This window comes from uncultured Pseudokineococcus sp. (genome assembly GCF_947495735.1).
Classification (GTDB): Bacteria; Actinomycetota; Actinomycetes; order Actinomycetales; family Quadrisphaeraceae; genus Pseudokineococcus.
This window is the reverse complement of record NZ_CANMAA010000002.1, coordinates 171,435-399,587: the sequence shown is the minus strand read 5'-3', so window position 1 is coordinate 399,587 and position 228,153 is coordinate 171,435. Positions and strand designations below refer to the sequence as shown.

205 protein-coding genes, 3 tRNA genes, 1 other RNA gene, 4 pseudogenes and 2 riboswitches (2 of these 215 running past the window's edge) are annotated in these 228,153 nt (G+C 76.3%); of the genes and pseudogenes, 121 read left to right on the top strand and 92 right to left on the bottom strand.

Annotation, left to right across the window (positions count from 1 at the left end; translation table 11 throughout):
- The 11 genes and pseudogenes from Q0848_RS04745 to proB all read left to right on the top strand — a co-directional run.
- On the top strand, positions 1-161 hold the 3' portion of the coding sequence (locus tag Q0848_RS04745) for a GNAT family N-acetyltransferase (RefSeq protein ID WP_299035539.1). Its footprint begins 406 nt before the window's first position; 161 of the gene's 567 nt are visible here — the last part of the coding sequence; the start codon falls outside the window, past its left edge; its stop codon occupies positions 159-161.
- Positions 162-198: 37 nt separating this feature from the next.
- Positions 199-402, top strand: a pseudogene (locus Q0848_RS18990) (radical SAM protein); the annotation flags it as partial.
- Positions 403-540: 138 nt separating this feature from the next.
- Entirely contained in the window at positions 541-4,629 is a 4,089-nt protein-coding gene (locus tag Q0848_RS04740; protein ID WP_299035536.1) for an Rne/Rng family ribonuclease, read from the top strand.
- A gap of 187 nt (positions 4,630-4,816) precedes the next feature.
- A riboswitch (TPP riboswitch) is annotated at positions 4,817-4,930 on the top strand.
- Entirely contained in the window at positions 4,921-5,790 is an 870-nt protein-coding gene (thiM, locus tag Q0848_RS04735; protein ID WP_299035534.1) for a hydroxyethylthiazole kinase, read from the top strand. Its footprint overlaps the riboswitch before it by 10 nt.
- On the top strand, positions 5,787-6,494 hold the full coding sequence (thiE, locus tag Q0848_RS04730; RefSeq protein WP_299035531.1) for a thiamine phosphate synthase: 708 nt from the start codon (positions 5,787-5,789) through the stop codon (positions 6,492-6,494). The genes thiM and thiE (Q0848_RS04730) overlap by 4 nt, the downstream gene beginning before the upstream one ends.
- Entirely contained in the window at positions 6,491-7,378 is an 888-nt protein-coding gene (thiD, locus tag Q0848_RS04725; RefSeq protein ID WP_299035528.1) for a bifunctional hydroxymethylpyrimidine kinase/phosphomethylpyrimidine kinase, read from the top strand. The genes thiE (Q0848_RS04730) and thiD overlap by 4 nt, the downstream gene beginning before the upstream one ends.
- Positions 7,375-8,136: a TenA family transcriptional regulator gene (locus Q0848_RS04720; protein ID WP_299035525.1), complete on the top strand. Its 762-nt coding sequence runs from the start codon at positions 7,375-7,377 to the stop codon at positions 8,134-8,136. The genes thiD and Q0848_RS04720 overlap by 4 nt, the downstream gene beginning before the upstream one ends.
- A gap of 204 nt (positions 8,137-8,340) precedes the next feature.
- Entirely contained in the window at positions 8,341-8,661 is a 321-nt protein-coding gene (gene rplU, locus Q0848_RS04715; protein WP_366146396.1) for a 50S ribosomal protein L21, read from the top strand.
- A 98-nt stretch (positions 8,662-8,759) separates the two neighbouring features.
- Positions 8,760-9,035, top strand: a complete 276-nt coding sequence (gene rpmA, locus Q0848_RS04710; protein WP_299035523.1) for a 50S ribosomal protein L27 — start codon at positions 8,760-8,762, stop codon at positions 9,033-9,035.
- A 171-nt stretch (positions 9,036-9,206) separates the two neighbouring features.
- Positions 9,207-10,760: a GTPase ObgE gene (gene obgE, locus Q0848_RS04705; protein ID WP_366146395.1), complete on the top strand. Its 1,554-nt coding sequence runs from the start codon at positions 9,207-9,209 to the stop codon at positions 10,758-10,760.
- Positions 10,761-10,810: 50 nt separating this feature from the next.
- Positions 10,811-11,947 carry a glutamate 5-kinase gene (gene proB / locus Q0848_RS04700; protein ID WP_299035520.1) on the top strand — a complete coding sequence of 379 codons (1,137 nt, stop codon included), beginning with the start codon at positions 10,811-10,813 and terminating at the stop codon, positions 11,945-11,947.
- A gap of 72 nt (positions 11,948-12,019) precedes the next feature.
- Here proB and Q0848_RS04695 read toward each other — a convergent pair whose 3' ends face one another.
- Positions 12,020-12,433, bottom strand: coding sequence for a pilus assembly protein CpaE (locus Q0848_RS04695; protein ID WP_299035516.1), 414 nt, complete (start codon positions 12,431-12,433; stop codon positions 12,020-12,022).
- A gap of 183 nt (positions 12,434-12,616) precedes the next feature.
- On the opposite strand from Q0848_RS04695, the gene Q0848_RS04690 reads away from it, so the two are divergent.
- The 12 genes from Q0848_RS04690 to Q0848_RS04635 all read left to right on the top strand — a co-directional run bounded on the left by Q0848_RS04690 (position 12,617) and on the right by Q0848_RS04635 (position 23,309).
- Entirely contained in the window at positions 12,617-13,144 is a 528-nt protein-coding gene (locus Q0848_RS04690; protein ID WP_299035513.1) for an NfeD family protein, read from the top strand.
- A complete protein-coding gene (locus Q0848_RS04685; RefSeq protein WP_299035510.1) occupies positions 13,141-14,412 on the top strand; it encodes an SPFH domain-containing protein in 1,272 nt (423 codons plus the stop codon). The genes Q0848_RS04690 and Q0848_RS04685 overlap by 4 nt, the downstream gene beginning before the upstream one ends.
- A 127-nt stretch (positions 14,413-14,539) precedes the next feature.
- Positions 14,540-15,868 carry a glutamate-5-semialdehyde dehydrogenase gene (locus Q0848_RS04680; RefSeq protein WP_299035507.1) on the top strand — a complete coding sequence of 443 codons (1,329 nt, stop codon included), beginning with the start codon at positions 14,540-14,542 and terminating at the stop codon, positions 15,866-15,868.
- Positions 15,869-16,001: 133 nt separating this feature from the next.
- A complete protein-coding gene (locus Q0848_RS04675; RefSeq protein WP_299035504.1) occupies positions 16,002-16,238 on the top strand; it encodes a hypothetical protein in 237 nt (78 codons plus the stop codon).
- Positions 16,239-16,318: 80 nt separating this feature from the next.
- The gene (gene nadD / locus Q0848_RS04670; protein WP_299035501.1) at positions 16,319-16,960 is read left to right on the top strand and encodes a nicotinate-nucleotide adenylyltransferase; all 642 of its coding nucleotides are present in this window, start codon (positions 16,319-16,321) and stop codon (positions 16,958-16,960) included.
- Entirely contained in the window at positions 16,957-17,226 is a 270-nt protein-coding gene (locus Q0848_RS04665) for a hypothetical protein (protein WP_299035499.1), read from the top strand. Before nadD ends, Q0848_RS04665 begins: the two co-directional genes overlap by 4 nt.
- Before the next feature lie 86 nt (positions 17,227-17,312).
- Complete coding sequence (gene rsfS, locus Q0848_RS04660; RefSeq protein WP_299035496.1) at positions 17,313-17,693, top strand: ribosome silencing factor; 381 nt, start codon at positions 17,313-17,315, stop codon at positions 17,691-17,693.
- Complete coding sequence (locus tag Q0848_RS04655; RefSeq protein ID WP_299035493.1) at positions 17,690-18,316, top strand: histidine phosphatase family protein; 627 nt, start codon at positions 17,690-17,692, stop codon at positions 18,314-18,316. Before rsfS ends, Q0848_RS04655 begins: the two co-directional genes overlap by 4 nt.
- Before the next feature lie 133 nt (positions 18,317-18,449).
- Positions 18,450-18,522, top strand: a tRNA-Ala gene (locus Q0848_RS04650).
- 158 nt (positions 18,523-18,680) lie between these two features.
- Positions 18,681-20,126, top strand: coding sequence for a glutaminase A (glsA, locus tag Q0848_RS04645; RefSeq protein ID WP_299035490.1), 1,446 nt, complete (start codon positions 18,681-18,683; stop codon positions 20,124-20,126).
- A gap of 74 nt (positions 20,127-20,200) precedes the next feature.
- A complete protein-coding gene (locus Q0848_RS04640) occupies positions 20,201-22,216 on the top strand; it encodes a metallophosphoesterase family protein (protein WP_299035487.1) in 2,016 nt (671 codons plus the stop codon).
- 142 nt (positions 22,217-22,358) lie between these two features.
- Positions 22,359-23,309, top strand: coding sequence for a polysaccharide pyruvyl transferase family protein (locus Q0848_RS04635; protein WP_299035484.1), 951 nt, complete (start codon positions 22,359-22,361; stop codon positions 23,307-23,309).
- Positions 23,310-23,408: 99 nt separating this feature from the next.
- Here the strand turns inward: Q0848_RS04635 and Q0848_RS04630 are convergent, their stop codons facing one another.
- Both Q0848_RS04630 and Q0848_RS04625 read right to left on the bottom strand, forming a co-directional pair.
- A complete protein-coding gene (locus Q0848_RS04630; RefSeq protein ID WP_299035480.1) occupies positions 23,409-24,311 on the bottom strand; it encodes a TIGR01777 family oxidoreductase in 903 nt (300 codons plus the stop codon).
- Positions 24,312-24,469: 158 nt separating this feature from the next.
- Positions 24,470-25,054 carry a DinB family protein gene (locus Q0848_RS04625; RefSeq protein ID WP_299035477.1) on the bottom strand — a complete coding sequence of 195 codons (585 nt, stop codon included), beginning with the start codon at positions 25,052-25,054 and terminating at the stop codon, positions 24,470-24,472.
- Between the two features lie 103 nt (positions 25,055-25,157).
- On the opposite strand from Q0848_RS04625, the pseudogene Q0848_RS18985 reads away from it, so the two are divergent.
- A pseudogene (locus Q0848_RS18985) lies at positions 25,158-26,113 on the top strand (WYL domain-containing protein).
- Positions 26,114-26,173: 60 nt separating this feature from the next.
- Here Q0848_RS18985 and Q0848_RS04620 read toward each other — a convergent pair.
- A complete protein-coding gene (locus tag Q0848_RS04620; RefSeq protein ID WP_299035475.1) occupies positions 26,174-29,095 on the bottom strand; it encodes a leucine--tRNA ligase in 2,922 nt (973 codons plus the stop codon).
- Positions 29,096-29,165: 70 nt separating this feature from the next.
- Complete coding sequence (locus tag Q0848_RS04615) at positions 29,166-30,407, bottom strand: Nramp family divalent metal transporter (protein WP_366146432.1); 1,242 nt, start codon at positions 30,405-30,407, stop codon at positions 29,166-29,168.
- Between the two features lie 380 nt (positions 30,408-30,787).
- Here Q0848_RS04615 and Q0848_RS04610 point away from each other — a divergent pair, with 380 nt between their 5' ends.
- The 4 genes from Q0848_RS04610 (at position 30,788) to Q0848_RS04595 (ending at position 36,391) form a co-directional block, all read left to right on the top strand.
- A complete protein-coding gene (locus tag Q0848_RS04610) occupies positions 30,788-31,936 on the top strand; it encodes a ComEA family DNA-binding protein (RefSeq protein ID WP_299035471.1) in 1,149 nt (382 codons plus the stop codon).
- A 100-nt stretch (positions 31,937-32,036) separates the two neighbouring features.
- Positions 32,037-34,805 carry a ComEC/Rec2 family competence protein gene (locus tag Q0848_RS04605; protein ID WP_299035468.1) on the top strand — a complete coding sequence of 923 codons (2,769 nt, stop codon included), beginning with the start codon at positions 32,037-32,039 and terminating at the stop codon, positions 34,803-34,805.
- A gap of 154 nt (positions 34,806-34,959) precedes the next feature.
- A complete protein-coding gene (holA, locus tag Q0848_RS04600; protein ID WP_299035464.1) occupies positions 34,960-36,030 on the top strand; it encodes a DNA polymerase III subunit delta in 1,071 nt (356 codons plus the stop codon).
- A gap of 88 nt (positions 36,031-36,118) precedes the next feature.
- Complete coding sequence (locus tag Q0848_RS04595) at positions 36,119-36,391, top strand: YciI family protein (RefSeq protein ID WP_299035461.1); 273 nt, start codon at positions 36,119-36,121, stop codon at positions 36,389-36,391.
- Positions 36,392-36,527: 136 nt separating this feature from the next.
- On the opposite strand, the gene rpsT is transcribed toward Q0848_RS04595, so the two are convergent.
- Entirely contained in the window at positions 36,528-36,788 is a 261-nt protein-coding gene (gene rpsT, locus Q0848_RS04590) for a 30S ribosomal protein S20 (protein ID WP_299035797.1), read from the bottom strand.
- A 420-nt stretch (positions 36,789-37,208) separates the two neighbouring features.
- Between rpsT and lepA the strand changes: the two genes are divergently transcribed.
- The 3 genes from lepA (at position 37,209) to Q0848_RS04575 (ending at position 40,654) form a co-directional block, all read left to right on the top strand.
- On the top strand, positions 37,209-39,053 hold the full coding sequence (gene lepA, locus Q0848_RS04585) for a translation elongation factor 4 (protein ID WP_299035795.1): 1,845 nt from the start codon (positions 37,209-37,211) through the stop codon (positions 39,051-39,053).
- Between the two features lie 115 nt (positions 39,054-39,168).
- Positions 39,169-40,158, top strand: coding sequence for a Rieske 2Fe-2S domain-containing protein (locus tag Q0848_RS04580; protein WP_299035458.1), 990 nt, complete (start codon positions 39,169-39,171; stop codon positions 40,156-40,158).
- Entirely contained in the window at positions 40,145-40,654 is a 510-nt protein-coding gene (locus Q0848_RS04575; RefSeq protein WP_299035455.1) for a hemerythrin domain-containing protein, read from the top strand. Before Q0848_RS04580 ends, Q0848_RS04575 begins: the two co-directional genes overlap by 14 nt.
- A gap of 21 nt (positions 40,655-40,675) precedes the next feature.
- Here the strand turns inward: Q0848_RS04575 and Q0848_RS04570 are convergent, their stop codons facing one another.
- Positions 40,676-40,837 (bottom strand): hypothetical protein, encoded by a 162-nt coding sequence (locus Q0848_RS04570; RefSeq protein WP_299035452.1) that lies wholly within the window; start codon positions 40,835-40,837, stop codon positions 40,676-40,678.
- Positions 40,838-40,933: 96 nt separating this feature from the next.
- Between Q0848_RS04570 and Q0848_RS04565 the strand changes: the two genes are divergently transcribed.
- On the top strand, positions 40,934-41,602 hold the full coding sequence (locus Q0848_RS04565; RefSeq protein WP_299035449.1) for an MOSC domain-containing protein: 669 nt from the start codon (positions 40,934-40,936) through the stop codon (positions 41,600-41,602).
- 298 nt (positions 41,603-41,900) lie between these two features.
- Here Q0848_RS04565 and Q0848_RS04560 read toward each other — a convergent pair whose 3' ends face one another.
- Entirely contained in the window at positions 41,901-42,500 is a 600-nt protein-coding gene (locus tag Q0848_RS04560; RefSeq protein WP_299035446.1) for a GNAT family N-acetyltransferase, read from the bottom strand.
- Between the two features lie 246 nt (positions 42,501-42,746).
- Here Q0848_RS04560 and hemW point away from each other — a divergent pair, with 246 nt between their 5' ends.
- Positions 42,747-43,991, top strand: a complete 1,245-nt coding sequence (gene hemW / locus Q0848_RS04555) for a radical SAM family heme chaperone HemW (protein ID WP_299035444.1) — start codon at positions 42,747-42,749, stop codon at positions 43,989-43,991.
- A gap of 12 nt (positions 43,992-44,003) precedes the next feature.
- On the opposite strand, the gene Q0848_RS04550 is transcribed toward hemW, so the two are convergent.
- The 5 genes from Q0848_RS04550 to Q0848_RS04530 form a co-directional block, all read right to left on the bottom strand.
- Entirely contained in the window at positions 44,004-44,729 is a 726-nt protein-coding gene (locus Q0848_RS04550; RefSeq protein ID WP_299035441.1) for a response regulator transcription factor, read from the bottom strand.
- Positions 44,726-46,108, bottom strand: coding sequence for a sensor histidine kinase (locus Q0848_RS04545; RefSeq protein WP_299035438.1), 1,383 nt, complete (start codon positions 46,106-46,108; stop codon positions 44,726-44,728). Before Q0848_RS04545 ends, Q0848_RS04550 begins: the two co-directional genes overlap by 4 nt.
- A gap of 61 nt (positions 46,109-46,169) precedes the next feature.
- Complete coding sequence (locus Q0848_RS04540) at positions 46,170-48,230, bottom strand: serine hydrolase (protein ID WP_299035435.1); 2,061 nt, start codon at positions 48,228-48,230, stop codon at positions 46,170-46,172.
- A gap of 268 nt (positions 48,231-48,498) precedes the next feature.
- Complete coding sequence (locus Q0848_RS04535; RefSeq protein ID WP_299035432.1) at positions 48,499-48,951, bottom strand: DUF4870 domain-containing protein; 453 nt, start codon at positions 48,949-48,951, stop codon at positions 48,499-48,501.
- A gap of 104 nt (positions 48,952-49,055) precedes the next feature.
- Positions 49,056-49,955 carry a DUF3097 domain-containing protein gene (locus Q0848_RS04530; RefSeq protein ID WP_299035429.1) on the bottom strand — a complete coding sequence of 300 codons (900 nt, stop codon included), beginning with the start codon at positions 49,953-49,955 and terminating at the stop codon, positions 49,056-49,058.
- Between the two features lie 211 nt (positions 49,956-50,166).
- Here Q0848_RS04530 and Q0848_RS04525 point away from each other — a divergent pair, with 211 nt between their 5' ends.
- From Q0848_RS04525 to dnaJ, 3 genes are all read left to right on the top strand, one after another.
- Positions 50,167-51,189: a TIGR03557 family F420-dependent LLM class oxidoreductase gene (locus Q0848_RS04525; protein WP_299035426.1), complete on the top strand. Its 1,023-nt coding sequence runs from the start codon at positions 50,167-50,169 to the stop codon at positions 51,187-51,189.
- 185 nt (positions 51,190-51,374) lie between these two features.
- Complete coding sequence (gene hrcA / locus Q0848_RS04520) at positions 51,375-52,406, top strand: heat-inducible transcriptional repressor HrcA (protein ID WP_299035423.1); 1,032 nt, start codon at positions 51,375-51,377, stop codon at positions 52,404-52,406.
- A gap of 114 nt (positions 52,407-52,520) precedes the next feature.
- Positions 52,521-53,642, top strand: coding sequence for a molecular chaperone DnaJ (gene dnaJ, locus Q0848_RS04515; protein WP_299035420.1), 1,122 nt, complete (start codon positions 52,521-52,523; stop codon positions 53,640-53,642).
- A gap of 88 nt (positions 53,643-53,730) precedes the next feature.
- Here the strand turns inward: dnaJ and Q0848_RS04510 are convergent, their stop codons facing one another.
- Positions 53,731-54,621 carry a hypothetical protein gene (locus Q0848_RS04510; protein ID WP_299035417.1) on the bottom strand — a complete coding sequence of 297 codons (891 nt, stop codon included), beginning with the start codon at positions 54,619-54,621 and terminating at the stop codon, positions 53,731-53,733.
- 59 nt (positions 54,622-54,680) lie between these two features.
- Here Q0848_RS04510 and Q0848_RS04505 point away from each other — a divergent pair, with 59 nt between their 5' ends.
- The 5 genes from Q0848_RS04505 (at position 54,681) to Q0848_RS04485 (ending at position 59,565) form a co-directional block, all read left to right on the top strand.
- Entirely contained in the window at positions 54,681-55,115 is a 435-nt protein-coding gene (locus Q0848_RS04505) for an HIT domain-containing protein (RefSeq protein WP_299035414.1), read from the top strand.
- Positions 55,116-55,206: 91 nt separating this feature from the next.
- Positions 55,207-56,343 (top strand): PhoH family protein, encoded by a 1,137-nt coding sequence (locus Q0848_RS04500; protein ID WP_299035411.1) that lies wholly within the window; start codon positions 55,207-55,209, stop codon positions 56,341-56,343.
- A complete protein-coding gene (gene ybeY / locus Q0848_RS04495) occupies positions 56,340-56,795 on the top strand; it encodes an rRNA maturation RNase YbeY (protein ID WP_299035408.1) in 456 nt (151 codons plus the stop codon). Before Q0848_RS04500 ends, ybeY begins: the two co-directional genes overlap by 4 nt.
- Positions 56,792-57,802, top strand: a complete 1,011-nt coding sequence (gene era / locus Q0848_RS04490; RefSeq protein WP_299035406.1) for a GTPase Era — start codon at positions 56,792-56,794, stop codon at positions 57,800-57,802. Before ybeY ends, era begins: the two co-directional genes overlap by 4 nt.
- 143 nt (positions 57,803-57,945) lie before the next feature.
- Positions 57,946-59,565 (top strand): methyl-accepting chemotaxis protein, encoded by a 1,620-nt coding sequence (locus Q0848_RS04485; RefSeq protein WP_299035403.1) that lies wholly within the window; start codon positions 57,946-57,948, stop codon positions 59,563-59,565.
- Between the two features lie 13 nt (positions 59,566-59,578).
- Here the strand turns inward: Q0848_RS04485 and Q0848_RS04480 are convergent, their stop codons facing one another.
- Positions 59,579-60,739, bottom strand: coding sequence for an MFS transporter (locus Q0848_RS04480; RefSeq protein WP_366146431.1), 1,161 nt, complete (start codon positions 60,737-60,739; stop codon positions 59,579-59,581).
- 242 nt (positions 60,740-60,981) lie between these two features.
- On the bottom strand, positions 60,982-62,889 hold the full coding sequence (locus Q0848_RS04475; RefSeq protein WP_299035398.1) for a SpoIIE family protein phosphatase: 1,908 nt from the start codon (positions 62,887-62,889) through the stop codon (positions 60,982-60,984).
- 186 nt (positions 62,890-63,075) lie between these two features.
- Between Q0848_RS04475 and Q0848_RS04470 the strand changes: the two genes are divergently transcribed.
- Complete coding sequence (locus Q0848_RS04470) at positions 63,076-63,327, top strand: helix-turn-helix domain-containing protein (protein WP_299035396.1); 252 nt, start codon at positions 63,076-63,078, stop codon at positions 63,325-63,327.
- A complete protein-coding gene (locus Q0848_RS04465; RefSeq protein ID WP_299035393.1) occupies positions 63,324-65,090 on the top strand; it encodes an ABC transporter ATP-binding protein in 1,767 nt (588 codons plus the stop codon). Before Q0848_RS04470 ends, Q0848_RS04465 begins: the two co-directional genes overlap by 4 nt.
- Before the next feature lie 9 nt (positions 65,091-65,099).
- Here the strand turns inward: Q0848_RS04465 and Q0848_RS04460 are convergent, their stop codons facing one another.
- Positions 65,100-65,486 (bottom strand): VOC family protein, encoded by a 387-nt coding sequence (locus Q0848_RS04460; protein WP_299035391.1) that lies wholly within the window; start codon positions 65,484-65,486, stop codon positions 65,100-65,102.
- A gap of 393 nt (positions 65,487-65,879) precedes the next feature.
- Here Q0848_RS04460 and Q0848_RS04455 point away from each other — a divergent pair, with 393 nt between their 5' ends.
- Positions 65,880-66,755 (top strand): DUF4190 domain-containing protein, encoded by an 876-nt coding sequence (locus Q0848_RS04455; protein ID WP_299035387.1) that lies wholly within the window; start codon positions 65,880-65,882, stop codon positions 66,753-66,755.
- Positions 66,756-67,778: 1,023 nt separating this feature from the next.
- On the top strand, positions 67,779-68,771 hold the full coding sequence (locus tag Q0848_RS04450; RefSeq protein ID WP_299035384.1) for an IS481 family transposase: 993 nt from the start codon (positions 67,779-67,781) through the stop codon (positions 68,769-68,771).
- Here Q0848_RS04450 and Q0848_RS04445 read toward each other — a convergent pair.
- Positions 68,768-68,947 carry a Rid family hydrolase gene (locus Q0848_RS04445; RefSeq protein ID WP_299035381.1) on the bottom strand — a complete coding sequence of 60 codons (180 nt, stop codon included), beginning with the start codon at positions 68,945-68,947 and terminating at the stop codon, positions 68,768-68,770. The genes Q0848_RS04450 and Q0848_RS04445 overlap by 4 nt on opposite strands.
- Positions 68,948-69,271: 324 nt before the next feature.
- Between Q0848_RS04445 and leuA the strand changes: the two genes are divergently transcribed.
- From leuA to Q0848_RS04420, 5 genes and pseudogenes are all read left to right on the top strand, one after another.
- Positions 69,272-70,996, top strand: a complete 1,725-nt coding sequence (gene leuA / locus Q0848_RS04440) for a 2-isopropylmalate synthase (RefSeq protein ID WP_299035378.1) — start codon at positions 69,272-69,274, stop codon at positions 70,994-70,996.
- 212 nt (positions 70,997-71,208) lie between these two features.
- On the top strand, positions 71,209-72,867 hold the full coding sequence (locus Q0848_RS04435) for a GGDEF domain-containing protein (RefSeq protein WP_299035375.1): 1,659 nt from the start codon (positions 71,209-71,211) through the stop codon (positions 72,865-72,867).
- A 40-nt stretch (positions 72,868-72,907) separates the two neighbouring features.
- A pseudogene (gene recO / locus Q0848_RS04430) lies at positions 72,908-73,648 on the top strand (DNA repair protein RecO); the annotation flags it as partial.
- A gap of 206 nt (positions 73,649-73,854) precedes the next feature.
- Entirely contained in the window at positions 73,855-74,667 is an 813-nt protein-coding gene (locus Q0848_RS04425; RefSeq protein ID WP_299035369.1) for an isoprenyl transferase, read from the top strand.
- On the top strand, positions 74,664-75,554 hold the full coding sequence (locus Q0848_RS04420; protein ID WP_299035366.1) for an endo alpha-1,4 polygalactosaminidase: 891 nt from the start codon (positions 74,664-74,666) through the stop codon (positions 75,552-75,554). The genes Q0848_RS04425 and Q0848_RS04420 overlap by 4 nt, the downstream gene beginning before the upstream one ends.
- Before the next feature lie 84 nt (positions 75,555-75,638).
- Here the strand turns inward: Q0848_RS04420 and Q0848_RS04415 are convergent, their stop codons facing one another.
- From Q0848_RS04415 to Q0848_RS04400, 4 genes are read right to left on the bottom strand one after another with little or no spacing between them, the layout of a single operon-like run.
- Positions 75,639-76,058, bottom strand: coding sequence for a Fur family transcriptional regulator (locus Q0848_RS04415; RefSeq protein ID WP_299035363.1), 420 nt, complete (start codon positions 76,056-76,058; stop codon positions 75,639-75,641).
- 2 nt (positions 76,059-76,060) lie between these two features.
- Positions 76,061-76,987: a metal ABC transporter permease gene (locus Q0848_RS04410; protein ID WP_299035360.1), complete on the bottom strand. Its 927-nt coding sequence runs from the start codon at positions 76,985-76,987 to the stop codon at positions 76,061-76,063.
- Positions 76,980-77,846 (bottom strand): metal ABC transporter ATP-binding protein, encoded by an 867-nt coding sequence (locus Q0848_RS04405; RefSeq protein WP_299035357.1) that lies wholly within the window; start codon positions 77,844-77,846, stop codon positions 76,980-76,982. Before Q0848_RS04405 ends, Q0848_RS04410 begins: the two co-directional genes overlap by 8 nt.
- Complete coding sequence (locus Q0848_RS04400) at positions 77,843-78,922, bottom strand: metal ABC transporter substrate-binding protein (RefSeq protein ID WP_299035354.1); 1,080 nt, start codon at positions 78,920-78,922, stop codon at positions 77,843-77,845. The genes Q0848_RS04405 and Q0848_RS04400 overlap by 4 nt, the downstream gene beginning before the upstream one ends.
- 204 nt (positions 78,923-79,126) lie before the next feature.
- On the opposite strand from Q0848_RS04400, the gene Q0848_RS04395 reads away from it, so the two are divergent.
- The 3 genes from Q0848_RS04395 (at position 79,127) to Q0848_RS04385 (ending at position 83,094) form a co-directional block, all read left to right on the top strand.
- Complete coding sequence (locus Q0848_RS04395) at positions 79,127-80,509, top strand: glycine--tRNA ligase (RefSeq protein ID WP_299035351.1); 1,383 nt, start codon at positions 79,127-79,129, stop codon at positions 80,507-80,509.
- A gap of 237 nt (positions 80,510-80,746) precedes the next feature.
- Positions 80,747-81,778 carry an alcohol dehydrogenase catalytic domain-containing protein gene (locus Q0848_RS04390; RefSeq protein WP_299035348.1) on the top strand — a complete coding sequence of 344 codons (1,032 nt, stop codon included), beginning with the start codon at positions 80,747-80,749 and terminating at the stop codon, positions 81,776-81,778.
- A complete protein-coding gene (locus tag Q0848_RS04385) occupies positions 81,775-83,094 on the top strand; it encodes an LLM class flavin-dependent oxidoreductase (RefSeq protein ID WP_299035345.1) in 1,320 nt (439 codons plus the stop codon). The genes Q0848_RS04390 and Q0848_RS04385 overlap by 4 nt, the downstream gene beginning before the upstream one ends.
- 66 nt (positions 83,095-83,160) lie before the next feature.
- Here Q0848_RS04385 and Q0848_RS04380 read toward each other — a convergent pair whose 3' ends face one another.
- Entirely contained in the window at positions 83,161-85,854 is a 2,694-nt protein-coding gene (locus Q0848_RS04380) for a M14 family zinc carboxypeptidase (RefSeq protein ID WP_299035342.1), read from the bottom strand.
- 183 nt (positions 85,855-86,037) lie between these two features.
- The gene (locus Q0848_RS04375) at positions 86,038-87,474 is read right to left on the bottom strand and encodes a cytochrome P450 (protein ID WP_299035339.1); all 1,437 of its coding nucleotides are present in this window, start codon (positions 87,472-87,474) and stop codon (positions 86,038-86,040) included.
- Between the two features lie 198 nt (positions 87,475-87,672).
- Between Q0848_RS04375 and dusB the strand changes: the two genes are divergently transcribed.
- From dusB to Q0848_RS04340, 7 genes are all read left to right on the top strand, one after another.
- Positions 87,673-88,833 (top strand): tRNA dihydrouridine synthase DusB, encoded by a 1,161-nt coding sequence (gene dusB / locus Q0848_RS04370; RefSeq protein ID WP_366146430.1) that lies wholly within the window; start codon positions 87,673-87,675, stop codon positions 88,831-88,833.
- 86 nt (positions 88,834-88,919) lie between these two features.
- The gene (locus Q0848_RS04365; protein WP_366146429.1) at positions 88,920-90,200 is read left to right on the top strand and encodes a deoxyguanosinetriphosphate triphosphohydrolase; all 1,281 of its coding nucleotides are present in this window, start codon (positions 88,920-88,922) and stop codon (positions 90,198-90,200) included.
- Positions 90,201-90,307: 107 nt separating this feature from the next.
- A complete protein-coding gene (locus tag Q0848_RS04360; protein WP_299035331.1) occupies positions 90,308-90,589 on the top strand; it encodes a hypothetical protein in 282 nt (93 codons plus the stop codon).
- A 100-nt stretch (positions 90,590-90,689) separates the two neighbouring features.
- Positions 90,690-92,669 (top strand): DNA primase, encoded by a 1,980-nt coding sequence (gene dnaG, locus Q0848_RS04355; RefSeq protein ID WP_299035328.1) that lies wholly within the window; start codon positions 90,690-90,692, stop codon positions 92,667-92,669.
- Positions 92,670-92,813: 144 nt separating this feature from the next.
- Positions 92,814-92,885: transfer RNA gene (locus Q0848_RS04350), tRNA-Asn, on the top strand.
- 64 nt (positions 92,886-92,949) lie between these two features.
- On the top strand, positions 92,950-94,164 hold the full coding sequence (locus tag Q0848_RS04345) for an acetyl-CoA C-acetyltransferase (RefSeq protein ID WP_299035326.1): 1,215 nt from the start codon (positions 92,950-92,952) through the stop codon (positions 94,162-94,164).
- A 118-nt stretch (positions 94,165-94,282) separates the two neighbouring features.
- Positions 94,283-94,356: transfer RNA gene (locus Q0848_RS04340), tRNA-Ile, on the top strand.
- Here Q0848_RS04340 and Q0848_RS18980 read toward each other — a convergent pair.
- Positions 94,316-94,828 carry an excalibur calcium-binding domain-containing protein gene (locus tag Q0848_RS18980; protein ID WP_366146428.1) on the bottom strand — a complete coding sequence of 171 codons (513 nt, stop codon included), beginning with the start codon at positions 94,826-94,828 and terminating at the stop codon, positions 94,316-94,318. The two genes, Q0848_RS04340 and Q0848_RS18980, sit on opposite strands and share 41 nt — an antisense overlap.
- Before the next feature lie 290 nt (positions 94,829-95,118).
- Here Q0848_RS18980 and Q0848_RS04335 point away from each other — a divergent pair, with 290 nt between their 5' ends.
- On the top strand, positions 95,119-95,550 hold the full coding sequence (locus Q0848_RS04335; RefSeq protein WP_299035323.1) for a hypothetical protein: 432 nt from the start codon (positions 95,119-95,121) through the stop codon (positions 95,548-95,550).
- Positions 95,551-95,592: 42 nt separating this feature from the next.
- Here the strand turns inward: Q0848_RS04335 and Q0848_RS04330 are convergent, their stop codons facing one another.
- Entirely contained in the window at positions 95,593-95,829 is a 237-nt protein-coding gene (locus Q0848_RS04330; RefSeq protein WP_299035319.1) for a hypothetical protein, read from the bottom strand.
- 175 nt (positions 95,830-96,004) lie between these two features.
- Between Q0848_RS04330 and Q0848_RS04325 the strand changes: the two genes are divergently transcribed.
- Positions 96,005-96,418, top strand: coding sequence for a hypothetical protein (locus tag Q0848_RS04325; protein WP_366146427.1), 414 nt, complete (start codon positions 96,005-96,007; stop codon positions 96,416-96,418).
- 326 nt (positions 96,419-96,744) lie between these two features.
- Here the strand turns inward: Q0848_RS04325 and Q0848_RS04320 are convergent, their stop codons facing one another.
- Positions 96,745-97,377 (bottom strand): hypothetical protein, encoded by a 633-nt coding sequence (locus Q0848_RS04320; protein WP_299035314.1) that lies wholly within the window; start codon positions 97,375-97,377, stop codon positions 96,745-96,747.
- A 227-nt stretch (positions 97,378-97,604) separates the two neighbouring features.
- Between Q0848_RS04320 and Q0848_RS04315 the strand changes: the two genes are divergently transcribed.
- Positions 97,605-98,108, top strand: coding sequence for a DUF3145 domain-containing protein (locus tag Q0848_RS04315; protein ID WP_299035311.1), 504 nt, complete (start codon positions 97,605-97,607; stop codon positions 98,106-98,108).
- Between the two features lie 56 nt (positions 98,109-98,164).
- On the opposite strand, the gene Q0848_RS04310 is transcribed toward Q0848_RS04315, so the two are convergent.
- From Q0848_RS04310 to thiO, 4 genes are all read right to left on the bottom strand, one after another.
- Positions 98,165-99,370, bottom strand: a complete 1,206-nt coding sequence (locus Q0848_RS04310; RefSeq protein ID WP_299035308.1) for a ThiF family adenylyltransferase — start codon at positions 99,368-99,370, stop codon at positions 98,165-98,167.
- On the bottom strand, positions 99,367-100,185 hold the full coding sequence (locus Q0848_RS04305; RefSeq protein WP_366146426.1) for a thiazole synthase: 819 nt from the start codon (positions 100,183-100,185) through the stop codon (positions 99,367-99,369). The genes Q0848_RS04310 and Q0848_RS04305 overlap by 4 nt, the downstream gene beginning before the upstream one ends.
- Positions 100,186-100,311: 126 nt before the next feature.
- On the bottom strand, positions 100,312-100,572 hold the full coding sequence (thiS, locus tag Q0848_RS04300; protein ID WP_299035302.1) for a sulfur carrier protein ThiS: 261 nt from the start codon (positions 100,570-100,572) through the stop codon (positions 100,312-100,314).
- Entirely contained in the window at positions 100,569-101,783 is a 1,215-nt protein-coding gene (gene thiO, locus Q0848_RS04295; RefSeq protein WP_299035300.1) for a glycine oxidase ThiO, read from the bottom strand. The genes thiS and thiO overlap by 4 nt, the downstream gene beginning before the upstream one ends.
- Positions 101,784-101,818: 35 nt before the next feature.
- Here thiO and thiE (Q0848_RS04290) point away from each other — a divergent pair, with 35 nt between their 5' ends.
- The gene (gene thiE, locus Q0848_RS04290) at positions 101,819-102,484 is read left to right on the top strand and encodes a thiamine phosphate synthase (RefSeq protein ID WP_299035297.1); all 666 of its coding nucleotides are present in this window, start codon (positions 101,819-101,821) and stop codon (positions 102,482-102,484) included.
- Positions 102,485-102,539: 55 nt separating this feature from the next.
- Positions 102,540-102,647, bottom strand: a riboswitch (TPP riboswitch).
- A 99-nt stretch (positions 102,648-102,746) separates the two neighbouring features.
- Here thiE (Q0848_RS04290) and Q0848_RS04285 read toward each other — a convergent pair.
- The 6 genes from Q0848_RS04285 to Q0848_RS04260 form a co-directional block, all read right to left on the bottom strand.
- A complete protein-coding gene (locus tag Q0848_RS04285; RefSeq protein ID WP_299035294.1) occupies positions 102,747-104,186 on the bottom strand; it encodes a carboxyl transferase domain-containing protein in 1,440 nt (479 codons plus the stop codon).
- Positions 104,183-105,469 carry a beta-ketoacyl synthase gene (locus tag Q0848_RS04280; protein WP_299035291.1) on the bottom strand — a complete coding sequence of 429 codons (1,287 nt, stop codon included), beginning with the start codon at positions 105,467-105,469 and terminating at the stop codon, positions 104,183-104,185. Before Q0848_RS04280 ends, Q0848_RS04285 begins: the two co-directional genes overlap by 4 nt.
- A gap of 167 nt (positions 105,470-105,636) precedes the next feature.
- On the bottom strand, positions 105,637-105,885 hold the full coding sequence (locus tag Q0848_RS04275) for an acyl carrier protein (RefSeq protein WP_123378484.1): 249 nt from the start codon (positions 105,883-105,885) through the stop codon (positions 105,637-105,639).
- Positions 105,886-106,009: 124 nt separating this feature from the next.
- Entirely contained in the window at positions 106,010-107,035 is a 1,026-nt protein-coding gene (locus Q0848_RS04270; RefSeq protein WP_299035288.1) for a beta-ketoacyl-ACP synthase III, read from the bottom strand.
- Positions 107,032-108,219: an acyltransferase domain-containing protein gene (locus tag Q0848_RS04265; RefSeq protein ID WP_299035285.1), complete on the bottom strand. Its 1,188-nt coding sequence runs from the start codon at positions 108,217-108,219 to the stop codon at positions 107,032-107,034. The genes Q0848_RS04270 and Q0848_RS04265 overlap by 4 nt, the downstream gene beginning before the upstream one ends.
- Positions 108,220-108,412: 193 nt before the next feature.
- Positions 108,413-109,753 carry a CdaR family transcriptional regulator gene (locus Q0848_RS04260; protein WP_299035282.1) on the bottom strand — a complete coding sequence of 447 codons (1,341 nt, stop codon included), beginning with the start codon at positions 109,751-109,753 and terminating at the stop codon, positions 108,413-108,415.
- A gap of 131 nt (positions 109,754-109,884) precedes the next feature.
- On the opposite strand from Q0848_RS04260, the gene Q0848_RS04255 reads away from it, so the two are divergent.
- Positions 109,885-110,559: a hypothetical protein gene (locus Q0848_RS04255; protein WP_299035279.1), complete on the top strand. Its 675-nt coding sequence runs from the start codon at positions 109,885-109,887 to the stop codon at positions 110,557-110,559.
- A 477-nt stretch (positions 110,560-111,036) separates the two neighbouring features.
- On the opposite strand, the gene aceE is transcribed toward Q0848_RS04255, so the two are convergent.
- Entirely contained in the window at positions 111,037-113,775 is a 2,739-nt protein-coding gene (gene aceE, locus Q0848_RS04250; protein ID WP_299035276.1) for a pyruvate dehydrogenase (acetyl-transferring), homodimeric type, read from the bottom strand.
- Positions 113,776-114,017: 242 nt separating this feature from the next.
- On the opposite strand from aceE, the gene Q0848_RS04245 reads away from it, so the two are divergent.
- Positions 114,018-114,440, top strand: coding sequence for a YjbQ family protein (locus Q0848_RS04245; protein WP_299035273.1), 423 nt, complete (start codon positions 114,018-114,020; stop codon positions 114,438-114,440).
- Positions 114,441-114,543: 103 nt separating this feature from the next.
- Here Q0848_RS04245 and fdhD read toward each other — a convergent pair whose 3' ends face one another.
- Positions 114,544-115,359, bottom strand: coding sequence for a formate dehydrogenase accessory sulfurtransferase FdhD (gene fdhD, locus Q0848_RS04240; RefSeq protein WP_366146425.1), 816 nt, complete (start codon positions 115,357-115,359; stop codon positions 114,544-114,546).
- 231 nt (positions 115,360-115,590) lie between these two features.
- Between fdhD and Q0848_RS04235 the strand changes: the two genes are divergently transcribed.
- Positions 115,591-116,016 carry a DUF3052 domain-containing protein gene (locus tag Q0848_RS04235; RefSeq protein ID WP_299035267.1) on the top strand — a complete coding sequence of 142 codons (426 nt, stop codon included), beginning with the start codon at positions 115,591-115,593 and terminating at the stop codon, positions 116,014-116,016.
- 86 nt (positions 116,017-116,102) lie between these two features.
- Complete coding sequence (locus tag Q0848_RS04230) at positions 116,103-116,567, top strand: redoxin domain-containing protein (protein ID WP_299035265.1); 465 nt, start codon at positions 116,103-116,105, stop codon at positions 116,565-116,567.
- Between the two features lie 46 nt (positions 116,568-116,613).
- Here the strand turns inward: Q0848_RS04230 and Q0848_RS04225 are convergent, their stop codons facing one another.
- The 3 genes from Q0848_RS04225 to Q0848_RS04215 are packed head-to-tail and all read right to left on the bottom strand — an operon-like array spanning position 116,614 to position 119,473.
- Positions 116,614-117,495, bottom strand: a complete 882-nt coding sequence (locus Q0848_RS04225; protein ID WP_299035262.1) for a hypothetical protein — start codon at positions 117,493-117,495, stop codon at positions 116,614-116,616.
- Positions 117,492-118,166 (bottom strand): response regulator transcription factor, encoded by a 675-nt coding sequence (locus Q0848_RS04220; RefSeq protein ID WP_299035259.1) that lies wholly within the window; start codon positions 118,164-118,166, stop codon positions 117,492-117,494. Before Q0848_RS04220 ends, Q0848_RS04225 begins: the two co-directional genes overlap by 4 nt.
- Positions 118,154-119,473: a sensor histidine kinase gene (locus tag Q0848_RS04215; protein ID WP_299035256.1), complete on the bottom strand. Its 1,320-nt coding sequence runs from the start codon at positions 119,471-119,473 to the stop codon at positions 118,154-118,156. Before Q0848_RS04215 ends, Q0848_RS04220 begins: the two co-directional genes overlap by 13 nt.
- Positions 119,474-119,831: 358 nt before the next feature.
- On the opposite strand from Q0848_RS04215, the gene Q0848_RS04210 reads away from it, so the two are divergent.
- From Q0848_RS04210 to Q0848_RS04180, 8 genes and pseudogenes are all read left to right on the top strand, one after another.
- Positions 119,832-120,626 (top strand): SDR family NAD(P)-dependent oxidoreductase, encoded by a 795-nt coding sequence (locus tag Q0848_RS04210; protein ID WP_299035253.1) that lies wholly within the window; start codon positions 119,832-119,834, stop codon positions 120,624-120,626.
- A 151-nt stretch (positions 120,627-120,777) separates the two neighbouring features.
- On the top strand, positions 120,778-121,956 hold the full coding sequence (locus Q0848_RS04205; RefSeq protein ID WP_299035793.1) for a Nif3-like dinuclear metal center hexameric protein: 1,179 nt from the start codon (positions 120,778-120,780) through the stop codon (positions 121,954-121,956).
- 391 nt (positions 121,957-122,347) lie between these two features.
- Positions 122,348-122,692 (top strand): hypothetical protein, encoded by a 345-nt coding sequence (locus Q0848_RS04200; RefSeq protein WP_299035250.1) that lies wholly within the window; start codon positions 122,348-122,350, stop codon positions 122,690-122,692.
- 619 nt (positions 122,693-123,311) lie between these two features.
- Positions 123,312-124,238 (top strand): zinc ribbon domain-containing protein, encoded by a 927-nt coding sequence (locus Q0848_RS04195; RefSeq protein WP_299035247.1) that lies wholly within the window; start codon positions 123,312-123,314, stop codon positions 124,236-124,238.
- Positions 124,235-124,687: pseudogene (locus Q0848_RS18975) on the top strand (reverse transcriptase-like protein); the annotation flags it as partial. The gene Q0848_RS04195 and the pseudogene Q0848_RS18975, both read left to right, overlap by 4 nt.
- A gap of 189 nt (positions 124,688-124,876) precedes the next feature.
- Positions 124,877-125,092 (top strand): DUF1737 domain-containing protein, encoded by a 216-nt coding sequence (locus Q0848_RS18970; protein ID WP_366146424.1) that lies wholly within the window; start codon positions 124,877-124,879, stop codon positions 125,090-125,092.
- 83 nt (positions 125,093-125,175) lie between these two features.
- Positions 125,176-125,610, top strand: coding sequence for a rhodanese-like domain-containing protein (locus Q0848_RS04185; protein ID WP_366146423.1), 435 nt, complete (start codon positions 125,176-125,178; stop codon positions 125,608-125,610).
- A 62-nt stretch (positions 125,611-125,672) separates the two neighbouring features.
- Positions 125,673-126,872, top strand: coding sequence for an O-succinylhomoserine sulfhydrylase (locus tag Q0848_RS04180; RefSeq protein ID WP_366146422.1), 1,200 nt, complete (start codon positions 125,673-125,675; stop codon positions 126,870-126,872).
- 357 nt (positions 126,873-127,229) lie between these two features.
- Here the strand turns inward: Q0848_RS04180 and Q0848_RS04175 are convergent, their stop codons facing one another.
- From Q0848_RS04175 to Q0848_RS04150, 6 genes are all read right to left on the bottom strand, one after another.
- On the bottom strand, positions 127,230-127,868 hold the full coding sequence (locus Q0848_RS04175; protein WP_299035235.1) for a hypothetical protein: 639 nt from the start codon (positions 127,866-127,868) through the stop codon (positions 127,230-127,232).
- A 601-nt stretch (positions 127,869-128,469) separates the two neighbouring features.
- Positions 128,470-129,030 (bottom strand): dihydrofolate reductase family protein, encoded by a 561-nt coding sequence (locus Q0848_RS04170; protein ID WP_299035232.1) that lies wholly within the window; start codon positions 129,028-129,030, stop codon positions 128,470-128,472.
- A 177-nt stretch (positions 129,031-129,207) separates the two neighbouring features.
- A complete protein-coding gene (locus tag Q0848_RS04165) occupies positions 129,208-129,447 on the bottom strand; it encodes a hypothetical protein (protein WP_299035229.1) in 240 nt (79 codons plus the stop codon).
- A 332-nt stretch (positions 129,448-129,779) separates the two neighbouring features.
- The gene (locus Q0848_RS04160; protein WP_299035226.1) at positions 129,780-132,143 is read right to left on the bottom strand and encodes an FtsX-like permease family protein; all 2,364 of its coding nucleotides are present in this window, start codon (positions 132,141-132,143) and stop codon (positions 129,780-129,782) included.
- On the bottom strand, positions 132,140-132,823 hold the full coding sequence (locus Q0848_RS04155) for an ABC transporter ATP-binding protein (RefSeq protein WP_299035223.1): 684 nt from the start codon (positions 132,821-132,823) through the stop codon (positions 132,140-132,142). The genes Q0848_RS04160 and Q0848_RS04155 overlap by 4 nt, the downstream gene beginning before the upstream one ends.
- Positions 132,824-132,894: 71 nt before the next feature.
- The gene (locus tag Q0848_RS04150; RefSeq protein WP_299035217.1) at positions 132,895-133,416 is read right to left on the bottom strand and encodes a PadR family transcriptional regulator; all 522 of its coding nucleotides are present in this window, start codon (positions 133,414-133,416) and stop codon (positions 132,895-132,897) included.
- Positions 133,417-133,690: 274 nt separating this feature from the next.
- Between Q0848_RS04150 and Q0848_RS04145 the strand changes: the two genes are divergently transcribed.
- From Q0848_RS04145 to Q0848_RS04120, 6 genes are all read left to right on the top strand, one after another.
- The gene (locus Q0848_RS04145; RefSeq protein ID WP_299035214.1) at positions 133,691-134,668 is read left to right on the top strand and encodes a nitrilase-related carbon-nitrogen hydrolase; all 978 of its coding nucleotides are present in this window, start codon (positions 133,691-133,693) and stop codon (positions 134,666-134,668) included.
- 89 nt (positions 134,669-134,757) lie between these two features.
- Positions 134,758-135,084: a type II toxin-antitoxin system Phd/YefM family antitoxin gene (locus Q0848_RS04140; RefSeq protein WP_299035211.1), complete on the top strand. Its 327-nt coding sequence runs from the start codon at positions 134,758-134,760 to the stop codon at positions 135,082-135,084.
- A gap of 3 nt (positions 135,085-135,087) precedes the next feature.
- A complete protein-coding gene (locus Q0848_RS04135) occupies positions 135,088-135,507 on the top strand; it encodes a type II toxin-antitoxin system VapC family toxin (RefSeq protein ID WP_299035208.1) in 420 nt (139 codons plus the stop codon).
- 132 nt (positions 135,508-135,639) lie between these two features.
- The gene (locus tag Q0848_RS04130; protein WP_299035206.1) at positions 135,640-136,344 is read left to right on the top strand and encodes an NADPH-dependent F420 reductase; all 705 of its coding nucleotides are present in this window, start codon (positions 135,640-135,642) and stop codon (positions 136,342-136,344) included.
- Between the two features lie 229 nt (positions 136,345-136,573).
- The gene (locus Q0848_RS04125) at positions 136,574-137,518 is read left to right on the top strand and encodes a DUF808 domain-containing protein (RefSeq protein ID WP_299035204.1); all 945 of its coding nucleotides are present in this window, start codon (positions 136,574-136,576) and stop codon (positions 137,516-137,518) included.
- A 66-nt stretch (positions 137,519-137,584) separates the two neighbouring features.
- Positions 137,585-139,099 carry a gluconokinase gene (locus Q0848_RS04120; protein ID WP_299035201.1) on the top strand — a complete coding sequence of 505 codons (1,515 nt, stop codon included), beginning with the start codon at positions 137,585-137,587 and terminating at the stop codon, positions 139,097-139,099.
- A gap of 77 nt (positions 139,100-139,176) precedes the next feature.
- Here Q0848_RS04120 and yaaA read toward each other — a convergent pair whose 3' ends face one another.
- Positions 139,177-140,001 (bottom strand): YaaA family protein, encoded by an 825-nt coding sequence (yaaA, locus tag Q0848_RS04115; RefSeq protein ID WP_299035198.1) that lies wholly within the window; start codon positions 139,999-140,001, stop codon positions 139,177-139,179.
- A 168-nt stretch (positions 140,002-140,169) separates the two neighbouring features.
- Between yaaA and Q0848_RS04110 the strand changes: the two genes are divergently transcribed.
- From Q0848_RS04110 to Q0848_RS04100, 3 genes are all read left to right on the top strand, one after another.
- Entirely contained in the window at positions 140,170-141,990 is a 1,821-nt protein-coding gene (locus Q0848_RS04110) for an alpha/beta fold hydrolase (protein WP_299035195.1), read from the top strand.
- 76 nt (positions 141,991-142,066) lie between these two features.
- Entirely contained in the window at positions 142,067-142,897 is an 831-nt protein-coding gene (locus Q0848_RS04105) for a DNA polymerase beta superfamily protein (protein ID WP_299035192.1), read from the top strand.
- A gap of 140 nt (positions 142,898-143,037) precedes the next feature.
- Positions 143,038-143,895, top strand: coding sequence for an MBL fold metallo-hydrolase (locus Q0848_RS04100; protein ID WP_299035189.1), 858 nt, complete (start codon positions 143,038-143,040; stop codon positions 143,893-143,895).
- A gap of 68 nt (positions 143,896-143,963) precedes the next feature.
- On the opposite strand, the gene Q0848_RS04095 is transcribed toward Q0848_RS04100, so the two are convergent.
- From Q0848_RS04095 to Q0848_RS04070, 6 genes are all read right to left on the bottom strand, one after another.
- Positions 143,964-145,097 (bottom strand): NAD(P)/FAD-dependent oxidoreductase, encoded by a 1,134-nt coding sequence (locus tag Q0848_RS04095; RefSeq protein ID WP_299035186.1) that lies wholly within the window; start codon positions 145,095-145,097, stop codon positions 143,964-143,966.
- An 84-nt stretch (positions 145,098-145,181) separates the two neighbouring features.
- A complete protein-coding gene (locus Q0848_RS04090) occupies positions 145,182-145,346 on the bottom strand; it encodes a hypothetical protein (protein ID WP_299035183.1) in 165 nt (54 codons plus the stop codon).
- A gap of 193 nt (positions 145,347-145,539) precedes the next feature.
- Positions 145,540-146,385 (bottom strand): potassium channel family protein, encoded by an 846-nt coding sequence (locus Q0848_RS04085; RefSeq protein ID WP_299035180.1) that lies wholly within the window; start codon positions 146,383-146,385, stop codon positions 145,540-145,542.
- Positions 146,386-146,405: 20 nt separating this feature from the next.
- An RNA gene (rnpB, locus tag Q0848_RS04080) (RNase P RNA component class A) lies at positions 146,406-146,802 on the bottom strand.
- Between the two features lie 15 nt (positions 146,803-146,817).
- Positions 146,818-148,638, bottom strand: a complete 1,821-nt coding sequence (locus Q0848_RS04075; protein WP_299035177.1) for a bifunctional diguanylate cyclase/phosphodiesterase — start codon at positions 148,636-148,638, stop codon at positions 146,818-146,820.
- 102 nt (positions 148,639-148,740) lie between these two features.
- A complete protein-coding gene (locus Q0848_RS04070) occupies positions 148,741-150,582 on the bottom strand; it encodes a bifunctional diguanylate cyclase/phosphodiesterase (RefSeq protein WP_299035174.1) in 1,842 nt (613 codons plus the stop codon).
- Positions 150,583-150,680: 98 nt separating this feature from the next.
- On the opposite strand from Q0848_RS04070, the gene Q0848_RS04065 reads away from it, so the two are divergent.
- Entirely contained in the window at positions 150,681-151,202 is a 522-nt protein-coding gene (locus tag Q0848_RS04065; protein WP_299035171.1) for a DUF3592 domain-containing protein, read from the top strand.
- Positions 151,203-151,232: 30 nt separating this feature from the next.
- On the opposite strand, the gene Q0848_RS04060 is transcribed toward Q0848_RS04065, so the two are convergent.
- A complete protein-coding gene (locus Q0848_RS04060) occupies positions 151,233-153,062 on the bottom strand; it encodes a glycoside hydrolase family 15 protein (RefSeq protein ID WP_366146421.1) in 1,830 nt (609 codons plus the stop codon).
- 275 nt (positions 153,063-153,337) lie between these two features.
- Between Q0848_RS04060 and Q0848_RS04055 the strand changes: the two genes are divergently transcribed.
- Entirely contained in the window at positions 153,338-153,655 is a 318-nt protein-coding gene (locus Q0848_RS04055) for a hypothetical protein (RefSeq protein WP_299035167.1), read from the top strand.
- A 36-nt stretch (positions 153,656-153,691) separates the two neighbouring features.
- Here Q0848_RS04055 and Q0848_RS04050 read toward each other — a convergent pair whose 3' ends face one another.
- From Q0848_RS04050 to Q0848_RS04040, 3 genes are all read right to left on the bottom strand, one after another.
- On the bottom strand, positions 153,692-155,113 hold the full coding sequence (locus Q0848_RS04050) for a TonB-dependent receptor (RefSeq protein ID WP_299035165.1): 1,422 nt from the start codon (positions 155,111-155,113) through the stop codon (positions 153,692-153,694).
- 68 nt (positions 155,114-155,181) lie between these two features.
- The gene (locus tag Q0848_RS04045; RefSeq protein WP_299035162.1) at positions 155,182-156,468 is read right to left on the bottom strand and encodes an MFS transporter; all 1,287 of its coding nucleotides are present in this window, start codon (positions 156,466-156,468) and stop codon (positions 155,182-155,184) included.
- Between the two features lie 327 nt (positions 156,469-156,795).
- On the bottom strand, positions 156,796-158,007 hold the full coding sequence (locus Q0848_RS04040) for an amidohydrolase family protein (RefSeq protein WP_299035159.1): 1,212 nt from the start codon (positions 158,005-158,007) through the stop codon (positions 156,796-156,798).
- Positions 158,008-158,258: 251 nt separating this feature from the next.
- Between Q0848_RS04040 and Q0848_RS04035 the strand changes: the two genes are divergently transcribed.
- Genes Q0848_RS04035 through Q0848_RS04010 form a run of 6 tightly spaced genes read left to right on the top strand, consistent with a single transcriptional unit; the run spans position 158,259 to position 165,896 of the window.
- Entirely contained in the window at positions 158,259-159,356 is a 1,098-nt protein-coding gene (locus tag Q0848_RS04035; protein WP_299035156.1) for a sugar ABC transporter substrate-binding protein, read from the top strand.
- The gene (locus Q0848_RS04030; RefSeq protein WP_299035153.1) at positions 159,353-160,900 is read left to right on the top strand and encodes a sugar ABC transporter ATP-binding protein; all 1,548 of its coding nucleotides are present in this window, start codon (positions 159,353-159,355) and stop codon (positions 160,898-160,900) included. Before Q0848_RS04035 ends, Q0848_RS04030 begins: the two co-directional genes overlap by 4 nt.
- A complete protein-coding gene (locus tag Q0848_RS04025) occupies positions 160,897-161,904 on the top strand; it encodes an ABC transporter permease (RefSeq protein WP_299035150.1) in 1,008 nt (335 codons plus the stop codon). The genes Q0848_RS04030 and Q0848_RS04025 overlap by 4 nt, the downstream gene beginning before the upstream one ends.
- Before the next feature lie 41 nt (positions 161,905-161,945).
- On the top strand, positions 161,946-163,295 hold the full coding sequence (locus Q0848_RS04020; RefSeq protein ID WP_299035147.1) for a hypothetical protein: 1,350 nt from the start codon (positions 161,946-161,948) through the stop codon (positions 163,293-163,295).
- On the top strand, positions 163,288-164,376 hold the full coding sequence (locus Q0848_RS04015) for a DUF917 domain-containing protein (protein WP_299035144.1): 1,089 nt from the start codon (positions 163,288-163,290) through the stop codon (positions 164,374-164,376). The genes Q0848_RS04020 and Q0848_RS04015 overlap by 8 nt, the downstream gene beginning before the upstream one ends.
- Positions 164,373-165,896, top strand: coding sequence for a helix-turn-helix domain-containing protein (locus tag Q0848_RS04010; RefSeq protein ID WP_299035141.1), 1,524 nt, complete (start codon positions 164,373-164,375; stop codon positions 165,894-165,896). Before Q0848_RS04015 ends, Q0848_RS04010 begins: the two co-directional genes overlap by 4 nt.
- 51 nt (positions 165,897-165,947) lie before the next feature.
- Here the strand turns inward: Q0848_RS04010 and Q0848_RS04005 are convergent, their stop codons facing one another.
- Entirely contained in the window at positions 165,948-167,612 is a 1,665-nt protein-coding gene (locus tag Q0848_RS04005) for a hydantoinase B/oxoprolinase family protein (RefSeq protein WP_299035138.1), read from the bottom strand.
- Positions 167,609-169,627, bottom strand: coding sequence for a hydantoinase/oxoprolinase family protein (locus tag Q0848_RS04000; RefSeq protein WP_299035135.1), 2,019 nt, complete (start codon positions 169,625-169,627; stop codon positions 167,609-167,611). Before Q0848_RS04000 ends, Q0848_RS04005 begins: the two co-directional genes overlap by 4 nt.
- Positions 169,628-169,797: 170 nt before the next feature.
- On the opposite strand from Q0848_RS04000, the gene Q0848_RS03995 reads away from it, so the two are divergent.
- The 3 genes from Q0848_RS03995 to Q0848_RS03985 are packed head-to-tail and all read left to right on the top strand — an operon-like array spanning position 169,798 to position 172,411.
- Entirely contained in the window at positions 169,798-170,832 is a 1,035-nt protein-coding gene (locus Q0848_RS03995) for a leucyl aminopeptidase family protein (protein ID WP_299035132.1), read from the top strand.
- The gene (locus Q0848_RS03990) at positions 170,829-171,509 is read left to right on the top strand and encodes an SDR family NAD(P)-dependent oxidoreductase (protein WP_299035129.1); all 681 of its coding nucleotides are present in this window, start codon (positions 170,829-170,831) and stop codon (positions 171,507-171,509) included. Before Q0848_RS03995 ends, Q0848_RS03990 begins: the two co-directional genes overlap by 4 nt.
- Positions 171,509-172,411 carry an ornithine cyclodeaminase family protein gene (locus Q0848_RS03985; protein WP_366146394.1) on the top strand — a complete coding sequence of 301 codons (903 nt, stop codon included), beginning with the start codon at positions 171,509-171,511 and terminating at the stop codon, positions 172,409-172,411. Before Q0848_RS03990 ends, Q0848_RS03985 begins: the two co-directional genes overlap by 1 nt.
- A gap of 226 nt (positions 172,412-172,637) precedes the next feature.
- On the opposite strand, the gene glnA is transcribed toward Q0848_RS03985, so the two are convergent.
- Positions 172,638-174,062, bottom strand: coding sequence for a type I glutamate--ammonia ligase (gene glnA / locus Q0848_RS03980; protein WP_299035123.1), 1,425 nt, complete (start codon positions 174,060-174,062; stop codon positions 172,638-172,640).
- Between the two features lie 271 nt (positions 174,063-174,333).
- Here glnA and Q0848_RS03975 point away from each other — a divergent pair, with 271 nt between their 5' ends.
- Together Q0848_RS03975 and Q0848_RS03970 are read left to right on the top strand one after the other, a co-directional pair.
- Entirely contained in the window at positions 174,334-174,738 is a 405-nt protein-coding gene (locus Q0848_RS03975) for an RDD family protein (protein WP_299035121.1), read from the top strand.
- A gap of 143 nt (positions 174,739-174,881) precedes the next feature.
- Entirely contained in the window at positions 174,882-175,529 is a 648-nt protein-coding gene (locus Q0848_RS03970; protein ID WP_299035118.1) for a nucleosidase, read from the top strand.
- Positions 175,530-175,559: 30 nt separating this feature from the next.
- Here Q0848_RS03970 and Q0848_RS03965 read toward each other — a convergent pair whose 3' ends face one another.
- The 3 genes from Q0848_RS03965 to Q0848_RS03955 form a co-directional block, all read right to left on the bottom strand.
- A complete protein-coding gene (locus Q0848_RS03965) occupies positions 175,560-176,282 on the bottom strand; it encodes a DUF4191 domain-containing protein (protein ID WP_366146393.1) in 723 nt (240 codons plus the stop codon).
- 285 nt (positions 176,283-176,567) lie between these two features.
- On the bottom strand, positions 176,568-177,572 hold the full coding sequence (gene lipA / locus Q0848_RS03960; RefSeq protein WP_299035110.1) for a lipoyl synthase: 1,005 nt from the start codon (positions 177,570-177,572) through the stop codon (positions 176,568-176,570).
- A gap of 451 nt (positions 177,573-178,023) precedes the next feature.
- A complete protein-coding gene (locus Q0848_RS03955) occupies positions 178,024-179,478 on the bottom strand; it encodes a serine hydrolase (RefSeq protein WP_299035107.1) in 1,455 nt (484 codons plus the stop codon).
- A 19-nt stretch (positions 179,479-179,497) separates the two neighbouring features.
- Here Q0848_RS03955 and Q0848_RS03950 point away from each other — a divergent pair, with 19 nt between their 5' ends.
- Positions 179,498-180,433, top strand: a complete 936-nt coding sequence (locus tag Q0848_RS03950; RefSeq protein WP_299035105.1) for an LLM class F420-dependent oxidoreductase — start codon at positions 179,498-179,500, stop codon at positions 180,431-180,433.
- Between the two features lie 24 nt (positions 180,434-180,457).
- On the opposite strand, the gene lipB is transcribed toward Q0848_RS03950, so the two are convergent.
- A complete protein-coding gene (gene lipB / locus Q0848_RS03945) occupies positions 180,458-181,147 on the bottom strand; it encodes a lipoyl(octanoyl) transferase LipB (protein WP_299035102.1) in 690 nt (229 codons plus the stop codon).
- Positions 181,148-181,295: 148 nt separating this feature from the next.
- Here lipB and Q0848_RS03940 point away from each other — a divergent pair, with 148 nt between their 5' ends.
- Positions 181,296-181,694 carry an SRPBCC family protein gene (locus tag Q0848_RS03940; protein ID WP_299035099.1) on the top strand — a complete coding sequence of 133 codons (399 nt, stop codon included), beginning with the start codon at positions 181,296-181,298 and terminating at the stop codon, positions 181,692-181,694.
- Positions 181,695-181,916: 222 nt separating this feature from the next.
- Entirely contained in the window at positions 181,917-182,966 is a 1,050-nt protein-coding gene (locus tag Q0848_RS03935; protein WP_299035096.1) for a Gfo/Idh/MocA family protein, read from the top strand.
- Between the two features lie 74 nt (positions 182,967-183,040).
- Here Q0848_RS03935 and Q0848_RS03930 read toward each other — a convergent pair whose 3' ends face one another.
- Entirely contained in the window at positions 183,041-183,781 is a 741-nt protein-coding gene (locus Q0848_RS03930; RefSeq protein ID WP_299035094.1) for a peptidase E, read from the bottom strand.
- 493 nt (positions 183,782-184,274) lie between these two features.
- On the opposite strand from Q0848_RS03930, the gene Q0848_RS03925 reads away from it, so the two are divergent.
- The gene (locus tag Q0848_RS03925) at positions 184,275-186,182 is read left to right on the top strand and encodes a serine/threonine-protein kinase (protein ID WP_299035091.1); all 1,908 of its coding nucleotides are present in this window, start codon (positions 184,275-184,277) and stop codon (positions 186,180-186,182) included.
- Between the two features lie 224 nt (positions 186,183-186,406).
- Here Q0848_RS03925 and Q0848_RS03920 read toward each other — a convergent pair whose 3' ends face one another.
- The 4 genes from Q0848_RS03920 to lpdA all read right to left on the bottom strand — a co-directional run bounded on the left by Q0848_RS03920 (position 186,407) and on the right by lpdA (position 191,918).
- Entirely contained in the window at positions 186,407-187,201 is a 795-nt protein-coding gene (locus Q0848_RS03920) for a hypothetical protein (RefSeq protein ID WP_366146420.1), read from the bottom strand.
- Positions 187,202-187,462: 261 nt separating this feature from the next.
- Positions 187,463-188,353, bottom strand: a complete 891-nt coding sequence (locus tag Q0848_RS03915) for a TIGR01777 family oxidoreductase (protein WP_299035082.1) — start codon at positions 188,351-188,353, stop codon at positions 187,463-187,465.
- 115 nt (positions 188,354-188,468) lie between these two features.
- Positions 188,469-190,448: a 2-oxoglutarate dehydrogenase, E2 component, dihydrolipoamide succinyltransferase gene (gene sucB, locus Q0848_RS03910; protein WP_299035079.1), complete on the bottom strand. Its 1,980-nt coding sequence runs from the start codon at positions 190,446-190,448 to the stop codon at positions 188,469-188,471.
- Positions 190,449-190,514: 66 nt separating this feature from the next.
- Positions 190,515-191,918, bottom strand: a complete 1,404-nt coding sequence (gene lpdA / locus Q0848_RS03905; RefSeq protein ID WP_299035077.1) for a dihydrolipoyl dehydrogenase — start codon at positions 191,916-191,918, stop codon at positions 190,515-190,517.
- A gap of 275 nt (positions 191,919-192,193) precedes the next feature.
- On the opposite strand from lpdA, the gene Q0848_RS03900 reads away from it, so the two are divergent.
- The 3 genes from Q0848_RS03900 (at position 192,194) to Q0848_RS03890 (ending at position 194,037) form a co-directional block, all read left to right on the top strand.
- The gene (locus Q0848_RS03900) at positions 192,194-192,559 is read left to right on the top strand and encodes an oxidoreductase (RefSeq protein WP_366146419.1); all 366 of its coding nucleotides are present in this window, start codon (positions 192,194-192,196) and stop codon (positions 192,557-192,559) included.
- A gap of 108 nt (positions 192,560-192,667) precedes the next feature.
- Positions 192,668-193,681, top strand: coding sequence for a hypothetical protein (locus Q0848_RS03895; protein ID WP_299035072.1), 1,014 nt, complete (start codon positions 192,668-192,670; stop codon positions 193,679-193,681).
- Entirely contained in the window at positions 193,678-194,037 is a 360-nt protein-coding gene (locus tag Q0848_RS03890; RefSeq protein WP_366146392.1) for a GntR family transcriptional regulator, read from the top strand. The genes Q0848_RS03895 and Q0848_RS03890 overlap by 4 nt, the downstream gene beginning before the upstream one ends.
- Positions 194,038-194,199: 162 nt before the next feature.
- Here Q0848_RS03890 and Q0848_RS03885 read toward each other — a convergent pair whose 3' ends face one another.
- A complete protein-coding gene (locus Q0848_RS03885) occupies positions 194,200-195,708 on the bottom strand; it encodes a leucyl aminopeptidase (protein ID WP_299035069.1) in 1,509 nt (502 codons plus the stop codon).
- Between the two features lie 254 nt (positions 195,709-195,962).
- Here Q0848_RS03885 and gcvT point away from each other — a divergent pair, with 254 nt between their 5' ends.
- Positions 195,963-197,096, top strand: coding sequence for a glycine cleavage system aminomethyltransferase GcvT (gcvT, locus tag Q0848_RS03880; RefSeq protein ID WP_366146418.1), 1,134 nt, complete (start codon positions 195,963-195,965; stop codon positions 197,094-197,096).
- A 207-nt stretch (positions 197,097-197,303) separates the two neighbouring features.
- On the opposite strand, the gene Q0848_RS03875 is transcribed toward gcvT, so the two are convergent.
- The 3 genes from Q0848_RS03875 to Q0848_RS03865 form a co-directional block, all read right to left on the bottom strand.
- Complete coding sequence (locus Q0848_RS03875; RefSeq protein WP_366146417.1) at positions 197,304-198,005, bottom strand: VIT family protein; 702 nt, start codon at positions 198,003-198,005, stop codon at positions 197,304-197,306.
- Positions 198,006-198,167: 162 nt separating this feature from the next.
- Complete coding sequence (locus Q0848_RS03870) at positions 198,168-198,920, bottom strand: SCO2322 family protein (protein ID WP_299035061.1); 753 nt, start codon at positions 198,918-198,920, stop codon at positions 198,168-198,170.
- A 205-nt stretch (positions 198,921-199,125) separates the two neighbouring features.
- On the bottom strand, positions 199,126-200,055 hold the full coding sequence (locus tag Q0848_RS03865; protein WP_299035058.1) for a YihY/virulence factor BrkB family protein: 930 nt from the start codon (positions 200,053-200,055) through the stop codon (positions 199,126-199,128).
- Positions 200,056-200,166: 111 nt separating this feature from the next.
- Here Q0848_RS03865 and Q0848_RS03860 point away from each other — a divergent pair, with 111 nt between their 5' ends.
- Positions 200,167-200,886: a methyltransferase gene (locus Q0848_RS03860; protein WP_299035055.1), complete on the top strand. Its 720-nt coding sequence runs from the start codon at positions 200,167-200,169 to the stop codon at positions 200,884-200,886.
- Here the strand turns inward: Q0848_RS03860 and Q0848_RS03855 are convergent.
- The 4 genes from Q0848_RS03855 to Q0848_RS03840 are packed head-to-tail and all read right to left on the bottom strand — an operon-like array spanning position 200,864 to position 203,538.
- Complete coding sequence (locus Q0848_RS03855; RefSeq protein WP_299035052.1) at positions 200,864-201,658, bottom strand: nitroreductase family protein; 795 nt, start codon at positions 201,656-201,658, stop codon at positions 200,864-200,866. The two genes, Q0848_RS03860 and Q0848_RS03855, sit on opposite strands and share 23 nt — an antisense overlap.
- 39 nt (positions 201,659-201,697) lie before the next feature.
- Positions 201,698-202,063, bottom strand: a complete 366-nt coding sequence (locus tag Q0848_RS03850) for a hypothetical protein (protein ID WP_299035049.1) — start codon at positions 202,061-202,063, stop codon at positions 201,698-201,700.
- On the bottom strand, positions 202,060-202,926 hold the full coding sequence (locus Q0848_RS03845; protein WP_299035046.1) for a DUF427 domain-containing protein: 867 nt from the start codon (positions 202,924-202,926) through the stop codon (positions 202,060-202,062). The genes Q0848_RS03850 and Q0848_RS03845 overlap by 4 nt, the downstream gene beginning before the upstream one ends.
- Positions 202,927-202,968: 42 nt before the next feature.
- Positions 202,969-203,538, bottom strand: coding sequence for a DUF3043 domain-containing protein (locus Q0848_RS03840; protein ID WP_299035043.1), 570 nt, complete (start codon positions 203,536-203,538; stop codon positions 202,969-202,971).
- Positions 203,539-203,735: 197 nt separating this feature from the next.
- Here Q0848_RS03840 and Q0848_RS03835 point away from each other — a divergent pair, with 197 nt between their 5' ends.
- From Q0848_RS03835 to Q0848_RS03800, 8 genes are all read left to right on the top strand, one after another.
- The gene (locus tag Q0848_RS03835) at positions 203,736-205,157 is read left to right on the top strand and encodes a M20/M25/M40 family metallo-hydrolase (RefSeq protein ID WP_299035041.1); all 1,422 of its coding nucleotides are present in this window, start codon (positions 203,736-203,738) and stop codon (positions 205,155-205,157) included.
- A 163-nt stretch (positions 205,158-205,320) separates the two neighbouring features.
- Positions 205,321-205,710, top strand: coding sequence for an iron-sulfur cluster assembly accessory protein (locus Q0848_RS03830; RefSeq protein ID WP_299035038.1), 390 nt, complete (start codon positions 205,321-205,323; stop codon positions 205,708-205,710).
- 109 nt (positions 205,711-205,819) lie between these two features.
- Entirely contained in the window at positions 205,820-206,596 is a 777-nt protein-coding gene (gene aat / locus Q0848_RS03825) for a leucyl/phenylalanyl-tRNA--protein transferase (RefSeq protein ID WP_299035035.1), read from the top strand.
- 157 nt (positions 206,597-206,753) lie between these two features.
- Positions 206,754-207,641 (top strand): cytochrome c oxidase subunit II, encoded by an 888-nt coding sequence (gene coxB, locus Q0848_RS03820; RefSeq protein WP_299035032.1) that lies wholly within the window; start codon positions 206,754-206,756, stop codon positions 207,639-207,641.
- A complete protein-coding gene (ctaD, locus tag Q0848_RS03815; protein WP_299035029.1) occupies positions 207,638-209,407 on the top strand; it encodes a cytochrome c oxidase subunit I in 1,770 nt (589 codons plus the stop codon). The genes coxB and ctaD overlap by 4 nt, the downstream gene beginning before the upstream one ends.
- Positions 209,404-209,802: a cytochrome c oxidase subunit 4 gene (locus Q0848_RS03810; RefSeq protein ID WP_299035026.1), complete on the top strand. Its 399-nt coding sequence runs from the start codon at positions 209,404-209,406 to the stop codon at positions 209,800-209,802. Before ctaD ends, Q0848_RS03810 begins: the two co-directional genes overlap by 4 nt.
- Positions 209,803-209,889: 87 nt before the next feature.
- Positions 209,890-210,552, top strand: a complete 663-nt coding sequence (locus Q0848_RS03805; protein ID WP_299035024.1) for an alpha/beta family hydrolase — start codon at positions 209,890-209,892, stop codon at positions 210,550-210,552.
- Positions 210,553-211,476: 924 nt separating this feature from the next.
- On the top strand, positions 211,477-211,620 hold the full coding sequence (locus Q0848_RS03800; RefSeq protein WP_299035021.1) for a hypothetical protein: 144 nt from the start codon (positions 211,477-211,479) through the stop codon (positions 211,618-211,620).
- A 105-nt stretch (positions 211,621-211,725) separates the two neighbouring features.
- On the opposite strand, the gene Q0848_RS18965 is transcribed toward Q0848_RS03800, so the two are convergent.
- Positions 211,726-212,430, bottom strand: a complete 705-nt coding sequence (locus Q0848_RS18965) for a CPBP family intramembrane glutamic endopeptidase (RefSeq protein ID WP_366146391.1) — start codon at positions 212,428-212,430, stop codon at positions 211,726-211,728.
- A gap of 562 nt (positions 212,431-212,992) precedes the next feature.
- Positions 212,993-213,649, bottom strand: a complete 657-nt coding sequence (locus Q0848_RS03795) for a hypothetical protein (RefSeq protein ID WP_299035018.1) — start codon at positions 213,647-213,649, stop codon at positions 212,993-212,995.
- Positions 213,650-213,726: 77 nt separating this feature from the next.
- Here Q0848_RS03795 and Q0848_RS03790 point away from each other — a divergent pair, with 77 nt between their 5' ends.
- On the top strand, positions 213,727-214,371 hold the full coding sequence (locus Q0848_RS03790) for a TetR/AcrR family transcriptional regulator (protein ID WP_299035014.1): 645 nt from the start codon (positions 213,727-213,729) through the stop codon (positions 214,369-214,371).
- A 160-nt stretch (positions 214,372-214,531) separates the two neighbouring features.
- Here the strand turns inward: Q0848_RS03790 and Q0848_RS03785 are convergent, their stop codons facing one another.
- On the bottom strand, positions 214,532-215,032 hold the full coding sequence (locus tag Q0848_RS03785) for a putative immunity protein (RefSeq protein ID WP_366146416.1): 501 nt from the start codon (positions 215,030-215,032) through the stop codon (positions 214,532-214,534).
- A 95-nt stretch (positions 215,033-215,127) separates the two neighbouring features.
- Complete coding sequence (locus tag Q0848_RS03780; protein WP_299035010.1) at positions 215,128-215,556, bottom strand: putative immunity protein; 429 nt, start codon at positions 215,554-215,556, stop codon at positions 215,128-215,130.
- 147 nt (positions 215,557-215,703) lie between these two features.
- On the opposite strand from Q0848_RS03780, the gene Q0848_RS03775 reads away from it, so the two are divergent.
- From Q0848_RS03775 to Q0848_RS03760, 4 genes are all read left to right on the top strand, one after another.
- Positions 215,704-216,000 (top strand): hypothetical protein, encoded by a 297-nt coding sequence (locus Q0848_RS03775; RefSeq protein ID WP_299035008.1) that lies wholly within the window; start codon positions 215,704-215,706, stop codon positions 215,998-216,000.
- A gap of 62 nt (positions 216,001-216,062) precedes the next feature.
- Positions 216,063-216,491, top strand: coding sequence for a cytidine deaminase (locus Q0848_RS03770; protein WP_299035006.1), 429 nt, complete (start codon positions 216,063-216,065; stop codon positions 216,489-216,491).
- A gap of 470 nt (positions 216,492-216,961) precedes the next feature.
- A complete protein-coding gene (locus Q0848_RS03765) occupies positions 216,962-217,528 on the top strand; it encodes a transcriptional regulator (protein ID WP_299035003.1) in 567 nt (188 codons plus the stop codon).
- Positions 217,528-218,802 carry an MFS transporter gene (locus Q0848_RS03760; protein WP_299035000.1) on the top strand — a complete coding sequence of 425 codons (1,275 nt, stop codon included), beginning with the start codon at positions 217,528-217,530 and terminating at the stop codon, positions 218,800-218,802. The genes Q0848_RS03765 and Q0848_RS03760 overlap by 1 nt, the downstream gene beginning before the upstream one ends.
- A 167-nt stretch (positions 218,803-218,969) precedes the next feature.
- Here the strand turns inward: Q0848_RS03760 and Q0848_RS03755 are convergent, their stop codons facing one another.
- From Q0848_RS03755 to Q0848_RS03745, 3 genes are all read right to left on the bottom strand, one after another.
- Positions 218,970-219,413 carry a hypothetical protein gene (locus tag Q0848_RS03755; protein ID WP_299034997.1) on the bottom strand — a complete coding sequence of 148 codons (444 nt, stop codon included), beginning with the start codon at positions 219,411-219,413 and terminating at the stop codon, positions 218,970-218,972.
- A gap of 390 nt (positions 219,414-219,803) precedes the next feature.
- Positions 219,804-219,992, bottom strand: coding sequence for a hypothetical protein (locus Q0848_RS03750; RefSeq protein ID WP_299034994.1), 189 nt, complete (start codon positions 219,990-219,992; stop codon positions 219,804-219,806).
- Positions 219,993-220,178: 186 nt separating this feature from the next.
- Entirely contained in the window at positions 220,179-220,766 is a 588-nt protein-coding gene (locus tag Q0848_RS03745) for a hypothetical protein (protein ID WP_299034992.1), read from the bottom strand.
- A gap of 313 nt (positions 220,767-221,079) precedes the next feature.
- On the opposite strand from Q0848_RS03745, the gene Q0848_RS03740 reads away from it, so the two are divergent.
- A complete protein-coding gene (locus Q0848_RS03740) occupies positions 221,080-221,349 on the top strand; it encodes a hypothetical protein (RefSeq protein WP_299034989.1) in 270 nt (89 codons plus the stop codon).
- Between the two features lie 61 nt (positions 221,350-221,410).
- Here Q0848_RS03740 and Q0848_RS03735 read toward each other — a convergent pair whose 3' ends face one another.
- From Q0848_RS03735 to Q0848_RS03710, 6 genes are all read right to left on the bottom strand, one after another.
- Positions 221,411-222,178 (bottom strand): DUF4262 domain-containing protein, encoded by a 768-nt coding sequence (locus Q0848_RS03735; protein WP_299034986.1) that lies wholly within the window; start codon positions 222,176-222,178, stop codon positions 221,411-221,413.
- Positions 222,179-222,584: 406 nt separating this feature from the next.
- Positions 222,585-223,004, bottom strand: a complete 420-nt coding sequence (locus Q0848_RS03730; RefSeq protein WP_299034984.1) for a hypothetical protein — start codon at positions 223,002-223,004, stop codon at positions 222,585-222,587.
- A gap of 205 nt (positions 223,005-223,209) precedes the next feature.
- Positions 223,210-223,899: a hypothetical protein gene (locus tag Q0848_RS03725; RefSeq protein WP_299034981.1), complete on the bottom strand. Its 690-nt coding sequence runs from the start codon at positions 223,897-223,899 to the stop codon at positions 223,210-223,212.
- 708 nt (positions 223,900-224,607) lie between these two features.
- Entirely contained in the window at positions 224,608-225,102 is a 495-nt protein-coding gene (locus Q0848_RS03720) for a hypothetical protein (RefSeq protein ID WP_299034978.1), read from the bottom strand.
- A gap of 470 nt (positions 225,103-225,572) precedes the next feature.
- Positions 225,573-226,478 carry a MerR family transcriptional regulator gene (locus Q0848_RS03715; protein ID WP_299034975.1) on the bottom strand — a complete coding sequence of 302 codons (906 nt, stop codon included), beginning with the start codon at positions 226,476-226,478 and terminating at the stop codon, positions 225,573-225,575.
- A 746-nt stretch (positions 226,479-227,224) separates the two neighbouring features.
- Positions 227,225-228,153, bottom strand: partial view of a cytochrome bc complex cytochrome b subunit gene (locus tag Q0848_RS03710; protein WP_299034972.1) — the 3' portion only. 775 nt of this gene lie beyond the right edge of the window; only the last 929 of its 1,704 coding nucleotides appear in the window; its start codon lies beyond the right edge, outside the window; it ends in the stop codon at positions 227,225-227,227.

Genomic DNA, 228,153 nt, shown 5'->3' with positions numbered 1-228,153 from the left:
CCCCGGGCGGCACGCGCGCCGCCCCGCTCTACCGCCGCCTCGGCTTCCGCCCGGCCAAGGAGCTGCTCGTGCACCCCCTCGAGCGCCCGGGGGACGACGAGGACGAGCCGGCCGGCCTCGACGACCTCGTGCACCCGCTGGACCTGCACCCGCTCGACTGACGGCGCCGCGTCCTCGTCCTCGGGGGCGAACGGGGAGCCCTGTGCGATACTCCACCTGGTCGTCCGGCACGCCGCACCTGCCGTCCGACCCGACGACGTCCTCACCGCGCTCCGCGGGGTGTCCGACCTCGCGCCGCCGCAAGCGCCTCGTGCGACCGGGCTGGCGCAGGGGCCGCTCCTGGAGGGCCCGGTAGCCGTGGCAGATCCACTGGCCGCCGGTCGAGGTGCCGTCGGCGTCTGAGCCCCACTGCGCGCGCTCGAGAGCGAGCACGCTGCGAGGCCCGGAGGCACCCCACGACTTCCGTCGCCCTCGGGCGACGACGAACCGCCAGCGCGAGCAGGTGCGGCGCGTCGCCTGGCGTGGAACGGGAGCGCCCCCGTGGCACCGACCGACATCCCGGACGACAGCAGCGCGACGAGCGCGGGCAGCGGCGCAGGAGACGGGGAGGCGCAGGTCGCGCCGACGTCGCGGCCGCGACGTCGCCGAGCCGCCACCCGCCCCGCCGGCCCCCCGGTCGCGGCGCCCGCGCAGGCACCGGAGCCGGCTGCGTCCACGGCTCCCGCGGACGACGCCCTGGCCCAGCAGGCCGCCGCCGACCAGGCCGCGGCGGACGAGGCCCTGGCCCAGCAGGCAGCCGCCGACCAGGCCGCCGCCGACCGGGCCGCGGCGGACGAGGCGCTGGCCCAGCGGGCTGCTGCCGACCAGGCTGCGGCGGACGAGGCGGTGGCCCAGCAGGCGGCGGCCGACCAGGCTGCGGCGGACGAGGCGCTGGCCCAGCAGGCGGCGGCCGACCGGGCCGTGGCCGAGCGGGCCGTCGCCGACCAGGCGCTCGCGGCGCAGGAGGGGCCCGAGGGGGGCGCTCCCGAGGCGCCGACCGGAGAGGCCGCCCCGGCGCCCGCCCGCCGGGCGCCGCGCCGCCGCGCCACCCGTGCGACCTCGGCCCCCGCCGCGGCGGCCCCGGAGGCCCCCGCGCCCGAGGCGTCGTCCGAGGCACCCGCACCCGCACCCGCACCCGCAGCCGCAGCCGCACCCGAGGCTCAGGAGCAGGCCCCCGCGGTGGAGCAGGAGGAGGCCCCGGCACCGCGCACTCGTCGGCGCCGAGCCCCGCGCCGTGCCGCCGCCGGTGAGGGCGCGCCCCCCGCGGCCACCGCGACCGAGACCGGGACCGCCGCGGGCGACGAGCGCAGCGCGGCGCAGGCCGCGCTGGCGGCCGAGCTCGCGGCAGCCCCCGGGCAGTCCGCCGCGGCCCCCGGGGAGCCGGCCGCCGAGGCGGCCGAGCGAGCGGAGGCCGTCGTCGCCGAGACCTCGGCCGTCGTCGCCGAGACCCCGTCGGACGCCGCGCCGGTCACCGGTGCGGCGCAGGACGAGGCGGTGGACGCGTCGACGTCCGCCGCCGCGGACGAGCCCGCTCCCGCGGACCGCCCCTCGGCGTCGGTCCCGGCCGCGCTCTTCCAGGCCCCGGCCCCCGTCGCGGCACCGCCGCGCCGCCGTCGCGCCGCGTCCCGCCCGGCGGGCCCGCCGGTGCCCGTCCAGGAGCCCGCGGAGCCCCAACCGACCAGCACGCCCGCGCCCTCCGCCCCCGAGGCCCGGAGCGAGGAGCAGGAGCTCGCACCCGAGGCGTCGCCCGCCTCGAGCACCGGGAGCGGCGAGGACCCGGGCGTCGCCGTCACCGCGGCGCTGGACGAGCTGGGCCAGCAGGAGCGCCGAGGGCGCTCGCGCCGCCGTCGTGGCGGGAGCGCCGCGGCCGAGGACGTCGAGCCGTCGGCTCCCGCGGACGAGGCGGAGGAGACGAGCTCCTCCGCCGGTGCGCCCGACGAGGACGACCAGAGCGACGAGGACGGCGGCCGCCGCCGCCGTCGCCGCGGGGGCCGGGGCCGCAAGCGCCGCGCCGGTGCCGGCGAGGACCAGGCGGGCGACTCCTCCGACGACGAGGGGGAGGAGTCCGACGACGAGGCCGGTCGCGGCGACCGCGGTCAGGACGACGAGACCGCGGCGCAGGACGGCGGCCGCGACGAGCAGCCCGACGGCGAGGACGAGGCGGACGAGGAGGGCTCGGGCGGCTCGAGCCGGCGTCGTCGTCGTCGTCGCCGCAGCGGCTCCGGGGGCGGGGACGCCGAGAGCTCCTCGGGCGCGGAGTCCCGCGAGGACCGCCAGCGGCGGCGCGCCGAGGAGGAGGTGACGGGCCTCAAGGGCTCGACCCGCCTGGAGGCCAAGCGCCAGCGCCGCCGCGACGGCCGCGACGGCGGCCGCCGCCGCCCGGTGCTCACCGAGGCCGAGTTCCTGGCCCGCCGCGAGAGCGTCGAGCGCGTGATGGTCGTGCGCGAGCGCGGCGACCGCACGCAGATCGCGGTCCTGGAGGACGGCGTGCTCGTCGAGCACTACGTCGCCCGGCGCACGCAGACCTCGATGGTCGGCAACGTGTACCTGGGCAAGGTCCAGAACGTCCTGCCGAGCATGGAGGCCGCGTTCGTCGACGTCGGCCGCGGCCGCAACGCCGTCCTGTACGCCGGCGAGGTCAACTGGGACGCCGCCGGGCTGGCGGGCCAGCCCCGCCGCATCGAGCTGGCCCTCAAGGCCGGGGACCCGGTCCTGGTCCAGGTGACCAAGGACCCGGTGGGGCACAAGGGCGCCCGGCTCACCAGCCAGGTCTCGCTGCCCGGGCGCTACCTCGTCTACGTGCCGAACGGCTCGATGACCGGCATCAGCCGCAAGCTGCCCGACACCGAGCGCACGCGGCTCAAGAAGATCCTCAAGGCCGTCGTCCCCGAGAGCGCGGGCGTGATCGTGCGCACCGCCGCCGAGGGCGCCAGCGAGGAGGAGCTGCGTCGCGACGTCGAGCGCCTGCAGGAGCAGTGGGCCACGATCGAGAAGCGCTCGACCGCCGTCAGCGCCCCCAGCGCGCTGTCCACCGAGCCCGACCTGGCGGTCAAGGTCGTCCGCGACGTCTTCAACGAGGACTTCACCCGGCTCGTCGTCGAGGGGGAGGACGCGTACGCGGTCGTCAGCGAGTACGTCGGCGGCGTCGCCCCCGACCTCGCCGAGCGGGTGGTGCGCTCGGACGACCGGGACGTCTTCGCGACGTACCGGGTCGACGAGCAGATCGCCAAGGCGCTCGACCGCAAGGTGTGGCTGCCGAGCGGTGGCTCCCTCGTGATCGACCGCACCGAGGCCATGACGGTCGTCGACGTGAACACCGGCAAGTTCACCGGCGCCGGGGGCAACCTCGAGGAGACGGTGACCCGCAACAACCTCGAGGCCGCCGAGGAGGTCGTGCGCCAGCTCCGCCTGCGCGACATCGGCGGGATCATCGTCGTCGACTTCATCGACATGGTCCTCGAGGTCAACCGCGACCTCGTGCTCCGGCGCCTCGTCGAGTGCCTCGGTCGCGACCGGACGAAGCACCAGGTCGCCGAGGTCACCTCGCTCGGCCTGGTCCAGATGACGCGCAAGCGCGTCGGCCAGGGCCTGATCGACGTCTTCAGCGAGCCGTGCGAGCACTGCGGCGGCCGCGGCGTGCTGCTGCACGACGAGCCGCTCACGGGCAGGGCGAGCAGCGAGGACGGCGGGAGCGGTCGCGGCGGACGCCGCGGCGGCCAGCCGGAGCAGGGGCCCTCCGACGGCGAGGGGGAGGGCAGCGGCCGGTCGCGCCGCTCCCGCAAGGGCCGCGGGGGCTCCGGCGACGCCGACGTCGCGACGACCTCCGAGGACGACGGCGACGAGGCGGGCGGCGAGCCCGCGGACGAGGCGGGACGCCGCGCCGCCTCCGCGCGCGAGGTGGCCGAGGCCATCGCCCGGGTCGCCCGCGCCTCGCGGCACGAGCACGAGGCGGCCGTGGCGGCCGCCGAGGGCGAGGGCGGGGCGGCCGCCGGCGCGGCGGCGGCCGCCGTCGTCGAGGCGGCGGTGGAGGCGGTCCGCGCCGACGCCGCCGAGCAGGCGCCCGAGGAGGAGTCGCCCGTCGAGCCGGTCACCGAGCTCGCGGACCCCGAGGCCGCGGCGGTCCCCGAGGCCCCGTCGGTCCCCGACGCCGAGCTGGACGAGGTGCCGGTCGACGAGGCGCTGGCCGTCGGCGAGACGACGGCCGACGCCGAGCCGGTGGTGGAGACCGAGCCGGTGAAGGCACCGGCGAAGCGGGCTCGTCGGAGCCCGCGGAAGCGCTCCAAGGCCGCGGCGGCACCCGAGGACGCCCCGGCCCCGGCCCCGGCTGCCGACGTCCCGGCCCCCGAGGCCCCGGAGGAGGCCGCGCCGGCGGAGACCCCGCAGGTGGGGGCCCAGGAGCCGGGCCTCGACGAGCAGGCACCGGTGGACGAGGTGCCCGCCCCGTCCGCGGTCGAGGAGGAGGGCCTCCTCGGGGAGGCGCTCGCCCCCCGGGAGGGGGCCGGCGGAGCTGACCCGGCCGAGGACGTCAGCCCGGCGGACGAGCCCTCCGGCGGGTCCGGCGACGGCGCTCCGGAGCCCGAGGGCCGCTGACCGGGCCTGCGCCGCCCCGGAGCCGGTGACCGAGCCGACTTTCACGAGGACCCCGCCGCACCGCGGCGGGGTCCTCGTGCGTCCAGCCCCTCGCTCGTCCAGCCCGCCCGCCCGTCCGTCCCGGCCACGCGTCACGCGGTCCGGTGCGCACGTCCGGTGCGGCCCTGCCCGGGGGCGGGCTACGGTCTCCCTCGACACGGGGTGCTCGCGCACCGCCCTCGCCGAGGGCCCGCGAGCTGAGATCACACCCGTCGAACCTGCTCTCGTCAGCACGAGCGAAGGGATGTCGACATGAGCGCACCCACGGGCGGCCCCGGGGCCGTCACCGACCTCGCCGAGGAGGTCGCGCGGGCCACCGAGGCGCTGCGGGCCTCCCGGCCGCTGGTCTGCTGCCTGACCAACGAGGTCGTCGTGCAGATCTCGGCGAACGCGCTGCTCGCCGCGGGCGCCGCGCCCGCCATGCCCCGCCACCCGGCGGAGGCCGCGCAGCTCGCGGGCCTCGCCGGTGCGGTGCTCGTGAACCTCGGGACGGTCGACGACGTCCAGGAGGAGGCGGTCCGCCGCGCCGTCGCGTCCGCCGGGGCGGCCGGCGTCCCGTGGGTCCTCGACCCCGTGGCCGTCGGCGTCCTCGACCACCGGACGGCCCTGGCGCGCGAGCTCGTCACCCTGGGGCCGGTGGCCGTGCGGGGCAACGCCTCCGAGGTGATGGCCCTGGCCGGTGCGGGCGGGGGCGGCCGGGGCACGGACACCGCGCACGGCGTGGAGGAGGCGGCCGCGGCGGCCGCCGACCTCGCCGACCGCTCCGGGGCCGTCGTCGCCGTCTCCGGCGTCCGGGACCTCGTGGTCGCCCCCGGAGGCCGCCGCCTGCTCGTCGACGGGGGGTCCGAGCTCGGGACGCGCGTCACCGGCTTCGGCTGCGCCCTCGGCGCCCTGGTGGCGGCCTACGCCGCCGCGGCGCCCACCGACGCCCTGCTGGCGGTGGCGGCCGCCCACGCGCACGTCTCGGCGGCGGCGGGCGCCGCGGCCGCCGCCGCGCGCGGCCCGGGCAGCTTCGCCGTCGCCTGGCTCGACGAGCTCGACCGCGTCGGCGGCGCCGACGCGGCCCGGCTGGTCGGTGCCGAGCACGCCCCCGCGGGCGCAGCGACGGGCGCGGGGGCGTGAGCGGCGGGCGCAGGCCCTGGCGCGCGCTGCTGCGCGAGGACCCGGGCGCGGTGCTGCGCACCTACCTCGTGACCGACACCGCGCTGTGCGGGGGGCGCGGCGTCGTCGACGTCGTGCGGCGCGCCGTCGCCGGTGGCGCGGGCGTGGTCCAGGTGCGGGAGAAGGGCGGCGGCGGCGCCGAGCGCGCCGAGCTGGTCCGCGCCGTCGTGGCGGCCGTCGGGGGTCGCGCGCTCGTGCTGGTGGACGACGACGTGGAGCTCGCCGTCGCGTGCGGGGCGGACGGCGCCCACGTGGGCCAGGGCGACCTCGCGCCCCGCCGGGCGCGCCGGCTGCTGGGCGCGCACGCCGTGCTCGGCCTGTCCGCGGGCACGGCGGGGGAGGTGGACGCCGCCGCGGCGCTGCGCGAGGACGACGGCGCGCCCGTCGTCGACTACCTCGGGCTCGGTCCGGTGTGGGCCACGCCCACCAAGCCGGAGGCGACCGCGCCGCTGGGCCTCGCGGTGCTGGCCGACCTCGCGGCGCGCTCGCACGCGGCGGGCCTGCCGTGCGTCGCCATCGGCGGCGTCGACCTCGTGCGCGCGCCGTCGGTGCGCGCCGCCGGCGTGGACGGCGCGTGCGCCGTGTCGGCGCTGTGCGCCGCGCCGGACCCCGAGGCCGCGGCCGCCGCGCTCGACGCCCCCGTCCCGGGCGGGGCGGCGGCATGAGCGTCGTCGCCCTGACCGTGGCCGGCAGCGACCCCAGCGGCGGCGCCGGCGTCCAGGCCGACCTGGCCACCTTCGGCGCCCTGTCGGCCTTCGGCACCGCCGTCCTCACGGCGCTGACGGCGCAGAGCACGGCCGGCGTGGCCGGCGTCCACCCCGTGCCCGCGGCCTTCGTCACCCAGCAGCTCGAGGTGCTCCTCGACGACGTCGAGGTCGACGCCGCCAAGACGGGGATGCTCGGCAGCGCGGACGTCGTCGCCGCCGTCGCCGACGTGCTGGCCCGGCGCCCCCTGCCCGTCCTCGTCGTGGACCCCGTCATGGTGGCCACCAGCGGGGACCGGCTCCTCGCGGAGGACGCCGTGGAGGCCGTCCGCGACCAGCTGCTCCCGCTGGCGGACCTGCTCACGCCGAACCTGCCGGAGGCGGCCGTCCTGCTCGGCGCCGCGCAGGCCCGCGACCCGGAGGAGATGGCCGACCAGGCGCGGGCCCTGCTGGCGCTCGGCGCCCGGGGGGTGCTGCTCAAGGGCGGGCACGCGCCGCCGGGGCCGGACGGCGGGGGCGACGTCGTCGACGTCCTCGCCCTGCCCGAGGAGGGCGGGGGCGCTGCGGTGCACCACCTGGTGGGCGCCCGGCTGCGCTCGCGCGCCACGCACGGCACGGGCTGCGTGCTCTCCGCCGCGTGCGCGGCCCTGCGACCCCGGCGCCAGGGGTGGCTCGAGACCGTCACCGGGGCCCGCGACCACCTGGTCCGGGCCATCGCCGAGGGGGAGCGGCTCGGCGTGGGCCGGGCCGCGCGCTCGGGCGCCGGCCACGGACCGGTCCACCACCACGCGGGGTGGTGGGACGCCGCGACCGGCGACCCGGTGACCGCGGGGGGGCCGGCGTGAGCCCGGGGCCGGGAGGAGCCGGGAGCGCCGCGGCCGACGAGCGGGGCGAGGGCTTCCGGGCGCGCGTGGAGCGGGAGTCGGCACCGGTGCGCGAGGCCGTGGACGCGCTGCCCTTCCTCGCGGCGCTGGCGGACGGCAGCCTGCCTCCGGCGGTGTTCCGGCACTACCTGGAGCAGGACCGGTGCTACCTGCGCGAGTACGCGCGGGCTCTGGCCCTGCTGGCCGCGCGGGCGCCCGACCCCGCGCACGCGGCGGTCTGGGCCGGGTCGGCCGCCGGCGCCGTGGCCGCCGAGCGCGACCTGCACGCCGACCTGCTGGGGCACGCGCTGCTCGCCGCCGCCGGCGCGGGCTCCTCGGCGGGGGAGGCCCCCGTCCCCGGCGAGTCGCCCGCCCCCGCCGCCGAGCCGTCGCCGACGACGCTGGCCTACTCCTCCTGGCTGGTGGCGCAGGCGGCCACCGCCCCCTACGCCGTCGGCGCCGCCGCCGTGCTGCCCTGCTTCACCGTGTACGCCGAGGTGGGGCTGGCCCTCGCCGAGAGGGCGGCGCGCCGGGCCGAGCACCCCTACGCGCGCTGGACGGCCGCCTACGCCGAAGCGGCCTTCCAGCAGGCGTCCGCCCGGGCGGCCGACGTCGTCGTCGAGGCGGTCGCCGCCGACCCGGCGCACGAGGACGCCGCCGTGGCCGCCGCCGTGCGGGCGACGCGCTTCGAGTGGATGTTCTGGGACGCCGCCTCGCGGAAGGAGGGGTGGCCGCTCTGACCCCGCCGGGCACCTGGTTTGACCCCTGCGAGCCGTCGTCCGTACTCTTGCCGAGGCGCACCACCGGTGCGCCCTGCGCTGTGCGCGCCCCGGTCCCTCTCGAGGGTCGCCCCGAAGACCTCGGTCGGGCGGGTCGCCGCGCCAGCCCCGAGCAGTGATGCAGCCGTTCCGCCGGTCCAGACCGGTCGACGTCAGGAGAGTCCCGTGGTGTACGCGATCGTCCGCGCCGGTGGTCGGCAGGAGAAGGTGTCGGTGGGCAGCGAGCTGCTCATCGACCGGATCGGCGGCGGCACCCCCGCGGCGGGCAGCACGCTCGAGCTCGCGCCGCTCCTGCTCGTCGACGGCGCCACCGTGACCAGCGAGGCCTCGGCGCTCGCCTCGATCACCGTCACCGCCGAGGTGCTCGACGAGGTCAAGGCCGACAAGATCACCATCCTGAAGTACAAGAACAAGACCGGGTACCGGGTGCGCCAGGGCCACCGCCAGAAGCACACCCGCGTGCGCATCACCGCGATCGACAGCTGACAGCCGGCTGACCGCGCCGGCAGACCACGCCGGCGCCGCACGAACCGCACCACCCCCGCAGCAGCACCCACGGACCACCGCCGACCGGAGGCACAGCCATGGCACACAAGAAGGGCGCGAGCTCCAGCCGCAACGGCCGCGACTCGAACGCGCAGCGACTGGGCGTCAAGCGCTTCGGCGGCGAGGAGGTCAAGGCCGGCGCGATCATCGTGCGCCAGCGCGGGACCCACTTCCACCCGGGCGAGAACGTCGGCCGCGGCAAGGACGACACCCTCTTCGCCCTCACGCCGGGCGCGGTCCTGTTCGGCAGCCGCCGCGGCCGCCGCACGGTCAACATCGTGGAGAACGTCGCCACCGAGGCCGTCGCCGACTGACACCAGCACCACCTGCCGCCGGCCCCGCGCCGGCGGCGACCCGCGAGAGGGGTGAGCCGGTCGGCTCACCCCTCTCGCGCGTCCGGCCCCCGGCCGGGCGCACCCCTCGGCACCACCCCCCCAGCACCGGGCGCACGCGCCCCGGGTGCGCAGCAGACGCAGGAGGCCGCCGTGCCGATGTTCGTGGACCGGGTCGTCCTGCACGTGGCGGGCGGGAGCGGGGGGCACGGCTGCGCCTCCGTGCACCGTGAGAAGTTCAAGCCGCTCGGCGGGCCCGACGGCGGCAACGGCGGCCGGGGCGGAAGTGTGCGGCTGGTCGTCGACGCGTCGACGACCACGCTGCTCGACTACCACCACGCCCCCCACCGCACCGCGGGCAACGGCCGCCCCGGCGAGGGCGACATGCGCCACGGCGCCGCGGGCCAGGACCTCGTCCTGCGCGTGCCCGCCGGCACCGTCGTCAAGGACGCCGCCGACGGGCGCGTGCTCGCCGACCTCGTGGACGTCGGCACGGCGGTCGACCTGGCGCCGGGCGGCGCCGGCGGCCTCGGCAACGCCGCGCTCGCGACGAACAAGCGCAAGGCCCCCGGCTTCGCGCTCCTGGGCGAGCCCGGCTGGGAGGGCGACGTCGTCCTCGAGCTGAAGTCCCTCGCCGACGTCGCGCTGGTGGGGTACCCGAGCGCCGGCAAGTCCAGCCTCGTGGCCTCGATGTCCGCGGCGCGGCCCAAGATCGCCGACTACCCGTTCACGACGCTGGTGCCCAACCTCGGCGTCGTGGTCGCGGGCGACGAGCGCTTCGTCGTCGCCGACGTGCCCGGCCTCATCGAGGGCGCCAGCGAGGGCAAGGGGCTCGGCCTGCAGTTCCTGCGCCACGTCGAGCGCACCGCCGCGATCGTGCACGTGCTCGACTGCGCGACGCTCGAGCCCGGCCGCGACCCGATCAGCGACCTCGACGTCATCGAGGCCGAGCTCGCCCGCTACGCGGTCGACCTGACCGCGACGGGCGAGCCGGGGCTGCCGCTGGAGCAGCGTCCCGTGCTCGTGGTCCTCAACAAGGTCGACGTGCCCGAGGCGCGCGAGCTGGCCGACTTCGTGCGCCCCGAGCTCGAGGAGCGCGGCCACGAGGTGGTCGAGGTGTCCGCCGCATCCCACGAGGGCCTGCGCGAGCTGTCCTTCGCGATGGCGCGGCTCGTGCGCCGCGCCCGCGAGGCCGCGCCCGTGGCCGAGGCGCGCCGCATCGTGCTGCGCCCCCGCGCCGTCGACGAGACCGAGTTCGCCGTCACGCGCGAGGACGCCGAGGACGCGACCGACGGCGTCCGGTTCCGCGTGCGCGGCGACCGCCCCGAGCGCTGGGTGCGCCAGACCGACTTCGCCAACGACGAGGCGGTGGGCTACCTCGCCGACCGGCTCGCCAAGCTCGGGGTCGAGGAGGAGCTGTTCGCCGCCGGGGCCGTCGCGGGCTCCGAGGTCGTCATCGGCGACGGGCCGCGCGCCGTCGTCTTCGACTGGGACCCGACGCTCGTCGGGGGTGCCGAGCTGCTCGGCGGCCGGCGCGGCGAGGACCCGCGTCTGTCCACCGACGAGCGGCCGACCCGCGGGGAGCGGCGCCGCCTGATGGAGGAGCGCAAGGCCGGACGGGCCGAGACGCAGGCCGAGCTCGAGGCGGAGCGGCTCGCCGACCGCCGCGCGGAGCGGGGTGCTCCCGCCGACCGCGGGAACGGCTGAGCGTGACGGCGTCCTCCGCCGCCGCAGAGCCGCCCCCGGGAGCCTCCGCGGTGCGCTCCCGCGAGGACCTGCCGCGCGCCGGGCGCGTCGTGGTCAAGGTCGGCTCCTCGTCCCTGACGACGGCCGCCGGGGGTCTCGACGAGGACCGCCTCGGCGCCCTGGTCGGGGCCCTGCAGGACGTGCGCGCCCGCGGGGGAGAGGTGGTGCTCGTCTCCTCGGGAGCCATCGCCGCCGGCCTCGCCCCGCTGGGGCTCCTCCGCCGCCCGTCGGACCTCGCGACCCAGCAGGCCGCCGCCAGCGTGGGCCAGGGCCTGCTCGTCGCGGCCTACGCCCGGGCGCTCGAGCCGGCGGGGACGCCGGTGGGGCAGGTGCTGCTCACGGCGGAGGACGTCGTGCGCCGCGGGCACTACCGCAACGCCCAGCGCACCCTCGAGCGCCTGCTGGGGCTCGGCGTGCTGCCCGTCGTCAACGAGAACGACACGGTGGCCACCGACGAGATCCGCTTCGGCGACAACGACCGCCTCGCCGCGCTCGTCGCCCACCTCGTGCGGGCCGACGCGCTCGTGCTGCTCTCCGACGTCGACGCCCTGCACGACGGCCCGCCGTCGCGCCCGGGCAGCCGCCGCGTGCCGCTGGTGTCCGGCCCGGGCGACCTGGACGCCGTCGTCGTCGGCGGCACCGGTGGCGCGGGGGTGGGCACCGGCGGGATGGCGACCAAGATCGCCGCCGCCGACCTCGCGACGTCCTCGGGCATCCCCGCGCTGCTCACCAGCGCCGCGCTCGCCCGCGAGGGGCTCTCCGGGGCCGACGTCGGCACCTGGTTCGCGGCCACGGGGCGGCGGCGCCGCACCCGGATGCTGTGGCTGGCCCACGCCGCCCGCTCGCGCGGCGCGCTCGTCCTCGACGACGGAGCCGTCCGGGCCGTGCGCGACCGCGGCGCGTCCCTGCTGCCCGCCGGCGTGCGCGCGGTGCGCGGGGACTTCGAGGCGGGCGACGCCGTCGACCTCGTGGACTCGGCCGACCACGTGCTGGCCCGCGGGCTGGTGGCCTACGCCGCCGCGGAGGTCCCGCCCCTGCTGGGACGCTCCACCGGGGACAACGCCCGCGAGCTCGGCCCCGGCCGGGACCGCGTGCTCGTGCACCGCGACGACCTCGTGCTCGTCGCGCGGCCGCTGCCGCCGGGCTGACGCCCGCGGCCGCCGCCCGGTCGGCGCAGGGCGCCCGGCTCCGGTCCCGGCCCCGGCTTCGGTTCGGTCGCGTCAGGCGCTGCGCGCGGCGCGGGCGCGCACGGCCAGGACGGCGAGCGCGTACGCCTCCTCGGCGTCCTCGGACCGGGAGGCGCGGTCGCCGTCGGCGTCGCGGGTGCGCACGACGAAGCCGTCGTCGGTCCGCTCCAGGCCCGTGAACGACGTCCCGAGCAGCGCGCGCAGCTGGCCCTCGCGCGGCAGCCAGACGGCCTGCTCCGCGTCGACGGAGTCCAGGGCCCACTCGGTGGTGCCGTTGAAGCCGAGGACCCTGCCGGTGGCGTGCTCCTGGGCCTCCACGACCATCTCGGACAGGACGAACACCTCCTCGTCCATGCCGCGGTCGGTGATGACGAAGCGGTCCCCGGACGAGGGCTCCCAGGCGAGACCGGACGTGCGCAGGGCGCGGGCGGTGGAGACGGAGATCACGGGTCCTCCAGCGGGTCGGCGGGCGGTGCCGGGCTGCCTGCGATCCTGCGCCGGACGTCCCTCCCGCGCCACCACGGGGCCGGGTCCCGCTCGCGTCGGACCCGGCGGCTAGGGTCCGGCAGGAGCGACCAGGGCCGGTGGCGCCGCCGCCGACCGGGCCGACCGAGGGGCGGGGGTGCGCGCGTGGGTGGTCTCGAGGACCTCCAGTGGCTGCTGTGGGTGGGGCTGGCCCTGCTGCTCGGGGCCGTCGAGGTGGCCTCCCTCGACCTCGTCTTCGGCATGGTCGCCGCCGCCGCCCTCGTGGCGGCCCTCTCGGCCGCGCTGGGCCTGTCCCTCCCGCTGCAGGTCATCACCTTCGCGGTGGCCGCCTTCGTCCTGCTGGCGCTGGCTCGCCCCGCGGTGCTCCGCTACGTGCGGCCGCACCTGCCCCTGGTGGCGACGAACGCCGACGCCAACGTCGGCCAGCGCGCCGAGGTGCTCGAGCAGGTGACCGCCCGCGACGGCCGCGTGAAGCTCCGCGGCGAGGTGTGGAGCGCGCGCACCGAGTCCGGCGACGTGCTGCTGGCCGGAGCGGACGTCGAGGTCGTGCGCATCGACGGCGCCACGGCCGTCGTCCGCGCCCTGCCCCCCGCCGACCCGCCCGGCCGCCCCGCGCCCGGCACCAGCCCCTCCGGCCCCGACCCGTCCCCGAGTCCCTGGAGCCCCTCGTGACCCCCACCGTGGGCACCCTCGCCCTCTACGTCGTCCTCCTGCTCCTGGTCGTCTTCGTCATCGCCACCGTCGTCAAGTCCGTGCGGATCGTGTCGCAGGCCAGCGCCGTCATCATCGAGCGCCTGGGCCGGTACTCGCGCACGCTCGACGCGGGGCTGCACTTCCTCGTGCCCTTCATCGACAAGCCCCGGGCGGTCGTCGACCTGCGCGAGCAGGTCGTGTCCTTCCCGCCGCAGCCGGTCATCACCTCTGACAACCTCGTCGTGAGCATCGACTCGGTCATCTACTTCCAGCCCACGGACCCGAAGGCGGCGACGTACGAGATCGCCAACTACATCCAGGGCATCGAGCAGCTGACGGTCACGACGCTGCGCAACGTCGTCGGCTCGCTCGACCTCGAGCAGACCCTGACCAGCCGCGACCAGATCAACGGCCAGCTGCGCGGCGTGCTCGACGAGGCCACGGGCCGCTGGGGCGTGCGCGTGAACCGCGTCGAGCTCAAGGCCATCGACCCCCCGGCGAGCGTGCAGGACTCGATGGAGAAGCAGATGCGGGCCGAGCGCGACCGCCGCGCGACCATCCTCAACGCCGAGGGCGTCAAGCAGAGCCAGATCCTCACCGCGGAGGGCGACAAGCAGTCCTCCGTCCTGCGCGCCGAGGGGCAGGCCCAGGCCGCCATCCTCGAGGCCCAGGGCCGCTCGCGCGCCATCGTCGAGGTCTTCGGGGCCATCCACCGGGGCAACCCGACCCCGAACCTGCTCGCCTACCAGTACCTGCAGACGCTGCCGCAGATCGCGAAGGGCGATGCCAACAAGGTCTGGATCGTGCCGAGCGAGCTGAACGACGCGCTGAAGGGCGTCGGTGACGCGTTCGCCCGCCGCTCCGGCGACGGCGGGTCGCAGGACGACGCCGGGCAGGACGCCGCGGCTCAGCAGGGCGACCAGGGGTCGCCCGAGGGGGACGGCAGCGGCATCGCCGCCCACCTCGACGCGCCCGTGCTGGAGGACCCGGCCGAGGCGCTGCGACGCGCCCGCGAGGAGGCGGAGGGCGCCACGCGGGAGGCCGCCGCCGCCGAGGCGGGCACCCGCCGCGGGCGCCGCGCCCCCAGCAGCGGCGCCGACGTCCCGCCGGTCCCCGGTGACGAGGGGGTGGACCGGTCCGGTGCCGAGGCCACGGGCGCGGCGGCGCCCCCGCCCGCCGTCGGCGGTCCCGAGGACGTCCCCGGGTCCGCGGGCCCGGGCGGACCGGGCAGCCACCCCGCCCCCTGACGGGCGGGGAGGACGAGGGCCCCGGGCCGGACGAGCACGTCCCGTTCGGGACCCGCCGTCTGCGGCGGCCGTCCGCCGTCCGGGCACCGCGCCCGCGGCGGGCCGTGCTCGGCCTACCCTTCGGCGCATGAGCTCGGTCCTGGACGCGACCCCCTCGGCCACCACGAGCACCGGTGCGGCGGGCGACCCCGTCGAGGACGCGGTCCTGGCGGTGTGCCGGGCCGCCCGGGCCGCGAGCCGGTCGCTGGCCACCGCCACGCGGGCCCGCAAGGACGCGGCGCTGCTCGCGGTCGCGGACGCCCTCGTCGCGCAGTCGGCCCGCGTGGTCGAGGCCAACGGCCGCGACCTGGAGCGCGGCGCCGCCGAGGGGCTCGCCGAGAACCTGCTCGACCGGCTGCGCCTGGACGTCGACCGCCTGCGCGACATCGCCGGCGCCGTCCGCGACGTCGCGGGCCTGCCCGACCCGGTCGGCGAGGTCGTCCGCGGGCAGACGCTGCCCAACGGGCTGCGGCTGCGGCAGCTGCGCGTGCCCATGGGCGTCGTGGCGGTCGTCTACGAGGCCCGGCCGAACGTGACCGTCGACGCCGCCGCGCTGGCGCTCAAGAGCGGCAGCGCCGTCGTGCTGCGGGGCGGGTCGGCCGCCCGCGAGACGAACGCGGTCGTCGTCGCGGTCGTGCGCGAGGCCCTGGTCGCCCAGGGCCTGCCGGCCGAGCTCGTGAGCACGGTCGACGAGCACGGCCGCCCGGGCGTGCAGGCCCTCATGCGCGCCCGCGGCCTCGTCGACGTCCTGGTGCCCCGCGGCGGCGCCGGGCTCATCGCCGAGGTCGTCCGCTCCTCGACCGTGCCGGTCATCGAGACGGGCACGGGCAACTGCCACGTCTACGTCGACGCCGCCGCCGACCTCGCCAGCGCGCTCGAGATCGCCCTCAACAGCAAGACCCAGCGCACCAGCGTGTGCAACTCCGCCGAGACCGTGCTCGTGCACGCCGCGGTGGCCGACGCCTTCCTCCCGCCGCTGCTGGGGGCCATGGCGGCCGCCGGCGTCCGGCTGCACGGCGACGACGCCGTCCGGGCCGCGGCGGAGCACCTGCCCGGCGTGCAGGTGGAGCCCGCGACGGACGCGGACTGGGCCGCCGAGTACCTCGCGATGGAGCTGGCCGTCGGCGTGGTGCCCGACCTGGACGCGGCCCTGGCGCACATCGACCGCTGGTCCACCGGGCACACCGAGGCCGTCGTGACGCGCGACCTCGCGACCGCCGAGCGCTTCGCCGCGGAGGTGGACTCGGCGGCCGTCATGGTCAACGCCTCCACGCGCTTCACCGACGGCGCCCAGATGGGCCTGGGCGCGGAGATCGGCATCTCCACCCAGAAGCTCCACGCGCGGGGGCCCATGGGGCTCGCCGAGCTCACCACGACGCGCTGGGTCGTCACCGGCGACGGGCACGTCCGGCCGTGAGGTCCTCGGTGCGCCGCTCCTCCGCGGGGGCCGCCGGCCTCGTGGCCGCCGGGCTCGCGCGCCGCGTCGTGGCACACTGCCCGTGCGTCGGCCCGACCGGGCCGGTGCCGGAGATCCACGAGGAGAGCCACCGATGCTGAGCCGCGCGGTCGTCCAGGCAGCCGACGGAGAGGTCGACGGCGCCCACGAGATGCTCGTCAACGAGCTCCCGTTCGACTCGTTCTACTTCGGGCTCATCGCCTTCTCGGCGCTGATCGCGGTCCTGCTGCTGACGTACGCCTTCCGCAGCGTGGGCACGCGCCACCCCGACCGCGACGGCATGCACGAGGGCCCGCACTCCGGGCCCCACGACGCCGGCTCCGGGCACTGAGGCCACCGCTGGACGCGCGCGCCCCGGGCGAGCCGGTCCGGGTCTCCGGTGCCGCCGGCCCCGGCGAGGCCGGGCTCCCCGTGCCCTCCCCGGGACGGCGCCGCATCGGCGTCATGGGCGGGACGTTCGACCCCGTCCACCACGGCCACCTCGTGGCCGCGAGCGAGGTCGCGAGCGTCTTCGGGCTCGAGGAGGTCGTCTTCGTGCCGACCGGGCGGCCCTGGCAGAAGGACCACCGCGAGGTCACCGGCGCGGAGCACCGCTACCTCATGACCGTCGTCGCGACGGCGTCCAACCCCTCCTTCACCGTGAGCCGCGTCGACGTCGACCGCCCCGGCCCGACCTACACGGTGGACACGCTGCGCGACCTGAGCCGCACGACGGGCGACGCGCAGCTCTTCTTCATCACGGGGGCCGACGCCCTCCAGCAGATCCTCGGCTGGAAGGACGCCGACGAGGTGTGGGAGCTGGCGCACTTCGTCGGGGTCACCCGACCGGGCCACGAGCTCGCGGCGACGGGCCTGCCCGGTGACCGCGTGAGCCTGCTCGAGATCCCCGCGCTGGCCATCTCCTCGACCGACTGCCGCGACCGCGTCGCCCGGGGTGAGCCGGTCTGGTACCTCGTGCCCGACGGCGTCGTGCAGTACATCGGCAAGCACGGCCTCTACGCGCCCGCGGACGCCCCGGCGCGCGGGACGGCCGCCGACGGGACCCTCCCGTGAGCGGCCGCCAGCCGGCGGGGGCCGGCTCCGGGGACGAGCGGGCCGGCGAGGACCTGGCGCGGGCCGCGGACGAGCTGGCGGCCGTGGCGTCCCAGGGCCAGGCCGACGTGGAGAGCCCCACCGGTGTCGACGGCGCGCCGACCGGGTCCGACGTCGAGGGCGAGGACGCCGAGCCCGCCGGGTCCGGTGCGGTCGACCCGGACGACGTCGCCCCGGGGCCGGACGTGGAGGCGGACCAGGGGTCGGCCGGAGGTCCGGGCGCCTGAGCCGGCGGCCCGACCGGCGGCGCGCTCGTGCGTGAGACGCTGGGGACCCGGCTGCGGCGTCCCGCCGCGGCGCGTCTGGAGGACCCGTGACCGCCACCGACCGCTCCCTCGAGCTCGCCCGCGCTGCCGCCGAGGCCGCAGCCGACAAGCTGGCGGGTGAGGTGCTCGCGCTGGACGTCAGCGAGCAGCTCGTCATCACCGACGTCTTCGTCCTCGCCTCGGGGGACTCCGACCGGCAGGTCCGCGCCATCGTCGACGCCGTCGAGGAGCGCATGCGCTCCCTGGGCGCCAAGCCGGTGCGCCGCGAGGGGCTGACCGAGGCCCGCTGGGTCCTGCTGGACTACGCGGAGATCGTCGTGCACGTCCAGCAGGCCGAGGACCGTCGCTTCTACGCCCTCGAGCGGCTCTGGAAGGACTGCCCCGTCGTCGAGCTCCCGGAGTCGGTGCAGGCCGGACGCGAGGCGTGAGCCCCGCGCAGGTCGTCCTGTGGCGGCACGGGCAGACGACCTGGAACGCCGAGGGCCGCTGGCAGGGGCACACCGACATCCCGCTCAGCGAGCTGGGCGGCCAGCAGGTGCGCGAGGCCGCCGCCGTGCTCGCCGAGCGGGAGCCGGTCCGGCTCGTCAGCTCCGACCTCGTGCGCGCGAGCGCGACGGCCGGTGCGCTGGCCCTGGCGGCGGACCTGCCCGTCGCGCTCGACCCGCGGCTGCGCGAGGTCTTCGGCGGCGACTGGCAGGGCCTGCGACGCGCGGAGATCGAGTCCGGGTGGCCCGAGCTCCACGCGGCGTGGCTCGCGGGAGAGGACGTGCCTCCCGGCGGGGGTGAGCGCCGCACGGCGGCGGGCGCCCGGGTCGTCGCGGCGGTCGAGGAGCACGCGGCGTCCCTGGCGGACGACGAGGTGCTCGTCGTCGTCGGGCACGGCGGCGCCCTCGGCGCGGCGCTCCTGCAGCTGCTGGGGCTGCCGCGCGAGGCGGCGCCGCTGCTGACCGGCCTGCGCAACGCCCGCTGGACGTCGCTGCTGCGCGGGACGCCGGGCTCGGTGCCCTGGCGCCTGCTGGAGCACAACGCGGGGGCGTGGGCCGCCGCCTGACCGGCACAGGGCTCGTCCTGGCGGCTCCGCCGCCCTCGTCGGCGGGGGCGATTTGGACGCCGCGGAGGGGCCGGGCTACTGTTCTCCACGTCTTCCGGGGCAGCGCTCGCGCGCTGGCCGCGGAGGTCGGTCCGGGGCTGTGGCGCAGCTGGTAGCGCACCTCCATGGCATGGAGGGGGTCAGGGGTTCGAGTCCCCTCAGCTCCACCGGACGACAGCGGGCCCGCTCCCCTCGGGGGGCGGGCCCGTTCTCGTCGGTGGGCCGGTTCTCGTCGGTGGGCCGGGTCGCCGTCGACGGTGCGGGCCGGTCGCGCCGTCGTCCTCGTCCCCGCGCCGGAGGCGGCGGCCTGTGGTGGGGTCGCGGGATGACGTCTGACGGCCTGGTCACCGCCCACCTGCGCCACGTCCTCGAGGACAGCCTCGCCGACACCAGCGGCGAGCGGGCGACGGACGTGCCCCAGCTCGCCGACGCCGACCCGGACCTGTTCGGCATCGCCCTCGCGACGCTGGACGGGCACGTGCACGCGGTCGGGGACGTCGACGTCCGCGCCACCCTGCAGTCGCTGTCCAAGCCCTTCGCCTACGCCCTCGCGGTCGCCGACCTCGGGGTTGACGAGGTGCGGCGGCACGTGGACGTCGAGCCCTCGGGGGAGCCGTTCGACGCCATCAGCATCTCGCCGACGACCGACCGGCCGCGCAACCCGATGATCAACGCCGGTGCGCTGGCGGCGACGTCCCTGGTGCGGGGCGCCGACCCCGACGAGCGCGCGGAGCGCGTGCGCGCCCTGTGCTCGGGGCTCGCGGGCCGGGAGCTGGACGTCGACGAGGACGCCGCCGCGGCCGAGCTCGAGAGCGGCCAGCGCAACCGCGCCATCGCCCACCTGCTCCTGGCGCACGGCCGGCTCGGCGTGGACGACCCCGAGGACGCCGTCCGGGCCTACGTGCGCCAGTGCGCGCTCCTCGTGGACGTGCGCGACCTGGCCGTCATGGCGGCCACCCTCGCCGGCGGCGGCGTCAACCCGCTGACGGGCCGGCGCGTGCTCGAGACCTGGGTGGTGCGCCACGTCCTGTCGGTGATGCTCACGTGCGGCATGTACGACGCGGCGGGGGACTGGGTGGCCACGGTCGGCCTCCCGGCGAAGAGCGGCATCAGCGGCGGGCTGATGGCCGCGGTGCCGGCCGAGCTCGGCGTCGCGGCGTGGTCGCCCCGGCTGGACCCGCACGGGCGCAGCGTCCGCGGCCTGGCGGCCGTCCGCCGGCTGTCCGCGGAGATGGACCTGCACACCCTCCACGTCCACCGGGGCGGGCGGCCGCCCGTCCGCTCGTCCACGACGCTGGCCGACAGCCCCTCCTCGCGCGAGCGCGGCCCCGAGGACGCGGCTCGCCTCGCGCGGGACGGGCACCGCTCGCTCGTGCTCGCGCTCCACGGCGACGTCCTGTTCGCGGCGGCGGAGCGGGTGGTGCGCGCGGTGGAGGAGTCGCAGGAGGGCCTGGAGGCGGTCGTGGTGGACCTGCGGGCGGTGGACGAGGTGGTGCCCGCCGCGGCCCGGCTGCTGCGCGCCCTGCCGCGCGCCCTGCCCGGTGGAGGCCGCCGGGTCTTCGTCGTCGACCCCGCGGGCCTGCTCGACGGCGCGCTGAGCACCCAGGGGTCCCGGGACGACGGCGCCGGCGGCGACGACGACGGCGGTCCGGTCGTCGTCGGCGACGTCGACGAGGCGCTCGCCGCCGCCGAGGACCGGGTCCTCGGCCGGGCCGACGCCCCGCGGGCGCAGGGCGACGCGGAGGTGGACGGCGGTGCGCCGCGACCGTGACAGTCCCGTGACGGCCCGTGCGGCCCGCCCCCTCCGCGGGCGGGGAGGCGTCCGACATCGGTGATGATCGGGGGGTGGACGACGAGCAGCAGCACGGGCGACCCTCGGCCGTCCCGACGTCCAGGCCGCGCCCCCGGCGCCGGCGGGCGGTGGCCGCCTGGTCGGCCCTCGTGGTCGCCCTCGGCCTGGTCTCCGCCGTCTACGGCGTGACCTCGGCGTCCGCCGAGGCGAGCCTCGGGCCGCACGTGGCGCAGTACTCGGTCACGACCGACGCCGAGGTGGCCGTCGACCTCGGGCCCCTCGGCGCGCTCGTCATCGACTCCCCGCTGCCCCTGCACCTGGGCGTCGACGTGGTCGTCGACGAGATCCCCCGCGACGTCACCGACATCGGGGCGCCGACGAGCACCGTGGACCTGCTGGGCGGGGACCTCGACCGCTACGTGCAGCTCTTCACCGCCCCGCAGGCGACCCTGGACGTCGTCCAGCGCGCTCTCGTGCTCGACGCCGTGCGCGGCTGGCTCCTGGTCTGGGGTCTGCTCGTGCTGGTCGCCGTCGTCGCCCGCGTGGCCCTGGGGCCCCGCCGGCGCGAGGAGCTGGCGGTGCTCGGGCGCCGCCACCGGGCCGTGCTCGCGGCGGTGCTCGCGGTCTCGCTGGTGGGTGCCGCGGTCGTGGCGGGGCTGCGCCCCCAGGCCCAGCGCGACGCCGCCAGCCAGGAGGCCTCGCCCGTCTTCGACGGCACCCCCCTCGAGGGCGCCCGCATCACCGGGCGGCTGGCGAGCGTCGTGGACCTCGTCGGCGGGTACGTCACCGAGCAGGTGCGGGCCAACGACGAGTTCTACGCCCGGGTCACCGCCGGCCTCGAGCGCGCCTGGGCGCAGCGCAGCACCGACGACCCGGGCCTGCTGGGGGCGTCCGCCCCGTCGCCGACGGCCGGGGCTCCCGCCGACCCCGGCGCGACCCCCACCGGGACGTCGCCGGGCGCTCCCGCGGAGGCCCCCCTCCCCGCCCCTGCCCCCACGACGGCCACAGCCACCGCCGGCGCCACCGCCCCGGGCGCACCGGCTCCGGGCGCCACGGCCGCGCCGTCGGCGACGCCGTCACCGACACCGGCGCCATCGCCCCTGCGCGGGGAGGACCTGGTGACGGCCCTCGTCGTCAGCGACGTCCACTGCAACGTCGGCATGGCGGGGCCGGTCGGGCGCCTCGCCGAGCTGGCGGAGGTCGACGTCGTGCTGAACGCCGGGGACACCACGATGAACGGCACGGCCGTGGAGCAGACGTGCGTGCAGGCCCTCGCCGGTGCGCTCGCCGACGTCCCCGTCGTCGTCGCCGACGGCAACCACGACAGCGCCGAGACGACCGATCAGGAGGAGGCGGTCGGCTGGACGGTCCTGGACGGCGAGGTCGTCGAGGTCGCCGGCCTGCGCCTGCTCGGCGTCCCCGACCCGCGCTCCACGCGGCTGCTCCAGGGCACGTCCTCGACGGCGGGCGGGTCCGCCGAGGAGACGGCGGAGCGGCTGGTGGCCGAGGCCTGCGCCGAGGAGGTCGACCTCCTGCTGGTCCACGACCCCTCGATCGGCGCCACCGCCCTCGAGGAGGGCTGCGCCCCCGCGCTCGTGTCCGGGCACTACCACGTGCGCACGGACCCGACGCAGGTCGGGGAGGGCGTCCGCTACATCAGCTCCAGCACCGCGGGGGCCGCGCTCGACCAGCTGACCGTGGGGCCCCTCAACGGCACGGCGGAGATGACCCTGCTGCGCTTCGACGCCGCGACCGGTGACGTCGTCTCCTGGCGCCTCGTCAGCGCGACGCCCGACGCCGAGGTCGCCGTCGGTCCGTGGCGCACCTGGCCGCAGGTGTCCTCGACGGCGACCCCGGTCGAGGACGCGCCGGCGACTCTCCTGCCCGCGGGAGAGCCCGACGACGGCCCCGAGGCCCCGCCGGACGCCCCGGGGCAGCCGGCCCTCGACGAGGACGGCGAGGCCGTGGACGCCCAGGCCGTGGACGGCGGGGGCGGGCCCGCCGGCCCGACCGGGCCGTCGACCACGACGGCCGCTCCGAGCGGGTCGGACGCCACCGCGGACTCCTGAGGCGGTGCCCCGTCCTGGCGCGGCGACCGGGGCGCGAGCCCCGTCGGGGTCGTCCGGTGCCAGGGTCTCGGGCAGGGCGGCCTCCCGGTCCCGTGGACGGGCCCCTGCGCGCGACGGGGCGCGGGCGTGGGAGCGTCCCGCCGTGGACGACACCTCCTCCCAGGATCCGACCCCCGCCAGGTCGACCCCCGACGGCGTCGCGCGCCGCGTGCTCGTGACCGGCTGGTTCAGCGTGCCCGACGGCGAGATCACCGCCGGGGACCTGCTGGCCCGCGACGCGGCCGTCGCCGACCTCGAGGCGCTCGGGGAGCCCTTCGACGTCGCGATGACCCGGACCTTCGCGCCGGACGACTCCTCGAGCGTCGACCTCGAGCGCGTCGACCCGGCGCGCTACGACGTCGTCCTCTGGGTGTGCGGCCCCGCCCGCGGGCGCCAGCTGCAGCGCGTCGCCGACCGCTTCCCGGCCGCCCGGCTGGTCGGCGTCGACGTGTCCGTCGTGGACGGCCTGGCCCCGCTGCACGCCGCGCTGGCGCGCGACGGCGACGGGCCGCCGCGCCCCGACACCTCCGTGCTCGTGCCGGTGCCCGCCGTGCCGGTCGTGGGCCTGTGCGCGGCCCACGCCCAGCACGAGTACGGCGACCGCCAGCGCCACGACGTCGTCCACGACGTCGTGCTCCCCGCGCTGGCCTCGGCGCCCGGGCCCGGTGGTCCGCCCGCCGTCGTGCCCTTCGACACGCGCCTCGCGACGGGGGAGCCGCACGTGCCCTCGACGGCCGCCCAGGTGGAGGCCCTCCTGCGCCGCTTCGACGTCGTCGTGAGCAGCCGGCTGCACGGCGTCGTCCTCGCGCTGAAGAACGGCGTGCCGGTGGTCGCGCTCGACCCGGTCGAGGGCGGCGCCAAGGTGGCGGCGCAGGCCCGCGCGCTCGGCTGGCCGGTGCTCCTGCCGCACGAGGTGACGACCGAGCGGGTGCAGGAGCAGCTCGCGTGGGCGCTGACCGACGCGGCGCGCCAGGCCGCCCGCGGGGTCCTGCCGGCGGCGCAGGAGGCCCTCGCCGGCTCCGCGGAGCAGCTGGGGGCCCTTCTGCGCCCCTGAGCCCTCCTGCGGCGGTCGAGGCGGGCAGGTCGAGGGGTGCGGACTCCGACGCGGTCCTGCGCGTCCTGCGTCCACGCCCACGTCCCGGCGGCCGCCCTCTCAGCGCAGCAGGTCGGCGAGCGCTCCCCGCAGGTCGGGGTGCTCGAAGTGGAAGCCGCTGCGCAGCAGCCGGACCGGGAGGGCCCGCCGGCCCGTGAGCCCGAGCGCCGGGTCGCTGCGCAGCGCGAGAGCGCCGAGCCGGACGACGAGGGCCGGCGTCGGGGGAGCGGGCGGACGCCGCAGCGCCCGGCGCAGCTCGGCCATCAGCTCGGCGTTGCGCACCGGCGCCGGGCTGCTGGCCACGACGACGCCGTCGAGCCCGCCGGCCGGGTCGAGCGCGGTGCGGACGACCGCGAGCCAGTCCTCGACGTGGACCCAGGACACCCACTGGCGGCCGCTGCCCACGCGTCCCCCGGCTCCCAGGCGCACGAGGAGGAGCAGCCGGTCCAGCGCGGGCGTCCCGCGCTCGAGGACGACGCCCGTGCGCAGCAGGACCGCCCGCTGCGCCGGCAGGTCGCGCGCGGCGTCCTCCCAGGCGCGCGCGACCCCGGCCATCTGCGGCGGGCCGTCCGCGGGCGGCGAGGCCTCGGTGAGGACGGCGTCGCCCGCGTCGCCGTGGACGGCCAGGGTCGAGGCCTGCACCCAGACCGGCACCGGCCGCGCCCGCTGCGCGGCCGCGGCGGCCAGCGCCCGGGTGGGCTCGACGCGCGAGCGCGTGAGCAGGGCGGTGCCGGCCCTGGTCGGACGGCGGTCGACCAGCTCGCCGGCGAGGTTCACGACGGCGGCGCCGTCGAGCTCGGCGGCCCACGGGCCGACCGAGCGCCCGTCCCAGCCCACCTGGCGGTGCGCGCCGGGTCGGCCGGGGGAGCGCGTCAGCACCACGACCTCGTGGCCCCGCCCCGCGAGGTCGTCGCACAGCCGCCGTCCCAGGGCGCCCGACCCGCCCGCCACCACGACCTTCACGTGCGCCTCCTCGCTCGTCGACCCCCGCCCCGCCGACCTCAGCCTGCCGCCCTCCCCGCCGCTGCGGGGCGGTGAGGGCGGAAGAGCCCGGCGACGGGGCGTGGTCGCGGCGGCCGCCTGCGGCGTCGTCCGACGCCAGACCCGCCCAGCGGTGGCCGTCACGCGGACGGCGGCTCGACGTCGCCCTCCGGCGGGGTCCAGGGCTGGACGAAGGCGTTGGGCGACCATCCCTCCACGGCGGCGAGCAGCGACGCGGCGCTGGCGCCGTCGATCTGCTCCCGCAGGACGTCGGCGTGCCCGGCGTGGCGCGCCAGCTCCTCGACGTGGTGGACGAGCCGGAAGCGCTGCACGGAGGGAGCGGGCTCCGTCTGGCCGAACCACGGGGCCGGTGGCTCCACCACGTCCGCGGCCGGGTCGGTGGCGCGCACGCGAGCCAGGTAGTCCGCGCGGGTGCGGTCGAAGACCTCGAGCGCACCCGCCAGGGTCTCGTCCTCCGCGAGGGCGAAGCTCGCCCGGAAGCGGGCGACGTCGGCGGGGTCCGGCTCCGCGGTGGTGGTCAGCCGTCCCTGGAGGACGTGGCTGACGTGCTTGAGGATCCCGCCGATCGACAGGGCGCTGCGGCACGGCGTCCGCCGCGCCTGCTCCTCGGTCAGGCCGTGCGCCGACGCGCGGATCGCCGACATCTGCTGGTCGAGGTAGCCGACCAGCACCTCGATCTCCGACCACTTCCCGGGACTGATCATCTGGACCTCCGCACGACGTCGCTGCTGTGGACGAGAGCGACCGTAGGAAGCGCAGCGGCCAGTTCCCGTCCGCAACGGGTCGCGGGTCCGGCAGGGTGGGGAGGTGGCCGCTACCAGCGCGCGCACCCTGCGCCTGCTCTCCCTGCTGCAGTCGCAGCGGGACTGGACCGGAGCCGACCTCGCCGAGCGGCTGGGGGTCTCCGCCCGCACCCTGCGTCGCGACGTCGACCGCCTGCGCGACCTCGGGTACCCCGTGACCGCCGCCCGCGGCGTGCACGGCGGGTACCAGCTCGCGGCCGGCGCGTCGCTGCCCCCGTTGGCGCTCCAGGACGACGAGGCCGTCGCGCTGGTCGTGGGGCTGCAGACGGTCGTGGGGGCCGCTCCGGCCCTCGCCGAGCCCGCGCTGCGGGCCCTGGCCACGGTGGTGCGGGTGATGCCTCCGCGGCTGCGGCGCCAGGTGGACGCCCTGCGCTCGACGACCGCGTCCGGTCCGGCACCCGTGGGCGCTCCGGGTCCTGACCCGGCCGTGCTGCTGGCGGTGGCCCAGGCCGCGCAGGCCGGGGAGCGCCTCGTCCTCGCCTACACCGGGGCCGACGGGAGGGCGAGCACGCGCAGCGTCGAGCCCCACCACCTCGTCCCGCTCTGGCGGAACTGGTACCTGCTGGCCCACGACCTCGACCGCGCGGACTGGCGGGTCTTCCGCGTCGACCGCATCGCCTCGGCCGAGGGGTGCGGTGCGCGCTTCCGCCGTCGCGACCTGCCCGACGCCGACGTCGCCGCGTGGGTCCGGCACCGCCTCGACACCGCGCCCCTCGGGCACGAGGTGCGCGCCGTCCTGGACTGCCCCGCCGACCGCGCCAGGGACCGGCTGGGCGCCTGGGCGCCCGTCGAGGACCTGCCCGGCGGTCGCTGCCGGGTGTCCCTAAGCCCGACGCCCTGGACTGGGTCGCCTCCGCGCTCGGGCGAGCGGGGTGCGAGATCCGCGACGTGCACCCGCCGGAGCTCGTGGCGCTCCTGGGGGAGTGGTCGGAGCGGTTCGGCCGGGCGGTCCAGCGATGAGGGCGCGCGGCCCGGGGCTGCGGGCCGCGCCCCTCCTGCGGGAGGGGCGCGGTCCCGCGGTCAGACGACGACGTTGACCAGCGAGGGCGCGCGGACGACGACCTTGCGGACGGGGGAGTCCCCGACGACGCGCTGGACGCCGGGGTCGGCGAGGGCGCGCTCGCGCAGCTCGTCCTCGCCGATGTCGGCGGGCACCTGCAGGCGGGCGCGGACCTTGCCCCTGACCTGGACGACGGCGGTGACCTCGACCTCGACCAGCAGCGCCTCGTCCGCCGTCGGGAACGGCTCGCGGACCAGCGAGCCGGTGTGCCCGAGCCGCTCCCAGAGCTCCTCCGCGACGTGCGGGGCGAGCGGGGCGATGAGCAGGACCAGCTGCTCGGCCACCTCCCGCGGGGTCGACCCGCGCTTGACGAGGTGGTTGTTCAGCTCGATGACCTTGGCGAGGGCGGTGTTGAAGCGCAGGCCCTCGTAGTCGCGGCGGACGCCGTCGACCGTGCGCGCCAGCGCGCGCGCCGTGGCGTCGTCGACGGGCTCGTCGGTGACGCGCAGGTCACCGGTCTCCTCGTCGACCACGTTGCGCCACAGGCGCTGCAGGAAGCGGTAGGAGCCGACGACGGCGCGGGTCTCCCACGGCCGGGCGGCGTCGAGGGGCCCCATGCCCATCTCGTACAGGCGCAGGGTGTCGGCGCCGTACTCGGCGGCGATCTCGTCGGGCGCCACGGCGTTCTTCAGCGACTTGCCCATCTTGCCCAGCTCGCGGGTGACGGGCTGTTCCTGCCAGGAGTACGAGGTGCCCGAGGGCCCCTCGGCCTCCTCGACCTCCGCCGCCGGGACGGCGATGCCGCGGGCGTCGCGGAAGACGTACGCCTGGATCATCCCCTGGTTGAACAGGCGGTGGAAGGGCTCCGAGGAGCTGACGTGGCCGAGGTCGTGCAGCACCTTGTGCCAGAACCGCGCGTAGAGCAGGTGCAGGACGGCGTGCTCGGCACCGCCCACGTACAGGTCGACGCCGCCCAGCGGCTTGTCCTCGCGGGGGCCCATCCAGGCGCGCTCGAGCTCGGGGTCGACGAGGCGCTCGCTGTTCGTCGGGTCGAGGTAGCGCAGCTCGTACCAGCACGACCCGGCCCAGTTGGGCATGGTGTTGGTCTCGCGCCGGTAGGTCTGCGGCCCGTTCCCGAGGTCGAGGGTGACCTCCACCCAGTCCTGGCGCCGCGACAGCGGCGTCTCGGGGGAGGTGTCGGCGTCGTCGGGGTCGAAGGTGCGCGGCGAGTAGTCGTCGACCTCGGGCAGCTCGACCGGCAGCATCGAGTCCGGCAGCGCGTGCGCGACGCCGTCGGCGTCGTAGACGACGGGGAAGGGCTCGCCCCAGTAGCGCTGCCGGCTGAAGAGCCAGTCGCGCAGGCGGTAGGTCGTCGTCGGGCGGCCCTGGCCGCGCTCGGCGAGCCAGGAGGACATGCGCTCGACGGCGTCGGGGACGGCGAGCCCGTCGAGGACCACGCCCTCGGCGCCCAGGCGCCCGCGGGCGTCCGAGCCCGTGACGACGCCGTCCTTGGCCGTCCACGCGGTGGCCCACGTCGAGGCGTCCTGGCCGCGGTCGTCGGTGGGCACCACGACGCAGCGCAGCGGCAGCTCGAGGGCGCGCGCGAAGTCGAAGTCGCGCTGGTCGTGCGCGGGCACCGCCATGATCGCGCCGGTGCCGTAGCCCATGAGCACGTAGTCGGCGACGAAGACGGGCACCTGCTCGCCCGTCGCCGGGTGGGTCGCCGTGGCGCCGGTGAAGACCCCGGTCTTGACCTTCCCCTCCTCCTGGCGCTCGACCTCCGTGCGCGCGGCGGCGCGGCGGGCGTAGGCGTGCACCGCCTCGCGCGGCGTCGCGGCGCCCCCGGTCCAGCTGTGAGGCAGCGGGTCCCCGGCCGGCGTCCGCGCCGGCCACGACGCCGGCAGCACGGTGTCCACGAGCGGGTGCTCGGGCGCGAGGACCAGGTAGGTGGCGCCGAAGAGCGTGTCGGGGCGCGTCGTGAAGACCTCGACGACGCCGTCCCCGGCGCCCTCCCCGCCCTCGACGGCGAAGCGCACGTGGGCCCCGGCGCTGCGCCCGATCCAGTGCCGCTGCTGGATCTTGATGGCCTCGGGCCAGTCCAGCGGCTCGAGGTCGTCGACCAGGCGGTCGGCGTAGGCCGTGATCCGCATCTTCCACTGGCGCAGGGAGGCGGTGAAGACGGGGAAGTTGCCGCGCTCGGAGCGGTTGTCGGCCGTGACCTCCTCGTTGGCCAGCACCGTGCCGAGACCCGGGCACCAGTTGACCGGCGCCTCGTCGACGTAGGCCAGGCGGTGGCGCGAGAGCACCTCGTCGCGCTCGACCGGCGTCAGGTCGGCCCACGGGCGGCCGTCGGGCGTGGGGCGCGAGCCGTCGGCGAACGCGGCCACGAGCTCGGTGATCGGCCGGGCGCGCTGCTGCTCGTCGTCGTACCAGGAGCCGAAGACCTGCAGGAAGATCCACTGCGTCCACCGGTAGTACCCGGGGTCGATCGTGGAGACCGAGCGGTGCGGGTCGTGGCCCAGCCCGAGGCGGCGCAGCTGCTCGCGCATCGTCGCGATGTTGGCCAGCGTGGAGGTGCGCGGGTGCGTGCCGGTCTGGACGGCGTACTGCTCGGCCGGCAGGCCGAACGCGTCGTAGCCGAGGGTGTGGAGCACCTCGCGGCCGGACATCCGCAGGTAGCGGCTGTAGACGTCGGTCGCGATGTAGCCCAGCGGGTGCCCGACGTGCAGGCCCGCTCCCGAGGGGTAGGGGAACATGTCCATGACGAAGGCCGTGCTCGAGCCGGGCTGCGGCTCGCGCGCCGCGTACACGTCGTCGTCGAGCCACCGCTGCTGCCACCGCGCCTCCACGCGCGCCGCGAGGGCGGCGTCGTAGCGGCTGGCGGGCGCGTCGGCCGCTGCGGAGGAGCCGGTCTCGGCGGGGGCGGAGGAGTCGGGAGCCACGGGTCCGCAGGGTAGTGCGGCCCGCCGACGGCGCCGGACGCCGCAGCCGGGTCGCGTCCGTCGAGGGCGGTCAGGCGAGGTAGCTGCGCAGCTGCTCGACGCACAGGACGACGAAGAGCAGGCCCGCGACGGTGAGCAGCACGTTGCTCAGCCAGCCGTTGCGCCAGGCCCGCGGCACGCGCGAGGTGTTGAGCAGCCACAGCAGCGTGCCGGCCAGGAAGGGCATGAAGAGCGCGCCCAGCACCCCGTAGGCGAGCACGAGCTGGAAGGGCTGGTCGACCAGCAGCAGGAGCATCGGCGGGAAGGTCAGCCACAGGACGTACGCGCGGAACGGCGCGGTGCGCTCCGGTCGGTCCGCGCGAGCCGGCGAGCCGCTCCCCCCGCGGACCGTGGCCACGAAGTCGGCGAACAGCAGGCTGACGCCGTTCCAGACCCCCAGGAGCGAGCTGAAGGCCGCGGCGAAGAAGCCCACGAGGAACGTCGTCGCCACGACGGGGCCGAAGCGGTCCTCGAGGACCTCGCCGAGGTCGAGGAGCCCGCGGTCCCCGCCCTCCAGGCTGATCTGCGCGGCGTTGAGCAGCTCGGTGCCCACGACGAGCATCGCCACGACGAAGACGCCCGTGGTGACGTAGGCGATCCGGTTGTCCCAGCGCATGACCCGCACCCACCCGGCGTCGCGCCAGCCCTTGGCGTTCACCCAGTACCCGTAGGCGGCCATGGTGATGGTGCCGCCCACCCCGCCGACGAGGCCGAGCGTGTAGATCACCGAGCCGTCGGGGAGGCGGGGGACCAGCCCGGCGAGCATCGCGGGCACGTCCGGGGCGACGAGGACGGCGAGCCCGACGACGACGACGAACATGACGCCGATGAGGGCGGTCATGATCTTCTCGAAGACGGCGTAGCGGCTCGTCAGGGCCAGGACGAGGCCGAGGACGCCGCACAGCGCGCCCCAGGCCGGCAGGGGCAGGAGGCCGGGGAAGAGGGCGGCGAGCGGGAGGGCGCTCGCCGTCATCGCCGTGGCGCCGTAGACGAAGCCCCACAGGACGATGTAGGCGCCGAAGTAGCCCGTGGCCCAGCGGGTCAGCGAGCGCCAGCCCTGGATGACCGTCGTCCCCGTGGCCAGGTGGAAGCGCCCCACCGCCTCGGCGAGGGAGATCTTCACGACGCAGCCGACGACGGCCGCCCACAGCAGGACGTACCCCAGCTCGGCGCCGGCGATGAGGGTGGCCACGAGGTCCCCGGCGCCCACCCCGGTCGCGGCGACGACGATGCCCGGGCCCACCCGCCGCAGCCCCGGGCGCCGCTGGGGCACGTCCGCACCGGGGCCGGCGTCGGGCGGCTCGGTGCGTCCCCCGGGCGCGGCGGGGCCGTCCGCGGCCCCCCGCCCGGTCGGCCGATCGGGGTGGTGCTCGGGGGAGGTGGCGGCGTCCACGGCGGGTTCCTCCTCGGGGGCTGGCCTCGTGCGCCCCCGGGGCGGGCGAGGCTCCGCCGCGGCGGTGCGGCGTCGGTGCGGGCACGAGCGGTCGGTGGGGCGGAGCAGACCGTAGGGGCCCGGCGCCCGCGGCGGAAGGGACGGCGGCGGTGTCCGCGGGGCGCGCACAGGCGGGCGGGCGGGCCCGGCGTCAACAGGTCGGGCGGTCGGCGGAGGGGGCCCGCGGCCACGGGGGCAGGGTCCCGGACGTGGCAGGAGGCGTGGCAGGAGGCAGGGGCACCGACGCCGCGCTCGTGCGCGAGCGCCTCGACGCCGTGCTCGGGCGCTCCCGTCCGCCCGGTGGGGAGGCCGCCGTCCGGCGCGGGCTCGAGGCGGAGGACCTGGACGACGGCGACCTGGACGACGGCGACCTGGACGCGGACGACCTGGACGCGGACGACCTGGACGAGGGCGGGCGCGGGGAGGTGGGTCCCCACGGCGGTGGCCGCGGTCGGCACGGCCGCGGGGCGCGGCGGGGCTCCTCGCGACCGCTGGCGGACCCGGACCTCGCCGAGGGGCTGGGGGTGTGGCCCTCGCTGCGGGACGCGCTCGCCGACCGGGTCCCGGTCTCGGTGCGCCGGGGCCGCTGGGCCGTCCCGCTGCCGGCGGTCACGGCCGCCATCCTCGTGGCCGCGGTCGTCGTCGTGGCGCTCGCCGTGCGCTCCTCGGCCACCGCGCCCGGGCTGCCGGTGCCCGTGCGCTCGACCGCAGCGGCGTCCTCGGCTCCTGCTGCGCCCGTCGCGGCGGGGACGGGCACGGCGGCAGAGACCGCGGCGCCGCCCCCACCGGGAGCTGCGCCGGTCGCCCCGGTGACGCCACCCGCCCCACCCGACCCGGCCGACCCGGCCGACCCGGCCGACCCGGCCGCGGGGAGCGCGCCGCCGCCTCCGGCGGAGCTGGTGGTGCACGTCGCCGGGCGCGTGGCCGCGCCCGGCGTCGTCCGGCTGCCCCCGGGCGCCCGCGTGGTCGACGCGCTCGAGGCCGCCGGGGGCGCGACGCCCGAGGCCGACCTCGCGCGGGTCAACCTCGCGCGCCCGGTGGTCGACGGCGAGCAGGTCCTCGTGCCCGCCCCCGGCGAGGAGGTGGTGCCCGCACCGGTCACCCCCGCCACGCCCCCGGGGGCGGGGGCCGGCGACGGCGCTGCCGCGGGGCCGGCAGCAGCGGCTGGTGCGGCGGGCGCGGTGCTGGACCTCAACACGGCCACGGCCGCCGACCTCGACGCGCTGCCGGGCATCGGACCGGTGCTGGCGCAGCGCATCCTCGACACCCGGGCGGAGCTGGGCTCCTTCACGAGCGTGGAGGAGCTCGGCGAGGTCAGCGGCATCGGCGAGGCCCGGCTGGCCGACCTGCGCGAGCTCGTGGCGGTCTGACGTGGAGGGCGCTGGCGCGGCGGTGCTCCGGCCGCGGGCCGAGGACCGGCGCCCGGGGGCGGGTCCCCGCGGACGCGTCGACGGGGCCGGGGCGCCGCAGGTGCCCGAGCCCGCGGTGCACCGCGACGACCTGCGCCTGGTGCCGGCGGCAGCGGGGGCCTGGGGCGGGGCGGCCGTCGCCGTGGGCGCGCCGGCCCGGCTCTCGCTCCTGGGGGCCCTGGCCCTCGTGGTGCTGGCCCTCGTGGTGCTGGCCGTCGTGCTGCTGCGGTGCAGGGGGTGCCCGGGCGAGGGCGGGGCGAGGGGCCCCGCGGGGGCTGCCCGGGGACGTGCCGCGGTCCACCCGCGCGCGGGTGCGCTCGCGCTGGTGGCGGTCGTCACCGCCGGCGCGGTCACCTCGGCGGGGCTGCGCACCGCTGAGGCCTCCGCCGGTCTGCTGACCGACCTCGTCGAGCGCCGGGCCGTCGCCCAGGTCCTCGTGCGGGTGGCCGCCGACCCGTCCCCCGTCCGCGCCCCCGCGGTCGGGCACGGATCCGACCCGGGGGCCGCCGACGGCACGGGGGACGACGAGGCGGCAGGCGGGAGCTCTCCGGAGCGGTGGGTGGTGCGCGTCGCCGCGCTGCAGGTCCTCGGGCGGGGCGCGGTCGCCGAGGCGCGCGGGCGGCTGCTGCTGGTCGGAGGACCGGCGGTGGCGGGGCTCCGCCGGGACGAGCGGGTCGAGGTCGTCGGCCGGCTGCAGCCGACGGAGGCCGGGGACGACGTGGTCGCCGTCCTGCGGGTGCAGGGCCCGGTGCGCGCGCGGGCGGCCCCCGACGGGTGGCGCGGGAGGGCCGCGGACCTGCGCGCCGGGCTGCGCGAGGCCGTCGAGCCCCTGCCGCGCGACGCGCGCGGGCTGCTCCCGGGGCTCGTGGTCGGGGACACCTCCGCGCTGCCCCCGGACCTCGAGGAGGCGATGCGCGCGGCGGGACTGGCCCACCTGACCGCGGTCAGCGGCGGCAACACCGCGGTGCTCGTCGGCGCGGTGCTGGGAGCGGCGGCGCTGCTGGGAGCGCGCCGCGGCCTGCGGGCCGCGCTGGCGGCGCTGGCGCTGGCCGCCTTCGTCGCGGTCGCCGGCCCGGACCCGAGCGTGCTGCGCGCGGGGGTGATGGCGGCCACCGCGCTGGTCGGGATGCTCGCCGCGCGGCCCGGCCGGGGCGTGCCGCCCCTGGCCGCGGCGGTCGTCGTGCTCGTCGTGCTCGACCCCTGGGCCTCGAGGTCGGTCGGCTTCGCGCTGTCGGTCCTCGGGACGGGCGCCCTGCTCGTCCTCGCGCGGCCCTGGGCGGACGCGCTGGCGCGCGTCCTGCCGCCGCGGGCGGCGGTCGTGGTGGCCGTGCCGCTGGCCGCGCAGGCGGTGTGCGCGCCGGTGCTGCTGCTGCTCGACCCGCGGGTGTCGGTGGTCGCGGTCCCCGCCAACCTCCTGGCCGCCCCGGCGGTCGCCCCGGCGACGGTGCTGGGCGTGGTGGCGCTCGCGGCGGCGCCGGCGTCCCCGGCGCTGGCGCAGCTCCTGGCCGTGCCCGCCGGGTGGGCGGCCGGGTGGGTCGCCCTCGTGGCCCGCGCGGCGGCCGCGCTGCCGGGGGCCACCGCCCCCTGGCCCGGGGGGTGGCCGGGAGCGGCCCTGCTCGCCGCGGCCCTGCTGGGCGCCCTCGTCCTGCTGCCCGCTGCGCTCGCCGTCGCCAGGACGACCGTGCGCGCGCACGGGGACGCCGCCGCCGACGGGACCGCGCACCGCGACGGCGAGCGCTCCCGCCCCCGGGCCGTCCCGCGGGTGGGTGGCCTCCCCGCGCGGACGTCGCCGTCGCACCGGTCCTCCCCGGGCCGCTCCGCGCGGGGTGGGTCCTCCTCGGGTCGCTCCTCGCCGGGCCGGTCGCGCTCGGGACGGTCGCGCTCGGGACGGTCCTCCGCGGGCCGGCGGCGGGCGCTGGTCGCGGCGGCGGCGGTCGCCTGCCTCGTGGTCGCCGCCGCGCTGTGGCCCCCCACCCGCTCCCGCCTGGGCGGAGGCGCGTGGCCGCCCGCCGACTGGGTCGCCGTGCAGTGCGACGTCGGCCAGGGCTCGGCGCTCGCGGTCCGCAGCGGGCCGGACGCGGCCGTCGTCGTGGACGCCGGGCCCGACCCCGGCGCCGTGCGGGGGTGCCTCGACCGGCTCGGCGTCGCCCGGGTCGACCTGCTCGTGCTCAGCCACTTCCACGCCGACCACGTGGACGGGCTCGAGGGCGTGCTGGACGCCCGGGACGTCGTCCGGGCGCTCGTCAGCCCCCTGCCCGTCCCGGCTCCGGCGTCCGAGCGCGTCGGGCAGCAGCTCGCCGAGGCGGGCGTGCCGGTCGCCGTGGGCGCCGCTGGTGCGGCCGGTGGGGCGGGCGACGTCGCCTGGCGGGTGCTCGCCCCCGCGCCCGCAGGTGCGGCGGGCGCGCCGGCGGCGGCCACGGGCAGCGGCGAGGACGACGGCGCCAACGACGCGAGCGTCGTCGTCGCGCTCGAGGCCTCGCAGGTGCGGCTCGTCGTGCTCGGCGACCTCGGGGCGCAGGCGCAGGCCGCGCTGCGGCGGGCCACTGCCGCCGACCCCTCCGTCTGGCCGGTGGACGTCCTCGGGGTGGCCCACCACGGCTCCTCCGACCAGGACCCCGGGCTGGCGCAGCTGGCCGCTCCGCGAGCCGCGCTCGTCGGCGTGGGCGAGAACACCTACGGGCACCCCACGGACCGCGCGCTGGAGCTCGTCGGCGCCGGGGGCGCCCTGGTCGCCTGCACCTCGGTGTCCGGGGAGGTCGCCGTCTCGGGGCCGCCGGACGCGCTGGTCCTCACGCCCCGGCGGACCGGCTCCGGTGGGCAGACCTGCTGAGCCGCTGAGCCGCTGAGCCGCTGAGCCGCCGACCGCTGAGCCGCCGACCGCTGAGCCGCCGAGCCGTCGGCCGCTGAGCCCTTCACCGGGTCACCAGGCCGCTCCGGCAGCCTCGGCGGGCAGGCGTCCGCACGCGAGGGGAGGAGCTCCGTCGGTGGCCCGTGGCAGGCTGCCCGCCGTGGCGCAGGGCACCCGGCAGCAGCGGCCGTCGACCGGCAGGGCGTCGTCGAGCCGCTCCTCGCGCGCCCCCTCCGGGAGGGGCTGGCGCGAGGCCGCACCCGCGCCGGTGGTGCTGGTGACGGGCTCCGAGCAGGTCCTGGCCGAGCGCGCCGTCGCCCGCGTCACGGCGCTGCACCGCGCCGAGCACCCCGAGCTGGAGGTGGTGGCCCTCGACGCCGCCGGCTACGAGCGGGGGCAGCTCGAGGCCGCGGCCAGCCCCTCGCTCTTCGGGGAGCCGCGGCTCGCCGTCGTCACGGGCGTCGAGGCGCCGGGGGAGGGCTTCGAGGACGACGTGCTGGCCTACCTGGCCGCTCCCGCGGACGACGTCGTGCTGGTGCTGCGGCACGCCGGTGGGGCGCGGGCGCGCAAGGTGCTCGACGCCGCGCGCCAGCACCCCGGGGCCGTCGTCGTCGACTGCCCCCCGCTGAAGAAGGACGCGGAGAAGCTGGAGTTCGTCGGCCTGGAGTTCGAGGCCTCGCGGCGGCGCATCTCGGCCACGGGCGCGCGCGCGCTCGTGGACGCGGTGGGGTCGGACCTGCGCGAGCTCGCGGCCTCCTGCGCCCAGCTGGTCTCGGACACCTCCGGCACGGTCGAGGTCGAGGACGTCCAGCGCTACTACGGCGGACGCGTCGAGGCCACCGGCTTCCGGGTGGCCGACGCCGTCGTGGCCGGGCACCGGGCCGAGGCGCTGGCCCTGCTGCGCCAGGCCGTGGCCACCGGGCTCGACCCGGTGCCCATCGTGGCCGTCCTCGCGATCCGGCTGCGGCAGATGGTGCTCGTCGGCGGCTCGCGGGGCCGTGGGGACGAGGTCGCCAAGGCCCTCGGCATGGCCCCGTGGATGGTCGACCGCACCCGCCGGGAGCTGCGCGGCTGGACCCCGCAGGCGCTCGGCGCCGGCATCGTCCTGCTGGCCGAGACCGACGCGGCGGTCAAGGGCGGCGGCCGCGACCCGGTCTACGCCCTCGAGCGCGCCGTCCTCGCCCTCTGCGACGCCCACGAGCGGTGACACGCTCCCGTCCCTGCGGCGCCCCCGCCCGGCGGGGGGCGCGCGACGCCCGCCCCGACCGACCCGACCACCACCCCTGGGAGACCTCGTGAGCCACTACGTCGCCGAGATCGTCTACACCGCCGCGCCCGAGGCCGTGGCGGCCTCCCGCCCCGCGCACCGCGAGCACCTGGCCGCGCTCCTCGAGCGGGGGTCGCTCGTGATGTCGGGGCCCTGGGCCGACGGCACGGGCGCCTGCCTGGTCTACCGGGCCGACGACGAGGCAGCGGTCCGCGAGATGCTCGAGGCCGACCCGTTCCGCCGCGACGGCGTCGTCGAGGTGCGCTCGGTGCGCGAGTGGACGGTCGTGCTCGGCGGCTGAGCACCGCCGCCACCCGACGCTCCGCCAGCAGGCCCCGAGCCACCAGGCGCCGAGCCACCAGACGCCGAAGGGCGCGTCCCGGAGACGGGACGCGCCCTTCGGCGTCGTGCGGGGGACCGCCGCGGCGGTCGGTGCCTCAGACCGAGGCGACGCGCTTGGCGAGCGACTGCTTGCGGTTCGCCGCCTGGTTCTTGTGGATGACGCCCTTGCTCACGGCCTTGTCGAGGCGGCGCGAGGCGCGCGCGAGAGCGGTCTCGGCGGCGCCGCGGTCGCCGGAGGCCGCAGCCTCGCGGACCGAGCGGACGGCCGACTTCAGCTCGGACTTGACGGCCTTGTTGCGCAGGCGCGCCTTCTCGTTGGTGAGGATGCGCTTCTTCTGGCTCTTGATGTTGGCCACGGGTGACAGCTCCAGGTCGGTCGGGTCGGGCTCGTTCTCGAAGGTGTGCGAGGCGGCCACGACCCGGGCGGTGAGCCCGGCGGTGGCGGTGCCAGAGCGCCCGGCTGCCCCGGGTGACCGGGACGCGGCGCGGGCGCGACCGGTGAAGGCTACCAGCGCGCTCCCGGGCCCCCTCCCGCGCCGAGGGGCTCCAGCGGGCGCGCCCGGGCGAGCGGTGGACGCGGTGGAGGAGCGCCGCGACGACGTCCCGGCGGGGTGCGACGGCTCCTCGCGGGTCCCGGCGCTGGCGCCCGGTCGGCCGGCGGCGCCGTGCGACCATGGCCGTCCTGCACCGCGCCCCAGCACCGACCCCGACGGAGGTGGCCCGAGCCCGTGAGCGCCCCGGCCCGCAGCGACGCCGCGCACGCCCCCGACGGGTCGGTGGGGGGCATCGAGCCCTCGACGACGGCCCCCGCGCTGCTGCGGAACTTCTCGATCATCGCCCACATCGACCACGGCAAGTCGACGCTGGCCGACCGCATGCTGCAGATCACGGGCGTCGTCGACGCCCGTGCGATGCGCGCGCAGTACCTCGACCGCATGGACATCGAGCGCGAGCGCGGCATCACCATCAAGAGCCAGGCCGTGCGGATGCCGTGGACGCTCGACGGCGTGCCCCACGCGCTCAACATGATCGACACGCCGGGCCACGTCGACTTCACGTACGAGGTCTCGCGCTCGCTCGCGGCCTGCGAGGGCGCCGTCCTGCTCGTCGACGCCTCGCAGGGCATCGAGGCCCAGACCCTCGCCAACCTGTACCTGGCGATGGAGGGCGACCTCGAGATCATCCCGGTGCTCAACAAGATCGACCTGCCCGCCGCGCAGCCGGAGAAGTACGCCGCGGAGATCGCCGGCCTCGTCGGCTGCGCCCCCGAGGACGTCCTGCGCGTCAGCGGGAAGACCGGCGAGGGCGTCCCCGAGCTGCTGGACCGCATCGTCCAGCGGGTGCCGCCGCCCGTCGGCGACGCGGACGCGCCGGCGCGCGCCATGATCTTCGACTCGGTCTACGACACCTACCGGGGCGTCATCACCTACGTCCGGGTCATCGACGGCCACCTCGACCCGCGCCAGAAGATCGCCATGATGTCGACGCGCGCGACGCACGAGCTGCTCGAGATCGGCGTCAGCTCGCCGGAGCCGACCCCGTCCAAGGGGCTCGGGGTCGGCGAGGTCGGCTACCTCATCACCGGCGTGAAGGACGTGCGCCAGTCCCGCGTGGGTGACACGGTCACGGACTCCGCCAAGCCGGCCACGGAGTCCCTCGGCGGCTACCGCGACCCGCGCCCGATGGTCTTCTCGGGGCTGTTCCCCCTCGACGGGTCGGACTACCCGGTGCTGCGGGACGCGCTGGACAAGCTCAAGCTCAACGACGCCGCGCTGGTCTACGAGCCCGAGACGTCCGTCGCCCTCGGCTTCGGCTTCCGCTGCGGCTTCCTCGGCCTGCTGCACCTGGAGATCGTCCGCGAGCGGCTCGAGCGCGAGTTCGACCTCGACCTCATCTCGACCGCGCCGAGCGTGGTCTACGAGGTCCACATGGACGACGGCGCGGTCTCCACGGTGACCAACCCGAGCGAGTTCCCCGAGGGCAAGGTCAAGGAGGTCCGAGAGCCGGTGGTCAAGGCCACCGTGCTGGCGCCGAGCGACTTCATCGGGGCGGTCATGGAGCTGTGCCAGGGCCGTCGGGGCGAGCTGCAGGGCATGGACTACCTCTCGCCCGAGCGCGTCGAGCTGCGCTACGTGCTGCCGCTGGCCGAGATCGTCTTCGACTTCTTCGACCAGCTGAAGTCCAAGACCAAGGGCTACGCCTCGCTGGACTACGAGCCCTCGGGGGACCAGGCGGCCGACCTCGTCAAGGTCGACGTCCTCCTGCAGGGCGAGAAGGTCGACGCCTTCAGCGCGATCGTCCACAAGGACAAGGCCTACGCCTACGGGACGCTGATGGCGGGGCGCCTGCAGAAGCTGATCCCGCGCCAGCAGTTCGAGGTGCCGGTCCAGGCGGCCATCGGCGCGCGCGTCATCGCGCGCGAGACCGTCCGCGCCATCCGCAAGGACGTCCTCTCCAAGTGCTACGGCGGTGACATCACGCGCAAGCGCAAGCTGCTGGAGAAGCAGAAGGAGGGCAAGAAGCGGATGAAGATGGTCGGCCGGGTCGAGGTGCCCCAGGAGGCCTTCATCGCCGCGCTGACCGCGGACGCCGCCGAGACCAAGGACGGCGCCAAGAAGTAGCGCCGCGCCGGGCACCTCCGGCGCTCGGCGCACTTCGGGCGCAGGGGCCCGGGCACGGGGAGCCCGGCGGCGACCCCGGGTTGCGGTCGGCGCCGCCGTCCTCCGGAATGGCCGGGTGCCCTCCTCCGTCCGCGACCTGATCGAGCGCGCCACCACGGCCCCCGAGGCCTGGGACCAGCTCGACCGGCCCTCCTACCGCGCCGAGCACGTCCTCGGCGTCACCTTCAACGCCCTCGGGCGCGCTCGCGGGCCCGTCGTCGACGTCCTGCACGGCACGTGGCTCGGCCACCCGCTGCACCCCGCCCTCACCGACGTCCCGATCGGCTCGTGGACGGCGGCCCTCGCGCTCGACGCCGTCGACCTCGTCGGGGGCGGGCGCCGGACGCCGGGGCTGGCAGCGGCGTCGCGCACGTGCACCGGGCTCGGGCTGCTGGGCGCCGCGGGGGCCGTCGTCACCGGTCTGGCCGACTGGCAGCACACCCACGAGGGCGCGCGCCGGGTGGGCGTCGTGCACGGGCTGATGAGCACGGCGGCGACGGGGCTGCAGCTGGCGTCGTGGGTCGAGCGGCGCCGGGGGCGCACCGCGCGCGGCCGGGTCCTCGGGCTCGCGGGCTGGGCGGTCGTCTCGGCCAGCGCGGCCCTGGGGGGCGCGCTCACCTACCGCCACGGGATCGGCGGCGACCACGCCGACCGCTCGCTGGCGCCGCGCACCTTCACCGACGCCCTGGCGCTCGCCGACGTCCCGGAGGGCCGCCCGACGCGGGCCGACGTCGACGGTGTCCGCGTCGTCCTCCTGCGCACCGGGGGCGGCGAGGTCCGCGCCTTCGGGGAGCAGTGCCCGCACCTGGACGGCCCGCTCTCGCAGGGCTGGATCACCCGCGAGGGGCTGGTGTGCCCGTGGCACGGGTCGTGCTTCTCGGTCGAGGACGGCGCGGTGGTGCACGGGCCGGCCACGGCCCCCCTGGCGCGCTTCGAGACGCGGGTCCGCGCCGGCCGGGTCCAGGTCCGCCGGGTCCCGCCCGTGCCCGGGGCGTCCCCGGGCAGCGTCACAGCCCTCGAGCAGCAGCGCGAGGACGAGCAGGAGGTCCCCGATGCGCGCCACTGAGGTCCTGTCCGCCCACCACGACGAGCTCCGGTCGATGCTGACCCGGCTCGCGGAGCTGCCCGGCGACCGCGTGGACGAGCGCCAGGAGGTGCTCGACCGCCTCGTCGACGAGCTGAGCATGCACGAGCAGCTCGAGGACGAGATCTTCTACCCGGCCGTGACGGCGGCCAGCCCCATGGTGGCGATCGCCCACGCCGAGCACCGCTACCTCGAGGACCAGGTGGCCGTCGTCCTGCGCACCGGGCCGGGGAGGGCGGGCTTCGACGAGGAGGTGCGCGTCCTGCACGAGGCCGTGGAGCACCACGCCGGCCACGAGGAGACCGAGATGTTCACCGAGGTCGACGCCAAGCTCGACGCCGACGTGCTCGAGCAGATGGGCGAGCGGATCAGCGCCAGGCTCGCGCAGCTGCGCGCCTCGCGGATCACGCGCCTGCGGCTGCGGGTCAAGCGCGGGGTGCTGCGGCGCACGCCCGGCGGGGCGCGCCGCGCCGGCTGAGGGGCGTCCGGCGCGAGCGCGTCAGCGGTGGCGGCGCCGCGGGTCGCGGCGCCGGTCGACGCCGGCCCACGAGCGGGCCGCGGCGGTGTCCTGGAGCTGGGCGAGCTCCTCGCGGGGGAGAGCGGTGTCGTGGGTGCTGCGCTCGCTCGGCGGTGCTGCCGGGGCTGGGCTGGTCGTGGTCACGATCTGGCATCGGCGCGCCGCCCCCCTGCCTTGAGCCGCGGAGCGCACGGTCGGCGGCGAGCCCGGGCGACCGGGTGACCTGCTCTACTGCGCCGCATGCCGCTTGAGCCCTCCCCGGCCGCGCCCGGTCGCGTCCTCGCCGTCTGCCGCGTCCACCAGCTGCAGCCCGACGGGGACCGCGGCGACGTCACCGGCATCGACAAGCGCCCGCTCCCGGACGCGGTCGACGTGGGGCCGATGGGGCTGCGCGGCGACGTCCAGGCCGACCGCGAGGACCACGGCGGGCCGGACAAGGCCGTCTACGTCTACACGCAGGACGAGGCCGACCACTGGGCGGAGGTCCTGCAGCGGGACGTCGTGCCGGGGCTCTTCGGGGAGAACCTGCGCACGGCCGGCGTCGACGTCGACGGGGCCGAGGTCGGCGAGCGCTGGCGCGTGGGGGACCGGCTCGAGCTGGAGGTCACCATGGCGCGCACGCCGTGCCAGACCTTCGCGCGCCACCTGGGGGAGCAGCGCTGGGTGCGCCGCTTCACCGAGCGCGGTCGGCCCGGTGTCTACCTGCGGGTGGTCGCGCCCGGTTCCGTCCGCGCCGGCGACCCCGTCGCGGTGCTCTCGCGCCCCGGGCACGGCGTCGCGGCGTCGGCCTTCTTCGCCCAGCAGTCCGCGGAGCAGGCCCGGGTGCTGAGGCGCGCGCACGACGACGGCGCGCTGGCGCTCGCCGACGACCTGCTGGTCTACGTCGACCGAGCCCTGTCCCGCGCCTGAGCCCTGTCCCGCGTCTGAGCCCTGTCCCGCGCCTGAGCCCTGTCCCGCGCCTGAGCCCTGTCCCTGCGCGTGAGCCCTGCCCCGCCTCCGACGCCTGGCGCGCACCGGACCTGACGCGTCCGGGGAGCGCCCGGCTCGCAGGGCCGTCGTCCGGGGAGCGCGCTGCTCCGGCGACGCACCCCGATCGGGCGTCCGGCGAGCCGGGTGCTCCCCGGTCCGGACGCGTCCGCCGCGCCGGCCAGCCCCCGACGGCGTCGCGGAGGCGGCGTGACCGGTCCGCCACGACGCCGCGCACCGGTCAGCGGCGTCGTCGCGGCGCGCCCCGGGACGTCCGCGGCGGGTCCTGCGGCACGGCTGCGACGAGCACGTGCTGGGGGCCGTGCCCGTCGCTGAGCTGCTGCACCCCCGTGGAGACGAAGCCGGCGCCCGCGTACGCCCGCAGGGCCGCGGTGTTCGCGGTGCCGACCGTGAGCACGACGAGCGCCGGCCCGCCGGCGGTCACCGGTCCCCACAGCTGCCGCGCCAGGGCCGGGACGGCCGCGGCCGCTCGCCGGCCCCACCCGCGGCCCTGCGCGGCGCCCGCGAGGTAGAAGCCGCGCAGCAGCACCGCGCGCTCGGGCTCGTCCACGACGGCGGCCAGGAGGTCGCCGCGGTCGAGGACGCCGAACCCGACGGCCTCCTGCCCGACGAGGACGGCGAACGGCGCCCGCCGCGGGTCGGCGTCCGCGGCCGGCAGCGTCTGGCGCGCCGAGGCCGAGTCGGCCAGCTGGTGCGGCGCGGGCTCCAGGGCCACCACGGCCGCGCGCAGGTCCACGTCGCCCGCGGTGAGCGGGTGCAGCCGCACGGGCGGCTCGCCGGCCTCCGGGCTGGGTCCGGCCGAGGGGTCCACGTCGTCCACCCGCCCATCCTCGTGCCCGCCCGGTCCGGGCTCTCCTCCTGCCCACCGCGCCCGGCCCTGTCCTTCCTCCCGCCCAGCCCGCCCGACCCGCCCAGCCGCCCAGCCGCCCAGCCCGCCCAGCCCGTCCGGCCGCGCGGTCCGGGGCGTCCCCAGCCGCCCGCTCCCGCGCGGCTGGGGACCGTGGTCGTCCGCCGTGGTCGTCTGCCGTGGTCGGGGGCACGGCCCGCGCCGGGGGAGCATGGAGGGGTGAGCCCCGCCCTGCCCGTCGGCGACCCGGCGCCCGAGGACGGCGCCCTGCCCGCCTCGGCGGCGGTGGGCGCGCACGAGCGCGCCCTGGCGTTCTACCTGCACGTGCCGTTCTGCCGGGTGCGCTGCGGCTACTGCGACTTCACCACCTACACCGCCGAGGAGCTCGGCGGCGCGGGCAGCGGGTCCTCGCGGGCCGGGTACGCCGCCGTGGCCGAGCGCGAGGTGCGGATGTCGGCCGAGGTCCTGGCCGGGGCGGGCGCGCCTGCGCGGCAGGTGTCGACCGTCTTCATCGGGGGCGGCACGCCGACGCTGCTGCCCAGCGGCGACCTGCTGCGGCTGGTCGACGCCGTGCGCGACGTCCACGGCCTCGCGCCCGGCGCCGAGGTGACCACCGAGGCCAACCCCGACTCCGTGACGCCGGCCTCGCTCGCCGAGCTGGCCGCCGGCGGCGTCACCCGCGTGTCCTTCGGCATGCAGTCGGCCGTGCCGCACGTGCTCGCCACCCTGGACCGCACGCACGACCCCGCGCGCGTGCCCGACGTCGTCCGGTGGGCGCGCGAGGCGGGCCTGCAGGTCAGCCTCGACCTCATCTACGGCACGCCGGGGGAGTCCCGCGACGACTGGCGGGCCAGCCTGGACGCCGCGCTCGCGTGCGCCCCCGACCACGTCTCCGCCTACGCCCTCGTCGTCGAGGCGGGCACGCGGATGGCCGGCCAGGTGCGCCGCGGCGAGCTCGCGCTGCCGGACTCCGACGACCTCGCCGCCAAGTACGAGGACGCCGGCGCGGCCCTCTCCGCCGCGGGCATGGAGTGGTACGAGGTGAGCAACTGGGCCGCCCGTCCGGACGCGCGCTGCCGGCACAACCTGTCGTACTGGCGCGCCGACGACTGGTGGGGCGTCGGCCCGGGCGCGCACAGCCACGTGGGCGGCGTGCGCTGGTGGAACGTCAAGCACCCGGGCGCCTACAGCGCCCGGCTGGAGCGGGGCGCCTCACCGGCGCACGGGCGCGAGGTGCTCGACGACGAGGCGCGCCTCGTCGAGCGGGTCCTGCTCGGCGTGCGGCTGCGCGAGGGGCTCCCCGTGGGGGCCCTGCCGGCCGAGGGGCGGGCCGAGCTCGTCGGCGTGGTCGCCGACGGGCTCGTGGAGCCGGGGCCCGCGGGGTGCGCCCCGGAGCGGGTCGTCCTCACCGACCGGGGGCGCCTGCTCGCCGACGGCGTCGTGCGCCGGCTGCTCGGCTGGTAGCGCCCTCGCCCGTCAGGACGGGCGCGCGAGCCCGCTCCGGAAGGCCCACACGACCGTCTGCAGCCGGTCCTGCGTCCCGAGCTTGGTCATCGCCCGCCCGAGGTGGGACTTCACGGTGCTCACCTCGACGACCAGCTCCGCCGCGATCTCGGCGTTCGTCAGCCCGCGGGCCAGCAGCTCGACGACGTCGCGCTCGCGGGCGGTGAGCAGCTGGGCCTGCGCCGCAGCGGGAGCCGGCGACGGCGTGCGCCGGGCGAACTCGCGGATGACGCGGCGGGTGACCGCGGAGTCGACCAGGCCGTCCCCGGCCGCCAGCCGCCGGACGGCGCCCACCAGCTCCTCCGGCTCGCAGTCCTTGAGCAGGAACCCGCTGGCCCCCGCCTCGAGGGCGCCGAAGACGTACTCGTCGAGGTCGAAGGTCGTCACCACGAGCACGGCCGGCCGGTGCGCGGCGCCGTCCGAGCCCTCGTCGTGGCCCCGGTCCCCGTCGTCCCCCGGGCTCCGGTCGCCGCTCGGGACCGGCTCGCCCACGATGCGGCGCGTCGCCGTGAGCCCGTCGCCGCCCGGCATCCGGACGTCCATGCAGACGACGTCGGGGCGCGTGGCCCGCGCCGCAGCCACGGCCTGGGCCCCGGAGGACGCCTCGGCGACGACCTCGACGTCCCCCGCCTCCTCGAGCAGCACCCTGAAGCCGGCGCGCACGACCGCCTGGTCGTCCACGAGCAGCACCCTGATCACGCCGCACCCCCTCCGCCGCCGTCCGCCGGTCGTCCAGGGTCCCGCAGCTCGTCCGCGGGCCCGGACGGCACCCGCACCCGCAGCACCACCCGCCACCCGCCCTCGTCGGTCCGCCCCGCGTGCAGCTGCCCGCCGACGAGCGCCGCGCGCTCGCGCATCACCGCGAGCCCGGTGCCGCCGCCGCCCGGCGGGGAGGGCGCGAGGGCCCCCCGGCCGCCGGCGGACGCCGGCGCGGGCACGGCCCCGTTGACGACCTCGAGGAGGAGCGCGGCCCCCTCCACCTCGAGCCGCAGCAGCACGGGAGCGCCGGGGGCGTGCTGGCGCGCGTTCGTCAGCGCCTGCTGGGCGACGCGGTACACCGAGGCGTCCGCCAGCGGCGGGAGCTCGGGCAGGTGCTCCGGCCGCTCCACCCGCACCTCGTCACCGGCCTCGCGCGCCTGCGCGAGGAGGTCGTCGAGGGACGCCAGGCCGGGCAGCGGGGCTCGCGCCGCCGCGCCGGCGTCCGGGAGGTCCTCGGCCGACCCCCGCAGCAGGCCCACCGCCTGGCGCAGGTTCTCCAGCGTCTCCTTGCCCTGGCTCCGCAGCCAGGCCGCCCCCTGCCGGGCGGCCGCGGGGTCGCGGTCGACGAGCCGCTCGACGGCGGCGGCCTGCACGACCATGCCGGACAGGTGGTGCGCGGCGACGTCGTGCAGCTCGCGCGCGAGCCGGGAGCGCTCGGCCGCCACCGCGGTCCGCACCCGCTCCTGCTGCTGGTCCGCCAGGGCCGCGGCCTCCGCCCGCAGGAGCGCCAGGTAGCGCCGGCGGGTGGCGACGTGCAGGCCGACCGCGATGGCGGGCGCACCGCTGGCAGCGCCCCCGAGCGCCGTCAGCAGGGCGGTGACCAGCACCCCGCCACCGGCGGCGGCCGCCGCGGCGGCGGCCGCCGCCGTCTCGGCGGCCAGCGCCGCGAGCAGGAGCGCGCCCGCCCGCCGGGCGGGCAGCAGCACCCCGGCCGTGTACCAGGCCACGGCCGGGGCGACGCCGCGCAGGGTCTCGTCCGGCGCCGCGGCGACGAGCAGCACCTGGCCGGCGACGACCAGCACCAGGCACCACCCCAGCGCCACGCGGCGCAGGCAGAGCGCGGCCGCCTGCGCCGCGGCGACCAGCGCGAGCCACCACGTCCGCTCGCCGAGGCGCGCCGCCGCCTCCGCGTCGAGCAGGTCCGGGGGCACGAGCACCGGCAGGAGCAGCGTGACGACGGCGGTCCCGACCGCCACGAGGGCGGCCAGCAGCGCGTCCCGGCCCAGCACGGTGCCGATCCCGCGGCGCTCCAGCCGGTCGTCGAGGCGCCCGCGCGAGACGTCGGGGGTGGGCGCGGCACCGGCGCGCTGTCCCGTCACGCGCGCATCCTCCCCGCTCCCGCCCGCCCCCGCGGGGACCCGGTGCACGTCACCCCCCACGTCAGTACGTGGCGCTGGGGGACAGCAGCCCCAGCGAGAGCGCGGCCCACGCCGTCGCGCCCAGGGCCAGGAGCAGCACGAGCGCGCCGGCGGCCCGCGCCCAGCCGGTGCGGCCGCGGATCTCGGCGACCACGCGGGCCGCAGCGGGCACGAGGCCGAGGGCGGCGAGCAGCTGCAGGCCCTGCAGCGCGCGGACGGCCGCGCCGGGCACGACGGCGAAGGACGTGATGGCGGTGATCGCCCCGGCCCAGCCGGCGAGGGCCAGCAGGCCCGACAGGGCGGCGGCCCACGACGCGGCCCGGAGCAGCCGCAGCGCCCGCGGGGGCGCCGGTCGACCGCGGCGACGGCGCACCACGGCCCCGACGGGCAGGGCGACGAGCGCGACGAGCATCACCAGCGCGGCGGCGGCGACCACGGGCAGGCCGACCTGCTCGGCCGCGGTGGCCGGGCGCAGCGTGAAGGCGCCCTCGTACCCGACGCCCGTCACGGCGCCGTCCTCGACCCGCACCGGGAGCGTGCGGTCGCTGCCGACCTCGCGCCACAGCCAGGGCTCCACCTCCTCGTAGACGGCCGGTGCGACGGACCCGGGGCCGGGGGTGGCCAGCAGGCGGCCGTCGGGCAGCACCTCGACGGTGGTGCCCCCGAGGGCGCCCAGCGCCGCGAGGAAGGTGGTGGCCGACCCGCGCGTGTCGACGTAGCGGCCCGCGACGGCGTCGGCGCGCCCGGCGGCGCCGTCCGGGGCCGTCCGCGCCGCGACGGGGGTCGTCTGCGCACCGCCGCCGACGACGTAGCGGTCGTCGAAGGCCTCGACGAGGTCGCGGCGCAGCGCCGCCGTCGCCAGGCCGTCGCTGCCGGAGCTGTTGAAGGAGACGAAGATCCCCGCGCCGTCGTCGGGCAGCACGTGCAGCTGGGAGTGGAAGTGGGTGGTGTCGCCGCCGTGCCCGTAGGCGCGGTGGCCGCCGCGGCTCTCGTCGAAGGCGCCCAGGCCCATGCGGGCCCCCGCGGCGAGGTCGCCGAGGCTGCTCTCGTCGAGGGCGGGGGAGAGGAGGAGCTCGCGCTCCGCCTCGCCGATGACGGCCTCGCCCCCGGGCAGGTCGCCGAGGAGCGCGAGCATGAACCTCGCCATGTCGGGCCCCGACGCCGTCAGCGACCCGGCCGGGGACGGGCCGACGACGTCGAACGGCTGCGGCGCGCCGGACGCGTCGGCGTAGGACTGCGAGAGCCGGCCCTCGAGCTCGGCGGGCAGCGGCTGGGCGAAGGTGGAGCTCGTCATGCCGAGGGGCGCCAGGACGGCGTCCTCCACGTGCTCGGCGAAGGGGGTGCCGGTCACGCGCTCGACGACGTAGCCGGCCAGCGCGTTGCCGTAGTTGGAGTAGGCCGGCGTCGTGCCCGGGGCGAAGACCTGCTCCGGCGGGTCGGTCGCGAGGACCTCGCGCAGCTCGACGGGCTCGTCGAAGGTGATGGTGCCCGCGAAGCGCTCCTCGAAGCCCCCGGTGTGCGTCAGCAGGTGCCGCAGCGTGAGGTCCTGGGGGAAGCGGCGCGGCACCTCGAAGTCCAGGTACCGCGCGACGTCGACGTCCAGGTCGAGGCGCCCCTCGTCGACGAGCTGCGCCACCGCCACCGCGGTGAAGAGCTTGGACACCGACCCGACCCGGAACAGCGACTCCTCGGGGTCCACGGGCACCGGCGCGCCGGTGCCGTCCCCGCCCGCCCGCCCGGTGTCCTCCCCGCCCGCCCGCCCGGTGTCCTCCCCGCCCGCCCGCCCGGTGTCGGCCCAGCCGTACCCGCGCGTGGTGACGACCTCGCCGTCGGCGACGACCGCCACGGTCGCCCCCGCGACGCCCTCGCGCTCCAGGGCCGCCGGCAGGACGCCGTCCAGCCACGCGTCGACGTCGCGGGTCGTCAGCCCCGCCGGCGACTCGGGCGCGGGCTGCGGGGGTGGCGGCGTCGCCGCCGGGGCCGCGCCGCAGCCGGCGAGCAGCGCGGCCAGCGCTGCGGCGGCGACGGCGGCGCCCAGCCGCGGGCGGCGGGGGTGGGTGGTCGTGGTGGTGTCCCGGGGCATGCGCCCTCCTCGTCCTGGCGCGAGCCGGGTGCAGCCCGGCGACGCTCCTCGTGCGGTCGGGACGAGCCTCGCCAGCGGCGCGCTCCCGGGCGTCCCGCGCGGGGAGGCACCTCGTCTCCTCCCTCCGGAGGAGGCGGGCGGCCCCGGGTCGCAGGCGCGCCGCCGGCGCCGCGTCCGCCCCCGGACGCACGAGGACCCGCTCGCCGGGTGGCGAGCGGGCCCTCGTGCGTCCGTCCGGGCGCTCGGTGCGGAGCGGCCGGAGGGGGCGTCAGCGCACCAGGCGCAGCGTCAGCGGGTAGCGGTAGCGCTCGCCGTTGTTGGCCTTGACCGCCGCGACGATCGAGAAGACGGCCACGTAGAGCGGCACCAGCAGCAGCAGGAAGGAGAGCAGCCCGAAGCTGATGAGGGACAGGAAGCCGACGACCGCCCAGAGGATCACGGAGGTGATCTGGAAGTTGAGGGCCTCGCGCGTCTGGTCCTGCACGAAGAGGCCGCGGTCGCGCAGCACGAGGTAGGCGACGAGCGGGGCGACGACGTAGAGGAAGATCCCGGCGAGGTGGGTCAGGGTCGACCACAGCCGCTGGTCGGCGGGGGAGAGGTCGTCCGTGGCCGTCGGGCGAGCGCCGTCGCCGACGGGGCGGCCCTGCGGTGCGCCGCCGTAGCGCTGGTCTCCGTGCGGCTGCTGCGGGGGCTGGTAGCTCGGGGGCTGCTGCTCGGACACCGGTGGGCTCCTCCCTCGGGCGGCGCGGATCGCTGCGCCCGAGGTCCCAGGCTACCGACCGGGCCCGGGCGGCGTCGGGGGCGCGGGGGCGCGGGGGCGCCGGGTCAGCCCTCCGGGGCGGTGACGAAGTCGATCAGCTCCTCGACGCGACCCGACAGGGACGGCTCGAGGTCGGCGATGGTGGTCACCGAGCCGAGGATGCGCTTCCAGCCGTGGGCGACGTCGCGCTGGTCCGCGTGCGGCCAGCCGAGGGCGGCGAGCACGCCGTGCTTCCACGACTGCCCGCGGGGGACCTGCGGCCACGCGGTGAGGCCCACGGCGCGGGGCCGCACCGCCGCCCACACGTCCACGTAGGGGTGGCCGACGACGTGCACCAGCCCGCGCCAGCGGGGGTCGGCGAGCGCGGCCTCGACCAGGCGCGTCTCCTTGGTGCCGGCGACGAGGTGGTCCACCAGCACGCCCACGCGGCGGCCGGGCCCGGGGTCGAACTCGACCAGGGCGCCGGTGAGGTCGTCGATGCCGTCGAGGGGCTCGACGACGACCCCCTCGACCCGCAGGTCGTCGCCCCACACCTTCTCGACGAGCTCGGCGTCGTGGCGGCCCTCGACCCAGATGCGGCTGCCGCGGGCGACGCGCGCCCGCTGGCCGGCCACCGCGACCGACCCGCTGGCCGTGCGCCCGGGCCGCGTCCCCGCCGCGCCCGCCCGCCCGGCCCCGCTCTGCGTCGCGGGGCGCGGGGGCACCAGCACCACGGGGCGCCCGTCGACGAGGAAGCCCGGGCCCATCGGGAAGCCGCGGGTGCGGCCGCGGCGGTCCTCGAGGTGGACGACGTGCGTGCCGCCGGCCTTCTCCACCCGCACGACGGCGCCGGTCCAGCCCGTCTCGACGTCCTCGACGACGACCCCCCGCGCGGCGGCGAGCTCGGTGCTGCGCCCCCGCTTCGGGGCGCGCCAGTCCCCGGACAGGACGTCGGTGCCGTAGCGGTCGCGCGAGGTGCTGCTCATGCGCGGGGACGCTAGCCCGCGCGCGCCGCCGTCCTCCGGCGGCGCGCCCCGGGAGCCGGGTCGCGGGAGGGGGTGCCCGCTCCTAGCGTGAGAGCGCTCGACGCCCGGTGGACCAGCGCGGGCGTCGGGAAGCCCCGGGGGAGGACGCGCCGGCGCCGACCGGCGCCCCGGCAGCCGGCCGCCCCACCACCCCGCACGGGAGGACGCACCGATGAAGATCGGCTACAAGCTCGCCACCGAGTCCTTCGACCCGAAGGAGGTCGTCCGCCAGGCCGTCGAGGCCGAGCGCGCGGGCTTCGACTTCGTCGAGATGAGCGACCACTTCCACCCCTGGCTCGACGTCCAGGGCCACAGCGGCTTCACCTGGTCGATGCTCGCGACCATCGCCGCCAAGACCACGACGCTCGAGCTCGCCACCGGCGTGACGTGCCCGACCGTGCGCTACCACCCGGCGGTCATCGCCCAGGCGGCGGCGACGATGCAGATCCTCTCCGACGGCCGCTTCACCCTCGGCGTCGGCGCCGGGGAGCGCCTCAACGAGCACGTCGTCGGCACCCCGCGCTTCCCCGGCATCCGCCAGCGGCACGAGCTCTTCCGCGAGGCGCTGGAGATCATCAACCTGCTCTGGCAGGGCGGCTACCGCTCCTACGAGGGCAAGCACCTGCAGCTCGAGGACGCCCGCGTCTTCGACCTCCCCGAGGAGCTGCCGGCCGTCGCGGTCGCCGCGAGCGGGCCCGCCTCGGCGCGCATCGCGGCCGAGCTGGGCGGCGGCCTGTTCGCCACCGAGCCCAAGGGCGACATGGTCGCCACCTGGAAGCGCCTCGGCGGCAGCGGCCCGGCCTACGCCGAGGTGCCGCTGGCGTGGGCGCCCGACGCCGAGACCGCCGCGCAGGCCGTCTGGGAGAAGAGCCGCTGGGCGCTGACGGGCTGGAAGGTCATGTCCGAGCTGCCCAACCCCGTCAACTTCGACGCCGCGACGCAGAGCGTGACCCTCGACCAGATCCAGCAGCAGTTCGCCTGCGGGCCGGACGTCGCCCGCCACCTCGAGGTGGCGCAGCAGTTCGTCGACGCCGGCTTCGACCACGTCGTGACGATGAACGCCGGTCCCGACCCGGACGGCTTCATGGACTTCTTCCAGCGCGAGCTGGCGGCGCCGCTGCGCGCGCTCACGCCCAGCAGCGACGCCCAGGGCCCGGGGCTGGCCGACAAGGTCCTCGGCGCGGTCCGCGGCTGAGGCGCGCGGCGGGCCCTGCGCCCCGGGCGACCGGGGCGCAGGGCCGGGGTCCGCGCGTCGGGCCCGCGCCGCGCGCGGGCGTACCCTTGGCACTCACGACGACGGAGTGCCAGGTGCGCGGGACGACGCACCGGCGGCCCCTGCGGCGCTCGCCGCGACGGGGCGGACGAGGGCGGAGGTGCGCGATGAGCGACGAGCGGCGGCTGGCGGTCCTGCGGGCCATCGTCGAGGACTACGTCGCCACCCGGGAGCCCGTCGGGTCGAAGATCCTCGTCGAGCGCCACAGCCTCGGGGTCTCGCCGGCGACCATCCGCAACGACATGGCCGTCCTCGAGGAGGAGGGCTACATCGCCCAGCCGCACACGAGCGCCGGCCGCGTGCCCACCGACAAGGGCTACCGGGCCTTCGTGGACCGGCTGTCCACCGTCAAGCCGCTGTCGGTCGCCGAGCGGCGCGCCATCTCCACGCTCCTGGACGACGCCACCGACCTCGACGACGTCCTGACCCGCACCGTCCGCGCCCTCGCGCAGCTGACGCGGCAGGTCGCCGTCGTGCAGTACCCGTCTCTCAGCCGCGCCACGGTCCGCCACGTGGAGCTCGTCGCCCTCGGCGGCCCCCGCCTGCTGCTCGTCCTCATCACCGACTCCGGTCGCGTGGAGCAGCGCATGGTCGAGGTGGCCGAGGAGGTGCCCGAGGCCCTCGTCGCCGAGATGCGCACGCGCCTGGGCGCCGCCTCCTCGGGGGCGCGCCTGGCCGACGTCGTCGCCCGGCTGCCCGCGCTGCCCGACCAGTTCCGCCCCGAGGACCAGGGCGTGGTGCGCGCCGTCCTGCGGGCCCTGGAGGACTCGCTGTCCGCCGAGCGCGAGGAGCGCGTCGTCCTGGCCGGCACCGCGAACCTCGCCCGCGCCGGCACGGACTTCCCGCAGTCGATCTCGCCGGTGCTCGAGGCGATCGAGGAGCAGGTGGTGCTGCTGCGCCTGCTGGGCGAGATGGCCGAGGACGCGCAGGCCGGCGCGGGCGGCGTCTCCGTCCGCATCGGCCGCGAGCTGGAGCACGACCGGCTGCTGGAGGCCTCGGTCGTCACGAGCGGGTACGGCTCGGGCGGCCAGGTGGTGGCCCACCTCGGCGTCCTGGGGCCGACCCGCATGGACTACCCGACCACCATGGCGGCGGTCCGCGCCGTCGCCCGCTACGTCTCCCGCATCATCGGGAGCTGACGCCCGGCCCGACGGCCCGGCCCCGGACCAGCTCGACGGCCGTCCCCACGCCCCGGCCCGACGGCACGCACGACGACACGAGCACGACGACCACGACAGGAGCGAGCACCTCTGGTGAGCGACCACTACGAAGCCCTCGGCGTCTCCCGCGACGCCTCCCCGGAGGACATCAAGAAGGCCTACCGGCGGCTGGCGCGCAAGCTGCACCCGGACGTCAACCCCGGCGAGGCGGACCGCTTCAAGGACGTCTCGGCGGCCTACGACACGCTCTCGAACCCGGAGAAGCGACGCGCTTATGACCGCGGGGAGACCCTCGGCGGGTTCGGCGGCCAGGGCGGCGCCGGCGGCTTCGGCTTCAGCGACATCTTCGAGACCTTCTTCGGCGGGGCGGCGGGCGCCGGCGGTGCGCGCGGCCCGGCGTCCCGCGCCCGACGGGGCCAGGACGCGCTCGTGCGCGTCGAGGTCGACCTGCGCGACGCCGTCTTCGGCGCCGATCGCGAGCTCGCGGTGGACACGGCCGTCGTCTGCTCGACCTGCCACGGCAGCTGCTGCCAGCCGGGCACCTCGCCCCGCACGTGCGAGGTGTGCGGGGGGCGCGGCCAGGTGCAGCGCCAGGTCCGCAGCTTCCTCGGCCAGGTGATGACGACGGCGCCGTGCCCCAACTGCGGCGGCTTCGGCACGACGATCCCCTCGCCCTGCCCCGAGTGCGCCGGCGAGGGGCGCGTCCAGGAGCGCCGCACGCTCACCGTCCGCATCCCCGCGGGCGTCAGCACGGGCACGCGGATCCAGCTGGCCGGCCAGAGCGAGGTCGGCTTCGGCGGCGGTCCGCCCGGAGACCTGTTCGTCGAGGTCGTGGAGAAGGAGCACGAGACCTTCACCCGCCGCGGGGACGACCTGCACTGCACCGTCGCCGTCCCCATGACGGCGGCGGCCCTCGGCACGACGCTCTCCGTGGAGACCCTCGACGGGACCGAGGGCGTCGACGTGCGCGCCGGCACGCAGTCCGGCGAGGTCCACACGCTGCGGGGTCTCGGCGTGGGGCACCTGCGCGGGGGAGGCCGGGGCGACCTGCTCGTCCACGTCGACGTGCAGACGCCGACGCGGCTCGACGACCGCCAGGAGGAGCTCCTGCGCCAGCTCGCCGAGCTGCGCGGCGAGGAGGCCTCCGAGGGCCGGCTGACCAGCGCCGGCAGCGGCGTCTTCGGGCGGCTGCGCGACTACATCTCCGGACGCTGACCCGTCACCGGCGCCGCACGGCGGCGCCGGTGGTGGTGGTGGCGCGGACGCCCGCTGCACTCGGTGGCGCGGCGGGCGCCCGCGGGTCTCAGGTGAGGCTGAAGGACCGGGCGGCCGAGGGCGGCGGGGTGCCCTCGCCGTCGGAGTCGTCCGGGATCTCGACGACCACGCGGTAGCTGCCCGCGGGCAGGTCCACGAGCGCCTCCCAGGAGCCCAGCTCGCCCATCTCGGCGGGCGTGCCGTCGTCCTTCGTGACGTCGGCCGAGCCCCGCAGGACGACGGCGGTCCCCTGGAGGACGGTCCAGACGACGGTGCCCTCGGCGGCGCTGGTCGCGCGGCCGGCGAGGCGCACGGTGCAGCCGATGGGCAGCACCGCCCCGGCGGCCGGCGAGGAGACGGTGACCTCGAGGCCGGTGACGACGACGGCCGCGGCGGCCGGCGCGGTCGTCCCGGCTCCGTCGCCCGGCGCGGGCGCCGCGGGGGTGCTGTCGGGGGCGGTGGAGGTGCCGGCGGGGACCGCGGAGGCGGCGACGGGGACGACGGGCGCCGAGGGGGCGGACGTCCCGGTCCCCGAGGCGGTGCCGGCCTCGACGACCGCACCGGTCCGCGGCGCGGTCGCCGTGTCGAGCGCCGAGGGCGACGGGGCGGGCTCCAGGGCGGTCGCGGCGACGGCTGCCGCCTCGCTCGGCGCCCCGAGGGGGGCCTCGACGACAGCGGCGGGCGACGCCTCCGGGGCGGCGGCGGCCTCGGCGGTCAGCAGGGCGGCGCCGTCCCCGACCTCGGGGGCCGGGACGTCGCCGCTGCTGGGGGCCGCGGCGACCGCGTCGGTGCCGTCCGCGGCGGGTCCCTCGGCGGCCGAGGCGCTCGCGGCGACGAGCAGCGCGAGCAGCGCAGCGCCCACGGGCGCCGCGCCGCGGAGCCGGCGGCCGGGGGTGCGCGGCGACGAGGGGGCGGGGGTGGCCTCGGTGCTGCTGGTCATGCCGGGGCATCGGCACGAGCGGCCCGGTCGTCCACCCGCCCGGGCCTACAGTTCGCGCCATGACCCGGACGGAGCAGACCGAGCCCCCAGGCGGCCCCCACGAGACCGGTGCCGCGGCCGCCGAGCAGCGGGCGCCCGTCCGGCGGCAGGAGGACTGCGTGTTCTGCCGCATCGTCGCGGGCGACGTCCCGGCCGAGCTCGTGGCGAGCACCGACTCGGTCGTGGCCTTCCGCGACCTCGCGCCGAAGGCCCCGCTGCACGTGCTGGTCGTCCCCCGCGAGCACCACGCGGACGTCGTGTCCCTGGCGGCCGCGGCGCCCCAGGTGCTGGCGGACCTCGTGGCCACGGGCGCGCGGGTGGCGGCCGACGGGGGCGCCCAGGACGGCGAGCACCGCCTCGTGTTCAACACCGGGGAGTCGGCCGGGCAGAGCGTCTTCCACGCGCACGGGCACGTGCTCGCGGCGCCCGGCGGTTCGGTGGGCGGCGACCTCTGAGCCGCCCGCGCCCGGCGGGCTACGCTGGGCGCACCAGTGCGCCCGGACGGGTGGTGCACGCGCGCGAGGAGCTCGGGCCCCCGGCCCCACCATGACGCAGCCCCACGAGACCGCCCCCCGCCGCACCGGTGGGCCGCGCACGGGTGCCGGCCGCACCCGACACACCGTCGTCGTGCCCCCCGAGGTGCCGATGATCTCCCTCCTCGGCAGCGGGGACGAGCTCCTGCGCGTGGTCGAGCGGTCCTTCCCCGAGCTCGACGTGCACGTCCGGGGAGACGAGATCACCGCGACCGGCCCCGCCGCCGAGGTCGCCCTGCTCGAGCGCCTGGTGGACGAGCTGTCCGCCGTCATCTCCTCGGGCCAGGTGCTCAGCCCGGACGCCGTCGAGCGCTCGGTGGGGATGCTGCGCCGCGCCACGAGCGAGCGGCCGGCCGACGTCCTCACGCTCGACGTCCTGTCCTCGCGCGGGCGGACCATCCGCCCGAAGACGCTGGGGCAGAAGCGCTACGTGGAGGCCATCGAGGCCGAGACCATCGTCTTCGGCATCGGGCCCGCGGGCACCGGGAAGACCTACCTCGCCATGGCCAAGGCGGTGCAGGCGCTGCAGGCCAAGCAGGTCGCGCGCATCGTGCTGACGCGGCCGGCCGTCGAGGCCGGGGAACGGCTGGGCTTCCTGCCGGGCACGCTCACCGAGAAGATCGACCCCTACCTGCGGCCGCTCTACGACGCCCTGGGCGACATGCTCGATCCGGAGCAGGTCCCGCGGCTGCTGGCCGCCGGCACCATCGAGGTCGCGCCGCTGGCCTACATGCGCGGGCGCACGCTCAACGACGCCTTCATCATCCTGGACGAGGCGCAGAACACCTCGGCCGAGCAGATGAAGATGTTCCTCACCCGCCTGGGCTTCGGCTCCAAGATGGTCGTCACGGGCGACGTCACCCAGGTGGACCTGCCGAGCGGCACCGAGTCGGGCCTGCGGGTGGTGCAGGACGTCCTCGACGGCGTCGACGGCGTGGCCTTCTCCCGCCTGGAGGCCGCGGACGTCGTCCGGCACAAGCTGGTCAGCGACATCGTCGAGGCCTACGGCCGCTGGGACGCCCTGCGAGGGCGCACCGCGCCCGACGGCCAGCGCCGCGACGTCCGCGGCCCTCGCCGCGCCGACGGCCCGCCCTCGCCGACGCCGGCCGCTGCGCCGGTGGACGACAGCGCCGAGGGCACCGGCTCGTGAGCGTCGAGGTCGCCAACGAGACGGCGCACCGCGTCGACGAGCGGGAGCTGGCCGACCTCGCCCGCCACGTGCTCGACGCGCTGCACGTGCACCCCCAGGCGGAGCTGTCGGTCCTCGTCGTCGACGAGGAGGCGATGGCCGCGCTGCACGTGCAGCACATGGGGGAGGAGGGCCCGACCGACGTCCTGTCCTTCCCCATGGACGAGCTGCGCCCCGGCAGCGACGGCGAGCCGAGCCCCCCGGGCCTGCTGGGCGACGTCGTGCTGTGCCCGGAGGTCGCGGCCCGCCAGGCCCGTGCCGCCGGTCACTCCACGGCCGACGAGCTGCTGCTGCTGACGACCCACGGGGTCCTGCACCTGCTCGGGTACGACCACCACGAGCCGGAGGAGGAGCGCGCCATGTTCGCCCTGCAGCGCCAGCTGCTCCTGGAGTTCCTGGGGGAGCGCCGATGAGCCCCGGCGCCCGCGACGACGACCGCGACGACGACCGGCCCCCGGCCGGCGTGCCCGCCTCGGCGCTGGGGCTGCCCGCCGTCCCGGAGGGCTACCGCAGCGGCTTCGCGTGCTTCGTCGGCCGCCCGAACGCCGGCAAGTCCACGCTGACGAACGCGCTGGTCGGCCAGAAGGTGGCCATCACCTCCAGCCGCCCCCAGACGACGCGGCACACCGTCCGCGGCATCCTGCACCGGCCGCAGGCCCAGCTCGTCCTCGTGGACACCCCGGGCCTGCACCGCCCGCGGACCCTGCTGGGCCAGCGCCTCAACGACCTCGTGCTGGCCACCCTCGCCGAGGTCGACGTCGTCGGCTTCTGCCTGCCGGCCGACCAGGCGGTCGGCCCCGGCGACCGCTGGATCGCCGCCCAGCTCGCGCCCCTCGTCGAGGCGCGCCGCGGCAAGCCCGTCGTCGCGGTGGTCACCAAGACCGACCTCGTGGCGCGCGACCGGCTGGCGAAGCACCTGGTCGAGGTCTCCGAGCTCGGCCCGTGGGCCGACGTCGTGCCCGTCTCGGCGACCGCCGACCAGCAGGTCGACGTGGTGGAGGAGGTGCTGCTGGGGCACCTGCCCGAGGGCCCGCCCATGTACCCCGACGGCGAGCTCACCGACGAGCCCGAGGCCGTCATGGTCGCCGAGCTCGTGCGCGAGGCGGCCCTGGAGGGCGTGCGCGACGAGCTGCCGCACAGCCTCGCGGTCGTCGTCGACGAGATGGGCCCGCGGCCCGCCCCGGACGGCGGCGAGCGCCAGGACGGCATGCTCGACGTCCACGTGCTGCTCTACGTCGAGCGCGACTCCCAGAAGGGCATCGTCATCGGCAAGGGCGGCTCCCGGCTGCGCGAGGTCGGCACGCAGGCGCGCGCCGGCATCGAGGCGCTCCTCGGCGTCCCGGTGTTCCTCGACCTGCGGGTCAAGGTCGCCAAGGACTGGCAGCGCGACCCCCGCAAGCTCCAGCGCCTGGGGTTCTGAGGCAAGAGCGGCCGGTCGGGTCGCCGCCCGACGTCCGCGGCGGATGCCGCCGCCGCGCAGAGCCCTCGCGAGCGAGCGGTGCTGCGGTGGGAGCGGCCCGAGGCGCGCTTCAGGACGGCAGGTCCTCGGCCGATCAGACTCGCATGTCCATGCTGCGCCGCCTGCGCCTCGGCCACCGCCTCACCGCGGCGTTCTCCGTCGTCGTCCTGCTCCTGCTGGCCGTCATGGCCGCCGGTCTGAGCGCCAGCGCCGCCCAGGACGCCGCGACAGAGGAGCTGGCGACGCAGGAGCGGTTCGGCATCGCCGCGGCCGTCGCGAAGCACGCCGCAGCCGACCTCAACGGCTGGCAGACCGCCTACGCCCTCGACGCCGTGCGCGGTGCGGCGGGTGCCGCGGACGACGGGAGCGGCTCCCGGGCTGAGTACCTCGCCTCGGCCGAGCGCTTCGAGCGGACCCTCGAGGAGCTCTCCGCGCGCAGCACGGTGGCGGAGACCGACGACGACGTGGCCCAGGTCCGCGACCTCTACCGCCGCTTCAGCGCCGTGGACGACGAGGTCGCCGCCGCCTACCGCAGTGGTGACGCCGCGGCCGCCGCGGCGGCGACCGAGCGCGTCCTGGGCGAGGGGGTCGAGCTCTACGCCGCCATGGCCGTGCTGCTGGACGAGGTCGTCGGCGACGCCGCCACCGCCTTCGATGTGGCCTACGAGGACGCGGTGGCGGCCAAGGAGCGCGGGGCGCTGCTGATGTGGGCGCTGGGGATCGCCGGCGTCCTCGCGTCGGTGGTCCTGGCCGCGGTGGTGACGCGCTCGGTCACCGGCCCGGTCGCGCAGGTCCGCGACCGCCTGGTGCGGCTCGCCGACAGCGACCTCGCCACCGAGGTGGCCGTGCACGGCCGCGACGAGGTCGCCGAGATGGCCGGAGCCCTCCAGCAGGCCGTGCGCTCCCTCAGCGGGGTGATGCTCCAGGTCACCGGTGCCTCCACCGCCCTGGCCGCCTCCAGCGGGGACCTCTCCGCCGTGGCCGGCGACCTGTCCACCGGCTCTGAGCAGTCCGCCTCGCAGACGCGGGTCGTGTCCGCGGCCACCGAGCAGATCTCCACCAGCATCACCACCGTCGCGGCGGCCGGGGAGCAGATGACCTCCGCGATCCGGGAGATCGCCACGTCCACCGCCGCGGCGTCCGGGGTCGCCGCCTCCGCCGTCGAGGCCGCGTCCAGCGCCGGGCGGACCCTGGAGCGCCTGTCGGCCTCGAGCCGCGAGATCGGCGACGTCGTCGGGCTCATCAACTCCATCGCCGAGCAGACGAACCTGCTCGCCCTCAACGCCACGATCGAGGCCGCCCGCGCCGGGGAGATGGGCAAGGGCTTCGCCGTCGTGGCCGGCGAGGTCAAGGAGCTGGCCCAGCAGACCGCCCGCGCGACCGAGGAGATCGTCACCAAGGTCGACGCCACGCAGTCCGACGTGGACGCCGCCACCGGCGCGATCGCCCAGATCTCCGAGGTCATCGCCCACATCGACGCCCTGCAGTCGACCATCGCCGCGGCGGTCGAGGAGCAGTCGGCGACGACCGCGGAGATGGTCCGCAACGTCACCGAGGTCTCGACCGGGAGCCAGGACATCTCCCGCAGCATCTCCGGCATCGCCGCCGCGACCCACCGCACGACCACGAGCGCCGACCAGGCGGCGGCCACCGCCGGTGAGGTCTCCGCCGCGGCCGCGCAGCTGGACCAGCTGGTCTCCTCCTTCGCCCTGCCCCGCGCCTGAGCCCGCCGGGCGCTCAGGCCGCCGAGCGGTCCCGCAGGCTGGCGACGAGGAGCACCAGGGCGAGCACCTGCGTCCCGCCGAGGACGACCAGCAGGGTGCTGAGCGAGCCCTCGTAGAGGAGCCCGACCAGCACGCCACCGGCGAGGGCGGCGGCTCCCTGGACGGCCGCGAAGACGCCGTAGGCCGTCGCCCGGCGCGCCTGCGGGACCAGGTCGGCGACGAGCGCCTTGACGGTGGAGTCCTGGACGCCGACCGCCGCGCCCCACAGGAGGGCGCCGACCACCACGGCGGCCAGCGAGCGGGACAGCGCGAGCCCCGGCACGGCGGCGGCCAGGAGGGGCAGGGCGAGCAAGACCCGCCCCGTCCACCGGTCGTAGAGGTAGCCGCTCACCAGGGCGGCCACGGCGCCGCTGGCCATCGCCCCCGCGTAGAGCAGCGGGGCGCCGGCCAGGGGGAGGAGCCCCGTCTCCGTGGCGTGGAAGGAGATGATCCCGAAGGTCACGAGCCCGGCGGTCGCCGCCCCGGCCGCGGCGGCGAAGAGGAAGAAGCGCCGGGGCAGGTCGGTGCCGAACCAGGCCCCGGACCGCGAGCGCGCCGGCAGCCGCGGGGCCTCGGCCGCTGGCCGGGAGACCGCGGCGCGCTCGGGGGCCGGGTCGGGCATCCGGCGGCGCAGGCGCAGGAGGAGGACGACCGCCACGGCGCCGGGCACGGCGAGGACGGCGAGCGCCGGCTCCACGAGGCCGGTCGCCGCGACCAGGGCGGCCACGAGCAGGGGGCCGGAGAAGGCGCCGACCTGGTCCAGGGCCTTGTGGACGGCGAAGCCCCGGCCGAGGCCGACGCCGTCGGCGGCCCGGGCGAGCAGCGCGGACTTGGCGGGGCTGCGCACCGCCTTCCCGGCTCGCTCGGCCAGGACGAGCGCGCAGGCCACGACGAGACCGGCGCCACCCAGGAGGGGTATGACGGCCAGGAGCGGGACGCACACCGCGGTGAGGGCGTACCCGGTCAGCGTGAGCAGCCAGTACCGGCCGGTGCGGTCGGCGAGCGGTCCGGAGGCCAGTCGCAGCAGGAGCGCCATCGCCTCCCCGGCGCCGCTGACGACGCCCACGACCAGCGCGGAGGCCCCGAGGGTCCCCAGGAAGGGCCCGGTGACGGAGCGGGCGCCCTCGTAGACCATGTCGGCGGCGAGGCTGACGACGCCGAAGGCGACCACGGCGCGCCACGGCGACCAGGTCGCCGGGGCGCCGGAGGGGGAGGCCGTCCGCGGGCCTCCCCGAGCGGGCGGGTCGACGCCTGCCGGCGGCATGCTGCGCTCCTCGCTGACGTGGTCCGCGATGTCTACCAGGGGCGTCGGCCCGCCGCGCCGCGGCTCCACCCCGCAGCCCCGGCGCGAGCTCCGGTGCCGCGCCGTGGTCCGGACTACCCGCGCTCGACGACCGCCGGGGCGCCCGGGACGTCGTCGGGCACCCGCGTCGGCCCGGCCTCGGCCGGGCGCAGCCGGTCCTGGCGGTGCAGCCGCACCGCGACCAGCGCGACGTCGTCCTCGGGGCGCTCGAGCAGCATGCGCTCGAGCACCCCGTCGCAGAGGTCGTCGAGGTCCGGCGAGAGCCTCGCCACGTCGCGCAGCGCGCTCTCCAGGCGGTCGAGCCCGCGCTGGAGCGACTCCCCGCGCCGCTCCACCAGGCCGTCGGTGTAGAGGAGGACGGTCGAGCCCTCCTCGAGCACGACCTCGTGGTCCCTGCGGGCGCTGCTGGGCACGACGCCGAGGAGCAGCTCGGAGTGCTCGGCGGAAAGGGGGCGGACCGACCCGTCGGGGGAGAGGAGCACGGGCGGCGGGTGCCCGGCGTTGGACCAGCGCAGCCGGGTGACCGCGCGCCGGGACTCGTCGGGGGTCTGCTCGAGCCGGGCGACGACGGCGGTGGCCGTCGTGCCCACCTGCAGGGTCACCATGGCCTGGTCGACGCCGGCGAGGATCTCCGCGGGCCCGGCACCGGTGGCGACGGCGATGCCGCGCAGCAGCGAGCGGACCTGGCCCATGGACGCCGCCGCCTCGGTGTTGTGGCCCAGCACGTCGCCGATGGTGAGGATCATCGCGCCGCTCGCCTGCAGGAAGGCGTCGTACCAGTCCCCGCCGACCTGGGCGGACTCCGCGGCCGGCGTGTAGCGCACGACGACCTGGGTGTGGTCGGGCTGGGCGGGCGCGCTGAGCAGGGAGCGCTGCAGCGCCTCGGCGAGCTCGCGCTGCTGGCGGCTCAGCCGGGCGTTGTCGAGGGCCAGCCCCACCCGGCCGGCGATGTCGGTCGCGGTCTCGAGCTCCTCGGGGCTGACGGGAGCCCGGGCGGCGCCGCTGACCAGCGACAGGACCCCCAGCGTCCGGCCCCGCGCGCGCAGGGGCAGCACGACCAGGGACTCCGGGTCCAGCTCGGTGACCAGGTCTCGCGCCCGCCCGGGGGCCAGCACGGACACCAGGTGCTCCAGCGCCCGCTCGCCCCGGACCTGCGGGCGGTCGCTCGTGAGCGCGCCCTCCAGGAGCGGGTCGGCGCGGAGCGCCGCCTGCCGGAGGGCGGCGTACTCGGCCACGAGGTCGCGCGCGGTGGGGTCCGCGTGCCACCCGGTGACGACGCGCAGGGACCGGGCGGTGCGCTGGCGCCGGTCGTCGGCGACGAGGCTGACCACGCACCAGTCGGCGAGGACGGGCACCACGAGCCGGGACAGCCGCGTGACGGCGTCCTCGGCGTCCTCGGTGGCGGCCAGCTCGCTCGTCACGCGCGCCAGCAGCTCGGCGCGCGCGGTCGCCCGTCCCAGGTCGGCGACCAGCTGCTCGAGCTCGCGGGTGCGGGAGAACAGGTCGGCCTCCACCTGCTCGGCGCGCTCGCGCAGGCGGTCGGTCGCCTCGGCGGACAGGCGGACGGCCTCCCGGCCCCGGACGTACTCGGTGATGTCGTCGGAGCGGTGCAGCAGCAGGACCACCTCGCCGCGCTCGTCGAGGACCGGGACGTTGCGCGGGCTCCAGAAGCGCTCGACGTAGGTGCCGTCGGGCATCCGGATGTCGTACCTCTGGATCGCCATCGTGTGCGGGCGGCGCGTGTCACGGGCCTGGGCGAGGGAGTCCCGGAGGTTGACCAGGCCGTCGGCGGCGGGGTCGTCGGGGTTCAGCGGGAAGACCTCGAAGAGGCCGCGGCCGACGGTGCCCTCCAGCGTCGTCGCCGTGGCCTCCAGGCGGGCGCGGTTGGCCCGCACGATCACGAGGTCCGGCGTCAGCAGCAGCAGCGGCGTCGGGGTCTCGTCGAAGACCTGCCGGAAGTCCGGCTCGGGCAGAGCCCGCATGCCTCTCGCCCCACCTCGTCTCGGCGCGCTCCTCGGCCGCGGTCTCGACCGGCGCGCGCCCGGATCTTACGGCGTAAGCCCGGTGGGCGGCCCGGTCCTGGCCCGGTGCGGCGGCCTCGCCAGTCGACGGCCGGTCGACCGCGGCCGACGGCGACGGGGGCGTCAAGGGCGCTTGACGACTCCGAGGTGTCAATCTACCTTGACGGGATGGAGGTGGGCCGGTTGCAGACGCTGGTGGGACAGGCCGGTGGGGACGACCCGCTGGCCGCGCTGGAGGCCCTCGCCGCGGCGCGGCGGGAGCTCGAGCGGCTGGAGGAGGTCCAGGTGCGCCGGGCGCGGGTCGCCTCGGCGAGCTGGGCCTCGATCGCGACGGCCCTCGGCGTCAGCCGCCAGGCCGTGCACCAGCGCTTCCGGCTGAGCCGCTGGTGCGACCGGTGAGCGCCCCCGCCGCCGCGGACGTCGGGGCGCCGGCCGCCCCCGAGGGCGAGCGCGTCGGGCTGCGCACCCTGCTGCCGTACCTGCGCGAGCACCGGCGCACGCTCGTCGTGGTGGCCGCCGTCTCCCTGGTGGGGGCGGCCGCCGCCCTGGCGCAGCCGCTGCTGGTCGGGCGGCTGATCACCGCGGTCGAGGCCGGGGACGCCGTCGCGCCGGTCGTGGCCGTGCTCGTGGTCGTGCTGCTGGGCGGCTCCCTGCTCGGCGCGGTGCAGCAGTTCCTGCTCCAGCGCACGGCCGAGGGCGTCGTCCTGAGCACCCGGACGTCCCTGGTGGGGCGGGTCCTGCGCCTGCCGGTCGCCGAGCTCGACCGCCGCCGCACCGGCGACCTCGTCTCCCGGGTCGGCTCGGACACCACGCTGCTGCGGGCGGTCATCACGTCCGGCCTGGTCGAGGTCGTCAGCTCGGTCGTCGTCGTGGTCGGCGCCGTCGTGGCGATGGCCCTCGTGGACGTCGTCCTGCTCGGCGTGACCCTGGCCGCCGTCGCGGTCGGGATGAGCGCCGCCATCGCCGTCGCGCGGCGCCTGCGGGCCCTGGCGCTGGCCTCGCAGGAGCGGGTGGGGGAGATGAGCTCCGCGGTCGAGCGGGCCCTGAGCGCGGTGCGCACCATCCGGGCCAGCGGCGCCACCGACCGCGAGGTGACGGCCGTGGGCGCCAGCGCCCGCGCCGCCCACGACGCCGGCGTGCGGGCCGCCCGGGTGGAGGCCGCGGTGTCGCCGGTGGTCGGCGTCGCCGTGCAGGGCTCGTTCATCGCGGTGCTCGGCGTCGGCGGCTACCGGGTGGCCGACGGCACCATCACCGTGGCCCAGCTCGTGTCGTTCATCCTCTTCCTCTTCCTGCTCGTGATGCCGCTCGGCCAGCTGGTCTCGGCGTTCGCGCAGCTGCAGCTCGGCCTGGGCGCCCTGACCCGGATCGAGGAGGTGCTGCGCCTGGCGGAGGAGGACCCGGGCCCTCCCGCGGCGCCCGCCGGGCGTGCGGGTGCGCCGCTGCTCGAGCTGCGCGAGGTCTCCTTCGCCTACCCCGACGGCACGCGGGTGCTCGAGGAGGTGAGCCTGGCGGTGCCGCGGGGCACCCGCACGGCGCTGGTCGGGCCATCGGGCGCGGGCAAGTCGACCCTGCTGTCCCTGGTCGAGCGCTTCTCCGACGTCACGAGCGGGGCGGTGCTGCTCGACGGCGCCGACGTCCGCGACCTGCCGCGCGCAGCGCTGCGCGCCCGGCTGGGCTACGTCGAGCAGGAGGCCCCGGTGCTGGCCGGCACGCTGCGCGAGAACCTGGTGCTCGCGGCCCCGGACGCGGGCGACGACGAGCTCGCGGCCGTGCTCGAGGCCGTGGGCCTGGCCGGCCTGGTCGCGCGCAGCCCCGCCGGCCTGGACGCCCCGGTGGGGGAGGGCGGCGTCCTGCTCTCCGGCGGCGAGCGCCAGCGGCTGGCGATCTCGCGCTCCCTGCTGGCGCGGCCCGAGCTGCTGCTGCTGGACGAGCCGACCGCCAGCCTGGACGCCCGCAACGAGCGGGCGCTCCAGGACGCCCTGGACGCCGTGGCCGAGCGCACGACCCTGCTCGTGGTGGCCCACCGGCTGTCCACGGTGGTCGGCTCCGACCAGATCGTCGTGCTGGACGGCGGGCGCGTGATCGGCGTCGGGACGCACGGCGAGCTGCTGGAGACCACGCCGCTCTACCGCGAGCTCGCGGCCACCCAGCTGCTGGTCTGAGCGGGCGCGTCAGGTCCGGCGGTGCAGGTCCGCGCCCGCGGGCTGCCACAGCTGGACGGCGTCCCCCTCCGGGTCGTGCAGCTCGGCGAACCGGCCGTTCGGGCAGGCGGTCCCGTCCACCACCACCTCGACCCCCGCCTCCCGCAGCGGGGCCGCCATGGCGTCGAGGTCTGCCACGCGGAAGGTGACCGACCACGACCGGCCGGTTCCGCCGAGGTGCGTCGCGCCGGCCGGCACCGCCGAGAAGACCGTCGCCCCCGCCTCCTGCCACCACGACGAGACGTCGTAGGTCTCCGGCGCCGGGTCGACGCCGAGGTGCCCGGAGCACCACCGCCCCAGGGCGCCGGGGTCCGCCGCACCGGAGGAGAACCCGCCGATGCCCGTCACCCGCTCCACGCCCGCTCCCTCGCGCCGCGTCCCGGGTGTCCTCGACCCGTCGTGGCCCGTCGTGGCCCGGAGTGGACTGAGGGGTCTGCGCCGGCCCGAGCTGGTCGGCAGGCTGGTCGGTCGGCATCCACCGCGCGAGTTGCATCCACGCGTCGGAGCTCGAGGCGACGAACACGAACATGCCCGCAGCCCCGAGCACACGCGGTGGGACACGTGACGCTGACTCACCGACGGGATCGCGAACGCGACGGCGAAAGGACTCATGGCGATAGCCCGATCAGGTGATGGGTGGGGGTCTGGTCGTGATCGTCCGTCGCCGAGAGCCCTCGAGTGCTCAGATGTGTGCCCGTGTCACCGGCGTTCGGGTGACCTTCGGATGTCACTCCTACGAAAGGCCATCTCGTGTCCCACGACGCGCCCTCCGCTGCTGTCCCGGCGCCGACGCCGGGCTTCCAGCAGGCTCCCACTCGTGAGAAGAACAAGCTGGGCGTCATAGCTCTGGTCCTCGGTCTCCTGGCGATCTTCCCGCTGTCCATCTTCGCGGGGATACCAGCCGTCATCGTGGGTCTCATGGGGCGGAAGGCCGTCAAGCAGGGCCGTGCTACGAACGGCGGGATGAACCTCGCCGGCATCGTCCTCGGAGTGATCTCCCTGCCGATCCTCGTCGGCTGCGGCAGTCTCATCGGGGGCGCGGCCAACGAAGTCGCGAGCAATCCCCCGGTCACCACCGAGGAGCAGGTTCTCGCGGAGGAGCCGACTGCGGAGCCTGCCGAGGAAGTCCCCGCGGTCGTGGAGACGCCGGAGCCGGAGCCGGAGCCGGAGCCGGAGCCGGAGCCGGAGCCGGAGCCGGAGCCGGAGCCGGAGCCGGAGCCGGAGGAGGCTGGTGCTGTCGGGATCGGCGAGCCGGCGGAGGTGGGCGACTTCTCCTACACCGTCAACGGGCTCGAGTGCGGCGTCGACAACATCGGTGGTCAGTACGGTGAGAACGCCCAGGGGCAGTTCTGCCTGGTGGAGATGAGCGTCACAAACGTCAGCGACTCGGCCACGACGTTCTTCAGCCAGAACGTCGTCATGCTGAACGATGCTGATCAGGAGTTCTCCGCCGACGACGTCGCGGGAATCTACGTCGAGGGCAATGACGCGTTCCTCAGTCAGATCAACCCGGGGAACACGCTTGAGGGCACGGTCGTCTTCGACATCCCCGCCGACCAGACTCCCACCGCTCTGGAGCTCAGCGGCGGTTTCCTCTCCGACGCCGTCACCGTCACCCTGCAGTGAGTGGCGGGGCGCGGCGCCTGCTCACAGGCTTCTGAGGCAGGCGCTCGCGGAAGAGCGCTGTCGGTCGTCGGAGAAGGGGTCCGGCGACGACGGCGGACGTCATAGTGCGGCGATCCCGCGCGTCTGGAGAGGCGCCAGCACTGCCGCAGCAGAGCCTGCGCTCCGCGGGTGCTTCGCGACGATGGCCCTGGACCCACCGGTCCAGGGCCTTCGTGCACCGGTCCTCGTCCAGCCAGCGCAGGGCCGCGGCAGGGCCGTCGCCAGCAGTCGGCGTGTGCGGGCGACCGGGGGAGCTGATCTCATCGCCGGCGTGGCCAGGGACGCTGGGGCCTGCGCCGTTCGTCCGCGGGCACCGCACACCGCACGGCCGACGGCGCCGACTGCGGTCACCGTGGCGCACACGGCGCTCGCGCCGGTCGCCCTCCCAAGCGTCCACCTCCTCCGCGAGGCGCCGCTCGGGCTGGCCGCCGTGGCCTCTCGCCACCTGCTCGGTGCTCTCCTGGTCGCGACCCGGCACCCGTGGCGCGCGGCGGTGGTCGGCGCCGAAGGCGCGGCCGTGCTCGTCTGCGACCCGCAGCTGACCACCGTCTGGTGCGGCAGCAGGGTGCCGCGGTGCTCCCCGGAGCGCGGGTGCGCCGCCTGCTGTGCTGCCACCTGCTCGTGTGGCGCAGGCCCGCTGCCGGCGACTGACCTCCTGCCCGCGTCCGAGCGCCTGCTGCGTGCTGCTCCGGGCGCCGCACGCGGCCGCCGCGCCCCGCTCGCGTTGCGCGACCACGTCGTCGGCCTCGACCCCACCAGCAGCGCCGGGTCGATCAAGCTGCGACCGCGACCACGGTGCCGGCCGGGCGGACGTCGGCGATGACCTCGCCGTGGGTGCGCCCGACACCTTCTAGCTGTACTGCCCAGGGACGTTGGTCGGGTGAGTGCGACGTGAGCGTGTGAGCGCGTCGTGACCGAAGGGTGAGGACCTCCCGGTGTGGAGTGGGACTGCTGAAGGTTCCGCACCACGACCAGGAGGTCCTCGTGTCCCACGCTAATGCTGCGCTGACCCCGAAAGCCCGGGCCAAGCTCGGGCGTCTCGTCGTCGAAGACGGGTGGCCGATCGCCCGGGCAGCGGAGTACTTCCACGTCTCGTGGCCGACCGCGAAGAGGTGGGCCCGCCGGTACGCCGAGATGGGCCTCGAAGGCATGGGCGACCGCTCCAGCCGCCCGCACCGCAGCCCGACCCGGACCCCGCAGCACGTGGTGCGCCGGATCGTGCATTTGCGGTGGAAGCAGCGCCTGTCCCCGATCGCGATCAGCGCCAGGACCGACACCCCGGCCTCGACGGTCCACGCGGTGCTGGTCCGGTGCCGGCTGAACCGGCTCTCCCACGTCGACATCCGCACCGGCGAGCCGATCCGCCGCTACGAGCACGACACCCCCGGGGCGCTGATCCACGTCGACGTCAAGAAGCTCGGCAACATCCCCGACGGTGGCGGGTGGCGCTTCACCGGCCGCGCCCAGGGCGAGCGGAACAGGGCCGCGACCCCGGGCAAGGCCCGCAACAAGCACGGCGGGCCGGTGATGGGAACCGCGTTCGTCCACACCGTCATCGACGACCACTCCCGGGTCGCCTACGCCGAGATCCACCCCGACGAGACCGCGCTCACCGCCACCGGCGTCCTGGCCCGGGCGACCTTCTGGTTCGCCACCCGCGGCGTCAAGGTCGAGCGGGTCCTGTCCGACAACGGGTCGGCGTACAAGTCGAAGCTGTGGGCGGCCACCTGCGCCGACCTCGGCATCGCGGTGAAGAAGACCCGCCCCTACCGGCCCCAGACCAACGGCAAGGTCGAACGCTTCCACCGGACCATGGCCGCCGAGTGGGCCTTCGCCCGCCACTACAACCGCGAAGCCGACCGCAGGAACGCCCTACCGGCCTTCCTGCACCGGTACAACCATCACCGACCCCACTCCGCTATCGGCAAGGTCCCACCCATCACCAGGTTGACCAACCTGTCTGGGCAGTACATCTAGCGGCTGATGTCGGTGACGTAGAGGCGGGTGCTCATCGCGTGCTCCGGTCCCGCGCCCACCTGCTCCAGGGCTGCGGCGATGCGTCGGAGCGCTTCGCGGGCCTGCTCCTCCGGTTCGTCGCCGCCGATCGGGGGGCTGGCGGCCGTGGCGGCGGTGGCCCCCGCAACCCTGAGCAAGGGCCGATCCGTACGGCGCGGAAGTACTCGACCACGGGCTCCCGCGAGGCGTCGAGGACACCAGCCGGCGCTCGGCCACGGGTACTACCCGCCGCGGGGGAAGCCTTGACCGCGCGCGGCCCGGCGTCGCGTGAGGTGGTCGCTCCCCGGGCGCGCTACGGTCTCCCCGTGCGCGCGAGCCTCCTGCTGAGCTGCCGCGGCGAGGGCCAGAAGTAGCCACCGGCCCCCTCGTCGCGGAGTCCTGCGCACCCCGCAGCCGCCGCCGGTGACGACCAGCCGGTCCGCGTGGACCGGTGCAGGCACCGCACCCCAGACGAGGACGAGATGCGCGACACCCAGAAGCCCTCCGCCATGCCGGTCTCCCGGTACCGCCCCTTCTCCGAGCAGATCCGCGTCGAGCTGCCGGACCGCACGTGGCCGACGAGGCGCACCGAGCAGGCCCCGCGCTGGTGCGCCGTCGACCTGCGCGACGGCAACCAGGCGCTGATCGACCCGATGAGCCCGGCCCGCAAGCTGCGGATGTTCCAGCTGCTCGTGCGCATGGGCTACAAGGAGATCGAGGTCGGCTTCCCCTCGGCCAGCCAGACCGACTTCGACTTCGTCCGCCAGCTCGTCGAGGGCGGCCTCATCCCCGACGACGTGACGATCCAGGTGCTCACCCAGGCCCGCGACCACCTCATCGAGCGCACCTACGAGGCCATCGCCGGTGCGCCGCAGGCGATCGTGCACCTCTACAACTCCACGTCGGTCCTGCAGCGGGAGGTCGTCTTCGGCCTCGACGAGGACGGCGTCCTGGACATCGCGCTCCAGGGCGCGCGGCTGTGCCGCAAGCTCGAGGAGACGGTGCCGGAGACGGCGATCACCTACGAGTACTCCCCGGAGTCCTTCACGGGCACCGAGCTGGAGTACGCGGCGCGCGTCTGCAACGCCGTGCTCGAGGTCTTCGAGGCCTCCGCGGAGCGCCCGGTCATCATCAACCTGCCCGCGACGGTCGAGATGGCCACGCCCAACGTCTACGCCGACTCCATCGAGTGGATGGGCCGCCACCTCGTGCCGCGCGAGGGCGTGGTCCTCTCGCTGCACCCGCACAACGACCGCGGCACCGCCGTCGCCGCCGCCGAGCTGGGCCTGCTCGCCGGCGCCGACCGCGTCGAAGGCTGCCTGTTCGGCAACGGCGAGCGCACCGGCAACGTCTGCCTCGTCACGCTCGGCCTGAACCTCGTCACCCAGGGCGTCGACGCGATGATCGACTTCTCCGACATCGACGAGGTGCGCCGCACCGTCGAGTACTGCAACCAGCTCGCCGTCCCCGAGCGGCACCCCTACGGCGGCGACCTCGTCTACACGGCCTTCTCCGGCTCCCACCAGGACGCCATCAAGAAGGGCTTCGACGCGATGGCGCGCCGGGCGCAGGCCGAGGGCGTCGAGGTCTCCGAGCTCACGTGGGCCGTGCCCTACCTGCCCGTGGACCCCAAGGACGTCGGGCGCTCCTACGAGGCCGTCGTGCGCGTCAACAGCCAGTCCGGCAAGGGCGGCGTCGCCTACCTCATGAAGACCGAGCACCAGCTGGACCTGCCGCGCCGCCTGCAGATCGAGCTCTCGGGCATCGTCCAGGCGCAGACGGACGCCGCCGGCGGCGAGGTGGACGCGGCGCGGCTCTGGCAGATCTTCGAGCACGCCTACCTGCCGACGGGCGACCCCGCGCAGGCGTGGGGCCGCTACGCGCTGCGGGGCATGCGCCAGCAGAGCGAGGTCGACGGCGCCGCCCGCCTGTCCGTCGACGTCACCGACCGCGGCGAGCCGCGCGTCCTCGAGGGCCTCGGCAACGGGCCCATCGACGCCCTCGTGGAGGCGCTGCGCGAGGACGGCGTCGCCTTGCGCGTCCTGGACTACGCCGAGCACGCCCTCAGCGAGGGCGGTGACGCCCGGGCCGCGGCCTTCGTCGAGTGCGAGGTCGGCGACCGCGTCCTGTGGGGCGTCGGGATCGACGCCAACACGGTCGTCGCGGCGCTGCGCGCCGTGCTCTCGGCGGTCAACCGGGCCCTGTAGGGCCCCGCGCACCCCGCCGGGCGGCGTCCCCGCGCCCGCCCGGCGGGGACGCCCCGCTGACCACGACGGGTGACGACGCCCGCGCGCCGCCGTCGGACCGCTCACCTAGTGTTGCCGCGCGCCGAAGCAGAGGCGTGTGCGGTCGGCTCGGCCGCCGCGCCGGTGCCGGCGCACCGGGCGGACGGCGTCGCAGCGGCGCGGAGGAGGTGGCGGTGGGCGAGCTGGTGGTGGCGGACGTCTTCGGGCCGTTCGACCTCGTCGCCGACCGGGCCCACCAGCTGTACGTCGACGGCGACCCGGCTGGTGCCGTCCGCGCCTGCGACCAGGCGCTGCCGCTCGTGCGCGCGGCGGGCGACCTCCGCACGGAGCGCTTCCTCTGCTACTCCCGCGGCGTCAGCCTGCGCGAGCTCGGCCTCTACTCCGAGGTCGTGGCCCAGTCGCAGGAGCTGCTGGTGCTGGCGGGGGACGACCCCCTGTGGCGCGCCAAGGCCCTGGCCCTGCTCGCCGAGGCGAGCGCCGTGCTGGGTCGCACCTCGACCGCCCTGGACCACGTGGCGGAGGGGCTCGACCTCGTGGACGCGGGTCCCGGCGGGTACAACCGGCTGTCCGCGCGGATGGCCCTCGCCATCACGCTCGAGGCGCTGAGCCTCCACGAGCCGGCCGAGGAGGTCTTCGCCGACCTGCTGGACGTGCGGGAGCCCCACCGCGACGTCGTCCTGGAGGAGGCCTGCACGCTGAGGGCGGCGTGGGCCGCCAACGCCGCCCTGCTCGGCGAGCGCGCCGAGGCCGGACGCCACCACCTGGCCGTGGCCGAGCGGGCCCTGGCGATGCGCCGCTCGGCCGTGGGCGCGGGGGACGCGCACGCCGTCGTCCGCAGCGAGGTGTACCTGGCCCTGGCGCTGCAGGAGCTCGGGGACGACGACGCCGCCTGGGCGCTCGTGGGGGACCCGGGGGTGCTCGAGGTCCTGAGCCCCGCGGGCACCGACCGGCTCGTGGCGCTCGTCGTGCGCGGCCGCGCCCTGCTGGTGCGGGGGGACGCCGCCGCGGCCCGGAGCAGCCTGGAGGAGGCCGAGCGCATCGGCCGGGCCAGCCGGCGCGACGTGTGGCGGTGGACGGCCGTGGAGGCGCTCGTCGACGTCGACGTCGCCGAGCACGGCGACCACCCCGCGGTGCGCCGCCACCGCGAGCACGTGCGGGCCCTGCTGCGCCGCCTGCGGCGCGACAGCACCGGCCGCGCCGCCGAGCTGGCCTCGCGGCGCCGGGTGCGCCAGCTCGAGGACGAGCGCGAGGGCGTCCACCGGGCCGCCCTGACCGACCCCCTCACCGGGCTGGGCAACCGGCGGGCGCTGCTGGACGTGCTCGAGACCGCGCCCGACGCGCTCGGGGCCGTCTTCGTCGACGTCGACCACTTCAAGGACGTCAACGACCGCTTCTCGCACGACGCCGGGGACCGCGTCCTCGTCCGCGTGGCGGAGATCCTCTCCACCGCCTGCCGCTCCTCCGAGCTCGTCGTGCGCTACGGCGGGGACGAGTTCGTCGTGCTCGTGGTCGACGACCCGTCGGCGGCCGAGATCATCGCCCGCCGCGTCGTGGACGCCGTCCGGCAGCACGACTGGCAGCAGGTCGCGCCCGGTCTGGCGGTGACCGTCTCGGTCGGCGTGGAGCGGGGCGCGCCGGTGGCGTCCGCGCTCGCCAGCGCGGACGCGGCGCTCTACGCGGCCAAGCGCGCCGGCCGAGACCGCATCGTCGTCGGGGCGCCGGAGGGCGCCGCCGGGCCCGCCCGCGGCGCCGGCGAGGTGCCCGGGCCGCGCGGGGTGCGGCTGCCGGTGCCGACGGCGGCCCCGGAGACGGCCCCCCGGTCCGACCGGTGACGCACCGACCGGGCAGCATGACGAGCGTGAGGACGGGCGCATGAAGCTGTACCGCGACGAGGCGGTCGTCCTGCGCACCCAGAAGATCGGCGAGGCCGACCGGGTCATCACGCTGCTGACCCGGACCAACGGGCGCGTGCGCGCGGTCGCCAAGGGCGTGCGCCGCACCAGCAGCCGCTTCGGCGGCCGGCTCGAGCCGTGCATGCTCGCCGACGTGCAGCTGCACCGGGGCCGCAGCCTGGACGTCGTGACCCAGGTCGTCACGCTCGCCCCGTACGCCCGCGCCGTCGCCGACGACTACCCGCGGTACACCGCGGCCGCGGCGATGCTGGAGACGGCCGAGCGGCTCACCCCGGAGGAGCGCGAGCCCGCCACCCAGCAGTTCCTCCTGCTCGTGGGCGGGCTGCGCGCGCTCGTCGGCCCCCCGCACGCGCCCGTCCGGCGCCCGGCCGGGCTGGTGCTGGACGCCTTCATCCTGCGCTCGACGGCCGTCGCCGGCTGGGGCGCGAGCTTCGACGCCTGCGCGCGCTGCGGCGCCCCCGGGCCCCACCGCGCCTTCGCCGTCGCCGCCGGGGGATCGGTGTGCTCCTCCTGCCGCCCGCCCGGGGCGTCGGCGCCGTCGCCGGCGACGCTGCAGCTGCTGGGCGCCCTGCTGGCCGGCGACTGGGACGTCGCGCTGGCCAGCACCGAGCGCGACCGCCGGGAGGCCAGCGGCCTCGCCGCGGCCCACCTGCAGTGGCACCTCGAGCGCGGCGTGCGCTCGCTGCCGTTCGTGGACCGGACGCCGGAGGCTCCGGTCGCCGACGTGCCGGACACCGACGTGCCGGACCACCGGACCGGAGGTCCGCGTCCGGACGACGCGGGCGAGCCCGCACCGGAGGAGGCTCTGCTGGACGCCGAGGTGCTGGAGCAGCTGGCCCCCGAGCCGCCCGCGCGGACCGCGGAGCGGGTCCGCTCCGCGCAGGCCGTGGCCGCGGGGGCCCGGGCGTGAGGCGCCGTCGCGGCGCCGAGGTGGCGCCGCTCGTCCCCGTGGACCCGCCGCCGCACCCCAGCGGGGCGCTCCCGCCGGACCTGCCGCCCGAGGCGGTGCCGCGCCACGTCGCCGTCGTCATGGACGGCAACGGCCGGTGGGCCAACCAGCGGGGGCTGCCGCGGACGGCCGGCCACGAGGCCGGCGAGGCGGCCCTGCTGGACGTCGTCGCGGGCGCCCTGCAGATCGGCGTGCAGTACGTCTCGGTCTACGCGTTCTCCACCGAGAACTGGAAGCGCTCGCCGGAGGAGGTCCGCTTCCTCATGGGTTTCAACCGCGACGTGCTGCGCCGCCGGCGCGACCAGATGGCCTCATGGGGCGTGCGGGTGCGCTGGGCGGGCCGCCGCCCCCGGCTGTGGCGCACGGTGGTCAGCGAGCTGGAGGAGGCAGAGCGGGTCACCGCCGCCTGCGACCGCCTGCAGCTGACGATGTGCGTCAACTACGGCGGCCGCGCCGAGATCGCCGACGCCGCCCGCGCCGTCGCGCGGGAGGTGGCCGCCGGTCGCCTGGACCCGGAGAAGGTCGACGAGGAGGTGCTCGCGCGCCACCTCGACGAGCCCGACCTGCCCGACGTCGACCTCTTCCTGCGCACCTCCGGCGAGCAGCGCACGTCCAACTTCCTGCTCTGGCAGTCGGCCTACGCCGAGATGGTCTTCATGGACGTCCTGTGGCCGGACGTCGACCGCCGCACCCTCTGGGACGCCGTCCTGCTCTACTCCGGCCGAGAGCGCCGCTACGGCGGGGCCGTGGACCGCTCGGGCACGGCGTGAGCCGGGGGCGCTCGGTCGACCGGCGCCTGCTGGTGCTGGTGGGCGCCCTCGCGCTGGGGGCCTCGTCCTGCTCGGCGGTCGCTGGTGGCGAGCGGGTGCCGGACGAGGGCGCCCCCCGGGCGACGGCAGCGGTGCAGCAGGCGGGCGGGGACGCGGCGGGAGCGGGTGCGGCGCAGTGGTGGACGCCGCCGGCGGGGGTCGCCTGGCAGTGGCAGCTCTCCGGTGAGCTGGACCTGTCCGTCGACGTGCCGGTCTACGACGTCGACTGGCAGGTGGCGCCCTCGGTCGTGGAGGAGCTGCACGGGCGGGGCCGGCGGGCCGTCTGCTACGTCAGCGTCGGGTCGTGGGAGGCCCACCGGTCGGACGCCGCCGCCTTCCCCGAGGAGGTGCTGGGCGAGCCGCTCGAGGGCTGGCCCGACGAGCGCTGGCTGGACGTGCGCCGGCTCGACCTCCTCGAGGGGCCGCTGGGGCACCGGCTGGACGTCTGCCGCGACACGGGCTTCGACGCCGTGGAGCCCGACAACGTCGACGGCTACGTCAACCGCACGGGCTTCCCCCTCACGGCGGACGACCAGCTCGTCTTCAACCGGTGGGTGGCGGACCAGGCGCACCGGCGGGGCATGGCCGTCGGTCTGAAGAACGACCTCGACCAGGTCGCCGAGTTCGTCGACGACGTCGACTTCGCCGTCGACGAGGAGTGCCTGCAGCACGACGAGTGCGCTCTGCTCGAGCCCTTCGTGGAGGCGGGCAAGCCCGTCCTGCACGTCGAGTACGCCCTGTCCGAGGAGGAGTTCTGCCGCCGGGAGGCCGGCCTGCAGGGCTTCTCCTCGATGCTCAAGGACCTCGAGCTGAGCGCCTACCGGCACACCTGCCCGCGCGAGGGGTGAGCCGCGGGTCCCCGCCTCGACCTCGTGACGACGCCCCCCTCCTGCGCGCAGGAGGGGCGCGTCGAGCGGCGGCGCGCCGAGGTCCTAGGGCTGCGCGGCCTCGGCCCGGGTGCAGTCCGCGCAGGTGCCGAAGACCTCGACGACGTGGTCGGGAGCGGTGAAGCCGTGGGCCGCGGCCACCGTGGACGCCCAGCTCTCGACGTCGGGGCCCTCGACCTCCACGGTGCGCCCGCAGCGCCGGCACACCAGGTGGTGGTGGTGGCTCGGGCTGCAGCGGCGGTAGACGGCCTCGCCGTCGTCGGTGCGCAGGACGTCGACCTCGTCGTCCTCGACCATGTTCTGCAGGGCGCGGTAGACGGTGGCCAGGCCGATGGGGTTGCCCTGCTCGCGCATCGAGGCGTAGAGGTCCTGAGCGCTGACGAAGGCGTCGGTCCCCGCCAGCGACTCCTGCACGGCGTCGCGCTGGCGGCTGGAGCGCCGGACGCGCTGCGGCTGCGGCACCACGATCACGCTCCTCTCGCTGTCCCGGTCACGGGTGCGGACCGGTCGGTCCCCACGGGTGCCGATGATGCCTGCTCGGGGTCGACGGTCGCGAGGCGGTGCCGTCGGCGGTGGCCCCGGTGGCGCCCGGCGCGCAGCAGCGCCGACCCGGTCGCCGCGACGACGAACAGGGCGATGAGGTAGAGCACGATCGTCCCGCCCGAGGGCGTGTCCGCGTAGTACGAGGTCACGACGCCGACCACGGCGGTGACGACCCCGACGACCATCGCCGTCGCGGTCGTCGCCCGGAAGCTGCGGCACACCTGCTGGGCGACGGCCACGGGCACGATCATCAGCGCGCTGATGAGCAGCAGCCCGACCACCCGCATCGACAGCACGACGGTGACGGCGGTCAGCACGGCCAGCAGCAGGTTGAGCCCGGTGACCGGCAGCCCGGAGGCCCGGGCGTGCTCCTCGTCGCTGCTGACGGCGGCCAGCCTCCGGCCGAGCCCCAGGGTGGCGAGCAGCACGACCGCGGCGAGGACCCCGAAGACGCGCAGGTCCTCGGTCGTGGTCGTGGTGATGGCGCCGAACAGGTAGGTGTTCAGCGTCGCCGCCGAGCCGCCGGCGCGCGCCACGAGGACCACGCCGCCGGCGATGCCGCCGTAGAAGAGCACGGCGAGCACGACGTCGCCGCCGGTGCGGCCGTAGCGGCGCAGCAGCTCGACCGCGACGGCGGCCAGCACCGTGACGACGAGCGCCACGGCCACGGGCGCCGTCCCGGTGAGCAGCCCCAGGGCCACGCCGGTCAGCGCGACGTGGCCCATGCCGTCGCCGATGAGGGACAGGCGGCGCTGCACCAGGAAGACGCCCACCGAGGGGGCCGCGAGCCCGACGAGGAGGGCGGCGACGAGCGCCCGGACCATGAAGCCGTACTGCAGGACCTCAGGCACGGTGCGTCTCCGGGTGCGAGCCGGCGGACGCGGCGGCGCGGCGGGTGTCGGGGTGGGCCACCCAGCCGCGCTCGGCGGGCACGTCGTCGTCGGCGTGGTGCACGTGGTGGTGGCGCAGGTGGCCGTGCTCCAGGGTCGCCAGGGCCTCGTCGGAGGCGCCCAGCAGCCCGGGCACGAGGGGCCCGTCGTGGACGACGCGGCCCTCGCGCAGCACGACGGCGCGGTCGACGACGTCGGCCAGCGGGCCGATCTCGTGCGTGACGACCAGCAGGGTCACGTCGTGGCTCGCCAGGGCGGCGAGCGTGCGCGCGAGCCCGCGGGCGCTCGCGGCGTCGACCCCGGCCAGGGGCTCGTCCAGGACGAGCAGGTCGGGCTCGGCCGCCAGCGCCCGGGCGATGAGGACGCGGCGCTGCTGCCCGCCGGAGAGCTCGCTGACGTCCTCGTGGGCGTGCTCGGCCATGTGCACGGCCTCGAGCGCCTCGGTGACGGCGTCGGCGTCCGCCCGGCGGGCGGGCACCCAGGACCGGCGCAGCGGCAGCCGCCCGGTGGCCACGACCTCGCGGACGGTCGAGGGCACGCCGCCCCCGACCGTCATGGCCTGCGGCACGTAGCCGGTGCGCCGGCGGCTGCTCCGCGAGGGCGCGGGTGCGCCGTCGACCTCGACGGACCCGCCGGTGCGGGCCGCGAGGCCGAGGAGGCCGCGCAGCAGCGTCGTCTTGCCCGAGCCGTTGCTGCCGAGCAGCGCGACGCGCTCGCCGCGCGCCATCTCGAGGTCGACGTCGTGCACGACGACGCTCTCGCCGTAGCCGAAGCTCGCCCGGCGCAGGCGCAGGATCGGCGTGGAGGGGTCTGCGGTCACGCGCAGCCCTGGCCCTCGCGCAGCGTGTCGAGGTTGGCCCGCATGACCGACGGGTAGTCCTCGCCGGGGGATGCCTCGGTGAGCCCCTCGAGCGTGTCGAGGACGGCCGTCTGCGCGCCGGTCTCCGCCGCGACGGTCTCGGCGACGGCGGGGCTGAGCAGCGTCTCGGTGTAGATCGTGCGGACGTCGTTGGCCGCGGCGAACTCCGCGACCTCGGCGAGTCGCGCGGGGGTGGGCTCCTCCTCGCCGCCGATGCCGCTGACGCCGCGCTGGACGAGGTCGTAGCGCTCGGCGAGGTAGCCGAAGGCCTGGTGGGCGGTGACCAGGTCGCGGCTGTCGCACGTGGCCAGGCCGTCGGCGTACTCGGAGTCCAGGGCGGCCAGCTCGTCCTGCACCGCGGCGAGGTTCTCGGCGTAGACCTCGGCGCCCTCGGCGTCGGCGCTCGTCAGGCCCTCGGCGACGAGCTCGGCGACGGCGGACAGGCGCTGCGGGTCCAGCCAGAAGTGGGGGTCCTCCTCGAGCCCGTGCTCGTGGCCGTCCTCCTCCTCCTCCTCCTCCGCGTGCTCGTCCTCGGCGTGCTCGTCCTCCGCGTGCCCCTCCTCCGCGTGCTCGTCCTCGTGGGCGTGCTCCTCACCCGCGTGCTCGTCCTCGTGCTCGGCACCCGCCTCGTCGGCGGGGGTGCCGGGGGTCGCCTCGAGGTCAGCGGCCGGGGCGACGTCGACCACGCCGTCGGTCCCGCGCTCCTCGGCGGCGGCGTCGACCGCGGTCTGGAAGCCCTGCAGGGTGACGAGGACGTCGGCGTCGACGGCCGTGCCCACCTGCTGGGGCGAGAGCTCGAGGTCGTGCGGCTCCACCCCGGGCTCGGTGAGGGAGGACACCTCGGCGCGCTCGCCCGCCACGGCCTGCGCCACCCACTGCAGGGGGTAGAAGCTCGCGGCCACCGAGAGGGCGGGGCTCTCGCCCTGCGCGCCCGCCGAGGCCGCCGGCTCGTCCGCCGAGCCGCACCCGGCCAGCAGCAGGGCGCCCGCGGTGGGCAGGGCGATGAGGGCAGCGCGGCGCGACCGGGGCGTTGGCATGATGACGATTCTCACCCGCCGGCCCCCTGGCGTCAAAGCCGCGGGCGCGCCTGCGGGCGGGCACGGGAGCGCCGGGCGGATACCCTCGACCGGCCAGGCGCCCGGCGCTGCCGCCACCGCCGCCTCGCGGGGGCGCCCGTCCGGGTCGCCGGCCCTGCCCGGCAGAGCACCAGCCAGCCCCCGAGACCCACGGAGCGAACCAGCGTGGCCGCACCTTCCCGGATCGACACGGTCGTCAGCCTCTGCAAGCGACGGGGGTTCGTCTTCCCGAGCGGGGAGATCTACGGCGGCACCCGCTCGGCGTGGGACTACGGCCCCCTCGGCGTGGAGCTGAAGGAGAACATCAAGCGCCAGTGGTGGAAGACCGTCGTCACCGGCCGCGACGACGTCGTCGGCCTCGACAGCTCGGTCATCCTCCCGCGCCAGACGTGGGTCGCCTCGGGTCACGTGGGCGTCTTCACCGACCCCCTCACCGAGTGCCAGTCGTGCCACCGCCGCTTCCGGGCCGACCACCTGGAGGAGGCGTACGCGGAGAAGAAGGGCCGCGCGCCCGAGGGCCTGACCGACATCACGTGCCCCAACTGCGGCACCCGCGGCGCGTGGACCGAGCCCCGCGACTTCAACATGATGCTGAGGACGCACCTCGGCCCCGTCGAGGACGAGTCGGGCCTGCACTACCTGCGCCCGGAGACCGCCCAGGGCATCTTCGTGAACTTCGCGAACGTCATGGGCTCCTCGCGCCGCAAGCCGCCCTTCGGCATCGGCCAGATCGGCAAGTCGTTCCGCAACGAGATCACGCCGGGCAACTTCATCTTCCGCACCCGCGAGTTCGAGCAGATGGAGATGGAGTTCTTCGTCGAGCCGGGCACGGACGCGCAGTGGCACGACTACTGGATCGACGCGCGCACCGCCTGGTACGTCGACCTCGGCATCGACCGCGAGAACCTGCGGCACTTCGAGCACCCGGCCGAGAAGCTGTCGCACTACTCGACGCGCACGGTGGACATCGAGTACCGCTTCGGCTTCACGGGCTCGGAGTGGGGCGAGCTCGAGGGCATCGCCAACCGCACCGACTTCGACCTGCGCACGCACTCGGAGCACTCGGGCACCGACCTGTCGTACTTCGACCAGGCCAAGAACGAGCGCTGGACGCCGTACGTCATCGAGCCGGCGGCGGGCCTGACCCGCTCGCTGATGGCCTTCCTGGTGGACGCCTACACCGAGGACGAGGCGCCCAACGCCAAGGGCGGGGTCGACAAGCGCGTCGTGCTGCGCCTCGACCCGCGCCTGGCGCCCGTCAAGGCGGCCGTGCTGCCGCTCTCGCGGGGCGAGGCGCTCTCGCCGAAGGCGCGCGACCTCGCCGCCCAGCTGCGCAAGCACTGGAACGTCGACTTCGACGACGCCGGCGCCGTCGGCCGCCGCTACCGCCGCCAGGACGAGATCGGCACGCCGTTCTGCCTGACGGTCGACTTCGACACCCTCGAGGACCAGGCCGTCACGGTCCGCGAGCGCGACACCATGACGCAGACGCGCGTGGCGCTCGACCAGGTCGAGGGGTACCTGGCCAGCCGCCTCGTCGGCTGCTGAGCCAGCGGGCCCGCGGCGCGGAGACGCTGCCGCGGGCCCGGGCCCGCCGCCCCGGAGCCCCGGGGGGGACGGGGCTGCGGGCCGGCCGCCGACGGCTGGCCGCGGCACGGGGGCGCGCGCTAGCGTCCGCCCCGACCTCCGGGAGCACGTGGGAACGCGCTGAGAGGACGGCTGACCCCGCCGTCGACCGGTAGAACCTGGCCGGGCCGCGCCCCGGCGGAGGGAAGGGCTTCCCCGATGCGTGCTGCACGACTGACCGCGACCGGCTCCCCGCGCGACGTGGTGGAGGTCGTCGACGTCGACGACCCGCGCCCCGGTCCGGGGGAGGTGCTCGTCCGTGTCGGCGCCACCGGCGTCTGCGCGACCGAGCTGCACTTCCTCGACGGGCTGCTGCCAGCGCCGCGCTTCCCCGTGACCCTCGGCCACGAGGTGGCCGGCACCGTCGAGGCGGTGGGCGAGGGCGTCGCCGGCAGCGCCCGCCCCTGGGCGGTCGGCGACCGGGTCGCCGTCCACTACCTGCACTCCTGCGGTGACTGCCGCCCGTGCCGCGCCGGCCGCGAGAACCTCTGCGCCGCACCGCGCGGGATGCTCGCGTTCGCCTCGGACGGCGGGTTCGCCGAGCTGCTCGTCGTCCCGGCCCGCAGCCTGGCGCGGGTGCCCGACGGACTCGCCCTGGTCGACGCCGCGCCCGTCACCTGCAGCGTCACCACGGCCCTGCACGCCGCGGCCGTCGCGGACGTGCGGGCGGAGCAGGTGGTCGTCGTCCACGGCACCGGTGGCGTCGGGCTCGCGCTCGTGCAGGTGCTGCGGCGCCGGGGCGCCCGGGTCGTGGCGGTCGCCCGCTCGGCGGCCCGTCGTGAGGCCGCGCTGGGGCTCGGCGCCGAGTGGGCGGTGGACCCGGCGGCCGGTGACGTCGGCGAGCAGGTGCAGCGGCTGACCGGCGGGGCCGACCTCGTGGTCGAGCTCGTCGGCACCCAGAGCACCGGGGAGCAGTCGTTGCGGGCCCTCGCCCCGGGCGGGGCGGTCCTCTACGTCGGCTACTCCGCGGAGTCGCTCACCGTCTCCCCGCTCGCGCTCGTCGTCGGCGAGCACCGCGTGCTGACGGCGGTCTCCTGCACGATGGCCGAGCTCGAGCTGGGGCTCGACCTGGTCGCCCGCGGCGAGGTCCGCGTGCTGGTGGACCGCACCGTCCCGCTGGAGGAGCTGCCCGACGTGCTCGACGCGCTCGCCGCCGGCGAGGTCGTCGGCCGCGCCGTCGTCGTCCCGTGAGCGACGGGGGGACCCTGCGGCTCAACGCCTTCCTGCACGCCTGCGGCCACCACGCCGCCGCCTGGCGGCGACCCGGCTCGCCGGCGGAGCGCCTCGGCGACGCCGCGTACTGGGAGGGGCTGGCGCGCACCGCGGAGGACGGCGGTCTGGACGCCGTCTTCCTCGCCGACGGGCAGGCCGTCGGACCCGTCCAGCACGGGCCGACGTGGGTGCTCGAGCCGCTGATGACGCTCGCGGTGATGGCGCGGGCGACGTCGACCGTGGGACTGGTGGCCACCGTCTCGACCACCTTCTCCGAGCCCTTCCCGACCGCCCGGGCGCTGGCCTCGCTGGACCACCTCTCGGGCGGGCGGGTGGGGTGGAACGTCGTCACGTCGATGACGGACGCCGAGGCCCGCAACCACGGCCTCGCCTCCATGCCGCCGTCGGCCGAGCGCTACGCGCGGGCCGAGGACGTCGTCCGCGCCGTGCTCGCGCTGTGGGACTCGTGGGAGACGGAGGCCGTCGAGGTCGACCGCACCGGGCGGTGGGCCGACCCGAGCAGGATCCGCGCCGTCCACCACGAGGGACTCTTCGTCCGCACCGACGGCCCGCTGACGGTGCCGCGCGGCCCGCAGGGCAGGCCGGTCCTCTTCCAGGCCGGCGCCTCCGAGGAGGGGCGCGACCTGGCGGCGCGGTTCGCCGACGCGATCTACGCCGTCGCCCACGACGCCGACACCGCCCGCACGTACGCCGACGACGTGCGGCGCCGCGCCACCGCGGCAGGACGCGACCCGGCGTCCCTGGCCGTCATGCCGGGGCTCGTGGCCTTCGTCGGCTCCACCGAGGAGGAGGCCCGCCGCCACCGCGCCGAGCTGGACGCGCTGCTGCCGCTGGAGCACTCCCTCGCCCAGCTCGAGGGCTTCGTGCGGCAGGACGTCGCGGCCTGGGACCTGGACGCCCCGGTGCCGGACCTGCCCCCGGCAGAGGCGTTCTCGGGTCCGCAGGGCCGCTACCGCACCGTCCTGCGCATCGTCGAGCAGGAGCGGCCCACGGTGCGGGAGCTGCTCGGTCGCCTCGCCGCGGGCGGCGGCCACGCGACCGTCGTCGGGACGCCGGAGCAGGTCGCCGACCTGGTCGAGCACTGGTACCGCACCGGCGCCGCCGACGGCTTCAACCTCATGCCGCCGTCGCTGCCGGACGACCTGGAGGCCTTCTGCGACCACGTCGTCCCCGAGCTGCGCCGCCGGGGGCTGGTGCCCTCCGGCGGGCCGTCCGGGACGACCCTGCGCGAGCACCTCGGCCTGCCCGTGCCGGGGGTGGCCGGGGGGCGGTGAGCGCCAGGGCCCCGGACCGGCTGGTCCGGGGCCCTGGCGCTCACGGGGCGGGCGCCGGCCCGCGCCTCAGCGCGTCGCGGTGCCCAGGGCCCGCGCGACGTCGTCGAGCATCCCGAGCGGGTGCACCCGGAAGGTCGGGTACGTGCCGAACAGGACGGCGTCGCCGCCCGCCGCGCTCGTCCCCGAGATGACCGACGGCTGGCCCGCGGCGGCGGACGGGCCGCCCGTGCCGTCGTCGAGGGCGCGCCAGTGGCCCGCCACGAAGGGGTCCTCGGCGTAGGTCTGCTCCACCACGACGCCCTCGCCGAGGTCGGTGAAGTGCACCGCGCCGTAGACGAAGGCGCGCTCGTCGGCGTACCCCTCGAGCAGCGAGCCCTCCGGCGTGCTCACCGCGACGACGCCGTTGCCGTAGCGGTTGCCCTGCACCGCCGTCGCCTCGAGGTAGCCGAGCTGCTGGGCCAGGGCCGCCGCGGCGGCACCGGTGCCGACGAGGTCGCCGCTGGCGTCCACGAAGGCGCGGAGCTCGGCCAGCGCGGCCGCGGGGAGCTCGCCGCGGCTCAGCGCCGCGCCGACCCACAGCGCGTCGACGCCCTCGAGGTCCGTGGTGCCGTCCGCGAGGCCGGCCGCCGTGACGCGCAGCGGGTCGGCGTACCCCAGCTCCTCGAGCGACAGGTAGTCCTCGCCGGCCTCGTCCACGGCCGAGGACGTCGTGTAGGCGACCCGCAGCGGGCGCTGCAGCGGCACCTCCTCGGAGCCGGGCGTGACGTCGTCGGTGCGCTCGAAGACGACGCCCTCGGACTCGGCGACCTCGACGGCGGCTGCGCGCTGGCGGCGGTCGAGGACGGCGGAGCCGTCGGGCAGGAGGCCCACCGGCACCCCGGCGGCGAGGAGGGCGTTCAGCGCCCGCACCTCGGCCGACCCGGTCAGCGCCAGCCGCAGGTCGGTGCCGCGCGGCACCGAGCCGGGAGCTGCCGCCCCGGTCACGGGGCGGGCCAGGACGCTCGAGCCCCGGCCGGTCGACGGCAGCTCCTCCACGACGGCGACCTCGGCGCCCCACAGGTCGGCCAGGCTCCAGGCGGAGACGTCGTACATGCTCGGCACCCGGTCGGAGATGTCGCTGCCCTCGGCGAGCAGGACGTTGGCCATGCCCCGCAGCGGCTGCCGCATGTCCACCACGTACGACTGGCGCGGGTAGGTGGTGCCGTCGGCCTCGAAGGGCCGCACCGTGCGCCCGACCTCGACGCCGTGGCTGACGAGGTGGTCCACGAGCCGCGCCGCGCTCGCCGCGGAGCGCTGCTCGTCCCCGGCGGGGATGACGTAGGCGTCGGGGAGCTCGGCGCGGTAGACGTCGGTCTCGTCCCAGACCTCCGCCCACTGGTCCGGGCCCGGGATGGTCGTCGGGTCGGGGTCGGGGCCGATCTCGCGCAGCGGCTCGCCCGCCGAGCCCCGGCGGAAGACCTCGATCTGGTTGGCGAGCAGCTCGCCGGCGTTCTCCAGCGCGTAGTCGGTCGTCGAGGTGAGGACCTGCTCGGCCACCTCGACGTTGACGCCGGTGCGGCGGGCGCTCTCGGCGAGGCCCTCCGGGGTGGAGGTGTCCACCCGCCCCCAGGGCAGCTCGACGGTCGAGGTGACGGCCCCCTGGAAGGCCACGTACTGCGCCGTGAAGACCGGGGGCCAGTCGTCCCAGCCGGCGCGGATGTCGCGGAAGGGGATCCGGATCTTGCCGGTGTTCTCGGTGGTGACCTCCCCCTCGTCGGTGAGGTAGGTGTTCCCCTCGATGCCCGCGGCGGCGACGTCCTGCTCGATCCGCAGCGCCGAGGCGTAGGCGTGCGGGAGGAACAGGTCGTAGTCGTAGTTCTCGCCGTGCGGAGGGCCGCAGGGCTCCACCTGCAGGACCTCGGTGTACCCGTGGACGTCGCTGAAGAACAGGGGCTGCAGGCGGCCGGCGAGGTCGCGGATCGCCACCGTCTCGGGCGTCTCGTTGGTGATGAAGTCGCGGTTGGGGTCGAGGTCCAGCGCGGTGCGGCGCTGGCCCGCGACGCGCCCGTCGGGGTTGTTCGACACCGTGAAGTACAGGCGGCTGCCCGCGAGCACGGCGACGGCGCCCGCCTCGCCGGCCTCCGCGCGCGCGACGAGGTCCTCCATCCAGCGCAGGCTGGCGTCGGTGCCCTCCCACTCGTTCCCGTGGATGTTGTTGTTGAACCACACCGGCTTCTTGTAGCCGGCGGCGAGGGCCTCGTCGCCCGCGGCGGCCTCCGGGTCCTGCTTGACGAGGTCGCGCCAGGCGGCCTGCTGCGCCGTCTGCTCGGCCGTCTCCGGCGCGGTCAGCGTCACGAGCAGGAGGTCGCGGCCCTGCGTGGAGGTGCCCACCACCTCGGTGGAGACGTAGTCGCTGCTGGCCATGAGCGCCTGCAGCCGCGGGGCGATCTCGTCGTACGGCAGCGCCCCGCGCAGCAGCGACGCGTCGCCCGGCTCGTCGGGGAAGACCCGCAGCTCCGGCTGGTAGGGGTAGCTGGCGGGTCCCTCGGCCGGGGCGACGGCGCGCTGGCGCTGCGCGGCGACGGCGGGACCGAGGGCGCTGCCCTCGAGGGCCGACGCCGAGGCCGGGGCGTCCAGGGCGCGAGCGGCCGCCGCGGGCGGGGCGCTCGGGGCCCCGGGCGCCGCCGTGGCGCCGGGGGCGGAGGCGAGCAGGACGGCGACGGCGACGCCGCCGACCCCTGCACGGGCTGCGGCTCGCCGGGAGGTGGCAGAAGGGTGCACGGGGGAGGCTCCTGCGGTCGTCGACCACCGGGGATGTCCGGTGTGCCGCGAACCGTGACACACCGGGGCCCTCCGCGGGGCGCTCCGCCGAGGATCGGGCGCCCCGCTTCGCCGACCGAGCGCCGGGGCGACCGGGTCGCCGCGCCGCGTCCGGTCCCCGTCGCCGGGGACCGGAGCGGCGGCTCAGGCGGGCAGCAGGCGCAGGGTGAAGGGGTCGAGCGTGCCGGGGAGCGGTGCGCTCGCGTCCAGCCGCGGGGTCTGCGGGCGCCAGGGGTGCTGGGCCAGCGCCGCGAGCAGCGTGCTCGTCGTCAGCAGCACCACGCCGCGGCCGGGGCACATGCCGGGCCCGGCGCTGAAGGGGACCAGCGGCCAGTCGGTCGCGCCGTCGGTGCGCTCCTGGCCCGCCTCGTCCAGCCACAGCTCGGGGGCGAGGCGGTGCGCCTGCGGCAGCCGCGTCTCGTCGCGGTGGAGGAAGGGGGCGAAGACGAGCACGGAGGCGCGCGCGGGCAGGGTCCCGGTGCGCCACGTCGTGGGGGCCGTGGTGTCGCGCAGGACGGCCGGCGTCGTGGGCCACAGGCGCAGCGACTCCAGGACGACCGAGCGCAGCACGGGTCGGCGGTGCACCGGCGCCCCGGGGTCCGGAGACGGCGCCGGGGCCTCCTCCCGCACGCGGCGCGCGACGTCGGGGTGGGCCGCCAGCAGCTCGAGGGCCCGGGCCGAGGCCCACGCCGCGGCGTCGAAGGCGAACAGCCACTGGGGGACCTGCTCGTGCGGCGCCAGCCCGGGCCGCGCGGGCGTCGCGGCGACGAGCGCGGCCAGGCTGCCCGGCTCGGCGGCGTCGACGTAGTCGCGCACGCGGTGGAGGAAGCGCTCGCGGGTGCGGTGGTCCACCGGCACGAGGCCGGACCAGTTGGCGCGCCGGCGCAGGGCCAGGAGGTCGTCGGTGACCTGCTCGTCGTCGCGGGCGGCGCCGCCGAGGGTGACGCGCCGCACCGCGCGCCACCACGCCCGGGACAGGTCCGGCCAGGCCAGGGCGCCGTCGGCCCGCGCCGTCGAGGCCAGCTGCTCGGCCTCTTGCGCCACGGCCGCCGCGAAGGGACCGGCGAGGTGGTGCAAGGGCTGGCCGTCGTCCAGCACGGACTCGTTGAAGGGCCGGCGGGTGCGCCGGTCGGCGGGGGAGGAGATCAGCACGCCGCGCGGCTGGAAGTGGCTCAGGGCGCCGCGCTTCTCCCGGGAGGCCGGCGAGAACGGCTCCGGCGCTCCGTCGAGCACGCGCCGCACGTCCTCGGGCTCGACGGGCAGGACGAGCGAGCGGCCGAGCACCCGCGCGTGGACGGGGTCCGGGCCGTAGCGCTCGCGCAGCCGGCGCACCTCGCGGACGGCGCGCGCGTCGAGGCCGAGGCGCGCCACGGCGGCGACCACGCGCGGGCGCCGCGCGATGGCCCCCCGGGCGACGGTCGGGACGAGGACGCCGAGCACGAGGCGGACGGCGTCCGCGGCCGACGCGGTGGGCACCTCGCCGTCGCGGCGGCGGCCCCGGGGCGCGAGCCACGCCGGGCGGCGCCGGGTGCGCGGGGGGCTCGGGCGGTCTGTCGGGCGGTGGGCCGTCGGCGTCTCCATCGCCCCCGAGGATGGGTGCCCGGCGCCGACCGTGCGAGCCGGGCGCCCGCCCGCGACCGGCGCGGAGCCGGCGCGCCCATGGGGGACGATGGGGCCGTGAACGCCGTCACGACCGCCGCGCCCTCGGCCCCGGCCGGCCCCGGGGCGGCCGGCCCCGCGCCGAGCACCTCCGAGCGGGCGCGGCCAGCAGTCGCGCCGCTGCGGATCGGGCCCCACGAGGTGCGCACGCCGGTCGTCCTGGCGCCCATGGCCGGCATCACCGGCGAGGCGTACCGGACGCTGTGCCGCGAGCAGATGGAGAGCGCGGGCGGCCAGGGCGTCTTCGTCTCCGAGATGGTCACCTCGCGCGCGCTCGTGGAGCGGACGCCGGAGTCGATGCGCCTGGTGCGCCACGGCCCCGACGTGCCGCTGCGCAGCACCCAGCTGTACGGGGTGGAGCCGCGCACGGTGGGGGCCGCCGTGCGGGTGCTCGTCGAGGACGGCCTCGCCGACCACGTCGACCTCAACTTCGGCTGCCCCGTCGCGAAGGTCACGCGCAAGGGCGGGGGCGCCGCGCTGCCCTGGAAGAGCTCGCTGTTCGCCTCGGTGGTGCGCGAGGCCGTGCGCGCGGCCGAGCCCGCGGGCATCCCCGTCACGGTCAAGATGCGCGTCGGCATCGACGCCGAGCACGAGACCTACCTCGAGGCCGGCCGCGCCGCCGAGGGCGAGGGCGCGGCCGCCGTCGCGCTGCACGCCCGCACGGCCGAGCAGTACTACTCCGGGCACGCGGACTGGAGCCGCATCGCCCGCCTCAAGGAGGCGGTCACCAGCGTGCCGGTCCTGGGCAACGGCGACATCTGGTCCGGGGAGGACGCCGTCCGCATGGTCGCCGAGACCGGCTGCGACGGCGTCGTCGTCGGCCGCGGCTGCCTCGGGCGCCCCTGGCTGTTCGCCGACCTCGCCGCGGCCTTCGAGGGCCGGGGCGAGCGCGTGCGCCCGACGCTCGGGGACGTCGCCGCGATGCTGCACCGCCACGCCGTCCTGCTCGCCGCCGAGCTCGGCCGCGGGGACGAGCCGGACGAGCACCGAGCCTGCCGCGAGATCCGCAAGCACGTGGCCTGGTACCTCAAGGGCTTCCCGGTGGGCTCGGCTCTGCGGCAGCGCCTCGCGCTCGTGTCGACGCTGGTCGAGCTCGGCGAGGTGCTCTCCGAGCTCGACCAGGACGCCGCCTGGCCGGGCGACGACGCCGAGGGCCCCCGTGGGCGCACGGCGGCCACCAAGCGCGTCGCGCTGCCCGAGGGGTGGCTGGGGTCGCGGGAGCTGACGGGGGCCGCCGCCCAGATGGTCGCGGACGCCGAGGCGTCCGTCTCGGGCGGGTGAGCGCGCTGTCCTCGCCGGGCGGATCCTCCTCGGGCGGCCCCTCCTCGGGCAGCACCGCCCCGGGCAGCACAGCCCCGGGCGGCGTCGTGCGCCAGGACGACGCCCGGGTGCCCGGCTACGGGTCGGCCGACCGGGAGCGCCGGCTGCCCGAGCCGCCCAAGAGCGCCGCCCGCGGCGACTTCGCCCGCGACCGCGCCCGGGTGCTGCACTCCTCGGCGCTGCGCCGGCTCGGCGGGAAGACGCAGGTGGTGGGGCCCGGCACCGACGACTTCGCCCGCACGCGGCTGACGCACAGCCTCGAGGTGGCGCAGGTGGGCCGCGAGCTCGCCTCGTCGCTGGGCTGCGACCCGGACGTCGTCGACACCGCCTGCCTCGCCCACGACCTCGGCCACCCGCCCTTCGGCCACAACGGCGAGCGGGCGCTGGCCGCGGCGGCGCAGGGCATCGGCGGCTTCGAGGGCAACGCCCAGACGCTGCGCCTGCTGACGCGCCTGGAGCCCAAGGTGGTCGACCCGACGACGGGGCGCAGCGGCGGGCTGAACCTCACGCGGGCGAGCCTCGACGCGGTGACCAAGTACCCCTGGCACGCCGGGGAGGCGCCCGGTGGCCCGGGGGCGCCGAGCGCGGCCAAGTACGGCGTCTACGCCGGCCCCGACGGCGACGACGAGGTCTTCGCCTGGCTGCGCAGCGAGGCGCCCGGCCGGCGGCGGTGCCTGGAGGCCCAGGTGATGGACCTCGCCGACGACATCGCCTACAGCGTCCACGACGTCGAGGACGCCGTGGTCGCCGGCCGGCTCGACCTGGGCGTCGTCGCGGACCCCGGCCAGCGGGCGCGCGTCGCCGAGCTCGCCGCCCGCTGGCACGGCCTCGAGCCCGCCGCCGTCGACGAGGGCCTGCAGCGGCTGGCGGGCTCGCCGGAGTGGGTGGGCAGCACCGGCCGCGGGCGCGCGTCCCTGGCGGCGCTGAAGGACATGACGAGCCAGCTCGTCGGCCGCTTCGTCGACGCCGCGCGCCGGGCCACGCAGGAGGCCCACGGCGAGCGCCCGCTCGTGCGCTACGAGGCCGACGTCGTGGTCCCCGCGAGCACGCAGGCCGAGATCGGCGCCCTGAAGGGCCTGGCGGCGCTGTTCGTCATGGAGGCCTGGGACCGCCAGCCCGCCTACGCCCGCCAGCGCGAGGTCGTCGCCGAGCTCGTCGAGGCGCTCTGCGCCCGCGGTCCCGAGGAGCTCGAGCCCGCCTACGCCGCCGACCTGCTCGACGCCGCCGACGACGCCGCCCGGCTGCGCGTCGTCGTCGACCAGGTCGCCTCGCTCACCGACGTCAGCGCGATCGCCTGGCACGAGCGGCTCGTCCGCCGCACCTCGTGAGCTCCGCCCGTCCTGCGCGGGCTGTACGCAGTTCTGCGCATGTCCCCTCGCGCGAGCGAGCGGGAGGGTGGGGTCCCACCCGACGACCGACCGCGAGGAGCCCCGCCGTGCTCAGGAGACCTCTGCCGACCACCGCTGCCGCGGGCGGCCTCGCCGTCGCCGCGCTCCTGCTCGCCCCCGCGGCCGTCGCAGCACCGCCGCCGGGCGGGCGGTGCCTCGGCCCGTGGTTCGAGAGCACCGCCCTCACGAACCCCCAGGACCCCGGCTTCTTCGCCCGGGTCGACAAGAACGGCGACGGCACCATCTGCCTCAAGGACTGGACCGGTCCGGACCCGGACCCGGAGGTCGGCTTCCTCGCGATCGACAACACCGGGCGGCACCAGGGCTGAGCCGGCGCGGCGGGTCCGGGCGGGCGAGCCGGGGCGCGTGGTGCACAGGCCGTCGCGGCGGCCACCGGCGGCGTCGCGGCGCCCGACCTAGACTCCGGACGTGGCAGGCCTGATCCGCAGCGAGGACGTCGACGCCGTCCGCGAGCAGATCCGCCTCGACGAGGTCGTCGGGGAGTACGTGACGCTGAAGCCCGCCGGCGCGGGCTCCCTGAAGGGCCTGTGCCCCTTCCACGACGAGCGCTCGCCGTCCTTCCACGTGCGACCGGCCGTCGGCTTCTACAAGTGCTTCGGCTGCGGCGCGGGCGGTGACGTCTTCCGCTTCCTCCAGGAGGTCGACCACCTCACCTTCCCCGAGGCCGTCGAGCGCCTGGCCCAGCGCGCCGGCGTCCAGCTGCGCTACGAGGAGGGCAGCGGCGGCCCGCGGCGCCAGGACGTCGGGGCGCGCCAGCGCATGGTCGACGCGCACCGCGTCGCCGCGGAGTTCTTCGCCGAGCAGCTGGCCTCGCCGGGCGCCCGCGTCGCGCGGCGCTTCCTCGCCGAGCGCGGGTTCGACCGCGCCGCCGCCGAGCAGTTCGGCGCCGGCTTCGCCCCCGAGGGTTGGGACGCGCTGCTGAAGCACCTGCGCGGCAGGGGGTACCGCGACGACGAGCTGGCCACCGCGGGCCTGGTGAGCCGGGCGCAGTCGGGGGACCGGGTCTACGACCGCTTCCGCGGGCGCCTCGTGTGGCCCATCCGCGACGTCGCGGGCTCGACCATCGGCTTCGGCGCGCGTCGGCTGCTGGAGTCCGACCAGGGCCCGAAGTACCTCAACACCCCGCAGACCCCGCTGTACGACAAGTCGACCGTCCTCTACGGGCTCGACCTCGCCAAGCGCGAGATCGCCCGGCGCCGCCAGGTCGTCTTCGTCGAGGGCTACACCGACGTCATGGCCTGCCACCTGTCCGGCGTCCCGACGGCGGTCGCCACGTGCGGCACGGCCTTCGGCCCCGAGCACATCAAGGCGGTGCGGCGCCTTCTCATCGACGACGACGCCTTCCGCGGCGAGGTCGTCTTCACCTTCGACGGCGACGAGGCCGGCCGGAAGGCCGCGCTGCGCGCCTTCGAGGAGGACCAGCGCTTCACGGCGTCCACCTTCGTCGCCGTCGAGCAGAGCGGGCTCGACCCGTGCGACCTGCGCCTCGAGCGCGGGCCGGAGGCCGTCGCCGCGCTGGTGGCCTCCCGCGTGCCGCTGTTCGAGTTCGCGCTGCGCTCCACGCTCGAGCGGTTCGACCTCGACTCGGCCGAGGGGCGGGTGCAGGCGCTGCGGGCCGCGGCGCCCGTGGTGGCGGGCATCAAGGACCCGGCGCTGCGGCCGGAGTACGCGCGCCAGCTCTCCGGCTGGCTCGGCATGGACGTCGAGGACGTCCGGCGCGCCGTCGCCGGCGCCGGGCGCGGGAGCGCGTCGGGGGCCGGTGGGCGTGGCGGCGACCGGGGCGGGCGGTCGTCCCCGGCCGGGGACGAGCGCGGGCGCGGGCGGGACGAGCGCGGGCGGGACGAGCGGGGCCGGGACGAGCGCGGGGACGGCGGGCGCGAGGCGGCGCCGTCGGAGGTGCGCGTCCCGACGCCCGACCCGCGGGACCCCGTCGTCCGGCTCGAGCGCGAGCTGCTGCAGGCGGTCCTGCAGGCGCCGGCGGAGGTCGACGGCGCGCGCTTCGACGCGCTGGCGGAGGAGGCCTTCGCCGTCCCCGCGCACCGCGCCGTCCACGAGGTGCTGCGCGCGCTGGGCGGCGTGGCCGCCGCGGGGGACGGCACCGGCTGGACCGGGCGCGTGCGCGAGACGGCGGGGGAGTCCCTGCGGCCCTACGTCGAGGAGCTCGCCGTGGCGCCCATGATGATCCGCCCCGGCGAGGGCGTCGGGCGCCTCGCCACGGCGGCGCTGCGCGAGCTGGAGCACCGCGTGCTGCTGCGCGAGGCCGGTGAGGTCACCGGTCGCGCCCAGCGCGCCGAGGCGGCCGGCGACGTCGAGCGCGCGGGCGAGCTCTGGGCGCGCGCCGCCGCGCTGACCGCCGAGCTGCAGCGGCTGCGCGCCGAGAGCGCCTGAGCCCGACGGGCCTCCTCGATCTCGGCGTGCCTCGGCGGTGACCTCTCGCGGTGGCCGTGACGCCCTCGCCCGGGGGAGGCGACAGAGCCGCCCGACTCGTCCTGGTACTCTCGTCGCGCTCGGACGCCCTGCGTCCAGGCACCGTCCCGCGTAGCTCAACGGCAGAGCATTCGACTGTTAATCGAACGGTTGCTGGTTCGAATCCAGCCGCGGGAGCAGTGCGGTCGGCCCCTCCGCAGCGTCGCGGGCGGGCGCCGCTCGACCCCGGGAGGCCACCTCCGTGACGACTCCCGCGTCCGTGCTCGTGGCGGGCGCGCGCACCCCGATGGGCCGCCTCCAGGGCTCGCTGTCCTCCGTGCGCGCCGTCGACCTCGGCGCCCGCGCGATCGCCGCGGCGCTCGAGCGGGCCGGGGTGCCCGCGACAGACGTCGACCAGGTGCTCATGGGCCAGGTCCTGCAGGCGGGGCAGGGGCAGAACCCGGCCCGCCAGGCCGCCGCGGCGGCCGGCGTCCCGATGTCCGTGCCGGCGCTCACCCTCAACGCCGTGTGCCTCTCGGGCCTGCGCGCCGTCGCGCTGGCCGACCAGCTCGTCCGGGCGGGTGAGGCCGACGTCGTCGTGGCCGGGGGCATGGAGTCCATGAGCGGTGCGCCGCACCTGCTCCCGGGGGCGCGCGGCGGCTACCGGTTCGGCGACGGCGTCGTGCAGGACGCCACCGCCCGCGACGGGCTGTGGGACGCCTTCGCCGACGTCTCGATGGGGGCCCTCACCGAGCTCGAGGAGGCCGCCCGCGCGGCGGACGCCCGCGGTGCCTCCTCGCGGCAGGAGCAGGACGCCTTCGCCGCCCGCAGCCACCGCCTGGCGGCGGCGGCGCAGGCCGACGGCCGCTTCGCCGACGAGATCACCCCTGTCGTGGTGCCGCAGCGCCGCGGGGAGCCGCTCGAGGTCTCGGCGGACGAGGGGGTGCGGGCCGGCACCACCGCGGAGGCCCTCGCCGCGCTGCGCCCGGCGTTCCGGCCCGACGGCACCATCACGGCGGGCTCGGCCTCCCCGGTCTCCGACGGGGCGGCTGCGGTGGTCGTCATGCGCCGCGAGCGCGCCGAGGCGGCGGGTCTGCCGTGGCTCGCGGAGGTCGGCGCCCACGGACTCGTGGCCGGCCCGGACTCGACCCTGCAGAGCCAGCCGGCGCGGGCGGTCGAGCGCGCGTGCGCCCGCGCCGGTCTCGCGCCGACCGACCTCGACCTCCTGGAGGTCAACGAGGCCTTCGCCGCCGTGGTGCTCGCCTCGGTCCGCGAGCTCGGCGTGGACCCGGACCGCGTGAACTCGCGCGGCGGCGCCATCGCGCTGGGGCACCCGATCGGCGCCTCGGGCGCCCGCCTGGCGCTCACCCTCGCGCTCGCCCTGCAGCACCGAGGGGGCGGCACCGGCGTCGCGGCGCTGTGCGGTGGTGGCGGCCAGGGCGAGGCGCTGCTCCTGCGCGCCCCCAGTCGTCGCTAGCTCGCGCGCTGGCTGCACGAGGACGGCGTAGAGCCCGTCCTCGTGCAGCCACCGGCGGTCGAGCGGTACCGGCGTCGCCACCCCTGCGCCGCGACCGCTGGGTAGGGTTCTCGCACCCGGGGCAGTAGCTCAGCCGGTCAGAGCAGCGGACTCATAATCCGTCGGTCGTGGGTTCAAGCCCCACCTGCCCTACGCCTCCCGGCGTGCCCGCCTCCCGCGGCGGTGGTCTCCCGTCGTCGGGCGCCGGTGCCCACCGCAGGGGGCAGGCTTCCGCGCGACGACGCAGCAGCACGAGGCCCCCGGCACCGGCTGCGGCGAGCAGGCCGCCCGTGGCGAGCAGGCCGCTCACGTCACCGGCGGTCCCGCCGGCGCCGGTGACGACGCCACCGGACGGCATGGCCATCCCGTCGTCGTCCGAGCTGCTCGAGTTCTCGCCGTCGTCGCCCGACGAGTCGCCGTCGCTCGAGGAGCAGTCCGTGTTCTCGCAGGCCTGCCCGTCCTCATCGCGGTCCAGGCCGGACGGGTATCCGCTGACGCGGTCGAGCTCCGCCTGCCCCTCGGCCTGGCTGTTGAAGTCGGGGCAGTTGTGGGGGTCGCTCGCGCTCGAGGCGAGGGCCGGTGCACCCGCCAGGCCGACGAGGCCGGCGGCGAGGGCGGTGGTCATGGCGAGGCGGCTGGTGCGCATGGTGGGTGCTCCCGGTGGTGAGACGTCGTCGTCTGCCTGTGCGCCGTCGACGCCAGGTCACGCCCTGCGACATCGAGAGGGCTCTGCGCGCCTTCGCCCGCAGTGCCACCACGCACGGCGTCCGGAGTCGGCGCGCTGGGAGCGACCGGGAGCTCCTGCATGTGGCGCCATCAGGCGAGCACGGAGAGGCTGGCGTCTCGGTGGTGCTCCGAGGAGTCGCAGAGGCAGCCGGTGGCCGCCGTCGCGGCGTCGAGGGAGAGGGGCACTGCGTGAGGCTCGAGCCGGGCGACGTCGCGTGCTGGGTGATCAAGACGAGCCGCCCCCCGGAGGCCCTGGCCCCGGGGTGGCAGCGCGCTCAGACGCAGGCGCTGCGTCGCTGCGTGCGCCGCTCCTACCGCCTGGACCTCATGGCGCCCGGGCAGCGGTGCCTGCTGTGGCTCAGCGGGCGCGTCGACCCGGGCGTCCACGCCGTCGGCGTGCTGACGGCGGAGCCCGACGCGGAGCCCGCTGTCGAGGTCGGGCTGCACCTGCTCGAGTCGCCGGTCGAGCGGGCCGAGCTCGCCCTCCTGCCCGACTTCGCGTCCGCCGAGGTGATGCGGATGCCGGCCGGCAGCAACCCGTCCTACCTCACGGAGGCGCAGCTGCGCCCGGTCCTGGACCGGCTCGACGCGGCGGCTCGGCGTGCTGCGGGGTGGGACTGAGCGCCGGACCGGAGCTCGACCGGCGTCGAGATCCCTCCGAGGTCAGCCGTCCGACGTCGGGCCCGGCGGCAGGTCCTCGCGGTCGTTGTCGTAGTCCGAGGACTTCTGCGGCGCGGTGGAGTCGCTGGTCGCCTCGGCGGGGTTCGGGTCCTGCTCCGCGGCGTTGACCATGACCGTCGGGAAGGCCGGGCCCCGCGAGGACGTGCCCGGGTCGTCCGACGACGCGCCCGTCGCGTCGTGGGAGTCGGTGGTCTGCTCGTCCTCGGTCTGCTCAGGCATGCCGCCAGCATGGGCGGACCGATCCGTCAGGGCGAGGTGGGGCTCACGAGCGCCGTGTCCAGCCCCGTCTCCGTCCCCGGGCGTGCGCCATGCTGCGCCCGTGGTGGACGAGGGCGCGCAGGATGCCCAGGCGGTGGTGCCCCTGGTCCGCGGAGCGGGGGCGGCCGTCGAGGACGTGGTGCTCGTCGTCGACGCCGCCAACGTCGTCGGGGCGCGCCCGGACGGCTGGTGGCGCGACCGCGCCGGAGCGGCGCGCCGTCTGCTGGACCAGCTCGAGCGACTGCCGGGCCGCACCGCCCGGGGCGCCGAGGGCGCCGACGTGCGGGTCGTCGCGGTCGCCGTCGTGCTGGAGGGACGGGCTCGGGCAGCGGGCCAGGACGACCGGGTGCCGGCGCCCGGGGTGCACGTCCTCCTCGCCGAGGGGAGCGGCGACGACGCGGTCGTGGCGCTCGTCGAGCACCTGCAGGACGAGCTGGGGGAGGGCGACGCCGAGGTCGTCGCCGTGACCGCGGACCGGGGGCTGCGCGCTCGCCTGAGCGCGCGGAGCTGGGGACCGGGGTGGCTGCGAGACCTGCTCGACGAGCGCTGAGTCTCGAGCGACGGGCGACGCAGGGAACAGGACCGGCCGCGTCGCCGTGCAGAGCGGGAAGTAGTGCGTCGGGCCGGGAGCGCCTCTCGGCGCGGGGCCGCTCGAAGCGGCTACATGTGGAGCCCGGGGCTACCGCGGCCCGACGCGTCGCCAACTGTAGCTCCGGATCCGTGCACCCGTCGCGCCGGGGCGCGGGGGTTGTGGACGATTCTCGGACGGCCCACTCGGTGGCCGGGTCCCGCCGTCGTGCAGAGAGGTCCCTCTGGGGCGAGGAGCTCGACGACCTCCGAGGACGACGCGAGCGCCGGACGAGACGGACGGGTGCGTCAGAGCAGCGAGCCCGAGCGCCAGCGGCCGGCGCAGGCCTCGAGGTGCTCGGCGGTGCGCACGAGGCGCGCTGCCGACGTCGTCAGGCCGTCCTCGCTGTCGCCGGCGGGCCAGACGTCGCTGTCCGCGAGGTCGGCCCGACCCACCGCGACGACGCGGGCGAAGGCCCCCGCCCGCTCGAGGGTGACGGCGAAGTCGCCCGTGGCGACCCCGGCGAGCACGGCGTCGACCTGCTGGCGCACCTCGTCGGGGCCGGGCGGGTCGGCGACGCCGGCGACGGCCTCCAGGACCGGCGCGCGGCGGCGTCCCTCGTCGAACTGCCGCGAGGCCTCGGCGGGAGCCGCGTGCACCCACTGGCGCAGGACGTACAGCCGCCACAGCGCCCCGGGCAGCGACTCCGGCGAGGCGTCGGCCCACAGCTGGGCCAGCAGCTCGAGCCCGTGCTCGTCGGCCAGGCCCACCAGCCGGCCGGCCACCTCGGCGTCCCCGGAGCTCTGCGCCCCCTCGACGAGCAGGCGGGCGGTCGCGTGCGCGGCGGCCTCGCGGCCGGTGGCGTCCCCGGGGCTCTCGAGGCTGTCCATCGCGCGCGGCCCGAGGAACGTCGGACGGCGCGGGTGCTGGCTGGGGCTCACGCGTCCCATCGTGCGCCCCGCCGGCCGGAGCTGCCCCGCGCGGTCCCCAGCCGCGGACGGCCGGGGTGCGGGTGACCCCCGCTGCTGGCACGCCGACCCTGCGTCTGACACCATGCGCGCGACGGCAGTGCCGTCGGCACCGCACGAGCACATGCATGACCGCCTGGCCGGTTCTCGAGGACGTTGGGGAAGACGCACCTCGCAGCACCGACACAGGAGGGTCTGACATGCCCGGAGCACTGACGCGCGGAGTTCTCTTCGTGCACTCCTCGCCCCGCGCGCTGCTGCCCCACGTCGAGTGGGCGGCCAGCGGGGTCCTCGGCGTGTCCGCGACCCTGGACTGGATCGAGCAGCCGGTCGCCCCCGGCGCCTACCGCACCGAGCTGTCCTGGCAGGCGGAGCAGGGCACCGGTGCCCGGCTGGCGTCGGCACTGCGGGGGTGGGCGCACCTGCGCTACGAGGTCACCGAGGAGCCGAGCCAGGGCGTCGACGGGGGCCGGTGGAGCCACACCCCCGAGCTCGGCATCTTCCACGCCGTCACCGACGTCCACGGCAACGTGCTCGTGCCGGAGAACAGGGTGCGCGCGGCGCTCGAGGCGTCCGTCGACTCGGCCGCCGACGTCCGCGCGGAGCTCGAGCTCGCGCTCGGCACGGCCTGGGACGACGAGCTGGAGCCCTTCCGCTACGCCGGCGACGGCGCGCCCGTCCGCTGGCTGCACCGCGTCGGCTGACCCCGCCGGTCGCCGGCTGCGGGCGTGGGCGCCGATGCGCCGCGGACGCGCCGGAGTCAGCGGTCCTCGGGGGACGGGGGCACCAGCTCGCCGTCCCAGCGCTGCAGGCCCCCGCGCAGGCTCACCGCGGCGCTCCCGTCCTCCCGCAGCGCCTGCGCCGCCTGCGCCGACCTGGCTCCGGCGGCGCACACGACGACGACCTGCTCGCGCCCGGCGAGGTCGGGCCGCTCGCCCGCGAGGACGCGCCCCAGCGGCAGCAGGACCGACCCGGGGACGACGCCGGCCGCGTGCTCGCTCGGCTCCCGCACGTCGAGGACGAGCGTGCCGGCGGGGTCCTCGGCGAGAGCGGCCCGCAGCCCCGCGACGTCGACCTCGGCGCCGGGCGCCGCGTCCTCGTGCTCGGCGAGGTCCATCGGCGGCAGCCGGCTGGGGTCGCGCACCACGCGCAGCGTGCGCCACATCGCGCCCCCGGCGTCGACGAGCAGCACCCGACCGACGAGCGGGTCCCCGGTGCCGGTGAGCAGCTTCAGCGCCTCGGTGGCCATCACGGAGCCGACCACCGCGCAGACGCTGCCCAGCACCCCGGCCTCCGCGCAGCTCGGCGCGCTCTCGGGGGGCTCGGGGAAGACGTCGCGGTAGCAGGGGCCGTGCACCCCGGCGGCCCCGGGGCCGTGCGCGCCGTCGTGCCCGGCGAGGCCGTCCGTGTCCTCCGGCGCGTAGGGCACCCACGACGTCGACACCTGCCCGGCCAGGCCCAGCACAGACCCCCAGACGCACGGGACGCCGGCCAGGCCGCAGGCGTCGTCGAGCAGGTACCGGGTGGCCGTGCCGTCGCTCGCGTCGACGACGAGGTCGTAGCCGGCCAGCAGCTCGAGCGCGTTGCCGGCCGTGAGCCGCTCGGCGTGCTGGACGACCTGCACGCCGGGGTCCAGGCGCGCGAGGGCGTCCGCGGCGCTCTCGGTCTTGGGGCGCTCGACGTCGGCGACGCCGTGGAGCACCTGCCGGTGCAGGTTGGAGACGTCGACGACGTCGTCGTCCACCACGCCCAGCGTCCCCACCCCGGCCGCGGCCAGGTACAGCAGGACGGGCGAGCCGAGGCCACCGGCCCCGACGACGAGCACCCGGGCGGCGCGCAGCCTGCGCTGGCCCTCCTCGCCGACCTCGGGGAGGACGGTCTGGCGCGCGTAGCGGCGCCGCTCGTCGTCGGTCAGCGGCGGTCCCGGCTCCACGAGCGGCGGGACCCGCTGGGAGGGCGAGCTCACCAGTCCCCCCGGGCCGGGGCGTCGTCATCCGGGGACCCGTCGAGCTGGGACCCGTCGTGCTGGGCCAGCTCGGCCAGGCCCTCCACCGGCGACGACGCGAGCGCCCGCTGCCGCTTCGGCACCCGACCGGCGAGCCGGGCCGCGCGGCCGCTCTCGACCGCCAGGCGCATGGCCCGCGCCATCAGCTCGGGACGGCGCGCGCGGGTCACCGCCGTGGCGAGCAGCACGCCGTCGCAGCCCAGCTCCATGGCCAGCGCCGCGTCGGACGCGGTCCCGATCCCGGCGTCGAGGAGGACCGGCACGCGCGCCCGCGAGGTGATCAGCGCGATGTTGTGCGGGTTGAGGATCCCCAGGCCGCTGCCGATCGGCGCGCCCAGGGGCATCACCGCGGCGCAGCCCGCCTGCTCCAGGCGCTGGGCGAGCACCGGGTCGTCGTTGGTGTAGGCGAGGACGGTGGCGCCGTCGTCGACGAGCGCCTCGGCGGCCTCCAGCAGCTCGAGCGGGTCGGGCAGCAGCGTGTCGTCGTCCGCCACGACCTCGAGCTTCACCCAGTCGGTGCCGAGGGCCTCGCGCGCCAGCCGCGCCGTCGTCACGGCCTCGCGCGCGGTCCGGCAGCCCGCGGTGTTCGGCAGGACCCGCACGCCCAGCCGGGTGAGGACGTCGACGAGCGAGCCGCGAGAGCCCGGGGCGACGCGGCGCATGGCCACGGTCGTCATCTCCGTGCCGGACTCGCGCAGCGCGCGCTCGAGGACGTCGAGGTCGGGGAAGCCGCCCGTGCCCGTGACGAGCCGGGAGCCGAAGCGCTCGCCGGCGATGACGAGGTCGTCGGCGAGGTCGTCCGGGACGAGGGCGCTCGCGGCCGCGGACGGGCTGGTCCGCTCCGGCGTCTCCGGGCCGGCGGTCTCCCGGCGCAGGTCGGTGGGGGAGTCGGTCGTCACCGGTCAGCCCCCCGCCACGACGTGGAGCACCTCGACGCGGGCGCCGGCGGCGACCGGCGTGGACGACCACGCGCCCCGCGGCACGACCTCGTCGTCGACGGCGACGGCGACGCCGCGCGCCCGCTCGGCGCCGCCCGCCCCCTCGAGGAGCCGGTCGGCGACGTCGGCGACGGTGGCGCCCTGCGGGACGGCGAGCGCCTCGCCGTTGGCGAGCACCTCGACCGTCTCCTCGGCGGTGCTGGACGTGCTGTCCGTGCTGGTCACGGGGAGTCCTTCCGGAAGCGGGTGGGGTCGGCGAGCGCGGCGACGTCGGGGACGCCGTCGCCGGTGACGAGCCCGGCGACGACCTGGCCGGTGAGACCGGACAGGAGGACGCCGTTGCGGGCGTGGCCGGTGGCCAGGAGCAGGCCGGGGACGCCGGTGGCGCCGACGAGCGGCAGGTCGTCGGGCGACCCGGGGCGGGGACGGGCCTGGACCTCCACGAGCTCGCACTCGCTCGTCCCGGGCAGGACGGCGGCCGCGTCCCGCAGGAGGTCGTGCACGGCCCCGGCGGTGACGGTGCGGTCGAAGCCTGCGTCCTCCGTGGTCGCGCCGAGGACGAGCTCGCCGTCCTCGCGCGGCACGAGGTAGACGGGGCGCCCGCGGACGGTGGCCCGCACGACGCGGGTCAGCAGCGGGTCGCCGGCCGGCATGGCCAGGCGCATGATCTGGCCCTTGACGGGGTGGACGGGCGGCAGCGCGTCGTCCGGGACGCCGTCGACGAGCCCGGACCACGCCCCGGTCGCGAGCACCACGACGCCGGAGCGGATCTCGCGGCCGCCGGGCAGCCGGACGCCCACCGCGCGCCCGTCCTCGACGAGCACGGACGCGTCCTGGCGCACGGCGACGGCGCCCCGGCGCCCCGCCGCGGTGCGCAGGGCCGCGACGAGGCGGCGCGGGTCCACCTGGTGGTCGTCCTCCACGAGGACGCCGCCGGCGATGCCGGGGTCGAGGTGCGGCTCGAGCCGGCGGCACGCGCGGGCGCCCAGCCGCTCGGCCGACAGCCCGAGGGCGCGCTGCAGCTCCAGGACGTCGTCGAGGACGGCGCGGTCGTCGACGTCGCCCGCCAGCGCGAGGGAGCCCGTGCGGCGGTGCCCGAGGTCGGTCCGGGCGGACGCCCCGGAGTCCTCGAGCACGGCGGCGACGTACTGCTCGAACCCCCGCGCCGCGGCCAGCGAGAGCGCGTGGACGTCCTCGCCGCCGTGCCGCAGCTCCGAGCCCGGCGCGAGCATCCCGGCCGCGACGGCCCAGGCCCCGCGGGTCGGGTCGCCGTCGCAGACCGCCACGGACCGCCCGCGGCGGGCCAGCTGCCACGCGCAGGAGGAGCCCACGACGCCGCCGCCCAGGACGACGACGTCGACCTCCCGGGGCGCCTCGGCGCCTCCCGTCGCCTCGGGCGGGGGCGTCGCGGAGGGGCGTCCGCCGAGCGCGGTCACGGCTGACCCCCTGCGCGCGCGGCAGACTCGCCCGCATGAGCGCACCCGTGGACCGCCGCACCCGTCTCGGCCGCCTGGCGGGCGCGCGCCTCTACCTGTGCACGGACGGCCGGCGGGAGCGCGGCGACCTGCCCGACTTCCTCGACGCCGTCCTCGCCGGCGGCGTGGACGTCGTCCAGCTGCGCGAGAAGGGCCTCGAGGCGGCCGACGAGCTCGACCTCCTCGAGGTCTTCGCCGACGCGGCGCGCCGCCACGGCGCCCTGCTGGCGGTCAACGACCGGGCCGACGTCGCGGCGACGGCGGGCGCCGACGTCCTGCACGTCGGCCAGCGCGACCTCGCGCCCGTGCAGGCGCGGCGGCTGGTGGGCGACGACGTCGTCCTCGGGCGCTCGACCCACGGCCCGGACCAGTGGGACGCCGCCCTGGCGGACCCGGACGTCGACTACGCCTGCACCGGGCCGACCTGGGCGACCCCGACCAAGCCCGGGCGCCCGGCGGCCGGGCTGGACCTCGTGCGGCACGCGGCCGCGACGGCGGGGGAGCGCCCGTGGTTCGCGATCGGTGGCGTGGACGCCACGACCCTGGACGAGGTGCTGGACGCCGGCGCGCGGCGCGTCGTCGTCGTGCGCGCGCTCACCGAGGCCGACGACCCCGGCGCGGCGGCCGCGGACCTCGCGCGCCGGCTCCGCGAGCGCGGCTGAGCCCGAGGAGCGAGCCGGGCCGAGAGGTCCGGCCCGGCCTGGGACGGGCGGTGCTGCAGCGACCACGAGTGCTCCCTACGCCGGCATGATCCGGACAGGTCCAGCGGTCGACGGCTCGGCCGTCCTCTCAGCCCGCTGGTCCCGGGCTCCCGCGCAACGTCCGCACCGTACCTCTCGCCCGGCTGCGCCTCTGGCCGGCCGTGCGCGCCAGCCCGTCCGGGGCTGGGCCCGCCGGCGCGGCTCGCGGGCGAGGTGCGCTGGCCTAGAGCGGGATGTTGCCGTGGCGGCCGCGGCGCTGGGGCGCCTCGGCGAGGGCCCGGGCCAGGGCGGTGCGGGTGGCCGCGGGCTCGACGACCTCGTCCACGACGCCGATCTCGACGGCGCGCGCCAGCCCGCCGGAGAGCTGCTCGTGCTCGGCGGCCAGCTCGGCCTCGACCTGGGCCCGCGCGTCCTCCGGCACCTCGGCCAGCCGACGGCGGTGCAGGACGCGGATGGCGGCGACGGCCCCCATGACGGCGACCTCGGACGTCGGCCAGGCGAAGACGCGGGTGGCGCCGAGCGAGCGCGAGTTCATGGCGATGTAGGCGCCGCCGTAGGTCTTGCGCGTCACCAGGGTCACGCGCGGGACCACCGACTCGGCGAAGGCGTGCAGCAGCTTCGCGCCGCGGCGCACGACGCCGTCCCACTCCTGGCCGACGCCGGGCAGGTAGCCCGGCACGTCCACGACCACGACGAGGGGCACGCCGAGGGAGTCGCACATCCGGACGAAGCGAGCGGCCTTCTCCGCCGAGGAGGAGTCCAGGCAGCCGCCGAGGCGCAGCGGGTTGTTGGCGACGACGCCGACCGTGCGCCCGCCCATGCGCCCCAGGGCGGTGACGACGTTGGGGGCCCAGCGCGGGTGGAGCTCGAGCGAGCCCTGGTCCTCGCCGTGGCCGGCGGGGGAGTCGAGCAGGCCGTCGACGAGCGGGTGCACGTCGTAGGCCCGCTTGACGTTCTCCGGCAGGTGGGCCGACAGGTCGCGCTCGGCCACGGCGGCGACGTCCAGGGAGCCCTGGGCGCCGAGCAGGTGGACGAGCTTGCGGGCCTGCGCGTAGGCGCCGCGCTGGGACTCGGCCACCACGTGGACGACGCCGGAGCGGCGCCCGTGGGGCTCGGGGCCCCCGAGGCGGGCGGCGTCGACGTCCTCTCCGGTCACCGAGCGGACGACGTCCGGCCCGGTGACGAACACGCGGCCCTCGGGCGCCAGGACGACGACGTCGGTCAGCGCGGGGCCGTAGGCGGCGCCGCCCGCGGCGGGGCCGACGACGACGGAGATCTGCGGGACGACGCCGGAGGCGCGCGTCATCACGGCGAACACGGCGCCGAAGGCGTCGAGGGAGACGACGCCCTCGCGCAGCCGCGCCCCGCCGGAGTGCCACACGCCGACGACGGGCACGTCGTCGGCGAGGGCGCGCTCGTACGCGGCGAGGATCACGCGGCTGCCGGCGGCGCCCATGGCGCCGCCCTGCACCCGGGCGTCGCAGGCGAACGCGACGGCGGGCGCGCCCTCGACGAGGCCCGTGGCCGCGAGCATCCCCGAGTCGTCGGCGGGGGTGATGGCCTCGGCCGTCCCCTCGTCGAAGAGGGTGCGCAGCCGGTGCATCGGGTCCTTGGGGTCGACGTCCGCCGACCTGACGGCCTCGGGGGCCGCCACCGCGCTCATGCCGCGCTGCCGGTCGGTCCCGCGATCGCCAGCGCGGCGTTGTGGCCGCCGAAGCCGAAGGAGTTGTTCAGCGCCAGGGCGCCGGACCCGGTGCTGATCTTGCGGGGCTCGTCGAGGACGACGTCCAGGTCGACCTGGGGGTCCAGCTCGGTGACGTTGATGGTCGGGGGGGCGAGACCCTCCTCCAGCGCCTTGAGGCAGAAGATCGCCTCGAGGGAGCCGGCGCCGCCGAGCAGGTGGCCGGTCATCGACTTCGTGGCCGAGACGGCCACGCCGTCGAGGGCGCCGCCCAGGGCCGAGCGCAGCGCGGCGACCTCGGCGAGGTCCCCGACCGGGGTCGAGGTGGCGTGCGCGTTGACGTGGACGACGTCGGACGGCTGCGCCCCGGCCTGCTGCAGCGCGGCGCGCATGGCGCGCGTCGCACCCAGCCCCGCGGGGTCGGGGGCGGCGATGTGGTGGGCGTCGGAGGTGATGCCCGCCCCGGCGATCGTCCCCAGGACCCGCGCGCCGCGAGCGGTCGCGTGCGCCTCGGACTCCAGGACGACGACGCCCGCGCCCTCGGCGAGGACGAAGCCGTCGCGCGTGACGTCGTAGGGGCGGGAGGCGGTCTCGGGGGTGTCGTTGCGCAGCGAGAGCGCGTGCATGGACGCGAAGGCGGCGATGGGCAGCGCGAGGATGGCGGCCTCGGTGCCGCCCGCGATGACGACGTCCGCGCGTCCGGTGCGGATCATCTCCGCGCCGTAGGCGATGGCCTCGGCGCCGGAGGCGCACGCGGAGGCGGGGCTGTGGGCGCCGGCCTGCGCGCCGAACTCGATGGCGAGGGCGCCGGCGGCGCCGTTCGGCATGAGCATCGGCACCGTCAGCGGCAGGACGCGGCGGGGGCCCTTCTCCCTCAGCACGTCGTAGGCGCTGATGAGCGTGGTCACGCCGCCGATGCCGGTGGCGACGACGACGCCGAGGCGCTCGCCCTCGACCTCGGGGGCGCCGGCCTGGGCCCAGGCCTCGCGGCCGGCGATGAGGGCGTACTGCGCCGAGGGGTCGAGCTTCTTGCTCTCGTGCTTGGGCAGGACGTCGGTGGCGGGGACGGCCAGGGTGCCGCCGAAGGTCACCGGCAGGCCCAGCTCCTCGACGAACGGCATGGTCAGGGGCCGGGCGCCGGAGCGGCCGGCCAGGGCCGCCTCCCAGGTGCTCGGGACGTCGCCGCCGAGCGGCGTGGTGGCGCCCATCCCGGTCACGACGACGGCGGTGCTCGCGGGTGCGCTGCGGGGCGTCTGCTCGGACATGGCGTGCCCTCCAGGTCGTGGTCCTGCCGCGCTGGGCGGCCGAGGTCGTGGTGTCGGGACGGGGCCTCGTCGGGCGAGGCCCCCGCCCGGCCGGCGCGCGGCCGGCCGGGGAGGGCGACCCGCCGAGCCGGTGGGAACCGGCCGGGCGGGTCGTGCTCAGGGCCTGGTCAGCCCTGGGCCTGCTGGATGTAGGCGACGACGTCGCGCACCGTGCGGAGGTTCTTGCTGTCCTCGTCGGGGATCGTCACGCCGAACTTCTCCTCGGCGTGCACGACGATCGAGGTCATCGACAGCGAGTCGATGTCGAGGTCGTCGGTGAAGGACTTGTCCATCTCGACCGACTCCTTGGGGAGGCCGGTCTCCTCGTTCACGAGCTCGGCGATGCCGTCGAGGATCTCGTTCTCGGACTGAGCCATGGGGGCGTGCTCCTCGTCTCGGGCGCGCCGGGTGCGCGCCGTGGGGTCGTGCGGGTCTCGGTGGTGCTGGTGGTGCACCCGCCGGGGCGGGGGGACTGTGCGGCCGGCGGGAGCCGGCGCGGGGCTACGGCAGGACGACGACCTGCGCGGCGTAGGAGAGGCCGGCGCCGAAGCCGACGAGCAGGGCGAGGCCGCCGGAGGGCGCCTGCCCCTCGGCGAGCATCCGGTGCATGGCCAGCGGCACGGAGGCGGCGGAGGTGTTGCCCGTCGTCCGGATGTCCCGGGCGATCGCGACGCTCTCCGGCAGCCCGATCTGGCTGGCCAGCTTGTCGATGATGCGCACGTTGGCCTGGTGCGGGATGAACGCCGCGAGGTCCCCGGCGCTGATGCCGGCGGCGTCGATGGCCTGCTGCGCGAGCGGGGCCATGGCGAAGACGGCCCAGCGGAAGACCTTCTGGCCCTCCTGCGCGAGCGCCGGCCACGCGATGGCGCCCGCGTCGACGCCGCGGTGCTCCAGCCACGAGGTGCGGCTGCGGATGACGTCCCACATCGAGCCGTCGGAGCCCCACACCGTCGGGCCGATGCCCGGGGTGTCCGAGGGGCCCACCACCACGGCGCCGGCGCCGTCCGCGAACAGGAAGGCGGTCGAGCGGTCCGTGAGGTCGGTCCAGTCCGACAGCTTGTCGACGCCGATGACCAGGACGTGCTCGGAGGTGCCGCCGCGCACGAGGTCGGCGGCCTGGGCGACGGCGTGGCAGAACGCCGCGCACCCGGCCGAGATGTCCCACGCTGCAGCGGGTGTCGCCCCGAGCCGGTCGGCGACCTGGGTGGCGGCAGCCGGCGTCTGGTACGGGTGGGAGACGGTGGCGACTATGACGGCGCCCACCGCGGAGGGGTCCACGCCCGCGGCGGCCAGCGCCTCGGCGCCGGCGTGCACCGACATGTCGACGACCGAGGTGTCGGCGTCCGCCCAGCCCCGGCTCTCGATGCCGGTGCGCTGGCGGATCCACTCGTCGGTGGAGTCGATGTGCTGGCAGATCTCCTCGTTGGTGACCACCCGCTCGGGTCGCCAGGCGCCCACGCCGAGGATGCGGGCGTGCTCGGGGCCGCGGCGCGTGGCCAGGACCGGGGGCGTGCTCGGGGCGCTCACGCCGCACCGCCCGCGGGGTGCAGGCGCAGGAGGGGTTGCCCCGTGGAGACCGGGTCGCCGTCCTCCACCAGCCACTCCACGACGCGCCCGCCGTGGGGCGCGGTGGCGTCGACGCCGTCGCGCAGGCCCTCGACCCGGGCGACGACAGCGCCCGTCTCGACCGCGGCGCCCTCCTCCTGCGGTCCCTGGACGCGCACGACGCCCTTGGCGGGGGCGACGACGAGGCGCCAGGTCGGCGAGGTCGTCACCGTGCTGCGCTCGCCGTGGCGGGCCACGAACTCGCGGGCGGCGTCGAGCTGGTCCGGCGTCTTGAGCGCGAAGGTCTCCACCCCGGGCAGCGCCCGCTTGGCGAGGTTCGCCAGCGTGCCCGCGGGCGGCACCTCCAGCACGCCCGTGACGCCGAGGTCGGCGAAGGTCTGCATGCACAGGTCCCAGCGCACCGGGCGCGCGACCTGGGCGACGAGGCGCGCGAGCACCTCGCGGCCGTCGTGCACCACGGTGCCGTCGGCGTTGGAGGCCAGCAGCACCCGCGGGTCGCGCGTGGTGACGGCGCGGGCGAGGCGCTCCAGCACGGGCACCGCGGGGGCCATGTGCTCGGTGTGGAAGGCGCCGGCCACCTGGAGCGGGATGACCCGGGCCCTCGCGGGCGCGTCGGCGCGCAGGGCCTCCAGCTGCGGGTGGGTCCCCGCGGCCACGACCTGCCCGGCGCCGTTGGCGTTGGCGGCGACCAGCCCGTGGCGCTCGAGGGCCGCGGCCACGTCGTCCGCCTCGCCGCCGACGACCGCGCTCATGCCCGTCGGCGCCTGCGCGCTGGCCCTGGCCATCGCCCGGCCGCGCTCGCGGACGAGCACCATGGCCTGCTCGGCCGACAGCACGCCCGAGGCGGCCGCGGCGGTGATCTCGCCGACGCTGTGGCCGGCGCCCGCCCCGACGACCGCGAAGGCGTCGGCCGGCTGGGGGAACAGGGCCAGGAGCGAGACGAGGCCGCTGGCCACGATGAGGGGCTGGGCCACCGCGGTGTCGCGGATGGTCTCGGCGTCCGAGGTGGTTCCGTGGGCCTCGAGGTCGAGGCCGGAGACGGCCGACAGCCAGTGGAGGCGGTCGGCGAAGCCGGGGACCTCCAGCCACGGGGTGAGGAAGCCTGGCGTCTGAGACCCCTGGCCGGGGCACGCGATGACGAGCACGTGTCGACTCTGGGGGGCGGCCACCCGGCGTGCGGGTGCGGGCGTCCACAGGACGCCCGCGGCGACCTTGTAGGACTCCTACAACAGCCGGTGACGCGGGCATGGCCATCCGGTGACGCGCCGTCGTCCGGTGTGTGCGCAGGGTGACCTGGCGTGACGCGTGTGACTGAGGTGACTCACGGGAGCCGGCTCGCTAGCGCTGGTCGCCGTCGCGCCGCTCGCCGTCGTGCTGCTCCCCGGCGCGCTGCGGCGGGCCGTCGGCCAGGGCGCCGACGACGAGCGCCACCTGGAGCACGAGCGCGTCGCGGGCGGAGGTCGCGTCCCACCCGGTGACGTCGACGGCCTTGCGCAGGCGGTACCGGACCGTGTTGGGGTGCACGAACATCAGCCGCGCCGTCGCCTCGAGGGAGCGCCCGCTCTCCAGGTACGTCGAGACGGTCTGCGCCAGCGCGCCTCCCGCGCCCACGAGAGGGCGGTAGACGGCGTCGAGGAGGGCCCGGCGGGCCCGGACGTCGCCGGACAGCACGCGCTCGGGCCACAGCTCGTCGGCCAGGACCGGTCGCGGGACGCCGGGCCAGGCGCGGGCCGACGCGAGCCCGGACAGCGCGGCCCGGGTCGAGACCCCCGCCGAGGCGAGGTCCGGCACCGCCGGACCCACGACGACGGGACCGGGGCCGAAGAGCGGCGCGAGCGCCGAGGTCGCCTCGCGCAGGTCCACGGTGGCGAGCCCCTGCGCGGGTGCCCGCTCGAGTGTCGGGCCGCCACCGCCCGCGGAGGGCTGGGGGGCGTCGTCGACGGTGCGCCGCCGGCGGGCGGAGAGCCCGAGCAGCAGCACGAGCCGCTCGCCCTGCAGGCCCACGAGCGCGTCGTCCGCCGTCGCGCGGGCCGCTCGTCGCAGCCGGGCGACGACGTCCTCGGGGGAGCCGGCCGGCGTCGAGCCCACCACGACGGTCACGACGGCGGGCCGCCCCCACCCCAGCGCCGACAGGCGCGAGCGCACGGCGTCGTCGACGTCGCCGCGCACGACGGCGTCCACCACGAGGGCCTCCAGGCGGGCGTCCCACGCGCCGCGCGCCTCCGCGGCGCCGGCGTAGAGGCGCGCGGCCGCGAAGGCGACCTCCCGCGAGTACCGCAGCACGGCCTCGCGCAGGTGCTGCTCGCGGCCCGGCGCCGCGACGACGTCGACGTGGTCCTCGACCACGTCCACGGCGGCGCGCAGCAGCTCGAGGGTCTGGGCGAGCGTGACGGCGCGGGTCAGCTCGCGCGGCGCGCTGCCGAACACGTCGGCGGTGATGGCGAGCGGCGAGTCCGGGTCGCTGTACCAGGTGGTGAAGGCGCCGATCCCGGCCTGGGCGACGAGCCCGACCCAGGAGCGGTCCTGCGCGGGCATCGCGCCGTACCAGGGCAGGGTCTCGTCCAGGTGGCGCAGCGCCGCCGTGGAGAGCACCCCGGTGGCGGCGCGGAGCCGCGCGACGTCGTCGGCCGAGGGCTCCGTGCGCCGGCTGCGCGCCCGTGCCGGCGCCCCCTCGTCCACGCACCGGATCGTACGGACGTCCCGGACAGCGCGGCGGCGTGCCGCGAGAGGGGTCGGACGATATGGTCGGGCCGTCCGGAGGTCCGGCGCACAGCTCGACGCGCGGTCCGCCACACCGACGGAAGGACCGCATGAGCCTGCTCGACAAGCTCCGCGCACGTGTCGCCGGCAGCGCACCGGAGCGCCTCAAGCCGGCGATGCGTCGCGTCGACCCGGCGGCCAAGCGCTCCAGCGGCCACAGCCACTCGGACGACCGCCGCGAGGACGCGCTCCGCTCACGCCTGCACGAGGACCCCAACGACGAGAGCGCCTTCAGCGAGCTCGCCGGGATCGTGCGCCGCCGCGCCGCCGAGAACCACGCCGAGGACGACCCCCGCCGCGCCGAGGACGACGCCGTGTGGGCGCTCGCCGAGGAGATGGCGGGCAGCAGCAAGGCCTGGTACCCGCTGCTCGAGCTCGGGCGCCTGTCGATCCACGACGACCGCGAGGGGGCCATGCGGCGCCTGTCGACCGCGGCCGAGCGCGACCCCTCCGGCGGGGCCCTGGCCCACGCGCTGCAGATCCTCCGCGAGGAGGGCCTGCCGGGCGACGCCCTGGGTCTCGGCGTGGGGCACTGGCGCCCGCGCGAGCACCGCATCGACGCGGGCAGCCAGCTCGTCCACGCCGCGGTCGAGGCCGGTCGCGTCGGCGAGGCGCGTCGTCACCTCGAGGCGCTCTCCGCCCACCCTGACTCCGCCCGCGTGGAGGTCGTCCGCGCCGAGCTCGAGCGCGTCATCGCCGGCGCCGAGGGTCGCCCCGGCACCTGATCTCGTCATCGCCACGAGAGGCCGTCACCCCCCGGGGTGGCGGCCTCTCGTCGTCGGAGGCGTCGACCGCTCCCGGCAGCCCCTCTGAGGGGCGAACGGACGACGTCTCGCCCTCTGATCGACCTCGTCTGCGGCAGCTCGCCGACGAAGTGCCCTCAGCCCGCCGCTTCCGTGGCAGAGAGTCGACAAGGTGCCCTGAAACAGCCCCCTCCCTGGCAGAGAGTCGACGAGGTGCCCTGAGTCGGCCCTCCCTGGGGCAGAGAGCCGACGAGGTGCTCTGAGTCGGCCCTTCCTGGGGCAGAGAGCCGACGAGGTGCTCTGAGTCGGCCCTTCCTGGGGCAGAGAGCCGACGAGGGCCATGGATGGCTCTCCTCAGTGGCGGGGCGTCGACGTGATGGCCGGAGCGGGCCGACCCCGGACGACAGCGCGGCCGCCCCCTCGACGAGGGGACGGCCGCGGTCGGGTGCGGTCAGGCGATCAGGAGTCGCCGCCCGCGTTGCCGGAGGTGCCGGCGCGGACGTCGTCCAGCTTCCAGGCCTTGTAGGCCTTCGCCGGCGCGCCCTTGTCGACCTCGCCCTGGGCGGCCAGGCGCACGAGCGCCTGGTAGGCCATCGACGGGCCGTCGATGCGGAAGTGGCGCCGCGTCGCCTGGCGCGTGTCCGACAGGCCGAAGCCGTCGGCGCCCAGGACGGTGTAGTCCGCCGGGACCCACGGGCGGATCTGCTCCTGCACCGAGCGCATGTAGTCGCTGACCGCGACGACCGGTCCGCGCTGGCCCGACAGCTTCTGCGTGACGTAGGGGACGGGCGCCTCCTCGTCGGTGCCCGGGCGCTCGAAGGCCCAGGCGTCGCAGGCGAGCCCGTCGCGGCGGAGCTCGCCCCACGACGTGACCGACCAGACGTCGGCGTCCACGCCGAACTCCGAGCCGAGGAGCTCCTGGGCCTCCAGGGCCCACGGCACGCCGACGCCGGAGGCGAGCAGCTGGACGCGGGGGCGGTCGCCCTCGTGACCCCGGCTGACGAGGTGCATGCCGCGGACGATGCCCTCGGCGTCCACGCCCTCGGGCTCGGCCGGCTGCACCATCGGCTCGTTGTACACGGTGATGTAGTACATGACGTTCGGGTCGACGTCGTGCCCGGCCGCGTCGGTGCCCTTCGGGCCCTCGCCGTACATGCGCTCCAGGCCGGAGCGCACGATGTGGCCGATCTCGTAGCCGTACGCCGGGTCGTAGGAGACGACGGCGGGGTTCGTCGAGGCGAGCAGCGGCGAGTGCCCGTCGGCGTGCTGCAGGCCCTCACCGGTGAGCGTCGTGCGCCCCGCGGTGGCGCCGAGGAGGAAGCCGCGCGCCATCTGGTCGCCCGCCGCCCACAGGCTGTCGCCCGTGCGCTGGAAGCCGAACATCGAGTAGAAGACGTAGACCGGGATCAGCGCCTCGCCGTGGGTGGCGTAGGCGGTGCCGGCGGCGGTGAACGCCCCCATCGAGCCGGCCTCGTTGATGCCGGCGTGCACGATCTGCCCGGACTCGGACTCCTTGTAGGCGAGCATCAGCTCGCGGTCCACGGACTGGTAGTTCTGCCCGTTCGGGTTGTAGATCTTCGCCGTCGGGAAGAACGAGTCCATGCCGAACGTGCGGGCCTCGTCCGGGATGATCGGCACGACGCGCCGGCCGAGCTCCTTGTCGCGCATGAGGTCCTTGAGCAGGCGGACGAAGGCCATCGTGGTGGCGATCGTCTGCTTGCCGGACCCGCGCTTGAGCACCTTGTAGGCGTCGTCCCCGGGCAGCTCGAGCTTGGTGTGCGGCGTGGTGCGCCGCGACGGCAGCGGGCCGCCGAGCTTCTGGCGCCGCTCGCGCAGGTACTTGATCTCCTCCGCGTCCTCGCCCGGGTGGTAGTAGGGCGGGCGGTAGAGGTCCTCCTCCAGCACCTTGTCGGTGATGGGGATGCGGAGGCTGTCGCGGAACTCCTTGAGGTCCTCCATGGTCAGCTTCTTCATCTGGTGGGTCGCGTTGCGGCCCTCGAAGTGCGAGCCGAGGCCGTAGCCCTTGACCGTCTTCGCCAGGATGACCGTGGGCTGGCCGGTGTGCTCCACCGCCGCCTTGTAGGCCGCGTAGACCTTGCGGTAGTCGTGGCCGCCGCGCTTGAGGCCCCACAGCTGGTCGTCGCTGTAGCCCTCGACGAGCTTGCGCGTGCGCGGGTCCTGCCCGAAGAAGTTCTCGCGGACGTAGGCGCCGGACTCGGCCTTGAAGGTCTGGTAGTCCCCGTCGAGCGTCTGGTTCATGACGTTGACGAGCGCGCCGTCGCGGTCGGCCGCCAGCAGCGGGTCCCACTCGCGGCCCCACAGCACCTTGATGACGTTCCAGCCGGCGCCGCGGAAGAAGGACTCGAGCTCCTGGACGATCTTGCCGTTGCCGCGCACCGGGCCGTCGAGCCGCTGCAGGTTGCAGTTCACGACGAAGGTCAGGTTGTCGAGGTTGTCGTTGGCGGCGACCTGCAGCAGGCCGCGGCTCTCGGGCTCGTCCATCTCGCCGTCGCCGAGGAACGCCCAGACGTGGCTGTCGGAGACGTCCTTGATCCCGCGCGCGGCGAGGTACTTGTTCGACTGCGCCTGGTAGATGGCGTTCATCGGGCCGAGGCCCATGGACACCGTGGGGAACTCCCAGAAGTCCTTCATCAGGCGCGGGTGCGGGTAGCTCGGCAGCCCGCGGCCCTTCGCCGTCAGCTCCTGGCGGAAGCCGTCGAGGTCGGTCTCGGAGAGCCGGCCCTCGAGGAAGGCCCGGGCGTAGACGCCGGGGGAGGCGTGGCCCTGGATGTAGACCTGGTCGGGCGTGCCGCCGTCGTGGCCCTTGAAGAAGTGGTTGAAGCCGACCTCGTACAGCGTCGCCGAGGAGGCGTAGCTGGAGATGTGCCCGCCGACGGCGATGTCGGGGCGCTGGGCGCGGTGCACCGTGATGGCGGCGTTCCAGCGCAGCCACGCGCGGTAGCGGCGCTCGACCTCCTCGTCACCCGGGAACCACGGCTCCTGCTCCGGGCCGATGGTGTTGACGTAGTCGGTCGTCACCGGGCTGGGGACGCCGACGCCGCGCTCCCGCGCGCGCTGCAGCATCGAGAGCATCAGGTACCGGGCACGGGTGCGTCCGCGCTCGTCCACCGCCCCGTCGAGGGAGTCGAGCCACTCCTGGGTCTCCTCCGGGTCGATGTCCGGCACCTGGGAGGGCATGCCGCTCCGGGTCGGACCGGCGTCGTCGCGTCCTGCCACTGAGCATCTCCGTCTCGCTCGCCGGCGCCGGGCGCCAGCACGTCGACCGCGGCCGGCTCGGCCGCACACCGCGGTGCAGGGGTCGACCGCGGCGCGTCCATCCTCGCGCGCCGCGGGTCGCCGCGTCACATCAGGTGCGCACGGGTTCGCCGAGAGCGTCGGCGCCGGGTGCGCGGGGGACGCCGGTGCGGTGGGATCGGCGCATGGAGACGACGACGCTGGCAGTGCGCACGGGCGGCGACGAGCGCGTGGTGGACCTCACCGCGCAGGTCGGGGACGCGCTCGACGCCTGGGGCGCGGTCGAGGGGCTGCTGTCGGTGTTCGTGCCGCACGCGACCGCGGGGGTCGCCGTGCTGGAGACCGGCGCCGGCTCCGACGAGGACCTGCTGCGGGCGCTCGGCGACATCCTCCCGGCCGCCGGGCCGCAGGGCCGCGGCTGGCACCACGCCCACGGCTCGCCCGGCCACGGGCGCGACCACGTGCTCCCCGCGATCGTCAGCCCCTCGATGGTCGTCCCCGTGCTCGAGGGGCGCCCGGCGCTCGGCACCTGGCAGAGCGTCTGCCTCGTGGACACCAACCGGGACAACGCCGACCGCACCGTCCGCCTGTCCTTCGTCCGCGGCTGACCCGGGGCCTCGTAGCGGCGTCCGGGGCGGACCTCGTAGCCCTTCTCCGCCATGGGGGCGCCGGGGGCGGACTTCGTCGCCGTCGTCCGCCGGTGGGGAGGGGTCAGGCGCCCGTCCGCACGCGCTGGGCGCCGGTGTAGACGTTGAGCGTCGGGGGGCGCACGAAGCCGGCGAGCGTCATGCCCGCCTCCCGGGCCAGCTGCACGGCCAGCGAGGACGGCGCGGAGACGGCGGCCAGCACCGGCACGCCCGCCATCCACGCCTTCTGCGCCAGCTCGAACGACGCGCGCCCGCTGACGACGAGCACGTGGCCCCGCAGCGGCCAGCCGAGGTCGCGGGCGGCGCGCCCCAGCACCTTGTCGACGGCGTTGTGCCGGCCGACGTCCTCGCGCACCACGAGCAGCTCGCCGTCGGCGGTCGCCAGGCCCGCGGCGTGCAGCCCGCCGGTGCGCTCGAAGACCCGCTGGGCCACCCGCAGCCGCCCGGGCAGCGAGGCCAGGACCGACGCGTCGACGACGACGTCGTCGCGCCACAGGTTCGTGCCGGTGCGCGCCCGCACGGCGTCGACGCTCGCGGAGCCGCACACGCCGCACGCCGAGGTCATGCCGAAGGTGCGCCGGCCCTCCAGGTCGGGCACCGGCACCCCCGGCGCCAGGGTGAGCTCGAGGGAGCCGACCACGGGCTCGCCGGCGGCGTCGACGTCCACGCAGGCGACGGCGCGCGCGACGGCGCCCGGCCCCGGCAGCAGGCCCTCGGTGAGCAGGAAGCCGAGGGCGAGGTCCTCGTCGTCGCCCGGCGTGCGCATCGTCACGACGACCGGCGCGCCGGCGACGCGGACCTCGAGCGGCTCCTCGACGGCGACGGCGTCGAGCTGCTCCTGCGCGGCGGGCTCCTCGCCGTCCACGCGGACCTTCAGCACCTCGACGGTGCCCGTGCCGACGGCGGAGCCGGACGTGCTGCCCACCGGGCCGACCCAGCGGCCTGCGCTCCCCACCGCGCGACTGTAGGCGGCGCGGCGCCCAGCGGCCCGCGCACGCGTCCGGGCGTCCTTCGGGGCAGCAGGGGACTCCGCCCGGAGGCGTGCACTACGGTCGTCGCGACCGAGAACGGGCACGGGACCACGGACGACGACGGAGAAGAGGACACGACGGTGGGTGCGACCGCGGACGCCGCGGCAGGTGGTGGGGCTGCGCAGCGGCTGTCCGTCACGGCCGGGCAGGTGGTGCAGGAGCTCGGGTACGACGCGGACGTCGACCACGACCTGCGCGACGACGTCGAGGACGTCATCGGCTCCGAGATGCTGGACGAGGACGCCGTCGAGGCGGTCGACGTCGTCCTGCTGTGGTGGCGCGAGGGCGACGGCGACCTCGTGGACGCCCTCGTCGACTCCCTCACCTCGCTCGGCGAGAGCGGGATCGTGTGGCTCCTGAGCCCCAAGAGCGGCCGGCCGGGCCACGTCGAGCCGGCCGACATCGACGACGCGGCGCCCACGGCGGGCCTGCACGCGACGTCGACGATCGCCGTCACGGCGGACTGGTCGGGCACGCGCCTGGTCGCCCGCAGCCGCAAGGCCTGACGACGCCCTCCCGGTCGCGGGCGCTGCTGGGCCCGCTGCCCGCGCGGCGCAGGCGGTCAGGCGACCGCGGGACCTCGGCCGCGCGGGTGGGTGGCCGGGTCCCGGCCAGCACGGTGCACACCGCCGCGGACGGGTCCGTGGTGGCCCTCGGGCACGACCTGCCCGAGGGCGTGCGCGGCCGGCTCGTCGTCTTCCTGCCCTTCGCCTCCTCGCCGGTGTGCACGGGCGAGGTCGGTGAGCTGCGCGACCGCGCCGCCGACCTCGCTGCCGCGGGGCTGGACGTCGTGGCCCTGACGTGCGACGCCGTCCCGGCCCTGGCCGCCTGGGTGCGTGCGGAGCGCCTGCCGTTCCCGGTGCTGTCGGACTTCTGGCCCCACGGCGCGGCGGCCGGCGCCTGGGGCGTCCTCGACCCCGCCAGCGGCGCGCCCCGGCGGGTGACCTTCCTCGTCTGCGACGGCCGGGTCCTGTGGCGGGACGAGGCGCCCCCGGGCCGAGCCCGGTCGCTCGACGACGCGCTGGACGCCGCGCGCCGACTCCTCCCGGAGGCCTGAGGGCCGCGCGCCCCCGTCCGGCACCGGGGACGAGCGTCGGAACCGCTCAGCCGTTCTCGCGCAGCACCACGGTCCCCGCGGCGAGGGAGACCTCGATCTGCGAGGCCGCCGCGGGCGAGGTGTCCAGGCTCTCCTCGAGCGTCCCGGCCGCGACGTCGGACTCCAGGGCGTAGGTCTGGGCCGGCAGGGCCAGCTCCAGCGAGCCGGCGCTGACGTCGACGGCGACCGACCTCGGCGCCGTCGTCCCGCCCAGGGCGGCGACGACGCTGCCGGCGGCGACGTCGAAGCCCGCCTCCTCGACGCCGGTGACGTCCACCTCCAGCTCCCCGGCCGCGACGTCGACGTCCAGGGACGTCGCCGCCCCGTCCAGGACGACCCCGCCGGCGCCCACGTCGACCTGGACGGCGCCGTAGGCGCCGGTGGCCCGCAGCTCCCCGCCCCCGACGTCGAAGCTCGCGTCGAGCGCCCCGTCGCCGAGCTCGGCGGGCAGCGTGAGCGTCGCCCGGCCCTGGTCGCCCGACCACCCGAGCGCCCACCCGCCGAAGGAGCCGTCCGGCGAGGTGACCCGCAGGAGGTCGCCGTCGCGCTCGAGCTGCCACTGGCCGCGGCTGCCCCGCACGGCGAGCTCCGCCTGCTCCACGTCGCCGAACGCCACGTCCACGCGCGTGGCGGCGGCCTCGACGTCGAGGCGGCTCACGCCCTCGGTGCTCACGGCGAGGTCGTCGTCGACGCGCGAGGCGTCCCGCACGGTGGAGCTGGCGGCGCCCACCACGCCCGTGACCAGCACGACGGCGCCGAGGACGACGGCGACCGCGGAGACCGCGCGGGCGACGCCCCGCCCGGGAGGCCGGCCGCCGGGCGTCTGGCCACCGGGCGGCGGGGGAGCAGGCGACTGCGGCGGGGCGGGGGGCGCGGCGGGGGTGCTCATCGGGGGGCTCCTGTCGTGGGCGGGACGCTGCTCTGGTGGTGGGCGAGCGCTGCCAGCACCCGCCGGTTGCCCGACTCGTCGCGCTCGAGCCCGAGCTTGGTGAAGATCGCGGTGATGTTCTTCTCGACGCTCGCCTCGGAGAGGACGAGCAGGGCCGCGATGGCCTGGTTGGAGCGGCCCTCGGCGACGAGCGCGAGGACGGTGCGCTCGCGGTCGGTGAGCGAGCTCAGGCGGTCGTCCCGCGCCCGGCGGCTCAGGAGCTGGGCGACCACCTCGGGGTCCAGGACGGTGGCGCCCTCGGCGATGCGGCGGACCGCGTCGAGGAAGTCGGCGACGTCGACGACCCGGTCCTTCAGCAGGTAGCCCAGCGCGGCGCCCTGGGCGCTGAACAGCTCGCTGGCGTAGCGCTCCTCGACGTACTGGGAGAGCACGAGCACGGGCTGGTCGGGCCGCCGCGAGCGCAGGGCGACGGCGGCGCGCACGCCCTCGTCGGTCCACGTCGGCGGCAGGCGCACGTCGAGGACGCACAGGTCCGGCGCGTGAGCGTCCACGGCGGCGTCCAGCTCGCGGGCGTCCGCCAGGGCGGCGACGACCTCGTGGCCGGCGTCCTCGAGCAGGCGGACGAGGCCCTCGCGCAGGAGGACGGAGTCCTCGCAGATCAGGACGCGCACGGGACGCCCACCTCCAGCGCCGTCGGGCCGCCGCGGGGGCTGTCGAGGTGGCTGCTGCCGCCCGCGGCGGCCAGCCGGTTGGCGATGCCGTCGAGACCGCCGCCGGGCAGCACGCGCGCCCCGCCGACGCCGTCGTCCTCGACGCGCGCCCACAGCACGCCGCCGTCGCGGTGCCGCACGACGACGCGGCACCGGGAGGCCCGGGCGTGCTTGGCGGCGTTGGTGAGGGACTCGGCGACGGCGAAGTAGACCGCTGCCTCGGCGGTGCGCCCGCAGCGACCGTCCACGCGCACGTCGAGGTCGACGGGCACGGGGGAGCGCGCCGCGAGCGCCGACAGCGCGGCGTCGAGGCCGCGGTCGTCCAGCACGGAGGCGTGGATGCCGCGGGCCAGCTGCCGCAGCTCGGTGATGGCGGCCTTCGTGCCGGTGTGCGCCTCGTCGAGCAGCGCCCGGGCGGCGCCGGCGTCGGGCTCCGGCTGGTCCAGCTTCTGGCGCGCCATCCCCAGGGTCATGCCGACCGAGACGAGCCGCGGCTGGACGCCGTCGTGCAGGTCCCGCTCGATGCGCGTGCGCTCCACCTCCGCCGCGCGGACGGCGCCGGCGCGCCGGTGGTCCGAGGTCTGCGCCTGCTCGACGAGCTCCGCCTCGCGGGAGGCCCGCAGCAGGGCCCTGGTGACGACGCCGTGCAGCAGCGCCAGGCCGACGACGGCGGCGAGCGCCACGAGCACCACGAGCGCCCCGACGAGCGGGGCGCGCTCCACGGCGACGTCGAAGACGCCGAGGGAGACCTCCTCGCCCTCGGCGTAGAGGGGGGCGAGGGCGAGGGCGGCTCCGGAGGCCCCGACGCTCACGACGGGGAGCAGCAGGACGCCGAGGAGGGTGGCCACGGCGAGGCTGGTGACCGCCCGCCACACCAGCGGGTCGGCCGCCTGGCGCCAGACGGTGCGCAGGAGGCCGCCGACGCCGGGGCCGGCGCGCCGGCGCGGGCGCAGCGGCGGGATGTCGAGCCCGTACAGCCCGTCGACCCGGGCGGTCTCGAACCACGCCACGGCGAGCAGGACGTAGGGCAGCGCGAGCAGGACCAGCGCTCCGAGACCCATCAGGGGCAGCAGCCCGATGCCGAGGCCGAGCAGCGTGACGAGCACCGTCAGGACGGTGATCCCGATGACGAACATCGCGGCGAGGTGGGCGACGGCGCCCGCGACCTGGGCGGCGGAGCGCCACCGCGAGCGGCCCTCCCGTCGGCGGTCCGCGCGGGCGTCGGGGGCGCTCCGGGCGGCGGGGGCGGGAGCGGTGGTCGAGGTCATGCCGAGAACGTACGAGCGCCCGGGGGCTCCGGTCTGCCGAGCCAGCCCGAGACCTCGGGTCGGGAAAACCCGAACGCCCACGGCGCAGCACCTCACGGCGGGCGGGGCGGCCGGCAGCCGCCTAGCGTCGCGGGCGACCCCGGGCCGGCCCTGCTCCCGCCGCCCGCGACGGCCCCACCGGGCCACGACACCACCGGGCCACCGCACGACCATGCGACCGCACCACCGAGCCACCGCACCACCGAGCCACCGCGCAGCAGCGGGTCACCGCCGGCCGCCCGGGCCGGGCGCGTCCCGCCGCGCACCAGCACCAGCACCCGGCGCACCCGCACGAGCGATCCCGCACCCAGGAGGACCCATGGACCTGTCCCTGACCGGCAAGACCGCCCTCGTCACCGGCGCCGACTCCGGCATCGGCTGGCACACCGCCCGCATGCTGCTCGAGGAGGGCGTGCGCGTGGCCGTCACTGACCTCGACGGCGACGCCCTGGCGGCGTCGGCCGCGAAGCTGCCCGGCGACGTCGTGCGCGTGACCGCGGACCTCACGTCCCGCGACGACGTCGCCCGCCTGAAGAGCGAGGTCGAGTCCGGCCTGGGCGGCGCCCCCGACATCATCGTCGCGGCGGCGGGCATCACCGGCGCCCAGGGCCTCTTCCACGAGATCGACGACGAGGGCTGGACGAAGACCCTCGAGACCGACCTCATGTCGCAGGTCCGCACCGTCAAGGCCTTCATCGACGGCATGCGCCCCAAGGGCTGGGGCCGGATCGTCCTGCTCACGAGCGAGGACGCGTTCCAGCCCTACGCCGACGAGATCCCCTACTGCGCCGCCAAGGCCGGCTCGCTGGCGCTCATGAAGGGCCTGTCGAAGACCTACGCGTCCGAGGGCATCCTGGTGAACTCCGTGGCACCGGCCTTCATCGCGACGCCGATGACCGACGCGATGATGAGCAAGCGCGCCGACGAGCGGGGCACCGACGTCGAGGAGGCCATCTCGAGCTTCCTCGCCGAGGAGCGCCCCGGCATGCAGCTCGGGCGCCGCGGCGAGCCCGAGGAGGTCGCCTCGGCGATCGTCTTCCTGTGCTCCGAGCGCGCCGGCTTCATCAACGGCGCGACGCTGCGGGTGGACGCGGGGTCGGTCCAGACCATCTGAGGCCCCGGTCGCCGCAGCGGCCGGCGACGCGACCGGGGCTCGGGGCAGCGCACTGCTGGCCGGGTCCGGTTCGTCACAGGTTCGACACGACTCGGGTCGAGTCCCGGACAATCTGTGACTCTGCGTCGTCGGCGGCTACGGTACCGGCGTGATGGACACCGTGAGCGAGGGCGTCGCCCTCAGCGACCTCCTGCAGCTCCTCGAGCGGCGCTACCCGGCCGCCACCGCGGAGGACTGGGACTCGGTCGGCCTCGTCTGCGGCGACCCGACGCAGCGCGTGCGCCGGGTGCTGCTCGCGGTGGACCCGGTGGCCGAGGTCGTCGACGAGGCCGTCGAGCTCGGCGTCGACCTGCTGCTCGTCCACCACCCGCTGCTCCTGCGGCCGGTGCGATCGGTGCGGGCCGACGAGCCCAAGGGCGCTGTGGTCCACCGGCTCGTGCGCGCCGGCGTCGCGCTGCACGTGCTGCACACGAACGCCGACTCGGCGCGCCCCGGCGTCTCGGACGCCCTGGCTCGCGCCCTCGGCCTCGACGACCTGCAGCCGCTGTCCGCCGCGCCCAGCGACCCGGTCGACAAGCACGTCGTCTTCGTGCCGCGCGAGGACGCCGAGCGGGTGGTCGACGCCATGGCGGCCGCGGGGGCGGGTGCGCTCGGCGAGTACTCCCGCTGCGCCTTCACGGGGGAGGGCGTCCAGACGTTCACGCCCGGTGAGCGGGCGCACCCGGCCGTCGGGACGCCGGGGGAGCGGCACACCGGTCCCGAGGCCCGTGTCGAGATGGTCGCGCCGCGCCGGCTGCGCGAGCGCGTGCTCGCCGCCGTCCGGGCCGTGCACCCGTACGAGGAGCCGGCGGTGGACGTCCTCGAGATGGCGTCGTGGTCCTCCCCGCGCGGGCTGGGCCGCGTGGGCTCGCTGCCCAAGCCCGTCACCGTCGAGGCGCTCGCCGGCATCGTGGCCCAGGCGCTGCCCTTCACCCACCACGGCGTGCGCGTGGCCGGGGACCTGTCCGCGCCGGTGCAGCGCGTCGCCGTCTGCGGCGGCAGCGGGGACAGCCTCCTGGACGCCGTCGTCGCGAGCGGCGCCGACGCCTACGTGACCGCCGACCTGCGCCACCACCCCGTCTCGGAGCTGCGCGAGCGCGCCCGCGGCGGTGCCCCGCACCTGCTCGACGTCTCCCACTGGGCCAGCGAGTGGCTGTGGCTGCAGGGCGCGGGGGACCGGCTGCGCGCGGACCTCGAGCAGGTCGGCGGCTCCGTCGAGGTGACCATCAGCACGCGGCGCACCGACCCGTGGACGTCCCGCCTCGCCAGCCCCGGCGGTCCCGTCCGCTGAGGCGCCGCCCACCGCCGCGCCGCGGCCCGCGGAGCCCGGCGGGACCTGCGCCTCCGGTGGGGGCCCGGCCGTGCTGGGCGACGGCGGCGCCCGCCCCTCCGGGGCGACGTGCCGACAGGACGCCGACTCCGGCCCCTGGTCAGGGCGACTGCGGACAGGACGCATGAGCGCGGTCCCTGACGGGGCGACGTGCCGAGAGGTCGCCTCTCGGAGCAGGTCCGAGGAGCCCGGGGCGCCGCCTCCCGCAGCGGCCGAGGCGCGGCTAGCGTCCGCCCATGAGCAGCGGTGGGGCGACCAGCGGCGACTCCGGCGACGTCCTGGAGGCCCTCGGGCGCGAGACGTACCTCAGCCTCGTGACGTACCGCAGGACGGCAGCGAGCGGGCGACGCCGGTGTGGGTCGTCCGCGACGGCGGCCGCCTCCTGGTCACGACCGCGGCCGGCACCGCCAAGGTGCGCCGCGCCCGTCGCGACCCCCGCGGCACCGTGACGCCCTGCGACTCCCGCGGGCGGACGCGGCCGGAGGCGCCGACGCACGCCGTCGCGGTCGAGGTGTCCGAGGACCCTGCGGTCCTGCGCCGGACGTCCGAGCTGCTGCGCCGCAAGCACCCCGTCGGCTACCGCGTCATCTCCGCGGTGGAGGCCGTCGCGGACCGGCTCCCTCGGCGCGGCGGTCGACGGGACCGGCCGACCGGGCAGGTGTCCCTGGTCCTGCGGCTCGTCGGGCTCGCCGGCTGACGGGCCTCCTGCGCGCCCGCTGCGCCGACGTGGTCCTGTCCTCACCCGTCGCCTGCTGACCTGCGAGACGCGCGGGCGTGAGGTCTTGTTCAGGCCGCCGCGCGGCAACGGCCGTGGACTTGGCTGACGACGTCCGTCGGTGCCGCGCCTCCGGGCCCCTGATCAGGCACGGAGCCGGATGACACGGTCGCGGGGTGGACGTCGTCCTCCCCGTCTGCCGGAGCGTGCTGCCGGACCGCGTCCGCCGAGGTCCCGCGCGCAGCGACCTGCAGAGGTCGACCTCGTCTCACCCGTCGACCCCGTGACCTGCGACGACGCGCCGGCCCAGGGGACTTCTGCAGGTCGCCGCGCGGCGACGGCCGCCGACGGGGAGGACGATGTCCGTGGGCGCCGCGCCTCCAGCGCCCTGACCTGGGGCGACGCCGGGCGAGCCGGGCGCGAGCCGGAGCTCGTCCTCCCCGGCGGCAGGTGCCCAGGGCGGCGGCGGGTGCCCCGGACCCGCCGGTGCACCGGGACGCCTCAGCCTGGACGTCGAGCGCGTGGGCGCCGTCGAACCCGGTGCTGCGACGGGGTGCGGCCCGACGTCCGCGCTGCCTGCCTCGAGAGGGCGTGTCGCCCCGTGACTGCGCGCACGCCCGTCGGACGGTCGGAGGTAGCGTGGCGGGGCTCGCGCACCGGCCGTCCGGCCGGCCGCGGACCGCCGGCGGCGGGGCGACCCGCTGCGGCACCGCACGCACCACCTCCGGCGTCCTCCGCCTCCCGGGCGACGGCGCCGACGACCGGGAGGACAGGTCCCCTGACCACCACCGCACCTGCCCGCGACCAGCTCCGGCTGCTCGACGTCCAGGCCCTCGACACCCGGCTCGCCCAGCTGGCCCACCGCCGCAACGTGCTGCCCGAGAAGGCCGCCCTCGCCGAGCGCGAGCAGCGGTACGCCCAGCTCCGCGACGAGGTCGTGCGCGCACGGACCGTCGCCAGCGACGTCGGCCGCGAGGCCTCCCGCGCCGAGGCCGACGTGGACCTGGTGCGCCAGCGCGCCACCCGCAACCAGACCCGCCTGGACTCCGGCGCGGTGAGCGCCAAGGACGCGCAGGCGCTGGTGTCCGAGCTGGAGTCCCTCGCCCGTCGCCAGTCCGAGCTGGAGGACCTCGAGCTCGAGGTCATGGAGCGCCAGGAGGCCGCGCAGGCGGCGCTGGTGGGGCTCGAGCAGCTGCTCGCCGACGTCGGCGCCGAGGTCGAGCAGGCCCGCGAGGCCCGCGACACCGCGCTGCGGGAGCTGGACGCCGACGTCGCCTCGGTGCGCGCCGACCGCGAGCGCGTCGTCGCCGGCGTCGACGCCGACCTCGTGAGGCTCTACGAGCAGGTCCGGTCCGAGCAGGCCGGCGGCATGGGCGCGGCGCCGCTGCGCGCCCGCCGCTGCGAGGGCTGCCGCATGGAGCAGAACACCGTGGCCATCGGCCGCCTGCGCGCCGCCCCCGAGGACGCCGTGATGCGCTGCGAGGAGTGCGAGCGGATCCTCGTGCGCACGCCGGAGTCGGGCCTGTGAGCCCCGCGAGCGGCGGGCGCCGCCTCGTGATCGAGGCCGACGGCGGATCGCGCGGCAACCCCGGCCCGGCCGGCTACGGCGCCGTCGTCAAGGACGGCGCGCCCGGCGGCCCGGTGCTGGCGGAGGTCGCCGAGGCCATCGGCAAGGCGTCGAACAACGTGGCCGAGTACGGCGGCCTGCTCGCCGGGCTGCGCGCCGCCCGCGAGATCGACCCGGACGCCAGCGTGCTGGTGCGGATGGACTCCAAGCTCGTCGTCGAGCAGATGTCGGGGCGCTGGAAGGTCAAGCACCCCGACATGCAGCGGCTGTGGCAGGAGGCCCGCGAGGTGTGGCCGCGCGAGCAGGTCCGCTTCGAGTGGATCCCCCGCGCGCAGAACAGCCACGCCGACCGCCTCGCCAACGAGGCCATGGACGCTGCGGCGCAGGGCCGCTCGTGGGCGCCCAAGCGCATCGCCTCCGGCGTGGCCACGGGACAGCGCACCGCCGAGCGCGAGGACGCGGACGACCTGCTGCTCGACCTGTCCGGCACGGTGGACGACGCCCCGCCGTCCCGCTCGGCGGCCGAGGTCTTCGCCGAGCACGACCTGGACCGCACCGGGAACGACGACGCCTCGCCCGCGGGGCTGGAGGAGGACGTCATGACCGCGACGACCGCAGCCCCCGCCTCGACGAGCGACCCCGCGAAGCGCAAGTCGTACAAGCTGCTCACCGGCCCGGACACCCCCGACTTCTGCCAGAAGGTCTCCGACCACCTGGACCAGGGGTACGAGCTCTACGGGTCGGTCGTCATCACGGCCGTGGGCACGGACCTGCACTGCGCCCAGGCCGTCGTCCTGCCGCAGGACCAGCGATGACGAGCTCGGCGGAGGCTCCCGACGCCGCGGGCCGCGGCGAGGTCGCGCCCGAGGCGTCGCCGGACGCCGCGGCCCCGGGCCCGGTGGGGCGCCCGCCGGCCGACGGGTCGTACGCGGGCGACGTCACGCCGCGCGAGGCGTGGGACCTGCTGGCGAGCGACGAGCGCGCCGTCCTCGTCGACGTCCGCACCGACGCCGAGTGGGCGTACGTGGGTGTGCCCGACGTGTCCGCCGTGGGGCGCGACGTGCTGGGCGTGCAGTGGCAGCACTTCCCGACGGGGCAGCGCAACCACCGCTTCCTCGCCGAGCTCGCCGACGCCGGGCTGGGGGAGGGGACGCCGGTCGTCTTCCTGTGCCGCTCGGGCGTGCGCTCGGTCGGTGCCGCGCAGGCGGCGACGACCGCCGGGCTGGGCCCGGCGTACAACGTCCTCGACGGCTTCGAGGGCCCGACGGACGACGAGGGCCACCGCGGCGTCCGCGGCTGGCGCGCCGACGGCCTGCCCTGGCGGCAGGGGTGAGCACGCCGGGGGATCAGGCGCCGGGCGCCGACGACGCCGTCTACCCGCTCGACCCCGCGGCGATGGCCGAGACGCCCGCCGCCCCGGCCGGCCGGCCGCTGCGCTCCGACACCCTCGCGGTGCGCGGCGGTCTCGCGCGCTCGGGCTTCGAGGAGACCGCCGAGGCGCTGTACCTGACGTCGGGGTACGTCTACAGCTCGGCCGCGGAGGCGGAGAAGGCCTTCACCGGTGAGGTCGACCGGTTCGTCTACTCCCGCTACGGCAACCCGACCGTCGCGACGTTCGAGGAGCGGCTGCGCCTGATCGAGGGTGCGCCCGCGTGCGTGGCGACGGCGTCCGGCATGTCCGCGGTCTTCACCGCGCTGGCGGCGCTGCTGGGCCAGGGCGACCGCGTCGTCGCGGCGCGCAGCCTCTTCGGCTCGTGCTTCGTGATCCTCGACGAGATCCTCCCGCGCTGGGGCGTGGAGACGATCTTCGTCGACGGCTCCGACCTCGAGCAGTGGGAGGCCGCGCTCGCCCAGCCGACGACGGCGGTGTTCTTCGAGACGCCGTCGAACCCGATGCAGGAGATCGTCGATGTGCGCCGCGTCTGCGAGATGGCGCACGCGGCCGGCGCGACGGTCGTCGTCGACAACGTCTTCGCCACCCCGGTGCTGCAGCGGCCGATGGAGATGGGCGCCGACGTCGTCGTGTACTCGACGACCAAGCACATCGACGGCCAGGGCCGCACCCTCGGCGGGGCGATCCTGGGGCCGACGGAGCTGCTGACCGGCGGCGTGGAGACGCTGATCCGGCACACCGGCCCGTCGCTGTCGCCGTTCAACGCGTGGGTGCTGACCAAGGGCCTGGAGACGCTCTCGATGCGGGTGCGCCACCAGGTCGCCTCCGCCGAGCGGATCGCGACGTGGCTGGAGGGTCAGCCGGGCGTGCAGTCGGTCGTCTACCCGTTCCTCGACAGCCACCCGCAGGCCGACCTCGCCCGCTCGCAGATGAACGGGGGCGGAACGGTCGTCACGCTGACGCTGGACGGCGGCAAGGACGCGGCGTTCCGGCTGCTCGACGGGCTGCGCGTCGTCGACATCTCGAACAACCTCGGTGACTCGAAGTCGCTCATCACCCACCCCGCGACGACGACGCACCGCCGGTTGGGGCCGGAGGGACGTGCCCGTGTCGGGATCACCGACGGGCTCGTGCGGCTGTCGGTGGGACTGGAGGACGTCGAGGACCTGCTCGAGGACCTGGGGCAGGCACTACCGGGCTGAAGAGCGGCGGTGGGGGGACGCGTGGGGTTCGGCTGCGAGGGGCGGGTGCACCTCGTGGCGATGGTGCAGTCCTGATGAGCCGGTACGCCGAGGGTTGGCGCGCCGGAGGCCGCTACCACCCGACCCGTCGCACCCGGGACTCTGGAACGCCCGGTGCGCCCCGCAGGCACGGTGGGCGGTGGGCGGTGGGCGGTGGGCGGTGGGCGGTGGGCGGTGGGCGGTGAGGAGCGGGGCCGGCGCCGACCGGGGATCACCCTGTTCTCGGGTCGGGTCCCTCGGCTCTCGACGGTGTCACCGTCCCCGAGCTCCTGGAGCACCGCCCGCAGTCCTCAGGGCGCACCCACCCGAGCTCGGGCGTCAGCGGTCCGTGGCGGGCCCGACTGCGAAGGAGACGGATCCGGTCTGCCCCTGGAGGCGGTCGGGTGCGGTGGGGGAGAAGGTGAAGCGGTAGCGCACGTGCTGGACCTGGGCGTCGCCGGTGGCGATGTCGCCGTGGGTGACCGGGACCGGCGCGCCGGCGGTGGGGACCCCTGAGCCGATGGGTGCGGGGTCGGCGCAGGTGCTGGCGCCGCCGGTGGTGTCCCAGGGCAGGGTGCAGGAGGTGGCCTCGACGGCGAGGTGGCCGGCCAGCGCGCCGTCGGCGCTGACCGTGCCCGTGAAGGTGGCCGGCGCACGGCCGTCGTTGCGCACGTCCACGTAGCGGTAGAAGTAGTCACCGGGCGCCAGGTCCGCGACGCCGGTGGCGAAGGAGCCACCACCGGCGTCCACGAGTGCGGCGGTAGCGGCGTCGGTGCCGGTCGCGGCGGAGGTGGCTGCGCTGATCTGCAGGGGGCTCTGGGTGGTGACTGCCTGCCAGCTGGCGAATGCCCCGGTCGCGGTCAGGCCCAGACCGGCGACCGTGAGGACCGCGGTGCTCAGGAGACGACGAGCACGCCCGGGGGTCCGCGGGTGCGAGATCGCGTGCGTGCCGGTGGCCGGCTCGGTGGTGGAGAGCACGGTGTCCTCCTTCTCCCCCCGGGGCGCTCTCGCGGCCGGAGCTGGTGCTGGCGACCCCCGAGGCTCGGGGGGCGTCCCCGACGAGGCGGGCAGTCGTTGATAGTTGAACAACCGCCCTGTGGTGGGGGGTGTTTCCGGCCGCAGCCGGTGGGGGCTTGGGTGGCGCCTCCGACGTCCTCACCCGACCTGGCGCGCGTGCGGGCCGCCCGGGTGACCGGGAGCGTGAGCCTGTGACGGTGGGTGGGTGTGTCTGCGCCGACCGGGTCGGCGCGGCGGCGAGGTCCTCGACGCGCGGTGACACCCGTCGGGCCCGGACCGGCCCCGGCGCCCCGGGGCGGTGCCGATGACCGTCACCCGTCCGGCTCTCCTCCCGGAGCCGTGCACCCGGCGCCTGCCCGTCGGCGCAGTGCGCCCAGCACGCGGCTCAGCAGGTCAGCTCGTGCTCGTGCTCGTGCGGGGCGCCCGCGAGGCGTCTGCCCGACGCGCGTCTGCGAGACGCCTTTTCGGGCACAGCCGTCGAGCACTCGCGTGCGGGGGGCCGCCTCGGGCACCTGCCAGCGGCTCTCCTGGCCCGGGGCGGCGGTGCACCGGCCGGCGTCGACTAGCTGCGCACGCGGTAGCGCAGGTGCACCACGCCGCCGGAGAACCGGCGCTCCTCGACCAGGTCGAGGTCCAGGCGCACACCGAGCGGGAGGGCGGCAGTCCCACCGCCCACGACCACCGGGTGGACCACGAGCCCGATCTCGTCGACCAGCCCGGCGCGCAGAGCGGCGGCGGCGAGTCCGGCGCCACCGATGCTCAGGTCCTGGTCGGCTGAGGCCTTGCGCTGCGCGACGTCGTCGGCGTCGAAGGCGCGGACGAGCTCGGTCCGCCGGGTGTCCACCTCCGCGAGCGTCCGGGAGTAGACGACCTTGTCGGCGGCCTGCCAGATGCGCGCGTAGTCGAGGCCGACCGGAGGCTGGTCGGGCTGCTCGTGCGCGCTCTCCCAGTAGCGCATCGTCTCGTACAGGCGCCTGCCGTAGAGGTGCGTCCCGATCTGGCGCTCCTCGTCGTTGAAGAAGGCGTGGAGCTCGGTGTCCGGCTCGCTCCAGTCGAAGCTGCCGGCCGAGTCGGCGATGCAGCCGTCGAGCGAGGTGTTGATCCAGTAGCGGAGGAGCGCCATGTCCCAGGGGATCACGGACGGCCGCAGAAGTCATCGGCTCCGCACGGGAGAGGCCGCCCGTGCGGCAGTCTCGCTCGCGGACGCCCGTACCGGCTCCGGTCGACCAAGGGCGGCTGCCGTTCGGGCTGGCGGTCAGCCTCGGTCGCCGCGGTGCAGGTGCTCCTCGTCCTCGGGCCCTCAGTCAGCGTCAGCCGAGATCTGCCCTGGCGCCCGCGGACGCCAGTACCGGGCACCAGCAGCGAAGGCGGCGGAGAGCACGACGAGGCCCACGAGGGCCAGCGGGTGGATCTGCGCCCCGGACTGGAACACCGCCGGGAGGAGCAGGACGAGGACGCCGGCGCTCAGTGCTAGGCCGGCGATGCACGCGGCGCTGAGGGCCGTCGGGCTCGGCGACCAGCGGTCCCCGGGGCGGTCCATGCCGACCAGGGTAGGGAGGCAGACCGCGACGCGGGTCGGCTGGTCGTCCCGGACCACGATCAGCGTCAGGCAGCCGAGCTCATGCCGCGAGATGGTCGGTGGCGTCACGCGTCGCCGTCAGGGTGATGACGTCGCACCCGTCCAGCGGCGTGGTCTGCAGCGACGTGGCCGTCGTCGACGTGCCCCCTCGAGGTCGACGACGGGCCTGACCTGCGGGCGGGCCGAGTGGTGCGGCTCCATCACCCCATGTGAGTCGGCCCGCGGCGCCTCGCCACCACCGCGCTCGCCTGCGGCGGCGACGTCCACCGGTGCTCACGAAGGTGCGGCCCTGCTCACTCGGCGCGCAGCCCCTCCGGCCGCATGAGCCGCCACAGCAGCGGCAGGCTCGCGGCCGTCGTGACCAGCACCACGAGCGCGGCCACGCCCGACGTCGTCCCGATGCCCGCCCAGTCGAGCCGGACCGGCACCTCCATGCCGATCTGCAGGAGGGTGGACAGGCCGGTGCCGGTGACGGCGGCGAGCGCCAGCCCGAGCACCACGGGGACGGCGAGCTGCAGGAGCACGGACGCGCTGAGCGTCCGGCGTCGCACCCCGAAGGCGAGGAGCGCGGCCAGCAGCCGGCGTCGCTCGCGCATCTGCTCCACGACGTTGACGAGCAGGCTCGCCCCGATGAGGAGGAGCAGGGCCGCGGTGCCGGCGAGGAGCGCCTGCCGGATGTCCGCGAGGACGGGCGCGAGGCCCTCGATCACGACCGGGTCGACGTGCATGCTCGCGTCGACCTGCGCGACGGCGGTGCGGGCGTGGTCCATGGCGTCGGGGACGGCGGGGTCGAGGGCGATGAGCACGCTGGAGCTCGACGCCAGCGGCTCGACGCCCTCGAGGGCGCCCGGGGTGATGAGGAACCGTGCGGGCTCACCCTCCGGAGAGGACATCATGCCGGTCACCGTCGGCACGGTCGTGAGCGTCTCCGGCACCGTCCAGGTCGACGCCGCCTCCGACGAGCCGGGCTCGCCGAGGTCCAGGGTCGTCCCTGCCGTCGGCACCGTCCCGTTCGTGGGGGCGGCGGCGAACACGTCGCCGTCGGCGCAGTCCCCGACCTCCGTGTCGACGGCGAGCGCCGCGCACTCACCGATGTCGATCCACACGTCGGCGCCCGTCGCGGGGTCGGTCGTCACCACCGACGAGAGCGTCGAGATCTCACGGATGCCGCGGCTGCCCTCGAGCGGGCCCCAGCGCGGCTCGGCGCCGCTGTTGTCGTACACCACCGCCTGGAAGTCGGCCGCGTCGCGCTGCGGGACCTCGGTCTCGCCGGACTCCAGACCGGCGACGATGCCGTTGATGACGAGGAGGCCGGCGACCGACACGGCGATGCCGGAGACGGCCCGCACCGACGTCCCGCTGTCGAGCTGGAGCCGGCGGACCGAGAGCTGCCAGGCGACGCCGCCCCCGCTCCCGCCGAGGTGACGGACCGACGCCTCGACGAGCCACGGCAGCAGCAGCGCCACGCCCAGGAGCAGGAGCCCCAGTCCGACCGGGACGCTCAGCTGCTCGGTGTCCGAGAAGGTGTCGATGCCACGCCCCGCGAGGAGCGGCGCGACCAGCACGAGCCCGATCACGGGCAGCACCAGACGCCACCACAGCCGGCGACGACGGTCCCCGCTGCGGCGCACGACGCCGAGCGGCTCCACGACGACGCGCTGCATGGCGGCCACGGTGACGACCACGGCGGCCACCGGGACGAGGACCACGACGAGGGCGACGAGGGCGGGCACCGGCCGGAGGTCACCGGCGAAGACGCCCAGGGCGTCGGGCAGGGCCAGCAGCAGCGCGGCGAAGAGCACGCCGCCGAGGGCGAGCCCGAGCACCGCTCCGGTGAGCGTCTCGCCGGCCGCGACCCGGCGCGCCATGCGCGCGTCGGCCCCCACGAGCCGCAGGGCCGCCAGCCGGCGGTCGCGGGCCTCGCTCCCGAAGCGGACCGCGCTCGTCACGAAGATGGCGACGGGCAGCAGCAGGACGGTCGTCGCCACCATGGCGAGCACCAGGAGAGTCGGGTCCGGGTCGGGGTCGGCGCGCTCGACGCCGCCGAACCTGTCGGTGCGGCTCGCGAACTCCTCCACGGAGAGCTGGTCGCTGCCCGCGTAGAAGGTGAGCTCGTCCGGTCCGCGGAGCCCCTCGGGGCCGATCGTCCCGACCGCCTCGCCCCAGCGCCCGCGCAGCGCCTCGGCGCCGTCCGTGGCCATGAGGTCCGCGAGCGCGGGGGAGAGGACGACCTCGCCGGGGCCGGGGAGGCGCGCGACGCCCGGCGGGACGGGCGGCGCGTCTCCCTCGGCCTGCACGAGGACGCCCTCGACGTCGGTGTCCCGGAACTGCGACCGGGCGGCGATCGTGAGGATCGTGCCCGGGCCCGCGGCGACGGCGTCCTCCGGCGGTTCCCACATCGGGGTGCTCCGGTCGTTCGACCGCGCCTCCTGCGCGGCCACGACGGCGGGTGCGGTGGCGGCCCCGAGCAGCATGGTGACGCCGAGCCCGATGCCGACGGCGATCAGCGCGAGGCGGACCCACCCCGCTCGTCCGCCGCTCACGCTGAGCCGCACGCCCAGGGCGAGGTCGGCGGCCCACTGCGCGAGCGCACGTCGCGGGCGGCGTGGCGGCGGCGTCGGGCCGGCGCCGGTGCGGGCGAGCGCGGTCGCGGTCATCGCGCGAGCTCCACCTGGCGGACGCGTCCGTCGCGGACGACGGCCTCGCGGTCGGAGTAGGCGGCGACGCGCGCCTCGTGCGTCACGAGGACGACGGCGGCGCCCGTGTCGCGGGCCGCGGCGACCAGCAGCTCCATGACGCGCTCCCCGTTGAGGGAGTCCAGCGCCCCGGTGGGCTCGTCGGCGAAGACGACGCGGGGTCGCGTGACGAGCGCGCGGGCGACCGCGACCCGCTGCCCCTGCCCGCCCGAGGCCTCACCGGGGCGCTTGGCGGCGACGTCGGCGACCTCGAGCCGCTCGAGCCAGGCGGTGGCGACGCGCTCGGCCTCCCGGCGGCGCGCGCCCGTCATCCGCAGGGGGAGCGCGACGTTCTCCAGGCACGTGAGCTCGGGGACGAGCTGCCCGAACTGGAAGACGAAGCCGAACTCGGTGCGGCGCAGGGCGCTGCGCTCGACGTCGGACATCGCGGTGACGTCGCGGCCGTCGTAGGTGACGGAGCCGGAGTCGGGCGCCAGGATCCCCGCGAGGCAGTGCATGAGCGTGGACTTGCCGGAGCCGGACGGGCCCAGGAGCGCCAGCACCTCCCCGGCGCGCACCTGGACGGACGCGGAGGTGAGCGCACGGGTCTCGCCGAAGGACAGGGCCAGGTCGTCGGCGACCAGCAGGGGGCTGTCGAGCATCGAGGGCTCCTGGGGTGGGAGGGGAGTGGTGTCGCGCCGCCGGCGCGCCAGACGCCTGTCGGCGCGAGGGCTCATGCGCGGACCCGGACGGCGAGCTGGTCGAGGCGGGCGGCGGTCAGCTCGAGCCAGCGGAGGTCGGCCTCGAGGTGGAAGAGCGCGTGGTCGCAGACCAGCTGGTCGGCGAGGTCGCCGCCGGTCTTGCGGCGGGTCAGGTCGCGCATGAGGCGCAGGTGCTCGGCGCGCTGGGTGTCGAGCACGTCGGCGCCGTCGCGGCCCGTCAGCAGCGCGAGGACGACCTTCGTGTAGAGCGTGCTCTGCAGGTAGGGCTCCGGCCGCTCGGGCTCGCTGAGCCAGCCGGCGACGTCCGTCACGCCGGCGTCGGTGATGGCGTAGCGCTTGCGGTCGGGGCCGGCGCCCGGCTCGGAGCCGACCTCGACGAGGCCGTTCTTCAGCAGCCGCGCGAGCGTCGAGTAGACCTGCCCGTAGGCCAGCGGGCGGTCCTGCCCGAAGCGCTCGTCGTAGTCGCGCTTCAGGTCGTAGCCGTGCCGCGGCCCCGACTCCAGCAGGCCCAGGAGGGTGTGTCCGACGCTCATGCGCGCGACAGTACACGCGACGTATACGCGGTGTGAATACCTGTCCCGGACGGGTGCGTCGCCCCACCTGGACGCTGTGACCGAGGCGCAGCGATGACGCGCCGGACACAGACGGAGTACCGCCGGTGACGGTCATGTGAACTTCGCGGCGGACGTGCGCAGGAGGCCGCACGGCTGCCGATCCAGGGCTCTACGGTCCGCCGACCACCGCGTCGCGGGCGTCGTCAGCGCCGGTCCCGACCGGTGGCCGAGCCCTGAGCCGAAGGAGCCCTCCATGAGCCACGACACCGCCTCGCACGACACGTCCGGCTCCTGGTTCGACGTGGGCGTCGACGACTTCTCCCGTCGCCCCGCCCGGGTGGCCGCGCTCCAGCTCGCCCCCGTGCTGATGGACCTCGCGGGCAACGCCGCTCGGTCGACCGCGGCGATCTCCGCCGCTCTGGCGGGCGGCGCGGACGTCGTCGTCCTGCCCGAGCTGGCCACCAGCGGCTACGTCCTCGCCGACGTCCACGAGGCCCGGGCCGTGGCCGTCCCGGCGAGCTCGTCCGTGCTCGCGGGCTGGGCCGAGGCCTGCCGGGCGCGGGCGGGAGCCGTCCTCGTGGGGGGCTTCTGCGAGCTGGGCGAGGACGGCCGCCTGTTCAACAGCGCCGCCGTCGTGGACGCGAGCGGCGTGCGCGCCGTCTACCGCAAGGTCCACCTGTGGGACGCCGAGCGGCACCTCTTCTCGCCCGGGGACGCCGCTCCGACGGTGGTCGAGACGGCGCACGGCCGCCTCGCCGCGCTGATCTGCTACGACCTCGGCTTCCCCGAGTGGCCGCGCGCCGCAGCCCTGGCCGGCGCTGACCTCATCGCCGTCCCGACCAACTGGGCCCTCGGGTACCGGCCGCCGGGGGAGCGGCCGATCGGGCAGGTCGCGGCCATGGGAGCGGCGCGGGCCAACCACGTCGCCGTGGTCTGCGCCGACCGCACCGGCACCGAGCGCGGCGTGGAGTGGACGGAGGGCTCGGCGGTCGTCAGCGCCGAGGGATGGGTCGTCAGCGACGCCGTGGTCGGCGAGGGCGTCGCCTGGGCCGACGTCGACGTGCGCGCCTCCCGCGACCGCCGGCTCGGGAGGGCCGGGCACCTGTGGGGCGACCGCCGTCCGGACCTGTACGGGGCCCTGGTGGCTCCCGCGCTCACCCAGGTGCCCGCCATGCGGGAGCGGGTCTCGACGGCGCCGGTCGCCGAGCCGGCTCTGCTGCCCCTCGACTGATGGCGGGTGGCAGCCCCTCGACGCGCTGGACGCCGTCGAGGGCTGCCACCTGGGGGGCCCGGGCGCCGATCGGTCGATCTCACCCCGGGGTGGAGACCGCGCACGGCTGGGACCTGTACGTCGTGGCCCCCCGGCGATGTACGTTCGACGTCGTGGACGTCTCCGTCACGGACCTGCGCGCCGACCTCGCGGCGTGGATCGGCCGCGCCCGCGCCGGTGAGGACGTCGTCGTCACCGATCGGGGGAGCCCGGTCGTGCGCCTGAGCGGGATCGCCGCGGCGCCGCTGCTCGAGCGGCTCACGCGGGAGGGCCTGCTCAGCCGCCCCGCCGGTGAGCAGCGACCGCGGGCCTCCGAGGTGGCGAGGGTGCGCGCCGAGGGGGACGTGTCCGGCCTCGTCGGCGAGCAGCGCCGCTGAGCCGTGGCCGTCGTCTACCTCGACAGCAGCGCCCTGGTGAAGCTCGTCGTGGACGAGGACGGGAGCGACCTGGCCGCCGCCGTCTGGGACGGGGCGGACGCCGTCGTGTCCAGCCGGCTGGCCGGTCCGGAGGTCCGCGCGGCGCTGGCCGCGGCGCACCGAGGCCACCGCCTGGACGACGCCGGCTGGACGTCGGCCGCCGGTGAGTGGGCGCGGCTGGCCGGAGGGCTGCGGATGGTGGAGCTGACGTCGGAGGTCGCCGAGCACGCCGGCGACCTCGCGGTGGAGCACGGGCTCCGCGGCGCCGACGCGGTCCACCTCGCGAGCGCCCTGGTCGTCGCCTCGCCGGAGCTCGTCGTCGCCGTGTGGGACGCCCGGCTGGCAGTCGGCGCACGCGCAGCCGGGCTGCGCGTCGTCCCGTAGTGCACGGACTCGTTCGACGGAGGTGACCGTGCGCGGTCACCTCCGTCGAACAGGTCTCCCCACCGCGCCCCGGTCCGACGGCGGCGTCGTCGGCCGGTGGAAGAGCCTCACCGGCACAGGTGTTCGACCGGCATGACCACCATCGGACTCATCGGCAGCGGCAACATCGGCAGCACGGTCGCGAAGCTCGCGGTCGACGCCGGGTACGACGTCGTCCTGTCCAACTCGCGCGGCCCCGAGACGCTGCAGGACCTGGTCCGCGACCTCGGCCCGCGGGCGCGCGCCGCGACCGCGGCGGAAGCGGCGGAGGCCGGCGACCTCGTCGTCGTCACCGTCCCGCTGCACGCCTACCGCGACGTGCCGGTCGCCCCGCTCGCCGGGAAGACGGTCATCGACACGAACAACTACTACCCCGACCGCGACGGGCGCGTCGCCGCCCTCGACGACGGCAGCGCCACCACCAGCGGCCTGCTGCAGGAGCACCTGGCGGACGCGAGGGTCGTCAAGGCCTTCAACAACATCTTCTTCGTGGCCCTCGCCGCGCTCGCGCGCCCGCAGGGGGAGGGCCGGAGCACGCTGTCGGTCTTCGGCGACGACGAGAGCGCCAAGGGCGAGGTGACCGCCTTCCTCGACGCGATCGGCTACGACGCCCTCGACGCCGGGACGCTGGCGGAGAGCTGGCGCGCCGAGAACGGCCGTCCCGCCTACGTCATGCAGTACGCGACCGACGGCGACGTGACCGCCCCGTCGCCCGCCGGCGCCGACGTCGTCCGGGACCTCCTGGCCCGCGCCGACCGCAGCGACGTCCAGCCCGCAGCGGCCGCGCCGCCCAGCTGACCGCTGTCGCCGGTCCGCGGCGCCGACCACCGGCTGCCCCGGACCGGCGGGGCGCGCACCACCGCGCCCGCGCGCTCCCGGGCGCTGACGTCGTGCGCCCCCGTCGGGGTGGACCCCGCGCGTGCGACGAGCGGTCCGCCCCGGCAGGGGCCACTATCTGCCGGGGCCTGCGTGCGCGGGTCCTGCAGCGACCCGGTCGGGACGCCGCGGACCGACAGGAGGACCGGCGATGAGCGGTGGGCTCGTGGCACTGCTGGACGACGTGGCGGTGATCGCGCGGGCCGCTGCGGCCTCCGTGGACGACGTCGGCATCGCGGCGGCGAGGGCGGGCACCAAGGCCGCCGGCGTCATCGTCGACGACGCGGCCGTCACCCCCCAGTACGTGCGCGGCCTCGCCGCGGCGCGAGAGCTGCCGATCATCAAGCGGATCGCCGTGGGGTCGCTGCGCAACAAGCTGCTGATCATCCTGCCGGTGGTCCTGCTGCTCAGCCAGTTCCTGCCGGTCCTGCTGACGCCGCTGCTGATGATCGGCGGCGCCTACCTCTGCTTCGAGGGTGCGGAGAAGGTCTGGGCCAAGGCGCGCGGCCACGGGCCGTCGGCGGCGGCGTCGACCGACATGCCCGACGAGGACGTCATCGTCCGCGGGGCCGTGCGCACCGACCTCATCCTCTCGGCCGAGATCATGGTGATCGCGCTCAACGAGGTGGTGGACGAGCCCTTCCTCTCGCGGGCGGTCAGCCTCGCGGTCGTCGGCCTGGCCGTCACCCTGGTCGTCTACGGCGCGGTCGCCGTGCTGGTCAAGGTCGACGACGTCGGCCTGCACCTGGCCGAGACCTCGTCCGGGGCCGTCGCCCGCTTCGGCCGCGGCATGGTCGCGGCGCTGCCGAAGGTGCTGACGGCGCTGACCCTCATCGGCACGGCCGCCATGCTCTGGGTCGGCGGCCACATCATCCTCGTCGGGGCCGACGAGCTGGGGCTCACCGCGCCCTACGAGCTCGTCCACCACGCCGAGGAGGCGGTGGCTGCGGCGACCGGCTCGATCGGCGCCCTCGCGGGCTGGCTCGTGAACACCCTCGCGAGCGCGCTGCTGGGCCTGCTCGTCGGAGCGCTGGTCGTCGCCGCCGTGCACGCCGCGCGGGGCCGGCACGACGGGGAGCACGCGGCCCAGCACTGACGTCGCCGCCCTGCCGCCCGCGCCGCGGTGCAGGAGACTCGCCGCCATGAGGACGCGGGAGTCGCGATGACGAAGCACGAGACGTTCGAGGTGGAGCCCGAGGACGCCCGGGGGCCGCTCGTCCTGGCCGTCGACGTCGGCTCGACGGCCACGCGGGGCGCGGTCTACGACGCGACCGGCCGTCCGGTGGGGCGTCGGGTCAAGGTGGAGCACTTCTTCACCACCGGGGCCGACGGGACGTCGGTCATCGACGCCGACCAGGTGGCCGACGAGGTGGCCGAGGTCATCACCCGCCTCGCGGAGCGCGAGTACGACGCGCCCATCGCGGGGGTGGCGATGGACACCTTCGCCTCCTCCCTGGTCGGCGTCGACGCCGACGGGCGCGCGCTCACCCCCTGCTTCACCTACGCCGACTCCCGCAGCGCGGCCCAGGTGGGGCAGCTGCGCGAGCGCCTCGACGAGGCGGTCGTCCAGCAGCGCACCGGGACGCGCCTGCACACGAGCTACGTCGCGCCGCGGCTGCTGTGGCTGCAGGAGACCCAGCCGGAGCTGGTCGGCCGGGTGTCGCGGTGGCTGTCGCTGGGGGAGCACGTCCAGCAGCGACTGGCCGGGGCCACGGCCGCCAGCACCCCGATCGCCGCGTGGAGCGGACTGCTCGACCGCCGCACCGGCACCTGGGACGAGGAGATGCTCGCCGCGTGCCGCACCACGGCCGACCAGCTCTCCCCGGTGCAGGACCCGGGGCTCCCGATCGAGGGCGTGGACGCCGCACGGGTCGCCGAGCGGTGGCCGGCCCTGGCCGACGCCGCGTGGTTCCCCGCGATCGCCGACGGCCTGGCGAGCAACCTGGGTGCCGGCGCGGGCGACGCCTCCGCCATGGCCGCCTCCGCGGCGACGAGCGGAGCCGTCCGGGTGCTCGTGCCCGGGATCCCCGAGCGCATCCCGTCGGGCCTGTGGTGCTACCGGGTCGACGCCCGGCGCAGCCTCCTCGGCGGCGCGGTCAACGACGTCGGGCGTCTCGTCGCGTGGCTGCAGGCGACGCTGCGCCTGCCCGAGGACGACGACGCGCTGGACGCCCTCCTCGCCGCGGAGCCCGACCCGCGCGCGCCCGCCATCGTCCCCTTCCTCAGCGGCGAGCGCAGCACCGGCTGGGCGGCCAGCGCTCGCGCTGTGATCGCCGACCTCTCGGCGGGCACGAGCCCGGAGGCGGTCTTCCGCGGGAGCGCGGAGGGCGTCGCGACCACCTACGCGCGCGTGGTGGAGCAGCTCGTGGAGGTGGCGGGGCAGCCGGCCCGCGTCATCGCCTCCGGCCGCATCACCCAGCACCTGCCGCACCTGCTGCAGCTCGTCGCGGACGCCACCGGAACCCCCGTGCAGCGGGTGGACCTCAAGCGCGTGACGCTGCGCGGCACCGCGCTGCTGGCGCTGGAGGCCCTGGCGCCCGACGTCGCGCGCGCGGAGGTGCCCCTGGCGGCCGTCTACGAGCCGCAGGCGGAGCGGGCGGCGCACTACGCCGCCGTCCGGGAGCGCTTCGAGGCGCTGTACGAGGCCTCCGTCGCCGCTCCCGGTGGGGGAGCCTGAGGGACGGCGCCCGACCTGCTCGACGGAGGTGACCGCGCACGGTCACCTCCGTCGACCAGGTCCTCGAGGAGCTGGCCTCAGCGCAGGACGACGTCGAGCACCCGGCGGCCGTCCTTCGCCGGGGCGCCGAGCTCGACGGCGACGTCGTCCGTGCCGCGGACGGACGCGGCGGTCGCCTCTTGCACCAGGGGCGGCAGCGCGGTGCTCAGGAGGTCGCGCAGCTCCTCGGGCGTCGTGGGCTCCGACGGCTCGAGCGCCAGCGCCCGCGCCACGAGCCCGCGCGTGTGCTTCGCCATGTGCGACACCACGGAACGCTCGCCCGCCACCTCGCGCAGCACCCGCACCGCCGCCGTCCGGGACGCCGTCTCGCCGCGGGGCGTCCACGCCGCGGCGTAGTCGGCCGAACGGCAGTCCACGACGAGGCGACCGGCGGCGACCGGGTCCAGCGCTGCGCGCAGCGGCTCGCGCCACAGCGCCGCGAGGCCGCCGAGGTCGGGCAGCGCCGTGCCCATCGACAGCCGGTAGGCCGGCACGCGGTCGTCCAGGCGCAGCGCCCCCCAGGCCGCGGAGGAGACGAGCAGGCGCTCGGTCGCACGGGCGCAGGCGTTCTCGTCGAGCGAGCCCAGGTCGAGCGCGTCGTAGAGGACCCCGGTGTAGAGGTCGGCGACGGCGACGGCGGGCTCGGTGCGCCAGCGGGTGTTCCGCTCGGCCTCGGGGCGCAGCTGCTCGCTGTCCGCGCCGAGAGCCGCTCTGCCGGTGCGGGTCCGGCTCAGCCTCGCGGTCGCGACGAGCACCCGACGGCGCGTCGACGTCAGGCCGGAGGAGGACAGGGCGCGCAGGTCGACCGGCTCGCCCTCCTCGGCGCCGGTCTTGCCCTGGGACGGCGGGAGCAGCACGAGCACGCCGGGAGCCTACGGACCGTCGCGACGGCCTCCGGGTCGCCCACGCGCCTCGGCCGCGCTGGGGACCTCGCACCTCCTCCTCCAGGGGGACGCTCCGGGCGAGTCCGGCGCCCTAGCGTCGACGCGCCGGGCATCCCCTCGGCGCCCCCACCGCTGAGGAGTCGACGCGTGACCCCCACCCGCCGCCGTGGCACCGCCGCCACGGGCCTGGTCGCCGCCCTGCTCGCCACGACCCTGCCGACGAGCGCTGCCGCGACCGCGCTCCCGGCAGCTCCGCCCCCGGCGGCCCCGCGCGCCGCTGCTGCGGCGCCCGCCGACGACCTGGCCACCGGCGGCGTCAGCGCCCCGGTGCCCGCGCTCGACTGGCAGCCGTGCGGGCAGGGCCTCGAGGCCTTCCTGTGCGCCACCGCCGAGGTGCCCGAGGACTACGACCGCCCGCAGGGGATGACGAGCACGATCGCGCTGACCAAGCTGCCGGCGTCCGACCCCGAGCAGCGCATCGGCACCCTCTTCACCAACCCCGGCGGCCCGGGCGGGTCCGGCGTCGACTTCGTGCAGCAGGCCGCCGCCGTCGCCTACACGCCCGAGGTCCGCGCGCGCTTCGACGTGCTCGGCTTCGACCCCCGCGGCGTCGGCCGCTCGACGCCCGCCACGTGCTTCCGCACGGCGCAGGCCGAGGTCGACTGGACGCTCGCGCAGCCGCCCATCGCCTTCCCGGCCACCCGGGCGGAGGTCGCGCCCTACCTCGGCTCGAGCGCGCGCCTGGCCACGCGGTGCGGCGTCACCGCGGCCGAGCGCTTCGACTCGAGCTCGACCGCCAACGTGGCGCGCGACATGGACCTGCTGCGCCAGGCGGTCGGCGACGAGGGCCTGACGTACGCCGGGTACAGCTACGGCTCCTTCCTCGGCGCCACCTACGCGAAGCTCTTCCCGACGCGGGCGCGGGCGCTGTTCATCGACGGGACGCTCGACCCGGCCGCCTACGTCGGGGACCCCAGCGGCACGGACCCGCGGTCCGTCGGCTCCCGCACGGGCCAGGGCCCGGCGGCCAGCCGGACCTTCGCCGAGCTGCTGCGCCGGTGCGCCGCCGCGGGCCCGCAGACCTGCCTGCTCGCGAACCTGGGCGACCCGGCCGAGGTCGCCGAGGGCGTGCTCGAGCGCCTGCGCGAGGACCCCGTGGTCATCCCGGTCGAGGGCGCCGCGCCCGTCGTCGTCGACTACGGCACCGCCGTCGCGACGCTCTTCCCGCTGCTCTACAGCCCCGCCACCTTCCCGCTGGTGGACCAGCTGCTGGCCGAGCTGGCCGTGCTGCAGCAGGTGGGGGCCTCGCCCGCCGAGCGCGCCCGCGCGACCGCCGAGCTCAGCACCGTGGCCGCCGCGCTGGTGGACGCCGATCTCCTGCGCACCGGCGGCGTGGCACCGACGCTCGGCGGGCGCGTGGGCGAGGAGTACCCGTCCGTCGGCGGCAACCTCGCCAGCCTGTGCGCCGAGACGGCCCGCCCGGGCTCGCGGTCGGCCTACGCGGCGATCGCTGACGCCGACGACGCCGTGGCCCCGCACTTCGGGCGCTACCGCGCCTGGGTCGGCGTCCAGTGCGAGGGCCTCGGCGCGGACGACCCGGACGCCTTCCTCGGGCCCTGGGACCAGGAGACCGAGATCCCGGTGCTCGTGGCCGGCACGCGCTTCGACCCGGCGACGCCGTACGACTTCACCGCCCCCTACGCGGCGTCCTTCCCCGACGGGCGCCTGCTGACGGTGGAGGGCGTGGGTCACACGACGATCGGCGTCAGCACCTGCGCCGACGCGCTGGTCACGCGCTACCTCGTCGACGTCGAGGCGCCGGCCAGCGGGGCCACCTGCGCGCAGGACGTCGCGCCCTTCGCGGTGCCCGCTCCCGCCGCGGGCGAGCCTCCTGCGACCGCCCGGCTCGGCGGGGCGGAGGAGCAGGAGGTCCTCGAGCGGGTGGCGGTGCTCGCCGGCGCCCGCTGACCCGATGCGGTGAGGGCTCCCGGGCACGAGGTGAAATCCCGTGCGCGGGAGCCCTCCGCCGTCCCACCCTCTGCGGGTGACCACCGCACCCGACGCCGGCTCGCCGGCTGACCCCGACTTCGTCCTCGAGCACGGGCACCGCCGCGCCCGCGAGCACGAGGTGCTGCGCACCGTCGTCGGGTCCGGCCTGCACGGCATCGCCGTCGAGGGCACCGACGACCACGACGAGATGGGCGTCCACGTCGAGACGCCCGAGCAGCGGCTCGGCGTCCGGCGGACCAGCGAGCACTACGTGGCGCGCACCCAGCCCGAGGGCGCCCGGTCCGGGCCGGGGGACACCGACCTCGTCCTGTACTCCTTGCGCAAGTTCCTGCGCCTGGCGGTCAAGGGCCACCCCACCGTCCTGCTCCCGCTCTTCGCGGGGGAGGACGACGTCGTGGTGCTGCGCGAGACCGGCCGCCGGCTCCGGGAGCTCGGGCCCTCGCTGCTGAGCCAGGAGTCTGGTCACCGGTTCCTCGGCTACCTGCGGAGCCAGCGCGACCGGGTGGCGGGGGCTGCGGGACGCGGGGTCCCGAACCGTCCGGAGCTCGTGGCCGCGCACGGCTACGACACCAAGTACGCCTCGCACGCCCTGCGTCTGGCTCTCCAGGGCCTGGAGGTGGTCGGGCACGGGCGGCTGACCCTGCCCATGCCGGCCGAGGAGCGCGAGGTCGTGCTGTCGGTCAAGCGGGGGGAGCGCTCGCGCGAGCAGGCGCTCGACCTCGTCGACCTCCATGCGCGGCGCCTCGAGGACCTGCTCGCGAGCGGACGCAGCCCGCTGCCCGAGCGCGTCGACGTCGCCGCCGTGGACGCCTGGTCGACCGCCGAGCACCTCGCCCACTGGCGGCGGGCGGGGCTGCTCGGCTGAGCGGGGGGCGCCGCGACCCGGCGAGGTCGCGGCGTCCCCGGGTTGCCGGACCCGCCGGGCGGGACGAGCGTGGCGCCCGACCCGGGCAGCGCTGCGGACCACGACGCCTCCGCGCGCCCGACCACGCGAGGAGCACCGCCATGGAGCCATCCGTCCTGCACGGCCTCGGCGGCGACCCCGTGGGGGCGCCGGTCGCGACGGTCGAGTTCATCGGCACCGCGACCACCCTGCTGCGGCTGGGGCCCTTCACGCTGCTGACGGACCCCAACTTCCTGCACCGCGGCCAGCGGGCGTGGCTCGGCTACGGGCTGGTGTCCAAGCGCCTGTCCGAGCCCTCGATGCGGGTCGACCAGCTCCCCGCCCTGGACGGCGTGGTGCTGAGCCACCTGCACGGCGACCACTTCGACCGCGTCGCCCGCCGCGGGCTGGCGCGCGACCTGCCCGTCGTGACGACCGGCGAGGCGGCGGACCGCCTGCAGAAGTGGGGCTTCGGCGGCGCCGCCGCGCTGGGCACGTGGGAGTCCACCGAGATGCGCCGCGACGGGTGGACGCTGCGGGTCACCGCGACGCCCGGCACGCACGGGCCCGGGCCGGTGGCGCGGGTGCTGCCCGACGTCATGGGCAGCGTCTACGAGCTGTTCCGAGGCGACGTCGCCTCCGAGAGCTCCCTGGTGCACCGGCTCTGGGTGAGCGGCGACACGCTGCGGCGTCCGTTCCTGCGCGAGGTGGTCGAGCGCCACGGGCCGCCGGACGCCGCCGTCCTGCACCTGGGCGGCACGCGCGTGCTGGGCCTGCTCGTGACCATGGACGCCCGCCAGGGCGCCGACGTCGTCGCGATGCTCGAGCCCGGCGTCACCGTGCCCGTGCACTACGACGACTACACGGTGTTCAGGTCCTCCCTCGGCCACTTCGTCGACGAGTGGCGCCTGCGCCGTCTGCCCGGCGAGCTGCGCGTCGTCCAGCGCGGGGAGACGGCCTCGCTCGTCCCGACGCGCTGAGGCCTGCCGGCGTCGCCACGGCGTCGCGAGGCGACGAGGTCCGTGCGGGGGCGGCCCGGGGCGCGGCGTCAGGCGGCGCGGTCGGTCGTCGCGTGGAGCCAGCCGCGCAGCACGGCGGTGGCGGCGCGGTCGGGGACGGCGCGCAGCAGCGCCTCCGGGAGCACACGGCCCGTGGGCTCGCGGCGGGAGGCCTCCGAGACGATCGTCGTGCGCGGCCGGCTCGCCCGCTCGTAGGCGCGCAGCGCGGCCGCCGGGTCGGCGGCCGCGGTCGGACGGCGCAGCGCCCGGGCCAGCGCGGCCGCGTCCTCGACCGCCTGGTTGGTGCCCTGCGCCAGCGACGGCGGGACGGCGTGGGCGGCGTCGCCGAGCAGCGTGACGCGCCCGCGCCCCCACGGCCGGTGCACGCGGTAGGTGCCCCGCTCGTAGGGCACCAGGGGAGCGACCGGGTCGTCGAGCAGCGCCAGCGCCGCCCGCGACTCCGGGGCGGTCCACCCGCCGAAGAGCCGGCGCAGCATCTGCCGGGGGTGCTCGCCGAGGTGCGGGCTCGTGCGCACGTCCCACCAGACCTGCACCAGCCCGTCGCCGCACGGGTTGAGGCCGAGCATCCCCGCCCGCCCCACGAGCAGCGCGCACACGTCGCCGTCGTCGAGCACGGTCCCGGTGGGCCGCGGCGGCAGCTGCCAGGTCGTCTGGCCCGTCGGGCGCAGGGCGTCCCCGTGCAGGGCGGCGCGCACGGCGCTGCGCGCGCCGTCGGCGCCCACGACCACGTCGGCGTCCGCGCTCCCGCCGCCCTCGAGCACGACGCCGGCGCCACCCGCGCGCTGCACGACGTCGGCGCAGCGCGCGTCCGTGCGCACGTGGCGGTCCGCGCCCCCGGCGGCGAGCGCCTCGACGAGGCGCCCGCGCGGCACGGTCACGACGGGGCTGCCGGCCGACCGCCCGGCGGCGTCCAGGTCGAGCGAGAGCAGGCGCCGCCCCCCGGGCGAGCGCCGCTCCATGCGGCCCAGGGGGCGGCCGAGCCCGGTCGCGTCGACGCCGAGGTCGCGGAGCACCGACGTCGCCCCGGGCCAGAGCGTCACGGCGCCGCCGGTGGCGCGCAGCCGAGGGGCCTCCTCGAGCACGACGACGGCGTGGTCGTCCGCGCGCAGCGCCCGCGCGGCGGTGAGCCCGCCGATGCCGGCACCCACGACGACGACCTCCACGCCACCTCCTGTCCCCGCCGCCCTCGCGGCGGCTCGCTCATCGTCCACGAGGCGGACGGGACGGGCGCGGCGGGCCGCCGGTGGTCAGCGCCGCGAGCCGCGGACCGCTCGCCGCCGCTCGGCGGCCAGGCGCTCCATCCGCACCGGGCACACCGGGTGGTGCACCAGCGCCAGCTCGCTCTCCGGCATCTCCGGCCAGCGCGCGGCGTAGTCGTGCGCGCACCGGCAGCCCCGCTCGTCGTCGTTCACCTCTCAACCATCGGGAGGGTGGAGGGGCTCTCGGAGCCCGCTTCCTCCGCGCAGGTGGGGCCGCTCGTCCGGACGGGTGCCCGGGCGACCTGCCGGCCACCCGCCGGTGCGACGGCGCCGAAGCCGTCACCTCCCGGCCGCGAGGGGCCCGACGGGGGGCCCGCGCGGCCGGACGGCCTCGCGGGACAGCTGGTCAGCGGTCGCGCCGACCGCTCTCGGGCCCGTGCCCGCCGTTCTCGGAGGCCGTACCGCCGGGACGGCCGGACGCCTCGGTCCCCGGGCCGAGGGGCGCCGCGTCGGCCGGCACCTCTCCGCGCTCGGCGAGGACCGCCTGCAGGGCGGCGACCTGACCGCGCAGCTCGCGCACGTCCTCGCGCCGGGCCGTCTGCTGCTCCTCCTCGACGTCCTGCACGCGGTCGATCAGCCACGACGCGAGCGAGGCGGTCACCGTCCCCAGCAGCGCGACGCCGGTGACCATCAGCCCGACCGCGACGCCGCGCCCGGTGCCCGTCACGGGGTAGAGGTCCCCGTAGCCGACGGTCGAGACCGTGGTGACCGCCCACCACAGGGCGTCGGGGAAGGTGGTGATGAGGGCGTCCTCCGCCCCCCGCTCGGCGTCGAGGACGGCGAGCGCGGCCACGAAGACCACGAGCGTCGTGGCGCCCCCGACGTAGACGGCGACCTGCCCCCGCAGGCTGTCCGCGGCGTGGCGGTTGAGCACCGACAGGAGCGTCACCAGGCGCAGCAGCCGCAGCGGGCGCAGCAGGGGCAGCACGACGATCGCGACGTCGAGCGGGTGCGTCCACAGGAAGTGCCCGCGGCGCTCGCTGAGCACGACCCGCACGAGGAGGTCCACGGCGAACAGGCCCCACAGCAGCCAGCCGGTGACCTCGGCGGCCACGGCCCACGTGCGCGTGAGCTCCGGCACCAGGATCGGCACGGCGTAGGAGACGAGGAAGAGCACCGCCGCCACCGTGAGCGGCCACTCGGCGCGCTCCTCCCACCGCTGACGTCGGCGGTCGTCCTGGAGGGGGCTCATGGACGGCGAGGCTAGGTGTGCGGACGAGTCGGTCTGTACGCCGGGTTCTGTGCCCCACCGCCGTCGCCGGCGCTGGTGGGGTGGCGACCATCCATCTACGACGTGCGTCGCCGCACGCCTCCAGCGACCTACCCGGCAGCTCGGGCGGGCCGCCCTCGAGCGCTGCCTGTCTGGTCTTGCTCCGGGTGGGGTTTGCCGAGCCACCCCCGTCACCGGGGGTGCTGGTGGTCTCTTACGCCACCCTTTCACCCTTACCGCGGTCCGTCCGAGGACGGTCCGCGGCGGTCTCCTCTCTGTGGCACTGTCCCGCGGGTCACCCCGGGTGGGCGTTACCCACCACCCTGCCCTGCGGAGCCCGGACGTTCCTCGGCGTCGCCCCCCCGAGGGGGACGACGACGCGGCCGCCCGACCGACTCGTCCGCAGCGCGAAGGCTAGACGTCGGCGGCCTCGACCGGCGACCCGGCGGTGGCCGGGTCCCCCTGGCGGGGTGCCGTGGCGGGTGCGGCCGTGCCCGCGACGAGCCGTCGCGCGAGCGCCTCCAGCGGCTCGGGGCGGCCGAGGTGGTAGCCCTGCAGCAGCGTGCAGCCGAGCTCGACGAGGACCTGGGCCTGCTCGGCGCTCTCCACGCCCTCGGCGACGACGGCGAGGTCGAGGGTGCGGCTCAGGGCGGTGACGGCGCGCACGAGCCGGGCGCGCTGCGGCGAGGTGTGCACGGTCGCGGTGAAGGAGCAGTCCAGCTTGAGGTAGGTGGCGGGCACCTCGTCGAGGCGGCTGAGGGCCGAGTAGCCGGTGCCGAAGTCGTCGACCGAGATCAGCAGACCGAGGGCCCGGGCCTCCCGCAGGGTCGCCAGCGCCTGCGGAGCGTCGGCCTCGACGACGGACTCGGTGACCTCCAGGACGAGCCTGCTCACGGGCCAGCCGGTGCGCTCGAGGACGTCGCTGACGCCCCGCAGGTAGCCGGGCCGGACGAGCTCCAGCCCCGAGACGTTGACGCTGAGGCGGAGGTCGCTCCGCAGCTCCGGCGGCAGGGACATCAGCTCGCGGCAGGCGCGCTCGAGCACGAGGGCGCCGAGCTCGGTGACGAGGCCGCGGGACTCCGCGAGGGGCACGAAGACGGTGGGGGAGACGGGGCCGTGCTGGGGGTGGTGCCAGCGGACGAGGGCCTCGACGGCCCGCGGGACGCCGGCGGCGCCGGCCGGGGCGGCGTCGTAGAGGGGCTGGTAGTGCACCTCGAGCCCACCGGCCCGCAGCGCCCGGGCGAGGTCCTCCACCAGCGCGGCCTCGCCCTCGGTCGCGGCGTCCTCGCCGGCCACGGCGCAGCGCCCGCGACCGCTGCGCTTGACCTCGTAGAGCGCCATGTCGGCGCGCCGGAGCACGTCCGCGGGGCCCTCGAGCCACCTGGTCTCGGCGACGCCGGCCGAGGCGGGCGCGCGTCGGTCGCCGACGAGGGGGGCCAGGAGCTCGACGAGCGCTCCCGAGCTGCCGCCGGGCAGGACGACCGCGAACTCGTCCCCGCCGAGCCGGGCCAGCACCGCCTCCTCCGGCAGCGCCGCGCGCCAGGTGGCGGCGGTGGTCCGCAGGAGCTCGTCCCCGGCGGCGTGCCCGCTCGCGTCGTTGACCGCCTTGAAGCCGTCCAGGTCCAGCAGCGCCACCGACAGCGGCTCACCGGTCCTCTCGGCGGTGCGCACGGACCGCTCCAGCGCGGCGTCCAGGCCGCGCCGGTTCGGCAGGCCGGTGAGGCTGTCGCGGCTCGCGCTGGAGGCGCGCTTGGCGACCACGGCGACGACGCCGGCCACGCCGGCGAGCACCACCCCCAGGGCGGCCGCCTCCCAGCCGTCGAGGTCGCCGCGCGCGCTGAGCGCGGCGGTGCCCGCGACCACGGAGGTCCCGAAGTGGACGAGGCCCGCGGCCGTGGAGAAGAAGACGGCGCAGTCGACGGCGATGAAGGTGAGCAGGGCCGCGAAGAGCAGGGCGCTGGTGGCGTCGGGGGCGAGCAGCACGCCGGTGGTGATCGTGGCCGTCCCGGAGGCGACCACGGCGTGCAGCGTCCTCGTCGTGAGCCGGTCGCGCAGGGCGACGGTCGCGAGGCCCGCCACCACCGCCCCCAGGCAGATCAGCGCGAGGGTGGTCAGGACGCCACCCGCGGCCGCTCCTCCGGCGGCCTGGACGACGCAGAGACCGGCCACCCCGCCGAGGGCGTAGAAGACCCCGAACACGGCGCCCATCAGCCGGGGCGTCGCCACCTCGGGCACCCGCGTCCACGCCTCCACCCCCTGCGCATCGGAGGGGCGGGCGGCTCGCCTGAGCCGGCCCGCCCGATCCGACGCCGACGGCCCACCGTCGCCCCGCCGGGCTCAGACGTCCGCGTCCTCCGACGGCAGCACGGCGGCGGCCGCGGGGGTCCCCCGACGGGGGACGGGCACTGCCGGGAGGGCGGGCGGGGGAGTCGCCGCCCGGGCGGACGCCTCGCGCAGCCTGTCGGCGAGCGCCGCCAGCGGCTCGGGCCGGCCGAGGTGGTAGCCCTGCAGCAGCGTGCACCCGAGGCCGAGGAGCACGTCCGCCTGCTCGGCGGTCTCCACGCCCTCGGCCACGACGGTGAGGTCGAGGGTCTGGCTGAGGGCGGTGACCGCGCCCACCAGCCGGGCCCGCCGCGGGGACGTGTGCACCGTGGCGGTGAAGGAGCTGTCGAGCTTGAGGTAGCTCGCGGGCACCTCGTCGAGGCGGCTGAGCGCGGAGTACCCCGTGCCGAAGTCGTCGACGGAGATCAGCAGGCCGAGGGCGCTCGCCTCGCGCACCGCGGCCAGCGCCCGCGGCCCGTCGGCCTCGACGACGGACTCGGTGATCTCCAGGACCAGCCGCTCGACCGGCCAGCCGGTGCGCTCGAGGACCTCGGCGACGCGGCGGACGTACCCCGGCCGGACCAGCTCGAGCCCCGAGACGTTGACGCCGAGGTAGAGGTCGCCGCGGACCTGCGGCGGGAGGGACATCAGCTCGCGGCAGGCGCGCTCGAGCACGAGGGCGCCCAGGTCGGTGACGAGGCCGTGCGCCTCGGCGAGGGCCACGAAGACGGCCGGCGAGACCGGGCCGCGCTCCGGGTGGTCCCAGCGCGCGAGCGCCTCCACGGCGCGCAGGGGGCCGCCGCCGTCGCCCGGCGTGCTCTCGAACACCGCCTGGTAGTGCACGTCGAGGCCGCCGGTCCGCAGCGCGCGGGCCAGGTCCTCGACGAGCGAGGCCTCGCCCTCGGCCACCGGGTCCTCGCCGGCCACGGCGCAGCGCCCGCGACCGCTGCGCTTGGCGTCGTAGAGGGCCGCGTCGGCTCGTCGCAGCACCTCCGTGGGCGTCTGCTCGGCCGGGGCGTCGGCGACGCCGGCCGAGGCGGGCGCGCGCCGGTCGCGCACGAGCGGGTCCAGGAGCTCGGCGAGCGCGGCCGAGCCGGCGCCGGGCAGGAGGACGGCGAACTCGTCCCCGCCGAGCCGGGCCAGCACCGCGTGGTCCGGCAGCGCCGCGCGCCAGCGCGTCGCGGTCGTGCGCAGCAGCTCGTCGCCCGCGGCGTGCCCGCCGGCGTCGTTGACCTCCTTGAAGCCGTCGAGGTCCAGCAGGGCGACCGACAGCGGCTCGCCGGTCCGCTCGGCGGTGCGCGTCGTCCGGTCGAGCGCCTCGTCGAGTCCGCGGCGGTTCGGCAGGCCCGTGAGGCTGTCGAGGCTGGCGTCGGAGGCCTTCTTCGCGAGCAGCCCGACGACGACGGCGATGGCCACGAGCACCACGTCGAGGGCGACCGCGTGGTGGAGGGCGTCCCGTGCCGCGAGGGCGGCGGTCGCGGTCACCAGGCAGACGCTCAGGTGGAGGAAGGCCGACCGGAGGGAGAAGAACACGAAGATGTCGACGGCGATGAACGTGTAGACGGCGGACAGCGCGAGCGCGGTCCCGGGGTCCGGGGAGACCAGGACGGCCGTCGTGATGAGGACGGTCCCGCCGGTGACGAGCAGGTGCGCCACGCCGGCCGGGAGGTGCTCGCGCAGCACGGCCGCGGCCGTGCCGATCACGACCGCGAGGACGCCGATCGCCGCGATCAGCGCGCGGGCGGGCCCGACGCCGGCCCCGACGCCGTCGACCCCGGCGGCGACGACCAGCGCGGCGAGGCCCCCCGCGACGTAGAGGACGCCGAAGGCGCTGCCCACCGCGCGCGGTGTGGCCACCTCCGGCACGCGCGTCCAGGACTCCACCACCGTCCATCGGCAGCTCGGGGCGGGCGACTGAGGGAGGTCACCCGGACGGTGCGTGCCACAGTGACCGGGTGGTCCAGGTCCTCGGTGCTCCCGTCGTCCCCGCTGCCGCCCCCGCCGCCGGGGGCGGCTGGCTCGCGGTCACCGTGGCGGTCGTCTTCCTGGTCCTCGGGCTCGCCCTGGCGGCGCTCGGAGTCCTGGGCCTGGTCCGCGCCGCCCGGGTCCGCCGGCGGGGGTCGGCGCTGCGCGCGCGGGGCGAGCGGGTGCGCGGCGCCGTCGTCGACGTGCAGATCAACCAGCGCGGCCGCGGGCGCGACGCCGCCACGAGCTACCGCCCCGTCGTCCGCTTCACGACGGCGGGCGCGCAGGAGGTGACGACGGTCGCGGGCCCCTCGGCCACGGCGTCGTGGCTCGAGCGCACGCCCGTCGTCGTCCTGCACGACCCGGCCGACCCCGAGCACGCCGAGGTCCTGGAGCCCGTGCCCGGGGTGCGGGTGAGCACCTCCACGGCCGGGCCCGCGGCCGTCGGCGTGCTGCTCGTCGTGCTCGGCGGCCTCGTCGCCGGCGTCGCGGCGGCGGGCCTGGTGGGCTGAGGCCGCGCTCCCCGGCGGGCGCGCCCCGGCTCAGCCGCCGGCGCCGTCCGCGTCCCCGTCGGCGATCATGATCGCCGTCCCGAGGAGGGCGAGGTGGCTCAGGCCCTGCGGCAGGTTGCCGAGGAAGTCGCCGCTGGCGGGGTCGACCATCTCGGCCATGAGGCCGACGTCGTTGGGCACCTCGGCCACGAGCTGGTCCATCAGCTCGCGCGCCTCGGCGCGGCGGCCCACGCAGTGCAGCGCCGCGACGGACCAGAACGAGCAGGCGACGAAGGTGCCCTCCTCCGCGGCCACGCCGGAGTACCGGTACAGGTGCGGCCCGTGCCCGAGCTGCTCGCGCAGGGCGTCGATGGTCCGGCTCATGCGCTCGCCGCGGTCGAAGCCGCTGAGGGCGTGCAGCAGGATCGAGGCGTCGAGCTGGTCGGTCCCCGGGTACCAGGTGTAGGCGCCGACCTCCTCCGACCAGGCCTCCTGCTCGACCCAGGTGCGGATCCGCTCGGCCTCGGCCCGCCAGCGCGCCGGGTCGCCGGGGATCTGGCCGATCTCCGCGAGGTGGACGGCGCCCGTGAGCGCCTCCCAGCAGCCCAGCTTGCTCGAGGTGTAGTGCCGCTCCTCGCCCAGCTCCCACATGCCGGCGTCGCGCTGCTGCCAGCGGTCGCAGGCCAGGTCGGCGACGCTCGCCAGCATCCGCCCCGTGTCGGCGTCGAGGACGTTGCCGTGGTCGACGTAGAGCCGCACGACGGTGAACAGGTCCCCGAACACCCCGAGCTGCAGCTGGTCGGCGGCCCCGTTGCCGCTGGTGACGGGGCCGACGCCCCGCCAGCCGGGGACGTCCCGCTCCGCCTCGCCCGGGGGCAGGTCGCCGGAGAGCGTGTAGAAGATCTGCGGCTCGGGCCCGTGCTCGCGGACGGTGGCCAGCAGCCAGCTGATGGCGCCGTGCGTCTCCTCCCGGAGCCCGAAGCGGAACAGGGACCGCAGCGTGTACGCCGTGTCGCGCACCCACGCGAAGCGGTAGTCCCAGTTCTTGCCGCCCGCGGGGCTCTCGGGCAGCGCCATCGTGGGCGCGGCGACGATGGCGCCGCTGGGGGAGTGCAGCAGCAGCTTCAGGGCCAGGGCGCTGCGGCGGACGGCCTCGTCCCACGGCCCGTCCCAGTAGAAGTCCGTCGTCCAGCGGGACCAGTTCTCGATCGTCCGGTCCAGCCCGGCGTCCAGGTCGTCGGCGGTCGGGACGAACAGCGGCTCGCGCTCGGTGGCGACCAGGCCGAGCAGGTGGCGCGACCCGGGGGAGGTCACGTACTCGACCTCGACGTGCTGGTCGTGGTCCTCGCGGCGGACCTCTCCGGAGGAGATGACCGACATCGTCAGGCCGTCCACGCGCAGGACGGAGGCGTGCGCCGAGCGCTGCACCCACGGGGAGGCCGTGCCCAGGCACGTGCCCGGGCTGATCTCGGCGCGCAGGCGCACCTCGCCCTCGAGGCCCTCCACCCGGCGCGCGAGCTCGGCCCACGGCAGGCGCCCGGCGATGCCGGTGTTGAGGGCGTCGGTCACGCGCGCGGAGCCGCTCGCCGTGGTGAACGTGGTGGCGAGCACGTTGGTGTGCTCGACGTAGGAGCGCGAGACCGTGAACGGCTCGGTCGGCGCCAGGGAGACGTGCCCGCCGTTGCGGGCGTCGAGCAGCGCCGCGAAGACGGGCTCGGAGTCCATGTCCGGCAGCGGCAGCCAGTCGATCCGCCCGTCCCGCGCCACCAGGGCCACGGTGCGCCCGTCGCCGATGGCGGCGTAGCTGCGCAGGTCGATGTAGCCGTCATCGTCCCGCTCGACGGGCTCGCTCGCCGTGGCCTCCGCGGCGCCCCAGCGCATGGACGCCGCCGGCTCGCCCCCGCGACCCGGCACCGGCCCGCGGGCCCGCTCCAGGCGCGCGGTCTCCGCGCTCGGCGGCAGCGGGGCTGCTCCCGGTCGGCTGGTCGTGGTGGCGGGGGCGCTGCTCGCCCCGGACGGGTCGGTCACGCCGTCCATCCTCCCGTCCACCGCACGAGGACCGCCCGGTGGGGGCGGGGCTGGGCCGGACGGGTGAGCGGCGCCGGCGCACCCCAGCAGCAGCGGTGGTGGCGCGCGGGGCGGGTGCACCCTGGGGCGTGACGCCGCTGAGCCCCCTGGTGCTGCGGGCGCCGGCCGCCGCGCTGCTGGCCTCCCGCGCGCCCGCCGGGACGCCGCCCGAGGCCGTCGCCGCGATCGTGCTGGTGCTGGCCGTCCCGGTCGTCGGCCCCGTGCTCGGCGTCGTCCTGGGCCGCTCAGCCCGCCGCCGCTGCGACGCCGAGGGGCTGCCGGGCCGCGAGGTGGCGATCACCGCCGAGGTCCTGGGCTGGACGCTCCTCGGCGTCCTCGCGCTCGGGGCGGTCGTCGTCGGCGCCCTCGTCCTCCTGCCCCTGGCCTACCTGGCCGGCGTCGCCTGAGGTCACGGCCGCGGACGGCCGCGGCACCGGGTCCCGTCAGGCGCCCTCGCGCGCGTGGCCGAAGAAGCCCCGCCGGCGCACCATCTCCGCCACCGCGGGCGGCACCATCGGCTCCCAGCTGTCGTCGCCCTCGGCGATCCGGCGCAGGACGTCGCGGCTGAGGATGGGCAGGAAGTCCTCGCGGAAGTTGTCGAGGTCCACGAAGCTGCCGCGCCCGGCCAGGTAGTCGAACAGCGGCTGCAGCTCGGGGCCGACGCTCAGCTCCCCGACCCGGCGCACCTGCGAGGTGGTGAGGTCGAGCATCGGGTAGACGAAGAGCTTGAGGTCGTTCTTCAGCAGGCGGCCGAAGCTCTCCAGCAGCCCGCCGGGCAGGTGGGCGTGGGTGCCCTCGTCGAAGAGGTCCACCAGGCTCGGGACGCCCATGACGATCCCGATGCGCTCGCGCGTGCGCTCGGCCAGGTAGGCCGCCAGCCGGTGGTAGTCGGCGTAGTCGGAGATCAGCGTGGTCATGCCGCAGGCGCCCAGCAGGTCGGCCCGGGCGAGGAAGTCCCGGCGGTCGACGTCCGAGCCGCCGGCGAGCAGGTTGCGCATCGTCAGCTCGGTCAGCTGCAGCACCGGCTTCCCGGCGACGGCGGGGTCGGCCTCGAACTTCTCCTGCGCGCACCGCAGCATGTCGATGTTGACCACGGTCGGCGGGCGGAAGCTGCCGCGCTCGACGAGCACGGGGCGCTTGCGCAGCACCTCGCTGGGCTGCAGCACGTCGCCGTCCGGCCCGAACATCGCGACGCCGGACAGCCCCAGCTGCACCAGGCGCAGCGCCATCAGGCGGTTGTCGACGTGGCGGAACTCGATGCCGTGGAAGGAGACCATGTCGATCTCGATCCGGCCGGTGGACAGGCGGTCGAGCAGGCTCTCGACGAGCCGGTCGGGCTCGTAGCGCTCGAAGAAGGCGGCGTGCAGGAGGTTGACGCCGACGATGCCCAGGGCCTCCTGCTGCAGGCCCGCCTCGTCGTCGAGCATCCGCACGTGCAGCACGATCTGGCTCGGCTCGTCGCCGGGGTGGGCCTGGAAGCGCACGCCCATCCAGCCGTGGCACTCGTTGCCGCCGCGGTAGCTGCGCGCGACCACCGTGTCGGCGAAGGCGAAGAAGCACGTGTCGTCCCCGCGCGAGGGCCCCAGCCGCTCGACGTTGAGGTCCAGCTCGTGGTCGAGCATCGCCTCCAGGCGCCCGCGGGAGACGTAGCGGTCCGAGTGCCCGTAGACGGCGTCGCTGACGGCCATGTCGTACGCCGACATCGACTTCGCGACGGTGCCCGCGGCCCCGCCGGCCCGGAAGAACCAGCGCGCCACCTCCTGGCCGGCGCCGATCTCGGCGATCGTCCCGTACCAGCGCGGCTCGAGGTTGATCCGCAGCGCTTTCTGCAGGGTGTCTGCGGCGGTGTCGACGGCGGCGCTCATGCCGGGCTCCTCGGGGTCCTCGGTGGTGCGGGCGCCGCACCGCCGGGTCCGTCGGCGCGGTGCCGCGATCATGGACCCGGACGCGCCCGGCGTCGATCCGCCGTGGCGCGGCCGGGCGCGGCGGCCGCGCGCTCGTCGCGCCACAGCGCGAGGACGGCGACGCCGCCCGCGAGAGATCCCGCGGCGAGCAGCACGAGCGCCGCCGACCAGGACGCCGCCTCGACGACGACGGGCACGAGCCAGACGGTGACCGCCGTCGTGAGGTAGCCCGCCGCCATCTGCACGGCGACGGCGCCGCCGACGAGGTCGGGATCGGCGTGCTCGGCGACGAGCGCGGAGAGCTGGGCGGAGTCGGCGACGACCCAGAAGCCCCACAGGGCGACGAGGGCGACGACGAGCGGCAGCGGCCCCCCGCGCAGCACGGCCAGCGCCAGCGCCGCGGTGCTCGAGCCGACCACGCAGACCAGGACGGCGAGGGGACGCCCGACCCGGTCGCCCAGGACGCCGGCGGCGAGGCAGCCCAGGGCGCCGACCCCCACGCACAGCGCCGTCAGCGCCGACGCCGCGGCCGCCGGGTCGGGCAGCGCCGCGACGGCGCCGAGCCCGGCGAGGAGCGCGCCGGTCCAGGCCCACATGGCGTACAGCTCCCACATGTGGCCGACGTACCCGAGGACGGCCAGGACGACGGGCCGCCGCCGCAGCGCCGCGAGCGCGGCCCGGCGGTCGAACGCGGCGGGCGCGCGCCCGTGCGGCCCGGAGCGCCGCAGGAGCAGGGCGAGCAGCGCGCCCAGCAGGGCGCAGACGCTCGTCGCTGTGACGACGACCCGCCAGGGCGCGCCGCCCGCGCTCGCCCCCGCCCCGGCCGCGGCGACGACGTGCGGCAGCGCGGTGCCCAGGGTCAGGGCGCCCACCATCGCGCCGAGCGCTGTGCCGCGCCCTCGGCGGAACCAGGTGGAGACCTCCTTGAGCGCCGACGGGTAGACGAGCGCCAGCGCCGCCCCCGTGAGCAGCCGGGAGACGACGGCGAGCACCGGCCCGTCGGCGAGCAGCAGCCCCGCGTTGGCGACGGCGGCACCCGCGGCGCCGGCGGCGAGCAGCCGCCGCGCGGGCACGGCGTCCGCGAGCCCGGTGCCGGCGGAGACCAGCGCGCCGACGACGAAGCCGAGCTGCACGGCCACGGTGAGCAGCGCGGCCCCGGCCGGGGACAGCGACCACGCCGCGGTCAGCTGCGGCACCACGGCCGCGGCGGAGAACCACACGCCCATCGCCAGGGCCGTGGCCAGCGCGAGCACGGCGAGGGCGGTTCCGGCGCCCGCTGGACGACTCCGGCGGCCGATGGGGTCGGGGGACGTCATCGCGCGCGCCTGCCTCCGTCCTCGGGCCTGGGGCCGGCGCCGTGCGCCGGGGTCACCCGGGCGGGGGTGATCCGGCCCGATCCTGGCGCAGCGCGCGGGTCTCCTGAGCCGCGGCCGCACCCGCACCCGCAGGCCCAGACCGCCGGTGGCGGCGGTCTCCGACCCCAGGACCACCGCCCCAGGACCACCGCCCCGGGGCGCGCGCCCGTGCAGGCCGCGGTCGTCCGCGGGGCGCGGCCCTGGGCGGCGCAGAGCCCGGGGAGGCGCTCAGGGGCGCTCCTGCGCGGTGCACCCCCGAGAGCGAGGACGGCCGTGCCGCCCGGCTCCTCACCCCACGACGAGGCCCGCCTGGACGACGGTCCGCGCTCCGTCCCAGAGCACCGACGCGTCCTCCAGCGGGTCACCGTCCAGGAGCAGCAGGTCGGCGACGGCGCCCTCGACCACGCGCCCGAGGTCCGGGCGGCCGATGAGGTCGGCGTTCGTCGACGTCGCCGAGCGCAGCGCCTCGAACGGGCCGAGCACCTCCGCCTGCAGCCGCAGGCCGGTGAGCTGCTCCTCCTCGAGGTCCCCCATGAGGTCCGTGCCGAACCCCACGCGCACGCCCGCCTCGACGGCGAGCTCGACCGCGCGGCGACCGGAGTCCAGGACCTCCTGGTTCTTGGCCTGCGAGACCGACGGCATGCCCAGCTCGTCGCCGCGGCGCCCCATCGCGTCGTAGGTGGCCAGCGTCGGGACCATCCACACACCGCGGTCGGCCATCAGGCGGGCGGTGGGCGCGTCGAGCAGGTTGCCGTGCTCGATGCAGGTGATGCCGTTCTCGACGGAGTGCGCGATGGACTCCGGGGAGTAGGAGTGGGCGGTGACGTACGCCCCGCGCCGCGTGGCCTCGCCGACCACCGCCTGCAGCTCCTCGGCGGAGTACTGCGGCACCCGGATCGGGTCGGTCAACGACGTGACCCCGCCCGACGTCATCACCTTGATGGCGTGGGCGCCGCGGCGCAGGCGGTCGCGGACCGCGACGCGCAGGTCGTCCACGCCGTCGACGACCTCGCTGGAGTGGGTGCAGCACACCGCCTGCTCCAGGTGCCCCGCCCGCACGTCACCGTGCCCGCCGGTCTGCGACAGCGCGGGTCCCGTCCACAGGTACCGGGGCGAGGGCACCAGTCCTCGCTCCACCGCGCGCGCGAGCCCGGCGTCCCCGCCGGCGACGTCGCGGACGGTGGTGAAGCCGCGCGCCAGCGCACGGCGCAGCCGCCGGGCACCGGCCAGGGCGACGTAGCTCAACGGGAGCGACTCGGTCTCCAGCAGGCTGAGGCTCAGCCCGTACGCGTGGAAGTGGGCGTCGATGAGCCCGGGCACCAGTGTGCCGCCGGCCCCGTCCAGCACGCGGCGGGCGCCCGTGGTGTCGACGTCCGGGCCGACCGCGGTGATCCGGCCGCCGCTGACCAGGACGGCGCCCTCGTGCAGCTCGGGCGAGAGGCCGTCGAAGACGCGGACGTCCCGCACGGCGAGGTCGGCAGGGCGGTCGGGCGTCGGCATGCTGGTCTCCACGGGGCAGCGGGCGGCTGGCGGCGCAACCCTGGCACCTCCTCGCGCCCCGCCGTGGACGTGGCGCACACCGGTGCACGACCGGACTGGGCGGTCCGCACACGGCCGTCCCCCCCGGCGCGACGGCACGGGTGGCGCCGCGCACAGCTGGCTCCAGGGCGGCCGTGCGCACCGCACAAGCGGGTCTGCGCGCCGTCCCTAGGTTTCCGGCCGACCTCACGGCTCACCTCGAGGAGACCCCGATGACTGCTCGTCCCTCCCGCCGGACCACCGTCGGCGCACTGGCTCTCGCCTCCCTGGCGCTCACCGGCTGCGGTGTCGACGCACCGGGCACGGCCCCCTCCGGCGGCGCCGCCGGAGGCTCGACCGGCGGGGCCTCGAGCGACGTGGTCGTCACCGGCCCGGACTCGGTCCCCGAGGCCGACGAGAGCGAGGAGCTCGCCGTCGCCTTCTTCGGGTTCGCCCGAGCCAACTCCTTCGCGAGCGCCACCTGGACCGGCGTCCAGCAGTACGCCGAGGCGCACGGCGCGACGGCCGAGTTCTTCGACCCCAACTTCGACGCGCAGACCCAGGTCAGCCAGATCCAGGACGCCGTCACGACGGATCGCTTCGACGTCTTCGTGGTGCAGGCCAACGACGGCCAGGCCGTGATCCCCGCCGTGCAGAGCGCCGTCGCCGCGGGCATCACGGTCGTCGTGGAGTTCACGCCCGTCGGCACGAGCTACGACACGGCCGACCCCCAGGTGGACGGCGTGATCACCTTGATCGACGTGCCGACGCTCAACGGGGAGGCGCTCGGGCAGCTCGGCCTGGAGGCCTGCGAGGACGCCGGGACCGACCCCTGCCAGGTCGCCTACCTCGAGGGCTTCAAGACGCTCCCGCTGGACAACGCCCGCACCGAGGCCGCCCGTGCGGCGCTCGAGGAGGGCGGTGCCCAGGTCGTCGCCTCGGTCGAGGGCGGGTACACGAACGACAGCGGGCGGCAGGCGATGCAGGACGTGCTGCAGTCGAACCCGGACGTCGACGTCGTGATCGGGTCCACGCAGGCGGTCGCGGGCGCAGAGGGCGTCGTCGGCGACGGCGTCCGCCTGATCGGCAACGGCGGCTCGCGCCAGGCCGTCGACGCCGTGCGCGAGGGCCGCTGGTTCGGGGCGTACTGCACGCCGGAGGTGACGGCCGGCGAGACGGCCGCCGCGCTCGGGCTGGCTGCCGCCCGCGGGGAGTCGGTCCCGTCCTCGAACTCCTACGACGGGCTCACCCCGACGGGGGCCACCTGGCCCGAGGGCATGCTGTGCACGGCTGACACCGTGGACGGTGTCGAGGGCCAGTACGACGAATGAGCGCCGCAGCGCAGGAGCGCCGGGGGACCCGACCGCCCGGCCCGCGCGCACCGGTCCGGCTCGAGGGCGTCGTGAAGTCCTTCGGCGGCACCCGGGTCCTCCACGGCGTCGACCTCGAGCTGGTGCCCGGGACGGTCCACGGGCTCGTCGGCGAGAACGGCGCGGGCAAGTCCACGCTGATGAAGGTCCTCACCGGGCTGGAGCGCGCGGACGCGGGCACGGTGCGCATCGGTGGGCAGGCCGTGGCGATCCGCTCGCCGAAGGACGCGCTCGCCCACGGGATCAGCGTCATCTCCCAGGAGCTGGCCACGGTGCCGGCGCGGACCGTCCTGGAGAACGTCTACCTCGGCTCCTGGGCCGCGCGCTGCGGCGTTGTCACCCGGCGACGCGACCGCGAGCGCTTCGAGCGGCTCTGCGAGCGCACCGGCTTCCACGTCGACCCGGACGCGGTGGTCGGCACCCTGCCCATCGCCTCCCAGCAGCAGGTCGAGATCCTGCGCGCCGTCGACCGCGGCCCCCGCGTCGTCGTCATGGACGAGCCCACCGCGGTGCTGACCGAGTCCGAGACCGCCGCCCTGCTCGCTCTGACCCGGCGGATCGCGGACACGGGTGCGTGCGTCGTCCTGGTCTCGCACTTCCTCGAGGAGGTGCTGGGCGCGTGCGACACCGTCACCGCGCTCAGGGACGGCCGGCACGTGATGACGGCCCCGACGGCTGAGCAAACCCCCGCCACGCTCGTGCGGGCGATGGTCGGCCGCGAGGTGGACGTCCTCTACCCGGACCTGCCACCGGTCGCCGACGACGCGCCGCTGCTGCTGGAGGCGACCGGCCTGAGCCGCGGCACGGCGGTGCGCGGTGTGGACATCACCGTGCGCGCGGGAGAGGTCGTCGGCATCGCCGGCCTCGTCGGGTCCGGCCGCTCGGAGGCGCTCCGGCTCGTGTTCGGGGCTGACCGCGCCGACGCCGGCGAGGTGCGGGTGGCGGGCCGCGAGATCCGGATGGGCTCGCCGCGCGAGGCGATGCGGGCCGGCCTGGCCATGGTTCCTGAGTCGCGCAAGGACCAGGGGCTGCTGTTGTCGCAGACCGCCCGCGACAACGTGACGATCGCCAGCCCCGAGCGGACGTCGGTCCTCGGTCTGCGTCGGCCGGCGCGCGAGCGGCGGCTGGCCGACGAGAGCGTCGAGCGCCTCGACGTGAGGGCTGCGTCGGCGGACGGCCCCGTGTGGACGCTCTCGGGCGGCAACCAGCAGAAGGTGCTGTTCGCCAAGTGGCTCGCGCGGCGCCCCGCGGTGCTCCTCGTCGACGAACCGACCCGCGGCGTCGACGTCAGCGCCAAGGTCCGCATCCACCGCCTGATCGCCGACGTCGCCGCGTCGGGCACGGGCGTCCTGCTCGTCTCCTCGGAGGTCGAGGAGGTGCTCGGCCTGTCCCACCGGGTCCTGGTCATGCGCCAGGGCCGGATCACCGCCGAGCTGACGGCCGCGGAGGCCGACCACGAGCGGGTGCTGAACGCCGCCTTCGCCGACCGAGAGGAGCTCCGATGACCGACACCACCACCGCCACGAGCACGGGCAGCGGAGCCAGGGCCCCCGTCCGGGGGCGACGGGCCCCCGTCGCGCTCGCGCGCGACTACGGGATCCTCCTCGTCATCGCGCTGCTGGTCGTCGGGCTGACGCTCACGACCGACACGTTCCTGACCGCGGGCAACCTGCGGAACCTGCTCGACCAGATGGTCGTCGTGGGGATCATCGCCTGCGGCGTGACGCTCTGCATCATCGCCGGCGTCTTCGACCTGTCGACCAGCGCGATCCTGGCCGTCAGCGCGATCCTCGGCATCACGGTCACGCAGAGCGCCGGAGTCGCCGCCGGGATGCTCGCCGCGGTGCTCGCCGGCGCGGCGCTCGGCCTGCTCAACGGTCTGGTCATCACCGGCGTCGGCGTCAACAGCTTCATCGCGACGCTGGCCTCGAGCATCGTCTTCCGCGGCGTCGCGATCCTGCTGACGGGCGGGTCGATCGTCTACCCGCTCGCCGACCAGCTCACCGCCTACCGGGTGATGACCTACACGACTCGCCCGCTCGGGGTCACGGTCTCGACCTTCGTGCTGCTCGCGGTCGTGGCAACGACGTGGTTCCTGCTGTCCTCGACCACCTACGGGCGCTCGCTGTACGCCGTCGGCGGCAACGCCGAGGCCGCCCGGCTGTCCGGCATCCGCGTCGAGCGGGTGCGGGTGCTCGCCCTGGTCATCAGCGGCACCTGCGCCGGGCTGGCCGGCGTGGTGCTGTCCTCGCGGGCCGGGTCGGCCCAGGCGAGCCTGGCCGAGGGCCTCGAGCTGGCCGCGATCGCCGCGACCGTCGTCGGCGGGACGAGCATCCTCGGCGGTGAGGGCGCCGTCTGGCGGGCGATCGCCGGGGTCCTGATCCTCCAGCTCTTCAGCAACGGCTTCAACCTGCTCGGCTGGGACACCACCTACCAGCAGGTGCTCACCGGTTGCCTGATCCTGCTGGCCGTGAGCGTCGACCAGGTGCTGCGGCGGCGCCGTCGGTGAGCGCGACCGTCTGCGCCCCCGTCCTCGCGGATACTGCTCCGGTGGCGGCAGACGGCGAGGTCGGCCCGGTCGTCGGCGTGCACCTCCGTCGCGACCGGGCCGTCGGGGTCCGCGCCGGCGACGGCTCGTCCAGGACGGCCGCCGCTGCGGGCTCCCCGGCGACGTCGCTGGCCGCCGTGCTGGCCGAGCTCGCCCCCGAGCGCTGCAGCAGAGTCCTGCTGGACCTGGCGCCGCTGGTCGCCGACGTCCTCGAGGGCGGCCGCCTCGCAGCGGTCACGACGGTGCGGATCGCGCCGTCCGACCGCGCGATCGGTGTCCTCTACGGGGGCTGGCCACCGGCCGTCGTGGAGCAGGTGGACGCCGGCCGCCTGCACGTCAGCGGTGGGCACGACTTCCACGGGCGCCGCGTCGGGGACGTCGACGAGGAGGCGATCGCGGCCGCCGGCCGCCTGGCGGTCCAGCGCGGTGCGGACGTGATGGCCGTCTCGGCCGTCGGCGCGATGATCGACAGCAGCCTGGAGCTCGAGGTCGCCGCCCGGCTCAGCCGGGCCACCGGCCGCCACGTCGTGATGTCCCACGGAGCCGGCGGCGTGCGGCACCTGGAGCGCGAGACGACCACGGTGCTCGACGGTGCGCTGCGCGGGGAGGTGGGCGCGCTCCTGGACGAACTCTACGACGTGGTCGACCACGTCGCCCCCGGCGCGCGCCCCGGCTTCGCTGCGGCGGACGGGTCCTGGCTCGGCCGCGAGCAGGCCAGGGCGCACGCGCTCCGTCTGCTCGGCACCCGCGAGGCGCTGCTCGTGCAGGGGGCGGCGGCCACCGCCGGGACGCCCTCGGCCCACGTGCTGCTGCGCGACCGTCGCGGGCTGCGCGCCACGGCGGTCGACGACGGCTGCGTCCGCGCCGACCCCGTGCGCGACCTCGCGCCCTGGCTGCCCGGGGTCCACGCCAACCAGCGGCACGCGAGCGTGCTGCCGGTCGGCCCCGGGGACGCGTCGGGCCTGTCTCCCGCCGCGCTGCTCGGCCGCCCCGTCGTGCTGGTGGACCTCGAGCCCCGGGCGGACGAGGGGGAGGTCCCGCAGCGGCTCGTCGCGGCGGGTCTCGAGGTGCGGCAGGTGGCCGCGGCGCCCGACGTCCTGCTCGCCCGCGGGCTGTGCGCCGCTGTCCCGCAGTGCGAGGTGGTCACCTACGCCGCGGTCGACGGGCCGGCGGCCTGGCAGCGCGCGCGCGACGTCGCCCGCCACCAGGCGCAGGCGCAGGTGCTGGCGGCCGACCCGCGGGCCCGTCTGCGCACGGTCGCCGACCAGGTCATCCCGCTCTCGTACCTGTCCACCGGCGTGGTCCAGGTGCGGTGCTACGTGGTGGCGGAGCAGGAGCTGGTCCGTGCCTGAGGTCCGGTCCATCACCGCCGACCACTTCGACGACCTCTTCCTCGGCAGCCAGCTGGGCGTCCTGTCGGCGGCGAGCACCTACCGGGGGTCGCTGGAGACCTGGGTCCACGCCCTCCTGCAGGAGCGACCGGTCGAGCTGGTCGACCCGGCGGAGGCGCGCGAGCGCTTCGGGGAGGAGGAGATGGGCCTGGCGGTCCTCATGGTCGGCGCGATGCTCAGCCTGCTGGAGTACCCCTTCCGCGGTGACGAGGCGGTCGTCGCGGTGCGGCGCCTGGAACGCACGCTCGGCGTCCGCTTCGCCGCGATGTGCCCCTTCAACTGCTCCGGGCCGAACGCGCTCGTCGCCGTCGGTGCCGCCTCGCTGCTGGGTCTGCCGCTGGTCGACTGCGACGGCCAGGGCCGGATCCTCCCGCTCATCGACCAGACGACGTTCGCGCTCGGCGGCCTGCGCGCCAGCCCGCTCGCCGGCGTGGGCCCCTGGGGTGACGTCATCACGGTCGACTCCCCGGGCGACCGCGCCGAGGAGATCGTGCGGGCCGCCGTCAGCGGGGCCGGCGGCTGGATGCTCTGCGCCACCTACCCGGCGCCGGTGCACCGCCTCGTCGAGACGGGCATCCAGCGCTCGCTGTCCCAGCGGATCGCCAGCGGCGCGCTGATGCAGACCGCGCGCAGCGACCTCGGCGAGCGCCTCGCCCGTCACCTGGGAGGGCGGCTCGTCGCGCGGGCCCGCGTGGTCGAGCTGTCCGGGCACCAGCACACGGGCCTGCGCACCCGCCAGCCGGCGAGCCCCTACAGCATCCTGCTGCGCGGGCTGTCCTCGACCGAGCCCCTCATCCGCCTGGAGGTGCGCAACGAGATCGTCGTCGCGACGGTCGACGGGGCCGTCGTCGGCGCCGTCCCCGACATGATCTGCCTCATCGACCCCCTGAGGCGGCGGTCGGTCGAGCTGAGCGACCTGCGGGTCGGCCAGGTGATGGAGGTGCTCGTGCTGCCGGCTGCTGAGGCGTGGCGGACCCCGAGTGGTCGGGCGATGGCTGGACCGGGCGCCTTCGGCCTGTCGTGGCCGGCTCAGCCGGCATGAGCCCCGACGAGAGGACCCCGACGAGGGCGTCGCGTCCGGAGGGGCGCCCCGAGGCGGTCACCTGGGGCGAGCTGCTGCGCTCCAAGCCCATGGAGCAGGTCGTCGTGCCCGTGCGGGTGGACCTCGACCGGGACGTCACGAAGGTCCGCCTGATCAGCGACCTCGACGACATGCAGGCCTGTCGGCCCGGCACGGTCGCGGTGCTGCAGCCACCGCTCGCCTCTGCGGCCTGGGCCATCGAGATCGCCGTCCGCTACGCCTGGGAGCGCAGCGCACGTGCCGTCGTCGCCCAGGTCACGGGGTCCGCTGCCGAGGCCGTCACGCGCCTGGCCGAGCGGCTGTCCGTCTCCGTCGGCTTCCACGACGGCGACCCGACCGAGCTGGCGCTGGACCTGTCCGCGCTGGTGGCCCGTCCCGGCGCCGTCCGCTCGGGCCTTCTGGCGCGGTGCGCGGTGCTCATCAGCGAGGCCACCTCTGTCGAGGAGGTGATGACCGTCCTCGCGCAGGAGCTCCCCCGCACCGCGACGAGCCTGCGGGGACCGGGGGACCGGCTCCTCGCCGGGTGCGGCGACGAGCTGCCGCCCGACGTGCTGCGGGTGCCCCTCGCCCCCCTCGACGTCGAGGCCGGGCGGTCGCTGACCGCAGCGCTGTCGCACCGGTCGGTGGCGTGGAACCAGACCGTGACACGAGTGCTGCAGATCGCGCGGGCGCAGGTCGTCGCCTGCGAGGCGTCCGGTCGGGTGGCGGCGAGCGTGCAGCACGAGCGCGAGGGCTTCGCGCTCGCCCGGGTGCTGGCTGCACCGCCCGACAGCGGTCCGGCCACCGCGCTCGGCTGGCCGCTCCAGGGACCGCTGACCGGTGCCGTCGTCCTCCCGCTGGAAGAGGCGGTGCGGGCCCAGCCCGCCGTCGGGCTGTCGCTGCGCGCCGCGTGGGCCGCAGAGCCGGTCGGGGCGCCCCCCGCCCCCTACCTGGACGGGTGGGCCCTGTGGGCCCAGCTCGAGGAGCCGGGCGCCGACCCGGCCGAGGACCACGGGCGGGCCGAGCGCGCGCTCGCCGCCCGCGCGGAGAGGCTCGTGCGCCGTGCCGGACTCGGGGTGGACCTCCGGATCGGCGTCGGGCTGCCCGGCTCCCTGGCGGCCACGCTCGAGCAGGCGATGATCGCGGCGCGCGCCGCGACCGCGACCGGCTCGGTCCGCGGCATCGAGCGGTTCTCCACCCTCGGCTCTCGCGAGCTCGTCACGGCGACCGACGCCCCGCACCTGCGTCGGGTGGCCCGCGAGACCCTGGCGGCGCTCCTCGGCGTCGACGACCGCGACGACCTGGTGCGCACGCTCCTGGCCTACCTCGACTGCGCGGGCTCGACCAGCCGGGCCGCTGAGCGGCTGGCCGTGCACCGCAACACCGTGACGGGCCGGCTCGACCGCGTCCGCCGCCTCGGCGTGCCGGTCGACGACCCCGATCGGTCGCTCGAGCTGCACCTGCTGTGCCACGTCGCGCTCTCGAGCGGTCTGACCGGCTGACCGGACGGCGCCCTGCTCCCGGCCTCCGGGAGCGGGGCGCCGCCCGACCGGTCAGCGGCCGTAGACCGCTGCCGCCCTCTCGGGCGACACGAGCCCGGTCAGGACGTCCGACTCCACCGCCGCGCGGTCGCGCTCGCGCGGGTCGCCGAAGCCGCCACCACCGCTGGTCTCGCACCGGATGACGTCACCGGCCCTGAGCGGGGTGCCGTTGGACTTCAGCACCTCGCGCTCGTCCTCCCGCCCGGGGTTGATCACGACACGGGGGCCGACGCCCTCACCGCCGCCGAAGATCCCCCACGGCTTGGTGCGCGAGCGCTCGAACCACAGCGAGACGGTGCAGTCCTCGAGCACGGTGTACTCGCGGACCACCCCGACGCCACCGCGCCAGCGGCCGTCGCCCGCGCTGTCCGGGCGCAGGCGGTAGTCGCTGATGCGGAACGGGTACCGGGTCTCGAAGACCTCGATCGGCAGGTCCTTGAGCGAGCCGTTGACGTTGTTGATCAGCGCGCTCTCGCCGTCGCTGCCGTCCCAGGCGCCCCAGCCGCCGAGGGTGGCCTCGAGCGAGACGTAGTCGCGGCCCACTCGGCTGTCGTGACCAGCCACCTGCACGAGCATCGAGTCGCCGTGGCTGGCAGCCGCCACGGCCCCGGGCATCGCCGGGGCCATCGCCTTGGCGACGAGGTCGATGAGCAGGCCGAGGTGGGAGAAGTACCACTGGCAGGCAGCGGGGGCGACGGCGCCGAAGACCGAGCCCTCGCGCACCTGCGTGGTCATCGGCCGGAACGACCCCCCGTTGCCCGGCACATCGGGGCTGACCAGCAACTTGTAGCCGACCCGGCACGCCGAGACGGCTTGCGCCACGCCGCAGTTCACGGGGCCGTGAGCCTGGTCGGCGGACTCGCGCACGTCGAAGTCGATCGAGTCACCCGCGATGGTGATCTTCAGCTTGACGGGGATCGGCTCGTCGAGGGCGAGCCCGTCGTTGTCGAGCACGCCCTCGGCCTCGTAGAGGCCGTCCGGGATCCCCGCGACGACCTCCCGCTCGAACCGCTCGGTCTGGGCGAAGATCTCGTCGCGGGCCGCCCGCAGCGTCTCCAGCCCGAACCGGCGGACGATCTCGGCCAGGCGCACCTGGCCCATCTCGATGCAGGCGATCATCGCGTGCATGTCGCCGGTGGTCGGGTAGGGGAACCGGACGTTGCGGCTGATCGTGTCGATGATCGCCCGAACCGGCTGCCCGCCCTCGACGAGCTTCTGCGGCCCGAGGCGCAGACCCTCCTGGAAGATCGAGGTGGAGTCCATCGGTCCGCCCGGGTCCTTGGAGCCGACGTCGATCCAGTGGGCGCGCGAGGCCGTGAAGCCGACCAGGCTCTCCTCGACGAAGACGGGACCGAAGATGGTCACGTCGTTGAGGTGGGTGCCCCCGATGTAGCTGTCGTTGAGGATCCACACGTCGCCGGGCTGCCACACGTCGCGGCCGAACGTCTCCTCGGTGGCGAGCGTGCACATCTCCAGGTTGCCCAGGAAGATCGGGAGCCCCGCCGACTGCCCGAGCACGTGGTGCTGGTCGTCCAGGAGCGCCACGACGCAGTCGCCGCCCTCGTAGATGATCGGCGTGTAGGCCGACCGGATCAGCGACGCGTTCATGTCGTCCGCGGCCGAGGTCAGCGCGTTGCGGATGATCTCGACGACGACGGGGTCGACGCTGGTGCTCATGCGGGCTCCTCGGCGGTGATGACGAGTGTTCCTCGCTCGTCGACGGTGACGGTGTAGCCGGGCGGGACGACGGTGGTCGCCGTCTCCTCCACGACGACGGTGGGTGAGGTGAACGGCTCGAGGCCGAGGTCCGACCGGCGGTGCAGCGTCGTCGGGGTGGGGGCGCCGGCGAACCAGACGTCGGCGACCGGTGCCTCGGTCGCCGTGGGGCCGGGGCTGAACGCACCGGGCGCGGCGCGCATCAGGTCGCCGAGCCCGGTGGCGCGGAGGGCGACGACCTCGATCGGGGCGCCGTCGTTCGCGTGCCCGAACCTCGCCTTGTGCTGCTCGCCGAAACGGGCGGACAGCGAGGTGAGGAAGTCCGGCTCGAGCGGCTCGTCCGCGCCCAGCAGGGGCACGGTCAGCGTGTACTCCTGCGCGACGTAGCGGACGTCGACCGAGAAGGTGGTGCGCCCGCGCTCTTCGCTGACGCCCTCGGACCGGATGAACTCCGCGGCGGACGCGCCCATGCGCCGGAGGCGAGCGGTCATGTCCGCCGTGTCGACGTCCTCGTCGCGGAAGTAGTACGGGTCGGACTCGTCGTGGCGGATCGATGTCTGCAGCATCCCCCAGGCCGAGAACGCGCCGGGGAAGCGCGGCACGACGACCTCGCGGATGCCCAGCTCCTGGGCCAGGAACACGGCGTGCATCGGACCGGCTCCCCCGAAGGCGACGAGGCTGAAGGCACGCGGCTCGATGCCTCGGGCCACCGTGATGGTCCTGATCGCCTGGGCCATCTTCGCGTTCGCCACGTCGCAGATGCCCTCGGCCATCGCCTCGACCCCCAGGCCCAGCGGCTCGGCGACCGTCGCGACGGCGGTGCGCGCCGCCTCGACGTCCAGGTGCATCTGGCCGCCCGCGAACCACGACGGGTCGACGCGGCCGAGCACCAGGTTGGCGTCGGTGACGGTCGGCTCGGTCCCGCCGCGTCCGTAGCAGGCCGGACCGGGGTTGGCGCCGGCAGAGCGCGGGCCGACCCGCAGGCCGCCGGACTCCAGGTGGGCGACGGAGCCGCCACCGGCGCCGACGGTGTGGATGTTGACCACCGGCATGAGCATCGGCAGGCCCTCGAGCGTCGTCTCGGGGGAGACGTCGGGCTCGCCGTCGACGATGAGCGAGACGTCGAAGGAGGTCCCGCCCATGTCGACGCAGATGAGGTTGGGCCGCCCCAGGCTGGCGGCGAGCGCCGCGCCGCCCATCGCGCCGCCGACGGGGCCGGAGAGGAGGGTCTGGAGCGGACGCCGTCGGGCGGACTCGGCGGTGAGGATGCCCCCGGAGGACTGCATGACGTGCAGCGGGACGGGCAGGCGACGCTCGGTCAGCGACCTCTCCAGCTTCGTGAGGTACCGGCGCACGACCGGGCCCGTGTAGGCCTCGACGACGGCAGACGACGACCGCTCGTACTCGCGCCACTCCTTGGCCGCGCGGTGGGACAGCGAGATCGTGACGTCGTCGCCGAGCTCCTCCCGCAGGATCTGCTCGGCCCGGAGCTCGTGCTCGGGAGCGCGGAAGCTGAACAGGAAGCAGACGGCGTAGGCGGTGATGCCCTCGGCGCGGCCCCTCGCGGCGGCGGCGCGCACGGCGTCCTCGTCGAGCGGCGTCAGCTCCGCTCCCTCGCTGGAGAACCGCCCGGCCACCGCGAGGATGTCCTGCAGCGGGGCCAGGGGCTCGGGCTTGCGGTAGTGCAGGTCGTACAGGCGCCAGCGTGGGCCGCGGGCGATGTGCAGCTGGTGGCTCGCGCCCTCCGTGGCGAGCACGAGCACCCGCTCGCCGCGCCGGGTCAGCAGGGCGTTCAGCCCCTGGGTGGTGCCGTGCACCAGGAACGAGATGTCGCGGGTGTCGTCGACGAGGGAGTCCAGCGCCGCGAACACCCCTGAGGTGAGGTCCGTGGGTGTCGTGGAGGACTTGCCAGCGCGGTACTCGCCCGTGTCCTCGTCGTAGGAGATGACATCGGTGAACGTGCCACCGATGTCCATGGAAACGCGGTACCTGCTCATCAGACCTGCCTCGGGACGACGCCGGATGGGAGTGCGCCGAACCGTAGGAACCGCGGTCGGGCGCCGACCGTGCGCGATGACCACCGGGTGCCCGACCGGGTGGGCGAGACGCACGGGCGCTCGCGGCGGTGCGCGGGAGGCTGCTCCGCGTGATCTCGATACCCACCCGTGCGGAGCCGACGACGACGAGCGCCCGACGGACTGCCGTGCTCGACACCGCGGTGGCCACGGCCTGCGAGCTGGTCGACCTGCGGGCGAACGAGGCCACGCCGGCGACGTTCGCCGACCGGTTGGCCGCGCTGGCCGCGGACCACGGCGTGCGCGTGTCGGTGCGGGACGAGGGCGCGCTGCGCGCCGAGGGCTTCGGCGCGGTGCTGTCTGTGGGCGCCGGCTCGCCCAACCCGCCGCGCCTGGTGACGCTGTCGCACGAGCCGAGGGGCGCCGCCGGGCCGCCGGTGGCGATGGTCGGGAAGGGCGTGACCTTCGACAGCGGTGGGCTGTCGCTCAAGAGCCCTGCGGCCATGGTCGGCATGCACCGCGACAAGACGGGCGCGGCGGTGGTCGCGGCGGTCGTGTGCGCAGTCGCCGACCTGGGGCTGCAGGTGCCGGTGAGGGCGTACCTGCCACTGGCGGAGAACCTGCCCGGCCCGGACGCCACCCGCCCCGGCGACATCGTGACGTCGCTGTCCGGCACGCGGATCGAGGTGCTCGACACCGACTTCGAGGGCCGAGTGCTCATGGCCGACGCGCTCACCCTCGCCGTCCGCGACGAGCCCCGCGCCCTGCTGGACGTCGCGACGCTGACCTACCAGGTGGTGACCGCGCTCGGCCCGGGCATCGCCGGGGTCGTGGGCTCGGACGACGCGCTGGTCAGCGCCGTCCTGGCCGCCGGGCGCGACGCCGGTGAGGAGCTGTGGCCGCTGCCCCTGGCCGCTCGGTACCGCGACCAGGTCCGATCGGCCTCGGAGCGGGCAGACCTGCGCAACCACCCGGGGAGCGACGTCGGGCGGGCGATCACCGCGGCGCTCTTCCTCGCGGAGTTCGTCGGCGATGTGCCGTGGGCGCACCTCGACATCTCGGGGCCGTCCGAACGCGGCTCAGGGGTGGACGCCGTCCCGACCGGCTTCGGCGTCCGCACGCTCGTGCGCCTGGTGGAGGCCCTCGCCGAGGGGGGAGACCGATGAGCAGGACCAGCGTCGTGGTCGGCGCGGGCCAGGGCATCGGCAGGGCTGTCGCGGTCAGGATGGCCGCAGACGGCGGGACGGTGCACCTGGTCGGGCGGACCCGTCCCGCGCTCGAGGAGACCGCTGCGATGGTGGGCGCGGGCGCCGTCGTGCACGCCGCCGACGCGACCGACCCAGCGGCCGTGCGGGCCGTGGCCGGTGCTGTCGAGCGGGCGGACGTCGTCGTGCACACCGTCGGTGACAGCTCGATGGGCGCCTTCGTCGACCTCACGCCGGCTGAGTGGCACCGGGTCCTGGACGCGAACCTCACCTCGGCCTTCCTCGTGGCCTCGGCCTTCCTGCCGCACCTGCGCGCCAGCGAGAACCCCAGCCTCGTCCTGCTGGCGTCGAAGACCGCGCTGAAGGGCTACCCGGTGGTCGCGTACAGCGCGGCCAAGGCGGGTGTCGTGGGCATGGCGCGGGCGCTGGCCGTCGAGCTCGCACCCGAGCACATCCGCGTCGTCCCCCTCTGCCCGGGACCCACCGACACCCCGATGCGCTGGCGCTCGACCCCGGACATGGACGAGCAGGTGGTGATCGCGCCGGAGTCGGTGGCCGACCTCGTCCACGCGGTGGTGGGCCTGCCCCGGGGCACGGTCACCGACGTGCTGCTGCTGCAGTCCGACCTCTACGACTGATGGAGGTCGTGGACGCCGCAGCGCTGTTCGCCCGGGTGCCCTGGGTGGACGCGATCGACGCCGTCGAGGCGGCGCTGCTGTCGGGGGTCGCGAGCGCGCCGCCCCGGACAGCCGTCCCGGTCACCGGGGGCGAGCTGCTGCTGATGCCGGCGGAGGCCGCTGACGTGGTCGGGGTCAAGGTGACGAGCGTGGCCCCGGGGAACCCGGCCGTGGGCGCGCCCCGGGTCCAGGCGGCCTACGTGCTGATGGACGCCGCCACGCTGACGCCGCGCGCGCTGGTCGACGGGACGGCGCTGACGACGCTGCGGACGCCGGCGGTGTCGGCCGTGGCGGTTCGGCGGCTGGCCCTGCCGGCGGCGCGGCGGCTCCTCGTCGTCGGCGCGGGCCCCCAGGCCTGGGGGCACGTGCACGCCCTCTCGGCGGTCCGGACCTTCGAGGACGTGGTGGTCGTGTCTCGGTCGACGGCTGCGGCTCTGGTCGGGCGACTGGTGGCGGAGGGCGTGCCCGCACGAGCCGGCTCGCTGCGCGACCTGCCGGGCGCCGACGTCGTGGCGTGCGCGACCACCGCGGTCGCGCCCGTCCTCGACGGGTCGCTCGTGGCCGACCACGCCTGCGTCGTCGCCGTCGGCTCGCACTCGCCGGACGCCCGCGAGCTCGACGACGGCCTGCTCGCACGGGCGTCGGTCGTCGTGGTCGAGAGCCGCGACGTCGCGCTGCGGGAGGCTGGTGACGTCGTGATGGCCATCGCGGGCGGCGCACTGGCGGTCGAGGACCTGGTCGAGCTGGAGGACCTCGTGAGGTGCCCAGCCCCCGACCGGCGCGGCCCCTCGGTGGTCAAGACCGTGGGAGCGGGGTGGCAGGACCTGGCAGTGGCTCGCAGGGCGCTCAGCGCCCGCGCGTGAGGCGAGAGCAGCTCCAGGGGTCCGGAGGCACTGGACCGCCCGTCGGGTGGACGTGCGACCGGGGGACCGCGCAGGGCGGGCGTGCCTGGGGGCCCTCCCACGCGACGACCCCCGGCGCGCCCCGACGACGACGAGTCCGCACGACCCGCCGCGGGCGCTGGCGGTTCGTGCGGACTCGTCGAAGACCGGCTGGCTGCGTCGCCGCAGCACCAGCGGTCCGTGGGGCTCAGATGTCGAAGTACATCTCGAACTCGTGGGGGTGCGGGCGGAAGCGGATCGGGTCGATCTCGTTGGTCCGCTTGTAGTCGATCCAGGTCTCGATGAGGTCCTCGGTGAAGACCCCGCCACGGGTGAGGTACTCGTGGTCGGCCTCGAGGGCGTCGAGGACGGCGCCGAGCGAGCCGGGGACCTGGTCGATGGCCGCGTGCTCCTCGGGCGGGAGCTCGTAGAGGTCCTTGTCGACCGGCGCGGGCGGCTCGATGCGGTTCTGGATCCCGTCCAGGCCCGCCATCAGCATGGCCGCGAAGGCCAGGTACGGGTTGCTCGACGGGTCCGGCACGCGGAACTCGATGCGCTTGGCCTTGGGGTTGCTGCCCGTGATCGGGATGCGCACGCACGCCGAGCGGTTGCGCGCCGAGTACACGAGGTTGACCGGCGCCTCGTAGCCCGGCACCAGGCGGTGGTAGCTGTTCACCGTGGGGTTGGTGAAGGCCAGCAGCGAGGGTGCGTGCTTGAGCAGGCCGCCGATGTACCAGCGGGCGACGTCGGAGAGGCCGCCGTAGCCGCGCTCGTCGAAGAACAGCGGCGTGCCGTCCTTCCACAGCGACTGGTGCACGTGCATGCCCGAGCCGTTGTCGCCGAACAGCGGCTTGGGCATGAAGGTCGCCGTCTTGCCGTTGGCGTGCGCCACGTTCTTGATGACGTACTTGAACAGCATGACCTTGTCGGCCGACTTGAACAGCTCGTCGAACTTGTAGTTGATCTCGGCCTGGCCGGCCGTGCCGACCTCGTGGTGGGCGCGCTCGACCTCGAGGCCGAGGGCGTCCAGGGCGAGGACCATCTGGTCGCGCAGGTCGGCGAAGTGGTCCACCGGCGGCACGGGGAAGTAGCCGCCCTTGTAGGGCGTCTTGTGCCCGAGGTTGCCACCCTCCTCCTTGCGCCCGGTGTTCCAGGCGCCCTCGATGGAGTCGATGTGGTAGTAGCTCTCGTGCTGGTTCGTCTCGAACCGCACGTCGTCGAAGACGTAGAACTCGGCCTCGGGGGCGAAGAACGCGGTGTCGGCGATGCCGGTCGAGCGCAGGTACTCCTCGGCGCGACGGGCGATCTGGCGCGGGTCGCGGGTGTAGGCCTCGTCGGTGAACGGGTCGACGATCCCGAAGTTGATGACCAGCGTCTTCACGGGCCGGAAGGGGTCCACGAAGGCCGTCTCGACGTCCGGCACGAGCTTCATGTCGGACTCGTGGATGGCCTGGAAGCCGCGGATCGAGGAGCCGTCGAACATCTGGCCGGTCGTGAAGAAGTCGGCGTCGACCGAGGCGGCCGGCACCGTGAAGTGCTGCATCACCCCGGGGAGGTCGCAGAAGCGGACGTCGATCATCTTGACGTCGTTCTCGGCGATGTAGGCGAGCACCTCGTCGGCGTTGGTGAACATCCACTCTCCTGGCGGGGTCGGGGTTCGTCGGGTGGCGGCGGGAGCCGTCGGCCCGGGGGCGCCGTCGTCACGCGCGGTGACGTCGACCTCGGGCATCGATCGTGGGTCATGACGCTAGGAGCGCGCCGTTGCCCGCTCGTGTCGCCGGTGTTTCCGATGTGTTGCGCCGCAGGGGTGGCGGCGCTCGACGCGACCGACGGTAGCCGAGCCGGCCCGGCCGCACGGCGGACAGGTCGAGATCTCCGTCTAGCGTGGCCGTGTGGCGAGCCCGATGACCGGACCTGGCGGCGTCGAGCAGGCGTGGCCCGGCCGGCGCCTGGGACTGCCGCGCTCGGGCGCGCGCTCGGTGGCGACCACGGGGCGACGGCTGCTCGGGGTGCTCGTGGACTGGCTGCTCGCGCTGCTCGTCTCGACCGCTCTGCTCGACGGCGACCCCTGGGCCACGCTCGGCGTCTTCGCCGTGCTGCACGCGGTGGGCGTCGGCACCGTGGGCGGGAGCCCGGGGCACCTGCTGCTGCGGATGCGCGTGCTGGGCGTGGCGGGCGCCTGGCCCGGCCCGCTGCGCGCCCTCGTCCGGACGGTCCTGCTCTGCCTGGTCATCCCCGCCGCGATCTGGGACGCCGACCAGCGCGGGCTGCACGACCGCTTCGCCGGCACCGTGCTGCTGCGCCGCTGAGCTCCTCGCCCGACCGGGGTCCGCACCGCCGCGCCTCGCGCAGCAGCCGGGGTCGTGGTGCTGGGCGCGACGCGGTCGTCGTGCGGCTCGCCGTCCGGCGTCGGCGTGCCCGTCGGCCGGGCTCCTCTGGGACGGTGACCGCCATGAGCCAGGCGCCCTCCCCGTCCCCGTCCTCCCCCTCGGCGCCGCGGCTGCGCGCCGCTCGAGGCCCCGGGGCCCGGGACGACGTCCTCGTCGTCGCTGCCCTGGCCGTGGAGGCGGTGTCCGTGCCCGCGCACCTCCCGCTGCTGCTGACGGGGCCGGGCAAGACCGCGGCGGCGACCGCGGTGGCCGCGGTCCTCGCCGCACGAGCGCCGGATCGCAGGCCGCTCGTGGTCGGCGTCGGCACGGCCGGGGCGCTCCGCGAGGGCGTGGGCGGCCTGCACGTGCCCGGGCGGGTGCTGCACCACGACATCTCCGCCGCCGCGCTCGCGCAGGTGGGTGCGCCCACGAGGACCGAGCTCGAGCTTGACGGGCTGCCCGGCGCGCCGGCGGGCGACGTCGTGCTCGCCGCCGGGGACGTGTTCGTCTCCGACGCGGTGGTCCGCGACCGCTTGGCGCAGCGGGCGCACCTGGTGGACATGGAGGGCTTCGCCGTCGCGTGGGCGAGCCGGTCGCTCGGCGCGCGGGTGGTGCTCGCCAAGCACGTCAGCGACGGGGCCGACGACAGCGCGTGGGACTGGGCGGACGCCGTCGGCGCCAGTGCGCAGGCGCTGGGGGAGTGGCTCGCCGAGCACCTGCCGCCGGGCTGAGGGAGCGGCGCCGCGACGGGGCGGGTCGGCTCAGCGGCCGCGCGAGGCCTTGCGGTCGGGGCGCGCGCGCAGCGGGTCGACGCCCTTGGGCACGGGCATCCGGATGCCGCCGATGGCCTTGAGCCGGCGCTGGACCTGGGACATCTCGTCCTTGGTCATCACGGGCTTCAGGCGCTGGACGCGGCGGCCCAGGCTCTTCAGCGGGACCTGCCCCTCGCCGGAGCCGGCCTGCATCACGTGGACCGGCACGCTCGGCAGCACCCGCGCGACCTTGCGGCGCTCGGCCTCGAGCAGCTTGCCGATGCGGTGCGGGGCGCCGTCCCCCACGAGCACGACGCCGGCGCGGCCGACGCCGCGGAAGACGGAGTCCTGGGTGCGCGCGTCGACGGCGACGGGCTGCTCGTCGATGTCCCAGCCGCGGCGGATCGAGCGCAGCGCGGCCCCTGCCGCACCGGGGCGCCCCTCGATCTGGCTGTAGGCGGCGGCCTCGGCCTTGCGCGCGAGGACCACGAGCGCACCGAGCACGGCGATCGGGAGGCCGATCACTGTGAGGTAGATGGGGTGCCCGGTGAGGACGCCGATCAGCAGGGCGACGGCGAGCACGCCGACGAAGACGCCCAGCATCCACCAGGTGACGGACGGGTCGGCCGTCTTCGTCATCCCGTAGACCTGGCGCATCTGCGCGACTCGGCCGGTCGGGCGGCCGTCGGGGCCGAACTTCGGGCGGTCGCGCCGGCGGCGCAGGGCCGCCAAGGGGCCCCGACCGGACGCCGCACCCGTCGCTCCAGCCGGAGAGGCTCCTGCCGGAGAGCTCCCGGCGGGGGAGGCTCCGGCGGGGGAGGCTCCGGCGGGGGGGCGGGGTGCGCGGCGTGCCATGCCGGTCAGGATACGGGCCGCCGGCTCGCCCCCCTCGCCGTCCCGCGCGGCCCAGCTCGCGGGCGCCGTGCCGCCGTGAGATCCGTCCCGGAACGCAGGGGCGGCGTCACGGCCGCACCTCGCCCCCCGGTGGGCAGCGCGCGGGGGGCGGGCCGGGCGACGTCAGGAGCGGGAGAGCAGGCTCGAGGCCTCCTGGCGCGCGGGCTGCTCGACGTCCAGGTGCGACAGCTCGGCGGGGATGGTCTGGCCGCGGCGCTTCATGGCCCCGGCCCACAGGCGTCCCGCCCGGTAGGACGAGCGCACGAGCGGGCCGCTCATGACGCCGGCGAAGCCCATCTCGTCGGCGGCGTCGCGCAGCTCGACGAACTCCTCGGGCTTGACCCAGCGGTCCACCGGGTGGTGGCGAGGGCTGGGGCGCAGGTACTGGGTGATCGTCACGAGGTCGCAGCCGGCCTCGTGCAGGTCGCGCAGCGCCTCCACGACCTCCTCGGTCGTCTCGCCCATGCCGAGGATGAGGTTCGACTTGGTGACGTGACCGGCGGCGCGGCCCTGGGAGATGACGTCGAGCGAGCGCTCGTACCGGAAGGCCGGACGGATGCTCTTGAAGATGCGCGGCACCGTCTCCACGTTGTGCGCGAAGACCTGCGGGCCGGCGTCGAGCACCTGGCCGACGAGCTCGGGGACGCCGTTGAAGTCGGGCACGAGGATCTCGACGCCGGTGCCCGGGTTGAGGGCGCGGATCGCGCGGATGGTCTCGGCGTACAGCCAGGCGCCGCCGTCCGGGAGGTCGTCGCGGGCGACGCCGGTGACCGTGGCGTAGCGCAGGCCCATGGCCTGGACGCTCTCGGCGACGCGGCGCGGCTCGTCCCGGTCCAGCGGGGAGGGCTTGCCCGTGTCGATCTGGCAGAAGTCGCACCGGCGGCTGCACTGCTCGCCGCCGATGAGGAAGGTGGCCTCGCGGTCCTCCCAGCACTCGAAGATGTTGGGGCAGCCCGCCTCCTCGCACACCGTGTGGAGGCCCTCGCGCTTGACCAGGCTCTTGAGCTCGCTGTACTCGGGGCCCATCTTCGCCCGGGTCTTGATCCAGCTGGGCTTCTTCTCGATGGGCGTCTCGGCGTTGCGCGCCTCGACGCGGAGCATCTTGCGTCCCTCGGGTGCGACCGTCACCGCAGCAGCGTACGCGCGACCGCGCCGCCGTCCGGTGGCGCGGGGGCGGGGGCGGGGGCGAGGGGGGCGGCCGGGTCGCGCAGGGCGGGGTGGGTGGCCGGGGCCGGAGTTGTCGACTACTTCGGGTGCCGGGCGCCCCAGGGGCCGGACTTGTCGACTACTTCAGTGGTCGGGCGCCCTGCGGGCCGGAGTTGTCGACTACTTCAGGTGCCGGGCGCCCAGGGGCCGGAGTTGTCGACTACTTCAGTGGTCGGGCGCCCTGCGGGCCGGAGTTGTCGACTACTTCAGTGGTCGGGCGCCCTGCGGGCCAGAGTTGTCGATGACTTCGGTGATCGGGCGCCCAGAGGGGCGAAGTTGTCGACTACTTCGAAGAGCGAGCGAGCCCACGCGCCGGAGGCACCGCACGGCCCCAGGCACCCGACGCCGGGCACGACGCCGGGTGCGGCGCCGGTCAGGCGCGCCAGCCGCCCTCGTCCACGCCGCCGGGGACGTCGGCGGCCGGGTCGTAGGGCGTGCGCGTGAGGCGGAAGCTCGCGAGGTCCAGGTGCGACGGCGCGCCGTCGGCGCCGCGGAGCACGCGCAGCCGCTCCCCGGCGTAGTAGGCGTCCAGGCCCACCCAGGTGCCGTCACCGGCGGGGGAGGGGCGGAAGCGGGACGAGCGGGAGGGGCGCCCGAGGCCCTCGAGGAGGAACCCGCCCTCCTCGGCGCGCACCACGAGCGGCGAGGGCCCCCAGTACCAGGGGCCGACGAGCTCGAGCACCTCCGGAGGGACGGCGCGGGGCGCCCACGCCGCCGGCAGCCGCGGCTCGGCCTCGGCGAGGACGTCGAGAAGGCGGGTGGCGAGGTCGCCGAAGCCCGTCGTGGAGTTGGTCATCGCGACGACGCCGTCCCCGGAGGCGGCGTCCACCTGGAGCATCGCGACGAAGCCGGGCATGGAGCCGCTGTGGCCGACCAGGCGACGACCGCCGGCGTTCCACAGCTGCAGGCCGAGGCCGTAGCCGCTGGCCCAGGCCCCGGTGCGCGGATCGTCGACGACCTGGGCCTCGCGCATGAGCGCCAGCGTCTCCGGGCGGACGACGTCGACGCCGGCCGTGCCGGCGAGCAGGGCGGCGAAGCGGGCGAGGTCGGGCACCGTGGCCCACACCTGGCCGGCCGGGGCCATCGCCCCGGCGTCGTGCTCGGGCTCGGGCAGGACGACGTCCGCCCAGGGGTGGACGGCCAGGCCGGGCGCCGAGTCGGCGTCGCGGCGCAGGCCCGCGCGCGACATGCCGAGCGGCTCGAGGACGTCGCCGCGCACGACCTCGTGCCAGGGACGGCCGCGCAGCCGGGCGAGCAGCTCGCCGAGGACGGCGAAGCCGGTGTTGGAGTAGTGGAAGCGGTGCCCGGGGCGGTGCCGGCGGGCGTCGGCGGTCAGGGCCGGGGCCAGGGCGGCCCAGTCGCCGCCGGGGCTGCGCTCCCACCAGGGCCCGGCGCCGTCGTTCTCGGCCTGCAGGCCGGAGGCCTGGCCCAGCAGCTGGCCGACGGTCAGCGCGCCGACGTCGCCGCGCCCGTCACCGAGCTCGGGCAGGTGCTGCCCCACCGGGTCCTCGAGGCCTACGAGGCCGTCGTCGTGGGCGCGCATCACGGCCGTCGCCACGAGGCTCTTGGTGATGGAGCCGATGCGGTAGCGCGTGGTGGGCGCCGGGGGCGCCGGCGCGGCGCCCGGCTCGGCGGCGCTGCCGCGGGCTCCCCACCAGAGCAGCTGCCCGTCGCGCACGAGCCCGGCCACGACCGACGGCAGGCGCCGCTCCACCTGCTCGCGCGCCAGCAGGTGGAGCAGCCGGTCGGCGGTGGCGTCCCTCAGCGCGGGCGGCGCTGCGGCAGCGGTCGGTGCGGCGGGGGAGGTGGTCTGCGATGAGTCCGTCACAGGCGCCAGGATGGCGCCCATGGATCTCCGCGTGTTCACCGAGCCCCAGCAGGGCGCCACCTACGACGACCTCCTCGCCGTCGCCCGCACCGCCGAGGCGGCCGGCTACGACGCCTTCTTCCGCTCCGACCACTACCTCGTGATGGGCGACGGCGACGGGCTGCCCGGGCCCACCGACGCCTGGACGACGCTGGCCGGCCTGGCCCGGGAGACCTCCACCATCCGCCTCGGCACGCTCGTGTCCTCGGCCACCTTCCGGCACCCGGGCGTGCTGGCCATCCAGGTGGCCCAGGTCGACCAGATGTCCGGCGGTCGGGTCGAGCTCGGCCTCGGGGCCGGCTGGTACGCCGAGGAGCACCGGGCCTACGGCATCCCGTTCCCCGACGTGCGCGGGCGCTTCGACCGCTACGCCGAGCAGCTGGCCGTCGTCACGGGTCTGCTCGGGACCCCTGCGGGAGAGACGTTCTCCTTCAGCGGGGAGCACTACGAGCTGGTCGACTCCCCGGCGCTGCCCAAGCCCGCCCAGGAGCGCGTGCCCGTCGTCGTCGGCGGCGGCGGCAAGAAGCGCACCCCCGCGCTCGCCGCCCGCCACGCCACCGAGTTCAACCTGCCCTTCGGCTCGGTGGAGGACGTGCGCACCCAGTTCGGGCGCGTGCGCGACGCCTGCGCCGAGGCGGGCCGGGACTCCGGCGAGCTCACGTGGTCCAGCGCCCTGGTGGCGTGCGTGGGACGCGACGACGCCGAGGTCGCCCGCCGCGCCGCCGCCGTCGGCCGCGACGTCGAGGAGCTGCGCGCGAACGGCCTGGCCGGAACGCCCGACGAGGTCGTCGAGAAGCTCGGCCGCTACGCCGCCGTGGGCTCCCAGCGCACGTACGTCCAGTTCCTCGACCTGTCCGACCTCGACCACCTCGAACTGGTCGCCGAGCAGGTCCTGCCGCAGGTCGCCGCGCTCTGACGCCGGTCCGGCCCGCCGCTGCGGTCAGACGCCGGCGGCGGCGGGCTGGGGGCGCTCGGCGCGCTCGCGGGGCGGCACGGGCAGGGTGCGTGCCAGGTGCCGCTCGACGACGGGCAGGGCGTCGGCCACGGCCAGCGGTCGGCCCAGCTCGCCCGACAGCGTCGTGACGTCGGCGTCCGGGATGCCGCAGGGCACGATCCCGCCGAAGCCGTCGAGGACGTTGTCGCAGTTGAGCGCGAAGCCGTGCATGGTCACGCCCTGCGCCACGCGGATGCCGATGGCCCCGACCTTCCGGTCGCGCCGGCCCGGCAGTCCCGAGCCGTCCCCGCGCACCCACACGCCGCTGCGGCCCTCGACGCGCTCGGTGGCCAGGCCGAGGTCGGCGCAGGCGTCGATGAGCACCTGCTCCAGGCGCCGCACGTAGGCGACGACGTCGACCGGGTCCGGCAGGCGGGTGATCGGGTAGCCGACCAGCTGCCCCGGCCCGTGCCAGGTGATCTTGCCTCCGCGGTCGACGTCGACGACGGGCGTGCCGTCGAAGGGCCGCTCGGAGTCCAGGGTCCGCTTGCCGGCGGTGTAGACGGCCTCGTGCTCCAGCAGCAGCACGACGTCCTCGGCACCCGCCACGACCTCGACGTGGGCCGCGCGCTGCAGCTCCCACCCCCGGCGGTACTCCACGGCGTCGGACCCGAACCCCACGTGCTCGAAGCGCATGGCGCGACGGTACGCCCGGTCGGCGCCACCGGTGCCGGGCCTCGGCGCGTGCTCGGGGCTCGCGGCTCGCCCGGGGGCGACCAGCGGTCCTCGCACCGGAGCACCGAGTCGCCCCGGTCCGGGCCGGTCGGGGCTACGGTCCCCGGCCATGAGGCCGTCGCGCCACCTCAGCGTCGTCATCGCCGCCCCTGCGGAGGCGGTGTACGCCTACGCCGCCGACCTCACCCACCTCCCGGCCTGGGCGGCGGGCCTGGCCCGGAGCACCGTCGTGCAGGACGGCGACCACTGGTTCGCCGACTCCCCCATGGGCCGTGTGCGCGTGGACCCGACTCCTCCCAACGACCTCGGCGTCCTCGACCACACCGTCACGCTCCCCAGCGGTGAGCGGGTCCTCAACCCGCTGCGCGTCATCCCCGACGGGCAGCACTGCGAGGTGGTCTTCACCGTCCGCCACCGCGCGGGGACGAGCGAGGAGGAGCACGACCGGGACTGCCGGGCGGTCCTGGCCGACCTGGAGTCCCTGAGGTCGCTGCTCGAGCGCGGCTGACCCGGGAGCGCCCTCGACGACCACCGGTGAGCGCTCGCCGCTGCTGCCGTGGGGCCGACGGCCTCCCGGTGGCTCAGCGGGGTCGCCCGCCGTGGTCAGCGCGGGGGTCGGGAGGGCCTCCCGGAGTGGTGCGGACGGGCGCGATCCCGGCAGGATCGCCACCGTGACGACCCACCTCGCCCCGCCTCCCCGCCGGCGCGCAGCCCGCGCGGAGGACAGGCTGTGAGCGCCGGGGCGCCGGTGCGCGTCGCCCTCGTGGGCTACGGCAGCGCGGGCCGGGGCATCCACGCCCCGCTGCTGCGCGAGGCGGGTCTCGAGGTGGCGCTCGTGGCGACGGGGAGCCCCGAGCGTCGGGCGGCGGTGGCCGAGGAGCTCCCCGGCGCCCGCGTCGTGGACGACCTCGCGGCGGTGCTGGAGGCCGGGACCGGTCCTGACGGAGTCGACGTCGTCGTCCTGGCCTCCCCCTCGGGGGTCCACGAGGAGCAGGCGCTCGCCTGCGTCGAGGCCGGGCGACCCGTGGTCGTCGACAAGCCGCTGGCGGTCGACGCCGCCGGCGCCGCGCGGGTGGTGCGGGCGGCGCGCGACGCCGGGGCGCTGCTCACGGTGTTCCAGAACCGGCGCTGGGACGACGAGCAGCGCACCCTGGCCGCGCTCCTGGCCTCGGGCGAGCTCGGCGACGTGGTGCGCCTCGAGCGGCGCTGGGAGCGCTGGCGCCCCGTGCCCAAGGACCGCTGGCGCGAGAGCGCCCCGCCCGCCGAGGGCGGGGGTCTGCTGCTGGACCTGCAGACCCACCTCGTCGACTCGGCCGTCCAGCTCCTCGGGCCCGTCGAGTCGGTCTACGCCGAGGTGTCGGCCCAGCTCACCCCGGCGGAGGACACGACCTTCCTCGCGCTGCGCCACGCCGGCGGGGTGCGCAGCCACCTCTCGGCCGTCAGCGCCGCCGGCGCCCCCGGCCCGCGGACCCGCGTGCTCGGCACCCGCGGCGCGTACGTCGTCGTCTCCTTCGAGGGGGAGGCGTCCGGCTTCGCCGGGGACCTCGACGACGACGCGGGGCACACCGGGTGGCTGGTCCGGGCCCCCGAGCGCGAGCGCGTCGCCACCGCGCCGGGTGGCCACGCCGACTACTACCGGGCCGTCGCCCAGGCGGTGCGCGGCGAGGGGCCGGTCCCGGTCGACCCGGTCGACGCCGTGCACGTGCTCGCGGTGGTGGACGCGGCGCGGGTCAGCGCCGAGGAGGGCCGCGTGGTCGCCGTGGAGACGCCCGCCGTCTGAGCCCTCCCCCCGGGGAGCGCGTCCCCCGGGCTCGCGGTCAGCAGGGTCGCTGGACGACGCTCTTCCGGCCTCCGTCAGCCGAGCAGCCGCGGGTCGAGGCGCGTCTCCACCGCCCGGGGCACCGCGCCGGTGGCGTCGCGCTCGACGCGGTAGGCGCCCTTGCCGGCGACGTCGGTGACGGCCTCCACGAGCTCGGTGCCGCGGTAGACGAGCCCGACGCCGTCGTCGGTGCAGTAGGTCAGGGGCAGGTCCCCGGCGGCCACGGACCGCTGCACCAGCGGCCGGCGCCCGGCCTCGGAGTCGTAGTGGACGCCGTTGCCGTAGGGCAGCAGCGCCAGCCCGTCGGTGACGAGCCGCAGGTCGGGCCCGAAGGAGTCGGTCGGCCCGCCGACGTGCCAGCACAGGGACCCGGCGCTCACCCCCGCGAGGACGACGCCGGCCTCCCACGCGGCGCGGAAGGCGCCGGCGAGCTCGTGCAGGCGCCACATCGCCAGCAGCCCGGCGACGCTCCCGCCGCCGACCCAGACGACGTCGGCCGAGGCCAGCAGCTCGGCGGGGTCGGCGACCGAGGGCATGGGGAAGAGGTTGAGGTGGGTGAGGTCGAAGCCCGCGACGCGCGCGGCCTCGGACAGCTCGGCCTGGAACCACCGCTGGTCGCCGCCGGCGGTGCCGACGTGCACGAGGCGCGGCGCCCGGCCGCTCACGCCGGCCAGGTCGACGGCGTGGTGGACGAGCCCGGACCACTCCAGGCGGGTGCGGCTCCCGGGGCGCAGGCCCCCGGAGGTGGCGACGATCGTCGGGGCGTCAGCAGTCATGGGGAGCATCGTGGCGCAGCCGCGGGCCGCCCGGCCGACGGCGTGCAGGCGGGACTCGCGGGACTCTCGCGGGGGCGCGCTGACCTGCGCGGCCGGTGGACCCGACGGGGCCTGTGGACGACCCCTGCGGGACCACCCCCGTCCGCGCTGCACTGCCGGGGTGGCGGGACGACATGCAGCGGGTGGCGCCCGGTCGGGCGAGGGAGGCCGGTCGGGCGAGGGAGGCCGGTCGGGGGAGGGAGGTCGGTCGGGCGACGGCGGAGGGTCGGGCGGGGCGTCGGGCGCGCCCTGGTGGGAGGCGCTCGAGGACGTCGGCAGCGCGCTGCCCTCCTCGTGGCCGCTCGCGGCGCCGGGGGCGCCGGACCTCGCGCGAGGGAGCCTTGGGGCCGGGGCCGGGGCCGGGGCCGGGGCCGGGGCCGGGGCCGGGGCCGTCGCCGGGGCCGTCGCGGCGGAGGGCGTCTCGGCGCAGGGCCTGCGCGGGGAGCCGCCGCGGGTGCCCGGCTGGGAGGTCGAGCGCTTCCTCGGGCGCGGCGGGTCGGGAGAGGTGTGGCGGGCGCGCGAGGTGGCCTCCGGCGACGCCGCAGCGCTCAAGGTGCTGCGGGGGTCGGTGGCCGCGGACGCGGCCGCCCGCCAGCGCCTGGAGGGGGAGGCCGCGCTGCTGGCGGCGCTCGACGACCCCCACCTCGTGCGCCTGCGCGGCCTGGCCCAGACCGACGAGGCCCGCCCTCGCCCGGTCCTGGTCCTCGACCACGCCCCGGGCGCCAGCCTCGCCGCCCTCGTGGCGGAGCGCGGGGCTCTCGACCCCGGGGAGGTGGTCACCGTGCTCGTGCCCCTGGCGGGCGTGCTCGCGGGCCTGCACGCCACCGGGGTGGTCCACGGCGACGTCTCACCGGGGAACGTCCTGTTCGCCGAGGACGGCCGTCCCCTCCTGGCGGACCTCGGCACCGCCGGACTGGTCGCCTGCGGGACGGCGGGCGAACCCCCCAGCCCGGTCCCGGAGGTCCTGCTCGAGCTCACGCCCGGCTACGCCGACGAGCTGCGGGCCGCCGGCGGCCCCGCCACCGCGGAGGGGGACGTGCACGCCCTCGGCGCCTGCGCCTGGCACGCGCTCACCGCGCTGGTGCCGGGGCCGTCCTCGCAGCGCCCGCCGCTCGTCACGCTGCGGCCCGACGTCCCGCGCGACCTCGTCGACCTCGTCGAGGACTGCCTCGAGCCGGACCCCTCCCGTCGTCCGGACGCGCGGGACCTGGCCCGCCGGGCGTGGGAGAGCGCCGAGGCGGAGCCGGTGCGGCTGGTGCCGACCGACCCCTCCGCCCCGCCGGACGAGGTCATCACCCACCGCGTCCGCGCGGCCGCGCAGCAGCCGGAGGCCTGGCGCACCTCCCTCGACGAGCACCCGCCCATCTCGCGGGCGCGCCGGCGCCTGGGCCTGGTCCGCCGGTCGGGGGTCCCGCGGTCGGGGCGCCGCGGGGACGAGGCCGGTGCTGAGGCCGGAGAGCAGTCGCGGGCCGGGTCGGGCGCGTGGGCCGGCACCGTGCTGGACGACGGCGCGGGGCACGAGCCGGAGGCCTCGGGGGCGCGGCGCCGCGTGCGCGGCGAGGGCGGTCGCCGGCTCGCCGCGGGCACCTCGGTGCTGGCGGTCGTGGGCGCCCTCGCCGCTGCGGTGCTCCTCGTGCTGGTCCTCCCGCTCCTGGACCCGGGCCTGCGGCCGGGCGCTGCGGCACCGGCGGCGCAGGAGCGGCCCGTGCCGGATGCCGACGCCCCACGGCGGGGCGCGGCCGGCACCGCCGACGGCTCCACGGGCGCGGGCACCGCGGGGGAGGGGGGAGCCCCGCAGGACCCGGCGAGCCCGGTGTCCGCCGAGGACGGCGGCCTGCGCACGGCGCCGGAGCCCGCTGCCTCGGGCTTCGAGGCGTCGGGGCCCGAGGCGTCGGGGCCCGGGGCGTCGGGGCCCGGGGCGTCGGGGCCCGAGGCCTCGGACGCCGGGACCGCCGAGGACGAGGCGGTGCTGGCCGGTTCCGACCCGGTGGCTGCCGTCCGGGTGCTCGCGGGGCTGCGCAGCCGGGCTTTCGCGACCCGGGACGCGGCGCCGCTCGCGCGCGCCTCGGCGTCGGGGTCGCCGGCGCTCGAGGAGGACCTGGCCGGGCTGGCGGAGCTCACCCGCCGGGGAGCGAGGCTTGCGGGCCTACAGACGGAGGTCCTCCGGGCCTCACCCGCCCCGGCTCCGGGGCCCGGTGCGGCCGCGGTCGACGTCGTCGTGCGCACCTCTGCGCACGAGCTCGTCTCCGACGGCGGCCAGGTCCTGGCCCGCGTGCCCCGGGGCGAGGAGGTCGCAGCGCGGCTGCGGCTCGTCCAGGAGGAGGGCACGTGGCGGGTTCACGAGGTGCTCCCGGTGCCCTGACGGCCGGCGCCGGGGAGGACCGGTGCTGCGCGGGCGGCGGCGGGGGCCGGGTGCGGTGGGCTCGCCGGGCCGCTCGTCCGTCAGTCGCGCCTGAGGGCAGCGCCCATGACGAAGGCGCCCACGACCACGGCGCCCGCAGCCGGGGATGCACGACCCCGGCGGCCGGACCGTCCTGGGACGGACGGTGCGGCCGCCGAGGTCGTCACATCGAGGTGGAGCTGGGGTCAGCCGCGCTCGCCCGCGCGACGACGGCTCCACACGAGGCCCGCCGCACCAGCGGCGACGACGGCTGCGCCGCCCGCGACCAGGAGGCTGTCGCCACCAGCGGTCCCGCCGACGCCGGTGTCCGCGCCGCCCTGCGGCATGGTCATCTCGGGAGCGTCCTCGGAACCGGACTCGGACTCGGCGGCGACGGCCGTCACGACGTCGAGCGTGCCGCAGGCGGCCAGGTTGGTGGCCTCCTCGGGCAGCGTCGGGTCCAGGTCGGACATGACGTCGCCGTCGTAGGTCCCGCTGCCGTTCTGGTCCACGCCGTGGATCACGACGACGCCCTCGCCGTCGAGGATCTGCTGGGCGACCTCGTCGGAGATCTCGAAGGTCCGGTCGTACTCGGCGTTGCCGAGGGGGAACCGGTCGACGGCGAGGCCGCTGTCGGAGGAGTAGTCGCCCTCGGTGGTCAGCGAGATGCCGATGGGGCCGTAGTCGCCGAACGAGTCCGTGGTCTGCAGGGCGCCGTCGGCGCCCGAGCCCTCGGTGTCGTTGGAGGGGCACGTGCTCGCCGCGCCGAGGTGGAGGTGCTGCGCGTGGGGCGCGTTCTCGAGCAGGCCGCTCGGGGTGATCGTGAGGGTCAGCTCGCCGTCCGAGACGGTGCCGCTGACGTCGGCGGTGGCACCGCTGTCGTTGAGCTGGGTCAGGGTGCCGGTCAGCTCGGTCGAGCTGCTGCTCGCCGCCATGGCCGGTCCGGCGAGGGGCAGAGCGGTCAGGGCGAGAGCCGCCGAGAGCGCCAGCGTCTTCTTCACTGCGGTCAAGTGGGTGTCCTCCGAGTCGTCCCGACGACGTGGATGACGTCGCGGAGCAGGGAGCGGAGAGACCTCCGCCGAGCGGACACCATCATGATCCGACGTACGACGCCAGCAGGGGCGGAAGCCGTTATCAACCCGTGATGCCTGATGTCCGACCTTATCCAGTCTTCACCGGACCGTTAATCGGGACATCACGGACGTATCACTCGGCGAAACGGACAATTCTTCTGGCGCTCCGGAGGTGCTCGTGCCGCGGTGTCAGGCGGCGGCGAGCCAGCCGGCCGCGGCGTCCGCGTCGGCGTGCGCGAAGCGGAAGCCGCTCTGCTGCAGGACGGCCGGCAGCACCCGCTGGCTGGCGAGGATCTCGTCGGCGAAGGCGCCCACCGCGACCCGCAGGGCGGCTCGCGGCACGGGCAGCAGCGTGGGGCGTCCGAACGCGCGCCCCAGGGCCCGGGTGAGCTCGGCGTTGCGCACGGGGGCGGGCCCGGTCAGGTCCACGGGTCCTTCGACGTCCGCCGTGAGCAGGTGGACGAGGGCGGACACCTCGTCCTCCAGGGTGATCCAGCTCCACCACTGCCGCCCGTCCCCGAGGGGACCGCCGAGGCCGAGGCGCAGCAGGGGGAGGAGCTTGCCGAACGCCCCGGCGCCGGGAGCCATCACGAGGCCCGTCCGCGCGAAGGCGGTGCGGATGCCGGCGTCCTGCGCCGGTCGGGCGGCGGCCTCCCAGTCGACCACGACGTCGGCGAGGAAGGTCGACCCCGGGGACGACTCCTCGGTGAGGACCTCCTCGCCGCGGTGCCCGTAGACGCCGATCGCCGAGCCCTGCACGAGCACCCGGGGGCGCGGGCTGAGCCGGGCCAGCGCCTCGGCCAGCGTGCGCGTCGGCTCGGTGCGCGAGGAGAGGATCTCCTGCTGGTAGGCGGGGGACCACCGCCGGTCGCCCACCCCGGCACCGGAGAGGTTGACCGCGGCGTCGACGCCGTCCAGCGCGGCGACGTCGAGCTCGCGGCGCGCGGGGTCCCAGCGCACCTCGCCGGGTCCGGAGGGCTCGCGGCGGACGAGCTGGACGACCTCGTGGCCGAGGGCCTCGAGCCGCTCGCGCAGCGCGGTGCCGATCAGCCCGGAGGCGCCGCACACGACGACCTTCATGCGGGCCCGCCTCTCTCGTCGTGGTGCGTCGACCTCGTGCCGGACGAGGAGGTGGTGGGGCCGGGGGCGGTCGCCGCGCGCACGACGCGGCGGCCGCCCCCGGCCTCCTGGGTGGCTACAGGCCGACCTCGGACTCGAAGTCGCCCTCCTCCAGACGAGCCTTCAGCGTCGACAGGAAGCGCGCCGCGTCGGCGCCGTCGACGATCCGGTGGTCGTAGGACAGGGCCAGGTACATCATCGAGCGCACGGCGATCGACTCGCCGCCGTCGCCGTCCGCCACCACGACGGGGCGCTTGACGATCGCGCCCGTGCCGAGGATGGCCACCTGCGGCTGGTTGATGATCGGCGTGTCGAACAGGGCGCCGCGGCTGCCCGTGTTCGTGATGGTGAACGTGCCGCCCGCCAGGTCGTCCGGCGTCACCTTGTTCGTGCGGGTGCGCTCGGCCAGGTCGGCGATCCGCCGGTTGAGGCCCGCGAGGTTGAGGTCACCGGCCTCCTTGATGACGGGCACGAGCAGACCGCGCTCGGTGTCCACGGCGATGCCGAGGTTCTCCTGCGCGTGGTAGACGACCGAGTCGCCGTCGACGCTGGCGTTGACCTGCGGGTAGGCCTTGAGGGCCTCGCAGACCGCCAGGGCGAAGAACGGCATGAAGGACAGCCGGCCGCCCTCGCGCTGCTCGAACGAGGACTTCGCCCGCGAGCGCAGCCGCGCGATGCGGGTGACGTCCACCTCGACCACGCTCGTGAGCTGGGCCGAGACCTGCAGGGACTCGACCATGCGCTGCGCGATGACCTTGCGCAGCCGCGACATCTTCTCGGTCGTGCCGCGCTTGGAGGCGACCGCCTTCGCCGTCTCCTCGGTCTTGCCCTTGACCGAGGATCCCGCCGAGCCGGAGCCGGCGGACGACTGCGGCGGGGCCGTCGCGGCGGGCGCGGCCTCTGGCGCGGAGGTCTCCTGCGGCTCGTCCTGCGGCTGCTGCGCCTTCTCGGCGGCGTCGAGGACGTCCTGCTTGCGCAGGCGCCCGCCGACACCGGTGCCCGTGAGGGTCGAGACGTCGACGCCGTGCTGCTGGGCCAGCTTGCGCACCAGCGGCGTGACGTAGCCGCTGCCGCTGGAGCCGCCGGTGGTGTCACCGGCCGACGACGTCGTCGCCTTCTGGGGCTGCGCCGTGCCGGTGGGCACCTGCGGCTCCGGCGAGGTGTAGGAGTCCGTGTCCTGCTCGGGCTCGGTCTCCCCGGCCGGCGGGGCCTCGGCGTCGCCGCTGTCGTCGGCGCCGGAGCCGCGGGAGGCCGTCTTGCGCTCGGCGTCCTCGACGGCCGCCTCGCGGGAGTCGGCCTCGTCGCCCAGGTCGCCCGCGTCGTCGGCGTCGCCGGGCGGCGGCGAGGCGGCCTCGGGAGCGCTGCCCGCGCCCTCGTCGGCGCCCTGGTCCGCGGTGGCCCCGGAACCGCCCTGGGAGGAGCCGCCGACGATCGCCAGCTCGGCGCCGACCTCGACCGTCTCGTCCTCGCCCACGAGGATCTTGGTGATGGTGCCCGCCACGGGCGAGGGGACCTCGGTGTCGACCTTGTCGGTGGAGACCTCGAGCAGGGGCTCGTCGACCTCGATGGTGTCGCCCTCGCTCTTGAGCCAGCGCGTGACGGTGCCCTCGGTGACGCTCTCGCCGAGGGCGGGCATCACGACGGGCGTGCCCTGGCCCTCGTCGTCGCTCCCGCCGCCGCTCTGCGCCGGCGCGGAGGACTCGCCGCCCGAAGAGGGCTCCTCCTCCTGGTCCTGCTGGGGCTCCGGCTCCGGCTCCGGCTCGGCCTCGGCCTTCCCGCCGGACTCCTCCTGGTCCCCGCCCTCGTCGCCGCCGCCCTCGCCGTCGCCGATGACCGCGAGGTCGGCGCCGACCTCCACGGTCTCGTCCTCCTCGACGAGGATCTTCTGCAGGGTGCCGGCGAAGGGGGACGGCACCTCGGTGTCGACCTTGTCGGTGGACACCTCGAGCAGGGGCTCGTCGACCTCGACGGCGTCGCCGACCGACTTGAGCCAGCGCGTGACGGTGCCCTCCGTGACGCTCTCGCCGAGGGCGGGCATCTGCACGGACTGGGACATGGGGTCTCCTCGTTCCTCTGGGGTCGGGCGGGCGCGGCGGGCATGCCCCGGAGGGCTGCCCGGCCCTCAGCTGTGGCTGTGCAGCGGCTTCCCGGCGAGGGCCAGGTGCGCCTCGCCGAGCGACTCGTTCTGGGTCGGGTGCGCGTGCACGAGGGAGGCGACCTCCTCGGGGAAGGCCTCCCAGTTCACGATGAGCTGGGCCTCGCCGACCTGCTCGCCCATGCGGTCCCCGACGGCGACGAACCCGACGACGGGGCCGTCCTTCTCGCGCACGAGCTTGACGAAGCCCGCGGTGCCGAGGATCTGGCTCTTGCCGTTGCCGCCGAGGTTGTACTCGAGGACCTCGACCGCGTCGTCGCCGTAGAGCTCGCGAGCCTGGCGCTCGGTGAGGCCCACGGAGGCGATCTCGGGGGTGGAGTACGTCACGCGCGGGATCATCGCGTCCACGACCGGGGCCGGCTGCTGGCCCGCGATCTCCTCGGCGACGAAGATGCCCTGCGCGAAGCCCCGGTGCGCCAGCTGCAGCCCGGGGACGATGTCGCCCACCGCGTAGACGTTCCCGCCCTGGCCCGTCTCGAGGCCCGTGCGCAGCCGCTCGTCGGTGATGACGAAGCCGCGGTCGAGGGTGACGCCGGCCTCCGCGAAGCCCAGTCCGTCGGTGGACGGGCCGCGGCCGACGGCGACCAGCATGAGGTCGGCGTCGAAGGTCTTGCCGTCCTCGAGCTCGACGTGCACGCCGCTGTCGTCCTGGGTCACGCCCTTGAAGCGGACACCGGTGGAGAAGCCGATCTTGCGCTTGCGGAAGGCGCGCTCGAGGGCCTTCGACGCGGCCTCGTCCTCGGCGGCGACCAGCCGGGGGAGGGCCTCGACGATCGTCACGTCGACCCCGAAGGACTTCCAGACGCTCGCGAACTCGCAGCCGATGACGCCGCCGCCGAGCACGATCGCCTTCTCGGGCACCGAGTCGAGGCGGATGGCCTGCTCGCTGGTGATGACCCGGCCGCCGATCTCGAGGCCCGGGAGGCTCTTGGAGTAGGAGCCGGTGGCGAGCACGACGTTCTTGCCGCGGTAGCGGGTGCCGTCGACCTCGACGGCGTCGGGGGCCACGAGGCGGCCCTCGCCCTCGACCATCGTGACCTCGTGGGCCTTCACCAGGCCCTGGAGGCCCTTGTGCAGGCGGCTGACGATGCCGTCCTTGTACTTGTTGACCCCGGCCATGTCGATGCCCTGGAGCTCGGCCTTCACGCCGAAGGTCTCGGCGTGGCGGGCGGAGTCGGCGACCTCGGCCGCGTGCAGGAGGGCCTTGGTGGGGATGCAGCCGCGGTGCAGGCACGTGCCGCCCAGCTCGGCCTTCTCGACCAGGCAGACCGACAGGCCCAGCTCGGCAGCGCGGAACGCCACGGAGTAGCCGCCGCTCCCACCCCCGAGCACGACGACGTCGTAGACGGTGTCTGCGGGGGACTCGGGCACGCGTGGCTCCTGGGGTCGCGGGACGTCTGTCCGCCCCCGTCCCGCCGGACGGTCCGTCCGCGGCACCGGGGCTGCGCCCATCCTGGCACTACCCCGGGCGCGCGCGGCAACCGGACGCGGCCGGGACGGCGCGCGCCCCGCGTCCGGGAGCGCGCGGCGCCGCGCCGGGCGGGACCTCGCCCCGGCCTCCTGCCCGTGCTCGAGGTCTGCCCGCGCGGGGCGCGGCTACCGTGGCCCCGCGGCGGGTGCCCACCCGCGCGCGGACGGAGGTCGGCATGGCGTGGTGGTCGCGGCTCCTCGGTCGTCGGGGGAGCGCTCCGCGCGCCGGCTCCAGCGACCCCTCCCCCCGCGCGGAGCGCGGCGAGTCGTCCGCCCACCTGGCGGAGTTCGCCCGCACGAAGGTCGGCGTCGAGGCCTACCTCGAGCCCGCGACGAACGACACCGGCCTGACGCTCCTGCTCATCACCACCGACGGCGAGTGGACGCGGCGCCGCGTCCCCGACGCGGCGACGGCGAGGCGCTTCGCCCAGGACCTGGCCATGCCGTTCTACGACGTCAACTTCACCGGCTACCCCCAGCGCATGCGCGACTACAACGCCCGCCAGCGCGCGGCCGAGAAGGCGCGACGCCGCCGGCCCTGACGCGCGCTCGTGCTCGAGCAGCAGTTCGTACCAGATATTGTGCTTGACCCCTGGTACAGATCTCGTTACGTTCGTCGGGTCCCGTCCACCACGGCCCCGGGGGTCTCCGTGCTCGTCGTCTGGTCCGTCGTCGTCGTCGCCCTGGGCGCGACGCTCGTGCACCACCTCCTCGCCGGCCGCCGACCGGGCTGGCGCCGTCGCAGGGTCGAGCGGCTGGGCCTGGTGGCGCGCCTGCCCGGCACGGCGGCGTCCGCGGGCGGGCTCCTCCCGGACGCGCTGGTCGAGCGAGTGGGGCTGCGGCTGGCCCGCCGGCAGGCGGGGGCGAGCGCCGGCGCCCTCGTCGGCGCGCTCCTGACGCTGGTGCTCCTCGCGCGGGGGAGTGACCTCGACCGGCGCGGAGCCGTCGTGGAGGGCTCGGCGTCCACCTTCCCCGAGTTCGCGGTCGACCTCTCGCTCCTGCCGCTGCTGGGGGTCTTCCTCGTGCTGGTCGGGCAGGCCGCGGGCGCCCTGGTCGTCGTGGCCCGGGAGGCGCTGGCCCCGCCGGTCGAGGGGGCGCGACGCCTGGCGCGCCCGACGTCGCCCGTGCTGGCCGACTACGTCCCGCGTCTGGACACCGCCGTCGTCCGACTGCTGAGCCTGGCGCCGCTCGTGGTGGTGCTCGCACTGGGGGCCGCCTCCCTCGCGCTGCCGCGGGTCCTTCCGCGCGGGTACGCCACCCTGGTGGTGTTCGCCGGCGTGGCCGCGGCCGCGTGGCTGGTCACCGAGTGGCTCTGCCGGCGCGTGCTGGCCCGGCGCCAGCCCGCGGGGAGCTCGCTCGAGCTCGCCTGGGACGACGTCCTGCGGGCGAGGGCGCTGCGCGACCTCGTGCCGCTGCCCCTGATGCTCGCCGCGTTCGCGTGCGGCCTCACCCCGTTCGCCGTGCTCGGGGGCGAGCCCGGGCGGGGTCTCCTGGCCGCCGGGGCGGCGTTCGGCACCGTCCTCGTGCTCCTGGGTCTGCTCCTGACCCTGCTCGTCTCCCTGGTGGTGCAGCCCTCGGAGCGCTACGTGCGCGCCCGGCTGTGGCCGCTGCCGGCCGACCCCGCGGGAGCCGACCCGGCCATGGCCACCTCGGTGGCGCCGTGAGCCTCCTCGTCGTCGACGGCGACTCGCCCGTCCCGCCGTTCGAGCAGCTGCGCGCCCAGGTGGTCGCGGCCGTGGAGGCCGGTGAGCTGGCGCCCGGGGAGCGGCTGCCCCCCGTGCGGCGGCTGGCCGGCGACCTCGGCATCGCCCCGGGGACGGTCGCGCGGGCCTACAAGGAGCTCGAGCAGGACGGCGTCGTCGAGACGCGCGGCCGAGGCGGCACGGTCATCGCGGCGGGGACCAGCGCGGAGGCCGAGGCGGTCGCCGCCGCCAGCGCCTACGCCGACCGCGTCCGGCGCCTGGGGCTGGACGGCGAGCGGGCGCTGGCGCTGGTGCGGGCGGCGCTCGCCGGGGGGTGAGGACGGCGGCGCGCCTGCGCCGCCGACACCGCCGCACGGCGTCTCCTGCGGCCGAGACCGACGAACGGCGCGCTCCCCGCGGTGGGAGCGCGCCGTTCGTCGGTCTCGAGCCCCTCGGCACCGGTGCTGCAGCGGGGGCCGGGGCTCGGTCCTGGTGGTCGCTCAGCGCTTGCCGGCGTCCTCGAGCACCTGGAGGAGCGTGCGGACGGCGACGCCCGTGCCGCCCTTGCCCGTGTAGCCCCACGGCTTGCCCTCGTTGAAGGCCGGGCCGGCGATGTCCAGGTGCGCCCACGGGATCCGGGGGCTGCCCTCGCCGCCGGTGCGGCCCACGAACTCGCGCAGGAAGAGGCCGGCGACGAGCATCCCGCCGAAGCGCTCGCCCATGTTGGCGATGTCGGCGACGGGGGAGTCCATGCTGGCGCGCAGCTCCTCGGGCAGCGGCATCGGCCAGAACTGCTCGCCGGAGCGCTCGGCGGCCGCGACGACGCGCTGGCCGACCTGGAGGTCGTCAGCCATGACGGCCGAGACGCGCGAGCCCAGGGCGACCATCTGGGCGCCCGTCAGGGTCGCGACGTCGAGCAGCAGGTCGGGCTGGGCCTCGCACGCCGCGACGATGCCGTCGGCGAGGACCAGGCGGCCCTCGGCGTCGGTGTTGAGGACCTCCACGGTCCGCCCGCCGTAGGTGGTGATGACGTCGGAGGGGCGCATCGCGCCGCCGGAGGGCATGTTCTCCGCCAGGCACAGCCAGCCGGTGACCTCGACGGGGAGCTTCAGGCGCGCGGCGGCGACGACGGTCTGCAGCACGGCGGCGGCGCCGCCCATGTCGCACTTCATGGTCTCCATCGAGGCGGCGGGCTTGATGGACAGGCCGCCGGAGTCGAAGGTGATGCCCTTGCCGACGAGCGCGACCTTGGCGGCGGCGCCCCGAGGCGACCACGTGACGCTCACCAGGCGGGGGCCGCGCGTCGAGCCCTTGCCGACGCCCGTCAGGCCGCCGTAGCCGCCCTTGGCGAGCGCGACGTCGTCGAGGACCTTGACCTTCAGGCCGTGCTCCTTGCCCGCGGCGACGGCGATGTCGGCGAAGGACTCGGGGTAGAGGTCCACCGGCGGCGCGTTGACGAGGTCCCTGGTCGCGGCCACCGCGTCGGCGACGACGCGGGCGCGCTCGACGCCGGCCCGCAGCTCCTTGTCGCGGGGCGAGGCGGTCAGCAGCACGACCTCCCCGACGGGGGCCTTCTGCGCCGCCGAGGTGCGCTGCTTGTAGGTCGAGTAGGCGTAGGCGCCGAGCAGGGCGCCCTCCACCGCGGCGACGGCGTCGTCGAGGTCGGCCGCGGGCAGGCCGAGGGCGAGCACGGGCAGCCCCGCGCACGAGCGGGCCGCCGCGCCGGCGGCGCGCCGCAGCGCCTCGGGCGCGGGACGGTCGCCGTCCACGCGGCCGACGCCCGTCAGGACCAGGACGTCCGCCGAGGCGCCGCCCGCGGAGGCGACCTTCACGACCTCGTCCGCCGCGCCGGAGACGCCCAGGGAGGACAGGGCGGCGGGCAGCCACCGCAGGGCCCGGGGGAGGTCGGCGAGCAGGCGGGGGCCGTCGTCGGTGGAGGCGACGGCGAGGACGACGGCGTCCGCCGTCACCGACGCCACGTCCTTGTTCTGGAGGTTCACGGTGGTCATCTGGGCAGGCTACCGACGCGCCGGCGGCCCGCGACCGGCGTCGCCCCGCGGCGGCGGGCGGCCCGCGGCGTCCGAGCCGCTCGCTAGGGTCACGGGCCGTGAGCACCGGAACCGGCCCGACCGCCCACGACCCCGTCTCCCCGGGCTCGCCCTCGGGGGACCCCGCGCGCGCCCGGGTCGAGGACCCGCGCACCGCGGAGCACGGGGCGGCGGCGGACCGCGCGGGCGAGCGGGCGGTCGCGGAGGCCGGCGCCGTGCGCGCCGAGGCGGCCGACGAGCTCGTCGTCGCACCGGGGGCCGCCCGCGGGCCGCTGCACGACCGGCACGTGGCCGCCGGGGCGAAGATGGCCGACTTCGGCGGCTGGTCCATGCCGCTCGAGCACGCCGGCGGGGGAGTGGTCGCCGAGCACCGCGCCGTGCGCGACGCCGTGGGGCTCTTCGACGTCAGCCACCTCGGGAAGGTGCGCGTCCGCGGGCCGGGGGCGGCGGCCCTCGTGGACCGGTGCCTGACCAACGACCTGGGGCGCATCGCTCCCGGTCGCGCGCAGTACACGCTGTGCTGCGACTCCGGCGGCGGCGTCGTGGACGACCTCATCGCCTACCTGCGCGGTGACGACGAGGTCTTCACCGTCCCCAACGCCGCCAACGCCGGCGAGGTCGCCTCCCGGCTGCGCGAGGCCGCGCCCGCCGGCGTCGAGGTGCTCGACGAGCACCGCGAGCACGCGGTCCTCGCCGTCCAGGGGCCCGAGGCGGACGGCGTGCTCCACGCGCTCGGCCTGCCGGTGGGCGCCGACTACATGGGCTGGGTCGACGCCTCCTGGCGCGGCCGGCCCGTCGTCGTCTGCCGCACGGGCTACACGGGGGAGCGCGGCTACGAGCTCCTGCCCCGCTGGGAGGACGCGGGCGACCTGTGGGACGCGGCGCTCGAGCAGGTGCGGGCCCGGGACGGGCGCGCCTGCGGCCTCGGGGCGCGAGACACCCTGCGCACGGAGATGGGCTACGCCTTGCACGGCCACGAGCTCACCCCCGACATCACCCCGGTGCAGGCGCGCGTCGGCTGGGCCGTCGGGTGGGGCAAGCCGGAGTTCTGGGGGCGCGAGGCCCTGCTGGCCGAGCGGGAGAGCGGCCCCGCGCGGCGCGCCTGGGGGCTGCTGGCCGAGGGCCGGGGCGTGCTGCGCGCGGGCCTGCCCGTGCTGTCGGCCGACGGCGATGCGCTGGGCTCCACGACCTCGGGCACCTTCTCGCCGACGCTGGGCGCCGGCATCGCCCTGGCCCTGCTGGACGCCTCGGTGGAGCGCGACGACGTGGTCGCGGTCGACGTGCGCGGCCGCAGCCTGCGCTGCCGGGTCGTCCGCCCGCCGTTCGTGCCCGACCGCACGCGGGCCTGAGCCCCGCGGCGGGAGCCGGCGCCGAGGCGCCCGGTCCACCCGGGGGCGCCGCCGGGGAGGTGAAGGAGGCGTCTGCTTCGCGGGGAGGGGCGCCGGGGGCGTGAAGGAGGCGTCTGCTTCGCGTGGAGAGGCGCCCGCGAGGTGGAGGAGGCGTCTCCTTCGCGGGGGAGGGGCCCGTCTTCGCCGGGGAACCATCCGCCGGCGGGCTCAGAGGCCCGCCGCGCTGCCCACGAGACTGCCGATCGCGTGGGTCGCGGCCATCGCGAGGGCCCCTCCGACGACCAGGCGCACGACCGCCGGGAGCACCGCCGACCGGCCGAGCCGGGCGCTGACGGCGCCCGTGAGGGCCAGGGCGAGCAGGACCGCGACGACCGTCACCGGCACGCGCGCGTCCGGCGGCGGGAGGAGCACGGAGACCAGGGGCAGCAGGGCTCCCGCCGTGAAGGCGAGGGCGGAGGCGCCGGCGGCCTGCCACGGGCGGCTCAGCTCGTCCGGGTCGAGGCCCAGCTCGGCGTCGACGTGGGCGGCGAACGCGTCGTGCTCGGTGAGCTCGGCGGCCACCCGGCGAGCCGTCGCGGGGCTCAGGCCCTTGCCCTCGTAGAGGGCGGCGAGCTCGGCGAGCTCCGCCTCGGGGTCGGCCTCGAGCTCGCGTCGCTCCGTCGCCAGCAGCGCCGCCTCGCCGTCGCGCTGGGTGCTCACCGAGACGTACTCGCCCAGGGCCATGGAGACGGCGCCGGCCACCAGCCCGGCGACGCCGGCGGTCAGCAGCGGCCCCTGCTCGACCGTGGCGCCCGCGACGCCCACGACCAGCCCCGCCGTCGAGACGATGCCGTCGTTCGCCCCGAGGACGCCCGCGCGCAGCCAGCCCAGGCGCCCGGGGCCCCGCCCGTGCGGCTCGCCCTCGTGCAGCGCGGCGCGCGGCGCCGCCCCCGCGGGCGGTGCCCCCGACGGCTCCGCGCTGCTGTCCCGCTCGTCCTCGCCCTGCGCCCCGGCCCGTGCCACCTGCTCATGCTGACGCGCCCCGGGGCCCCGCCGCAGCCGAGGTGAGCCTCTGCTGCGTGCCCGCGGGGATCAGCGGGGACGACCCCGCACGCGCCGCAGGAGCGCCAGGCCCCCGGCGGCGAGCCCGGCCGCGAGCGCGAGGGCGACGACCAGCGCGCCCACCAGGCCGACAGGCCCGGCGAGGAGGTCCTCGCCGGCCTCGGCGGCCGGGGCGTCCTGGACGGGTCCGGCGCTCGCGGGCGCAGGTGCCCCCACGGCGATCTCGACGGGCTGGTCCGCCGCCCGGGCGGCGTCGGGCAGGGGCACCTCGGGCTGGCAGACCTCCGCCGGGTAGCCGTCGACGGCGCAGAGCACCCCCGCCTCGGCGCGCAGCGTCGCGACCTCGTCGAGCACCACCTCGCCGGAGGAGCCCTCGGGCACCTGCGCGCAGGCGCCGCGCGGCGCCGGGGGCTCCCCCTGCGCACCGGGAGGGGCGTCGACGGGGCGGCCGTAGTCGAGCACGACGCCCACGCGCACCCGGCCGTCCGCGGCGGGCACCTCGCCGCACAGGTCCTCGAAGGAGGCCAGCCCGCGCGGCGGCCGCGGTCGGGCGCCCGCGGCCGCGGTCGCGAAGCGCCAGCCCTCGACGGACCCGTCCTCGGCCGTCCGGGCACTGGGCCCCACCGGGGCGAAGGACCACGCGCCGTCCTCGGCGAGGAAGGAGCCCCAGTACGCCACCGCCTCGGGAGCTGCCGTCGCGGTCGTGGTCGCAGCGGCGACGGCTGCCGCCGGGGCGCCGGACGCCGCGGGCAGGAGGAGCCCCAGCGCACCGGCCGCCCCCACCCACGCGCGCCGCCGTCGAGCCCGGTGCCGCGGCCCCTGCTCGCCCGCGCGCCGTCGGTCGTCTCGGCGTCGGCGGTCGCTCGTCGCGTCGCGGCTGGCCAGGGTCCTCAGCGCTCCTCGTGGGCCGGTGGTGCGGGCGTCGTCCGGGTCGGCGTCGTCCGGGGTCGGGGCGGTCCGGGTCGGGCCCCACGGTAGGCGTCGGCCCTCAGGCGACGTCCGAGCGGGCCCCGTGCTCGACGCCCGCGCGCACCGCCTCGAGCTGGGCGGCGACGGCGATGCCGAGGTAGATGGCCACGGAGGTCAGCTGACCCCACAGCAGCAGGGCGACGACCACGGCCAGGGGCCCGTACACGGTCGTGAAGCTCGAGGACGCCTCCACGTACTCGACGACGCCCGCGGTCAGGGCCGACCACAGGACGAGGACGAGCAGGCCCCCGAGCGCCAGCCACGACCACCCGGGCTGCACGCGCCGCGGGGCGTGCCGCAGCATCGCCGTCACCGAGGCCACGAGCAGGAGCGCGCCCACCGGCACGGCCACGGCCGCGACGACCTCGTCGGGCAGGCCGTAGACGTCCTCGACGGCGTCCCCGGCCGGGGACGACCCGACGAGCAGGAGGAAGCCGGCGAGGGTGGGCAGGCCCGCCGCGACCGCCATCACCGAGGCGCGCGCGTAGCGCTGGAGGAAGGGCCTGTCGCGCTCGATGCCGTAGATGCGGTTGGCGCCGCGCTCGACCTGCGCCATGGCCGTGGCGAGGACGACGAGGGCGGACGCGAGGCCGATCCACAGCGCGACGCGGGCGCCGCTGGTGGGCGGCATGTCGAGCGTGGCGGTGACCAGCTCCTGGGAGACGCCCGGGGTCAGGCCCACCACCACGGCCTGCAGCACCTCGCCGACGTCCTCCCCGGGGATCGAGCCGGCGAGCCCGACGAGGGCGACGACGAGCGGCACGGCCGCCAGGCAGATCTGCAGCCCGAGGGCGCGGGAGTGGGAGAAGCCGTCGGCGTACCGGAAGCGGCGGAACGCCTCGACCGGGAACGCGAGGCCGCAGCCGCGCAGGGTCCGCCACGCGTCGTCGGCCTCGGGCTCGTCGCCCTCCTGCAGCGAGGTCTCGGGCACGTGCGTGGCGGTGCTCATGCGCGGGAGCCTGGCAGCACTCGCGGTGCTCTCCCGCCACGAGCCCGCGAGGAGCACCCGCTCGGGGGGCCGCGGCGCGCAGGGGGCGCCCGCGGCGACCACGATGGGGTGGTGACGCCGGAGGAGCTCGTGCGCGCGGAGGCCCGCCCGGCGCCCGTCCCGCTGGTCCCCGAGGTCGTGCTGCCCGTGGTCGCGGACGTCATGGCCCTGTGGGAGCGCACCGAGGAGCGGGCGGGCGCCCCGCAGCAGCCGCCGTTCTGGGGCTCGCCGTGGGCCGGCGGGCAGGCCCTCGCCCGCACCGTCCTCGACGAGCCGGCCCTCGTGCGGGGACGCCGCGTCGTCGACGTCGCCTGCGGCTCGGGCCTGGTCGCCGTCGCCGCGGCCCTCGCGGGCGCCGCGCACGTGCGGGCCCTGGACCTGGACCCGCTCGCCGTGGCGGCCGCACGGTGGTCGGCGGACCTCAACGGCGTCGACCTCGACGTCCGCGCGGTCGACGTGCTCGAGGGCCCCGCCGGCGCGGTGCCGGCCGCCCTCGCGGGGGCCGACGTCGTCCTCGTCGGCGACCTCTTCTACGAGCGGGCGACGGCGGAGCGGGTGCTGCCCCTGCTGCAGCTGCTCGCCGGGCGGGGGGCCGCGGTCCTCGTGGGCGACCCCGGTCGGGCGCACCTGCCGGTGGCCGCGCTCGAGGAGGTCGCCCGCCACGAGGTGCCGGTGGTCGGCGGGCTCGAGGACCGCGCGGTGCGCTCGAGCGCCGTCCTGCGCCTGCGCTCCGCGGAGCAGGCGGCCCCCGCGCTCAGGGCGCCCGCGCTCAGGCCTCGGGCTCGTCGCTGAGCGGCGTGGCGCAGGTGCCCCGGTAGACGTACTGCGACAGCCGCTTGCGCTGCCGGCTGGACCAGTCGATCTTCGGTCGCCGCGCCTCCTCCGGCACGTAGCCGAGGCGGTAGACCGCCATCAGCTCGAGGTCGTCGGGCACCTCGAGCATCTGCTGGATCTCCGCCCAGGCCTCGGGCACCTCCATGGGGAAGGAGACGAACTGGATGCCCATGCCCAGCTCCACCGTGGTCAGCCAGATGTTCTCCACGGCCGCGCCCATGCCGAACGTCGAGTAGAAGCCCGAGAGCTCGCCGGGGCGGTACTCCGTCTTGTCCAGCAGCACGGCCAGGAGCAGCGGCGAGCCGGCCACGAGCTGGCGGTTCTGCTCGGACAGGGTCTGCGGCACGCGCAGGCGGTTCATCATCGACTGGCCGCTGCTCGTGAAGACGGCCCGGGTGAAGGGCCGCAGCACGGCCGGCAGCTGGTCGATGAGCATGCCGTCGCGCCGGCGCTCCATCTCCTCCTCGGAGAAGCGGAAGTACGGCTTGTACCGCTCGAAGAACGTGCCGTTGGAGAGCATCAGCGCCATCGAGCTCGCGCTGATCTCCGCCACCCGCTCGATCACCGGGCGCTCCTCGACCAGGACGAAGCGCCACGGCTGGCTGTTGAAGTGCGACGGGGCCGCGCCCGCGACGGTCATCAGCAGCCGCTGGTGCTCCGGGGAGACCGGGTCGGGCAGGAAGTGGCCGTTGGTCGTGCGGCGGTTGCGGACGACGTCCAGGAACTCCACGGGTCAGGGCCTTCCGTGCTCGGGTGGTGGGAGGAGGGGTCAGCGCTCGGCGGCGCGCTCGCGGGCGACCGCGCGCACCGCGAGGACGTAGCCGGGGGCGGCCGCGGCGGCCAGCGCGACGTGCGCCCGGGAGGGGGCCCGCACGCGCGGCAGGACGGCCAGCGGCAGCAGGGCCGGGGCGAGGGCCAGGGCCGCGCGGCTGCCGGAGGCCGCCCCGGCGGCGACCGCGCCCACGGCCCCGACCACCACGGCCCCGTAGAGCGCGTGGTGCACCCAGTGGGCGCGCGAGGTGTCGACCAGGCGCAGCCCGACGGCCGTCCCCAGGGCGCAGTTGGCCGCGTACAGCGCGGCGGCGCCCGTGACGGCCGCCCGGGCCGCGCGCCGGCGCGCGGAGGAGCGGCTCACGACGGCGCGGGCGTCCCGTCGAGCAGCACCTCGACGCCGTCCCCGGCGAAGCACAGGTGCCCGGCGACCGCCCGGGCGCCGTCGAGCGGCTCCGGGTAGGTCCAGGCCACGTCCTCGACCCGGCGGGCGCCGGCTCCCTCCTGGTCGGCGGGGGCCTCGACGACGGCCGTGCGGTAGCTCGCCACGCCCTTGTAGGGGCACTGCGTCGTCGTGGCGGAGGGCTCGAGCGCGTCGGTGGCGACGTCGGCCTCCGGCACGTACCAGCGCACGGGCAGGCCCGTCTCGGCCAGCGCCACCGCGCGGCTCGTGCGGGCCAGGACGAGCGGCTCGGCCCCCTCCCGGGCCAGCCGCACCTCGACCGAGGCGGTGCTGCGGCGGGTGTCGACGCGGTGGAACGGGTCGCGGGGGTGGCCGAGCAGCTCCTCGTCCTCCTCGTACCAGGCGTCGAGGCGCTCGAAGGGGACCGCGAGCAGGCCCCGCAGGCCCGAGATCTCCGGGTGCGGGTCCTCGTAGCCCCAGACGAGGTCCTCCTCCACGCGGTCGCCCACCCGGGCCGTCCAGTAGGAGGCCTCGCCCTTGAAGGGGCACGTCGTCGTCGTGGCGGTCCGCTGCAGCAGGTCGGTGCGCACGTCCTGCGCCGGCACGTACCACTGCGGCAGCAGACCGGTCTCGTGGAGCAGGCGCGCGCGCCGCGTGTCCAGCACCACCTCGCCGGCGAGGAGGCCGCGCACGCGCAGCGGCGCGTCGTGCAGGAAGAGCAGGTGCGCCGGCGACGCGGGCAGCGGGACGTTCAGCTGACCCGGGGCGCCGCCCGTGCCCGGTGTCGGGCGGGAGAGGGGACCGCCGCCGAGGGTGAGGGACATGCCGCGGACGCTACGGGACGGCGCGGACGACCCGCCCGGCGCTCAGCGCGGCGACTGGCCGTGACCCACCTGGGGCTTGGGCAGGCGGCTGCGCCGGATCTGCAGCGCCCGCATGACGCCGTAGCGCACCGAGCCGTGCGGGACGTCGTCGCCGAAGCGCGCCGCGAGGCGCTTCTTCAGGTGCCGGTTGAGCACGAAGCTGTCGATGACGACGGCGAGCACGACGAACCACAGCGAGAGGGTCGCGTAGAGGCCCAGCTGCGGCGGCAGGACGAAGGTCACCAGCACGAGGGCCAGCGCGGCGAAGAGCAGGTACTCGCCCACGTTGCGCCGGGCGTCGACGAGGTCGCGGACGTAGCGCTTCGCGGGGCCCTTGTCGCGGGCCGGGAGGTAGCGCTCGTCCCCGGAGTCCATGGCGACGCGGGTGCGCATCCGCTCCTCGCGCAGGCGCTCGCGGGACGCCTTCGCCGCGGCCTTGCGGTCGGTGACCACCAGGGGGCGCTTGCGAGCCGCCTGCGCCTGGCTGCGGCGCGGCGTCGGGCGCCCCTTGCCGACCACCAGGGGGGCGACCTCCTCGAGCGGGGGCAGCGGGGCCTTCTTGCGTCCGAGCACGAGGTCGAGGATAGGCGCACCCGGCTGCGGCCCTCCGCCCCCGACCGCTGCGGACGGCGGGGCCGCGCGCCCGGCGCCGCCCGCCCCGGGCCTCGCGGGCGCCCGCTGCCGTCGGGGGCGCTCCTGCGACGCACGGCGTCGTCACGTCGCCCCGGGCCGCCGCCGTCCGGGCCCCGGCCCTCGGTAGCGTCCGGCGCATGGCCGCCCCCGACGTCCCCGCGCCCGACGACCACCCGCAGGTGCGGGTCCTGCGCGAGCGGGTGCGGGCGCTGCTGCCCGCGGCGCGCGCCGACCTCGAGGCCCTCGTGCGGATCCCCGGCGTCTCCGCCTCGCCGGAGGCCGCCGGGGCGCTGGAGGACAGCGCGCGAGCGGTCGCGGACCTGCTGCGCGAGGCGGGGATGCCCGAGGTCGAGGTGCTGCGGGCGCGCTGCGCCGACGGCTCGCCCGGGGCTCCCGCCGTGCTGGCCCGTCGTCCCGCGCCCGAGGGCGCCCCGACCGTGCTCCTCTACGCCCACCACGACGTGCAGCCGCCGGGGCGCGCGCAGGAGTGGACCTCGCCGGCCTTCGAGCCCGTCGAGCGGGACGGGCGCCTGTTCGGCCGCGGGACCGCGGACGACAAGGCCGGGGTGATGGCCCACGTCACGGCGCTGAGGGCCCTCCTGCCGGCGTGGGGACCCACCGGCGGCGTCGGCGTCACCGTGCTCGTCGAGGGGGAGGAGGAGTCCGGCTCGCCCTCGCTGCCCGACCTGCTGGCCACCACCGGCGACCGGCTCGCCGCGGACGTCGTCGTCGTCGCGGACTCCGACAACTGGTCGGTGGACCACCCGTCGCTCACCACGAGCCTGCGAGGGCTCCTCGAGCTGGAGGTGGGTGTCCGCACGCTCGACCACCCGCTGCACTCCGGGATCTACGGGGGCGTCGTCCCCGACGCCACGACCGCCCTCACGGTCCTGCTCGCCCGCTTGTGGGACGACGCGGGCGACCTCGCCGTCGCGGGGCTGGTGCGCTCCGAGGCGGCGGAGCTGCCCCGCACGGAGGAGGAGCTGCGGGCCGACGCGGGCCTCCTCGACGGCGTGCAGCTGGTCGGGCGCGGCTCGCTGCTCTCGCGCACCTGGACGCGTCCGTCGGCGACCGTCGTCGCGACCGACGCGGTGCCGATGGCCGACGCCAGCAACACCCTCGCCGCCTCCGCGCGGGCCAAGCTCTCGGTGCGCCTCGCGCCGGGCCAGGACGTCGAGGACGCCGAGCGCCTCGTCACCGAGCACCTGCGGGCGACCGTCCCCTTCGGCGCCCACCTCGAGGTCAGCCGCCTCGGGTCCGGGCGGCCGTTCGACGGCGCCGCGGGCCCCGGCGGCTCCGCCGCCGTCCTCGAGGCGGCGGACTGGGCGCTTTCGACCGCCTGGGACGGGTCGCCCGTCGCCCACCAGGGCATGGGCGGGTCCATCCCGGTCGTGGCCGAGCTCCTCGACGTCCTGCCCGGCGCGACCGTCCTGGTCACGGGCGTGGAGGACCCCGACACCCGCGCCCACGGCGTCGACGAGTCCCTCTCCCTGCGGGTGCTCGAGGGCGCCTGCACCGCGGAGGCGCTCCTGCTCGCCCGGCTGGCCGGGGACCTCTAGCCCGGCGGCCGGGGACGTCGGTCACGTGAGTGCGCGCCCCCCGGGCGACGTACGCTCGTCCCGTCGGAACAGACCGGCGGCCGGTGCGGTTCGTCCCGGCGGGAGAAGTCCCACCGTCAGCTCGAGACCACGGCGCCCCGGCGCCCGCAGTGCGGAGGCACACATGAGCACGCAGACCTCGGATGCCACCACGACGTCGGCCGAGCCCGCCGCGGCGCCCGCGAAGACCCACGGCGTGGAGATGAGCACGCCGGCGATCGAGAAGGTGCGCAGCCTGCTCGACCAGGAGGGCCGCGTGGACCTGCGCCTGCGCGTCGCCGTCCAGCCCGGTGGCTGCTCCGGCCTGATCTACCAGCTCTACTTCGACGAGCGCACGCTGGACGGCGACGCCCTGCGCGACTACGACGGCGTCGAGGTCGTGGTGGACAAGATGAGCGTCCCCTACCTCGACGGGGCCACGATCGACTTCGCGGACACGATCGAGAAGCAGGGCTTCACGATCGACAACCCCAACGCCGGCAGCTCCTGCGCCTGCGGCGACTCCTTCAGCTGATCCGCCGGCTGGTCGTCGTGGTCACCGCGCAGGCGGGCCGCGGCGCCGGCACCACGAGAGCCGCCGTCCCCCCCGGGGGCGGCGGCTCTCGTCGTCCGCGGGGGAGGGCGTGAGCCCCGCGAGGCGCCCCGCGGGCCGGCGCTCGCGCGAGCGCCAGCCCGCGGGCGCCCCGGGGGAGCGGGCGGCGCGCGGCCGCTCGGGCTGGGCGCAGCCGTTCGCCGCCGCGCTGGCCGGCGCGGACCCCGGCGAGGACCTCGTGGCCACCGGCGCGGACCTGGAGCCCGAGACGCTCCTGGACGCCTACGCCCTGGGCCTGTTCCCCATGGGGCTCGGCGGCGAGGGTCGTCCGCCGCTGGGCTGGTGGTCGCCGGACCCGCGCGGGGTCCTCCCGCTCGACGGCTTCCACGAGTCCCGCTCGCTGCGCCGCTCGCGGCGCGCGCTCACCGCGACGGTGGACGAGGCCTTCGCCGACGTGGTCGACGGGTGCGCGGACCCGGGCCGCTCGGGCCGGTGGATCACCCCGGAGGTGCGCGGGGCCTACCTGCGGCTGCACGAGCGGGGGCACGCCCGCAGCGTCGAGGTCCGCGACGCCTCGGGGGCGCTCGTCGGCGGCCTCTACGGGGTCCTGCTGGGCGGCCTCTTCGCGGGGGAGTCGATGTTCTCGCGGGCCCCGGACGCCTCGAAGGCGGCGCTGGCGGCCCTGGTGGACCTCCTGCGCGACGACGGGGCGGACGGCGCGGGGCGCCTGCTCGACGTCCAGTGGCGCACCGAGCACCTCGCCTCCCTCGGCGTCGTCGAGATCCCGCGCGCGGAGTACCTGCGGCGCCTGGGCGCAGCCCTCGAGCTGCCGGCGCCGCCCGGGCTGGGCGGGCCCCGGCGCGGCTGATCCCGGCGCCCGAGGAGCGGCGTCCCCGCGGGGCGCGCCGGGCGCCCGGCCCGCCTCACCCGTCGGAGGGGCGGGGGGTAGCCTTCCGCGAGTCATGTCCCCACTGCTCGGTGCTCGGCCCACGAGGGCTGCGGCACACGACGGACCCGGAAGGCCGATGGTGCGCCCGACCGCCACGAAAAGCTCCCGCCGCAGGGCCGCAGCCCTCTGCGGGCTCGCTGCGACGGCCCTGCTCACGGCGGGGTGCTCCGCGCAGGAGCTCTCCACCGGGTGGCTGCCGAGCACGCGCGAGACCACCGACCACACCGGCCGGATCATCACGCTGTGGAACGGCTCCTGGATCGCCGCGCTCGCCGTCGGCGTCCTCGTCTGGGGCCTGACGCTCTGGTGCGTGGTGGCCTACCGCCGCCGCAAGGACGAGGTGGGGCTGCCCGCTCAGCTCCGCTACAACGTCCCGCTGGAGATCCTCTACACGGTCGTCCCGCTGATGATGGTGGGCGTCCTGTTCTTCTACACCTTCCGCGACCAGGTGGAGATCGAGAGCATCGCGGACGACCCCGACATCGAGATCGGGGTGGTCGGCAAGCAGTGGGCCTGGGACTTCAACTACCTCACCGACGACGTCTACGAGACCTCGACGCAGGTGGACCTCGACGACGAGGGCAACCCCATCACCGAGATCCCGGTCCTGTACCTGCCGGTCGGGGAGACGGTGAACTTCACCCTCACCTCGCGCGACGTCATCCACTCCTTCTGGGTCCCGGGCTTCCTGTACAAGAAGGACATGATCCCGGGCCGGGAGAACGTCATCAGCCTGACGCCGCTGCAGACGGGGCTGTTCGAGGGCAAGTGCGCCGAGCTCTGCGGCCAGTACCACTCGGAGATGCTGTTCCGGGTCGCCGTGGTCGAGCAGGACGAGTACGACGCGCAGATGGACGCGCTGCGAGCCGCCGGCCAGACCGGCGAGCTGGGCAGCGACCTGGACAAGACGACGTCGGACGGCAGCGTCACCGCTGCTGACGGCGCACCGGAGGGCGAGGGATGACGACCTACTACGAGGCCGCCGGCGCGAGCGAGGCCACGACCTCCAGCACGCGCCAGTCGGTGGGGCGGACGTCCGAGCGCACGCTCGGGCGGGCGGTCGTGTCGTGGATCACCTCCACCGACCACAAGACCATCGGCTACATGTACCTGCTCACCTCGTTCTTCTGGTTCCTGGTAGCCGGCGTGATGGCGCTGATCATCCGGGCGGAGCTCTTCGAGCCCGGCATCCAGATCGTGCAGAACAAGGAGCAGTACAACCAGCTCTTCACGATGCACGGCACGATCATGCTGCTGATGTTCGCGACGCCGCTGTTCGTCGGCTTCGCGAACATCATCATGCCGCTGCAGATCGGCTCGCCGGACGTGGCCTTCCCCCGGCTGAACATGTTCTCGTACTGGCTGTTCGCCTTCGGCGGGCTCATGGTCTTCATGGGCTTCTTCGTGCCCGGCGGCGCCGCCTCCTTCGGCTGGTTCGCCTACGCGCCGCTGAGCAGCCAGGTGTACTCGCCGGGCGTCGGCGGTGACCTGTGGGTGTTCGGCCTGGCGATGCAGGGCTTCGGCACGATCCTCGGTGCCGTCAACTTCATCACCACCATCATCTGCATGCGCGCCCCCGGCATGACCATGTTCCGGATGGCGCTGTTCACCTGGAACATCCTGCTGACCTCGGTGCTGGTCATCATGGCCTTCCCGCCCCTGGCGGCGGCGCTCCTGGCCCTTGGCGCGGACCGCCGTCTCGGCGCGCAGGTCTTCGAGGCCGAGAACGGCGGCGCCATCCTCTGGCAGCACCTGTTCTGGTTCTTCGGCCACCCCGAGGTCTACATCATCGCCCTGCCGTTCTTCGGCATCGTGACCGAGATCTTCCCGGTCTTCAGCCGCAAGCCGATCTTCGGCTACAAGGGCCTGGTCTTCGCCACCATCTCGATCGCCGGCCTCTCGGTGACCGTCTGGGCGCACCACATGTACGTCACCGGCGCGGTGCTGCTGCCCTTCTTCGCCTTCATGACGATGTTGATCGCGGTGCCCACCGGGGTGAAGTTCTTCAACTGGATCGGCACGCTCTGGCGGGGCTCGATCACGTTCGAGACGCCGATGCTCTGGTCGATCGGCTTCCTGGTCACCTTCCTCTTCGGCGGCCTGACCGGCGTCATCCTCTCCAGCCCGCCCCTGGACTTCCACCTGTCCGACTCCTACTTCGTGGTGGCGCACTTCCACTACGTCGTGTTCGGCACCGTGGTGTTCGCGATGTTCGCCGGGTTCTACTTCTGGTGGCCCAAGTTCACGGGCACGATGCTCGACGAGAAGCTCGGCAAGATCCACTTCTGGCTGCTGTTCGTGGGCTTCCACGGCACGTTCCTCATCCAGCACTGGCTCGGCGTGGTCGGCATGCCGCGGCGCTACGCCGACTACCTGGCCACCGACGGCTTCACGGGCATGAACCAGGTGTCGACGGTCTTCTCGTTCCTGCTGGGCTTCTCGATCCTGCCGTTCCTCTACAACGTCTACAAGACCTGGCGCACTGCGCCGCGCGTCGTCGTGGACGACCCGTGGGGCTACTCCCGCTCGCTCGAGTGGGCCACGTCCTGCCCCCCGCCGCGGCACAACTTCATCGCGATCCCGCGCATCCGCTCGGAGTCGCCCGCCTTCGACCTCCACCACCCCGAGGTGGCGGCCGCGACCGCGACGACCCCCGACCGCACCACCCTCGACCGCCTCTACGGCGAGGCTGACCTGGCGGGCGAGCCGAAGGGCAAGAACGACGCATGAGCATCGAGACCAAGCTCTTCTTCAGCGGCGTCTTCGTCTTCTTCCCCATCGGCGGCATCTACGCGTGGCTGTCCGGCGGCGAGGCCGTGGGCACCACGGGACTCCTGCTGACCGGTGGCCTCGCCGCCATGGTCGGCGGGTACCTGTGGCTGACGGCGCGGCGCATCGACCCGCGCCCGGAGGACGACCCGCAGGCGCACATCAGCGAGGCCGCGGGCGACCAGGGCTTCTTCAGCCCGTGGTCGTGGTGGCCGCTGCCGCTGGCCCTGTCGGCCCTGGTCTTCTTCTTCGGCCTGGCCGTGGCCTGGTGGGTCACCTACATCGGTGCGGCGATGGCCGCGCTGTCCCTCGTGGGCTTCGCCTTCGAGCACTACCGGGGCCGTTTCGCGCACTGAGCGCCGTGCCCGCACTCCTGACGCCCCGTCGCTGCCTGCAGCGGCGGGGCGTCGTGCTGCTCGGAGCCGGCGCGTGAGGACGGGCGCGTGACGGCGGAGACGCCTCTCCTGACGAGCGGGCGCGCCGTCGAGGTCGACACGCCGGTCGGTGCGGCGCGTGCCACTCTCTACCGGCCGTCGGGTCCGGTGCGAGGGCGGCTGCTGCTGGGCCACGGGGCCGGTGGCGGCTCGGACGCCGTCGCGCACGACCTGCTGGTCGCGGCGTCGAGCGCGGTGGCGCAGGGGTGGGTGGCCGTCCTCGTGGACCAGCCGTGGAAGGTCGCCGGTCGTCGCGTGGCCGTCGCCCCGCCGCGCCTGGACGAGGCGTGGGTGGCTGTCGTGGGGCACCTGCGCGACGCCGTGCCCGAGACGGCGGACGGCCCGCCCCTGGTCGTGGGCGGCCGCAGCGCGGGGGCGCGCGTGGCGTGCCGCACGGCGGCGGCCACGGGCGCCTCGGCCGTCCTCTGCCTGGCCTTCCCGCTCGTCCCGGCCGGGCGTCCCGAGAAGAGCCGCGCCGCGGAGCTGCCGCAGGACCTGCCGACGCTCGTCGTCCAGGGGGAGCGGGACCGCTTCGGTGGCCCCGCTGACGTGGCGGCCGTCGTGCGGTCCAACGTGGCCGTGGCGGGCGTCCGGGGGGACCACTCGCTGCGCGCTGACGACGCCGGCCTCCGAGCAGCGGTGCGCGCCTTCCTCGACGCCTCGGCGAAGTAGGTCCCACGGCGGCGTCCCGCTCCGGTCGTGCGGTGCCGACCACCGGCACGGGGGAGGTGACTCCATCGCCGGGGTGAGGTGCGGCCAGCTGCGGGACGTGCCTCCGACCAGTCCTCGAGGATGCTGCGGTGCAGCGCTGATGATGCTCGACGCCCCCCTGGTCGACCCGCCGTCGGGAGAGGGCTTCGCCGTCCTCGAGGTCGGCGTCGGCTCGAGCTGCCTGTCGGTTCCTCGTGCCCTCGATGACCGCAGCGAGGTCCGGGAAGGCTCCTCGCCGCCGGCCCGTCGTCGATGCGGTCGCCGAGGCCGAGAGCCCCTCGACCTTTGCCTCACGGCTGCGGGAGCCGGCCCAGCACAGCTCAGCGACCGTCCGGGTGGCCGTCGCCGACAACCGTGGCTGCGACGACGCGACCGTGCTCCTGCTCGCTGGGGACGTCAAGGAGCTGGTGCGGCTGTCCGCCGCGGGCGACGTCACCGGCCGGCCCTCGGTCGAGGCCGACCTGGCTGCCTCCCCGGACAGGTGGGTGCGCGCCAGCGTGGCTCACGCCTACGCCCGCCAGCCGCAGCAGCTGCTCCGCGCTACGCAGGAGGTGCTCGCCAGCGACGTCGACCGGGAGGTCCGCCAGCGGATCGCCGAGACCACCGCACATCGTGACGGTACGAGCGGCTGCTCGCTGACCCCGACGGGCGCGTCCGCGGGGCGTGTGCCGCCAACCCCCGGGCCGCTCGGGCGGACGTTCAACACCTGCTGGGGGACCGAAGGGCTGAGGTCCGGGCCATGGCCGTCGAGGGTGGCGTCACCTTCCCGGACGAGGAGCAGATGCTGCGGGCCACCCGCGACCGGTCATCGCTGGTCCCGGTGGACGGTGGCCTTCCGCGTCGGGGCGCCGAGGTCTGTCGCACTGGCGCTGGTCGATGACGCCGATGAGCACGTGCGGCAGCACGCGCGTGCCGCGGCGGCTGACCGCGGGGGACGTGGGGGACCCGCAGGGGGAGGCGGAGGCCATCGCGGAGGACGAGCGGCTCGCCGGGGCCGGGTTCGCCTTCGAGGGACGAGACCGGCGGTGACTGAGCTCGCGGAGCTCGAGTCGTGCACCAGGTGACGGGGGTCGTCGCGGAGCTGGCGGGGGCAGCTCCGCGGGCGCTCGGCCACCGACGAGGACCGCCCGCGCGCTAGGTGTCGTCGCGGTGGTCGAGGACCTCGCGCAGGGTGTGGGCGGCGAGGACGTCGCCGCGTCGGCGCCCGCGCGCAGGAGCTCGAGGGCTTGCTCGGTGCGGTCGTCCTCCCGCAGGAGCAGGGCGAAGTCGTGGTGTCAGCTCGCGTCGCCGGCGTCGATGCCTGCGCGGTAGGCGGCCTCGGCGGCGACCGGGTCGTCGAGGTCGTCGGCGAGGAGTTCGCCGACAGACAGCTACCCGACGGGTGGGTGGGTCAGCTCGGCGTGAGCGCCGGACCTGGCGACCGGCTGCGCCACCAGACCACCGCGGCGACCAGCGCGACGACGACGGCGGGCACGAGCTGGAGCGGGTCCCCGCCACCGACCGGTCCGCGAAGGCGCCGGCGACGTCGACTCGCAGGGCCGTCGACATGAGGAAGGCCATGACGTTGAGCACGGCGTGCAGGACGACAGCCATCTCGAGGCCTCCCGTCCGCCAGGTCAGCACGGCGAACGACTCGGCGAGGCTGAGGTGCCGGGCGAGCACGTAGGGGTCGGCCGAGCCGTGGGCTGCGGTGAAGACGACGCTGGAGACCACGGATCCGAGGACGAGGCCGGCTCGGCTGCCGCGGGTCCAGCCGCCGGTGACGCGGATGATCAGGCCGCGGAGGCCGTGCTCCTCGCCCGCGGCCTGCAGCGGCGTCAGCGGGACCGTGATGAGCACGACGCCGACGATGTCTGCGAAGGACCGGGGCGACTCCTCGCCGGGCACGAGGTAGGTGACGTCGACGGCGGCGACCCACAGCGGGCCGACGAGGAGCAGGGTGCGGCCGACGAGCGCGGGCCGGAAGCCGGAGGCGACCGAGCTCGGGGACGCGCCGGGGACGCCGTAGAGCTAGCGCTGCACGAGCATGCTCCAGGGCACGAGCAGGGCCAGGGAAGCCATGGACGTCGCGTCGTCGAGCCAGGTGCAGTCGGTTCCGCCGACGATCGGCGTCTGTTGCCCCATCGAGCGTCGAGGGCGGCGCCGGCGAGTCCCATGGCGGTGGGGAGGGCGACGAGCCCGGCGAGCACGTGGGCGATGGCCGGGACGCCGCGGCCGATGCGGCGCCGGTCGCCCGAGAGGGCGCGGTGGTGCTCGACGCCGGGCGGGGCGGCGGGTGCGCTCGAGCGCGGCGCCGGCGCCGTGGGCAGGGACGGCGGGTGCGTCGTCGTCATGGGGTGCTCACCGGGTGGGCACGGGTCGTCGTGCGTCCCGCCGCCGTCGCAGTGGGCGGAGCGGGAGATCAGGTCCCGGCGCCGTCCAGCCAGCTGCGATAGCGCAGCCGTAGGGCGCGCTCGGCGCTGCCGAGGCCTGCGCCGAGGCCGAGGGCGACGTTGAGCCAGACCGGCAGGTCGACGGGGGAGTCGAAGGTGGCGCCCAGGGCCTCGGCGACCGGAGGGATCTCCGACAGCGGCTCGACGAGCTGGAGGAGGTTGAGGCCCAGCCCGAGGATCAGCAGGAGCACGGACACCACGCCGACCGAGCGGCCCAGCGCGGGGTGGTGGCGGTCGAGGCGCGCCCGGTGGCCGGCGGCCGACCGGGAGTCGGGTACGAGCGGGTGCTCGGTGCCGTCGTCGGTGACGTGGTGGCAGCGGCGCAGGCCGGCCGCGCTCACCGCCACCTCGACGACTCCGCCCGCGACGGGGAAGACCGCCGGCACCTTCGACACCTGCTCCTGGCGGCCGTCGCGGTACAGGCGGGCCCGCACCTCACCATCACTGCCGTCGCCGCCGTGGCGGACGTCCACGGCGTACCGCGGACCACGCTGCCCTGGGCCGGACAGGTCGAGGTGCATCACCGAGCGGCCCAGCACCTGCCACCAACGGAAAGGTGGCAGCGGTCGGCCGTCGCCCGGCCTCAGGCGCCGGCCCGCGAGGCGGCGTCGCCCTCCTGCGGTCACTTCTCCTCCTTGGATGTCACACTGTGATAGCGAGAGACGGTAGCACGACGTAATAGTACGGCGTAATAGGAGGATTGGTGGAAGAGGGTACCGAGCAGGCCGGCTCGCGGGAGAAGGTCCTCGCCGCAGCGGCGGCGATGTACGCGGAGGACCCGACGGCGACGTTGAGCGTGCGGGCGGTCGCGGCACGAGCGGGGGTGAGCACCGGATCGTTGCGCTTCCACTTCCCGACACAGGCCGCCCTGCGCGAGACCCTGCTGGCCGCCATCTACGACCACTCCTTCCCCGACGACGTCATCACCGACGTCTCGCGACCCCCGCGAGAGCGTCTCCTCACATGCCTGCGGAACCTGCTCGCCCCGGTCGGCACCGGCCCGCAGGCGCGAGAGGCGTGGCGCCGCCTCCTCAAGCAGCTGCTGGCCGCAGAGCCGCCGACGGCGCAGGTGCAGGCGGCGTACGAGGAGATGGGGACGCAGAGCTCACGCCGGGTCGCCCGGTGGCTGCGGGTGCTCGCCGACGAGGGTGCGCTGCCGCCGGGGAACAACGAGGTGCGCGCCCACTTCCTGCTCACCGTCGTCGGTGGGCTGTCCTTCGAGCGGGCGACGCCCGGCGCCGAGGGGGGCCTGCTCGCCCGCGAGGCGCTGACGCTCGGCCTGGCCGTGAACGCCGTCTTCGGCAGGAGCAGCGACGAGGCGGCTGACGGCTCGCCCACTCAGCGGTGACGCACAGTGACCTGGGGAGGGGAAGGGTCGCGGCTGCTCACTAGGTGTCCGTTCAACGCCCCTGCGCGGGCATGCAAACCGGACAGGGCTATCGGGACGTCTCGACCGAGGCGCCGTCTCGTCAGGCCCCTGACCTGCGGCGTCCCCGGTAGACGGTCGTCTACCGACGCAGGGAGGCGTCAAGGGCCTGCATTAGCTGCGCGACCCGTCCGCGACCGGCCGGCGCGACGGGGTACCGGCGGAGCACCTCAACGAGCGTGGGCACCGCGCGGTCCCGAGCCAGCCGGATCGACGCAGCTCCGACGTCCGGGTCACCGCCGCCGCGTAGCTCGGACACCCGGGCTGCGTGGGCTGCGGCCCCCAAGATGTGGCCGACCTGGGTGGCCTGGGCAAGAGGGTGGAGGTAGGCAGCGGCTGCCGCATCGCCGGCGGCGAGGGCAGCGTGCTGCGCGGCCGCGACCGACGTGTCCTTGGCGGCGCGGTGTGCGTCTACGGCAGTGACGCGTTGCACGTTCGATCGTGCTGCGCCGCGGGCGAATGCCCAGGCGGCATCGACGGCCGCCCGCGGCCGGAAATCGTCAGGCCTCGCGTCCTCGAAGACGGGGAGCACTACCTCAGCGCTCTCTGCGGCAAAACGGGCCACCACGCGAATCTCGTCCATGGTCAGCTCGAGATGACCCGCTGCCGTCGCCACCGTTTCAGTCTGGCGCGACTGATGCCACGGCCCAGTCGTTCCGCCGTCTTGCAAGACGATCGTCAGCCGGTCTGGCCGTAGACGTAGACGAGGAAGCGGGTCGGCAGGTGCGCGCGCTGCCAGTCGAGCTCGAGGTCGCGCGCCGGGCCGGTGAGTGCCTTGGCGGTGTAGGGAGCCACCTGGCGGCTGTGGCCGGCCATGTGGGCGATCGCGACAGCCTGACCGCAGGCTCGCGCCGCTGCGGTCGCTGAAGGGCTGGAGGCATCGCGGGCTGCGGCGTGGCAGCCGAAGGCAAGCTGGCGCACCGGTCCGACGGTGAGCTGGGAGTCGGCGAAGGCCAGGGCTCCCTGGAGGGCTTCGCTCAGCCGTCGGTCGTGGGGTCGTTCCGCCGCGAAGAGGGGGAGCAGTCGTTCGACGCAGGCCACTGACCACCGGACCAGCTCTCGGCGATCCTCTTCGGCGAGGACGAGGTCCTTGGCGTCCGGCTCCACGCCGGGACGCTCCCACGGACTGTCGTTCCCGGTCAGGGATCGACTGCCGGACGGCGATTGGCCCGCCATGGAGCTCGTTGTAGATGCTGCGACTGTCGAAGACCGCAGGGGCTTCCGCAGGGAGTCAGCCAGCGTCATGCTCGCGCGATGACCGACGAGCACGTGGACTCGCAGCTCAGCTCATCGCTGCTCGGTCTCCTCGCCGTCTTGGAGGGCGAGGCCCGTGCAGGTCAGCTGCCGCTCGACGTCGCGCTACGCCTACGGCAACGACTGGTGCGCACCCGCGCCTTGCCCGCCGGCGCGTCGCGTGGGGACGACCTGGCCGACGGCCTGGCGGACCTGAACAAGCGGGACGGCCAGGCGTCGCCGCCGACGTCCTCGCGCTGGCCGAGGCTCCCCGGCAGGGGGTCGGTTGCTGGGACCCGCTCGATCACCGCGGTTTGACTCACCTGCCCGGGCATCGAGCCCAGGCCCGCTTCGACTGCTGGGGCTGTCAAGGTTGAGGCATGGAGGAGATCGACAGGACGCAGCTCGTCGCCTCCGCAGCCATGGCGCTGCGACCTCTCAGGGTCGGCGATCGCCTCTTCGGCGACGTCGCCGCGACCTTGGTCACCGACCAGGGAGATCACTTCACCGGCGTCTGCATCGATACCGGCAGTGGAACCGGCTTCTGCGCGGAGGCCTCCGCCATCGCCGCGATGGTCACGGCCGGCCAGTACCGCATCGCCGCTATCGCGGCCGTGTGGCGGGACGACCAGGGTCGCCTGTACGTCCTCCCTCCCTGCGGTCGTTGCAGGGAGTTCATCAACCAGATGGACCCGGCCAACGCCACAGCGGAAATCGTGCTCAGCGGAGGACGGACCACGACGCTGCAAGACCTCTTGCCGGCTCGTGACTGGCCGCAGCCCGAACCGGAGCCCGCCCCACTCCAGTGAACGATCGTGCGCGGGACGTCCGGACGAGGGGTCGGTCGAGGTCCTACCTTCGGGCCATGGCTGAGGTGAGGAGTCCGTCGAGCCCGTGGTCGTGGGGCGCCTTGTGGCTCTGGGTGGCGGCTGTTCTCCTGCTGGTCTTCGCCGCCCTGCTGGCTCTGCCGATGGTCTTCGAGTCGAGCCCGGGGGAGAGGGCGGAGGCCGTGAGACGCCTCTGGCCGTCGGTCTTGGCTGTGGCGCTCACCGGGGCTTGGGCAGCCGCCGCCGGCGCGGGGTGCGTGCGACGCGCACCCCGCTGAGCGACCCCCTGCGGGATGGGCGCAGCGCCCTCGCCGAGGGCGTCGTCGTCGCTGCAGCTGCGCCAGCAGGCGGTCGGCTGCTGGGCCGCGCCGTGTGTGACCCGGCGATGCGCACTGTCAGAGAGACGCTCAAGGACCGTTGAGCAAGAGCCGTTGAGCATCTATGGTCGCGGCATGCCTGCTGAGCCTGTCGATGACTACCGCGTGCTCGCCGCGGTGGCCCACCCGGTGCGCCGCCGCCTGCTCGACGTGCTGCGGGTGGAGCGGGCGATGACCGCCTCGGCGTTGGCCGACCGGCTCGGGGTGGCGGTCGGCAGCGCCAGCCACCACGCGAAGGTCCTCGCCGAGCACGGGCTGGTCGTCCCGGCCCCGGAGCTGGCCAGGGACCGGCGGGAGAGGTGGTGGCGCCTGGGGGACGCACGGATCAGCTGGTCGACGCAGGCCTTCGCCGATGACCCGGCGGGCGCGGCCGCCTCGAGCGCGGCCGATGACCTCAGCGCCCGGCTGCAGCTCGAGCGGTGGCAGACCTGGCGCGCCGAACGGTCCTCGGCTTCGGGGGAGTGGCAGGACGCGGCAACGAGCACCGACGTCTGGCTGCACCTGACCCCAGACGAGCTCGGCGAGCTGTCCGAAGAGCTGACCGCGGTGCTGCAGTGGTGGGCGGGCCGCGCCCGCGAAGACGACCCCGCCGGCCGGCGGCCGGTGTTCGCCTTCGCCCACGCCTTTCCCGCCCAGCCCTGATGGCCGCCCCAGGCGGCACCACTGAGCAGGAGGGGTCAGCGGTCGCCCCGGCGTCGTCGCGGGACTTCCGGCTGGTCTGGGCCGGCACCTCGGCTGGTCGTCTCGGTGACTCGGTGGCCTCCTTCGCCGCCCCTCTCGTCGCGGTCACCGTGCTGGACGCCAGTGCCTTCGTCGTCACCCTTCTCACCGCCGCCGCGTGGCTGCCCTGGCTGCTCGTCGGCCTACCCGCCGGCGCCTGGGTCGACCGGCTTCCGCGGCGCCCGATGATGATCGGCTGCGACCTCGTCTCGGTCGCCGTCGTGGCCTCCGTGCCCATCGCCGCAGCGACAGGGGCGCTGACCATTCCGCACCTGCTGGCCGCAGCCCTGGCCATCGGCACGACCACAGTGCTCTTCCAGACCGCCTGGGCCGGCTACCTGCCCGCGGTGCTCGACTCCCGACAGCTGGTCCCCGCCAACGCCCTGCTCTACGGCAGCGAGTCCGCCGCCCGCGTCGCCGGTCCCGGCCTGGCCGGGCTGCTCGCCGGCGCCGTCGGCGCGGTCGCCGGGTACGCCCTGCAGGCGGTCACCTTCCTCGTGTCGGCGACCTGCCTGGCCCTGGTCCGCACCCCCGAGCGGCGCCCGCCGCCGCCTCCGAAGCGGCACCTGCGCCGCGAGATCGCCGAGGGCATCCGCTTCGTCGCCGGCGACCGGGTCCTGCTCAACCTCGCCAGCCACGGGGCCGTCAGCAACCTCTTCCTCACCGGCTACCAGGCCCTGCTCGTCGTCTTCCTCATCCGCCAGGTCGGCCTGACCGAGGCCACCGTCGGGCTCCTGCTGACCCTCACCGCCCTGGGCGGCATCGCCGGCGCCATGCTCGCCCAGCCCCTGATGCGATGGCTGGGAGAAGCCCGAACCCTGGTGCTGACCAAGTCCCTCGCCGGTCCCTTCGCCCTCGCCGTGCCCCTGACCGAGCAGGGCTGGCGGCTGGTGCTGTTCGTCGCCGCCAGCACCCTCGTCGTCCTCGGCATCACCGCCGGCAACGTCATCTCCGGCAGCTTCCGCCAGCGCTACGTCCCCGGCGAGATCCTCGGCCGCGTCACCACCAGCATCCAGACCCTCAACTACGCCGGCATCCCCCTCGGTGCCGTCCTCGCCGGCGCCCTTGCCACCGCCATCGGCACCCGATCCGCCCTCTGGGCCCTCACCGTCGCCTACGCCGCCACCGGACTGATCCTTCTGCTCGGGCCGCTGCGAGGACGCCGCGACCTCCCCACGCGCGGCGCCGCCGTCTAAGGCCTCGACGTGAGCTTCGGGCCGCTGCACGAACAGGCGACAGCAGGCCCCTGACGTCCAGGCGACGTGACCGGTTGAGGATCCGTGTCCGGAGGCGAGCTCGCGTCCACCCGACGTCCGCGGGGCCCCTCCCGCGGTGGGGCTGGCGGCTCAGGAGGACCGCGCGCCTATGTGTCGTAGTCGAAGCCGTCCCAGGGGGCGTAGTAGGCGATGAAGTTGCCGGGCTCGATGTTGATGAAGTGCTCGCCGTCGTCGTACTGCCCGACGCGCCACCCGAAGTCGACGCCGTCCACGGAGGCGATGAAGGGCTCGACCTCGATGTCCTCGAGGGCGTAGTCGCCCAGCTGTGCCAGACGGGCCTGGACCAGGTCGTCTGCACCGGCAGGGGCGGCCTGCCCCGGGGGCAGGCCGTCGGGGCGTGCGACAGCGTCCACGCACACCTCGTCGAAGGTTCCGTCGGGGTGCCAGAGGAAGAGGCCGACGTAGGAGTCCTCGTCGAACAGCTCCTGGCTCAGGAAGAACTTGCGCCCGTCCTCGGCGGTACCCGCGTAGGGGACGTGGTAGTCGTCGGGGGCGATGGTGAAGCGGGTGGGAGCTCCGTCTGCTGCCATCTCCGTGTCGTCCTCAGCCTCGGTGGTCCCCGTGCACGGCGCCGTCGTCGCGGGTGGGTTCGAGGTCTCCGTCGCTCCCGGTGCGCACGACGGCAGGAGGAGCAGCGCTGTCGCCGCGAGGAGCGTCGGACGGCAGCGCCGGTCGGACGAGCTCACCATCCGCGGCCAGACCATGGGGGGAGGCTAGAGGTGGCGTCGAAGCGCCGACCTGGGCCCGGCCGTCTGTCACCCGTGCGGTCGCACTTCGGGAGTGCTGCACGAGCCGGTGACGGCGGACCCGCGGCGAATCGTGACCGGACGGGGATCGTGACGCGGGGCATGCCCGCAGCAGATGGGGGGCAGAGGGGTGGTCGCAACACCACCTGGGACCGCTTCGCCAGCTGCGACGCCTTAGCGGTTCCCCGTCACACGTCGAGGAAGAAGGCGACGCAGTAGGAGCACGATGACGATGACGATGGTGGGTGCGAGCAAGAAGGGCAGCAGCCGGTCGTCCGGCATCAGTCGCCGGAGGATGTTGATCAGCGCCACGGTGGCCAACGCCGAAGGGAGCCCCCACATCAGGTTGGTGAGGTAGCTCATCCGGGGCTCATCGGATGGGTGCCCTTCGTACCGACTCAGCCTGTCGCCCATGCGAGGACGGTAGACGCCAGCTCGGGAACGCTGACGAGGTCCGTCCTGCCTGTCCGTGAGCCGATCCTCGGTGACACAGCCTCACGAGGGGGAGTGGGAATTGTTGTTGAGCGGCCAACTGCTCCGGCAGCGGGTCTAGGTCCTGACGTAAGGGCTGGTCAGGCCAGATGCGTGGGGTCCTCCGGCAGCGGTCGGGGCCTTGTCGCGTCGGTGGCCGGCGAGGTGGTCCTCGAGCCGGCGCAGGGCCAGGTAGACGCCCGCGGTCAGCGCGGCGGGAGCCACGACGCTGCCGACGACGGTGAAGATGCCGATGGCCCACGAGCTCATGCCCAGGCCTGGGCTGACGAAGACCCACAACAGCTCAGAGGCGGCGGTGAGCAGGACGCTCCCGGCGATCAGCACGGTGGCCGGCGAACTGCGCCAGCCCCCGGTCGAGGCTGACGGCTGCGTTTCCGGCGTCTCGGGCGTGTGGTTGCGGGTGAGCAGGTGGGCCTCGACGCGGCGCGCGAGCCGGTAGGCGCACACGAGCGCGAGGACGGCCCCGCAGCTCGTGATGACCCAGCTAGTGGCCAGGGCCCACGTGTGGAAGGTGCCGTTGTCGCTGTCGAAGGCCCCGGGCAGGGACAGGACATAGTGCGCGAACGCCCACAGCGCGAGGCCGCTGGTGAGGGGGAGGGCCAGGCGTCGCGGGGACGACGCACGGTCGCCGGCTGCTCGGGGCATGGCGCAGTGTCGCCCGCGCGGGGCCAGGCTGTCAGCGACGTCCTCGGACGGGTCAGGACTGCGGGACCTCGTGCTCGTCGACGAGCCGGGGCTGCTGCTCGGTCAGGTGGTACCGGACGGTGTGACCGGTTCAAGATCCTGGACGGACACCTGGAGCGCCGCCGGCCGCTCCTCGGCCGCCAGGAGCGCTGTCGCTAGGAGCTGGCACGGGCTGTCGCTGACGCCGGCCGGCTGCCGGGGCACGGCCAAGGCACAGCACCTTGGTCGCCGCGCACTCCGGCAGCAGTCACCTGTGGCTGGTATGGGTAGACACATGACTGTTGAGCAGCGCAAGGGCGCGCGCGGCACTCCGCGATGGCAGCGGCGGATGCCGACGCGGCGAGGGTCCATCGGCCAGTCCGTGTTCTCCGTGGTCATGGGTATTGCGTGGCTGGTGGTCATCGCGCCGCTGATCCTCGAGGGTGGCTCCTCGGGGTGGCGCATCACGCTCGTCATCGCCGTTCTCGTGGGCTGGCTGTGTTTCGCTGCTGCCTTCGCGGCGGGGGCGGTGGCGCAGCGGCGCGAAGAGGCAGTGGCTCGCTGACCGGCGTCAGGCCCGTCACGACGCTCTCGTCAGCAGCGCACCCGTCATGGGTCCCCTGCGGTCAGGCTGAGCCGAGGGGCCAGCGCACCCAGGGCGCCGTCGGACTGTCGCGCGTGGCGCAGCTGCCAGCGGGGATGTCGAGGACGTCGGCGACGGTGTGGTCGGCCTCGACCAGGTGCTCGCGGTGGACGAGGACGGGTACGGAGTCGTCGGTGACGTCGTCGTCCAGGAGCTGCCATTCGCCGTCGGCCTCGTGCCAGACCTTGGTGACTGCTGCGCCGTCGAGCACTGCCTGGGTCGAGAAGACGAGGTCGTGCTCGCGGTCTGCGGCCGCCGGGGAGGGCGGCACCTGCGGGCACGGCAGCGCGAGCAAGGGCACCGGCACCTCGCCGCGCAGGTCCTGCACGTCGGGCGGGTTGGCGTAGCCGGGGTGCCAGGGGAAGCGGCCGGTGGAATCGGTCCAGACCACCTGGAGGGTGGGGCGGTCGCCGTAGAGGGTCTCGACGACGCCGAGCTCGTGGTCGTCGTCGGCGTCGATGAGGACGACGGGGTGCGGGTCGTCCGCTTCGCCGGCGTCGAGGAGGCTGCCCGCGCGGAGGACCTCGCCGGTGTGCACGCGGTTGCCGAGCTGGTTGAGCAGCCAGATGGCGGACGAGGAGGGCAGGCCGGTGCAGATCAGCTCGGGGTGCTCGCGGGCGGAGAGCCCGACGGTGTAGGCGACGACCTGGGCTTCGCCCTCGTCGTCGTCCAGGACGCATCGCACGGCGTGCCCGTAGCGGTCGATGACCGCGCGGAGCTCGTCGAGCTCTCGCTTCTTCCGACGCTTCACCGGTGCCGGCTTCGTCGGTGCGGGCGGTGGGACGGGGTGGTCATGGACGCATCATCGGGGGGCCGTCCGCGGCCGGGTGTCAGGCGTCGGCGCGGTGATCGCCGCGCCAACCGGTCGGTCGTCCCGACAGAGGAGATGGCGGTCTCAGGACGTCCACGACGATCGGCTAGGGCTTGCGGGCGTCGTGGTCGGGAGGACCGGAGCTGGTCTGCGTCTGGTCGTCCGTGGTCCTCGAGTCGACGTCGTCTGGCGTGGCTCTCGAGCGTTCGTCGGGGCTCACGCTGTCAGCACCCCGCACCTGCTGTGCCTGATCGGGGCACCCGCCGGCGACGTGGGGTGTCCGGTCAACCATCGTCGGCGGAACCGGCTCGACGTCCTCCCTGAGGACGTCGACACGCGGATGCAGTCACGCCCTGGTGAGGAGTCCTCGGAGGGGTGCGCGGTCGCGGCGGCGTGCCATCGCCCAGGACTGCCACACGGCGACGAGGGTGGCTGCCCCGCAGAGGGCGCCCGCCAGTCCGAGTGAGCCCGGCACGTCGTTGGTGAGCTGGCCGTCGGTGAACAGCAGCAGCGCGGCGATGACCGCGAGGATCGCCATGGCGCTGGAGGCGGCGGCGGCGACGATCCAGGAGCGTCCTCGGGTCAGGAGGGCCCCGGCCAGAGCTCCGCACGCGGCGCCCGGCAGGCAGGCGTAGGCGGCGAGGATGAGGGTCGGGGGCGCGAACGCTGCGTCTGACGTCAGCAGGATGGGGAGCGTCACGACGGCGAAGATGACGGCCGCGCCGCCCAGCGCGCCGCGCAGGGCTCCACGCTCGCTCATGCTCATGACGTCTCCCTGGTCGATGCGACTGTCGCTGCGAGTCGGCAGGCTGTGTGGCCGCGCCGCCACTGGGTCCACGGCGTGGGACATGGTGCCGGCGTAGGCAGGGGCGAGGACGGGGAACACGCGACGTCGCCCAGGCAGGCGGCCCCAGCGGCGTTGTCGGAGCGCGGTGCTCAGTTGAGGACCAGCTGTGGGACGCCCTTCGCGCTCAGCGCCCGGGGATCACGACGAGCAGCACCACGGCGAGGAGGAAGCCGCCGAGGCCCCCGATCCGACGGGCGCGGCGCGGTCGCGGGACGAGCGGCGTGGGCCCCGAGAGCAGGCAGAAGAGCAGGACGCCCACGGGTGGCACCAGGAAGAAGGACCAGGCCCAGCCCCAGCGCGTCAGGCGCCAGGGCTCGGTGCCGCTGACCAGGGCGATGAGGGCGCTGAGCCATCCGCCGACGGCGAGCAGCGGGAGCCACCAGGGGACGACGACGTCGTAGAGGAGTGCGGCGCTCGTGACGGGCTCTCGGCGCTCGACCTCGAGGTCGGGGGCGATCTGGCGCAGCTCGGTGGTGGCGTCGCTCCCGATCCCGTCCGGGGTCTGGCGGTCCACCTGGGCCGACCGCGTGATGAGTCCGGTGCGCCAGCGGATCTCCTGGGTCGCGTACGTCTCGACGCCCTCGACGCCGGGCACGCGGTACCCGAAGGCTTGGACGGTCGTGGCGTCGCCGGCGGCGACGTCTGCGCGCAGCCGCTCGGGGGAGGAGGGGTGCACCCCGACCACGGTGGTCAGGACGGCGACGAGCAGGCCGATCGCGGCGATCGCCAGTCGCGTCCGCAGGCCCCACCGCGTGCGGGACGTAGGGCTGTGACGCGCGCGGTCGGACCTGTGACTGCCCGTCATCGTGCTCACGAGCGGAGACTACGGGCGGGTGACCGCTGGTCGTCGGCTCTTCAGCGACGGGAGTGCAGCGGGGTGAAGACGTGGAAGTGTCGAGGCGCTGCTGCAGAGAACCACTGGAGCCGGACTCGTACCGGGCGCGGGCCGCCCGGTCGAGGATCGTGCGCGGGACGTCCGGACGAGGAGTCGGTGGAGGTTCTACCTTCGCGGCATGGCTGACGAGAGCAGCTAGTCGAGCGCGTGGTCGTGGCGCGCTTCGTGGCTGTGGGTGGTGGCTGTTCTCCTGCTGGTCCTCGGCGCCGTTCTGACGCTGCCGATGGTCTTCGAGTCGAGCCCGGGGGAGAGGGCAGAGGCGGCTAGGAGCCTCTGGCCGTCGGTCGCTGCCGTGGCGCTCACCGGCGCTGGGGCAGCCACTGCCGGCGTGGGGTGTCCGCGGCGTGATGCGATCGTCTTGACACAGGCGCTCGGCGGGGTCGCGCCAGGCGTCAGGAGGCGTGTGCCACACCTTCCGGTGCCCCGAGCACCAGACCAAGGGGCACCCATTGAGGGGGGACAGCTGTCGACTCCTGCGCGTGTCGCGCGTCGCCCTCTCGCGGCTCACCGCTGCTCCACGTGAGGACCGGACCCGGGTCGACGACGACCGCGCCCCCTGGTCTGCGGGGCGGATCTGCCGACGTCACCGCGTCGGCGGCCCGCCCCGATGCGGCGTGGCGCGAGGAGCTAACCCGTCGTCTGCCCGTCGGTGGGCGCGGGCTGAGGCCCGGCGACCCCGGCCACCCAGTAGGTGTCCTCGGGCGCAGTGATGGTGACCTCAACAGTCCCACCGGTGCTGGCGCGGGCCTCGCTCCATCCCCAAGCACCCTCGCACTCCTGAGGCTGCGAGATGTCGCCCACGTCCGACAGGCCCGCGTCCTCGGCCTCGGGGTCGGAGACCTCCGCCTCGACCAGACCCGCCGTCAGGCAGCGCACCACCACGGCGTACCCGTCGGGAGCGCGAAAGGGAGCGAGCGGCTGGTCTGCACGGCCGAGGGTGGGGGCGACGAGGAAGTCCGCCCCCGGGTAGTCCCGGCGAACAGCCTCCACACCATCGAGAACAGCGTCCGCGTCCGGGACTGCGACGTCCTCTGCGGCCGGCTCCGGGTTGTAGACGTCGCCTCTCGCGACCTGGGAGACCTCGTTGCCGCCGGAACACCCAGTCACCAGAGCTGCTGCCACGACCGACAGGCCAGCCAGCCCGCGAAGACGACCCATCACACGACTCCGCACGACGTGGAAGGTAACAGCGCCGCCCCCGGTCGCGGGTGGCTGGGACAGCACCCGGCCATGCCACCGAAGCGTCGCCCCGCTGACGATCGGCGACCAGGACGGCTGCGACGACGGGTGTCGCGCGCCACGCCCCGTGGCCGTGGCGGCGCCGCGGACGCCGTCGTCGTGGGGAGCCTCCTGCTCGGCGTCCCCGATCCGGTCTGATGGTTCTCGACACACCACCGATGGGTGCCGCTGGGGCTGTCTGGAGGTTGGTGCCACGACGCCAGAGGTCTTCGGAGCGATGGAGCAACGGACGACCATCGAGGTGCAGCTGTCGGCTCCTGCGCGTGTCGGCTCGTCGAGCCGTCGACGTCAGCGCCGCACCGGACGGCGGTAGTCCCTCGGGCGTGCGCTCACTGCTGCCGGCATCTGCGGGCTCAAGGGGCGGGTGGCTCGTGGGCGGCGAGCTCCACGGCCAGCTCCATGCACCGCACGCGGGCGGGGGAGAAGTCGTAGGGCATCTTCCCCACGGCTTCGACGGCGCTCATGACCCTCGCCCCCTCGCCGAGGCCGCGGGCGGCCTCGTCCTGACCCTCATCTGCGGGGTCAGGGTGCAGGGCTTCCCAGGAGTCGCAGAGCGCTTCGTCGTCCTGCGCCAGGCCGGAGCTCTCGATGACGGCGTCCAGCGCCAGGTCGAAGGCGTGTCGTTCGGCAGCCACCTGTGCCACCCGGGGGTCGTCGACGGCGACCGTGTCGTCGAGGGCCTCCTCGGCGGCTTCGACGCGGTCGGATTCCTCCCGCAGGCTCGGGTGGGTGGCCATGGCGAGGTGACGGGTGACGTTGATGGCCGCACCGAGCGGGCCGAAGATCCGCTCGATGACCAGGAGGCTGTCCAGGTCTGACTGACGGAGGAAGCCCTCGGGCAGGGTCGCGAGGCGGTCGGTGACGAGGTCGGAGAGCAGACCCGCCCTGCTGCCTCGGGTGCGCATGCGCTGCACGGCAGCCTGCTGGAGCTGCAGCTCTGCTTCCCGGGCGCCCAGGGTCTTCTCCAGCCGTCCCAGGACGCCCGCGATGTCGTGATCGGCACCGGCCCCAGCAGGTGCTGTGCCGTCGAAAGCGGCACGGATGTCGTCCAGGGCGATCCCGGCGTCGGCCATCTTGCGGATCCACAGCAGCCGGATCATGTCCTCGTAGCCGTAGCGGCGGCGCCCGTCGCTGCCCCGCTCAGGCTCGGGGAGCAGGCCGATCTGGTGGTAGTGGCGGATCGCCCGAGGCGTGGTGCCGACGAACGACGCCGCGTCACCGATCTGCACCTGACGCGGCGGGGTGGAGGACAGAGACATGAGCGGGCCTTCCTCGACGGGGCGGGACGTGCTCACCGGACCACATGACGCTACGGAAGGTGCAAGTCCCAGCACCTCGTCCGGCGCCCATGCCAGGAGAACCAGTCCGTTCTGCGCGTGCCGCCTCGGTGCCACGCGGGGAAGCCGGGCAGCAGTCCTGAGCCGAGCCGGTCGGGCCGGTGCGCTGCTGGCACGAGCCCGCGTCGAGCTGCTGCTCGCGTGGTGGCCGGGCCGGCCTCGAGGTGCCTGTCGACACCCCCCCTGGGACGGGTCTGGGGCGCCGATCTGGCGGCTGCGACGGCCCGAGCCGCTCCTCGCCCGCTGCCGACCCCCGTCCCGGGAGCTCCGTCCCCTGACCGGGTCCCGGAGGGCCGAGGTCGAGGGAGGGCTCGAGCGGGCGGAGAGCCAGGTCGGCGGAGAGCCAGGTCGACGGAGAGCCAGGTCGACGGGGACAGGTTGAGAGCGGGCCACGGGCCCTGCGGAGGGTGGAGGCCGGCTCTGGACCTCGTCACCCTCGGCGGCAGCCCCGCTGGTCGGCTGCGCCTGGCGAGGTCGCCCCTGAGACGACGCCGGACGCGGCGCACCGGCTCCTCCGTCCTCCAGACGCCGATCGCCCGCGACGTCTGCGCCCGTGCGGCGGTGCGCCCGCCGGACGACGAGGCCCGCACGCACGACGACGCCCCTCTCGCAGATCGCGGGAGGGGCGTCGTCGGTGGACCTGGGGCGCCGCGGGGCGACCCGGTCCGTCAGTCGGGCGTGCCCGAGGTCAGCTCGCGGCGCGCGGCCTCGTCGCCCGTGGGCTGCTCGATGGCCTCGTGCTCGCCGTGGTGCTGCGCGGCAGCGAGCTCGCGGGGCGTCACGGGCTCCACGCGGTCCTCGAAGAAGAACCCCGAGAGGTTGGCGCGGACGCGCTCGACGACCGACGGCTTGCGGCCGTCCTCGTGCGCCTTCGGCGGGATCGCCATCGGCCGGTACGTCTCGTGCTGCACGAGGAGCCAGCGCTCGGTGTCCGACAGCGGCTCGTGCACCTCGAAGTACTCGCCGTCGGCGGTCCGCACCACGCGGCCCGTCTCGTGGCCGTGCAGGGCCAGCTCGCGGTCCTTGCGCTGCAGCGACAGGCAGATCCGCTTCGTGACGACGAACGCCACGGGCGGGAGCACGAAGAACATGAAGCGCAGGAACCACGTGAGGTCGTTGATCGACATCCGGAAGGCGAGAGCCATCAGGTCGTTGCCGGCCGCCGCCCACATGACGCAGTAGGAGGTGATGGCCATGACGCCGATGCCGGTGCGGACCGGGGCGTTGCGCGGGCGGTCGAGCAGGTGGTGCTCGCGGTTGTCGCCGGTCACCCACTGCTCGAGGAACGGGTAGGCGAGCAGCGCCATGACCATCAGGCCCGGCACCACGAGCGAGGGCAGGAACACGTTCAGCGAGAGCGTGAACCCGGCCAGCGTGAACTCGGGCTGACCCGGCATCAGGCGCAGCAGCCCGTCGACGAACCCGATGTACCAGTCCGGCTGGGTGCCGGCCGAGACGGGGGAGGGGTCGTAGGGCCCGTAGACCCAGATCGCGTTGATCGACACCAGCCCCGAGATCAGGATGATGACGCCGAACACGATGAAGAAGAAGCCGCCGGCCTTCGCGGCGTACACCGGCATGAGCGGGAAGCCCACGA

Excerpts from the sequence above, each read along its gene's own strand:
- Q0848_RS04485 (WP_299035403.1), top strand. The coding sequence starts at position 57,946 with ATGTCCATGCTGCGCCGCCTGCGCCTCGGCCACCGCCTCACCGCGGCG.
- Q0848_RS04255 (WP_299035279.1), top strand. The coding sequence starts at position 109,885 with ATGAGCCTGCTCGACAAGCTCCGCGCACGTGTCGCCGGCAGCGCACCG.
- Q0848_RS04005 (WP_299035138.1), bottom strand. The coding sequence starts at position 167,612 with ATGAGCACCAGCGTCGACCCCGTCGTCGTCGAGATCATCCGCAACGCG.
- Q0848_RS03830 (WP_299035038.1), top strand. The coding sequence starts at position 205,321 with ATGAGCACGCAGACCTCGGATGCCACCACGACGTCGGCCGAGCCCGCC.
- Q0848_RS04180 (WP_366146422.1), top strand. The coding sequence starts at position 125,673 with ATGGCCGAGACGCCCGCCGCCCCGGCCGGCCGGCCGCTGCGCTCCGAC.
- Q0848_RS04245 (WP_299035273.1), top strand. The coding sequence starts at position 114,018 with ATGGAGACGACGACGCTGGCAGTGCGCACGGGCGGCGACGAGCGCGTG.
- Q0848_RS03800 (WP_299035021.1), top strand. The coding sequence starts at position 211,477 with ATGAGCACGTGCGGCAGCACGCGCGTGCCGCGGCGGCTGACCGCGGGG.
- Q0848_RS04205 (WP_299035793.1), top strand. The coding sequence starts at position 120,778 with ATGGACACCGTGAGCGAGGGCGTCGCCCTCAGCGACCTCCTGCAGCTC.
- Q0848_RS03775 (WP_299035008.1), top strand. The coding sequence starts at position 215,704 with ATGACCGACGAGCACGTGGACTCGCAGCTCAGCTCATCGCTGCTCGGT.
- Q0848_RS03985 (WP_366146394.1), top strand. The coding sequence starts at position 171,509 with ATGGAGGTCGTGGACGCCGCAGCGCTGTTCGCCCGGGTGCCCTGGGTG.
- Q0848_RS04280 (WP_299035291.1), bottom strand. The coding sequence starts at position 105,469 with ATGTCCGAGCAGACGCCCCGCAGCGCACCCGCGAGCACCGCCGTCGTC.
- Q0848_RS04330 (WP_299035319.1), bottom strand. The coding sequence starts at position 95,829 with ATGCCTGAGCAGACCGAGGACGAGCAGACCACCGACTCCCACGACGCG.
- Q0848_RS04060 (WP_366146421.1), bottom strand. The coding sequence starts at position 153,062 with ATGCGCTGGGGCGCCGCGGAGGCCACGGCGAGCGAGCCCGTCGAGCGG.
- glsA (WP_299035490.1), top strand. The coding sequence starts at position 18,681 with ATGACGTCTGACGGCCTGGTCACCGCCCACCTGCGCCACGTCCTCGAG.
- Q0848_RS04215 (WP_299035256.1), bottom strand. The coding sequence starts at position 119,473 with ATGACCTCGACCACCGCTCCCGCCCCCGCCGCCCGGAGCGCCCCCGAC.
- Q0848_RS04035 (WP_299035156.1), top strand. The coding sequence starts at position 158,259 with ATGACTGCTCGTCCCTCCCGCCGGACCACCGTCGGCGCACTGGCTCTC.
- Q0848_RS04275 (WP_123378484.1), bottom strand. The coding sequence starts at position 105,885 with ATGGCTCAGTCCGAGAACGAGATCCTCGACGGCATCGCCGAGCTCGTG.
- Q0848_RS03940 (WP_299035099.1), top strand. The coding sequence starts at position 181,296 with ATGAGGCCGTCGCGCCACCTCAGCGTCGTCATCGCCGCCCCTGCGGAG.
- Q0848_RS03730 (WP_299034984.1), bottom strand. The coding sequence starts at position 223,004 with ATGAGCATGAGCGAGCGTGGAGCCCTGCGCGGCGCGCTGGGCGGCGCG.
- Q0848_RS03810 (WP_299035026.1), top strand. The coding sequence starts at position 209,404 with ATGAGCATCGAGACCAAGCTCTTCTTCAGCGGCGTCTTCGTCTTCTTC.
- Q0848_RS18980 (WP_366146428.1), bottom strand. The coding sequence starts at position 94,828 with ATGACCACCGCCCTCGCCGCCGGCCTCGTCGGCCTGGCGGGTGCACCG.
- Q0848_RS04565 (WP_299035449.1), top strand. The coding sequence starts at position 40,934 with ATGCCGCTTGAGCCCTCCCCGGCCGCGCCCGGTCGCGTCCTCGCCGTC.
- Q0848_RS04160 (WP_299035226.1), bottom strand. The coding sequence starts at position 132,143 with ATGACCGCGACCGCGCTCGCCCGCACCGGCGCCGGCCCGACGCCGCCG.
- Q0848_RS04480 (WP_366146431.1), bottom strand. The coding sequence starts at position 60,739 with ATGGTCTACGAGGGCGCCCGCTCCGTCACCGGGCCCTTCCTGGGGACC.
- ctaD (WP_299035029.1), top strand. The coding sequence starts at position 207,638 with ATGACGACCTACTACGAGGCCGCCGGCGCGAGCGAGGCCACGACCTCC.
- Q0848_RS04045 (WP_299035162.1), bottom strand. The coding sequence starts at position 156,468 with ATGACGTCCCCCGACCCCATCGGCCGCCGGAGTCGTCCAGCGGGCGCC.
- Q0848_RS04040 (WP_299035159.1), bottom strand. The coding sequence starts at position 158,007 with ATGCCGACGCCCGACCGCCCTGCCGACCTCGCCGTGCGGGACGTCCGC.
- sucB (WP_299035079.1), bottom strand. The coding sequence starts at position 190,448 with ATGTCCCAGTCCGTGCAGATGCCCGCCCTCGGCGAGAGCGTCACGGAG.
- Q0848_RS04225 (WP_299035262.1), bottom strand. The coding sequence starts at position 117,495 with ATGAGCACCCCCGCCGCGCCCCCCGCCCCGCCGCAGTCGCCTGCTCCC.
- Q0848_RS03835 (WP_299035041.1), top strand. The coding sequence starts at position 203,736 with ATGGCCGCCCCCGACGTCCCCGCGCCCGACGACCACCCGCAGGTGCGG.
- Q0848_RS03975 (WP_299035121.1), top strand. The coding sequence starts at position 174,334 with ATGACCGGACCTGGCGGCGTCGAGCAGGCGTGGCCCGGCCGGCGCCTG.
- Q0848_RS03760 (WP_299035000.1), top strand. The coding sequence starts at position 217,528 with ATGGCCGCCCCAGGCGGCACCACTGAGCAGGAGGGGTCAGCGGTCGCC.
- Q0848_RS03970 (WP_299035118.1), top strand. The coding sequence starts at position 174,882 with ATGAGCCAGGCGCCCTCCCCGTCCCCGTCCTCCCCCTCGGCGCCGCGG.
- Q0848_RS04145 (WP_299035214.1), top strand. The coding sequence starts at position 133,691 with ATGAGCCACGACACCGCCTCGCACGACACGTCCGGCTCCTGGTTCGAC.
- Q0848_RS04510 (WP_299035417.1), bottom strand. The coding sequence starts at position 54,621 with ATGACCAGCAGCACCGAGGCCACCCCCGCCCCCTCGTCGCCGCGCACC.
- Q0848_RS04000 (WP_299035135.1), bottom strand. The coding sequence starts at position 169,627 with ATGGACATCGGTGGCACGTTCACCGATGTCATCTCCTACGACGAGGAC.
- Q0848_RS04155 (WP_299035223.1), bottom strand. The coding sequence starts at position 132,823 with ATGCTCGACAGCCCCCTGCTGGTCGCCGACGACCTGGCCCTGTCCTTC.
- Q0848_RS04150 (WP_299035217.1), bottom strand. The coding sequence starts at position 133,416 with ATGAGCGTCGGACACACCCTCCTGGGCCTGCTGGAGTCGGGGCCGCGG.
- Q0848_RS04675 (WP_299035504.1), top strand. The coding sequence starts at position 16,002 with ATGCTGAGCCGCGCGGTCGTCCAGGCAGCCGACGGAGAGGTCGACGGC.
- Q0848_RS03885 (WP_299035069.1), bottom strand. The coding sequence starts at position 195,708 with ATGACCACCGTGAACCTCCAGAACAAGGACGTGGCGTCGGTGACGGCG.
- Q0848_RS04540 (WP_299035435.1), bottom strand. The coding sequence starts at position 48,230 with ATGCCCCGGGACACCACCACGACCACCCACCCCCGCCGCCCGCGGCTG.
- era (WP_299035406.1), top strand. The coding sequence starts at position 56,792 with ATGAGCCCCGGCGCCCGCGACGACGACCGCGACGACGACCGGCCCCCG.
- Q0848_RS04170 (WP_299035232.1), bottom strand. The coding sequence starts at position 129,030 with ATGGCGCTCCTCCGCTACTGGATCAACACCTCGCTCGACGGCTGCATC.
- Q0848_RS04025 (WP_299035150.1), top strand. The coding sequence starts at position 160,897 with ATGACCGACACCACCACCGCCACGAGCACGGGCAGCGGAGCCAGGGCC.
- Q0848_RS03750 (WP_299034994.1), bottom strand. The coding sequence starts at position 219,992 with ATGAGCTACCTCACCAACCTGATGTGGGGGCTCCCTTCGGCGTTGGCC.
- Q0848_RS18970 (WP_366146424.1), top strand. The coding sequence starts at position 124,877 with ATGACCGCGACGACCGCAGCCCCCGCCTCGACGAGCGACCCCGCGAAG.
- rpmA (WP_299035523.1), top strand. The coding sequence starts at position 8,760 with ATGGCACACAAGAAGGGCGCGAGCTCCAGCCGCAACGGCCGCGACTCG.
- Q0848_RS04375 (WP_299035339.1), bottom strand. The coding sequence starts at position 87,474 with ATGGAGACGCCGACGGCCCACCGCCCGACAGACCGCCCGAGCCCCCCG.
- Q0848_RS04680 (WP_299035507.1), top strand. The coding sequence starts at position 14,540 with ATGAGCTCGGTCCTGGACGCGACCCCCTCGGCCACCACGAGCACCGGT.
- Q0848_RS04625 (WP_299035477.1), bottom strand. The coding sequence starts at position 25,054 with ATGATCAGTCCCGGGAAGTGGTCGGAGATCGAGGTGCTGGTCGGCTAC.
- aceE (WP_299035276.1), bottom strand. The coding sequence starts at position 113,775 with ATGCCCTCCCAGGTGCCGGACATCGACCCGGAGGAGACCCAGGAGTGG.
- Q0848_RS04100 (WP_299035189.1), top strand. The coding sequence starts at position 143,038 with ATGGAGCCATCCGTCCTGCACGGCCTCGGCGGCGACCCCGTGGGGGCG.
- Q0848_RS03990 (WP_299035129.1), top strand. The coding sequence starts at position 170,829 with ATGAGCAGGACCAGCGTCGTGGTCGGCGCGGGCCAGGGCATCGGCAGG.
- glnA (WP_299035123.1), bottom strand. The coding sequence starts at position 174,062 with ATGTTCACCAACGCCGACGAGGTGCTCGCCTACATCGCCGAGAACGAC.
- Q0848_RS03900 (WP_366146419.1), top strand. The coding sequence starts at position 192,194 with ATGGCGTGGTGGTCGCGGCTCCTCGGTCGTCGGGGGAGCGCTCCGCGC.
- Q0848_RS04120 (WP_299035201.1), top strand. The coding sequence starts at position 137,585 with ATGACGAAGCACGAGACGTTCGAGGTGGAGCCCGAGGACGCCCGGGGG.
- Q0848_RS03845 (WP_299035046.1), bottom strand. The coding sequence starts at position 202,926 with ATGTCCCTCACCCTCGGCGGCGGTCCCCTCTCCCGCCCGACACCGGGC.
- Q0848_RS04165 (WP_299035229.1), bottom strand. The coding sequence starts at position 129,447 with ATGGACCGCCCCGGGGACCGCTGGTCGCCGAGCCCGACGGCCCTCAGC.
- Q0848_RS03930 (WP_299035094.1), bottom strand. The coding sequence starts at position 183,781 with ATGACTGCTGACGCCCCGACGATCGTCGCCACCTCCGGGGGCCTGCGC.
- Q0848_RS03950 (WP_299035105.1), top strand. The coding sequence starts at position 179,498 with ATGGATCTCCGCGTGTTCACCGAGCCCCAGCAGGGCGCCACCTACGAC.
- lipB (WP_299035102.1), bottom strand. The coding sequence starts at position 181,147 with ATGCGCTTCGAGCACGTGGGGTTCGGGTCCGACGCCGTGGAGTACCGC.
- Q0848_RS04285 (WP_299035294.1), bottom strand. The coding sequence starts at position 104,186 with ATGAGCGCGGTGGCGGCCCCCGAGGCCGTCAGGTCGGCGGACGTCGAC.
- Q0848_RS03740 (WP_299034989.1), top strand. The coding sequence starts at position 221,080 with ATGACTGTTGAGCAGCGCAAGGGCGCGCGCGGCACTCCGCGATGGCAG.
- Q0848_RS04505 (WP_299035414.1), top strand. The coding sequence starts at position 54,681 with ATGACCCGGACGGAGCAGACCGAGCCCCCAGGCGGCCCCCACGAGACC.
- Q0848_RS03745 (WP_299034992.1), bottom strand. The coding sequence starts at position 220,766 with ATGCCCCGAGCAGCCGGCGACCGTGCGTCGTCCCCGCGACGCCTGGCC.
- Q0848_RS04130 (WP_299035206.1), top strand. The coding sequence starts at position 135,640 with ATGACCACCATCGGACTCATCGGCAGCGGCAACATCGGCAGCACGGTC.
- Q0848_RS04400 (WP_299035354.1), bottom strand. The coding sequence starts at position 78,922 with ATGCCAACGCCCCGGTCGCGCCGCGCTGCCCTCATCGCCCTGCCCACC.
- thiD (WP_299035528.1), top strand. The coding sequence starts at position 6,491 with ATGAGCGTCGTCGCCCTGACCGTGGCCGGCAGCGACCCCAGCGGCGGC.
- Q0848_RS04390 (WP_299035348.1), top strand. The coding sequence starts at position 80,747 with ATGCGTGCTGCACGACTGACCGCGACCGGCTCCCCGCGCGACGTGGTG.
- Q0848_RS03765 (WP_299035003.1), top strand. The coding sequence starts at position 216,962 with ATGCCTGCTGAGCCTGTCGATGACTACCGCGTGCTCGCCGCGGTGGCC.
- coxB (WP_299035032.1), top strand. The coding sequence starts at position 206,754 with ATGGTGCGCCCGACCGCCACGAAAAGCTCCCGCCGCAGGGCCGCAGCC.
- Q0848_RS04030 (WP_299035153.1), top strand. The coding sequence starts at position 159,353 with ATGAGCGCCGCAGCGCAGGAGCGCCGGGGGACCCGACCGCCCGGCCCG.
- thiM (WP_299035534.1), top strand. The coding sequence starts at position 4,921 with ATGAGCGCACCCACGGGCGGCCCCGGGGCCGTCACCGACCTCGCCGAG.
- Q0848_RS03715 (WP_299034975.1), bottom strand. The coding sequence starts at position 226,478 with ATGTCTCTGTCCTCCACCCCGCCGCGTCAGGTGCAGATCGGTGACGCG.
- Q0848_RS04315 (WP_299035311.1), top strand. The coding sequence starts at position 97,605 with ATGCCCGGAGCACTGACGCGCGGAGTTCTCTTCGTGCACTCCTCGCCC.
- hrcA (WP_299035423.1), top strand. The coding sequence starts at position 51,375 with ATGAGCGACGAGCGGCGGCTGGCGGTCCTGCGGGCCATCGTCGAGGAC.
- Q0848_RS04530 (WP_299035429.1), bottom strand. The coding sequence starts at position 49,955 with ATGAGCAGCACCTCGCGCGACCGCTACGGCACCGACGTCCTGTCCGGG.
- Q0848_RS04085 (WP_299035180.1), bottom strand. The coding sequence starts at position 146,385 with ATGAGCCCCCTCCAGGACGACCGCCGACGTCAGCGGTGGGAGGAGCGC.
- Q0848_RS04475 (WP_299035398.1), bottom strand. The coding sequence starts at position 62,889 with ATGCGGGCTCTGCCCGAGCCGGACTTCCGGCAGGTCTTCGACGAGACC.
- thiE (WP_299035297.1), top strand. The coding sequence starts at position 101,819 with ATGAGCGCACCCGTGGACCGCCGCACCCGTCTCGGCCGCCTGGCGGGC.
- Q0848_RS03785 (WP_366146416.1), bottom strand. The coding sequence starts at position 215,032 with ATGGACGAGATTCGCGTGGTGGCCCGTTTTGCCGCAGAGAGCGCTGAG.
- leuA (WP_299035378.1), top strand. The coding sequence starts at position 69,272 with ATGCGCGACACCCAGAAGCCCTCCGCCATGCCGGTCTCCCGGTACCGC.
- Q0848_RS04050 (WP_299035165.1), bottom strand. The coding sequence starts at position 155,113 with ATGAGCGCCGCCGTCGACACCGCCGCAGACACCCTGCAGAAAGCGCTG.
- Q0848_RS04010 (WP_299035141.1), top strand. The coding sequence starts at position 164,373 with ATGAGCCCCGACGAGAGGACCCCGACGAGGGCGTCGCGTCCGGAGGGG.
- Q0848_RS03770 (WP_299035006.1), top strand. The coding sequence starts at position 216,063 with ATGGAGGAGATCGACAGGACGCAGCTCGTCGCCTCCGCAGCCATGGCG.
- Q0848_RS03755 (WP_299034997.1), bottom strand. The coding sequence starts at position 219,413 with ATGGCAGCAGACGGAGCTCCCACCCGCTTCACCATCGCCCCCGACGAC.
- Q0848_RS04525 (WP_299035426.1), top strand. The coding sequence starts at position 50,167 with ATGAAGATCGGCTACAAGCTCGCCACCGAGTCCTTCGACCCGAAGGAG.
- Q0848_RS04575 (WP_299035455.1), top strand. The coding sequence starts at position 40,145 with ATGCGCGCCACTGAGGTCCTGTCCGCCCACCACGACGAGCTCCGGTCG.
- Q0848_RS04210 (WP_299035253.1), top strand. The coding sequence starts at position 119,832 with ATGGACCTGTCCCTGACCGGCAAGACCGCCCTCGTCACCGGCGCCGAC.
- Q0848_RS04125 (WP_299035204.1), top strand. The coding sequence starts at position 136,574 with ATGAGCGGTGGGCTCGTGGCACTGCTGGACGACGTGGCGGTGATCGCG.
- Q0848_RS04500 (WP_299035411.1), top strand. The coding sequence starts at position 55,207 with ATGACGCAGCCCCACGAGACCGCCCCCCGCCGCACCGGTGGGCCGCGC.
- Q0848_RS03915 (WP_299035082.1), bottom strand. The coding sequence starts at position 188,353 with ATGAAGGTCGTCGTGTGCGGCGCCTCCGGGCTGATCGGCACCGCGCTG.
- Q0848_RS03865 (WP_299035058.1), bottom strand. The coding sequence starts at position 200,055 with ATGAGCACCGCCACGCACGTGCCCGAGACCTCGCTGCAGGAGGGCGAC.